The following is a 183,610-nucleotide window of genomic DNA, read 5'->3' as shown; positions in this document are numbered from 1 at the left end:
CTCCCGGCGCCCACGCTCCGCCGGGGACATCCCCGAGCTCCCCATACAACGGTTATGCCCCTATATGACACACCGTCAATCGGACCCGGAAACCTCAGTAGCCTGTGGGCGCGACGACAACGGCGTGTAGCTCAGCAGTAGAGCACCGGACTTCGGATCCGGAGGGCGCGGGGGCAGCACCCGCCATGCCGGCTATGAACGACAACGATAAGCAGCGCGCGGGGACTTCACCCGCGACCGTCGACCACGGACATCTCGATCGGCAATTGGCCCGAGCACTGCGGACCGCCGCGAGCCACGAGGACGCGGACACTCGCGAACGCGCCGAGCGCCGGGTCGAGCGTTGGCGTCGGGTATTGCGCGGAGTCACGAGCGGATCCCTACAGGTGGGTTCGCGTACACCGATGGCCGAGTTTCCCGCCTGGGTGACGCCCGAGGTGGTCCGCGGCGGCTTCGCCACCGGCGAGGCGAGCGCCGGCGGACCGCTGCTGCCACACGAGATCGACAGCGCGAGCCGGGTGGGCGTCCCCGCCGACCGGCGCGCCCTGTTCGAGTATCACCTCACCGACGCGGGCCTGGCCGAGCTGACCGAGGCGCTGGAGCACGGACGCTACGAGGTGGTCGTGCCCGAGGAGGCCGCGCTGCTGGTGGTGGCCTGGCTGGTGTGGGCGGGCGACCGTGCCGCCGCGCTGCGACTCCTGGACACGATGGACCCGTTCGCGGATCGGCTGCGCTTCGCGCCGCGGCCCACCTCGGCTCCGCCCCCGGATGCGTCCACGGCCTACCGGAGTACGGTCGGCCAGGCGCGCGACGAGGTCGCCAAGCGGCGGCCGAGGCGGGAGATCGAGACGATGCGCGAGGCGCTCACCGTCTGGAACCCGTTCGCGGACGAACTCCTCGCGCTGTGGCTGGACACCACCGACGTCGACTCGGGTCGGGTGTTGTCCCGCGTCCCGGACCGGGACTGGCAGCGGCGCGCGCACGACTTGCTGGCCCGGTACAAGGTGCTCGCCGCCGAACATCGGCTGTGCGGCAAGCACCGTAAGCCGAAGGAGAACCAGGCCATCCTGCGCGTCGCGCTCGCCGACACGGCGGCCGGTCGCCCGCTCGACGCGCGCCGACGCGGAATGTTGCAGCACACGGTCGACTCGATGGTGCGCCGGCGCGGCCTGCCGGGCTCGATCGGGCACGCCGAACTGCGCGAGCGCCAGGCCGCTGTCGCGACGCTGCCCGCGCACCACGAACTGGCCCGGGTGGTGGTGCGACGGCTGGCCGACCTCCCGCAGGACTCCGGTACGCCGCACACCGACGCGCTGGTGGCACCGGTCACCGAGGCGGAGCAGCATCGGAGCAAGGTGCCTTCGGGCAGCGAAATCCCGGCATCCATCCGACGGTTGGTCGAGCGTGCGCTGAGTGCGCCGATCGGCACGCTGATCGAGCGTGGCATCGTGCCCTCGGCCGAGGTACTGGCCCAACTGGTGCCGCAGTTGGTTGCCTCGACCACGGCTCAGGTGTATCCCGAGGCCATGTTGCGGACACTGATGGCCGCGAACCATCGAGCGTTTCGCAATCGGCGCTCGTTGTTGCTGCTGAATCTGGAGCATCAGGTCCGGATCGAGGAACTGCCCTGGGTGGAGGCGGTGTCGGGATATCACGAGGCGGGAACCGAGCCCCGGGAGAACGCCCGAACCGTGCTCGCCCACTTGGGCGAACTCGCCCTCGACGGCTTCCCGGCGACCATCCTGCCCAATCCGCTGATCAGCCAGTTGTCCGCGCTCTCCGGCAATGCCCGGTTGCGGGTGCCGTGGGTCGAGGAGTTGGCGGCGGACATCTTCATGGGCCGGTTCTCGCGGAAGTACCTGGCCGCCGCGGTGTTGGCCGGCCGACTGCTGGAGGGGTCCTTGTACGAGCGGTACTTCGACATCGACTACGCCGCGATCGGCGCCTCGGTCGGGGGCGAGGTGGATTGGCGCACGTACGACGAGGCGCCGGTCGCCCGGTTCGGCGAGCTGTGCCGGGCGCGTGGCGGCGCCGGGAGCGGTTGGTCGCCCGCGGCCAACGGCACGGTGATCGAGCAGTCGCAGATCCTGACCACACACAACCTGGCGGCACTGGCCGGCCCGGTCGAGGCGGCACCGAACTGGCCGGACCTGGCCCGGCGTTCGTTCACGATCGGGTGCTGGCTGACGGCTCGCGTGCAGGGCAACCCGAGACCGCTGAGCACGATCAAGGACGTGGCCTACGGGTGGCGGCAGACGGTGTTCCACCTGTCGATGTGCACCGAGACCGAGCGGGCCGAGACGTTGTCCTGGCTGGACACGGAGGCGATCCGACACCCGAGCCACGTGCGGAAGCGGCTGGCTCCGGTGCTGTACGGGCTGCACGCGGTCGCCGCCGGCGGCCGATTCAACGCCCGCGGCGAGTTGCAGAACGGGGCGGGCCGACGCCTGGTGGGGTGGGCCCCCGGCGGGCATTGGATGGCGGCGAGGCAGTAGCCGGTCCCCGCGGTGCGTCCGGTGGCCGCGGTGCGTCCGGTGGTCGCCGGCGTTGTCGAGCCGGGTCAGCGGACCCGGATTCCGTCGCGCCACACGCCTCGGATGCGCCGGTCCAGCGCGGTCGGGTCGAGGGTGGTGTCGGCGAGCAGGACCAGGTCGGCGCGTTTGCCGACGGCGATCTCGCCCCGGTCGTCGGCGAGGCCGAGCAGCCGCGCCGCGTCGTGGGTGGCCGCGCGGAAGGCGCCGGCGACGCCGAGTCCGACTCGGGACAGGTGCTCGATCTCGCGGAGCACCTCGGTATGTGGCCGCACCGGGTTGTCGCTGCCCATCGCGATCGGGACACCCGCCTCGATCGCCAGGCCGACAGCGTGCCGGTGGGCCTCGGCCGCGCCCTCGGGCGCCCCCGCGGGGTCGGTCTGCGTACACGACAGCGTCGGCACCAGCCAGGTCCCGTGCTCGGCCATCGCGTCCACCGCCGCATCGTCGAGCCAGGTGCCGTGTTCGACGCTGCGTGCGCCCGCGCGGGCCGCGAGTTCCGCCGCCCGTGCCCCGTGCGCGTGCGCCATGACGCCGCGTCCGCCGAGCCGGGCGGCCTCGTCGACGAGCGCGGCCATCTCGCCGGCGGTGAACTGTACGTCGTGCACGCCTCGCCCGAAGGTCATCGACCCCGACGGCGTCGCCTTGATCCGGTCCGCCCCGGCCCGCACCATGCGCCGCACCACGGCACGCGCGGCATCCGGGCCGTCGAAGACGGGGTCGGGCATGGCCGGGTCGGCGAAGAAGTCCACCGCGCCCACCCGGGGCGTCCAGTGGTCGCCGATCCCGCCGGTGGTACACACCTGCCGCACGCTGATCAACACCTGCGGTCCCTCGACCCACCCCCGCTCGACCGCCATCCGCACGCCCGCATCGGCACCCCAGGCATCGCGCACCGTGGTCACCCCGAGCCGCAACAGCGTTCGCAGTACCGGAACCGCCGACAACGGCCGCACCGAGCGCGGCAGTCCGAACGGATCCCGCAACGTCTGAGTCAAACACACGTGCGTATGACAGTCGATGAAGCCGGGGAGCACCAACCGCCCCGCGCAGTCGACTGCTTCGTCCCCGTCGAGGCCGGTCCCGACCGCGACGATCCGACTGCCCTCGACCGCGACATCGGCCGCGCCGACCTCGCCGGAGCGTACGTCCAACACCGATCCGCCCCGCAACACCACACGTCCCATGTGCCCATCCTCCCGCGCCCGGGACACCCAGCAGCCGCTCACGGCCGTCGCGAGGCAGGAGCGAGGTCGGGCAGGTCGCGACCGAGGTGACCGAAGACGGCGTCACACGCCCGGCCGGGGTCGAACTCCGGGCCCACCGGCGAAACGTGCGACTTCGGGTCGTCGAGCGAGCGGCGGATCCGGCGGCGGGGCGGACTTCCGAGGCGGCCGATCGATGTAAAGAAAACTAGACCTTGTGTCAGTGTTGCTTTACATTGCTCTTGTCCGCATGGCTTTGCATCCATGTCCACCGTGATCGAGTCGGGAGCCGCGGCGTGGCGTTCGAAGAGAAACGTGCCTGGATCATGGCGGTGGTCACGGTCTGCGCGTACGCGACCTACCTCGCCGTCGTGCTCGGGCGAGCGGGCGACAGTCCACTCGCCGAGGTGTCGTACGCGTCGACCCTGCTGTGGAGCATCGGCGCCGCCATCGCGGCGGCGATCGTGTTGCACATCGTGGTGTCGATCGTCTCCCCCGAGGGAGCGAACCATAAGGACCAACGCGACCGGGAGATCGGCCGGTTCGCCGAGTTCGTCGGTCAATCGTTCGTCGTCGTGGGCGGCGTGGCGGCGCTGGCCATGTCGCTCGCCGAGTTCGACCACTTCTGGGTCGCCAACACGATCTACCTGGCATTCGTGCTCTCCGCGATCCTCGGCTCCGGAACCCGGATCGTCGCCTACCGCCGGGGCTTCCAACCATGGTGAAGAAGCCACCGACCCGGGTCACCAACACCATCCGTGCCCTGCGCTTCGCGCACGGCGAGATGACCCAGGCCGAACTGGCCGAGCGCGTGGGCGTCACCCGTCAAACCGTGATCGCCATCGAACAGGGCCGCTACTCGCCGTCGCTGGAGATGGCTTTCCTGATCGCCCGGATCTTCGGCGTACCACTCGACGAGGTCTTCCAATACCCGGACACAGCAAGGGAGACACCGTGAAGGCATTCGTTCAGGACGCGTACGGACCACTCGGCGTGCTGCGGCTCACCGACATCGAGCAACCCGCGGTGGGCGACGACGACGTCCTGGTCCGGGTGCACGCGGCCGGCGTCGACCCGGGCGTGTGGCATCTCGTGACCGGCCGGCCGTACCTGCTTCGGCTCACCGGCTACGGCCTGCGCGCGCCCAAAGACCGCGTCCGGGGCATGGATGTCGCGGGCACCGTGCAGGCGGTGGGCCGCAATGTGACCCGATTCGGGCCGGGTGACCAGGTGTTCGGCACCTGTCGGGGCGCATTCGCCGAGTACGCGTGCACGCCGCAGAGCAGGCTTGCCATGAAGCCGGCGAACCTCGACTCGGTCCGGGCGGCGGCGGTACCGACCTCCGCGTTCACCGCGCTCCAGGCGCTTCGGGACAGCGGGCGGGTACGGCCGGGGCAGCGCGTCCTGATCATCGGCGCGGCGGGCGGCGTCGGCACATTCGCGGTGCAACTGGCCGCCGGGGTGTTCGAGGCGCACGTGAGCGGGGTGTGCAGCACGGGCAAAGTCGACTTGGTTCGCTCGCTGGGCGCGGACGAGGTGATCGACTACACGCGCGAGGACTTCGCGGACGGGACACGGCGGTGGGACCTCATCCTGGACACCGCGGGCAATCGTCCGGTCGGGCTGCTTCGGCGAGCGCTCACCCTGACGGGGACCCTCGTCATCGTCGGCAGCGAAACGAAGGGGCGCTGGTTCGGCGGCGTCGACCGCATGCTCCGGGCGCTGGCACTGGGCCCGTTCGTACGGCATCGGCTGCGCGGTGTGGTGTCCACCGAACGGGCCGAGGACCTGGACCTGTTGCGGGAGTATGTCGAGGACGGCAGGCTCACGCCGGTCATCGATCGCACGTATACGTTTGCCGAGATCCCCGAGGCGATCCGGTACATCCATGAGGGTCATGCCCGTGGGAAGGTTGTGGCGACCGTGGCTTGAGCGGTGCGTGGGGGATGCCGGGGGATGCCGGGGGGCGTGATACGACGGTTGCTGCTCTTCGATCCGGACGACCGGGCGGTGGATCCACCGGATCATCGGGTCACCGATGTGACGGGTGCGTTCGAGATCCTGGCATCGCATCGGTCGGCGGGCCGACTGCTCCGAGTGTCCTCGACCGGCCCGGCCCCTCGTACGCTCCGTTCGCTCAAAGGCCGGTGGGTTCCTCGGCGGACGTGGCGTCCCGGTCCTGCGGCTGTGGGCCGGGGCGGCCCGGCAGGAGGAGACAGAGCGGGACAGCGGCGGCGGTGAACGCGGTGGCCCACCAAAAGGCGTTGCCGAATCCCGAGGCCAGGGTGGCGGGTGTGTGGGCGCCGGTGGAGGTGCGCTGCAGGATCATGGCGAGGAGCGCGGTGCCCGCGGAGCCGCCGATCTGCTGGGCGACGCGGCTGATGCCGGAGCCCTGGGGGATCTCCTCGGGTTCGAGTCCGACGAAGGCTGCGCCCATGATCGTGATCATGGCCGCGCCCAGTCCGATGCCGCGCACGAACAGCACGGCCATCAGCGCGGTGTTGCTGGTGGAGGCGGTGACGAAGCCGAACGGCAGGGTGGCCGCGCAGGTGAGAACGAAGGCGGCGATGGCGACCGGGCGCGGACCGAAGCGGTCCATGTAGTGGCCGGCGAACGAGCGGGAGATGAGGGTGCCCACGCCCTGCGGGATGAGGAGCAGTGCGGCGCCGAGGGCATCCTGGCCGCGTACCTGCTGCCAGTACAACGGCAGCAGCAGCATGGTGCCGTAGAGGGCCGCGCCGGACAGGAAGACCAGCACCGATGACGAGGCGAGTGCGCGATGGCGGAACAGCCTCACGTCGATCAGGGCGTCCGGTCCGCGCCGCCGCGCCCAGCCGACGTAGCCGAGCAGGAGGGCGAGCCCGACGATGAGGGGCGGGCCCGCGGTGAGGCCGGCCGGCCCCTCGGATCCGCCGATCCGGGTCAGGCCGTAGATGACCGCGGCGACGCCGGGCGAGAGCAACAGCATGCCGACGACGTCGAGGCGAGGGCGGGGACCGGGCCGGTCCTGGGGCAGGTTGCGCACGGCAAGGTAGCCGCCGACGACGCAGAAGGGCACGTTGAACAGGAAGATCCAGCGCCAGTCGCCCAGGTGCAGGATGGTGCCGCCGATCACCGGGCCGACAACCGGGCCGAGGGCTGTGGGCACGGTGATCAGGGACATGACCTTGCCGATGTTGCGACCCTTGGCCGCCTGCATGATCAGTGTGGTCATCAGCACCATCATGATGCCGCCGCCGAAGCCCTGGACCATCCGGAAGGCGATCAGACTCGGGGCGTTCCACGCCGAGGCGCACAGCAGCGACCCGGCGAGGAACACGCCCAGCGCCGCGATCCACAGGCGCTTGCCGCCCAGGGCCGCCTGGAGCCAACCGACCGCCGGCATCACGGTGGCCAGGGCCAGCAGGTAGGCGGTGCTCACCCACTGGATGGTGGCCACCGGGGTGTGCATCCGACCGGCGAGGTCGTCGATGGCGACGCTCATGATCGTGGTGTCGAAGATGACCGCGAGCGCCCCGATGATCAGGGTGAAGGTCATGCGCCGCAGGACCGGGTCGACGCGGTCCGGGTCTGCGGCAACGGATGGCGACTGAGCAGCGCCGGCGTTCATGAACGCTCCTTAAGATAATCGGTCTATCTTACGGCCGCCAGAGTAGGGCGCTAGAGTAAGATAGGCAAATCTATCTAAGGGGCGAGTTGCGGATGACCGAGCGGCGTCGTGGGGCGGCACTGGAGAAGGCTCTCCTCGATGCGGCCTGGGAAGAACTCACCGTCCACGGCTACGCCAAATTCACCATCGACGCCGTCGTCAAGCGCGCGGGCACCAGCCCGCCCGTCCTGTACCGCCGCTGGTCCGACCGCGACGAACTCGTCCGGGCCGCCATCGCCCACACCCTGAAGGAGTCCCGCCTGGACATTCCCGACACGGGAAGCCTGCGCGAGGACGTCCTCACCCTCATGCGGGAGATCAACGCCACTCGTGTCCAGCTGGCCACGGTCATGATCGCGCATCTGGCCGCCTACTATCAGGCCACCGGAACTCGCCCCAGTGACCTGACCGATCCCCTCACGACCGGGCGCAAGGAAGCTGTCGATACGCTCTTCGACCGGGCCGTCGAGCGCGGCGAGGTCAACCCGGAACACCTCACCGAGCGCATCAAGTCCCTCCCTTTCGACCTGCTGCGCCACGAATTCCTCACGACCTTCGCCCCCGCGGCCGACCACGCCCTCGAAGAGATCGTCGACACGATCTTCCTCCCCCTGGTCCGCTGACACGAAAGCGCCGAACCTCGCGCCCCGACCACGCGCTGCGCGCGGTGCCGGCGAGGTGGCCGAGGCCGGCCACCTCACCGACGGGTTCACGAAAACCGGTCCTGCCCAGGTCTCATGTTTCGTGACTCTCCGTCAGCTCGATGAGGACACGTGGCGCGGTCAGCAGTGGTCTTCGACGAAGAGCATGCGGCGACCCGGCTCGGCTCGGAACTCGTGCGCCACGTAGCGGCCCATCGGCGCCTTTCCGCCCGGGCCTTGGTACTCGCCTTTGATCCGCCCCCAGAGCGCGGGGCGTTCGGCCTCCGGCACGACCCGGGGGCTGATTCCACCCATGTCTCCCCATATGACCGGCGTGGCATGGTCCTTGACGAGCCGCCGGACGACGCGCACGTCCAGGCGCATGCGGTGGAGCACCCAGCGGATCCCTTGCTCGTCGACGAGCGTGACCGGCCCGTCCAGACCGCCGGGGCTCGCGGAAAATCGCTGCATGTGCCGAGTCTTCCAGCAATTCATGGGGTAGGGGACCCAAGTTGTGCGCCCGACGTTGCCCGCCGAAACTCCGTTTGCGTCGGTGCGAGGGGAAGCCCGGCCGGGCGCATGGCGTGTATGGCGGCACAGCGCGCCCGACCGGGCGGTCGAGAGTGCGGTCAGATCCGGCAGCAGCAGGGTGGGCCCAGGTTGGTCTTCGGGTCGCGGTCGAGGTCGGCGAGGGTCAGGACGTGCAGGTCGGCCGGGCCGCGCAAACCCGCCAGGCATCGCATGAAGCGCGGCCCGCCGTACTCCGGGGCCGCGTCGGCGAGGAACACCCAGGAAGAGGGGCCGTGTTGGGTGATCAACCACCCGCACTGCCCGTGCGCCCACTGCGTGGCGAGCAGGACGGCGACCGAGAGCCCGTGCCCCCGTTCCGCGCGGCGTGGAAGTGGCATCCCGTCGACCTCACGCACCTCCACACACGCGAGCGGACCGGCCGGGGACAGGGTGGCCAGTACCTGCAACTCGTAGGTTCGGGCCACGGAGCGGCAATAGGCGTCGGACACGAGCGAGGACGCCGCGAGCACGAGGTCGTCCCGGTGCGCATCGACGATGCCGACCTCGTCGCACACTCGCCGAACGGATGTCCGGGCCTGCGCCGCCGCTTCCGGTTCGGCGGGCAGCGCACGGAATACCACGGCGGTGTTCAGGTGCGTACCGATCACCCGGGCCTCCGCATGGGAGCCGGGCCTTCGAGGGCGCGGGTCAGGCTCGCGTGCAGCAACTCGGCACGCACGCCGTCGAGTAGCAGGTTGATCCGACCCACCGGCGCTGCGGCGGCATCGCACAACAAAAGGGGGACCGTGATGATTTCGTTGATCCTGTCGCGGACGACGGGACGGTCGGGATCGATGGCGGTGAAGCGGATGTCGGTCATGAACCACCTGAAAAAGCGTCGGTATTGCCTGACGTCTCGCCTCAAAGGCAAGCCTGCTCCGAGCCGACAGCGCCATCGGTCATCCGCAGGGTGCATACGGACATGCACGCAGCGCATACATTTGATGGGCCGGGCTCGAGTTTCTGCTTACCCTGCCCGTGCCGAGGAGGTAGTCGATGACCGGAGAACCCTGGACGACCTCGGCCGTGCGCGGTGCTTCCGCATCCGGGGACTTCGGACGTGTCATCAGGCTCGTACGTGAACACCGGCGTGTCGGGCAGGCCCAACTCGGTGAAGCGTGCGGGCTGGCCCAATCGTCGATCTCCCGCATGGAGAAGCGAGGCGCGGGCACCTACGACATGCAGATTCTGGCGAAAGCCGCAGCCCGCTTGCAGATTCCTCCAGGGCTGGTCGGCCTCGCCGACAGCGCGATCCCCACGACCGCGCGAAGGGAAGACGAACACGTGTTGCGCCGTAATTTCCTGGCCGGAGCAGTCGCGACAGTTGCGCCCCTGAACAGCGGTCCCGGCTCCGTCACGAATACCGAGGAGCAGGCGGGCAGTCTGCGGTCGGTCACAGCCGGGTTCCGCCGTCTGGACGCGACCGTCCCGGCAAGGCAGTTGATCGACCCAGTGCGTGCCCACCTACGCCTCGTGCAGGAGTTGGCTCAAGGAACCGGCGACCGTGAGCAGCGAGGGCGCCTGGCGGCAGCGGGCAGTGAACTCGCCTCCTTTGCGGCCTGGTTGTCGTGGGACATGGCGGATCTCGGATCGGCCCGGGTTTGGTACGGAACAGCGATCGGCAGCGCACGCAGAGCCGGGGACCCTGTGCTGTCCGCCTATCAGGCCGGGAGTCTGGCCCAACTCGAAGTGTCTTCGGGGAACCCGGCCGAGGCCACGGCCCTCCTTCGCGGGGCCCGCCGATCGCTCGGCCAAGGGTTGTCCGCCATCGCGGATGCCTGGCTCTCATCGCTGGAGGCCCAGGCGTTGGCGGCGTCGGGAAACGAAGTCGAGGCAGGTCGTGCGCTTGTGGCCTCCGCTTCCGCAGCGGAAAGGATCCCCGGTGAGGATCCGGCCCCGTGGCCCTGGGTGTTCGCCTTCGACGAGGCAAAGGTTGCCGCCGCCCGCATCGCCTGCGGTGTGCACCTGGGACGCCCCGACTGGGTGTTCGACGCGCTCCGGGCAGCCGAGCCGGCAATCCGCTCCGGACATGCGAAGCAACGCGCGCTGCTCATGCTCGACATCGCGGACGCACACCTGGAGAGCGGACACGTGGACACGGCTTTTGCGTGCGCTGACCAGGCGGTCGAGACCGGCATCGAGTACCGTTCCGGCCGCGTCATCGATCGTGCCCGCAGATTGCGACGGCGCGTCTCGATGACAATGCCGCCCCGTGCTGTCCGCCGGTTCGACGATCGCCTGCACGGCGTCCACATGTGACACAGGGGAGACACATGCGTATCGGGATCACCGGCCATCGTGGATTGACCGGCGACCTGGCCGAACAGGTCCGAGGCCGTTTGCGTGAACTCGTGGAACTCCGGCAGTCGGCCGAACTCGTCGGGATTTCGTGCATCGCCGACGGCCCGGACGCGTGGTTCGCGCGAGCCGTCCTGGATGTCGGGGGACGGATCGAGGTCGTCGTCCCCGCCTCCGCCTACAGGGCCGGCCTACCGGAGTGGCATCACGACGAATACGACGCGTTGTTGGGCTCGGCCTCGCAGGTCTACGAAACGGGCTTCCGGGAGTCCGGCGAGAAGGCACACATGGCGGGAAGCGAGATTCTCGTCGGCTTGGCCGAGCACTTGGTCGCGGTGTGGGACGGACAACCGGCTCGCGGATACGGAGGCACAGCCGACGTCGTCGAGTACGCACGGCGTATGGGCGTCGCGGTTCAGATCGTGTGGCCGGAAGGCGCTACTCGCGACTGAGACGCGACGAAGGACAGACGCCGCCTCGTCGATCGCTCCGGACGTTCCAGGATCCTGGCTCGACGGCGCGAGCGGACGGTGGAGGAACGGGCGACGACGGAGGCCGCCGATCGCGCCGTCAAAGCGGCGCGATCGACGGCCGAGGTGCATCCCGGAGCGCTCCGGGAGTGCCCTCTGGGTGGCCTCGGAGCGCCGCGATGCGGGATGCAGGGCCGAGGGCCGCCGCGTCACATGTTGATCATGTGGCCCGCGAGGCCGTGGATGGCTTCCTTGACGGCTTCGCCGAGGGTGGGGTGGGCGTGGATGTTGCGGCCCACCTCGTGGACGGTGAGGTCCCACTGTTGGGCCAGCGTGAGTTCGGGCAGGAGTTCGGTGACCTCGGGGCCGATCAGGTGCGCGCCGAGGAGTTCGCCGTGGGTGCGGTCGCTGATCACCTTGACGAAGCCGACCGGGTCGCCGAGGCCGTGTGCCTTGCCGTTGGCGGTGAAGGGGAACTTGGCGACCTGGACGTCGAAGCCCTGCTCGCGGGCCTGGGCCTCGGTCCAGCCGAAGCTGGCGATCTGCGGCTGGCAGTAGGTGGCGCGCGGGATCATCACGAAGTCGAGTTCCATCGTCTCGGCGCCCGCGATCGTCTCGGCGGCGATCATCGCCATCGACTCGGCCGCGTGTGCGAGCATCAGCTTCGCGGTGACGTCGCCGATCGCGTAGATGTGCGGGATGTTGGTACGACCCCGGCCGTCCACGTCGATTGCGCCGCGCTCGGTGAGTCGCACGCCGATGGTCTCCAGGCCGTAGCCGGTCACGCGCGGGGCGAAGCCGATCGCCTGGAGGACCTTGTCGGCCTCCAGGACCTGCTGCTGTCCGTCGCGGGTGACGGTGACCCGCACCTTGGCGTTCGGGTCGCTGTCGTCGATCGACTCGACCCGGGTGCCGGTCAGGATTTCGATGCCCAACCGGCGGTAGCGCTTGGCGAGCTCGGTGGAGACATCGACGTCCTCCAGCGGGACGACCCGGTCGAGGAACTCGACGATGGTCACCTTCACGCCGTAGTTGTGCAGCACGTAGGCGAACTCGACACCGATCGCGCCGGCGCCCGCGATGATGATGCTTTCCGGCAGCCGGTCGGTGAGGATCTGCTCCTCGTAGGTGACCACACGCTCGCTCAGCGAGGTGCCCGGCAGCAGGCGCGTGGTCGCCCCTGCCGCGATGACGCAGTGGTCGAACGTGACGGTCTCGACGCCGCCGGCCGTGAGCGAGACGTCCAGCGTGTGCGCGTCGGCGAACGAGCCGTGGCCGTCGTACTCGGTGATGTTGTTCTTCTTCATCAGGTAGTGCACGCCGTTGACCCGGCCGTCGGCGACCTTGCGGCTGCGCTTGAACGCGGCGTCGTAGTCGAACGTCACCGAACCCTCGACGCGGATCCCGAAGGTCCTGGCCTCCTGCGTGAAGATGTGCGCGAGTTCCGCGTTGCGCAGCAGTGCCTTCGACGGGATGCAGCCGACGTTCAGGCAGACGCCGCCCCAGTACTTCTGCTCGACGACTGCGACCCGCAGCCCGAGCTGTGCGCTGCGAACCGCTGCGGTGTATCCGCCCGGACCGGCGCCCAGGACAACGACGTCAAAGTGTGTACTCATGATCCACACGATATGCGGCCGGCGCCGATGCCGGCGCGGCGGTCGGTACATGGAACGGGCATCCGACGGGTGTGCGACGGGGTCGGTGGCGGGGTGGGCACCGACCCCGTCCGCAGGCGACCACGCGCCCGCGGCTCGTCTCGCTAGCGCACTCCCTCCCCCACCGTCGGCCGCAGCCGCCGGCCCGTCACCCGCTCCGCCCGGATCCGGATGCAGACGTCCCGGTGGTCGGCCGGCCACGGGCCCTCGGCCGCGGACGGAGCGTCCGTCGGGTCCCGATCCCGCTCCGCCGTGCCGCGGATCAGTACGCTCCAGCCGATCCGGGCCGCGTCGAGGATCTCGTCCACCTCGAACAGGACCGGGCCCTCGACCCCGGCCAGGACCGAGTCGGCGGCCGTACAGAACATCACGTCGCGGCCGAGCATCACGTAGTTGACCGGCAACACGAACGGGTCGGGTCCGTTCGGCACGGCGACCCGGCCGACCAGTTGCAAGAGCAGGTGGGCCTGACACTCCTCGTCGTTCATCTCGACCAACTCCCGTCCCGGGCCCGGACCCTGGCCCGGGGGTCGAGGCGGGACCCGGTGCGTGAAGCCGGCCGGCGAAGCGGAGAGCAGGTCGTCGACGGTGGTTTCGAGCGCGTCGGCGAGCCTGGACAGCGCGGGCGCCGACGGTGGGGTGGATCCGCTCTCGACGGAGTCGACCCATGCTCGGGGCAATCCGGTACGACGGGCCATGTCCTCCACGGAGAGCCCGAGTTCGTGGCGCCGGCTGGTCACGCGGCCGGGCAACGCATCGATGGATGGATGGACGGTACCCGCAGTCTCCTCGGTCATCCCACCAGCCCACTCTCCGCGAGCCGGTTTCGGCGGGCATTGCGCCGATCGGCGGCGCGCCCCACCGCCGACGGCATCGGACGGCGCCTCGACCGCGCGCCGGCCGCACCACAGCCGCACCACGGCCGCGCCCCCACAACGCCACTTCGCTCGCCTCGCGACGCCCGGGCCGGTCGGTTCCCGGCCGCTACACACCCACCAAACGCCGTCTCGTCCCCGACGCGCCGACTACAGACATCACCCGTCCCGCCGCGCTACGGTGCCCGAACCCGTGACCGGGCGGCCCGAGGCCCGGTCGGGGCCGGGGGTCGGGCCGGGACCCGGAGGAGCTCGTGGCTCGGGAGCTCGTGGCTCGGGAGCTCGGGAGCTCGAAACCGCAGTCGCAGTCGAAATCGCAGTCGGGGAGGCACGCGTGGGCATGTTCGCGGACGGCCGGCCGGTGGTCGAGGTGCTGGCGGAGTTGACGGCCATGCACGCCGGCGACGAACCCGGTCGGGGGCGGCCCGGAGTAGCCAATACGTTCGACTCCGGCGCAGCCTCCGTCGAAGCGGTCGCCGTCCGAGCGTTCGAGATGTACCTGCACGTGAACGGCCTGTACCCGACGTCCTTCCCGAGCGTCGCGACGCTGGAGCACCAAGTGGTCTCGGCCGTCGGCGAGATGCTGCACGCACCCGCGGGCGCGGCGGGCAGCTGGACCAGCGGCGGTACCGAGAGCTGCCTGCTGGCGGCCAAGGCGGCCCGGGACGCGCGGCCCGAAGTGGCCCGCCCGCGAATCGTGTTCGCCCGTTCGGCGCACGCGGCGTGGGCCAAGGCGGCGAAGTACTTCGGCCTCGATCCGGTGATCGTGGACATCGACCCGGTCCACATGACCGTCGATGTCGCCGCGATCGAGCGCGCGATCACCGACGACACCGTCCTGGTGGTCGCCTCGGCGCCCTCCTACGGACACGGTGTCGTGGACGCGATCCCCGAGATCGCCGCGATCTGCGCGCGGCGCGGCGTGCGCTGCCACGTGGACGCGTGCATCGGCGGCTGGGTACTGCCGTTCGCCGAACAGCTCGGACACCCCGTGCCGTCCTGGGACTTCCGGGTGCCGGGAGTGGACTCGATCTCGGTGGATTTGCACAAGTACGGATACGCCCCCAAGGGATGCTCGATCGTGCTGTACCGCACCGCGGCGCTGCGCCGGACGCAGTACTTCGTCGCGTCCGACTGGACCGGGTATCCGGTCGTCAATTCGACGATGCAGAGCTCGAAGTCCGGCGGTCTGATCGCCGCCGCGTGGGCGGTGCTTCGTCATCTCGGCGCCGACGGCTACCGCGACCTGGTCACTCGTACGCTGGCCGCCACCGCCGATCTGGTCGACGGCATCGCGAAGATCGAGGGTCTGCGCGTGCTCGGCGCACCGGCGGCGAGTCTGGTCGCGGTGACCACGGACGGCGTGCACTTCTTCGCGTTCCTGGACGAGTTGGAGCGCCTGGGATGGGCCGTTCAACCCCAGCTGTCCCAGCCCGGCATTCCGCCGACGATCCACCTCACGATGACCGCGACGCACGGCCCGCACGTACCCGAACTGCTCACCGCGCTGCGGTCGGCGGTACGGGCGGCCGGCGCGCGCGATCCGCTGCCCACTCCCGAGCAACTGCTCGCGGTCGACGAGCTCACCGCCCTCGCCGACTCCGAGGCGGGCGTGACCGCCGATGCGCTGACCGAACTCATGCTCGACGCGGGTCTGTTGACCGACGGCCGGCTGGCGCCGGTGCACGCGCTCCTGGACCACCTCCCGTCGCACCTGCGGGAGGCGGCGCTCCTCGCCTTCTTCGAGGGCCTCAACCCACCGCTGTGATTCGATTCGCCACGCTTCGCCACCCGCGACGACTCGGGCACGTTCTACCGCCGCGACCTCGGCTCCTACTAGCGTTCCCGTGACACGACAGGAGCCGGCGTCGGGTCGGTGAGCGACCTCGGCGCAGGCCGGCGAACCGGTTCGGGCGAACTCCCCACACACTCCTCCGGACGGCTCGTGTCGACGTCCCGATCACCTCGGACATCCCGCGCCCGGGACGCGCATCCACGACTCGTCAAGGAGCCTCGCCATGCCCGTGAACGCCGCCCTACTCGACGAGATCGTCGATCAGACCGCCCGACTCGTCTCGCTCGACATCTCCCGGGTCGACCCCGACGACACGTTCACGGAACTCGGAGTGGACGCGACCCTCGCGGCCGAGTTCGCGGACGTCCTGTGCGAGAGGTACGGCATCGCCGTCGAACCGACGGTGATCCTGGAACGCGCCACCCCCGGCGGCCTGGCCGAGTTCGTCGCCCAGGTCCGCGCGGGCCGCAGCGGGTGAGCGGCTCGGCGAGGACGGGTCAGCGGTCGATCCTTCCACCTGCCGCTCGGCTCGCTCGGCTCAGTGCGCCGTCGACCTCGATCAGCCAATCCAGGTTGCCGTCCGGGTCGGGGCAGACCTGGAGGCGGGTCAGGATGCGGTGCCAGGTGCCGTCCTTCCCCCACACCGTGTACCGGTGGTAGACGGTTTGCCAGGGCCCGAACCAGTCCGGCAACTCCCGCCACGAGCAGCCGTTCTCGTGTTTCCAGGCGACCGCGTCGATCATCGCGCGGTGGTCGATCCACCGGCCGCCCCGCTGCGGCGTGCGATCCGGCAACAGCGATTCCACCATCATCCACTGACTGTTCGTCAACCCACCCCAACGGCCCACACACCTCAAACGACGCATCGTCCGATCCGACACGGCTCCCGGCACTCGACCGCACGGCGCGCGTCGCCCACCCGGATCCGCCGGAGCGCGGCGCGCAGCGCGCGCCCCGGCCGTCGTCATCCGATGCCCACCCGAACTCCGCCTCGAACGTGGCTGGTTCGCCCCGTCGGTCGGGTGCGTGTTCGAGCTTGGCATGGGACGGATGCGCCCGGCTCGTACACCCGTACGCCCTGTCCGATCCGCCGGGCCGAAGGGCAGCATGTGCGGTCGTCAGGCAACAACCCGGGACCGAAAGGGAACGTGGTCACATTGGAACCGACACCATCGCGGGTCACGATCTTCCGCACCCCGTCGCACCCGCCCGGATCGGCCCATCGGCCTCCGCGCAATCCTCCCCGGGAGCTCCGATGAAGTTCCGTCGCCGGGCGGCCGCCCGTCGGACGATCCCGGTGTCCGGGTCCGAACAGTTGTTGTTCGGTGGCGCGTTGCGCTACGACATGTCCTTCACCGAGCATGAACAGCCGCTGCTGCGCGTGTCGTTTTGGGCGATGGCCCGGCAACTACCGAGCATGGTCGCGGTGGTCACACGCGCCGCCTGGACGGTGGATCGGACCGCGGTGCTCGCGCTGCTCGTGGCCGAGATCGGCCAGGGGCTCGCGGCCGGGTTGGGGCTGCTTGCCACCAATCGCGCGCTGGTGGCGCTGTTCGCCGACGTGCCGACCACCGACCGGCTGCGCGACGCCGCGCCCGCCCTGCTGTTCATCATGCTCGTCACCGCCGTGTCGGCACTGCTCGCGGCGGTCTCGGTGGGTGCGACCAGCCGGCTGGAACCGCAGGTCGAACGGGTCTGTACGGCGCGCTACTACCGGCTCGCCGCCCGGGTGGAACTCCAGGCGTTCGAGGAGGCACCCTTCCATCGCAAGCTGGACGCGGGCCGGTTCGGCACCGACTCGGTGCGGCGGATGATCGGCGCCTCGGTCGCGGTGATCAACGCCTTGGTCGGACTGGTCGCCACCGGCAGCGTGTTGACCCTGTTGAATCCGATCCTGTTGCCTTTGTTGTTCCTGGTCGCGGCGCCCAAGGGCTGGGGCGCGGTACGGTCCGCGCGTCGCCAACACGAATCGGCGCACGCCTGGCTCGAACACCGACGTGCGATCGAGATCCTCGGGCGCAGCCTGATCGAGCCGGCGCCCGCGGCCGAGGTGCGGGCACACCGTGCCGGCCGGCTGGTGCTGGACGCGTTCGAGGACATGTCCTCGACGATGGAGACCGAGCACCGCCGACTCGCGCATGCCAAGGGCGTGACCCAGGCGACCGCGTCCGCGATGTCCGGGGTCGGTGCGCTGCTGGTGTACGCGGCGTTGTGGCTACTGCTCACCGAGGGCGGCATGCCGCTGGCCGCGGGCGGTACCGCGGTGATCGCGATCCGTACCTGTACCAGCGGCCTCACCGCACTGGTCATGCAGGTCAACCGGCTGTACGAGGAATCCCTGTATCTGCGCGATCTGGAGGATGCCTGCGCCGAGTCGCAGCGGCGTGCCATCCCGACCGGCGGTCTGCCGCTGCCGCATGTCGTGGACGAGGTGCGACTGGACCGCGTCTCGTACCGTTATCCCGGCAACGACGCGCCGGCGCTGGACCGGGTAAGCCTGCGTATCCCGGCGGGCAAGGTGGTCGCGTTGGTCGGTGAGAACGGCTCGGGCAAGACCACACTGTCCAAGCTGGTCGCCGGTCTGCTGCTGCCCAGCGAGGGCACCCTGAGCTGGGGCGGCGTGGACGTCCGCGAGGCCGATCGGGACCGGATCTTCGACCGGGTGGCGGTGCTCGGCCAGGACTTTCCGCGCTGGGCGATGACCGCGCGGGCGAACGTCTTCATCGGCCGCCCCGATCGGCCGCTCGACCAGGCCCGGGTGGAGGGGTCGGTCGCCCGAGCCGATGCGAGCGACCTGGTCGGCGGGTTGCCACACGGCTGGGACACCCTGATCGTCAAGGGCTACCAACGCGGTTCGCAGATCTCCGGCGGGCAGTGGCAGAAGATCGGCAATGCCCGGACCCGTTACCGCGGCGCGCCGTTCGTGATCGTCGACGAGCCGACCTCCGCGCTGGATCCGGAGGCGGAGATCGCCGCGTTCGCCGCGCTGCGGTCGATGACCGAGGACGGGACGACGGTACTGCTGATCACCCACCGGCTGGCCGCGACCGCCACCGCCGACCTCATCTACGTGCTGGAGGACGGGCGGCTGATCGAACAGGGCGACCACGACCGCCTGATGGCGCTCGACGCGGGTCGGTATCGGGCCATGTACACGGCCCAGGCGGCGCAGTACGGCATCCGGTCGGAACCGGCCGCACCGCCCATTCCGCACGCGCGCACGGCAAAGGCGGAGAGTTGACTCCGGCCGACTCGGCTTCGCTCGGCGCCCGCGCCGGCCAGCCTCGGCGCGAGCACTCGCGCCGAGACCGGACCGTCGGCCGTCGGCCCTCAGCCGTGCAGGGTGGTTGCCTCTTCCAGGGCGGGGATGCCGTCGCGGGCGCGGCCCACGCCGGCCAGGACGAGGGCGTAGTCGGTGAGGGCGCGGGCCAGCAGGGGGGTTGCCACGGTGGGGTCGGCGATCGCGAGCGAGCGGGCGTGTTCGAGGGCCTTGGCGTAGGCGGGCACGAGTAGGCGGGTCGCGGCCGTACGGGACATCGGCGCGAAGGTCGCGCGGACGTTGACTCGGCGTTCGAGCACGACGCGTTGTGCGGGTGTGGTGGTCGGTGCGTCGAGCGCGGCGCGGAGCGCGGGTTCGGCCTCGATGTGCCGGATCAGGCGGGTGGGCGACCAGTGGTCGAAGGTGGTGGCGTGGGCGATGTCGGCCGGTTCGTCCGCGGCGCCGAGCACCGCGAGGTGGTGGGCGAGCAGGTCGTGACGCAGACCTCGGCCGGGGCTGTGCGCGGCGCGCGTGCGATACGCCTCGACGGCACGCGTCAGCACCGTCCGACTTTCGGCGGGTCGGTTCGCGGCGGCGAGCAATTGCGCGCCGTACAGCAGGATCGGAACTTGGCGGTCCTCGTGGGTCGTCTCCAGGAGCGGTCGGTACGCGTCGGCCGCGTCGACGAACCGGCCGCGGGTGGCGAGCCTGCCCGCGTGTGCGGTGATGTACCAGTGGCGGTCGGCGGTCGGGACATGGCCTCGGGTGAGGCCGGCGGTCACCGTCACCGCCTCGGCGAACAGCGGTTCGGCCTCGTCGTCGCGGCCGTCCTCGACCAGTGCGACGGCGACTTCCAGGAGCGCCTCGGCCAGGAACCACCGGTCACCCGTGCGGGCACCGGCGCGGGCCAGGGTGAGGATCTCGCGCCGTACGGCGAGCGCCTCGGCTCGTCGGTCGTAGCGGTACAGCGCCCACTGGTAAGTGCTCAGCATGCCTCGCAACACGGCGTCCCGGTCCCGGTGTTCGGCCGGGTCCAGGCTTCGGCACAGGTGGATCGCCTCGGTCAGCCTGCCGAGCGTGAGGCCCATGTCGGCCCCGTTGTGCCCGAAGATATGCCCGGTCGTGTGCAGCGCCACGGCCAACCGTCGAGCGTAGTGCGCGGGTCCGTCGACCTCCCCCAGGACGCGATAGATCCCGACCAGTCGTTCCGCCGACACCCGGTCGACGTCGAACAGCACGACTCGCGCGCGAGCCACCACATCGGCGTTCGCCACATGTACTCCCGTCTTTGATTCCACCCCGCCGCGCCGAACTGCGCGACGCCACCACGAGCCCCGGAATCGGGCGCACGCATGCTCGGAACCACCGGACTCCCCCGGCGGCTCGAATCGGCATGGCATGGACGACATCCGACGCCGCATTCCGTCCCGGCGGCTCGTTGTCGCGGAACCGTACAGCGCACGATGCGCCTTCAGGGTGTGCGCGAATTGCCATAGGGTGAACGCGTATTGACCTCCGGCCAGGCAGGTGGGACAGCCTCGGCAGGACGCGCCGGCGAGGTCGGCCCATCGTTTCCCCTGGCGACCTCGAACGCGCCTGTGACCTGGTACTTGCATGGCGAGATGCATGGCGAGATGTACGGCGATGTGAAGCGGGAGTCGCAACGCGCCCTGTGGCGCGCGGGATTCCGCCGATGGGCCGGGTCGCAGGCAGTGCGGCCCCGGGCGATGTGCGCTCGCGAACAGGCGTGCGACGGCCCGTGGTTCCGGCGCCGCGGGTCCGGGCGGGTGCCCGATATACCACCAACAGGTCGGACCGGGACGGGAATCGTGGTATCCGGCGTGATCCGTTTCCAATCCTGGTGGGGTACGGGCCATCAGGTCGCGTGCGCCGACGCGACGGGAGGACATCCGGCCCTCCCGGGCCATCCGGCGACCTGCGGAGGCTGGTTTGATGAGCAAGACTTCCTGGTGTCTCGGCGCCGCCGCCACGTTGCTCGTCGCGACGAGTGCGGTGACCCGGTTCGTCGTGCTGCCCGCCGTGCACCAGGTGCCCGACGACGCCGACTTCACGATGCACTTCGCCGGCGGCATGACCCTGTTGGACCCACAGGCGTTGCAGGCGGGCAATCTGTCCGGGGCCATCGTGCGCGACCTGCCGGTCACCGTGGACCGGCACGTGCACGCGGTGCACACGTCCGGGTCGACCGTCGTCCTGAGCGACCGCACGGTGGTGTCCGGCCCGCAGAAGCAGGCGCTCACCACGATCGAGAAGCGGTGGTCGGTGGACCGCAAGTCCCTGCTCGACCGGCCGATCCCCAAAGGCGTCGCGGCCGAACCGCATCGGGGCCTGACTGCGGGTTTCCCGTTGGAGCCCAAGAAGAAGAACTATCCCTACTGGGATTCACCGACCCAAACCACCATCCCGGCCACATACGTGCGGACCGAGCGACGTGCGGGCCGGGAGACGTACGTCTTCACGATCCGTACCAGCGGCCCGCTCGCCGACCCGGAGTCGCTGCGCACGCTGCCGCCGGCCATGCCGAGGGCGGCGGTTCAGGGCCTGGCCGCCGTCGCGTTCCCGGATCGGCCCGTGGAACCGGCCGGGCAGGCCGACCCGGTCCCACTGGCCTACACCGCGACCACCGACCTCACCGGCTGGGTCGACACCGAGACCGGGGTCACCGTGGACCTGGAGTCCACCCAGGCCGTCACCGCGACCGCCGCGTCGGCCTCCGGCGCGCAGGCCGAGGTCTTCCCGGTGTTGTCGCTGAAGATGACCACGACACCGGCCTCCCGCGCGGAGTTGGCCGACACCGCCGCCGACGGCGCCCAGGCGCTGTGGCTGCTCGGCGTCGTGGCGCCGTTGGCCGCGCTCCTGCTCGGTCTTGCCCTGCTCGGCCTGGCCGCCTACCTCGAACGCCGCTCCCGTCGAGGCCGATCCGACACGACGCTGCCCGGCCCGCGGACCGAAACCGCCCCCGGCCCGACCCCCGACGCAGGTCCGCCCCCGGCGTCCACCGCCGCATCGAACCCCGAACCAGGCGCGGGCCCCGCCTCCGGATCGGGCTCGGGATCCGACTCCGGATCGGGCTCGAAATCCGGCTCCACATCCCATGCCGGCTCCGCCGCCGTTTCCGACACGGAGAGCAACGCCCCGACCACCAACTAGGCGCCGGCCCGCCGCGGCAACCGAATCCCACTCCCGCGAGGGTGGGCCGCGGCGGGTCGTCCGTCCGCCCGGGCAGGACCGGAGCGCGATCCCTTTCGGCCGCGGGCCACCGCGATTGCCGCCAACCGTCGAGGTATCGTGCCCCGATCACGCACCGCTCGGCGCGCCGGTCGGCATCTACCCTTGCGTCCATGAGTGATCAACAGCTTGAGGTCGTCGTCCGCCGTGCCCGGCCCGCCGACCTGGACGGACTAATCGCCTGTAGCTCCGCGCTGTTCGCGGAGGATGCCGGTACGAGGGACCCGAGCGTCGACGTGAGTTGGCCTCGCGAGTACGGACCCGCACACTTCGCGGCCGGGATGGACGACCCGAGCATGCTTCTTCTCGTCGCGGACTACGCGGGACGGGTCGTCGCGTTCCTTGCCGGGTCCGTGGCCGAGGGATCCGCGAAGAGACCGGCGCGGACCGCGACGCTCGTGAGTCTGTATGTGGACCCGGCCCACCGCCATGGTGGGCTCGGAGTCCGCCTGGTCAACGAGTTCTCGGCCTGGGCGAAGGAAGTGGGGGCCGAACTGGCCGAGGTGACCGCGTATTGCTCCAACGCCGATGCGATCCGCTTCTACGAACGCAACGGTTTCGCACGCCAGACGGTGACGCTGCGGCTCCTTCCGTGAAATCGAGCGGCGGCGCGGCGCGGGCTGTCCCGGCTGCCGCCGACATCGCCGCGCGCGGGCCCGGTCCCGCCGGCGTCGACTCGGGGCGGCCCCGGTAGCACACCTCGTGGTGGTTTCATCGGCGCGAACGCTCTGCCATGATCGCCGGCACCCGATCGAGGGGATGTGGTGGCGTGTCGGCGGAGCACACGAAACCGGCAGAACATGTGGAATGGGGAAATCCGGCCGGACGAGGCGAACCGGTCTCGGCGGCGGCGCCGTTCGGGACCGGTTCGATCTCACTGCGGATCTATCCGCACGACCGGCTCGACGCCGCGGGCGTGGTCGCGGAGGCGACCGGGCAGGCCGTGCTCGCCGCGGGGCACGGTTTCGACGGCGTGATGACCAGTGAGCACCACGGCGGCTTCGCCGGTTACCTGCCCAATCCGCTCCAGATGGCCGGCTGGATGCTCGACCGCATGCCGGCCGGCTGGGCCGCCGCGGCACCCGTGCTGTTGCCGTTGCGGCCGGTCGCGCTGCTCGCCGAGGAGGTGGCCTGGCTGGCCGCCCTGCATCCCGGACGAGTGGGCATCGGAGTCGCGGTCGGCGGGCTGGAGCTCGATTTCCGAGTCATGGGGCTCGACTTCGCGGCTCGCGCCGCCGCGTTCGCGCCGGCGCTGCCCCGGTTGGCGGCACTGTTGCGTGGCGCGGAGCTGGGCGAACTGAGCGGTGATCGGGCGCTGTTCGGGTGCGCCGCGCGGCCGGTACCGGTGGTGAGCGCGGCGATGAGTCCGGGCGCGGTGCGTCGGGCGGCGCACGCCGGTGTCGGGATCCTCTTCGACGGCGGCTCCGAGGCCGCTCGGCTCCGCGAACTGACGGATCGATATCTCGACGCCGGAGGTGCCGGGCCACGTGTGCTGATCCGTCGGGTGTGGCTCGGCGACCCTCCGCGCGAGGCGTTCGAGCGGCAGTCGAAGGTATATCGCGGCTACTCCCCGGCGACGGCCCTGCGCCATTGGCGCGGCACCGGATTCGTCTGCCACACCGACGCCGCGGCGTTGGCCGACGAACTCGCCTCGCTGCGCGCGAAGGTCGGCGCCACGTGCCTCAACCTGCGGATCCACGTACCCGGTGTGTCCGCCGAGGCGGCCCGCGAGCAGATCGCCGCGCTGGGCCACGAGGTGCTGCCGCGGTTGCGGGCCACCACCACCGACACCGACACCACCGCCACCGCCACCGCCACCGATCCGACACGTGATACCGAAACCGACGCGGACGCGGGAGCGGCACGCGGCGCCGGAGTCGATCCGGCAGGCGCCGCCGACGCACCTCCGATGCGCGAGGTGGCGCCCGGCAACGAATCGACCACACAGGGAGCACAACAGTGATAGCCGAACGCATCAGGTTGGCCGGCCGGACGGTGATCGTCTCCGGCGCGGGCGGCGGTGGGATCGGTACGACCTGCGCACGCGCGCTGCTCGAAGCCGGGGCCACCGTGCTGGGCGTGGATCGCGACGCCGAGCGATTGGCCGCGATCGAGGCGGAGTTGGCCGACCCGACGGGCCTGGGCGGGCCGCCCGGCACGCTGCTGACGGTGTGTGCGGACGTGTCGACCGCCGACGGCGTCGCGACCGTGGTGGAGCGGGCCGCCGCCGCGCCGGGCGAGTTGTACGGGCTGGTCAACGTCGTCGGCGGCAGCCTGTTGCCGCATTGGGCACCCGCGCTCGACTTCGATCGCGAACAGTGGGACCAGGCGCTGGACCTGAACCTGCATCATGTGATGTGGCTGTCCCAGGCCGTGGCCCGGCATCTGGTCGCCCACGAATCGCCCGGTTCGATCGTGACCATCAACTCCACCGGCGGCGTGGTCGCGGCGCCCTACCACGTGGGCTACGGGACGGCCAAGGCCGCGGTGCTCGGGCTGACCCGGACGCTGGCCCTGGAGTGGGGCCGATACGGGATCCGGGTCAACGGCGTCGCGGCCGGCTCGATCACCACGCCCCGCGCGACCGCCACCGCCCAGGATCCGGCGCTCGCGGGCCGCGGGGTGCCGCTGCGCCGGCGGGGGACGCCGGCCGACGTGGCGGCGGCCGTACTGTTCCTGATCTGCGACCTGTCCGCGTACACGACCGGCGCGGTGATCCCGGTCGAAGGCGGCGCGCTGCACCGACTCGGCCTGTTCGACGAGGACCACGTCCCGGTGCACGTGAGCAATCCGCAGATCCTGGCCCGGATCCATGGGGATTGAGCCCTCTCGCTCTCGCCCTCCCGCTCGTCGGGGATCGCCGGGCGACATCCGGACGGTGTCCGCGGGCATCGCGGAGCCCATGGCCGTCCCGGAGCATACGGACGTCCCGCGGGGCCGGCATTGGACCGATGGGGTGCCCGCGCCCCACGATGGCGACATGCAAGCCGACCACACCCTCAACGCAGCCGATCCCACCTTCGCCGACGTCGTGGCCGCCCGCGACTTCCTCGCCGAGCACCTTCCGCCGACCCCGATGTGGTCGTATCCCGCGCTCGACGCGGCCACCGGCGCGCACGTGTTCGTCAAGCACGAGAACGTGCAGCCGGTCGGCGCCTTCAAGGTCCGAGGCGGGCTGAACCTGCTGGCCGGACTGAGCTCGGCGGAGCGTGCCCGGGGTCTGGTCACCTACTCGACGGGCAACCACGCGCAGTCGATCGCGTACGCGTGTGCCGCCTTCGACGCGGCGTGCACGGTGGTGATGCCCGCCGAGGCGAACCCGGCGAAGGTGCGGGCGGTGCGCGCGCTCGGCGCCGAGGTCCTGCTGCACGGCGCGAACATGGCCGACGCACAGGCGCGGGCCGAGGCGTACGCGGCTGCCGAGGGCAGGCTCCTGGTCAGCCCCGGCGACACCGCCGCGCTGGTGGCCGGGGTCGGTACGGTGTACCTGGAGACGCTCAGCGCCGAACCCGATCTGGACGCCGTGGTGGTCCCGGTGGGCAGTGGCACCGGAGCCGCCGGCGCGGTGCTGGTGGCCGCCGAACTCGCCCCGGCCTGCCGGGTGATCGCCGTGCAGTCGGCCGCCGCGCCGGCCGCGCACGACTCGTGGCGGGCCGGGACCTGCGTCACCCGCGCCAACACCACCGTCGTGGACGGCCTGGCCACCGGCCGGGGATTCGAACTGCCGCAGCGGGTGCTGCGATCCGGGCTCGCCGACTTCCTCCTGGTCTCGGACGCCGACATCGCGCACGCGCAACGACTGCTCGCGACGCACGCGCACACGCTCGCCGAGGGCGCGGGTGCCGCCGCGTTGGCGGCCGTACTGGCCCACCCGACCGAGTTCGCGGGCCGGCGGATCGCCGTCGTGTGCTCGGGGGGCAACGCCTCCTCGGCCGAGATCGCGGCGCTGGGCCGGGACGGCGGCTGACCCGGTCCGGTGTGCGGGCGGCAGGCCGATGTCCCGAACGGTGCGAGCCCTCGTCGGGACACGTTGTTTGCCCATCCCGATCGGCCAGGCAAGGATCAGGAGCGATATCGGTCGACTCTGGAGGTTGTTGTGAAGGTCCTCGTGGTCGGTGCCACCGGCACTTTGGGTACGGCGGTCACCACGCTGTTGTCCGCACGGCACGACGTGGTCACCGCCTCCCGGAGCGGGAAGACGGATGTCGCGGTGGACATCACCGACCCCGAGTCGGTGGCGGCGATGTACGCGCAGGTCGGCCGGGTGGACGCGGTCGCGTGCGCGGCGGGCGGTGTGCCGTTCAAGGCGATCGGTGAGCTGACGCACGCCGAGGTCAAGCGCGCGGCGCTGGACAAGCTGCTCGGTCAGGTCGAACTCGTCCGGGGTGGGCTCGACTTCGTCGCGGACAACGGCTCGTTCACGCTGATCACCGGCATCCTGTCGGGCGAGGCCATCCCGACCGGGTCGATGGCCTCGATGGCCAACGGCGGCATCGACGCGTTCGTGCGCGGCGTCGCGATCGAGCTGCCGCGCGGGTTGCGGATCAACTCGGTCAGCCCGACGATGTTCACCGAGTCGTTGGAGGCGTACGACACGTTCTTCCCGGGCTTCCCACCGGTGGACGCCGCAGCGGCCGCGATGGCGTACCGCCGCTCGGTAGAGGGTGGCCAGACCGGACAGAACTTCCGCGTGGGCTGGTAGCCGACAACCCTGGTAGCCGACAACCCCCGGGGCACCCGGGACGCGGACCGGATCGCCGCCGCGATCCGGTCCGCGTCCGGGCGGCGGGCGCGGGTTCGTGGCGGGGCCGTTCAGGCCCGGGTGGAGCCCTGCTTGGGGCCCCACAGGTCCAGCGCGGCGTAGGCCGGCTGCCACTCGTCCCGGTATGCCTGGCGCAGCGGTTCGGGCAGGCGGCCGAGTACGGTCGCGACGACGTCCTCGCCGGCGCCGTCCAGGTACCACGGCACGTACAGGGGACTGTCGTTGCCGACCCGGATCCCGTGTTCGGCGCCGAAGCGCTGGAGCAGTTCCGGCGTGGCGTGCCGGTCGACGATCGCGAGTGCCTCGTCCTCCTCGTGCTTGAGGTGTCCGCCCAGGCCGGCGACCAGGCGCTCGACGATCATCGCCAGTCGTTCCGGACCGGATTCGCGGTCGGCCAGTGCGGCGTCGACGGCGTTCAGGCCCGGGTCGACGATGGCGTGCTCGGCCTCCATCGCCTCGATCACGGCCAGTTCGTCCGGCAGGTCCTGGACGGCCGACCGGATCGCGGGCCACAGCACGTCGTCCTCGGCGCCGTGGTGGACGTGCAGGTAGCGCTTGAACAGTTCCCAGCCCAGCGCCGCCTGGAGGACCTGACGCGGGTCGTCGGTCGCCTCGGCGGTGACCCTGGCGATCTGCCCCAGCTCCCGACGAAGCGCGTCATGGAACGCGTACATCATCGACATGTCGTTCTTGAAGGTCTTGCCGGTCATGGTGTGCTCCGATTTCGCGTTCTGCCGACCTCGGCCGCGGCGGGGTGCCCCCGGGCACGGCGGCACTGCCACCGCAGTGCCGCTGCCGGTCCGTTCGGCTCGTTGTTCGTCGGCTCGTCCTCGGCGGCTCGCTGCCGCCCGACACACTCATGACGGATCACAACCCACGAATGTGACCGATCCGCGCCCACGACTCTTCCCGCGCCGCCCGCCCTCGGGCGCCGACCCGCCGTGGAACCGCCGTTGTCCACCGCACACAGGCGCCGGCTGCCCCGGGCGGCGCGAACCGGCCGTTGTCCGCCCGATCGGACATCATGGGGACATGAACACGCATCGGCCACGAGGCACCTGCGGCGTGTGCGGTCGCCGCGTCGCGGTGACCGAGACGCACGCGGTCTGGCGCCACGACGATCCCGGCCACGCTCGCGCCGACGACGCACCGATCTCCTGCCGGGGGTCGTGGACACCGGCAGCGGAGGCGACCGGCCGTGCCACCGGCCCCACCCAACTGGACCTGCTCGGCTTCGACGCCATGCCGGGCGAGGATCGCGACGCGGTCGAGCACGAGGAGCCGGACGACGACCCGGACGAGGCGTCCACCGGCGCGGCCGACTCGCTGTTCGCCGGTTCGGCCCCGGCGCCGGCGCCGGCGGGTGGCTCACTCGGTCGCTGACCCGCTCCGGCCGGCGGCCACCGCGCGGGCGGTGGCCAGCAGTTCCACGATCGTGCCGGCGAACTCCGGGAACAGGCGCAGCGCCACGATCCACGCCTCGGCGTTGCCGCCCAGGTACTCGTCGACCAGCGCGTCCGCCTCGGCACGGGGTGCGCCCGAGGCCCACCACTCGGGTGAGGTCCGGTCGTCGGTGCCGGCGAGTATCGACAGCACCACCGGGGCGGGGCGGGCGTACCGCAGCAGGTCGGCGCCGGACAGTCGGCCGTGGGCCAGCGCCTCGTGCAGCCACGGCCGCTCGTTTCGGGCCTGCTCGGGCAATCCCCGGGCCAGCAGCGCGACCGACAACTCGTGTGGACAGTCCGGGAGTTCGGCGAGACGGGTGTGCAGCGGGTCGGGTAGCGCGGCGGCCCGGTGCGAGCGCAGCAGTTCCGCCCACGGGATGTCGCCGCCATCGGCCAGGATGGCATCGACCCGCTCGCGCTGTTCCTGGTCCTCGCCGTCGCGCAGGTACGCCACGACCCGTTCGGGGTCCTCCTCGGCGCTCAGCCGCGCGCCGAGCACGGCCAGGCCGTCACGCCGGGCGAAGGCGTCCTCGATCCGTTCGCGCGAGTCGGCGGGAAAGTCGGCCTCGGCCGGCAACCGCCGGGCCGGGGTACGGCCGTATCGTGTCCACACCCCGACCACCACCCGCAACCGACCGGCCTCGGTGCGCAACGGCAGCCGGTTGACCACGACCCGGGCCACCTCGGGATCGCCCGAGGTCATCCCGACCACCAGCCACGCGGCGCAGCGGCCCAGTTCGGCTTCCCACAACAGGGTCGTGAGCGGGCCGGGTACCGGACCTCGCGTGCCGTCGCGGCGAACGCCCGCCAGCAGCCGGGCACGTTCCGCGTCGGACAGCAGCGAGCCGGCGAACAGCCGGGCGTCCACATGCGGATCGTCCAGGTCGAGGAGGGCGTCCACCTCGGCGGCGGTCAGGTCGCCGCGGGCGGCCCGTTCGACCGGGTCCTCGGCGGCGGCCCGATCGGGTCGCGCTCCGGCGAAGGCCGGCAGCGAGAGTGGTGGCGCGGCGGTCGGCATCGGCCGGCCGACGCGTGTTCCGCGCGCGTCGCGCGCCTCGCACCCCTCGATCGCGGCGATCAGTTCGGCCTGGCCCGAGGCGCGCACCGCGTCGGTCAGAGCCGTCGGCACGATGGCCATCACCCGCAGCGCCGGGACGAGTTCGGTGCCGAGCCGCTGTACCAGGGCCGGCGCCAGGGCGGGGTCGGCCAGGGTGAAGACGGCCCGGACCACGGACGGGTCGATGCTGTTCACGGGATCCTCCGGTGCGGTGGGTGGACGGGCGCGCGTCGACCGGCACGCGGGTGGCCGACGCCGACGTACCGACTCGCGCGAGCGTCCGTCGGGCTCGCGCGGGCATCCGCCCACCCACGCGGGCATCCGCCGAGCCCACACGGGCATCCCTCGGGCGCGGGTGCACGACCGGTGCGGTCAGACCTGGTCCCGCAGCGCCGCGAGTGCGTCCCCGATCACGCCGGGGTTGCGCGTGTAGTAGCCGAGTTCGCCGGATGTGTACGGGAGTTGGGCGACGTACGCGTCGGCCGCCTGTTCGGGTGTGCACTGCTCCGGGCCGACCACCTCGCGGATGATCACGATGCTCTCGGCCAGGCCCAGTGCGCGGCCCTTGAGCCACGCCACCAGTGCGGGCATGCCCGCGCGGGCCGCCTCTCGGCGTGCCTCGGGGAGCAGTTGCGCCAACCAGCGCAGGCGCCACGCGTAGCCGTCGACGGCGGGTCCGGCGCTCTCCTCGGCGAAGACCGGTTCCAGCGCGGAGAGCAGGCGACCCATGAACTCCTCTGCGGCGCCGTGCACGTCCGGGTATTCCTTGACGAACTCGTCCCAGTCGGCGTCCTGGTCGACGAACGTGCCGGCCGAGATGCGTCGCCCGGCCCAGTGCGGCTCGCCGGCGACCAGCGTCCGGTGCAGGAGTTCGGCCCGCAGCGGCGTCGACTCGGCCAACAACACCGCGTCGTAGAGGTCCTTGCCCTGCGGGTAGGAGTCGGAGAGCAGCCACAGCAGTTTCCAGGCCAGCGACTGCTCGGCGGTCGCCGCCAGGATGCGGTGCGCCCCGGAGCCGTCCCCGCGCGGCACGTCCGTGTACTCGGCCGCCGAGGGAAGCGACTCGTTGAAGACGAAGTCGAGTTGCACGATGCCCGACGGCAACCCGTCCGCCCGCCACGGCAGCACCAGACGTCGCCCGGGCACCCGGTCATAGGTCCAGATCTCGTCGTCGACCGCGCCGGCCGCGTCGATCCGCACGCCTCCGGCCGCACGCGAGCGGGCGTCCGCGTCGCGGGCGATGTCGGCGAACATCCGGTCGGTGCGCGGTTCGACCAGTTCCCAGGTGGCCGGCACCACGACGAAGTCGAGGTCGCCGGGCTCGCGGGCGGCCGGCCCGTACCAGGCCCGGAGCAGCATGCTCCCGCGCAGCACCAGGTGTGCGGCCCAGGGCGACTCGGCCACCGTCGCCAACACGTGGTCGACGGCGCGCCGGCGGGCGGTGTGCCAGCGCTCGGCGACTCCGGGCGAGGCGAACTGCGGTTCACCGGCCCGCATCGCGCTGCCGTACTGCTTCAACGCGGGGTCGAAGACCGGCCGTTGGCGCACCCCGGGGTCACCCACGGACACCAGTGTCCGAGGCAACTCGCGTTGCTCGCGGGTCTGATCGTCCAACGGCTCGGACGGCAGGCCCTCGTCGTCCCACGGCCCCCATCCCATGGTCCGCCAGGTCTTGCGCTCGCCGCTGTCGGTCATCGGCCGCTTCCGTTCGTCGTAGCCGTCCTCGGGTCGCGGCATCGCGCCGCCGGATGTCGCCACGTCCCGCCGACTCAGGTCGCATCGGGCCGATCGGCTGCTGCCAGGTCCTTGGCGTACCAGATCTCGGCGTACTTGCCGTCGTTGTACGCCGGCACCTCGACGTAACCCGTCCTGGTGTACAGGGTGCGGGCCTCGATCAGGTCGAGGCGGGTGTCCAGCACGATCCGGGTCACACCCACGGCGCGGGCGGCGTCGTCGACGGCGGCCATCAGGAGTCGCCCGCCGCCGGTGCCGCGCAGGTCCGGTCGCACGAACACGCGGGTCAGTTCCGCCGTGTGCCCGTCCCGCAGCAGCAGCCCCGCGCACGCGGCCGGCTCGGTGCCGTACCTGCCGATCAGGAAGAGTCCTTGCGGCGGCGCGAGATGGTCGCTCGGCGCGTCGGCGAGGCCCTCCTCGATCTCGGTCGGGGTCGAGTCCCGGCCCTCGTGCAGCCGGTAGTAGCGGTCGCTGACCTCGACGAAGTACGCGCGCAGCAGCGCGAGCGCCTCGGGCGAGTCGACCGCGCGCGGGGCGATCGTCCAGGTCTGCGTGCTGCGTGCGGCGGTGGGCATGGCAAAAGTGTTCCGCACTCGTCAAACCGTTTGCCGGCCGGGTGAGGCGGGTGTCACGAGGGCGCGCGCCGGACCGGACGAGGCGGCGCGACCCGTCGAGGTCGCGCCGTCGCACCGTCACCAGCTCTCGGGCAGCGGTTTGCCCTCCGCGTAGCCGGCCGGGCTCTGGATGCCCAACACCGCGCGTTCGTGGAACTCGGCGAGCGTGCGGGCGCCCGTGTAGGTGCAGGCGCTGCGCACGCCGGCGCCGATCGAGTCGAGCAGGTCCTCGACGCCGGGCCGATTCGGGTCCAGGTACATCCGCGAGGACGAAATGCCCTCCTCGAACAGCGATTTGCGGGCCCGGTCGAAGGCGGATTCGGTGGCGGTGCGCAGCCGGACCGCGCGTGCCGACGCCATCCCGAAGCTCTCCTTGTACAGTCGGCCGTCGCTGTCGCGGTACGCGTCGCCGGGCGACTCGTAGGTGGCCGCGAACCACGAACCGACCATCACGTTCGAGGCGCCGGCCGCCAGGGCGAGCGCGACGTCGCGCGGGTGTCGGACACCGCCGTCGGCCCACACGTGCCGGCCCAGCCGGGTCGCCTCCGCCGCGCACTCGGCGACCGCGGAGAACTGCGGGCGCCCGACGCCGGTCATCATCCGGGTGGTGCACATCGCGCCCGGGCCGACGCCGACCTTGACGATGTCCGCGCCCGCCTCGATCAGATCGCGCACGCCCTGCACGGTGACCACGTTGCCGGCCACGACCGGTACGGGCGGGTCGAGCGCCCGGACCGCGCGCAGCGCCTTGACCATCTGCTCCTGGTGACCGTGGGCGGTGTCCAGGACCAACGTGTCCACGCCCGCCTCGATCAGGCTTTTCGCCTTGTGCGCGACGTCGTTGGTGATGCCGATCGCGGCGGCCACGCGCAGGCGCCCGGCCGCGTCCAGGGCGGGCGTGTACAGGGTCGAACGCAGCGCGCCGGTGCGGGTGAGCACGGCGACCAGGCGGCCGTCGGAGTCCACGATCGGCGCGAGCTTGTGCCGGCCCTCGTAGAGCCGGTCGAACGCCTCGCGCGGGTCGACTCCGGCCGGCAGGGTGAGCAGTTCGGTGGACATCACCCGCGCGAGTTGGGCGAAGCGGTCCACGCCCAGGCAGTCGGCCTCGGCCACGATGCCGACCGGGCACCCGCCCTCGGTCACCACCACCGCGCCGTGCGCCCGCTTGGGCAGCAGGTTCAGCGCCTCGCCGACGGTGTCCGTGGGGGCCATCGTGATCGGGGTGTCGTAGACGAGGTGGCGGCCCTTGACCCACGAGGTCACCTCGGCGACCACGTCGACCGGGATGTCCTGCGGGATCACCGCGAGGCCGCCGCGGCGGGCGATGGTCTCCGCCATCCGGCGCCCGGCCACGGCGGTCATGTTGGCCACCACCACCGGGATGGTGGTACCGGTGCCGTCGGAGGTGGTCAGGTCCACGTCGAGGCGCGAACCCACGCCGGAGCGCGACGGTACGAGGAAGACGTCACTGAAGGTGAGGTCGTGTGGCGGTACCTGATCGTGGAGGAATCTCATGTCGCGGTACGTACCCAGCCGGCCCGGTAATCGATCTTCCCGACCGGCGGGGCGAGTTGGGCCGGCGCGGCCGGGTCCGGGGCGGCGGACCCGACCGGGCACGAACGGTCACGGACGGTCAGCTCGCGAGCACCGTCAGGTCGAGCCGGTTCAGGCGTTGCGGGTCGGCCAGGATGTCGATGGTGACGATCCGGCGCCGCACGATCGTGAAGGCCAGCACCGACATCGGCTGCCCGGCGGCCACCGACACGATGCCGGCCGTACCGTTGACGAGTGCGGGCCGGGCCACCGCGGCGAACCGCGCGAAGGTGAGCGCCTGTCCGGCCACCTGCTCCGCGCCTCGGATCACACCGCTCGGGCGCAGCGCGCCGCCGTCGGCACGGGCCACCACGTCCGGGTCGAGCACCGCGACGAGCGCGTCGAAGTCGCCACCGCGGGCGGCGGTCAGGAACGCGTCGACCACCTCGCGCTGCACGGCGAGGTCGCCGTCCGGCGAGGGCGCGGCTCCCTGGACGCGTCGGCGCGCGCGGCTGGCGAGTTGCCGGGCCGCGGCGGGCGTACGGTCCACGATCGGCGCGATCTCGTCGAAGGGCACCGCGAACAGGTCGTGCAGAACGAAGGCCAGCCGCTCGGCGGGCGCGAGCGTCTCCAGCACCACCAGGAGCGCCAGACCGACCGAGTCGGCCAGGAGTACCGCGTGCTCGGGGTCGGCGTCGGGCATGCCGGCGATGATCGGGTCGGGGATGTGCACCTGCGCGTCCAGCGGCTCCTCGCCGCGGGAGCGGCGTGAGCGCAGCATGTCCAGGCAGACCCGACCGACCACCGTGGTCAACCAGCCGGCCAGATTGTCCACCTCGTCCGGGTCGGAGCGGCTGAGTTTGAGCCAGGTCTCCTGCAGGGCGTCGTCCGCCTCGGTCAGCGAGCCGAGCATCCGATAGGCGACGGCCGACAGGTGGCCGCGGTGCGCCTCGAAGCGTTCCGCCAGAAAGTCGTGCTCGTTCATCGGCCTCATCCCGTCGTCCGGTCGCGTCTCGGTCGTTGGCGCGACTCTCGGTTCCCTGACGTAAGCGGCGCGATCGATGTGACACCGCGGGGCGGCGTGGGGTGGTGGGCGTGGGCCGGCGGGACGGGGTGGGGCGGCGGCGCGAGTGCCGGGACGGCGGGCATGCCGGGGGTGCTTCCGCGCCGAGGTCGGGGGTGGGGGACCACGTCGAAGAAATCGGTGCCGGTGGGTGGTCACATTCGGCCGGCGAGATCCGTCAATGCGGTGACGAACGAGCGCCGGCCGCTGTGGCCGGGGGCGGAACCGGTGCGGAGGGTACGACCCGCCGGTTTCGCAGCCGCCCGGCACGACTCCGCGCCCGGTGGTGTTCAGCGGCCGTTCCGGCGACGCCGGGGCCGCTCTCGAACGCCGAAGACCCGACACCGAAGACCGAGCACCGAAGACCGAAGACCGAAGACGAACGAACTCGGGGCACCGACAGCGTGATCGGCCGGGCGCCCGGTCCCTCGCTCGCCCGATTCCGCATGGCTTAGGAGATTTGTGATGTCTGCCACCGACTCGGCCCCGAGCCGATCAGGACCCGGCGTCGGCACCGGGGCGATTCTGGCCTTCCTGTGCCTGGGCCAGTTCATGGTGTTCCTCGACGTGTCGATCGTGAACCTGGCACTGCCGTCGATCAAGGACGGCCTGGACATGTCCGAGGTCAGCCAGAACTACATCGTCACCGCGTACGGCACCGTGCTCGGCGGCTTCCTGCTGCTCGGCGGGCGCCTCGCCGACACCTTCGGCCGCCGCCGCCTGCTCCAAGCGGGCTTCGTGGTGTTCGCGCTGGCCTCGCTGGCCTCCGGTCTCGCCCAGAACGGCACCATGCTGATCACCGCGCGCGGCTTCCAGGGCCTCGGCTCCTCGATGATCGCGCCCGCCGCGCTGTCCATCCTCACCAACACCTTCGCCGAGGGCGCCGAACGCAACAAGGCACTGGGCATCTGGGGCTCACTGGCCGGCATCGCGTCGATCCTGGGCGTGATCCTGGGCGGCGTACTGGCCGACGGGCCCGGGTGGGAGTGGATCTTCTGGATCAACGTGCCGATCGGCCTGGGCGTGGCCGTACTCGCGCCGCGCGTGCTGCCGGAGAGCGTGGCCGAGGAGCGCGGTCGGCCGTTCGACCTGGCCGGCGCGATCACCTTGACCAGCGGCCTGCTGCTGCTGATCTTCACCCTGGGCGAGGCCACCACGGTCGGCTGGGCCACCGCCCGCACCATCGTGAGCCTGAGCTGTGTGTTCGTGCTGCTCACCACGTTCGTGGTGATCGAGGCGCGAGCGGCATCGCCGATCCTGCCGCTGCGGGTCTTCCGGTTGGCCACGATGCGTACCGCGAACCTCTCCGCGATCCTGGTGTTCGGCATGTTCGGCGCCATGTTCTTCTTCGCGAGCCTGTTCATGCAGCAGGTGTACGACTACACGCCGCTGCGGGCGGGCTTCGCGTACGTGCCGCTCGCGGTGTGTGTGGCCATCGGCGCGGGCGTCGCCTCGGGGCTGATCACCAAGGTGGCCGCCCGGCCGGTGCTCATCGCGGGCCTGGCGATCACCACGGTGGGACTGTTGCTGCTGTGGCGTGCACCGGTCGACGGCAGCTATCCGGTGGACGTGCTGCCCGCGTTCATCGCGCTCGGCCTCGGCTGCGGCATGTGCTTCGTGACCCTGCAGATCGCCGCGTTCGTCGGGATCGGCGAGGAGGAGGCGGGCATGGGCGCGGGCCTGATCAACACCAGCCAGGAGGCGGGCGGCGCGCTGGGCCTGGCGGTGGTCGCGACCATCGCGTACAGCGGCTTCGCCGACGACATGGCCGCGGCCGGAGACAACGGGCATCGCATCCGCGAGGCGCAACTGGCGGTCAATCACGACGCGTTCCTGTCCGCCGCGTGCCTGGGCGCGGTCGCGCTGCTGTTCGCGATACTGCTGATGCCGAAGGGCAAGGGCTCGATGAGCTCCGCCGAGGCGGTGGCGAACGCGGGGACGGGGCAGGGCGGTACGGGGCGGGTCGGTACGCCGGAGACCCGGCCCGACCTCGGGACGCCGGCGGGGGTCGACGCGCAGGCGTCGCAGACCTTGTAGGCGGCACAGACTTGCCGGCGTCGTAGATCTCGCGGACGTCGCAGGTCGGCGCCGCAGGTAGGGCCGGCGGTCGATCCTGCCAGGCGCCGCGCCGCCCCGGATCCGTTCCGGGGCGGCGTCGCGCGTCCCGGAGTCGCGCCCGACGTCCGACGCGGGGCTCGCGAACGGGTGCCTGACCGGCCGGCGCGCGTCACGGTACTAGCATCGCCCCATGACTATTCGTAGCGCGACGGCTCAGTGGCAGGGCACCATCCTCGAGGGCGCCGGCACCATCCGCACCGGCAAGGGCGGCCTGGAGGGTGCCTATTCGTTCAAGTCCCGGTTCGAGGAGGGCGAGGGCACCAACCCCGAGGAACTGATCGGCGCGGCGCTCGCGGGCTGCTTCTCGATGGCCCTGGCCAAGGGCCTGGGCGACGCGGGCTTCCCGGCGACCTCGGTGGACAGCACGGCCAAGGTGCACCTGGTCCAGGTCGAGGGTGCCCCGACGGTGACCCGAATCGACCTGGAGAGCACCGTCGTGGCCGCCGGGATCGACAAGTCGGAGTTCCTCGAGATCGCAGATGTCACCAAGCAGAACTGCCCGATCTCCAGGCTGCTTTCGCCGGGTACCGAGATCACCCTGACGGCTTCGCTGGCCTGAACCGGCCGACCCGGCCGCGGTACGGACGGCGTCGAGGGCATCGGCGATCGCGCGGTCTACACCATGACCGCACGCGTGCACGCCGACTCCCTCGACGCCGCCGTCCGAGCGGCGATCCACACTCGCTCCCGCAAGGGGTCGACCGGTTACGGTCCGGGCCGGCCCGCGGTGCGCGGATCGGTTCAGTCGTCTTGCGCGGGCAAGGGCTTCCGGGCCGACAGGTATGCGTGCTGTGTGGGTCGTACGCCCTCGCCGGGATCGGGCTCGCGGATCATCTGCGCGTGCATGGTCAAACCCGCATCGGTCACCAGGCCGGCGATCCGCTCCGGTCGGCGGCGGTGGAAGTCGAGGGATACCGCTCGGCCGAACGCCTCGGTCAGCCGCAGCGGTTCGTCGCCGACCTGGAAGGCCAGCAGGAGCCGGCCGCCGGGTGCCAGGACACGGTGGAACTCGGCGAACACGCCCGGCAGCTGCTCCACCGGAACGTGGATGATCGAGTACCACGCCACCAAGCCGGCGAGGGAGCCGTCCGGCAGGTCCAGGTCCGTCATCGAGCCGACCTCGAAGCGCAGGTCCGGGTGCTCGCGGCGGGCCACCGCGATCATCCCCGGCGACAGGTCGATCCCGAACACGTCCAGCCCGAGCTCGCGCAGGTGCGCGGTGATCCGACCGGTCCCGCACCCGACGTCGGCCACGGATCCGGTTCCGGCGTGGGCCGAGCCGACGAATTCGGCGAAGGCGGCGAGTTGGGCCCGGTCCAGTGGCTTGTTCGCGAGATCCGTCCGGGCGTATTCGGTGTACTCGGTGGCGACAGCGTCGTAGGACGTCCGGGTGGCCTGCAGGAAGTCGGGTTCAATCACGATCGGGCACCCTATCGCCGGCCACCGACAACGCACGGGCACGCGTGCGTCCGAGCGGCGGCGTGCTCCTGCCGATGGCGACCCCATCCGGCCACGGGAAGGTGGGCGCGGGGCGGCGGTCACATCGCGGGGCCGGCGTCCGTCAACGGGATGGAGTTCCGTCCACGGCCGACCGCTTCGGCACCGAGACGGAGGTTTCCCGGGCCCGGGGCCCGAGTTCGGGGCCCGGACGAAGGAAGCCGGGCCCCTCACCGGCTCCGCCCGTTCCCGACGACCACAACGCTCGACAAGCGAGGATCCCGTGCGCGGCAAGGTCTTCCGACACGACATGACGATGATGTTCGCGATCCACGACGCGCTGCGCCGCGATCTGGAACGACTTGCCCGGGTCGCCGCGCGTACGGATGACGACCCGTGGCACATCCTGCGGGTCGGCACCGGATGGGACCTGTTCCGCCGGTACCTGCGGGTGCACCTGGGAGCCGAGGACGACCTGCTGTGGCCGGTGCTGCGCAAGGCGCTGGCCGACCGGCCGGACGAGTTGGGCGTGATCGCGGTGATGGAGGCCGAACACGCCACGTTCGAACCGCTGTTGGATGCCATCGACGCGGCGCTCGCCGACCGCGATACGGGAAGTCTGCGGCTCGGTGACCTGCTCGACGGACTGGTCAGCGGGCTGCGCGGGCATCTCGGGCACGAGGAGGACGAGGCGCTGCCGTTGATCGACGCGGTGGTCTCCGCCGAGCAGATGCGCCGCTTCGGCGCCGAACACGGCCGACGGGTCGGCTCCGGTACGTGCCGCTACCTGCCGTGGCTGCTCGATCACGCGAGCGCCGAGAGTACCGCGATCATCCTCGGCCAACTGCCGGACTCTGTGCGTCCGACGTATCTGAACCTGTGGCAACCGGCGTACGACGCGCAGGATCCGTGGGGCACCCGAGGCAGCCGGCCCACCGTCCGCCGCACGCGTGGGACGTGACGAGGTCGGGATCGCCGGCCCGGGCCCCCGGTGTCGGCGGCCGTGGATAACCTGCCGCGATGGGTAAGACCGTGATGTACCTGGAGATGACCTCGCTCGACGACCTCCGGCCCTCCCGCCCCGGTCCGGCGCTCGCGCTGCGCCGTGTCGACCTCGCCACGCCCCTGGTGCACGACCTGCTGGCCCGAGTCGGCGCACCGTACGGCTGGCGCAGCGCATCCCGAACCGAGCACGAGTGGGCGGAACTTCACGCCACGCGCCCGTTGTTGCAAGCCTGGCTGATCACGCACGCCGGCCGGACCGCGGGCATCGGCAATCTGGAGCCCCAGCCCGGCGGAAACGTGGAGGTGGTCACGTTCGGCCTGCTTCCCGAATACGTCGGCACCGGCCTGGGCGGCTGCGCACTGACCCTGCTGCTCCGCCAGGCCTGGCACACCGCCCCCTACGCGAACACCGAGCCGGTCCGCCGAGTCTGGCTGCACACCTCCTCCGAGGACCACCCCAATGCCCTGGTCAACTATCGCGCCCGGGGCCTGCGGCCCTACGGGATGGAAGCCCGCGGATAGGACCTGTCCGGCGCATCCCGGCGGGTCGCGCCGGCTGCCGTTCGCCCTTCGGGCTCCTCGCTGCGCTCGTCTCGGCGCACCGGAGAAACCGCCGAACAGAACCACTACGCGGCCGCTTCGCCGGCACCACCGGCCACGGCACGGGACGGCGCGGCCCCATCCACCAGGATCCGCCGGACGGGCCCTGGCTCTCGCGTCAGCCGAGAAGAGGCGAGCCGACCCGGTCGCACCGGGTGATCAGCAGGCGAAAGGGTCGGTGGGGTCGGTGGCGTCGCTGGGGTGGGCGGCGTTGCCGGGGCCGGCGATGCGCGAGGCGGGAGCGGCTGTCGCGTTCGGCGCGCTACCCGCGACCGCCGTCGGCTCGACCGGCGGGGCGATCTCCGCGGCCTGCTCGCGCTGGGCGCGCAGCTTGGCCGAGACCGCGTCGGTCCGGGCCCGCAGGACGCGGATTCGCTCGGCCGCCGCCGCGTCGCCGGCGCCGCCTTCGGGTACGGCCGCGACCACCTCGACGCCGTGGGCGCGCGCGGTGGCCACCAGACTGTCCTCGACGGCGGCCTGCCGGGCCAACAGGGCGGTGGCGAACAGGCCGGCGCGCAGCGTCTTCTCCCGGCCGAGCAAGCCGCGGTAGGTGATTTCGCAGGCCACCTCCGCGCTGTCCAGGCGGCGGTCGTCGGCCTGTTCCAGCGACGCGAGGACCACCGTGAGCAGGCCCTCCACCACCTTGCCGACCGCCCACTTGCGGCCGGGCAACGGCGGCAGCACGTCGCGAATCCGGTCCACTTCGGTATCGAGTGCGGCCGTGGTCATCGAGGCGAACGCGTCGTGCAGGGTGAGCCGGACCACCTTCTCCCACGGGATGTCCTCCCCGTCGAAGCCGACCGTCTCCGGGCCGAAGCGCACCGCGCCCAGGCCGTCGAGCAGCCGCAGCGGTCGCGCGGTCATCGCAGGCATCTTCGGATGCCGACACACCAGCGCGCCCAACGAGAACTCCCAGGCCACGGTGGCGGGCGCGGCCGGCGCGGGCAGGGCGTCCAACGTCCCGTGCACCCAGTCCCCCGACGCGACCCGGGCCCGACCGGCGCCGATCCGACCTCCCACGGCCGCGCGCCCCGACGCCGCCGCGGCCCCCACCGCCCCACTGATGCCCCGCAGTTGATCCCGTATCGCCACGTCCCCAAACCCCCTCGCCGCACACCGCGTCGTGTCACTCGTCGTGCCACCCCGTCATGATCACTCTAGAGCCGGTGTCGACGCCCCATGCGGCGCAGGCGCCACCGATCGACCGAGACGGCCGGACCGAACGCCGGCACCACCGGACACCGGCACCACGGGCCGCCGCGCCCCCGCCCGCGCCCCGGCGCTCCCGGCGGGCCGTCGCCCGGAGCCCGCGCCGGCGTGGCGCAATGGGCACCGTGGCGCAACCGGAAGCCGTCATGGCGCAGCGTGTGCCCGTCGCCGCGAGTATCCGGACCGGCCCGACGCCCGTCGGCATTCAGCCGCTCGCCTGCCTCCTCCGCAACACCCGTACCTCCTGGCCCAGATGCGGATGGCGCATCTATGACGTCGAGACATCTCGCAACGGCGCCATCAATGTGCCACCATGGCGTCATGGATCTCACACCGTACGTCGACAATCTTCGGAACGAGCTCGCGGTCGCCGCGAATGCGGGCGGTGGCGAGGCGCGCGAGCTGGCCGAGCGCCTCACCGCCCCGCTGGAATCGGCCACCCGGCTCGTTCTGCTCAGTGCGCTGTCCGCCGCCATGGCCGAGGTCACCGGCGACCTCGCCCCCGGATCGGTCGAGCTTCGACTGCGCGGGCTCGACCCCGAGTTCGTGGTGACGGCGCCGCCGGCCCCGGAGGTCTACGCGAGACCCGACCGGCCGGAAGGCGCGCCGAGTGTGCCCACACCGACGTCGTTCGCGGCGCCGGCGGACGGCGACGAGGGCGGCATGGCACGGATCAACTTCCGGCTGCCCGCCCACCTCAAGTCCCGAGTCGAGGCCGCCGCAGCGCGCGAGAGCCTGTCGGTCAACGCCTGGCTGGTACGCGCCGCCACCGGCGCGCTGGCACCCGATCCCGCCCGCAACGGCGCATCCGACCCCACCAGCCGACATCGGGGCCGCCAGGGCTACACCGGCTGGGTCCGCTGACCGGCACAACGCACGGCGCCACACCACCGCCCCGCGCCACCGCATACGCGGACACGGACACGGACACAACACACGCGCCTCCGCCACGCACCTCCACCACGCAAGCATCGCCCCCGCAGACGTCGCGCAAGCACCGCTGTCCACGCATCGCACACGGCACCGACCCCCGACACCGCACCGGACTTCCGGCCGGCCCCGCCCACCCGGCCGGCGTGCCAACGGGAGCCCACAGCCGAGAGGAACGCACCACGATGCCCAGGTTCGACACCCCGAAGCCGATTTCCGCCACCCTCGAATTCGACATCGGTTCGGTCCGGATCAGCGCGAGCGACCGCACCGACACGGTGGTCGAGGTAGTGCCCGGCAACAGCGCGGACGAGATCGACGTGCGTGCCGCACAACAGACCACGGTCACCTGCTCCGGTGGCAGATTGCTGATCAACGGGCCCAAGAAGCGCTCGCTGTTCGGCAAGAACGGCTCCGTCGAGATCTCCGTCGAACTGCCCGCGGGCTCCGACGTGCGGGCCGCCACGCCCATGGCGGACTTCACCTGTTCGGGCCCGCTGGGCGACTGCCGGCTCAAGACCTCGGTCGGCACCATCCGCATGGACGAGGCCCGGGCCCTGTACGCCAGGACCGACCACGGCGACATCCGGGTGGCCCGCACCACCGGGGACGCCGAGATCATCGCGGCGGGCCGGATCGAGATCGGCACCGTCACCGGCGCGGCGACGATCAGGAACACCAACGGCGAAACCACCGTCGGCGAGGTCGGGGGCGACCTGCGGGCCAACTCCTCCAACGGCCGGATCACCGTCGGCGTCGCGCACGCCGACGTCGACGCCAAGTGCGCCCACGGCGCGATCCGGATCGACGAGGTGGCCCGCGGCCAGGTCCATCTCCACACCGGCGTCGGCGACCTGGAGGTCGGCATCCGCAAGGCCACCGCAGCCTGGCTGGACGTGCAGACCCGGATGGGCAGCGTACGCAACTCGCTCGGCGCGACCGAGAGTCCCGAGGAGTCCGAGGAGTCCGTCGAGGTCCGCGCCCGGACCTCCTTCGGCCACATTCTGATCCGGCGTGCCTGAGTTCGGCGCGCGGCCCGGCCGAGACCGCAGAGCCACGATCGAAGGGGTCCCCCTGCCATGACCACGACTTCCGCGGCCGGCAGCCGCTCGGCCGCGATCAGCGCCGTCGGCTTGGCCAAGTCGTACGGCGACAAGGTGGTGCTGGACGGCATCGACCTGCACATCCCCGAGGGCACCGTTTTCGCCCTCCTCGGTCCCAGCGGCGCGGGCAAGACCACCACCCTGCAGATCCTGTCCACGCTCGTCGGCGCCGACGCCGGCCGCGTACACGTGGCCGGCCACGACCTCGCCCGTGAGGCCGACGCGGTACGCCGGGCGATCGGTGTCACCGGCCAGTTCGCCGCCGTGGACAACCTGCTCACCACCCGGGAGAACCTGATCCTGATGGCGGACCTGCGTCATCTGGGCCGGGTGGAGGGCCGCCGCCGGGCCGACGAACTGCTGGCCCGATTCGACCTCACCGAGGCCGCCTCCAAAGCCGTCGTCACCCTCTCCGGCGACATGCGCCGCAGGCTCGACCTGGCGATGACCCTGATCGGCGACCCCCGAGTGATCTTCCTCGACGAGCCCACCACGGGCCTGGACCCGCGCAGCCGCCGAGTCATCTGGAACATCATCCGCGAACTGGTCGCCGAGCAGGGCGTGACCGTCCTGCTCACCACCCGATATCTGGAGGAGGCGGACCGACTCGCCGACCGGATCGCGGTCCTGGACTACGGCCGGCTCGTCGCCGAGGGTACCGCCGCCGAGCTCAAGCGCCGCGTTCCCGGCGCGCACATCCGGGTCAGGTTCAACAACCCCCACCACCTCGACGTGGCCGCCGACCTCTTCCGCGCCACCACCTGCGACGACGAGACACTCACCCTCGACATCCCCGGCGACGACAGCATCCCGACGCTGCGCACCCTCCTCGACACACTCGACGACGCGGCCATCCGCGCCGAGTCGCTCACCGTGCACACTCCCGACCTCGACGATGTCTTCCTCGCCCTCACCGGCAGAGCCCACGCCGACCGCGCTCCCGGCGCCGGCCGGCCGTGGCCGAACCGGCGGAACCCGCGATGAGCACGATGGGCTCGTCAGAAGTATCGGCTTCGCATCGACCAACCACGATGAAGCCGAGCGGTACTCGAAATGAGCCTCTGACCTGGTACTTGCATGGCGAGCTGCATGGCAGACTGCATGGTGTGCTGCATGGCAATGTGCATGGCATGTCGTTACGGGATCTGCAACGAATCATGTTCCGTCCCCACGCTCACACATCCCGACGCTCGACCGACCACGCGGCAACCGCCAGCGCGACCGCGAGCCAGACCACGCACACCACACACGCCGCCGCCGTCGAAGGACGGGACGGATCCACCGGCCCGGTGGTGCTGCTCAGTGCCTGGAAGGCCGGTTGCAGGGTGCCGCGCTCGACCGCGTCGCCGGCCGCCTCGGTGAGCATCGGGGCGACGAAGAACAGCCCGAACAGCGCGGCGATCGCCCCCGCCGAATGCCGCACGATGGTGCCCAGCGCGAGCCCGATCACCGCGAGCACGCTCACGAACGCGCCGGTGGCCGTCACCGCACGCAGCACGTGCGGGTCGCCCAGGCTCACATTCAGGTGCTTGTCGGCCAGGATCCCCTGACCCATGAAGAAGGTCGCGAACGCGATCACCTCGCCCGCCACGAAGGTCGCGGCGCCGGTGACCGCGACCTTGGCCGCGAACACCCGGCGCCGCCGAGGCACCGCGGTGTACGTGGTCGCGATCAGCCCCGATCCGTACTCCGAGCCGCCGACCAGTGCCCCGAGCGTGCCCAGCGCGAGCACGACCACGTAGTAGCCGCCGCTGAAGCCGAAACGGACCGGGTCGAACGCGGCCTGCCGCTCGGCCGACAACCCGTCCCAGTCGGCGACCAGATTGCCCAGGTCGAACGCGCCGAGCCCGAGTGCCGCGACCGCGGAGATCACGGCGGTGTAATACATGGAGCGAAGGGTCCGCAGCTTGATCCACTCGGCCGCGAGCACCCCGCGTGGCAGCGAGAACCACCTCACGCGCCCGCCCCCTTGCCGACGGCGCCCGCCCCACCCACCGGGTGCACCGCCCGGTGGACCGCCTCGTCCTCGGTGATCCGCAGGTACGCCTCCTCCAACGAGCCCTGTCGGGCCGCGAGTTCGTGGATCACCAGGCCGTGCGCGGCGGCCAGCTCGCCGATCCGGACGAACGCCAGGTCGGTAACCGCGAGGGCGCCGTCCGCCTCCGCGGTCACCGACGCCCCGTGCTCGGTCAACAGCCGGGCCAACCGCGCACCGTGCGGCGAGCGCACCAGCACGTCACCGCGCGAGCCGGTCCGGACGAACTCGGCCATGTCGGTGTCCACGATCACCCGGCCCCGACCGAGCACGATCACGTGGTCGGCGGTCAGCGCCATCTCGCTCATCAGATGGCTGGAGACGAACACCGTGCGTCCCTCGGCCGCCAGTTCGCGCATGAGCGTGCGGATCCAGCGCACCCCGTCCGGATCGAGCCCGTTGACCGGCTCGTCGAGCAGCAACACCCGCGGCTCGCCGAGCAGTGCGGCCGCGATCCCGAGCCGCTGCTTCATGCCCAGCGAGAAGCCGCCCACCCGCCGCCGGGCCACCTCGCACAAACCCGTCCGTTCCAGCACCTCCTCGACCCGGGTGCGCGGGATGTCGTTGCTCGCGGCGATGCTCGCCAAGTGGTGGTACGCGCCACGCCCACCCGACATCGCACCCGCGTCCAGGAGCGCGCCCACCCGGCGCAGCGGCCGGTCGAACGAGCGGTACGGCCGTCCCTCGATCCAGGCGTGGCCGGCGCTGGGCGCGGCCAGTCCCAGAATCATCCGCATGGTGGTCGACTTGCCCGCGCCGTTCGGGCCGAGGAAGCCGGTCACCCGCCCCGGTTCGACGGTGAACGTCAGATCGTCCACGACGACCCGCGCGCCGTATCTCTTGGTGAGTCCGTGCACTTCGATCATCTTTGCCCCTTCCGCCCTTCTCCCGGATTCGCTGCGGCGAACGCGACCACGTCGATGCCGCGTCGCCGGCGATACGTCCTCCACCGTGTCGGGTCGCCGGCGCGCCGTCGTCGGACCGTGGCCGGAGTGCGCGGTCCGGATCGGCGTTCGGGTACGACCGTGGTCGTAGGTCTCCCGGGCGATGAGCGAAACCGGCGTCCTGCCTACTCTCGGTGGCATGAATTCGGAGCCGTTGCGCCCGTTGACCAAGAGGTTGCGCACCCGGCACTGGGTCGCGTTGGACGTGTTCGCGGCCTTGGTGGGAATGTGGGTCGCCGCGCTGCGTGTGCTGGACGCCTCCCACGACTACGACCCGCATCGGCGCGGCTACCCTGATCCGACCTCGACCCAGCTGACCGTCGCACTGCTCGCGATCGGCGCGCTCGGCGTGGCGCTGATGCTGCGTCGCACGCGGCCGGCGCTCGCGATCGGCGTCCTGGTCGCGACGTGGGCGGTGGTGGTGTGCGTGGCCGGGGAGACGGCGATCGCCCTCGCGCTGGGCGGGCCGTTCGTGGTGCTGGTGTCGATGGCCGCGGTGTACAGCGCGGCGGTGACGTACTCGCCGCGGGGCGGTCTCGCGGTGCTCGCGGTCGGGATCTTCGGCGGCGGGCAGTGGTGGTTGGCGGGTTCGGCCGATGTGCGCCGCAACGCGTGGCTCGCGCTGCTGTTCACGGGCACCGCGTGGGCGGTGGGCTACGCGGTCGGGCGACACCGCGCATACGCCGCGGCACTGCGCGAGCACCACGCCGAGTTGGTCCGATCCGAATTCGCCGAGGAACGGCTTCGGCTGGCCCGCGAGGTGCACGACGTGATCGCGCACAGCCTGGGTGTGGTGAACGTCCAGGCCGGATACGGCGGCTTCGTCCTCGATCAGCGGCCCGAGCAGGCGCGGGAGGCGCTCGCGGCGATCCACCGGATCAGCGGCGAGACGATCCGCGAGATGCGCGGCCTGCTCGGGGTGTTGCGCGCGGACGGCCCGGCCGACCGGCTGCCCGCGCCTGGCCTGGCCGATCTGCCCGCCCTGCTGGAGCGCACCGCCGAGGCGGGCCTGCACGTGGACCTGAGCGTCTCGGGCGGCGTTCGCGAACTGCCCGCCGGGATCGAGTTGTCCGCGTACCGGATCGTCCAGGAGGCGCTGACCAATATCGGCCGGCACGCGCACACCGGGTCCGGTCGGGTCCGGGTCGACTATCGCGCGGACGCGTTGGCGATCGAGATCACCGATGAGGGGGTGGGCCTGGGTCCCGCGTTCGCGGGCGCCGAGTCGGCCGAGTCGTATGATCCGCCGTACGGGCACGGGTTGGCCGGGATGCGCGAACGAGTCGGGCTGTACGACGGGGAGTTCAGTGCGGGGCCGCTGCCCGGGCGGGGATTTCGGGTGGCCGCCGTGCTGCCGTTGAGTGAGCGGGTCGGATGAGCGTGCGGGTGCTGGTCGCGGACGACCAGACGCTGGTCCGTGCGGGCTTTCGCGGCATCATCGACATGGCGCCGGGCTTCACCGTGGTCGGCGAGGCGGCCACCGGTCTGGCCGCGGTGGAGTCGGCCCGTCGGGAGCGGCCCGACGTGGTGCTGATGGACATTCGCATGCCGGGCATGGACGGCCTGGAGGCGACCCGGCTGATCACCGGTGCGAGCGGTCCGCCGGGGGTGCCGGGGGTGCGGGTGTTGATCCTGACCATGTTCGATCTGGACGAGCACATCTACGCGGCGCTGCGCAACGGGGCCAGCGGCTTCCTGCTCAAGGACACCGCGCCCGAGGACCTGCTCGATGCGATCCGGGTGGTCGCGGCCGGCGAGGCACTGCTGGCGCCGAGCGTGACCCGGCGGCTGATCGCCGAGTTCGCCCGCCGCCCGGAGGTGCCCGGCGCGCGGGCCGCCGCAGCGCCCGTACCGGAACCGCCGCAGCCCGCCGCGTTGCGGGCGATCACCGCGCGCGAACGCGAGGTGTTGGTACTGATCGCGGCCGGTCGCACCAATGCCGAGATCGCCCGGACCCTGCACATCACCGAGGGCACCACCAAGACGCACGTGGGCCACCTGCTCGCCAAGCTCGGCGCGCGCGATCGCGTGCACCTGGTGATCATCGCGTACCGCGCGGGGCTGGGCCCCGGGTAGACAAGTGCGGGCAAGTTGCCTGCCCATCGATGGTGGACGGTGGGTCGGCCCGATCCCGACGGTGCGCCGGCCCCCAAGGTGAGCGCGCACGCCGCTCGGCATCGCCGCTCCACCGCACCTCCGCACCTCCGCACCTCCGCGTGACGAACTGGTGGCAACCGGGCAAGGTGAGCGGGCGCGCGGCGGCTCGGAGCGGGCACGGGCGGTGGGGGCACGGGCGGTGGGACGGTAGGGTCCCGGCGTGTGAGTGATCTATACGAGTTGACCGTTGACGTGGCGTTGCGCGCCGGGCGGCTCTCGGGTCCGGAAGTGGCCGAGTTGCGGTGGCATGTGGGGCTCGCGGACGGGGCGGTTCCGGAGGCGGGCGGTCGACGCATCGTGGCCGCCTTCCCGGTGGTCGTGGTGGACGACCTCGGGGTGCCGACGGTGCTGGACGATCCGCATCCCGTGTTGGGCGGCCCGGACGGGATCGCGCTGCGGATCGGTGGCGAGTCGGCCACCGGTTTGGCACCGATCGCCGGCGGCGGTTGGGCGCTGACCGTGCGTCGGGAGCTGCATCCCGACCAATTCGACGAGGTCGGCGAGCTGTTGGTCTGGTTGGCCGCGCGGGTCGAGGACGCACACACGGGTCCGGACGGCTCGGTCGTACTCGGCCGATTGCGCTTCATCGAGGACACCGAGGCCCGCCCGCTGGCCTTTCGGGACGGTCGGGTGCAGTGGCCCGACCGGGAGGCGGGGTAGGCCGCTCACCAGGTCTGCGAGACGGCCGTCGTCCGTCGGGTTCGCGGCCCGGTCAGGCCCAGCGGGCCGGGGCGGTCCCGCGGTGCCAGGCGGTGACCGCGCCGGCGTCGGTCGGTTCCACGTCGGCCGGCAGGTCCGCCGGGTCGAGCCAGGCCAGCCGGGCGCACTGGTCGGGTTCGGCGTTGACCGGGTCCCCCGACCAGGCGGTGGTGTGGAAGTACCAGCCGATCACCGGCGCGCCGGTGTCGCCGAGCACCTGGGCCACATACGCCGTGCGCAGGTCCGCCGTGGCGACATCGGTGGCGATCTCCTCCTTGGTCTCCCGGGCGCACGCCTCGATGAGAAGTTCGCCCGGGTCGGCCAGGCCGCCCGGCAGGGCGAGCAGGCCGTCGGCGAAGCCGGTGTCCTTGCGTTCCATGAACAGCACCGCGCCGTCCGCGCGTTCGAGGATGATGGCGGCATAGGCGATGGCGTTGTGGCGATGGTCGCTCAAGTGTCGCTCTCCCCATGGTCGATCCGGGTGCTTCGGGCGTCGCTCCCGGCTGCGCGGCGATGTCGGCGCCCGGCACGCGTCGAACCTCGAAACCGGCCCGCGCGCCGGGACCCACACCTCCGCCCGGACCAACGACGGGCCATGGAGGGACGTCACGCCCGAACCGTCGGAAGCACGTTCGCCACGGCCCCGGCACCGACGCGCAACCACCATCGCCACCGGATCCTCACGCACACCGTGGCGAGCACGCGCCGCCCGAGCTTGTCCGCCTCGCGGATCGCGCCTGTCTCGTGGCACAGCCGCACCCCGTTGTTCGGCATCTACGAAGCGGTACCGGTGAGGATCGTCCCGTCGTCCGGCCGCAACGAGGCGGCGGCTTGCACGAGTTCTCGACCGACGCCGACGCCGGCCACTCTCCCCTCGCCCATCCGCCGCCAACGGCCCGATGCCGGCGCCGCGTCCTCGTCCGGGCTTGCCTCGTCGTGTGTGTCATCGTCCGCGGATGCCGCGCCTGCGGCGCCCTCGTCCGCGGTTTCCTCGCCTGCCGATTCCTCGCCTGCCGATTCCTCGTTCGCCGTGTCTCGTCGGTCACGCGATCACACGGTCACGATGCGTTCGACCGCGGCGCTGACGAGTTGTTCGCGCTCGGCTTCCGAGAACACCCCGGGAAGGGTGAGTTGTTCGACGATGAGCCAGTTGAAGGCCAGGTACAGCAGGCGGACGGCGGTCGCGTCGCCGGGCAACCCGGACTCGTCGAGGTAGGCGACGTTGGCCTCCACGTCGGCGCGGACGCGCTCGGTCAGCACCGCCCGCAACTCCGGTCGCCGGGTGGCTTCCAGACGCAGTTCGAGCAGTGCGAGATAGCCGGTCCGGAAGGCGCTGACCCGGCCGACCACCTCGCGCATCAGCGCCGTGTACGTCTCCTTGTCCGGCGTGCCCGCCCGCTGCCGCGCGATCATCGCGTCGTCGGGCCGAAGCCGTTCGTAGACCCGGGCGCCCGCCTGGGTGAGCAGGTCGTCGCGGCTCGCGAAGTAGTTGGAGGCGGTACCGGGCGGCACCGCGGCCTCGACGTCCACCGCCCGAAAGGTCAGCCCGCGAGCGCCCTCCTTGGCCAGCACCTCGATGGCGGCATCCACGAGCGCCGCCCTGCGCTCGGCGTTCCTGCGAACCATTGACACCACTCCGGCTGTAGTACGACATCAGACCACTACAGTGTGGCCGCTTTGGCGTTGCCCTGCCCGACAGCACGACGCGGATACGTGGAGAGGGTTTTCGACCCCGCTCGGTTCACCGTCCCGTCCCGGATCGCGCGTCGTTCCCGACGACGTCACTCACGTGGTTCACGGCACGACGCCAGGACACCGGCCCGCCTCGGCGGGTTCGGGCATGGTGACGATACGGTCCTGCCATGCTCGAATCACCCGAAGACGACGCGTCCACAACCTCGGCGGGCGCCGCGTCCGCGCCGCCGGAGCACGGACCGGGGCCGGTGACCGCCGACGATCTGGATCGGGCCGTGCAACTCGCGGTGGCAGCGCTGCGGGGCGTGCCGGCCACGGCGTGGGAGGCGAAGGCCGGCCCGCTGGAATGGGACCGCTGGGAGACGGTCGAGCACCTGAGCGACGACCTCTTCGCATACGCCGCCCAATTGGGCCCCAGGGTCCCGCCGATGTCGGGCGAGGTGCCGTTCGTCTGGGCGAGTCGGCGGCCGGGCGGCCCGGCCAACGCGATCCACGCGAACCACGCGGCGGGCCCGGACGGGCTGTTGCAGGTGTTGGAGGCGAGCGGCGCGCTGCTGGTCGCCATGGTGCGGATGAGGCCGTCGAGCGTACGCGCCCACCACGGCTTCGGCGCCGCCGATCCCGAGGGCTTCGCCGCGATGGGCATCGTGGAGACGCTCGTCCACACCCACGACCTGGCCGAGGGCCTGGGGGTGACCTGGACCCCGCCCGCCGACCTGTGCGCACGAGTACTCGCCCGGCTCTTCCCGGACGTCCCGCAGGACACCGACCCCTGGCCCACGATGTTGTGGGCCACCGGTCGCGCGGACCTGCCGGGCCACGAGCGACGCACGACCTGGCGCTGGTATGGGGAACCTCGCGCATAGCGTGCTCGGGGCGGCGGGCGAGTCGGGTCCCGGCCGGGTCGGGTGCGGCCGGGCGGGGTGGGACCTGGCCGGGTGGACTCGGCTGAGGCTGAGGCTGAGGCTGAGCCGGACCGGACCGGGCCGGGGTGAGGTCTGGTCGGGAGGGATGAGACCGGGCCGGCATCGCCTCGGGGCGGTCGTTGCCGTCCCCCGTTCGGGGGACAGGCGCACACCCGCGGGCGGACGCCGGCGGGCGGCTCCGCCGCGGAGGCTGGAATTCCTCGAGCTGAAAGGGGAGTTCCGGTGCGACGGTGGGATCGGGTGGGTCGGGGCGCGGCATACGGAGCGGCACTCTCGTTGACGCCCTATCCGGTGATCAAGGTGTCGTGGGTGATCGGTTCCCTGCTCGGCGTGCTGCCGGTCGGCTCGGGGTTCGGGTTGACCGAGTGGGTGGTGCTCAACACCGCGACGGTGGGCATGGCCGCGATCGGGATCGCCGTGGCACTTGCGCTGGTCCGCCCGTGGGGGATGCGGATTCCGGGCGCTCCGTTGGCATTCTGCGCGTGGGTCGGGACCGGATTTCTGGTGCCCGTTTTGCCGTATACGGTATCGAGTTCGTTGGCGGCGTCCTCGGGCGACGACCCGGAATCGGCCGCTGGCACGGGTGGAGGTGCGGGGGCGGACGACGCGTCCATGCCGGGTTGGGAGGCGGCCCTGATCCAGATCGGCTTCGTAGGGATGGGGTCGGGGTTGGCCCTCGCACTGCCCGCATATCTGTGTCGACGTTGGCCGGACGTATTCGCGGGGCGGGTCGGCGACGCGGTCCGCGATCGGATCACGCCCTTCGGATCGGGACTTCGGCGCATCCCCTGGTCGGCGGTCGGCGGCGCCGGGCTCGGAGCGGTGTGGCTGTACTGGGCGATCGGCGGCACGCTGGGCGTCGCACACCCGCAGGCACGCGACGCCGATTGGCGGATCCTGACCGGCATCTGGGGCGGCTGGGCACTCGTGGCGGCCGTCGCCACCGCGATGATCGGTTGTGGCCGACCCGGCCGGTTGTTGCGGCGAGTTCCGGTCGCTCTGGGTTGGATCGGGTCCGGTTCGTTGTTCGCCTGGAGCGGGTGGAAACTGCCGCTCACGCTGTACGTGGCGCAGGCAAGCCCGGCGGGCACCACGTTGCCGGAGAACCTCACCTGCGCGGCGATTCTGCACGTGATCGCGGTGGCGGTGGGAATCGCGATGGTGCGCGTCCTGGTCCGGGGTCGGGGCCCCGGACCGGGATCGGAATCCGAGCGATCGAGATCGAGATCGGGGCCGGAGCCTGGTCCGGGGCCGGAATCGGAACCCCGGCCGGGGTCGAGAGCACCTCTGCGCCGGTTGGCGCGATGGCGGCGACGGCGGCCGATGGCCGAGGTCGGTGGTGTCACCCGCTGAAGCGGACGTGGTCGGGCTCGGTCGGCGGAAGGAGGGTGGCACCGGGCCGGGCCGGGGTCACCGGGCCGTCTCGGGTGTGAGGATGAACTCGCGGATGACCTGAGCGAGTTCGGCAGGCTGATCGAGTGGAATGAGGGTGTAGCTGTCCCCGATCTCGACCAGCCGCCCCCATGGGAGGAGTTCGGCCAGGCGGCGACCGTGGTCGGGCGGCATGACCCGGTCCTCGCTCGCCCAGACCACCAGGCCCGGACGGTCGAAGCCGGGCAACATTTCGGCTGTGGCGAGCAGGATGTCGGTGTCCGCTGCCGCCGCGCGCAACATCCGTACGGTGTCGCGACGGATCTCGGCCCGGGTCAGGATCGGAGCGAGCCAGCGGGCGGTTGCGGCGTCGCCGCGTTTGGTCAGCCACCCGAACGCGATCCGGAGGCGACGGACCGGCCGAAGCCGCATCTGCTGCATGAACAGCCCGAACAGCCGGGGCGAGAGCTTCCCGGTGAGCAGGAGCGTCTTGCCGGTCAGGCCCGGCGGAAAGTTGTCGAACGCGTCGCACGAGGCCAGTACGACCCGGCCGACCCGTGCGGCCTCGGTGTCGCACATCAGCAATTGCACGAGCGCGCCGCCGGTGTCGTTGCCGACGAGTGTGACGTCGTCCAGGTCGAGGCGGTCGAGGAACTCCGCGACCAGCCGGGCGATTCCGGGCAACGACAGGTCGGCCTCGGCGCGCATCGCGCGCCGATGTGCGCCGAACGGCAACGTCGGTGCCACGCAGCGGTGTTCGGCGGACAGGACGGCGATCGACTCATCCCACAACGAGGCGTCCATCAGCAGCCCGTGCAACAGCACGACCGTGGGGCCGGTGCCTCCGGTGTCCCGGTACTCGATCGTCCCGGCGGACAACTCGATCTCGCGCATGGTCATCGTCCTCAACCCCGCGGGTCGGTGGAGGCCGAGGCGGAGCCGGCGGCAGCAGCGGCGGGGGCGGCGAGAGCCGGGGTGGTAGGGACGCCAGCGGCCGGGTGCTCCGAGTTGGGCGCAGGTTCGTTCGGCACAGGTTCGTTCGCCGCGCGTTCCGCCGGCACGCCCTGCACCGGCGCACACGCCTTCGGCGTAGCCTCCAGCAAGTGCCGCCTCAGAAAAGACAGTTCGACCTCGACCACCTGCTCGTGTGCGGTCGTGAAGGGTGCGTAGTGCCCGCCGGGCACCCGAAGCAGTTCGGCACGCGGTGCCCGATTCGCCACGGCCACGGCCGGTTCGGCGAGCGCGGTCCGATCCTGATCACACACCACGACCAGGAGCGGGCAGTGTACCCGCGAGGCATCCCGGCCGGGCCGGTACCAGCCGAGGGCAAGCGTCGATCGGGCGGCGACGCTCTGCTGCCACTCCGGATGGATGTTCTCCGGATTCAGGACGCGGTCCGTCTCCTGGGCATCCGGCGTGGCGAGCAGCGCGACCGTGCCGCGCTCTCCGGCGAGCGGTACGAGCAGCGGCGGGCGTCCGACCGCGCCGCCGAGCGCGTCCAGGACTCCGCGACCGGTGAGGCGCAGCAGCGCGAGGGGCGTCTGGTAGCGCGCGGCGTTGCGCAGGACGGCCGGGCCGTCCACGTTCGGCGTCTGCGCGACCACCGCCGCAAGGCGCGCCGTGCGCGCCGCGACACGCAGGACATGGCCGCCGGAAACGGAGAACGCCCAACCGGCGAGCCGGGCCGGGTCGACACCGGGCAACGTCCGGGCGAACTCGATCGCGGCCTGCCAGTCGGCGAGTTGCCCACCGATCGGAGCCACCTGGCGCGGTTGCCCGTCGCTTTCGCCGAGTCCGCGGTAGTCGAAGGCCAGTACGGCGAACCCGGCTTCGTGGAACCGCTTCGCGAACAAATCGGTGCCCGGTTCCTTGGTCACCGCGAAGCCGCCGGCCATGATCACGCAGCCGCCGTTGCCTCCCGGGTAGTGCCAGGCGGCACACCGTGTCCCACCGCTGACGAAGTGCACTTTCTCGCGTTCCCTGGACATTGGCACACCGACCTCCGAGTGGACGACGCTTCATCCCACACAAAAAGTGAACCACGCGGTTCGCAAACTGTCCACGGCACCCCGCCGGACGGGTGGCTCACGGACGCGCGCTCAGCCGGTTGCGACAAGGTCCAACCGCATGGCGCAAGGTCCCACTCATCGCCGCGAGTCGGCCGCCTGCGCCACCATCCGGCCGGGGGCGGGCCTGTGGAGACGGCAGGAAGACTTCGCCTCTATGGTGGACCGATGGCATCGACCAAGCAGTTCCAAGTCACCTTCGACTGCGCGGAACCCGAGCGCGTCGCTCGTTTCTGGTGCGAGGTGTTGGGGTACGTCCTACCGCCGCCACCCAAGGGGTTTGCCACCTGGGGCGATTTCGATCGCGCGCTGCCGCCCGAGCGCCAGGGTTCGGCGTTCGCGTGCATGGATCCCTCGGGTGTGGGCCCGCGACTGTTCTTCCAGCGGGTTCCCGAAGGCAAGGTGGTCAAGAACCGGGTGCATCTCGACGTGCGGGTCGGCACCGGGCTCGTGGGGGAAGAGCGCTTGGCCGCGCTCGAGGCCGAATGCGCACGACTGGTCGCGCTCGGCGCGATACGCGTGCAACTGCTGACTGCCGACGCCGACAACGAGTCGTGCCTCGTCATGCGGGACGTCGAGGGCAACGAGTTCTGTCTCGACTGAGTGGCCGCCGGACTGTGCGGTTCGCCATGTGCGCACGCCGCACTGCCAGTCGAACCGAAAGGTGATATCTGATGCTGAACTACGGCCTTGACATGTCCGGTTCGGAGCGCGATGTCGCTCTGCCCGACCTGGTGGCCGAAGGAGACGAACTCGACGCCCTGGTCTCGGCGCAGGCCGACTGGACCAGGCCCACACCGGCAGCGGGCTGGACGATCGCCCACCAGATCGCTCATCTTGCTTCGGCCGATGCGAACGTTCTCATCGCCACACGAACCCCGAATGCGTTCGACGCCGTACTGAAGCAGGTGGAGGCCGCGGGCAGCCGATATGCCGATCTCGACGCCGCAGCGGGAGCCGCCAAACCGCGATCGGTTCTGCTGGAACAATGGCGCGCCGGTCGAACCGAGGTGGCGGCGGCGCTGCGTGACGCACCGCAGGATCGTGGGTTTCCCTGGTACGGCTCTCAGGTGACCGCTGCGCTCATGGCACCGCTTCGACTGATGGAAGTGTGGGCCCACGGGCAGGACATCTTCGATGCACTGGGTGTCCCACGCCGCCCGACGAGCCGGCTCCGGCATGTGGCCTTCCTGGGAGTGATAGGACGAGAGCTGTCGTTCCATGCCGCCCGACTACCCGCTCCGGCAGAGCCGTTCCGTGTCGAATTGACCGGTCCCGACGGCCGAACCTGGACATGGGGCCCGGAGGATGCGATGCAACGGGTACAGGGCAGTGCCCTCGACTTCTGCCTCCGCGTCACCCAACGCCGGTCCCCAGCCGAAACCGACCTCACGGCGGTCGGCGAGGACGCGCAGAAGTGGCTGGACAACGCACGCGTTTTCCTCTGACCCCCGGACCGTGCCCGCCGGCGGGCCGAACCGGCACGGGCAGCCCGACGAAACCCGGCCCCGACCGCCGGCACGGTGTGTACAGGCACTACGCGTCGGCGGCCTCCTCGCGCTCCAGGGCTCGGGTCAGGGCGTCGAACCCGGCGGCCACCCCCTCCATGTCGCCGCTGGTCCGTGCGTCCACCAGGAAGCCCCGCAGCACCGCGAGGATCATCTCGGCGACTTCGAGCCTGCGTCGGTCCGACCAGTGCTCGGGGCAGATGGCCAGCAGCGTGGGCAGGTACTGCTGGGACGCGCCGCGACCGAGTTCCGCGTAGCGGTCGGGGTCGTACATCGCCAGGCCGATGGCCTGGTCCAGGACCCGGGCCTCCTCGCCGACCAGGACGGGCCAGACCGCGCGCACCCATTCGCCCAGTGACAACCGGGTCGACCCGCCGCCGGCAGCGGCCGACGACTTGCCTATCCGCCGGTCGCGCAGTTGCAGGATCGCCTGCTTGAGCAGGTCGTCGGCGCCGTCGAAGTGGTAGAGGAGCACCTTGTGCGTGGTCCCCGCCGCCCGCGCGGCCCGACGCAACGAGAAGTCGACGAGGCCGTTGACCGCAAGGTCCTCGGTGACCCGATCGAGCAGCTCACGCCGTCGCGCCTCACCACGCGGCGACCCCGCCGAGCGCCGGTACCCGGCCTGCGCCGAGCCCCCGTCACCGGAGGCGCTCACTTCACCAACACCCATGAACGAACGTCCTTACCTGATCGGGATGCCGAGGATGCCGAAGACGACGAGGATGCCGGACGAATACGATTCGACCGAGCCGGGCACCCCGAGCGCGTCGACCCCGCCGCACCTGCGCGACCGCGTCGAGCGCATCGACCGTGTGGCATGCATCGACTCCCGTACCCACGTCGCATACACGGTCCGACCCTAGCTTCCGCCCCGACCGCCGGTCGGCACCGGCAGCACGCCCGAGCGCTCCCGCCCCCACCACTCATCCCGTCGGCCGTTCATCGCCATCAGGACCGGCCGAGCCACCGGCACCCAGATCGCCACACGGCCCATCTCCGGGAGTCGCCAGAGGAGTTGCCTCCGTGTAGGCCAGGAGCGCGCGCAACGCCGCGGCGTCGGACTGGATGCCGTCCTCCTCCTGGTGGTCGTGTTCGAGGTGGGCGAACGCCGGTGCGCGTTCCGGTGTCGGCTCGTCGCGGTGACGTGGGATCAGGTGTGCGTGCAGATGCGGGATGTCGTTCTCCAGCAGCGACACGTTGAGTGTGGGTACCGGCCGATAATGCGCCTCGATCGCGCGTCCGGCCGAGGTCACCTCGGCCATGAAGCCCGCGAGTTGGCGGGCGGACAGCGCGGTCAATCGAGCAACGTGTCCACCCGTCCAGACAACCACGACGTAGCCGCGCACCCGACCGGCGCGCCACAGATACGCGTTGCCGTACACACCGCGCTTGAGCAACACCCCCCAGCCGATGTCGGGCGCGGTGAAATCCTTGTCGCACATCGAGCAGGCCACGCCGGCTGCGGGTTCCGCGTACCGCTGCGGCCAGGTGGACGCGATCGGTGGGCGGGATCCGGGCACCTGGGAACCACACACGACGGCCTCCGACTCGAACGGGGACAAGAGCCTGCTTGCGGCTGCAAACGTTCGGTTGAAGAAACGATCGCCGCCGGATGCACGTCACGCCCCGATCCGGCCTGTGACCCGCCCGCAGCACGTCTGGGACACAGTCGCGACGGACCCCGCCCGGCGTACTCGCGCCGGCGTGGCGGCACTTCCGGCGGCACCCGGCGCGCACCCGAACGCGGACCACCAGGGGATGGGGCGGGCGCCCGGCCGGCCGGGATTAGGCTCACCAACCCGAGGAGTGCACCCACCACCACCCACCCCGACCGAAAGCGAGCCGTCATGACCACCGAACGCCCCGAGCCGCCCCTGATCGCCGACGAGCGCGAGATGATCCGCGGCTACCTCGACTACCACCGGGCGACGCTCGCCATGAAGTGTGACGACCTCTCCGACGAAGACCTGCGTCGGCAGTCGATGCCGCCCTCGACGCTCTGCCTGCTCGGCCTGGTCCGACACATGGCCGAGGTGGAGCGGAACTGGTTCCGGCGGGTGATCAACGGTGAGGACATCCCGCTCGTATGGTCGGACCAAGGCGACTTCCAGGTGGCCTACGACGCGAGCACGTCCACCCGAGCCGAGGCGTTCGCCGCCTGGGAGGCCGAGATCGAGCACTCGCGCCGGATCGAGGCCGCCGCCGAATCCCTCGACGTGACCGGCCACAACGCCAAATGGGACGAGGACGTGTCGCTGCGCCTGGTCATGTTGCACCTGATCCACGAGTACGCCCGGCACAACGGCCACGCCGACTTCCTCCGCGAGGGCATCGACGGGACGGTCGGCGCCTGACCCACCCGCCGGCCGCGACATCGACCGTCGCGGCCGGCCCGCTCGTCATGTCCGCGCCGACCACGGCGGCGGCGGATCCGAGCCGACGGGCCCGGATTCCGACCGCCGCCGAGTCGTACCCGGCCGCCGCAATCGGGGGGACCATCCACGCCGAGCAGGGGACCATCCACGCCATCTCCCGGATCTGTATTGCGCTTGACCGTCCGGATATGCTCCGCCCGTGATCGACTACACGGTTTCCTCGCACATGGCACGCGTTGTGCGAGATGCCGCGCTCCGGGCCGGGGTGGCCCACACCGAACTCGCGCATCTGCCGGGACTGGAACCGGAGACACTGGCGGATCCGCTGCTGCGTGTACCCACCGCCAGCCTGATCCGCATCTGGGAACTGATCGCGCGCAGCGGCCCGGCCGGTGCGGGCGTCCGGGCCGCCGAAACGGCCGCGCGGGGGCGGCTGCACGTGTGGGACTACCTGTTCACCACGGCCGGTACGTTCGCCGAAGGCTGCCGCGACGCCGCCCGCTACCTGCCGATCATGACGGACCCGGGCGTCGAGATGACGGTGCTCGAGGAGGACCGGCGACTGACCATCAACTACGGCATCGCGCTCTACTCGCCGGCAGCGGTGACCGCGATCGACGAGTTCGCGATGGCGCTCATGCTCAGGCGGGCCCGAGACGCACGCGGACCGGCGGTGGTCCCCGTCCACGTCGCCCTCGCGCACGAGGCCCCGAAGAGCCATCGGCACCTGATCGAGGCGTTCGGCACCCGATCCATCGACTTCGGCACCCGGACGAACTCGATGACCTTCCTCGACCTGGACACCGAGCCGCCGCGTCCGCCCGGCCCGGACGACGAACTCGGCGTGATCCTGCGCCGATACGCGGACAACATGTTGGAGAACTCCCGCCCCGCATCGGGCTGGCACGGCAGATTCCGCTCGGTGGTCGCCCACGCCCTGGGCGAGGAGCTCAGCCTCGAACTGGTCGCCCAACGCATGGCGATGAGCCCGCGCACCCTCCAACGGCGGCTCAACGACCTGGAGACCACCTGGCGCGACGAAATCGAATCCGTTCGCCACGAACGCGCCGGCACCCTCCTGCGCGAAACCGACCTGCCGGTCCAATCCATAGCCGGCCGCCTCGGCTACACCGACGCCCGCGCCCTACGCCGCGCCTTCCACCGCTGGACCGGCCAAACCCCCGACGCCTACCGCCGCGCCACAACCCTTCCTTCCTAGACCCGCCACGAGAGTCAACGTCGCCGCGGGGCGATCACCGAAGCCACCCGAAGCCCCTACAGGCGACCGAACCGCGAGAATCGCCCCAAGCGCCGTCGCCACCCACCGCGGCACCCGGCCAACGGCCGCCATGTCACCCGCGGCTCGTAGGGTCGACCGCCATGGCGTCACTCGGCACCGACCACCCCGTGGCAGCTCGCCCCGCACCGCTCCCCCGCACCTACCTGGTCTGGCTCGCCGCCACCCAGGCCTCGCTCCTGGGCGACGCCGCCCTGTACTTCGCCCTCGGCTGGGCCGCCACCGCCCACGGCGGCAGCACCGCGGCCCTGGTGCTCACCGCCGTGATGCTGCCGCGCGCCTTGTTCCTGCTGCTCGGCGGCGCGGTAGGCGACCGGTTCGGCGCGCGCCGCGTACTGATCTTCGGCGACGCCGCGATGCTCGTGACCACGCTCGGACTGGCCGTCGCCACCTACCGATTCGGCACACCCGTCTGGCTGCTCGTCACGATCGCCGCGCTGATCGGCGTGGTCGACGCATTCCATCTACCGGCCACCGGCTCGATGCCGCGCCGATTGGTCGGCTCGGCGCAACTCCCCCGGGCCTTGGCCCTGCGCCAGGCCGGTGGTCAGGTCGCCGCGCTGCTCGGTGCGCCGTTGGGGGCGGTGCTGATCGCCTCCGCCGGAGCGCCCGGCGCGGCCCTGCTCGATGCCGGAACGTTCGCGATCGTCCTGGTCGTACTGGTCTGCGTCCGGCCCGCCTTCGAGGTCGAACGAGCCCCTCGGGACGAGCGCCTGGTGACCGGTGCCGTCGCCGGCGTCAAGCTCGCGTTCGCCGATCCGATCCTGCGGCCCGCGCTGCTGCTGACCGCCGTCGCGGCCGGGTTCCTGCTGCCGGTGGTGTCGCTGTTGAACCCGCTGCTGACACGTCGGAACGGGTGGGACGCGGGGGCCGCCGGGCTGGTGGCCGGCGGCCAGAGCCTCGGGATGATCGCGGTGGCGTTGCTCATCACCCGCCGAGGCCAGGTACGCCGCACCGGCGTGGGCGCGGCCCTGGGCCTGTGCGTCGCCGCCGTCGGGATCGCCGGAATGGCCCTCGCCCCGACCGTCGCCGTCGCGGTGATCGCGGGCGTCGTCCTCGGCGGCGGTTCCGGGGTGTTCGCCTGCCACATCGGCCCGTTGGTCCTGACCGGCGTACCGGACACCCACCTGTCCCGGATGCAGACACTGCTCACCCTCGTCCAGAGCGTGGCGCTGCTTCCGGCCAACAACGTCCTGGGCGCACTCGCCGACGGCACCGGCCCGACGACCGCGACCGCACTGTGCGCCGCCGCGATCGGCGCCGCGGGCGTCGCGGGCCTGCTCAACAGCCCGATGCGCCGGGTACTACGGCCGGAGTAGGGGACACGCGGCCGGGGTTGGAACGAAGCGCGGCGGAAATATGGGGACGCACGAACGGAACGATTGCGGCCCATCGCACCCGGGCACTCCTCCGCGCAGCGGGCGAACGCCGGCGGATCACGCCTCGGCCGCCGCGTCTGCGGCCATGTCGGAATGGGCCTCCGGGTCGGATTCCGCTTCCGGGACCGTTTGCACGTCCGTTTCCGTCTCCGTCTCCGCCCAGTTGATCGCGTAGTGCTTGAGGCCGGCGTCCTCCTTGGTCAGCCGCATGCCGACCGCCGTCATCACGTGTTGGGAGGCGACGTTGTCGTGCGCGGTGTCGCCCTGTACGCGGATGGCGCCCGCCTCCCGGGCGAAGCGCAGGAGTTCGCGCAGGGCCTCGGTCGCGTAGCCGTGGCCCCGCGCCGCCGGGATCAGCCCGTAACCGATGGTGACCGTGCCGCTCGCGTCGGGCGCTCCGTGAAAGCCGAGCCCACCGATGGCCCGACCGTCGGCGCGACGGCGAATCTCATAATTGCCGAACGGGCCCGGATCGCCGCTGCTCGCGCACGTCTCCAGGAACCGCCGACCTCCGACCACGTCGCCCGGCGTGGGGTAACCGGGCGCCCAGTGCGCGTCGTCGGCCGGCGTACCGATCACCACCCGCTCCGTCTCCGCGACGGTCAGTGGATGCAGTACGAGCCGTGTGGTTTCAAGGTCTCCCATGAGAGCCTGGAGTATCACGACCGACGGCCGAACCGCCTACGAATTTCGGGCCCCGGGTTCGCCCACCGCGCGCTCGGTCGACCACACCCGGGACCCAGTACCCCGGTACTCGGTCACCGACCACTCGGCCACCCGAGCAGCTCGCGCACCCATCACCCGGCCACCCGCGCATCCGCACGACCCGCGGCCCCGCGACGACCCGAGCCGGGCCGTCACTCCTTCCGCGCCGCCGGCACCCGCAGACTGTCAGATCCGCATTCGTTGCGTTCGAGGGAGAGGCCGACTTCGCGGCAACGGTCGGCGAGCCAGGTCGGGGCGATCCGGAGCTTGGAGTAGCTGTCGACGTGCTGGGTCCAGGCGGTGCCGTCGTGGATGTGCAGGAGGTCGTATACGAGGACCGTGTCGGCGTCCGGATACTCCAGGAAGCACGTGAGCACACGGTCGGCCGTGCTCCGGACCGGGATGAATCGATCTATTCCATGCAGGGTTTCGGTCAGGTCCCGGTAGGTGACGACGAGCCGACCACCGGGCACGAGGGCCTTCGCGATGTCGCCGAGCAGCGCGATCACGTCGGCCTTCGACGGCAGGTGGGTGAGCGTGTCGCCCATGCACACGACGGCCGCGACCTCGCCCGGCGCGGTGAGCCCGGGCAGTACGGTGCGGATGTCCTGGTGGACGGGCTCGATCGCCGGCAAGCCGGCCGCGTGTTCGGCGAGTTCGGCAAGCAGGACGCGACTGGTGTCGACCGCGAGGACTCGGGTGAAGCCCAGGCCCGCCAGCGCCAGACTCTGGTTGCCGGGCCCACACCCCAGATCCACCGAGATCCCGGACGTCGCCGTCGGAGCGACACCCAACTCGGTGAGCAACTCGGCCTGCCCGGCGACGATCGGCATCAGTTCGCCGCCCAACATCCAGGTGTAGTTCTCGGCGAGTAGCCGCTCGTAGTGGTCGGTAGCGGCGCTGGTCATACCGGGACTCCCGTTCGAACGTTCCAGGGCGAACTTCCTGACCTACGCGGTCGCGACGAGCGACGCGCGGGTCGGCACGGTCCGCTCTCCCATCGCGGGTAGCACAACTGTGGCGACGGACGCCCAGGTCGAAACGGCGACCCGCACGGGCACGGGGGCCGGGGTCGGAATCGGCATCACCTTCGGGGCCGGGGCCGCGCTCGGGGTCGACGTCGGCGCCCCGGCAGCGGCAGCCGTACCGACCACGACCGTCGGCTCCACCGTCCGCATGTCGACACCCGTGGTCGCGCTCGCCGGCACGACCGTCGCCACGAGCGCCTTCGGTGTCACCACGAACCGCAGGAACAGGAACCGGGCGATGCCCGCGGCGCCGGAGGCCGTCAGGTATACCGCCTGCTCCTTGAGCACCCCCGGCGCGGGCTGCATCGCGTGCAGCGCCAGCATCGCGCCGGTGGTGAACAGGTAGGAGACCCCCGCCGAGAGCGCCGACTGGACATGGACCCGACCGCGGGCCCGACCCGCGCGGAAGGTGAACCGGCTGTGCAACTCGGTGGCCAGCAGCGTGAAGACCACGGTCACCACGGCGTTGGCGACAACAATGGACAGGTGCCCGGACAGGGCCACGAGCACGGCGCCGGACGCGAGTCCGGTGCCACCACCGAAGAAGACGAAACGCATGAACGCGGCTACCGTCCCCGACTTCGTTGCGGCGCTCATGGGTCCCCCGGTCCTCTTCTTCGGCTGTTCCTCGTCTTCTGCTCCTTAAATCTAGGGGCGATCAAGCAGCACGGAATCAGTCGTGTGTAGGTACTACGGTTACTGCTTGGGGAGGAGCCGCCCCTAGGGGTACTACTCCCGGCGACGCACTGATGGGGTGACGAAAGTACGCCCTCGCGCCTATCCCGATGGCTACATACCTCTGCGGGATCATCACCCACGAGGGGGCGCCGTGCGTCCGCTCGGAACACCCCCGACCCGCTCGACGGTTCGCTTCAACCCGGCGAAAGCCAGGTCCGGGGGCGTCTCCCAGTACGTCGCCCACGATCTCCCGGGCAGTCGGCGACGTTGGCGGGCGGCGAGTACGGGCAGCGCCGCGCGGAGACCGACCTTGCCCCTGGGGCGGGGATCGGCGGCCCTGTCGACGAGTTGTACATCAGGGTTCGGGTCAGGGATGCCGTCGTCGGTGGTCGATCCGAGCGCGGCGAACTCCTACAACCGCTACCCGGCGGCCAAACGCATCGAGGTCCACCCCTTCAACGGCCATGAGGGCGGCGGCGCATTCCAGGACGGCGTACGCCTGACCCACCCGCACGCCGCCTTCAACACCTGACCACGAGTCGGGCGCGGCGTCGAAACCTTGGCCACGCCGCGCCCCGTCACCACCGAATCACCGGAAGCCCATCGACGCCCCGACCGCTCGGCGCACCGGCGCACGGGATTCCTCAAAGCGCCAAATGCATGATGTGCATTCCGACATAACCATGCTTCGGATGCCTGAAGCCCTCCGGCAACGTGCCGATCACCTCGAACCCGAGGTCGCGATACAGCCGCACCGCATATACGTTCGTCTCGATCACCGCGTTGAACTGCATCGCCCGATACCCCTGCGCACGAGCCCACTCGATCGAGTACTCACACAGCGCCCGCCCGACTCCCCGCCCCGAGCGCGCCGGATCGACCATGTAACTCGCACTCGCGATATGCGAGCCGTTCCCCATGTGATTGCGGTTCATCTTCGCCGTGCCGAGAACCGTTCCGGCCTCGTCCACCGCAACCACGGTTCGAGACGGCGCGGCCGGAAACCACCACCCGCGAGCTTCGTCCGCACCCAAATCGAGCGGATACGTAAACGTCTCGCCGGCGGCGACGATCTCGTGAAAGAACGGCCAGATACCCGCCCAGTCACCCTCGGTGGCTTCCCTGATCAACATCGCCCCAGCATGCCGGGCCGCCAACCACCCTGCCAACCCGATTGCGCCCCCACCTACGGATCCACGGTGAAGATCACCGCCCGTCCCGCGTCGGCAGCACACCGATAGAAGTCTCTCAGGTCAGGCAAGAACGCCTGCGTATAGGCAATGTCGTCCTCGCCGGCCGTCCCGTCGTACTCCACGAACTCCAGAACCTCGAACCGCCCCCGTACCCACTCCGCATCCAACCGCGCCAACGCCGCGGCAACCGCCCGTACTTCATCAGGGGTCGCATAGGAAACGACATACTCGTCCCCTTCATGCAACAGATATCCACCGAGAATCGCGTGCGACAACGGATACTCGCCACCGTCATAGGTCAACGTGCCATCCGTCAAACACCGATGCAACGCATCCCAAGCCTTGTCCAACTCCACCAACCACCCCCGCTCCCACCGCTCCTCGACTTCCTCGACAACCGCCATCACCCCGGTGTCGTCCACCGCCCCCAACAGCCGCGCCCCATCCCCCTCCTCCACCGCAAACAAAACACCCCGGCCGCCCACAGCCCCTCCATCCCCAACCACCGATATCTCTCCCCGATGACACCACCCCCATCCGACAACCCGATCCACTCGTCTCCCGAAGCCCTCTCGCCCGCGCCGTCGGGCCATCGCGCCGGTGCCGAACCGGGGGGCCGGCCCAACGAGGGCGGGCAGCCTATGCTGCGGGCATGATGCGAGAGGGACGCACGTCTCCGCGTGGGCCGTCGACTCCGGACAACCCGGGGCGGCCGCCCGGGCCGAGGTCGCCGGACAAGAACCCGCCGGCGCCGCCCGAGCATCCGCCGCCCCCGGCACCGTGACGATCGCCCGCGTGGCGTGGGATCGGCTTCCCGTCGAGGCACTCGACGCGGTCAGCGGGAGACTCGGCGCGGAGCCGACGGCGGTGGATACGGTCGGCGGCGCGAACTGCGGTGCCTCGGCGCTGCTTACCCTCCCCGACGGGCGCACCGTGTTCGTCAAGGCCCAGCGTGAACGCGACGCCACACCCGCCGGCGGTGTCCCCGGCGGGGAGTTCGGCTGGTGGGGGCCGGCCTGGGGACCGGTCGACGAACTCGGCCAGGAGGAACGGGTGAACGCCTTCCTGCCCACGAGCGCTCCACGCGTACTGTGGCACCTGGAGGTCGCGGGGTGGCACCTCCTGGCGTTCGAGGGGATCGAAGGTCGGCACGCCGACTACACACCCGGATCGCCCGACCTGCCCCTGGTGGTGTGCGCGCTGGCCGAGTTGAGCAGTTGTCCGGCGCCGGGGCTGCGATTGCCGAGTGCGTGGGATCGCTGGGGCTACTGGTGCGATCCGGCGCAGGAACCGCTGCTCTCCGGTACGTGCCTGCTGCACACCGACCCGGCCGCCTGCAACGTCCTGGTCGACGGCGTCCGAGCCCGCCTGGTCGACTGGGCTTGGCCCGCTCTCGGGCCGGCCTGGGTCGATCCGGCCTTATGGGGCCTACGCCTCATCTCCGCCGGCGGCCACACCCCCGAACAGGCGCGTTCCTGGGTGTCCCGAACTCCCGGATGGCGTACGGCAACCGTGGAGGGCGTACGCACGTTCACCCGGGCCGAGGCCAGGCGCTGGGAGGAGTACGCGGCAGACGGCGTCTGGGGAGCGGCCGAGATCGCCCACGCCGCCCGCTCATGGGCGGACTCGTGGACATAGCGTCGCCTCGGCGCGGCGCGACCCTCGACACGGCCACCTCGGCGCCACGATGCGCCCCGCGAATTTCGTATCAGCAGGTGGCGAAGCGGGTGAGGGCGGAGTGGATTTGGGACCGCATGGTGGGGCTGCCGAGGTGGCCGGCGTCGGAGATCACCGTGAGGGTGGCTTTGGGCCAGGCTTTGGACAGATGCCAGGCCGTGTCGAGTGGGCTGCCGAGGTCCAGGCGGCCGTGGATGAGGGCGCCCGGGATGTCGGCGAGGCGGTCGGCGTTGTCGAGAAGGATGCCTTCGGGGAGCCAGGCGCCGTGGGCGAAGTAGTGGGTGACGATGCGGACCAGGGCGGAGCGGGCTGCCGAGGGGCGGCCGGAGTAGGCGTCGGGGCTGCCGTTCGGTTCGGTGGCGACCACCGCGTCCTCCCAGGCGCACCAGGCGTTGATGGCTCGCTCGCGGGTTGCCGGGTCCGGGTGTTCCACCAGGCGGGCGTAGGCCGCGACGAGATCGTCGCGGTCGGACGGTGGGACGCCGTCGCGGAAGCGCTCCCATTCGGCGGGCAGGAAGCGGCCGACGCCGCGGTACAGCCAGTCGATTTCGGAGCGGCGGGTCGTGGTGACGGCGGGGATGACGATCTCCGCCACCCGTTCGGGGTGGCGCTGTGCGTACGCCAGGATCAGCGTCGAGCCCCAGGAACCGCCGTACAGCAACCACCTGTCCAGTCCGAGGTGTTCGCGTAGTCGCTCCATGTCCGCGAGCAGGTGTTCGGTGGTGTTGAACCGCATGTCCGTAGTGGGGTCGCTCGCGTGCGGGGTGCTGCGACCGCATCCCCGCTGGTCGAAGAGCACGACTCGATAGCACTGCGGATCGAACAGTCGCCGCACTCCCGTCGAACAGCCGGACCCCGGTCCGCCGTGTACGACCAGGGCGGGCTTGCCCTCCGGATTGCCGCAGGTCTCCCAGTACACGTGGTTGCCGTCGCCGACGTCGAGCATCCCGTGGTCGTACGGCTCGATGGCGGGATATGGAAGCTGTGGGAACTTCGGGGGATTCGAGGACTCCGAGGAAGTTGGCGACGGGGAAGGGGATCGGGAGGTCATGGGTGGGTCCTTCGGTCCTTCGGGGAGGGGGACTTCGGCGGGCCGACGGCCATCCGGATGGCCTTCGTGCGTGGAACGCCCGCACCAGGTCGCCGAACTCGCCCCGAGACTCTCGTCAGCCTGTCACAGTCGGTCCCGGTCGCGGCGACCCACCTTCGTTCCCGGCTCCCGGTTGCCCCTCCACGTACGAGGCGATCCTGAACCCGGTGGGCAGCGCTCCACCGTCGATGGTCCCGGCGAGTTGCCGAGCGTCGGCCTCGTCGTACGTACCGGAGATCACCGCCTCGCCCGGAATCCCGGACTGCACGCTCGGCGCGACCAGCACCCTGCCATCGCACACGATCGCGATGCGATTGGTCGGCAGCCGACCGCCGGCGGCCTCGATCGTGAGCCGCGTGAAGGCGTCCTGCCCCTTGTTCGTCCACTTGACGGCCACGGTCCAGCCCAGGCCGGCCGCTTCCGGCGCCCTGGCCTCGGCCCCGGCGACGTCGGCCCCGGTGATCACGGCGGGCGCCAGTACGTACTTCTCCTTCGACTTGTCGTCGCACGCCCTGACTTCCGAACCCGCCGGGTCCGCCCCAGACGCCGACGAGTCCCCGCACTCGGATCCGCCCATGGGGGTGGTGTCGGTTCCGGGCGTCCCCGGCCCCGCGGTCCCGGGCGGGAACGGCGTCACACTGCTCACCGCACGCACCGTCAGCCGTCCGGTCCCGACGATCGCCGCGAGTCGTTGCTTCGTATCGGCGCCGAACTTGGTCAACGAGACGCGCACCACCAAGGTGCCGTCCCGCACTGTCACATTCTTCACCGGCAGGCCACCCGAACTCGCCCGCTTGCGAACGATCGTCGCCGCTGCCGTCAACTGCGATGCCGCCAAGGAGGTTTCCGGCTGCAACGTGGCCTCGGCGAAGTCCCGTCCGAGCGTCCCGTCGACGGAATCCGACCGGTCGCCGTCCTTGAAGTCGACCGGATCGTCCGACGAACAGGCCGCCGCGACCAGCAACATGGCGGTGGCGACAGTGGTGGCGACGAAGGACCTGGCGAGTCGATTACGCGATGGCTCAGTCACTTGCCCCACCCTGCCGGCTCGTCGACCGACTGCGCAGCCGCCTGGCGCCTTCGCGTTCCGCGACCGGAGCCGGCCTCGAATCCCATCGAACGGGCGGATGTCGCGCCATGACCCTTCGTATCGGACCTCCCGTGCTCACCACCGCCGAACTGCCGCGCGCCGTCGCGTTCGGACCACCGCGCTCGGCCTGCGCACCCGCGACGCGGTCGGCCCCGACACCGACTTCGTGGTCCTGATCGACCCGAGCTTCCACCCCGGCACCACCGCGAACGGCGACACCGACCCCGCCGCGACCGACAGCGCGGAACGACTCAGCCTCCGAGTGGGCGAGGTCCGCGAGCGTACCGAACCGGTCCGGGTGCGCCTGGACCCGTACGCCGACGACCAGGCCGGCGAGGTACACCGTCTGCTCGATCTCGGCGCCGAGAACCTGCCGTGGGACTACCCGGACGACCCCGACTTCGTGGTATCGGCCGACCCGGACGGGCATCCCTTCCGTGTGGTGGCCAAGGGATGATCCGGCTCGAAAAGGGCAGTGGCACGGGATGTGGTCGCGGCCGGCCCGCGCCGACGGCCGCGTGAGCCGAGTCGACGCGCAAGGAGACAGCCGTGCTGGACAACCGCAACCTTCGTGAGCTGATCCGCCGGTGGCGGGCCACCCCGCAGAGCACCGTCGCCCTGTTCGACGAGGCCGACGACGCGATCCGGGTGACCCTCGCGACCAAGGAGCGCGTGCTGTATCCGGCGGTGCGGGACGCCGACGGCCACCGCAGCGGCTACGTCGACGACGCCATCGCGCAGAGCCGCCGGATCGAGGGCTTCCTCGACTCGGCCGAGCAGCTCGGCCCGGAAGGCCCCGGATTCCACGACGAGGCACAGGACGCCGCGTCCGCGATGGACGGCCTCCTGGTGCACGAGCAACGCGATCTGCTGCCGGCGCTCGAACGCCTCTCCCAGGACGAGCGGGACCGCCTCGACCGCGAGTACGGCAGCACCTGGGTGGATGTATCCGCCGAAATCGCCGCAACCCGCGCCACCCGCCGACACCGACCCGGCGGCGCGGCGGACGCCACCCACTGAGCGGCCGGCGCCCCGCGAGGCGGTACGCGATCCACGGACGGAATGCGGACCCACGGGGGCGGTACACGACTCACGGACAGGATCCGACCCAACGGCGAGGCGCGCCCACGGACCCGGCCCGGACAACCTCCACACCCGCACCCGGAACGCGGCGATATTCGAGGGCACGTTCGCGACCGGCCCACTACCCTCGGCCGCGTGAACCATCGCGAGCGCAAACGACTGTCACGGCTGCTGGTGGGCGCAGCCGGTCTGGGCCGGCCGGCCGAGACGGCCGCCGCACTCCGGGCCGGCGCCGATCCGAACGGGGCCGACCGATACGGAACCACCCCGCTGTACGCGGCCTCCGTACACGGAGCGACGGACGTGGTCCTGCTCCTCCTGGGCGCCGGCGCAGCGCCCGACACCGAAAGCGGGACCGGCTCCGAGGGCACCCCGCTGTGCGCGGCGGCCTGCTGGGGCCACACCGACACCGTCCGCGCGCTGCTCGCACACGGTGCCGATGCCGATCTCCGCGAGGACCACGGTACCGGCCACGCCCCGATCGACTGGGCGGCCAGAGGCCCCTACCCGGAGACCGTGGCCGCCCTCCTGGCCGCCGGCGCAGATCCGCCACGAACAACCGGCTGAGCAATCCCTTGCCGGGACCGAGCGGCCGAAGGCGCCGGGCCTGCTGCCGTCGAACGAATGCTCGCCGCAACGGCGATCCTGCCCGAACCCCGCGTCGAAGACCGCCCGGCGGCCGGCCGCCGTTGTCCGGCAATGTTCGGGAGGGCATCCCGGTGTCGGCCCGTCGGGCAACACCCGCGCGACGGCCCGACCGGCGCCACAAGACCGCTGCCGCGCCCGAACGAAGCCTCATCCGGGCGCCGTTCGAGCCGACGATCGGTTCGAGCCAACCGACGAAAGGCCCGGGGCCACCCACGAGGACCGACGCATCGCCCTCACCTGTCCCCGAACGGCCCGAGAGCGCGCGGCAGCCGATCGCGAACCCTCGTCCGCTTCACAACACGATCGGACGATGAGCCAACGCCGCGTCGACGATCTCCTCGGCGGAGCCGAGCGGATCATCGTCGGATCCGAGGGGTCCGGCCACCTGCGCCGGCCACCCGAAGATCAGGTCGCTCACCGCCGGGTGCGGCACGTTCGCCGTCAACACCAGTAGATACCAGTCGAGTTCGGCATCGCCGGCCAGGATCCGCCGGACGATCTCCACCAGTTCCGCCCGGGTGACGTCGGCAACCCTGGGCCAGGCCGGTCGAGCCGCCTCCAAGGCGAACTCCGCGAGCGTGCGCGATGCGTGGTACTCGACGAAGTCCCCGATCCGGTAGTCGTGCCCCGTCGCCACCCGAAAGGCAGCCATCGCAGCCACCGCGGCGCCCGATCCGCCATCACCCCGGATCAGCTCACCGATCCGCTCGATCTCGGCGGCCACCTCGGCCTGCCGCCCCGGATCGACGACCGGCGGTATCAACTCCGCCCGCAAGTTGCTCCCCCTCCTCACCCGACACATCACGCAACCCGCCCACCACCAACCACCGAACCCGGCCCGGCCCGGCCACCACATCCGGCCGACCCTCGGCCGCGCGGCACCCCTGCCCTCGGCACCACGACGGATCCGCACCCGCCTTCGCCCGCACCGCGCCCGCCCGAACCCCGCCCAATCCACTCGGCCGAGATGTCAGCCGAGTTGCTTCTCCACCTCGCCGACCACCAGTTCGCACAGTTCGTGCGTACGCAGCGCGTCGTCCAGGTCGGGGAATATGCCCGTGCGGACCGCGTCCAGGAAGGTCAGCACGACCTGCTCGATGCCGCGTTGGCGTGCGATCGGGGTCCAGTCGCCGCGTCGGCGTGTGGTCGGGCGGCCGTGGTGGTGGTCGACCACGTCGGCCAGGTTGTACACCTCGCGCGTGGCGTCCCGGCCGGAAACCTCCAGGATCTCCTCGTTCGACCCACTGCGCAGGTTGAGCATGCCGATCGCGCTGAAGCCCGCGCCGGACAGGTGCAGCACGAAGTGCTGAGCGAATCCGTCCACGACCCGGGCCCGCACATCGACGTGCTCGATCTCGCCCGGCGCCAGGAAGCGCAGCGTGTCGATCACATGGATCAGGTCGTCGAAGGTGACCGTACGCAGTTCGCGTGCGGTGTCGACGCGGTTGCGCCGGATCACGATCAGGTCGCGCGGCAATGCGCGACTCTCCACGTAGGCGGGCACGTGACGCCGGTTGAAGCCGACCATCAGGCCGACGCCGCGCGCCCGGGACAGGTCGATCAGGCGCGCGCTCTCGTCCAGGCTGTACGCCAGCGGCTTGTCCACGTACGTGGGCACGCCCGCCTCGATCAGCCGGGTCACGATCTCGGGGTGCACCGAGGTCGCCGCGTGCACGAAGGCGGCGTCCAGCCCCTCGGCGAGCAACCCCTCCAGGTCGGCGTGCCGGTGCTCGACCGGCACCCGGTAGGTCTCGGCGACCCGGCTCAGCGTCGCGGGTGTGCGGGTGTGCAGGTGCAGGTCCAAGTCCGGCAGGGTCGAGACGACGGGCAGGTATGCCTTTTCGGCGATGTCGCCCAGACCGATGACGCCAACCTTCATCAGGCCACTCCTCCCGCCGGCGCCGCCGGGCCACGCGTCCGGTTCACGGCCCCGCCAGCATATGCACACGCGTTCGGGCAAGGATCGTGCGGCGCCGACCCGAATCGTTGCGCTCGCGAGGGTCGCCCGGGCCGGGTTCGCACCGCCGGCCTCGTTTCACTCCCGTACCTTCGCCGGCCCCGCGCCCTCGACGGCAGGCACACGCCCTCCCGGCACGCCCGCCGAGCCCGCGCCCTCGGCGGCCGACGCGCCCTCGCCAACCGGCGCGCGCCCGACCCCCGACGGCCCCTCGACGGCCGACACGGCCGCCCCGCCCTCAACCGCCCCATGCCCCGCCGGCCCCTGCCCCGCTCCGGGATGCTCGGCCGTGCTCCGCGCCGATTCGGCGGGCAGGCGGCCACGTTGTACGTACCCGTGGGCGCCGGTGCGTCGATTGCCGGCCTCCAGCCACCGGCGTGCGTCGTCCCGGCCGGCGTCCACGTCCGGGATGCGCGGGTCGTGCACGGTGAACACGTCGCCGTGGTGGGCGATCTCGACCACGGCGGACTGCTCGGTGGGATTCTGCCGAACCACGACGTCGTCCGCGGCCACGTAGTGGTCGTCGCCGGTCAACACGACCGTGATGCCGGTGTTGGGTTCCTCGGTGGCGAGCGCGGCGGGTGCGGATGCGACGAGGGCGGCGGCCGAGACGAGTCCGGCGGCCAGTACGCGACTGGGATTCATCACGTTCGGCCCAACGATCGAGGCGGCCGGAGGCGACGGGCAGGCGTCGGCGGCCACCCGAATCGGCGCGGGAGAGTCGTGCCCGAACCACCCGGATGGAATACCCCCGAACGGCGGTGCGAACGCCGCCGAATGCCCGCCGGCGGGGCGGACTGACTTGGAGTCAGCTTCCGTCGACACCACATGAGTTGCCCGCCCGTCCGGACGGCGGATCGATGCCGGGCGCGAGCGCGCGGCACCGGGCGCGGTTGCGCTCCCTGGCCGGCTCGACTCTCCTGGGAACGAGCCCTTGTCCCGACCACAGCGAACACAACCCGACGGACGGTCCCCACCCGGTCCGCCGGGTCACCCGTCTCCCGATCCGCCGGGGCCATTCGCATCCCGGCCCGCCACGGACACCGCATCCCGGTCCGCTACGAAAGCCCCGCCGACCAACCCCCGTCCCGATCCGGCCCGGACGCGCGCCCCCTTCACGCGAGCCCGGGTTTCCGTCATGAGCGGGGCGGATCCGCGAGATCGCACGGCGCGTCCATACCGTCGCTCTCCGGATTCACCCCCTGACCCGTGGCCGGGGTTCGTAAACCTCCCGGCCATGGCAGCAGAGACCACCGAGAGCCAAGGGAGAGTCTCCGTGAGCGTGCCACGCACCGCGATCATCATGCCCGGCGTTGGCTCCTATGTGCCGGGCTCACTGCGCCGGCTCCAGGATCGGCCCGCCGTTCGGGACACCCTGGCCGAGGTCGACGACGCGGTCGGCGACCGGGCCACGCTCTCGCCCTCGCGTCTGCTCATCGATCCCAAGGCACCGGATGCCCACGAGTTGATGGACCGGCACGAGTTGTCCCTGCATCTGGCCATCTACACCGGTGCGCTGGCCGCGTTCCGACTGCTCGAAGGCGACTTCGGGATTCGACCCGACGTGCTGCTCGGGCACAGCCTGGGCGAGACGGCGGCGCTGGCCGCGGCCGGGGTGTACACGGCGGGAGACGGCGCCCGGTTGTACCTGGCCCGGGCGGCGGCGTGCACGATCCATACCAGTGATCCGGGCGGTCTGCTCACCCTGCGCCTGGCGTCGGGGCACACGCTCGAACTGTTGTGCTCGGCGCAGTTGCCCGGGCTCGATCTGGCCTGTGACAACTCCATCGAGCACACCGTGGTCTCCGGCCCCGACGAATCGCTGGCCACGTTCGCGGCGTTGGCGAAGCGCAGATCGGTGGTGTCCAAGGCGTTGACGGTGCGCACGCTGTTCCACAACCGGCTGCGCGAGTCGGCCGCCACCGAGTGGCGCCGGCTCGGGGCGGACGTCGACTTCCGGGCTCCGCGCTATCCGGTCCTGTCGCCGCTGTTGGGCCGGGATTACGCCGACGAGCGCGAGCTCCGCGACGGTGTGGTGGGCCAGTTGCGGCACCCGGTGCGCTACCGCAATGCGGTGACCACGTTGCGCGAGCGCGGGATCGAGGTGTTCGTGGAGACCGGCGCCCGCAACGTGCTCGGTCCGTTCGCGCGCTCCGCCGATGCCCGGGCGCGCACCGTGGTACCGGTCACGGCCGGTGCCGACCTGGCCCGGGTCGCCTGCGCGCTGCGGGCGGCCGGCCTGCTGCACCAGGATCTGGCCGCTCTCGCGGCGCCGTCGGACGCGCCCGGCGCCTGAGCGCCCCGGGCCCGCCCGGCGAGCGAGCACGTCGTGCGGCATCGCCGAGGCGCTTCGGGGGCTGGACGTACCCCAGGACGTGCCGCGAGCGGTGCTCGCCGGCGGGATTGTGCACGAGACGGTGGTGCCGCCGATGGCGGACGACATCGGCGGCGATGGCGGCCCGTCAGGTGGGCGAGGCGGAGGTTGACGACACCCGCTAACCCTCGGGTGGCCCCATTCCACCCCCACGCCCGACGTGATCCACCGTTCGGCGGCCAGCGGTGGCGGGGGGTGGGGCGGCTTCCTACGTTCCTTGTAGCGGAGCTCCCCCTGTGACCCGGTTCGACGGGTTCGGTTCCGCATGTCCATTGTCTGCACGTCCATTGGAGGACGAAATGCGCTGTGCCCGTCTCGCAGTCGTCGGCACCATCGTCGGTCTCACCGTGTGCGGTTCGGCAGGCGCGGCGTTCGCCGCCACGCCGATGCAGGCCGATTCCGGTCGTCCCGGCGACACGGTGCTCCTGTCGGATGACAAGCACTGCACCGCGAATACGGCAACCGCTTCCTCGAACGCGTTCACGACCGTGGTCACTCTCAACCGCAGCGGCGACGAGGTCAAGGGGCAGGCCACCATCAAGGACGTGCCCACCGGCGATTACGAGGTCAAGGTGGTCTGCGGCGACGGCCAGGAGCTGATCGGCAGCCTGCACGTGATGGGCGGCGCGCCGACCATGGCGTCCACGGCCGGGTTCGGCGGGATCCAGTACGGCGACCCGGCTCTGCGCGTGGTGGGCGGTCTGGTGCTCGCGGGCGCGGCCGGTACCGGCTTCGTCGCGCTGCGCCGCCGCACCTCGAACCTCGCCTGACCGATGTCCCGTTCCGCACCCGAGGCACCCGTGAGTGCCGCGGATCGGCAGCACCGAACCGGTGGCCGCCGCCTGCTCTGGGCGGCGGCCAGCGGCGTGCTGGCGATCGGCGGCACCAGTCTTCTGTATGCCGGATACGACGCCTCCGCACCGCCGCCGCGCCCGCCTGCCGCAGCCGCGGTGCCGATCGCGCCGCCGGCGACGCCCGCCGATCCCGCGGCGCAGGCCGCCGATCCCGCAGCGCCACCCGCACCCGCGCCGCCCTCCGAGGGGCCGCCCCCGCCGCCGGACGCGCCGCCGATGCGTGCCTCGATCCCGACCCGGATCCGGATTCCGGAGCTGGGCATCTCGGCCCCGCTGGCCCGGGTCGGCCTGGACCAGGCGGGCGGCATCGACGTGCCCTCGCAGGGGGATCGCAACCTGGCCGGCTGGTACCAGGGCGGCGTGACGCCCGGCCAGAAGGGCACGGCCTCGATCGCCGGCCATGTGGACACCGCCGCCGGTCCCGCGGTCTTCTATCCGCTGGGCGCGCTGCCGCGCGGCTCCCGGATCGAGATCGATCGCGAGGACGGCAGCGTCGCGGCCTTCGTGGTGGACGGGGTCGAGGTGTTCGCCCGGAACGAGTTCCCCACCGCGCGCGTGTTCGGCGACGCGCCCCGGCCGGAGTTGCGCCTGCTCACCTGCGGCGGCACCTACAGCAGGAAGAGCCACTACTCCGGCAACGTCGTGGTTTTCGCCCACCTCGTCCCGTAGGCCCGCCATATCCGCGCGGGCGGGCCATTTCCCGGGCATCGACGCGTGTGTCACACGTGTATCGGCGCCCGGACGGATCGGAAGCGACATATCGAGCCTATCCGCCGGATTCGGCGAATCGAGCCGATTCGCGGTCGTACGCCGTCGGGAATTGACCGCGCCGGCCTTTCCTTGATCATCTCCGATGGTTGGTGATTTGGGTCTTGCGAATAAAAAGCGGGACTGGCAATAATCCGATTACCAATCCAAACGGCCCACCCGGCCGGGAGAGGAGACGTCATGATGCGTCTCGCCGATCGCCTGTTGAACCGTCTGACCCAAAAGGCCACGGTCGAGGCAGGCTGTAGCAACACCTACTTCTGCGGTGGCGGTGTGCTCTTCCTGTACCAGTGTTGCAAGGACGAAGGCTGCACCACCACGCGCGTGGGCAACTGCTGACCTCGGCCCGGGAGCCGTCGATGGGCGGGGTTCGTCCGCCTCCGCCCATCGCGGTCGTTGGTGATATTCCGCGATGCAATATCGCGCAGCGGGATTGACCGCCGCGGGATTTATTATCGCGCCGTCGTTATCGGGGCGGACCACCCACAAGGTGGTCGCCGCGAAGGATCGCATCGACAACTGCGTTCGGCGTAGTACGACACGTATCTTCGTCACCACGAATCCGGCGAATTTGCGTGTAGTGGCGACCTCGAAATGTGTTGGGCGATCCTGCCGGACTCGACGGCGGGCGGCGAACTTTCGCCGCCCGCCGTTTCCGCGCGCCAAAAAGGGGGGATAGCCGTGGGCTACATATATGTGGGCTGTGCCTGTCTGATCGGCCTCGTATTCGCGGCCTCCGCGGTCACCAAGCTCCGCGATTTCGACGGCTTCGTCGACTCGATACCGGGCCTGGTGCCCATGCGGGCCGGATCCACCCGCCCGATCGGGTACGCGGTGGTCGCCGGGGAAATCTCGGTCCCCGTGCTCGTCCCGGTCCCGCCGACCCGCGGCCCGGGCTTCGCAATCGCCGGTGTCCTGCTCGCCGCGTTCACCGCGGCCATCGGTGCGGCGCTGCGCCGGGGTCGGCGCTCCTCCTGCCGCTGCTTCGGCGCCTCCGACGCGCCGTTGGGCCCGCGCCATCTGGTGCGCAACGGCGTCCTGCTCGCCGCCTCGATCGCCGGGCTGTCGGCGACCGGCGTCGGCTCCTCCGCCGACCTGCTGCCCCCGCTCGCCGGCTGTGCCGTCGCGATGGTGGTCGGGCTGGTCGGCGCGCTCCTGATCATTTCCCTGGACGACATCGTCGACCTGTTCGCGAGGAATGCCTGATGCCCATACTTGTCGTCGCGGTCGTGCTCATCGGCCTGGTGACCGCGTTGAACCTGGTGCTCCTGCTCGGCGTACTGCGCAGGCTGCGCGGACAACAACCGCAGACCGCGCACTCCTCGGGGCCGCCGATGGAGCTGCGGCCCGGCATGCGTCCCGGCGTGTTCACGGCCACCACGATCACCGGCGAGCAGGTGGGCGACCTCGACGTCGGCGGGCTGGTCGGGTTCTTCTCCGCCGGTTGCGAGCCCTGCCACGTGCAGGCACCGCGCTTCGCCGAGCGGGCCCGCGCGCTGGGCCGAGAGCGCGCGCTGGCGGTGATCGCCGGCGACGACGCCGAGTTGCTCGCGCTGTTGACGCCGGTGGCCCGGGTGATCGTGGAGGAGCACGACGGGGTGGTCCAGGCGGCCTTCCGCAATACCTGGACGCCGGCGATGTACCTGCTCGGCGCGGACCGGCGGGTGGTGGCGGCCGGCCTGAGGACGACGGATCTGCCCGACACCGATCTGCCCACCACCCATCGGCCCAGCGAAGCGCACGCGTGAGCCCACGGATTTCGGCCCGTGACCTGTTCGCCGCCGCCCGCGAGGCGGTGTCGCTCACCTTCCACGCGGCCCCCGCCCAGGCGGTCGGGTCGCTGGCGGTGACCCTGGGTTCGGCGGGCGTGCCGATCACCATCGCGTGGCTGACCAAGCTGGTCATCGACCGACTCACCAGCGGGCACGGCGCGATCGGCGGCCTGGCGATCGCGCTCGCGGTCACCGGACTGGTCGCCACCATGCTGCCGGGCATCGGCCGCTACCTGCGCGCCCAGATCGGCCGGGCCACCGGCGTCGTGGGCACCGACCGCCTGTTCGCCGCGGCCGAACGCCAGGTGGGACTGCGCCGGTTCGAGGACCCGGCGTTCTTGGACCGGTTGCGCCTGGGCCAGAGCAGCACGTCGAGTTTCGGCGTCCTGGTGGACGGCGCGGGCGGCACCCTCCAGGGCGCCTTGACGCTGTTCGGCTTCGTCGCCTCGCTGCTGATCCTCAGCCCGATGATGACCGCACTGGTCCTGCTCGCCGCCGTGCCCGTGTTGGTCGCCGAACTGCGGTTGTCCCGACTGCGCGCCGCCATGCAGTGGGACTTCGAGCAGGTGCACCGTCGGGAGTTCTTCTACAGCCGGTTGTTGACCGATGTCGAGGCGGCCACCGAGATCCGTCTCTTCGGCGTCGGCCCCTTCCTGCGCACCCGGATGATGCGCGAGCGCCGCCGCGCCAACGAGGCCGAACGCCGAATGGACCTGCGCGAGTTCGCCACCCAGGCGGTACTGGGCGCGCTCGGCGCCGCGGTCGCCGGCGGCGGCCTGTGGTGGGCCATCGCCGCTGCCCGGCGCGGCACGCTCAGCGTCGGCGACGTAACCATGTTCGTCGCCGCGGTCGGCGGCATCCAGGCGGCCCTGGACCGACTCGTCTCCTCGATCGCCTCCGCACACGGACAACTCCTCGGCCTGACCCACTACGTCGCGGTCGCCCGTGCCGAACCCGATCTGGCCTCGGCGACCGAGACCCCGGCCGCGCCGAGGCCCGGCGTGGGCATCGAGTTCCACGACGTGTGGTTTCGCTACAGCGACGACCACCCCTGGGTGCTGGGCGGGGTCGACCTGCGGATTCCGCGCGGTCGGGCGCTGGCTCTGGTGGGGCTCAACGGCGCGGGCAAGAGCACGCTGGTCAAACTGCTGTGCCGGATGTACGACCCGACCCGCGGGCGGATCACCTGGGACGGCGTGGACCTGCGCGACATCCCGCCGGCCGAGCTTCGCGGGCGGATCAGCGCGGTGTTCCAGGACCACATGAACTACGACATGACCGCCGCGGAGAACATCGCCCTCGGCGACGCGGACAGTCTCACGGACCGGGCCCGGATCGAGGCCGCCGCCGAACGCGCGGGCATCCACGACAGGCTCGCCGCACTGCCGCGCGGCTACGACACGCTGCTCACCCGGATGTTCTTCAGCGAGGCCGACAAGGAGGACCCGGACACCGGCGTGGTGCTCTCCGGCGGCCAGTGGCAACGCCTGGCCCTGGCCCGGGCGTTCGTCCGCGGCGGGCGCGAGCTGATGATCCTGGACGAGCCCGGTTCGGGCCTGGACCCGCAGGCCGAGCACGAGGTGCACACCCGGATGCGCGAACACCGCGAGGGACGCACCAGCCTGCTCATCTCGCACCGGCTCGGCGCGGTGCGCGACGCGGACCTGATCGTGGTCCTGGACGGCGGCCGGATCGTCGAACAGGGCCCGCACGAGGTGTTGCTCGACCGCGAGGGCCACTACGCGAGCCTGTTCCGGCTCCAGGCGGCCGGCTACCAGGAGGCGAAGTGAACACTCGACGGGTCGGGCCGGCCGTGCTCGCGAGCGCCGGCATCGGCGTCGCGGCGCTGCTGTGGGTGCAACGGCGCTACCTGGTGGCCGCGGTCGAGGGCCCGAGCATGGAGCCCACGCTCTTCCCGGGCGATCGTTTGCTGGTGCGCCGCACCGGGCGGGTGCGCGCCGGTCAGGTGGTGGTCGTACGCGTCCCCCATCCGCCGGTGGTGGCCGGACTGCCGCCGGGTCTGCGGGAGTCGGATCCGGCGACACTCGCCGCGATCCCGGAGCGCATCGACCTGGCGCCGGCGCCGCAGGGCCGGTTGATGGTCAAACGCGCGGTGGCGGTGGCGGGCGATCCGGTGCCGGTGGAGCAATTCCCGGTGCTGCGCGACGCCGCCGGGGAAGCGGTGCCCGCGGGCGCCCTGGTCGTGCTGGGGGACAACGCCGCGTCGAGTTGGGACTCGCGCGCGTACGGCTTCGTGCACCGCGACCAAGTGGTCGGGGTGGCGGTGCGGCGGATCGCACCTTCCGGTGGGCCACGAACTTCCCGCGCGGGGCTGGTGTGGGCGGCGCCGACATACGAGGATTGCAGCGGATCGGAAACGGGTGTGCCGGACGGTGAACGACGAGGGACCTGATTCCCTCGGCTTCGCAAAAAATCAAGCACCGTTTCCCTCGACGTTTCGGTGAGGGATCGCGACAGGATCTTGGGCGTCCCAAAGCGAAAGGTTGTGTCCCACATGCCCACCTCCCACCGCCTGCGTGTGATCGCGCCGGCCGTGGCCGGAGTCGTCGCCGCCACCGCACTGCTGTCCGGCTGTCTCGGCAACGACAAGGACGACAAGGGCAGCAAGACTCCCGTCGTCCCTTCGACCGCATCACCCACGGGGAAGGCCACCACGAGCCCGTCCGGCAAGCCGGGCGGCACCACGAAGCCCACCGGCACCGCCTCCGGCACGTCCACGGCCGACGTCATCGACGCCTTCACGTACAAGACCGGCCAATGCATCAACCAGGACGGCGCCAAGACCACGGACGTCGCCTGCACCAAGCCGCACAGTGGCCAGGTCGGCAAGGCGTTCGACCTGCCGGCGACGGTCACGCCGGCAACGCCGGGTTACGAGGACAAGGTCAGCGAGCTGTGTGAGCAGTACATCGGCCCCATCGTGGACCGGCAGCCCGCCTCGCCCAAGATCACCTTCTCGTTCTCGTACCCGCTCGACATGGAGTCCTGGAACCACGGCAACCACCAGGCCGCGTGCATCATCGAGCGCGAGGACAAGCGACCGCTGACCACGGTCATCAAGTAGCGACCCGGCGGGCGACCACCACTCCCCCGCCGGCACCGTGCGACGCACCCGATGCCATGCCCGCGCACCGAACCCCGGCCGGGTCCGGCGCAGCGCCGGAGGCGGGCACGCGGGCGCACGGTGAAGTCGCGTGACAACGGCCCCGTACCTCTCTACGGGGCCGTTCGCGCGTCCGGCCACGGACTCGCGAGCTCGGGACCGAGCCGCCGGTCTGTCGCGAGCCGGCCCCGGGGGGGCCGGGGCCGGTCGCGCGTCGGGACGTGGGCGGGCCGTCGGGGATTCGGAGCGGATCGGCCCGCGCCGTCGGGCGCCGGGCGGGCGGTGGCTGGGCTCAACAGGCGCCCTTGTAGAGGTACTTGCTCACCTCGGGTTGGTCCACGTTCTCCTTGGTGACGGCGACCAGGTCGGTGGAGATGGTCTTGGGGACCGGCTTCTTGTCGAGTGCGGCGACCGCCTGTTCGACGCCCTGGGAGCCGATGTCGAACGGCTTCTGGGCGATCAGGCCCTGGATGGAGCCCTTGCGCAGGGCCTCGACCTGTTTCGGGGTGGCGTCGAAGGCGACCAGTTTGACCTGGCCGGCCTTGCCGGCCTGTTCGATGCCGGTGGCCGCGCCCTCGCCGCTGAACACGTTGGCCGCGAAGACGCCGACCAGGTCGCGGTGCGAGGCGATCGTCGAGGTGACGATGGAGGCGGCCTTGGCCGGGTCGTCGTCGTTGTACTGCACGCCGAGGTAGGTGATGCCGGGGTGCTTCTTGATCTCGGTCTCGAAGCCCTTCAGGCGGGCGTCCGTGGTGGAGATGCCGGGCTTGACGCTGATCGCCGCCACCGTGCCCCGGTCCTGGACCAGGTTGGCCAGGGTCTGTGCGGCGAGCATGCCGCCGCGCTCGTTGTCGGAGGAGATCGCGGTCTCCCGGATCGAGCCGTCGTCGAGTTTGGTGTCCACCTCGATCACCTTCGCGCCGCGGGACTTGAGCTGCTGCTCGGGTTGACGCAGGGCCTGGGTGTCGGTGGGCGCGATCAGTACGGCGTCCGGGCTCTTGGCGGCGACGGCGTTGACCACGGGCGTCTGGAGCGAGGCGTCCCACTTGTCCGCGCCGGTCACGTCGAGCTTGACGCCGAGTTCCTTGGCCTTCTGCTGTGCGCCGCAGGCCATCGAGATGTAGAACTCGTCGCCCTTGACGCCCTGGACGAAGGTGATCTTGCGCCCGCCCCCGGAGCCGCCGTCGCTGCCGCACCCGCTGAGGGCGGCGGCCGCGGTCAGGGCGATGGTCACGGCGACGTACGTCGGTGTCTTCATCGGGCAGTGCCTCCTGGCGGTGGTGGGGCGAAGCGATCGGCCGCGGGGCGGCCGGCGGCCGGGACGGATGGCGGGTCGGACCGCGACGGGCGGTCGGGCCCGGGCTGCCGGGGGACGGCCCCGGGTGGTCAACGGCGTTGCATGCCGCGGCGGCGCAACTGGTCGGCGTACACGGCGGCGATCAGCACGGCGCCGACCGCCACGCTCTGCCAGAACGGCTGCACGCCGAGGATGACGAAGCCGTTCTGCAGGATGGCGGGAATGAAGACGCCGATCAGCGTCCCGACGACGGTGCCGATGCCGCCGAACAGGCTGGTGCCGCCGAGGACGACGGCCGCGATGGCGCCGAGCGAGTCGTTGGCGTGGCCGCCGATGGTGGTGGTGGTGAAGCGGGCGAGGGACAACACGCCGGCGAGTCCGGCCAGGGTGCCCGACAGGGCGTACACCTTGATCATGTGCCGGTCGACGGCGATGCCGGCCCGGCGGGCGGCTTCGGCATTGGAGCCGACCGCGTAGGTCCGCCGGCCGAATCGGGTGGTGGCCAGCGCGAGTGCGCCCAGCGCGGTGACCACCAGGGCGATCACCACCAGCCAGGGGATGCCCAGGAATCGCCCGTTGCCGATCGTGTCGGTGAACCGGGTGGGTACGCCCCGGACGTCCTGGCCCTCCGTCAACACCTGGGCCAGACCCAGTGCCATGCCCAGGCTGCCGAGTGTGACGATCAGCGCGGGCACCCTCGCCTTGGCGATCAGGAAACCGTTGAACGCGCCCCACGCGGCACCGGCGGCGAGGCCGGCGAGTACGCCGAGCAGGATCGCGCCCCAGCCGGCATCCGGCCCGGCGACCGCGGTCATCGTCTTGGCCGCGGCGACTCCGGCGAACACCAGGACCGAGCCGACCGACAGGTCGATGCCGGCCATGATGATCACGAAGGTCATGCCGACGCCGACGATCAGCAACACCGCCGCGTCGGTGGCCACGTTGCGCAGGTTGAACGTGGTGGGGAACTCCTCGGGTCGCATGATGGAGAAGGCGGTCACCAACACCATCAGGACCAGGAAGGTCCACCACGAGTTGCTGCGGGCGAGCCGGCGCCAGAGCACGCGGCGAAGGAACGATCCGGCGTCCGGGGAGGCGTGGTCGCCGTCTCGCGTGACCTCCGGGCGGGCTGCGGTCTCCCGACCCGCGAGTTGCCCGTCGACTTTCCGGTCCGGGTCCGGGCGCCCCGGTGGGATGGCCGTCTTGTCCGGGTTCATGCCGGCGCTCCTTGCGTGTCGAGTCCGTCCAGGGCGCCGGTCATCGCACCGACGAGTTCCTCCACCGTGGTCTCCGCGGCGGTCAGGCTCGCCACGCGCCGACCCAGGCGCAGCACCTCGACGCGGTCCGCGACCGACAGCACCTCGGGCATGTTGTGGCTGATCAGCACGACCGCGATGCCGTTGTCCCGGACCCGGCGGATCACGTCCATCACCCGGCCGCGCTGGAGCACGCCGAGCGCGGCGGTCGGCTCGTCCATGAAGATCACCTTGTCCGCCCAGGCGACCGCTCGGGCGATGGCCACGCTCTGCCGCTGGCCGCCGGAAAGCGTCCCGATCGGGGCGTCGATGTCCTGCAACTCCACACCGAGCCGGGCGAACGCCTCGATCGCGCGCTCGCGCATGGTGGCCTTGTCCAGTACGCCCAGCCGGCCGGCCAGGCCGCGGCGCAGCAGTTCGCGGCCCAGGAAGAGGTTGGCCGCGCCGTCCAGGTCGGGCGCCAGGGCCAGGTCCTGGTAGACCGTCTCGATGCCCAGCTCCTGGGCGTCGGTCGGTCGTTCCATGCTCACCGGGCGGCCCTCGAAGAGGATCTCGCCGGCGTCCGGTCGTTCGGTGCCGGCGAGGGTCTTGGTGAGCGTGCTCTTACCCGCGCCGTTGTCACCGATCAGCGCGACGACCTCGGCCGGGAAGACGGTGAAGTCGGCGCCGCGCAGGGCTTGGACCTGGCCGTACCGCTTGACCAGGCCCCGGCCTTCGATCAGGGGTTGCACGTGCCCAACTCCTTCGGGTTGTCGGGTCGTTCCCCGTGAGCCGTCTCGGCCGGGTCCGGGGCGCCACGAGTTCGCACGTGTGTCAGGACGGCGACGAGAGAGGTCGATGTCACCGACTGTCTGACAACGGTGTCAGTACAGTGCTGGCCCGGTGGGCGAGTGTCAAGAGTTTCGCGCATCTCGGATTCCACTCGGAACTCGCGCTGGTCTGTTGGGGATTAGGACGATTACCGCTGACGGACTCGGGGCGGCGAGCTGTCGATGTGGTTGCCGAGGACCGGGATGTCGACAGCTCGTCGCGAGACCAGTACGGTCTGGATGACAACGATGTCAGAGGGAGTGTGCGGCACATGGTGGCTGAACCCCTGGGGGACTCCCCCGAACACGCGGCGTGGCTCGACGCGGAATGCGACCGACTGCTCAGGTTCGCCCGGGGCGCGCGATTGGCCGAGGGCGGGTTCGGGTGGCTGGACGACACCGGTCGGCCGGTCGCGGACGGGGTGCTGCACACGTGGGTGACGGCACGGATGACGCATGTGTTCGCGTTGGCGCAATTGCGGGGGGCCGGCGGCGCGGGCAACGGCGGCGCGGACTCGGGCATTCTTGGCGATGTCGACACGGACGAGGCGGCGGCGCTCGTGGCGCACGGCCTCGCCGCGTTGACGGATCTGCTGCGGGACCGCGAACACGGCGGCTGGCATCCCGTGGTGGACCGGTCCGGGCGGCCCGTACTCGACGCCGAACGCCTCGACGGCAAGCGCATGTACGACCACGCGTTCGTCGTGCTGGCCGCCGCGAGCGCGAGCGCCGCCGGCCATCGCGGCGCCCCCGCTCTGCTCGCCGAGGCCCTGGACGTCGTCGAGCGCAGATTCTGGGAGGCCGACCGGGGCGCGTGCGCCGAATCCTGGGACCGGGCCTGGACCACCGGCGAGGCGTATCGGGGCGCGAACAGCAACATGCACGCCGTCGAGGCGTTCCTGGCCGCCGCCGATGCCACCGGTGAGCACCGATGGCGCACCCGCGCCCTACACATCGCCGACCGGGTCGTGCACGAGCACGCCCGGGGCAACCACTGGCGTCTGATCGAGCACTTCGACCCGGACTGGAAGCCGCGCCGCGAGTACAACCGCGACCGTCCCGCCGACCCGTTCCGCCCGTACGGCGCCACCGTCGGCCACTGGTTCGAGTGGTCCCGGCTGCTGCTCGCCCTGGCTGCGTCGTTGCCGGATCCGCCCGAGTGGCTGCGGACCGACGCGGTGGCGCTGTTCGCCGCGGCGGTTCGCGAAGGCGGTCACGCGGACGGCCGGCCGGGCTTCGTGTACACGCTCGACTGGACCGGACGGCCGGTGGTCCGCACCCGGATGCACTGGGTCCTGGCCGAGGCGATCGCGGCTGCGGCGGCACTGCGGCGGGCCACCGGGGTCGCCGACTACGATGACTGGTACCGAGCGTGGTGGGAGCATGCCGACGCCGTGTTCCTGGACCGGAAGCATGGCAGCTGGCATCACGAACTCGACCCCGACGCGCGGCCCTCGGCCACCGTCTGGCAGGGGAAACCCGACGCGTACCACGCGGTACAGGCCACCCTGCTGCCCCGGCTGGGGTCCGCACCGACCCTCGCCGAGGCATTGCGTCGGGCCGCCCGCTGAACCGACGACCACCGCCCGAACCGACTTCCCGCTCCCGCTTCGGGAACAACGCACCCTGGGTGCCGGGTGCCAGCCCGGCCGCTCGAAAGGTAGGACCCCGATGGCCGGCCCGACGACCCCGGAGCGACCGCGTGGGCGCGGTCGCACCACGATGAAGGACGTGGCCGCCCTTGCCGGCGTCGGCATCAAGACCGTCTCGCGGGTGATCAACGGTGAGCCGAACGTCAGCGCCGTGAAGCAGCAGGCGGTGTGGGCGGCCGTCGCGCAGACCGGGTTCCGCCGCAACGACAGCGCGGCGCAGCTGCGCTCGGGGCACACCTCCAGCATCGGCCTGGTTTTGGAGGACGCCGCGGATCCCTTCTCCTCGGCGCTGACCCGATCCATCCAGGACATCGCCCATCAGCACGGCACGGTGCTGTTCAGCGCGTCGTCCGCGGAGGATCCGGACAAGGAGCGCGATCTCGTCCTGGCGCTGTGCGCCCGCCGGGTGGACGGGTTGATCGTGGTCCCGGCCAGCGGCAGCCACCGCTACCTGCTGCCGGAGATCGAGGCCGGGATGGTGTGCGTGTTCGTCGACCGCCCACCGGGCGACATCGAGGCGGACACCGTACTGGTGGACAACGTCGGCGGCGCCCGGAACGGTGTCGACCACCTGATCCGGCACGGCCATCGGCGGATCGCGTTCATCGGCGACCGGTTGGAGATCTTCACCGCGCGCGAACGACTGCGCGGCTACCGCGAGGCGTTGACCGAGGCGGGCATCGAACCGGATGCACGGCTGGTGTACAACGGGCCGCCGTACGGGGAGGAACTGCGCGCGTGGCTACGGGCGATGCTCGGCGGGGCGGATCCGGCCACGGCGGTCTTCTGCGGCAACAGCCGGTTCACGGTGGAGACGGTGCGCGAGATTCGTCGTTCGCCGGTACAACCCGCGCTGGTCGGCTTCGACGACTTCGAACTCGCGGACATGCTCAGCCCGGCCGTGACCGTGGTCGCCCAGGACCCGTTCGGCATCGGGCAGGCCGCCGCGCACCTGTTGTTCCGTCGCCTCACGGGCGACGCGACCCCGGTGCAGCACATCCACATGCGCACCCGGCTGATCCCGCGCGGCTCCGGCGAGGTCGGTCCGTGACCGGCGGTCCGCGCGCCCGCGCCCGGCCGGTCCGGGCCCGCTCGTGCGTCATGCATCCGAACGACGGTTCAGCCAGGAAGGCAACCGCATGATCACCGTGATCGGCGAGGCGTTGATCGATCTCGTATCCGTCCGGGGCGGCGATCCGGTCGCCCATCCCGGGGGCAGCCCGGCCAATGTCGCGGTGGGGCTGGGTCGGCTCGGCGCGCCGGTGCACCTGATCACCCGTTACGGGTCGGACCCGCACGGCGAGTTGCTCGCGGCGCACCTGGCGGCGAGTGCGGTCGAGGTGGCGCGGCAGAGCCGGTCGGCGGGTCGGACGAGCGTGGCACGAGCCGACCTGGACACGTCGGGCGCGGCGAGCTACATCTTCGACATCGTGTGGAACCTGCCCGAGTCGGTCGGTGTCCCGGCCGGGTCCCGGTGTGTACACACCGGCTCGATCGCGGCGACGCTCGCCCCGGGCGCGGACCAGGTGCGGCGCGTCCTGGCGGCGGAACACGCGAAGGCGCGGGCGGTGGTCTCCTACGATCCGAACTGCCGGCCGTCCCTGATGGGCGATCCGGGGCCGGCCCGGGAGCGGATCGAGTCCCTGGTGGCCCTGTCGGATGTGGTCAAGGTCAGCGACCAGGACCTCGAATGGCTCTACCCGGCCCGGGACTTCGCCGACGTCGCGGATGCGTGGCTGGCACTGGGTCCGAGCCTGGTGGTGGTCACCCGAGGTGCCGACGGCTCGTACGGCGTGTGCGCCGCGGGTCGGGCCACGGCGCCGGCCCGGGAGGTGCGGGTGGTGGACACGGTCGGTGCGGGCGACGCGTTCACGGCCGGCCTCCTGGACGCGCTTCGCCGCCGGGCCCTGCTGAGCCCCGCCGGCATCCGGCGCCTCGACCCGGCGACGCTCGGCGCGTTGCTCGTGGACGCGTCGGTGGTCGCGGCCCTCACCTGCTCCCGGGCGGGCGCGAATCCACCCACGGCGGCGGAACTCGGCGCGTATCGCCGCGAGCACGAGGTCGGTTCCGAGGCGGATCGAGGCTAGGGCGCGTCTTCGATCCCCCGCCGAGCACCATGCGCCCCAGGTCGGGTCACGGGAGCCGTGGCGGGGCGGGTGACGGGTGGCCGACCTCGGCGGTCGTGGGCCGGCGGTGGGTTCAGTCGGTCCGGGACGGGCGGTGCCAGAGGTTTTCCAGGTGGGTGTGCAGGACGTCCCGGGCCTGGTCCGGGGTGAGGTGACCGATCAGGACGTGGGTGGTGAGGCCGTCCGCGAGGGCCAGGAGGGCTCGGGCCTCGCGCTGCGGGTCCAGCGGTGCGGCGCGGTCGGTGGTGGGGCGGTCGGCGGCGGCGGCCGTGACGAGGTGGGTGAACGCCTCCTGAAGGGCTGTGTAGTTCACCCGCAGCGGCTCGGCGAGCGCGTCGCTGACGGCCGCCTGGGCGACGAAGGCGAGCCAGACCCTGGCCTCGGCCCGGTGCTCCCGGTCGAGGAGCGCGATCTCGGTGACCGCGTGGCCCAGTTCGGTGCCGGCCGACTGGGCCGGGCCGGCGATCAGCCGGGCCCGGACCCGTTCGCCGATGCGTTCGCCGATCTGCCCGAGCGCGAATACCAACATCTCCTCCTTGGTGGCGAAGCATCGCTGGACGGCACCCATCGACACCTGCGCCCGGGCGGCGACGTCGCGAAGGGTCACCCCCTCCAGGCCGCGTTCGTCGGCGAGCCGACAGACGGCCTCCGCGATCTGCCGGCGTCGGCTCACGTGGTCCACCTGCTTGGGCATGTCCGGTCGCCTTTCCCTGTCCGGTTCGCTCGTTCGCGGTCCGGTCGGCTCGTCCACGGCTGCGCGCCGGCCGTTGGGGGTTGCGCGTCGCTCGTTTGTGCGATGCGGATTATCCGATGCGCTTGTATCGGTTCCCAGGCTACAGTTCCGATGCAAGTGCATCGGAACGTGGACGGAAAGGAGTGCGCATCGTGCGGGAAGCCCTGTGGAGGATGTCCGCCGCCGCACAGGCGGCGGCGGTACGCGGCGGACAGGTCTCGGCCGTCGAACTGGTGGACAGCCACCTGGAGCGGATCGCCGAAGTGAACCCGCGGGTCAATGCGGTCACTCGGGTCATGGCCGAGAGCGCCCGCGAGGCCGCCGCGCACACGGACCGCCTGCGGGCCGTCGGTGAAGCGCTCGGCCCGCTCGCGGGTGTGCCGTTCACGGTCAAGGAATCCACCGCCGTCGAGGGTGTGCCGACCACATTCGGCGTGCCGCGCTTCCGCGACCTGGTGGCGCCCGCGGACGCCCCGCCGGTGGCCCGGCTGCGCGCGGCCGGCGCCATCCCGATCGGGCACTCCAACATTCCCACGCTGATCCTGGCCGGAATGCACACCCGCAGCGAGCTGTTCGGCGACACGGCCAACCCCTGGAACCGCGATCGCACGCCGGGCGGCAGCAGCGGCGGCGACGCGGTGGCGGTGGCCACGGGGATGGCCGCACTCGGGCTCGGCAACGACTCGGGTGGGTCGCTGCGGGTGCCGGCCCAGTTCTGCGGAGTGGCCGCGCTCAAGCCGTCCACCGGCCGATTCGCCGCGGACCATCGCGTATTCGGCCCGGACGACCCCGGTCCGGCGTCCCAGATGCTGGTCACCGACGGTCCACTGGCGCGGACGGTGGGCGACCTGCGGCTGGCGTACGAGGCGCTGGTCGGAACGGACCCGCGCGATCCTCGGGCAATGCCGGTGCCCGCCTACGGCGAGCCGCTCCCCGGTCCGGTCAAGGTCGCGGTGGTGAGCGACCCGGGCGGACACGGGGTCCATGCCACCGTGCGCGCGGCCGTCGAGACCGCCGCCGCCGCGCTGCGCGACGCCGGGTACGACGTGCGCGAAGTGCCGGACGTGCCCAGGCTGGACGAGGCGCTGGCGGCGTACGGTCGGATCACCGTGACCGAGTTCGCGCCCACATGGCCGATGGTGCGCACGCTGCTCGGCGAGGGTGGCGACCGCTACATCGCGATGGCCATGGAGCAGACCCCGCCCGCGACCGCGGACGAGTTGGTGAAGCTGAGCGGCACGTGGCTGAACATCCGCCGCTCGTGGGCCGAATTCCTGCACGAGTACCCGCTGTTGCTCGGCCCCTCGTTCACCGAGCCGCCGGTCGAACCGGGACTGGAATCGCGCGATCGCGCCGGGCGGGATCGGGTCGCCTCGGGGATGCGGCTGTGCACGGTGACCAGCTTCGTGGGTGTGCCCGGCGTGGCCGTGCCGACCGGGGTGGTCGACGGGCTCCCGGCCGGAGTGCAGATCGTCGGTCGCGCGTTCCGGGAGGACCTGTGCCTGCTCGCCGCCCAGGCGATCGAGGACCGACTCGGAGTCCTCGCCCCGATCGACCCGCGTGGGCCCGCCGGGACCCGATGAGGCCGCGGCTCGCCCCCGCGAGGATCGGCGGAAGGTCGTTTTCGGTCACGGGTGGATGACGGCGTGGCGAGACCGTGCCAGGGCAGCTGCGGGAGCTCTACGGTAAACCCATGACTGTGTCGTCGGATGCCGACCGGCAGCTCGCACTGATCGTCGAAGTCCAGGATCTGGCCCGGGAGTTGGGTATACAGGTCTGGTTGCGTGGCGGATGGGCAATGGATTTCTTCCTGGGCCGGATAACCCGGGAACATGTGGATGTCGACTGGTTCGCGTGGGCTCAGGACGCCCCGGCGCTCACCGCGGCGTTCTCCGCGCGAGGATTCGTTCGCCTGGCTCGGGCTCCCGCCGAGCAACAACTCGATTACACGACGGGCGAAGTCGAGTTGGGCTTCGCCTTCCTGGCCCGCGATCCCGACGGTCACGTGATCGTGGCCGGCGGGCCGTGGGCGGGTTCTCACTGGCCGAAGGGGATGTTGGAGGCGCCTCCGGGCAAGCTGGCCGGGCTGTCCTGCCCGATCATCTCGCCCGAGGCGCAGATCGAGATCAAGTTGATGACACCGACGTGGATGCCGCATCGCCCACGTCGGGCCAAGGACGTCGAGGACGTCGAGCGACTGCGGGAGGGGATGGCCCGGTAGACCACACGGCTGGGTCGTCGTGGTTCCGGTGGGGGTGCGACGACCGCGTGAGTGGGGGCGGTGGGGCGACCGACGTGGGGTCGGCGTCCGGAGGCGACCGGCGCGCGTCGGCGCCTCGGGGATGTGATCGGCACGGACGATCCGTCCGGGCATCCGCCCTCACTCCACCACGCCGACACCGGCCGGCCGGATTTCGCGGGTGGACGTCCCCCGTGGCGGGCGAACCGGCGGACTACCCGACTCGGTCGAGGTGGGCCAGGAGTCGTGCCGCCTGTCGCTCCAGCGTTCCGGGTGGGTTGCGGTCGTGGCCAGGGCTGTCCGGCAGCAGCATCAGCAGCCAGATGAAGGCCAGTAGGGTCCGGAAGTTCCGTAGCCGTTCGATCTCCGGATCGGTCGGTTCGAAGCAGGACAGGAAGAACGTCGTGTCGTCCTCGGTGCCGCCGGGCCACATCGAGATGTGCTCGACGATCTCCGCGAGCTCGAACGCCCGGTCGCTGCGCCCGGAGATCTCGAAGTCCACGAGGCGAACCCGCGTGCCGTCCCACAGGTAGTTGGCCAGGTTTCCGTCCGACAGGCCGAACACCGGGCGGATACCCGGCCCCGGTTCCGGCGCCGGGTCCCGATCGGCCAGCCACCTGCGTCCGGCCTCGAATGCCTGCGCCACCGTCGGGTCCGGGCCGAGTTCGCGACCGCCCGTACTCCACGACCGCGCCTTGCCCTCGACCACGGGCGGGTACCAGGTGCAGGCCGGCAGCGCCAGGACCACCTCCGGCGGGATCGCGTCGTGCATCGTGCCGACTGCCTCCGCCAGGGCTCTCAGTCGCTTCCGGTCGAGTTCGCGTCCGCGAAGCGGCACACCCTCCAGTCGGGACATGACGATGACGGGCGGCTCGCCTTCGAGGTCCGCCCGGATCGGTTCGGGCGCCAGGCCCGGTGCGTATCGGGTCAGCAGGTGCAGCGCCTGCCATTCGCGCAGCGGCTGCGCCCGCTCGCGCGAGCGGAAACTCTTGACGACCACGTCGTCACGAAACTCGATGTCGTGCGTACTCCAGGTATCGGTCACCGCGGCACGCTACTTCCCCGCGGTGGATGGGCCGGCGGCGACCGGGAGGGGTGGGCCGAAGCGGACGGGGACGCCGGGTGAGTAGAGCACGCTGTCCGGTGCGCCGGTGACCCGGGGCAGGCCGGCGGCTGCGACCAGGTCGTCGTCCAGATGCAGCAACTCGGCGCGGCGGAGCGGCCATCGCGGGTGCGCGTTGGGCAGGTAGAGGGTGCGGCCCGCGACTCGGGTGTGCAGGCCCCAGCGTGCGGTGACGAAGTGTTCGAGCGGGCTTGGGTCGGTCACCGGTGCGCCGACGCGCACCTCGACCGTGCCGCCCCTCGGCGGGCCCTCCGGGCGATGTCGCCGCGTCGTGTAGCGCACCCGGTCGCCGGTCCGGTCGATGCGCATCCGGGCCCATCGGTACGGCAGTCGCAGCGTGGCCCGCGCGGTCAGCACGGGCAGCAGGCGGGCCGCCTCCAGCGAGCGGAACACCACGCCGCGCCGGCCGGCCCCGTCCACGGAGTACAGCCGCACGTTGGTCTCCGGGAAGGTGCCCAGCCAGGGCACACCGGGCAGGCGCAGGAATCCGACGCCCACCATCCGGAACGGCACCAGGCCGACGTAGGTCACGCCGTCCAGGACGTCCGGCCGGGTCCCCGCCGGGAGCAGCGGGGCGACCGCGGCGGGCGGCACGGCCCAGTGCACGAAGGTGAGTTCGCTCCAGCGCTGGGTCAGCAGCACGTGCGGGATGCCGCGCGGCGACAACGGAGTGACGGGTTCGGTCCTCATCCGATCAGGGTGGCCCATCGCGCGCGACCGCGCGCACCGTGTCGGGATCGACGGGCGCGTGGGGTCGATCCGGCGTCTGTGCCGCGAGCAGGGCGTCGCCGGCGGGTGAGCGGTAGTACAGGACGGAACGGCCGGAGCGGCGGCGCAGCACGAGGTGGGCGTCCAGGAGGACCTTGAGGTGGCGGCCGACCGAGCCGAGGCCCTGGCCGGTGAGGGCGACCAGTTGGGTGGTGCTCTTGGGGGTGTCCAGGCGGAACAGGACGCCGGCTCGGGCCGGGCCCAGGAGGCGGGCCAGCGGGTCGGGGACGGTCGGGCGGTGGGCGTCGGCCAGGGTGCCCGAGCACGGGTAGATCACCGCGTAGTGGCGCTCCTCCTCCCAGGCCACCCAGCCGCGCTCCGGGGTGACCGGCACGAACGACAGGCGGGCGCCGCCGAGTTCGCGCGGCGGGTTGTCGTGCGCGTTGATCCGCAGCCGGCTCGCGCCCAGCCAGCGCATGCCCGGGCGCAGGTCGTCCAGGGCCGCCGCCCAGCCGCCTCGGCCCAGTTGGCCGGTGCGGGCGACGATGTCGGCCTCGATGATCCGCCGCCGGCGCGGCCAGTCCGGTCGGACCACCCGGGTCCACACCCAGTCCAGGATGTCCGCGGCGCGCGGGCCGAGATCGGGCCGGTGCAGCGCGGTGGGCAGCGGACCGCCCATCGACACCTCCAGATCGGCCCGGGCGACCGGGTCCGACGTGGCGCGGATCGCGGCCACTTCCGCGGCGAAGGCCGGTTCGCCGGTCAGCGGTGGCGGGGGCGTGAGGAAGTCCGCGTTCCAGCCGCCGCCGAAGCCGATCCGCAGCAGTAGCGCGGTGATCGGGTCCTCGGCCAGCCGGGCCCGATAGGCGGGCAGGTGCGCCTCCAGCCAGGTCCGTTCGCCCGGATGCGCGGCCGTACCCCGTTGCAGCGTCTTCAGCGTCGCGGTGACCTCGGCCAGCGGCGAGACCGTGAATCGGCTGCCGGCGAGGGTATCCGCGTCGATCTGCCACCACCCCATGCTTTCGCCTCCCGGCGAAACAGTAACGCCCGGGCCCCGTAGGGCTCGAAGCTCTGCGCATGCGCACCTACCGAGAGCTCTTCCGAGCACCGGAGTACACCCCGCTGTTCGCCACGTCCTCCGCGCACCTGGCCGCGACCAACGTCAGCGGACTCGCGTTGGGCACGCTCGTGTACGACCGGACCGGCTCGCCGCTGTTGGCCGCGCTGGGCATGTTCGGCGGCTCGCTCGCGCAGGTGCTCGGGGCGACCGCGCTGATGTCGGCGGCGGACCGGCTGCCGCCGCGGGCCGCGATGACGGTGATCGGGCTGATCTTCGCCGCGGGCACCGCCGCGCTGGCGATTCCCGGGCTGCCGCTGTGGGCGGTGTTCGCGATCGTGCTGGGCGAGGGCGCGGTGGCCGCGGTGGGTGGTGGTGTGCGCTACGGGCTGCTCAACGAGATCCTGCCCCGGGATGGCTTCCTGCTCGGGCGGTCCGTGCTCAACATGAGCAACGGGGTGCTGCAGATCGTCGGTTTCTCGCTCGGCGCCGTGCTGGTCACCGTGCTGTCCGCGCGCGGCACGCTCCTGGTGGCCGCCGGGTTGTACCTGCTCGCGGCGATCGTGGCCCGGTCGGGCCTCGCCCGGCGGGCTCCGCGGGCGTCCGGCCGGCCGTCGGTCGCCGAGACATGGCGCAACAACACGGTGTTGTGGTCGGTCAAGCCGCGCCGCTACACCTATCTCGCGCTGTGGGTGCCCAACGGTCTGATCGTCGGCTGCGAGTCGTTGTTCATCCCGCTCGTGCCCGACCACGCGGGCCTGCTGTTCGCGTTCGCGGCGCTGGGCATGCTCGCCGGGGACGTGGTGGGCGGGCGCTTCGTGCCCGGGCCGTGGCGGCGGCGGCTCGGGGCGCCGATGCTGCTGCTCCTGGCCACGCCGTATCTGCTGTTCGCGGTGCATCCGCCGCTGCCGCTCGCGCTGGCCGTGGTCGCGGTCGCCTCGATCGGATACTCGGCGACGCTGTTGTTCCAGGAGCGGCTCATGGCGATGACGCCGGACGAGCTGAGCGGGCAGGCGTTGGGGCTGCACTCGTCCGGGATGGTCGCGATGCAGGGCGTCGGCGCGTCGATCGCCGGCGGGATCGCCCAGGTCACCTCGCCGACGACGGCGATCACGGTACTGGCCGGGGCGTCGATCACGGTCACCCTGACGCTCGCGGCGGGGCTGCGGGCGCACCCGGGGCCGGTGCTGCGGGAGGCGTGAGGGGGAGGGCCGAGTTTGAGCCGGCCCGGGATGTCCCCGGACCCGTGCGGTCGGACGATGTCGGTCCCGTTCGAGAGCATGTACGCATGACCGACACTCCGGCGCCGGCCGCCGATATCGCCGACTTCGATGCGTACGCCCAGGCCATCGAGGCCGTGACCGCCGCCGCGCGGGCCTACTACGGCGGCGCCGACTCGACCGTCGACGACGACACGTACGACCGGCTGCTGCGCGGGATCGGCGCGTACGAGCGCGCGCACCCCGATCGGGTGCTCGCCGAGTCGCCGGTCGGCAAGGTCGCGGCGGGTGCGCTGCCGGGCGGGGATGTGCCGCACACCGTGCCGATGCTCAGCCTGGACAACGTGTTCGACGCCGAGGGGCTGGCCGCGTGGTCCGCGTCGCTGGAGCGGCGGATCAAGCGGCCGGTCGCGGCGCTGACGGTGGAGCCGAAGATGGACGGCCTGGCGGTGGCGGTGCGCTATCGCGAGGGTCGGCTCGACCGGCTGGTCACCCGCGGCGACGGCATCGCCGGTGAGGACGTATCGCACGCGATCGGCACCATCGTCGGCCTGCCGGACCGGTTGAACGAGCCGGTGTCGATCGAGGTGCGTGGCGAAGTCCTGCTCACGGCCGAGCAGTTCGAGAGCGCCAACGAGATCCGCCGGGAGCACGGCGCGACCGTGTTCGCCAACCCGCGCGGTGGTGCGGCCGGCACGCTGCGGGCCAAGGATCGGCCGTATGTGATCCCGATGACCTTCTTCGGCTACGTGGCGCTGCCGCTGCCGGACGACGAGAGCACCTTCGCCGAGGAGTTGCGCACCGCCGACCATTCGGCGGTGCTGGCCCGGGTCGAGGCGCTCGGCGTGCTCACCACCGGGCGGACCTCGGCGCGGCTGCGGGTGTGCACGAGCATCGAGGACGTGCAGGCCGCGGTCGACGAGATCGCCGCGTCGCGGGCCGAATTGCCGTTCGGCATCGACGGCGTGGTGATCAAGGCCGACGCGGCTGCCGACCAGGCCGACGCGGGCAGCGGAACCCGCGCACCGCGCTGGGCGATCGCGTACAAGCTGGCCGCCGTGCACAAGATCACCCGGCTCACCGGCGTGGACTGGGCGGTGGGCCGGACCGGGGTGATCGCACCGCGCGCGATCCTGGACCCGGTGGAGATCGACGGCAGCGTCGTCGGATTCGCGACGCTGCACAACCCGGCCGACATCGAGCGCCGTGGGCTGATGATCGGCGATCAGGTGAGCGTGTACAAGGCGGGCGACATCATCCCGCGTGTGGAGGCCCCGCTGGTGCACATGCGCACCGGCGACGAGACGCCGATCGAATTCCCGACCGTGTGCCCGAAGTGCGGCGGCGAGTTGGACACGACGCAGCAGCGCCTGCGCTGCGCGCAGGGCCGCGCATGCGGCCTGCAAGCCGGGATCCTGTACGCGGTGGGCCGCGACCAACTCGACATCGAGGGCATCGGCGGCCGGATCGTCACACAACTCGTGGCCTGCGGCGCGGTCGCCGATGTGGCCGACCTGTTCACCCTGACCCGCGAGCAGTTCCTGGCCCTGGACCGGGTGGACAAGATCGCCGACAAGCTGCTGGCCGGCATCGAGGAGGCCCGGGTGAAGCCGCTCAGCCGGGTATTGTGCGCGCTCGGCGTGCGGCAGACCGGTCGCTCGATGTCGCGGCGGATCGCCCGACACTTCGGCACGATGGACGCGATCCGCGCGGCGGACGTGGAGGCGATGGCACAGATCGAGGGGATCGGCCCCGGCAAGGCTGCGGTGATCGTCGCCGAACTCGCCGAACTCGCCGATGTGATCGACAAGTTGGTCGCCGCCGGGGTGAACATGATCGAGCCGGGCGGGCGACCGGGAGCGGGTGCGGACGACGCGACTGCCGATGCCGGGCAGCCGAGCGACCGAGCGTCGGTCCGGGTCGGTCCGCTGACCGGGAAGTCGGTGGTGGTCACCGGTTCGATGTCCGGGCCGCTCGCCGCGCTGTCCCGCAACGAGATGAACGAACTGATCGAGCGCGCCGGTGGCACCTCGTCCTCCGCGGTGTCCGCCAAAACCGCCCTGGTCGTCGCCGGCGACAAGGCGGGAGCCAAGCGCGCGAAGGCGGAGAAGCTCGGTGTGGAAATCATCACCCCGGAGGAATTCGCCGATTTGGTAGGTGAGTTGCTGTCGGCCTGAGCGACGCGGCAGGACGGGCGACCGGCGCGGTGTCAACCGGTCGCCCCTGGTTGCGACCAAAGGTTTTTCGGACGATCCATAGCAGATCGACAATCGCCACGAGGTGGAAACAGGCGATGTCGGTGTGTGGCGCGTCGCACGCCGGCATCGTCGCGTTCGGGAGCCGGTGGTGGCCGGGAAGGTCCGCGACATGCGGAAACCCCTTGGCCGCACCACCCTTCGACGACGAATGGAGTCTCCATGGTCGAGGCACACCCCCCGCGCATACCACTGCCGTTCGCCCTCGACCGCAATCCGCACGCGCCCGACGCCAAATGCCGGCTGCTGGACTGGGCCCGACGGCACCGGCTGCTCGACCGCCCGGGCGCCGAGAAGCGGCTGGTCGGGGCCCGACTCGGCGACCTCGCCGCCTACACCCATCCCGATGCCGCGCCGGATCTGCTGTACCTGTACGGGGAGTTCATCGCCTGGCAGTTCCTCGCCCAGGACCGCTACGCCGATTCCGCGGAACACACCGCGCACCCCGGAAACCATGCGATCGACCAGATCGAGTCGGTATACCGCACCGGTCGAGCTGAGCCGGCCGCCGGCGCGATGGCGCACGCGCTCGCGGACATCCTGGAACGGGTCTATCCGGCCATGAGTGCCGAGTGGCGGGAGCACTTCGTCGTCGAGTGCGTAGCGACGCTGCGTCGGATGGTCCGCCGAACGCCGGGCGCCTCTCCCACCGCGGCGCACGAGCATTCGTGTGACGTGGACGCGTACATCCGGCATCGACGGCTGGTCGGTGGGCAGTTCGCGTGTCTGTTGCTCGACGAGTTCATCGCGGGCGGCGAGCTCCCCGGGGCGATCCGGGACGGCGCCGCGTACGACGACATCCGCAACGCCCAAGCGGACGTCGTGACTTGGACCAGCGACTACTACGCGTCCCGGGACAACGCCGGCACCGACTCGCCGGCCGACCTGGTCGGCGTGCTGGCGTACACCGAGCATGTCGGGCGCGAGCACGCGGAGGCGGCGGTGGCGGTGCGGATCCAGGATCGGGTGGCCGACTTCATGACGGCGCGGCGCGCCCTTCAGGGTCGCGCCGGCGATGCGGCCTCGGTCGATCCGGAGACCGAACCGCTGCTGCGGCGCTGCGTTTCGGCGATGCACAATCGCATGGCCGGGACGGAGGCGTGGGCGTGGGAGAACGTCCGCGGCGACGGCCGCGGACGGGGTGCCGGCCGGGTGCCGACGGCCGGGGGCGGGCCGCACGTTCCGGAACACGTCGCGGACCTGCTCGACGTGCGCGGGCATCCGCGGGGATGGGACGGGGACGCCGCGGGGCACCTGTGGCCGTAGGGCATGTCTTCGATCCCCCGTCGGGCACCACGACGCCAGGCGTCGACCGAGCCGTCTCGACCACCGGATGGGTTGCGCGCCCCGGGTGGGGCGGCTGCCGTCGGCGCTTTCGGGATCAGGGTGCCTCGGGCGCGAAGAGGTCCAGGCGATGGGCCAGGGCCGCGGCCTCGGTACGGGACGTGACAGCGAGTTTGGCCAGGATGTTGGAGACGTGCGTGCCGGCGGTCTTGACGGAGATGAAGAGGTGTTCGGCGATCGGGCGGTTTCCCAGCCCCTGAGCGACCAGAGCCAGTACCTCGAACTCGCGTGCGGTCAACCCCAGTCGACTGCGGGCATCGGCCGGTGCGGGCGCGACGGGGCTGGGGGTGGGGGTCAGGTTCAGCCGGCCGCGTCGGGCCAGTTGCTCGAAGTGCGCGTGCAGCGGGTGGGCACCGAGCCGACCGGCCAGGGTGCTGCCCTCGCGGGCGTACTCGGTGGCCAGGTCCCGGTCGCCTGCCGCCAGGGCAGCCGCGGCACCGCCCAGGAGCGCGTCGGCCAGCGCGTACGGCTGCTCGATCGCGCGCCAGGCCGCGACCGCGTCGGCCCAGGAACCCGTGCCGGATTCGGCCTCGAAGGTGCATCGGTGCGCGTGCTGGACCCGGCCCGGCGTCGGGAGTTCGCGGCTGAGCGCGAGCAGTTCGGCCAGTTGCGCCTCGATCGCGGCGCGCCCGGCCGGATCGCGGACGGCCTGCGCGTGGCGGATCCGCTGGACCCGCCACGCCACCACGAGCACCGGCCACGCGTAGCGGCGACTGCGGGTGAGGTCGTGCTCGGTCAGGATGTGGTCCAGGACGCGGTGTGCCTCGGCCAGGTCGCCGCGCGCGTATCCGAGGCGGCAGGCCAGTACGTCGGGTTCCAGGCACGTCTCCTGCGTATGCGGCGGCCCCAACGCGGTCCGGGCGTCGCGCAACGCGGCCGCCGCGACGTCGTGCGCGCCGCCGGCCGCCGCCGCTTCCGCGCGCACGATGCACAGCCACGCCCAGTACACCGGCGGCGGATCCAGCGCGATGGCGTCGGTCAGGATCTCCACCGCCTCGGTCCAGCGGCCGAGCGCGACCAGCGGTTCGGCCAGGTTCGCGGCGAGCAGCGTGCCGCGCGAGCGGGCCAGGCCCAGGCTGCGCGCGGTGGCCACACCCCGGCGGGCCACCTCGGCGGCGGCCCGATGCTCCCCCGCGGCCTGGAGCGCGTCGGCCCGACCGGCGATCGCGGCGAGCAGGTCGTCGTCGCATCCCTCGGCACGGGCGATCCGCGCGGCCTGCTCGTACAGCTCGACCGCCGGTGCGAGATCGCCCGTTCGTGCGGTCAACATCGCCGACGTGGTCAGTGCGCGGGCGCGGATCGAGCCGTCGGCGACTGCCTCGCCGAGCCGCAGCGCCTCCCGGGCGTGCTCGCGCGCGACCCGATCCCGGCCACGGGAGGCGAGGGTGTCGGCGAGGGAGGCGAGCAGCCGGCCGCGGGTGGACATGGCCCGGTCGGCGGGCGCCAGGCGTACCGCGCGTTCCAGATCGGGCAGCGCGTCCCGGCCGGTGCGCTCGCGGGCGGCGGCTCGGCTCGCCAGGACGCGCGCGGTGCGCTCCGGGTCCCGTCCGGGGTCCAGGTCGCGCAGGGCGGCGGTGAGGAGTTCCTCGGCGCGACCGGCCGCGCCGCCGTGTACGGCCGCGTCGGCGGCGAGTTCGAGCACCCCGATCCGGTCCGTGCCGAGTTCGCCGGCGGGATCGGGCACCGCGTCCCACAGGTCGAGGACACGTTGCGACATGGCCAGCCGCTCGGCATAGGCGTAGGCCGTGCCGGCGGCGGCCGCCGCGTGCCACGCGGCCGTGAACGCGCGGGCCCGGTCGCCGGCCGCGTACCAGTGCGCGGCGAGTTCGGCGGCGGCGCGGCCTTCGAAGGCCAATGCCGGGTCGGCGGCGAGTACGTGTGCGCACCGCGCGTGCAGCCGAATGCGCTCGCCGGGCAACAGGTCGCCGTACACCGCGTCGCGAATCAGCGTGTGCCGGAAGGCGTATCCGTCGCCGACGGCGACCAACAGGCGCGCGTCGATCACCGGGCGCAGCGCGTCCTCGAGCGCGACCTCGTCGAGTTCGGCGACCGAGCGCAGGAAGGCGTGGCCGAGCGTGGTACCGGCGACTGCGGCGGCGCGCAGCACCCGGCGGCCCGGATCCGGGATCGAGCGCACCTCGGCCAGCAGCAACTCCGTCAGCGGGGCCGGGGTTTCCGCGTCGGTGCCGGCGAGTGCCTCGACGAACAACGGGTTTCCCTCGCTGCGTCGGAAGACCCGTTCCAGGTGACGGGGGTCCGGTGTGTGGCCGATCAGGTCGGCGAGTTGGCGGGCCACGTCGGGGCGGGCGAGCGGGGCCAGGTCGAGTGCCTCGGTGTTGGCGAGGCGGGCGAGCAGGGCGGGGATGGCGGCGAACGGGGCATCGGCGTGTGGGGCGAGCGGGCGGTGGGTGGCCAGGACGAGCACACCGGGCTGGTCGAGATTGCGGGCCAGGAACGCGAGCAGTTCGCACGTGGACCGGTCGGCCCAGTGCAGATCCTCCAGAATCAGCAGCAACGGCCGTTCCTCTGCGGCGCGTTCGAGCAGAATCAGCACCTCTTCGAAGAGCCGGGCCCGGCCGAGGTCGGGGTCGCCCTCGGGGAACGGCTCGCCCAACTCGGGCAGCAGCCGGGCCAGTCCGCGACGGCCGCCGGACGGGAGCAGCGCGGCGGTGGCCGATGTGCCCAGGTCGCGGGACAGCCGGCGGAGCACGGTCACGAACGGGCCGAACGGCAGGTTGTCCGGCCCCATGTCGAGACACCCGCCCCGCAGTACACGTGCCCGGGGCCCGAGGCCGGCGGCGAACTCCGCCACCAGTCGCGACTTCCCCAGCCCCGCATCCCCGCGCACGAGGAGCACCCCGGGGCCTTCCGCACCGACGCGCCCCCAGGCCCGCTCCAGTACGCCCGACTCCCGCTCCCGCCCCACCAACGGCGCCCCGCACCCCGCGTCCCTGTCCACACGGCCAAGCATCGCACCGCACCCGACACCCCCACATCCGCGTCCCGCCGGGCGGAATGGCGCAGTGGCCCGTCGGGGGCGTGGGGGTGAGCGTGGGGCGGCGTAGGGATGGTGGACGGGGTGGGTCGGGGAGTTTGCCGGATGTGGGGTGGGGGTGGGTTGCGCGACGGTGAGGGCGTGCGAACCGGCCTGTTCTGGGAGGGGTTTCCGTGGGTGCTGCGATGCGGTTGTCGGTGGACGGTGGGGAGGCGCGGCCGATTCTCGGGCGGTCGATGGTGGCGACCATCGTTTCCGCGTGTGGCGCCATGGCGAGTTTCTATCTGCTGTTGTCGGTGGTCCCGTTGTACGTGGCGGAGGGCGCCGGAGGGTCGGCGGGAGCGGCCGGCCTGGTCACCGGTGCGTTGATGGCATCCACCGTGGCGGCCGAGCTCGCGGTGCCGGCGCTGCTGGCCCGGTTCGGGTATCGCGCGGTGTTCGTGCTCGGGCTGTTGCTGCTCGGGTTGCCGACGATGGCGCTGGCGGTGTCCGCGTCGCTGCCCCTGGTGGTCGGCGTCTGTCTGTTGCGTGGTGGCGGGCTCGGCATTCTGATGGTGGTGGGCACCGCGTTGGCCGCCGAGTTGGTGCCGCCGGAGCGGCGCGGCGAGGGTCTCGGGCTGTATGGCGCGGCGGTCGGCGTACCGGCGATCCTGGGCCTACCGCTGGGGCTCTGGCTGAGTGAACACCTGGGCTACACCTGGGTGTTCGTGATTGCGACGGTGCTCTCGCTGGGTGCGGTGGGGAGCACGATCGGGCTGCCGACGAATCGGCCGGCGGTCTCGACGGCCCGGGGCGGGGTGCTGGGCGGCCTGCGTAGCGGTGGGCTGGCCCGGCCCGCGATCTCCTTCGCGGCGTGCACGTTCGCAGCGGGCGTGATCGTGACGTTCCTGCCACTGGCGGTCTCGTCGCGGGAGTTGCCGCTGATCACCGCGGCGCTGTTGGTGCAATCCGGCGCCACTCCGATGGCGCGCTGGTGGGCCGGGTGGTTCGGCGATCGGCACGGGCACGCCCGGTTGTTCGCGCCGTCGATCGCGGCCACCGCACTGGGTACCGCGCTGTTGGCCCGTCCCGGTGCGCCGGTCGCCGTCCTGGTCGGAGCGGCGGTGTTCGGGGCCGGTTTCGGCGCGGCCCAGAACGTGACCCAGTCGCTGATGTTCGAGCGGGTCCCGGCAAGCGATTTCGGCCGGGTCAGCGCGCTGTGGAACCTCGCGTTCGACGCGGGCATGGGGATCGGCGCGGTCGGCTTCGGTGTGCTGATCGGCGCCGCAGGCTATCCGGTGGGCTTCCTGGGCACCGCCGTCCTCGTTCTGTGTGGCCTGATCCTGGTCGCGGTGGACCGGCGCGGTCCGTCCGACGCCCCGCGACCCTCGCCCGCGGCGCACTCCCCGGCGGGCGGCGCGGGACAGGGGCCGAGTCGTGAGGCCCCGGCGCGTGACGTGCCCGATGTCGGGTAGTGTTGCCGCCGCGTCCAACCCTGGGCAAACCGGTTACGAGTTCGAGGAGGTGGCACCGATTACCGCTGTATCAGGTCGGGTGCTCTCCTTCCACGACCGTGCGGTCCACTTGGCTTAGGTGGTTTCCGCGAGAGCACCCTTCGGCATCCGAAAGGCTCTCATGTCGGTTCCCGTTTCACCCTTCCCCACGTCCGTGATCGTCACCAGGCTTCGTGCCGCCGGCTGTGTATTCGCCGAGGACGAGGCCGCGTTGCTCGTCGCGGGCGCGGCCGGCCCGGCCGAACTCGCCGTCATGGTCGATCGCCGCGTCGCCGGTCTGCCCCTGGAACACGTGCTCGGCTGGGCCGAGTTCCGAGGTCTGCGGATCGCCGTCGACCCCGGCGTGTTCGTACCGCGCAGACGCACGGAATTCCTGGTCGAGCAAGCCGTCGCGGCGGCCCGTCCCGGGGCCGTCGTGCTCGACCTGTGCTGCGGCTCGGGCGCGCTGGGCGCGGCCCTGGTCGCGGAGGTGGACCGGGTCGAGTTGTACGCCGCCGACATCGACCCGGCGGCGGTGCGGTGCGCGCGGCGCAACATAGCCGCCGACCGGGTCTTCGAGGGCGACCTCTTCGCGCCGCTGCCGGCGTCGTTGCGCGGGCGGATCGACGTACTCGTCGCCAACACGCCCTACGTGCCGACCGAGGAGATCCAGCTCCTTCCGTCGGAGGCCCGGATCCACGAACCCCGGGTGGCCCTCGACGGCGGCTCCGACGGGCTGGACATCCAGCGCCGGGTCACCGCGGCGGCGCCGCACTGGCTCGCCCCCGGCGGGCGACTGCTGGTCGAGACGAGCGAGCGTCAGGCACCGCAAGCCGTCGAGGTCTTTCGCGACGCGGGCCTGGTTCCGCGGGTCGTCGAGTCCGAGGAGTTGTACGCCACCGTCGTGACAGGCACCCGACCCACCGACCGGGCGCCCGCGGACTAGCACGAGCGAACGGGAGCCGGGCTCGCCGGCCACCGCGACCCGGCTCCCGGCCCCCACCCACCAATCCCAGCGTCACGCTCGCCTACCCGGCGTCACCGTCGCACTCCGTGTCGTCGAGCGGGCAGTCCATCCCGGTGTCGATCTCCTCGACGTCCCCGTCCACCCCCTCCCCCGCGGCCGCCGCCCGCGCGCCGGCGCAGACCACGCCCAGGCCGTCCTGGATCGCGCGCCCGATCTCGGCCATCGCCGCCACCTGAGCCGGCGTCAGGACGTGGAACAGGTGCCGACGCACCGTCGCCGCGTGGGTCGGCTCCGCGGCGGCCAGCGCGGCCAGGCCCGCATCGGTCAGGCGCGCGATCCAGCCCCGACGGTCCCCCTCGACCGGGCAGCGGGAGACCCAGCCCGACTTCTCCAGCGCGGTCACCGCGTGCGAGACCCGGCTCGTCGAGGACAACGACGCCGCGGCCAACTCGCTCATCCGCATGCGTCGGTCCGGCGCCTCGGCGAGCAGGCCCAGGATCTCGAAGTACGTCATCGGCATGCCCGTCTCGCGGCGCATCCGCCGGTCCAGGTGGGCTGCGAGTTCCCTGGTCCCGGTGAAGTACGACCGCCAGATCTCTTGCTCGGAGGCGGTCAACGAATCGTCGTCGTTCATGAGGACAGCATAGGACTTGTTGAATCCTCAACTTCTGGGTGCTATGTTTCTGAGCGTTCAACAACTGCCGTCGCGGTCCGCGACGGCAGACCGACCGAACACCGGCGCAACGCGGCGCAACGCACCCAAGGAGCTCCCATGACCACCACCGTCGAGACCATTCCCGGCTACGTCGCGGGCACCTGGACCATCGACCAGGTCCACTCGGACGTCTCGTTCTCCGTACGTCACCTGGGCGTGGCCAAGGTCCGCGGCCGCTTCGACGACTTCGGCGGCTCGATCGTCACCGCCGAGAACCCGCTCGAGTCGTCGGTCACCGCCACCATCGAGACCGCCTCGGTCAACAGCAACAACAAGATGCGCGACGACCACATCCGCAACGAGGACTTCCTCGACACGGACAACTTCCCGCAGCTGACCTTCGTGTCCACCGGCATCCGCGCCGAGTCCTCCGTGGTGTACCGGATCGACGGCGACCTCACGCTGCGCGGCGTGACCAAGCCGGTCACCCTCGAACTCGAACTCAACGGTTTCGGCACCGGCTTCGACGGCAGCCCGGTCGCGGGTTTCACCGCCACCACCGAGATCAGCCGCGGCGACTTCGGCGTCACCGGCGGCCCGGCCGGCGCGGCGGTCGGCGACAAGATCACCATCGTCCTGGAGATCGAGGCCAAGCAGGAGGCGTGACGCCCGCCTGCCGACCGGCTCGCGCCCCGAACCACCCTCGGCACAGGCACACGCCGCGCGTCCCGCGCACCGAGGCAGGCTCCGGCTCCGGTCCGCCGACACCCCGACCCCCGTCGGACGTCGGCGGACCGTTCCGGTACCCGCCGCCCACACGGCGGCTCGCGACGACTCACTCCCCGTGCTCGCCGGCCACCGGATTGCCCGCCCAGCGCGTGCCCGCCGGGATCGTCTCGCCGCGCATCACCAACGACGCGGGGCCGATCGAGGCGTGCGCCGCCACCAGCGTGCCGGGCAGTACCACCGCGTGCGGGCCGAGTGAGGCGCCCGCGCCGAGTTCGACCGTGTCCAAGCGCATGATCCGGTCGTGGAACAAATGGGTCTGGAGCACGCAGCCGCGATCCACGCCCGCACCGTCGCCGAGCCGGACCAGGTCCGACTCGGGCAGCCAGTACGTGTCGCACCACACGCCGCGGCCGATTCGCGCACCGAGACTGCGCAACCACCAGTTGAGCATCGGCGTGCCCAGGAAGGAGCGGGCCATCCAGGGCACCGCGAGCGATTCCACGAACACGTCGTACAGCTCGTTGCGCCACACGAACGAGGACCACAGCGGGTACTCGGCCACCCGGAATCGGCCCACCAGGAGCCACTTTGCGGCCGTGGCGATCGACGCGGCGACCACCGCCGCGGCCAGCAGCACCGGCGCGCCGACCAGCGCGGCCAGGCCCAACCCGCCCGCATCGAAGGCGCGTTGCTGGGCCAGTACCACCGCCTCCGCCAGCACCAGCGCGCACACCAACGGCAGCAGCCGGCACAGCTCCACCGCGATCCGCGCCGCCACCAGCCGGCGGCTCGGCGCGAACGTGCGCCCTGGATCCGCCGGCACCGCCACCCGAGGCAGCGACATCGCGGGCCGGCCCAGCCAGGACGAGCCGGGCTCGCTGTGCGCGGGCGCGTCCGAGAGCACGCCGATCAGGCCGTGTTCGGGCACCTCGCGGCCGCCCGCGACGATGCCGGAGTTGCCCACGAACGCACGCCGGCCGATCCGTACGGTGTCCAGCCGCAGCCACCCGCCGCGCAGTTCATAGGGCGCCACGAGGGTGTCGTCGGCCAGGAACGCGCCGTCCTCGATCCGGGTCAACGAGGGCAGCGCGAGCACCGTGGAGATCTCCGCGCCCCGACCCACCCGCGCACCCAGCAACCGCAGCCACACCGGTGTGGCCAGGCTCGCGTAGAGCGGGAACAGGCTCGCCCGCGAACCGTCCAACAGTCGGGTGACCAGCCAGGCCCGCCAGGCCACCGGGCCGAACTGTGGGTGCAGCCCGGGCCGAATGCCGCGCCCGAGCAGCCGCACCGTCGCGGTGAGCACGAACAACCAGCACAGCAAGCCCACGAGCGCGAACACCGGCGCCGCCGGAAGCAGCCGCATGGTCGCCTCGGTCAGCGTCGGACAGTCCCGAACGAGTCGGTAGGCGCCGATCAGGACGGGCACGGCGGCCGTGAAGGCGAGCACCGACGGCACCGCGAGCCCGAGCGAGTAGGCGAGCCGCCACCACCGGGACGGTGCGACGACCCGCGGCGGGGGCCGCTCGGCCGGGCCCGCCGCCCGGGCCGGCGAACCGGCCCAGCTCTCCCCGGCCGGGACGACACCGGCCAGGCAGGCGCCCGAGGCCAGTTCGGCGCCACGTCCGAGCACCGCGCCGGGTTGCAGCGTGCTGCGGTGGCCGACGCGGGCGCCCGCGCCGACCCGGACCCCGCCGATGCGCAGCCGGTCGCCGTCCAGCCACCACCCGGACACGTCCGCCTCGCGCTCGACGCCGCAGCCGTCGCCGAAGGTGCCCAGTCCGGTCACCGGCGGCAGTGCGTGCAACGCCACGTCGCGACCGACCCGGCAGCCCAGCGCGCGGGCATAGACCGCCGCCCACGGGGTGCCCAGCAGCGCCCGCACCCCGAACGCCGCGACGATCCGTTCCGCGGTCCACAACCGCAGATGCACCGAACCGCCGCGCGGATACTCGCCCGGTCGCACGTCCCGGGTCAGCGCGCGGGCCGCACCCGCGCCGATCGCGAGCCGGGCCGGCGCCGCGCACAGCACGAACCAGCCCAGCAGCACCAGCCACCACGACGTGTAGGGCGCCCAGGTCTCCGCCCCGATCATCGCGATCACGTTGTCGGCGGCGGCCAGCGCGACCAGGGCGCGCAGTCCCAGAATGCCGTACAGGCCGATCTGGACCAGGAATTGGTAACCGCCGACCCGGCGCGGGACCGGCCGGATCCGGCGGGTCCCGGGCTCGGGGTGCGCCGACGCGTCCAGGTGCGCTGCCATGCCGGCCAAGGTGGGATGGCGGTACAGGTCGGCCACGGACAGGCCCGGATGCCGTTCGCGCAGGGTGGACGCCAGCCGGGCGGCGGCCAGGCTGGTGCCGCCCAGTGCGAAGAAGTCGGCGTCCGCGTCCGGTCGCACGCCCAGCAGCCCGGCCCAGTCCTCGGCGAGGCGACCCACGGTGCCGTCGAGCCGTTCGCCGGTGCCCGCAGGCGCGGCCGGCGGCCAGGGCAGCGCGTCGCGGTCCACCTTGCCGGAGGTACGGGTGGGCAGCGCGTCGATCTCGGCCAGCACCGGCACCAGCGACCAGGGCAACCGCTCGGCCAACTGCAACCGGGCCTGGACCGGGTCGAATCCGGGCCCGCCCGAGGTGCGGTCGGGGACCACGTAGCCCACCAGGACCGCACCGCCGCCGGGGGTTTGGCGCACCGTCGCCGCCGCGCCGAGCACCCCGGGCAGCGCGCCGAGCGCCGCGTCGATCTCGCCGAGTTCGATCCGCCGGCCGCCCACCTTGACCTGGTCGTCGGCCCGGCCCAGGAAGACCAGGCCCTCGGGGTCGGCGCGGACCAGATCGCCGGTCCGGTAGGCGCGCTCGGTCTCCAGCGCCGCGCACGGGCGAAACCGGTCTGCGTCCCGGGCCGGGTCCAGGTAGCGCGCGGCGCCGACGCCGGCGATCAGCAACTCGCCCTCGGCGCCCCACGGAACGGGCCGGCCGGTCTCGTCCGCCACGGCCAACCGCCAACCCGCGAGCGGCAGACCGATGCGCACCGGTCGATGCGGGCGCAGCCGGGTCGCGCAGGCGACCACGGTGGTCTCGGTCGGGCCGTACGTGTTCCACATCTCCCGTTCGGGCGCGGCGGCGAACCGGGCGACCAGTTCGGCCGGGCACACCTCGCCGCCGACGATCAGCAACCTGACCGCCGCCAGTGCCTCGTCCGGCCACAGCGCGGCCAGGGTCGGCACGGTGGAGACGGCGGTGATGCCGCGCTCGACGAGCCACGGCCCGAGTTCGGGCCCGGCCCGGACCAGGGCCCGCGGCGCGGGTACCAGACACGCGCCGCTGCGCCAGGCCAGCCACATCTCCTCGCAGGACGCGTCGAACGCGACCGAGAGCCCGGCCAGGACCCGGTCACCCGGGCCCAACGGGCGCTGTGGCAGGAAGAGTCGAGCCTCGGCGTCGACGAAGGCGGCGGCGCTGCGGTGGGTGACGGCGACGCCCTTGGGCGCACCGGTGGAGCCGGACGTGAAGATGATCCAGGCGATGTCGTCGGGCGTCGGTGGGCGGGGTTCGGTGCCGGATCCGGCGGGCCGGGTCGCGGTCGGCGTGGGGTCCGGCTCGCCGGTCAGGACCGCGTGCACGCCCGCCTCGCGAAACAGGGTCGCGGCCCGCTCGTCGGGGTCTTCGGCGTCCACGGGGACGTAACCGGCGCCGCTGCGCAGGGCGGCGAGAATCGACAGGTACAACTCGGCGGTGCCGGACGGAATCCGAATTCCGACGCGATCGCCGGGGCCGATTCCGTGGGCGGCCAGTCGCCGGGCGCGATGTTCGACCTCGGCGCGCAATCGCCGATAGTCGAACACCTCGCTGCCGGTGTCCAGGGCCGGTGCGTGCGGGTGGTTTTCCACCGTGGCGTCGAGGATGTCGAGGAGAGTGCGCGAAGCGGGCGCGGCGGCACCGTGATACACCGCCGGGCCTGCGGACGGCTCTCCGAGGTGGGGAGGGGGATCATACAGGTGCATGAGCGGTTCTCGGTTCGTTCGACACGACGTGCTTCGGACGTACCGTCGCACGGTGCCCGGAGACGTCGAGTTCCAGTCGTCTTGTCGACATTCGGTAGTCCGAACAGGCGGGGCCTCGGGCTGCCGGAAGCGCTCTTTCCCGGGCCTGCTCCCGAATTGCGATGGTCGGACATGGATCGCCCGGGACGAACCCCTCGGCACGGACCGGACGATCCTTTCCGCGCACGTTCGGCCCATTCGGAGGCGTGTGCGCAGCCGTCGAACCGGGGCGCGCGGACCCGCCGTCAGCTCCGGCCGCCGCCCCGCCGTCCGACCCGCGATCCGACGTCCGGTGCGATCCGGGCGCAGCCCACCGCGGCGGCCAGGCACACGATCGAAAGGGCGCCGAGCAGCAGCGGAATGGAGCCGGCCGCAGCGGAGACCTCGAACACCGCGCCGAGCAGCGGCGGGAAGGCGATGCCGCCGATCATCGAGGCGGCGATCACCCACGCGGCGGCGCTCGCCGACCCCGGGACGCGTTCGGCCAACCAGGCCAGCCCGGTCGGGAAGATCGGCGCGATGGCGAGTCCGACGCCCAGGTAGGCGTACGGGGCCAGGATCGGCACCGCCGCCAGGAACAGGAAGCCGGTCATCGCCGCGCAACTGCCCAGCACCACCACCCGTGGGCTCAGCCGCAGGCTGATCGGCGCGACCAGGAAGCGGCCGACGGTCATCGCGAGCCAGAATCCGGCGGTCGCACCGGCCGCGGTCGAGGTGGAGTAGCCGAGCGCCTCCAGGTGGGTGGGTTCCCAGCCGCCGACGCCGGTCTCGATGCCCACGTGCAGGATGTACAAGGTGACGAAGGCCGCCATCAGCACCGCCGCGGCACGCGGCGCGCCTTCGCCGGCGCGTGCGGGAACGGCGGTGTCGGTCGCGGTGTCGCGCACCGCGAGCAGCGGCGGGACGATCAGTACGCAGGCCACCGCGCAGCCGACGAAGACCACCGGATAGTGGTTCGCGCCGAGCGCGCCGAGCAGGGCCGGTCCGGCGATGGCGCCGAGGCCGAAGTGTGCGTTGAGGATGTTGAGCATGGCCGGGCCGCGGCGGCCGAAGCCGGCCGCGACCATCACGTTGAGGCCGTAGTCGATGCCGCCGAAGCCGAGCCCCAGCACGAACACCGCGCCCAATGCGAGCGGCCAGGACCCGGCGAGGCCGAAGGCGGCGGCACCCGCGGCCATCGCCAGGCAGGAGATCGCCAGGAGCAGGCGATCGGGCCGGCGACGGCGGAGCGCGGCGCCGGCGAGTACGCCGAGCAGCGCGCCGGCGAAGTGTGCGCTCAGCGCGAGTCCGGCGCCGGTGGGACCGAGGTCGAACTCGTCGCGCAGCGCCGGGATGGCCGGTCCGTACAGTGCCTGGAGCGCGCCGATCAGCACGAAGGCCACACATGCGGCGATCGCCGCGCCGGGTGGGAACGCCGGGAGGTCGGCGGGTGGGCCGGCGGGCCGCGGCGCCGGCCGCCGGGGCCGGTCGGCGTGCGGGTGCACGGTCGCGGGTGTGTTCGGGTGGAGCCGCCGTCCGGGTGCGCCGCCGGGGGTGTCGGCCGGGGCGTCGGCCTCGGTGCTCACCGGACCGATCCGGTGGCCCGGGCCCGGTCCAGGTCGGCGCGCAGCGTGGGGGTGTCGGTGAACAGGAGCGACTCGATGCCCAGGGCCCTGGCCGCGTCCAGGTTCTCCGGGCGGTCGTCGACGAACAGGAGTTCGCCCGGCTGTGCGTCCAGTTGCGCACACAGGTGGTGGTAGATGCGCGGGTCGGGCTTGGCCAGGCCCAGGTCGGCGCTGAACACCCGATGGCGGAACACCCGCGCCCACGGCTGCTCGTCGAGATGGCGGGCCATTTCGGCCGGGGCGTTGGACAGCAGCGCCAGTGCGACGCCCCGGTCGGCCAGTTCGGCCAGTTCGGCCAACAGGTCGAGGGTGTCCTGGTTCAGGTGCATCCACGCGGCGAGGTCGCCGGCCACCAGCAGGTCGAGCCGGTCCGGGTCCGGCACCGGTCGGTCCAGCCGTACGCACAGGCCACTCCAGAACTCGGCGGCGCTCAGCGTGCCCGCGTCGTAGGCCGCGCGATCGGGCCAGTAGGCGGGCCAGAACTCGGCCGGGGTGACCCCGACGGTGCGGGCCAGGGCCTCGCTCGCGTGGTCGGGCGGCGGCATGCAGATGACGCCGCCGAAGTCGAAGACGATCCATTCGGTGCGCATGGGGCTCCTTGGTCGAGTCGCTTGGACCGCTTGGGTCACTCGGGCTGGTCGGTCGATTGACTTTCGAACATACAACACGTTTGATTGAACACATGGAAGGTTCGGAACGCCAGCTTTTGCTCATCGAGAGAATGCGCACGGCGGAACGCGTCACCGTGGCCGAGTTGGCCGAGGAGACCGGTTGCTCGGAGATGACCATCCGTCGCGACCTCGACCAGCTCGCCGAGCAGGGCGTGCTGCGCCGGGTCCGCGGTGGCGCGGTCAGCCTGGTGTTGCGCGGGGAGGTGTTGCCGTTCGGCGTGCGCGAGCACGAGGCGCCGGAGAGCAAGCGCCGGATCGCCGCCGTGTTCGACACGCTGGTCACCGACGGCGAATCGCTGATCCTGGACGGCGGCACCACGAGCCTGGCCATCGCCCGGGCGCTGGCCCGTCGCCGGGTCACCGTGGTCCCGCTCGATCTGCATGCGGCGTACGTCCTGGGCAACGCGCCGGACGTACGCCTGTTGGTTCCCGGCGGCCAAACCACGCCCGGCGCCCTGACGCTGGGCGGCCATCTCACCGAGACCTCGCTGCGCACGTTGCGCGTGGACACCACCGTGCTGGGTGTCTGCGGCTTGTCCGTCGACCACGGCCTGACCGCCAACGACCTGACCGAGGTGCCGATCAAGCAGGCGGCCATCGCCTCGGCGCAGCGCGTCGTCGCGGTCTGCACCGGAACCAAGTTCGGCCGCACCGGCCTGGGTCACGTCTGCCCGGCCACCGACCTCGACATGGTCATCACCGACGAGAGCGCGCCGATCGAGGCGGTGTCGGGCCTGCGCGACCTGGGCGTGGACGTGCGGGTGGTGTGAGGCGGCCCGGATCCGGGAGCACTCGGCACATCGGTTGACTTCAAGTCGACGCGAGGTTCCATACTCCTCTCGGAGGACGCTCGATCCCTGGCGACAACCGCCGGCAACGGGCGAGTTCAGATGAGTACCGGAGGACGACGGCCGGCGCATCGCGTCGGCCCGGACGACTCCGATCCCGACCCGAGGAGCCCGATGGCATCCACCGAGGACATCGTCCGACTCGTTCGCGACACGCTCGGCGCAGAGCAGATCGTCGGTGCCTACCTGCACGGTTCCGCCGTGCTCGGTGGACTGCGGCCACACAGTGACGTGGACGTGCTGGTCGTCGTGCGGCGTGCCACCACGGCCGCGCGGCGACGGGCGCTGGTCGAGGGGTTGATGGCGATCTCCGGCGAGCGGGCCCACGGCGGGCCCGCTCGGCCGGTGGAGTTGACCGTGGTCGTGCAGTCCGAGGTACGACCGTGGCGCTATCCGCCGTACTGCGAGTTCCAGTACGGCGAATGGCTGCGCGAGGACTACGAGCGCGGTGCGACACCGGCGCCGGCGCCGAGCCCGGATCTCGCGCCGCTGCTCACGATGGTGCTGCTCGGGCGCGCGGCGCTGGTGGGGCCGCCACCGGACGAGGTGCTCGACCCGGTTCCGCACGACGACCTGATCCGCGCGATCGTGGCCGGTGTACCGGAGTTGCTCGCCGAGGTGGCCACCGACACCCGCAACGTCCTGCTCACCCTGGCACGAATCTGGACGACTCTCGGGACCGGGGCGATCCATACCAAGGACGCCGCCGCCGATTGGGCGCTCGCGCGGCTGCCGGCCGAGCACCGACCCGTGCTCGCCCGTGCGCGGGCCGACTATCTCGGCGCCGAGGAGGGGACCTGGCACGAGATGTTGCCGCAGGTGCGGACGCACACCGCGTACGTGGTGGCGGCGATCGAGCGGTTGACCCGGGCGAGGGCCGCGCGTGGGCAGTGATCTCGGCAATCCCGCTCGGCCGGGTGAGCGGCACGGGCCGGCCACGAAAGGCGGAACGCACCGGCGACCAACTCCGGGTCTGTATACGGTCGTTGCCTCTGTGTAACGGATCTTGACGTGCTTCGACCGGAGTTGCACCATGAGCGCTCGTGCTTGATCGACGAACGGGGGAACACATGTCGAAGTTGACACGGCGCATGGCGGGTCTGGCACTCGCGGCGTCGGCATCGGTGGGACTGGTGACGGCGGGAGCCGGCTCCGCGCAGGCGGCGAGCGGAAGTTACATCGCGACCTACCGATACCTGGACGAGTGCCGGAGCACCGGCGCGATGTACGTGCACTACGCCGGCGCGAGTACGTACCACTGCACCGGCAACGGCGCGGTCGGCTTCTCGCTGTACGTCGAGTACTGGGCCTGATCCGACACCGGGTACCGTCCCTGCTCTCGCCGAGGGGCGGTACCCGGCGTTGACACGATCAACGGTGAGGACAGTCGCAGTCCGTGGAGTCATGTCCCGGGCGAGTACGCCGACTTCGACATCGACAACGCCGATGTCGACGAGACGTTCGCGGCCTGGCGCGAGGAGTGCGAGCGGGCGCGGGCGGTGGTGGCCGGCGCCGAGTCGCTCGCGGTCACCGGCACGGCAGGTGGTGACATGTATTCGCTGCGCTGGGTGCTCACCCACATGATCGAGGAGTACGCCCAACACAACGGCCATGCCGACTTCCTCCGCGAGCGCCTCGACGGCGGCACCGGGGAGTAGCGGGGCGCGCGTCGGCGGGTTCAGCCGGTCGGCGGTGCCTCGTTCGCGGCGGCGCCGGGGGACTTGCTGCCGGCTTCGGTCGGAGGCTTGGTCGTGGTGGGGGGCGGTGCTTGGGTCGTGGCATCGGCTTCGGACTCGGTGGGGGCGTCGGCCGTCAGGTGTCGGGCGAAGAAGGTCTCGATGCGTTGCCACGCGTCCGCGGCGGCCGCCGGTTCGGGGCCGATGCCCAGGATGGTGCGCAGCACGGGGCGCAGCGCCGGCGGCGCGTTGTCGGTCTCGTTGAGGAACGAGTGGCCCGCGTCCGGGTAGAGCTTGACGTCGTGTTCGACGCCGGCGCGACTCAAGGCCGCCTCCAGCTTGGCCGCACCGCCGCGAAAGACCTTGTCCTTGCCGCCGTAGGAGGCGACGATCGCACACGCGCCGCGCAGCGCGGCGTCCGGATCGCGGGGCAGCTGGGCGTAGTTGGCGGCGGCCACGTCGTAGGTGCCCTGCCCGGCGAGCAGCAGCGCGAAGCCGCCGCCCATGCAGAAGCCGATCACCCCGACCCTGCCGGTGCAGTCCTCGGCGGCCAACAGCCACTGCCGGGCCGCCTCGATGTCGGCGTAGGGTCGACCGCGGCCGGTCGAGACCGAGCGCATGACGGAGACCATGCACCGGCTGGGGCCGCGACCGTGGTAGAGGTCCGGCATCAGCGCCAGGTAGCCGGCCTCGGCCATCCGGTCCGCGTGGCGTCGGTTGACCGCGTCCGGGCCCGCCCCTTCGAACAGGACGACCACACCCGGCCACGGGCCCTTGCCCTTCGGGCGGGCGAGATGGCCGGTGAGTCCTCGGCCGGTCTCGTCACGAAGCAACATCGCGGACAGATCAACGGTTTCGACCATGGCAACGACCGTAGGCGATGCCCACGTCGTCGGGCAGCACATTGCCTGCCGCGGTGTGGTCAGCCCACCGTCGCCGCGGACGCCTTCCCGGGCACCGCTTTCGCCGTCCCCGTGCCCGCCGCGCCCCCGCGCGGCGGCCGGATGCCGAGCACCGCACACGCCGCCGCCACGGCCGGGCCGACCAACGGGTGCAGATCCTCGTATCCCTCCAGCGCCGCCAGCGGGACGGTCAGCGCCGCCAACGCCGCGATCGCGCGCACGTCGCCGGCCGAGTCGTGCGCGCTCCCGCGTGCCAGCGCCTGCTGGGTGCGCTGTCGGCACACCATCGCCCGCTCGCCCAGCACCGGCACGGACTTGAAGGTGCGGTCGAACATGAGGATGATCAGCCGGCGTCGATCCCCCGCGTACAACTCGCCCATCGCGAGCAACAACTCGCGGGTGGCGGCGGGCGAGAAGGACTGGCCCTCGGCCCGGTCCAGGATCTCCTCCAGCTCGGCGACGGCCGGCTCGACCAGGTCGGCGAGGATTTCTTCCTTGGTCCGGAAGTAGTAATACAGGGCGGCCTTGGTCACGCCCATCGCGTCGGCGATGTCCTGGAGTGTGGTGGCGCCGTACGTCTTGTCGGCGAACAGGGTCAACGCGGTCTCGCGGACCCGGCGCCGGGTGTCGCCTCGTTGGCCGGTCACGTGCGACTCCTTCCCGGTTGCGAGCGCTGCGTGTGCCGTCCGACACCTATATCTACTGTACGGCCAGTAGAAACTACGCCCCACGTAGTACGCGTGTCCACACCTTCCGAAGGACATACGAGGGGCTTGTGGCCCGGCATAATTTCTACTGTCCGGCTAGTAGAACCGCTCGGCCGTTCGGGCATGTGACCTGCTCACACCTGCCACACCTTTGCTTGCGCCTGCCCATACCCGCCCGCTCCGTACTCGTTTTGCATGCCGCCCGGTGTCGGTGACACGTGTCGCCCCGGGTCGATCCCGCACGCCCTGCCCCCCACGTCCCGACTCGCACGAGCCTGGAGACTCCTTCATGGCCACATTCCTGTACCGACTCGGTCGGGCCGCCTTTCGGCGGCGACGCCTGGTCGTCCTGCTCTGGGTTGCGATCCTCGCCCTGGTCGGATTCGGCGCCTCGCAGGCGTCCGCTCCGGCCGCCAAACCCTTCTCGGTTCCCGGCATCGAGGCGCAGAAGGCCGTCGACCTGCTGGAGGCCCGCACGCCCGAGGCCGCCGCCGGCGGTGCCGGCGCGCGGATCGTCTTCCGCGCGCCCGCCGGCCAGCAGATCGACTCCGCCAAGAACAAGGCAGCCGTCCTGCAGGTGGTCGGCGCGCTCAAGGGCACCGACCAGGTGGCCAGTGCCGCCGACCCGTTCGAGGCGGGCACGGTCAGTAAGGACCACACCACCGCGTATGCGGCCGTGGCCTACCAGGAACCGGCCGACACGCTGCACGACAAGACCCGCGACACGCTCTCGCACGCGGCGCAGCAGGGCCGCGACGCGGGTCTGACCGTCGAGGTCGGCGGCGACGCGCTCCAGACCGACTCCGGCCCGGGCAACGGCGAGATCGTCGGCGTCCTGATCGCGGCCGTGGTCCTGGCGATCACCTTCGGCGCGATGATCGCCGCAGGGCTGCCGCTGCTCACCGCGCTGCTCGGCGTCGCCATCGGCGTCGGCGGCATCACCGCCCTCGCGGGCGTGTTCGACCTCTCCCCCACCACCTCGACGCTGGCGATGATGCTCGGCCTGGCGGTCGGCATCGACTACGCGCTGTTCGTGGTCTCGCGCTATCGCAGCGAGTTGACCCAGGGCCGCGAACCCGAGGACGCGGCCGGCCGGGCGGTGGGCACCGCGGGCTCCGCGGTGGTCTTCGCCGGCCTCACCGTGGTGGTCGCGCTCGCCGGCCTGGCCGTGGTCAACATCCCGATGCTGACCGAGATGGGCCTGGCCGCGGCCGGCACCGTCGCGGTCGCGGTACTGGTCGCGCTGACCTTCGTACCGGCCATCCTGGGCTTCGCGGGCAAGCGCATATTCGGCCGCAAGGACCGCAAGCGCTTCGCCCGGCGCGAGGCCGAGATCGCCGCCGGCGGCACCGATCACCGGCGGGACGCGGACAAGCCCAACATGGGCACCCGCTGGGCGCGGTTCGTACTGCGTCGCCCGATCAAGGTCCTGGTGGTCGCGGTACTGGGCCTGGGCGCGCTCGCGCTGCCCGCCACGAGCATGGAGCTCGGCCTGCCGGACGACAGCGTGAAGTCGACCGACACCACCCAGCGTCGCGGCTACGACCTGCTGACCGAGAGCTTCGGTCCCGGCTTCAACGGGCCGCTGCTGGTCGTGGTGGACGCCGCCAAGAACAACAACGGCAGGGCCGCGGCGGCCGAGGTCACCAACGCGCTGGGCAAGGTCAAGGGCATCGCCTCGATCGCTCCCGCCACCTTCAACAAGGCGGAGAACACCGCGATCATCGAGATCACACCCGCTTCCAAGCCGAGCAGCAACGCCACCAAGGACCTGGTGCACGCGATCCGTGCCACGGCGGACGAGACCAAGGCCCGTACCGGTGCCGACACGCTCGTCGGCGGCGGTCCGGCGCTGAACATCGACTTCTCCCAGCGCCTGAACGACGCGCTGCTGCCCTACCTGGCCCTCGTGGTCGGCCTCGCGATCCTGCTGCTGATGGCGGTGTTCCGGTCGATCCTGGTGCCGCTCAAGGCGGCCGGCGGCTTCCTGCTCTCGGTGGTCGCCTCGCTCGGCGCGGTGGTCGCGGTGTTCCAGTGGGGCTGGTTCGGCAGCCTGATCGGGGTCGACCAGACCGGGCCGATCATGAGCATGATGCCGATCTTCCTGGTCGGCATCGTGTTCGGACTCGCGATGGACTACGAGGTCTTCCTGGTCACCGGGATGCGCGAGGCGTACGTGCACGGCGAGAGCCCGAGGCAGTCCGTGGTCAGCGGGTTCAAGCACGGTGCGCGGGTGGTCACGGCCGCCGCGCTGATCATGATCGGGGTGTTCGCCGGCTTCATCGGGGCGCCCGACTCGATGGTCAAGATGATCGGCTTCGGCCTCGCCTCCGCCGTCCTGTTCGACGCGTTCGTGGTCCGGATGACGATCGTGCCGGCCGTACTGGCCCTGCTCGGCAAGTCCGCGTGGTGGCTGCCGGCGTGGCTGAGCAAGCTCATCCCGAACGTGGACGTCGAGGGTGAGGGGCTGCGCAAGTACCTGGGCGACGACGCCGCGGCCGCGAAGGCGAAGGCGAACCCGTTCGACCCGGCGGACAGCGACCCGGATCGGGACGCGGTCCGCGTCTGATCGGACCGGCATGGAAACGGGGTGTGCCCGAGCGCAGGCTCGGGCACACCCCGTTTCGTCGTGCCGGGGAGGCCGCGGCGCGGTTTCGGGGGCGGCGGTCGGCGCGTGGTCAGGCGTCTCCGCCTACCCGATAGCCCGGTACGGACGGCCAGCGCACCGTCAGCACCACCGACTCCTCCTCGGCCGACCACGAGTGGTCCACCCCGTGGCCCCACACCACGTAGTCGCCCTGCTTTGCCAACAGCACGCTGCGGCCCGGGAGTTCGACCCGAAATCGGCCGCTGATCAGGATCAGCAGCGCGGTCCGCGCCTCCCCGGTCACCCACTCGGCGCGCTTGTCGCCGGGCGGATGCACGCCCCACTTGATCTCCACCGCGTCGCTGTGCCGGGGGTCGCCGGCGTCCTTGAAATGGCCGAGCAGCCACCCCCGGTCCAGCGCCGCGTCCGGGCCCGCATTGCCCACATACACGCTGTCGTTCATGGCCGGCGACGCTAGCAGAGCGGGATCACGCGCCCGAAGGTCAGGCGGCCGCGGTCACCTGTCGCGGATCCGGTGCCTCCTCCGCGCGGACCTGACGGAGGTGGTCGGCCACGGTCATGATCGCGAGGAGCACCGTGGCCACGGCGAGTACGGCCCAGCCCGTGCCCGCCACGGAAGCGATCAGCGGCAGCGCCACCACCGCGGTGACGATCCGCCCCTGGACCGGGCCGGTGTCCAGCACGTAGCGGTGCCAGCCGTGGCCCAGCAGGAAGGTTGCCACGCCGGCGCCCAGCCACCAGCGGTTCGTGTCGGTGCCCAGGTGGTGGATGGCGTCCGAGATGCCCGCCGCGACCAGCACGATGCCGGCGATCATCACCGCGTGTGCCAGGCCGAACGCCACGTAGCCGAGCATCTGCCGGCGCTCGACGGAAGCGTCCGACATGGCCCGCACGGTGCGTTCGTCGTCACCGCCGAAGTACGTCCACCAGATGCCGGTGGCGACCGCGATGCCGAGCAGGATGCCCCCCGCGAGCTTCCAGTCGACCGGCCGACCACCCGCGCCGATGCCCACGGCCACGACCGATTCGCCGAGCACGATCAGGATGATCAGGCCGTGTCGCTCGACGAAGTGGTGCGGCTCGACCACGAAGCCGCGGATGCGTCCGATCACCATCGACAGGTACAGCACCGCCACGGCCGCCGCCCAGCACACCCACGTGCCGGCGTCCGGCAGGTGCGGGGCGACCAGGATCAGCACGCCGCCGACCGCGTTGAACGGCGCGAGTCGAAGGATCCCGGCGCGGGCCGAGGGTTCGGAGGCGGTCAGGAACAGCGCGACGTGCATTGCGACGGCGACCAGGAACGCGAGGCCGAACGCCCAGCCGTCCGGGTCGAACGCGTAGGGCAGGTCCAGGCCCATCACGAAGAACGAGGTCATCGTGAGCGCGAGCAGCAGCCGGACCACCGTCGCGTCCGGGCGGACCGCGTTGGTCAGCCAACTGAACGCGCCGAACATCCACCACATCGCCGCCAACGGCAGCATGCCCTGGAACAGCCCGCTCCAGCCCGGGTGGGACTCCACCTGATGGGTGGCCTGGGTGAGCACGAAGACGAAGACGAGGTCGAAGAACAGCTCGATCGGGGTGACGCCGGTGGGCCGCTCGGCCTCGGCGGGTGTTTCGGTCGGGTCGTGCGGGAGCTCGATCGCAATGTCGAGGGAGTTCTCGTGGGCCCGGTCGTGGGCCGGGTCGTGGGCCGGGTCGTGGGGGTCCGTCGGTGGGGGTGACGCCGGTATCGAGGCGTCGAGTCGATCGGGGTCGCGGGGAGCCGAGGAGGATCTCATGCGTTCGCTTTCGTGGGTCCGGGTGCGCCCATCGGGGGGCCGAGGCGCGGCGCCGGAGGTCGGTCCGACCGAGGTCCGGACCGATCCGGTGCGAGTCGCGCACGTGCGCGGGCCCATCATCACCGCGGCACCTGCTTCGGGACAGCACGTTTTGCGCGCGTTCGCGATCGGCGTAGCCCGCACGCACGTCGCGGCGAGCCGGAAGTCCGGCCCGCCGCAGGCGCCCTGATCAGTCGTCAGGAAAAGCTCCCGGGCGGCCCGGGAGTCATCCGTTCACGAGTGGAGACGAAGAGGCCGAGCGGATGAACTCGAAGCCGCCCGGTGCTCACGAGCACAGGATGAGCAGTGACGTGATCACGGTGCACGAGGCCGAGGAGTTGTCGTCGGCCGGGTTGGGATCGGCGGGCGCGCTCGCGGTGCGGCTCGCGGTGACCTCGTAGGCGAGGCCCAGGCCGAGCAGGCCCACCGGGGCGGTGAAGTGGCGGGTGGTCGCCGCGCCCTTGGCCAGCGGACCCACCGTGCAGGTCACCGTGCGGTTGACCACCGCGCAGTCCGGTGACGTCGCGGTCATCGGTACCGGCAGCGGCGCCGTGACGGTCGCCGAGCCGAGCGTGTCGGGACCGCGGTTGGTGACGGTGATCGTGTAGTCGATGTGCGCGTTGAACAATGACGGCACGCCGGTGGCCCGGAGCGCCACCGCCACGTCGGCCGTGCTCGCGATATAGGTGTATCGATCGGCGGGATTGCTCGCACTGGTCCCGCCGGCGGTGCTCACCCGGACGTCCACCCGGCCGGCCCCCGGCCCCGGCGGCGCGGTCACCGTGCACGAGGTCGCGGTGCACGAGACCGAGGTCGCGGGCCGGCCCGGGCCGAAGGTGACGCCGGTCGCGCCCGCGAGATCGGTGCCGGTGATGCTGACCACCGTGCCGCCCGCCTCCGGACCGGAGTCGGGGCCGATCGAGGTGACCGTCGGCGCTGCCGCGTAGGTGTACCGGTCCGCCGCCGAGGTCGCACTCGTGCCGCCGGGGCCGGTCACGGTGACGTGGACGGTGCCGGGTGCGCCGGGCGGCGCGGTGGCGAGGATGGTCGTGTCGTCGACGACGGTGAAGGATGTGGCCGAGGTCGTGCCGAACGCGACGGCGGTGCTGCCGGTGAAGTGCGTACCGGTGACGGTCACCGAGGAACCGCCGGCCGTGGGGCCGGAGTTCGGGCTCACCGAGGTGACGGTGCGCGGCTGCGGGACGCCGACCACCACGATGCCGTACGGGGTGCTCCCCACCGGAACGGTGGCCACCACCGTGTCGGACGCGGTGTCGATCACCGACACGTCTCCGGACACGGCGTTGGTGGTGTACACGAAGCCGCCCGCGACGTGCAGCGTGAGGTTGGCCGGGTAACTGCCCACGGAAACGGTGTCGGTGACCGTGTTCGTGGTCAGGTCGACCACCTTGACGGCGGCCGGGAAGGCGGAGACGTAGGCCCTGGTGCCGGCCGCGTTCACCGCCACATTGCTGCCGTCGGTGATCGGGACGGTCGCGGTGAGCGCACCGCCGGCGGTCAGGTCCAGGACCCACAGGCCGCTCTGGTCGTCCACGGCGTACAGGTGTTTCCCGTCGGGGCTGAGCGCCGCCCCGTCGGGCGAGCCGGAGAGCGCGATGCTCGCACCGACGGTGGCGGTGGCCGTGTCGATCACCGAGATGTCGTGGCCGGCGTTGTTGACGGCGTACACGTGCGCGCCGTCCGGGGCGACCAGGACCGCGATCGGACTGGTACCGACGGCGATCGTGGCCGTGACGGTGTTGGTCGCGGTGTCCACGACCAGTACGGAATTGCCCTGGGCGACATAGAGGCGGCTGTCGGTCGGGTCGACGGCCATCGCGAAGGGCGCACCGGCGGTGGCGATCGTGCCGGTGACCGTGTCTGTGGCGGTGTCGATCACCGAGACGGCGGCCGAGTCGAAGCCGGCCACGTACACCCGGGTGCCGGCATGGTTGGCGGCGAGCCCGTATGGACCCCGGCCCACCGGAATGGTGGCGGTCGTGGTGTTGTTCGCGGTGTCGATCACGGACACCGTGTTCGACCCGGAGTTGGCGACATAGGCGAAGACGCCGGGGCGGGCCGCGGCGGCGGGTGTGGCCCGGGTGACCAGACCGGCGAACAGGCCGGCGGCGATCAGCGTGACGGTCACCATCAGCGCGATCGGGCGGCGGGGCAGCGCGGCGCGCAACTGCCGGTGGGCGCCGGGTCGTTGCCGAGTGCCGTGCGGGTGGTGCGATTCCGGGGGCTCGGCGGAGTGACTGCGGCGCCCGCGGTTCGGCCCGCGATCGGGCGGCACGTGATGGAGCGACATCGGGATCCCCTCCCTGAAGATGGACCACACTCGGCCGTCCCCATCGAGGCACGTCGATCCCCGCCCCGCACGGCACCCGGGCCCCCACCCGAATCACGACGGCCGCGAATCACGGATCGCGATTCGTCGGTGCATCGCCGGAAACGTACCGGGGAAGCGGGCGACGATGTGACCGGAATGACCAAAGGGCGGCGGTGGGACGGGAGTTGGTGTAGGGGAAGAGAGAGAAGTCCGTCCCGCACCCGGTCCCGGCGCGACCGGGACCCCGCTCCGAGCCGACTCGGCCCCGAACCCCGGCCGGGCATCCGTCGGGGCGGATGTCCGGCCTCGGTGAACGTCAGCCGTCCGGAGCCGGCCGGCACGCCCAGGTCCGGCGACCACTCGAAACGTGACCGGGCCGGTCCCCGGGTGTGGGTGCGGGGACCGGCGCGCGTGCGGAAGTCGGGTGGTGCGCGGTCGGGTCAGGACCCGGTCGGCTCGGGTCTCGGCAGGTATATGGCACGGCCGAGGGCGCGGGCCTCGACCGCGGCCGGGACGCGCGGGGCGACGGTGCTCGGCAGCAGCTCGGCGGCTCGGTCGAGGGTGACGAACGCGTATTCGTCGAGTTCGTCCTCCTGGATGCGAATCGCGGCGATCTGCTCGGGGGTGAGGGTGCCGCCGTCGAACATCCAGCCGGTCAGCGGTCGCGGCCTCGGGTCGTGCTCGGGCACCCAGTCGATCACCAGCAACTCGCCTACCGCGAGGTCGAGTCCGAGTTCCTCGCGCAGTTCGCGCGCGCACGCGACGTGCGGTGGCTCGTTGCGATCGACGAAGCCGCCGGGCAGGTTCCAGTAGTCCCGGTAGTTGGGCTTGACCAGGAGCACCCGGTCCTCGACGTCGGTGATCAGTGCGGAGGCGGCGGCGTAGAGGGTGGGCAGTTGCGCGTACCACTGCTCGGGCGGCAGGAACTCGTTGGTCATCTGCTCGACCCTAGCGACATCCGGCTCGCCCGGCCGGGAGGCGGGTGGGGGTCGGCCCGGAGTCGGGCCGGGTTTCGGCGTGGGGTGTCTCACTCGGTGGTTCCGCTCGGCCGGCGACGAAGCGGTCGCGGGGCTCGCCGTGCAGCCGGCCCGGGCAAACCGCAGCATGTGGGCGGCCACCCCGCGCACACGCCACCCGGAGCAGAGCGTGGGCGCATCCACCGGTCGGCCCGAAGGTCGGCCAACACGGCCGCCAGTTCACGGCGTTCGGCGGCGACCGCGGATGGGAGCGACGGCTGGGACGGGTCTTGCGGGCGGTGCGGGTGCTGTGAGTGCTGCTGCGAGGGGTGCTGGTGTTGCCGTCTTCGAAGCCGCCGCGCCGCAGATGCCGGCGCAATTGGCCGCGCAGCCCGGGCGCGGCGGCGCAGACGCCGGACCGGGCCGGTGCGTAGGCCCACGGCCGGCGGAACCGCGTTGCCACACGGCGTACTTCACGGTAGCGAGGGCTCCGGTCCGGCAGCGGCGGGTGTGGGTGCGCGGCGGACCGGAGCCGTGTCGTGCGGGGTTGCCGCGGGCGGGGTCAGCCGGCGGTCAGGCCGCTGTCGTTGTGCAGGATGGCGCCGTGCACGTTGCGGGCCTCCTCGGAGGCGACGTACGAGAACATCGCGGCGATGTCCTCCGGCTGAGCCATCGGACGCGGCGTCATCGCCCGGCCGACCAGGTCCCAGTCCACATCCGCCGGCATCTGGTAGTTCGCGACCAAATTGGTGTCGATGCCGCCCGGCGCGATCGCGTTCACGCGCAGCGGCTGCTTGGCGAACTCCCAGGCCAGCGACCGGGTCAGTTGGACCACGGCACCCTTGCTCATGGTGTAGACGACGCCGTACGCCAGGCCCATCACACCGGCGTTGGACGCGATGTTGACCACGTTCCCGGAACGCTCGAGCAGGTGCGGGATGGCGGCCTGGCACATGAAGAAGTAGCCGTCGATGTTGACGCCCATCATCCGCCGATAGTCCGCCTCGGTGACCTCCAGGACGTGCTCGGCCCGCGCGATGCCGGCCACGTTGCCCAGCACGTCCAGGCCGCCGAACTCGGCCACCGCCGCAGCGACCGCCGCGAAGCACTCGTCGCGGACGGACACGTCGGCGATCCGGGTCGCGACCTTGCCCGCGAGTCCGGCGGCCAGCTCCGCGGTTTCGGCCAGCGCCGCCGCCGCGATGTCCAACGCGAACACGTTCGCACCCTCCGCGGCCAGGCGCAGCGTGGTCGCGCGGCCGACCCCGGAACCCGCTCCGGTGACCACCGCGGTCTTGCCGTCGAACCGGCCGGACACGTGGGCTATCGACATACGTTCACTCCATCGCACGAGAGCGGTGTGGGCCCCGGACAGGCGCCCATGACCAGAGGTGACGGATCGTGCCATAGGCACGATGGGGAAGCCAGGGTCACGCACCGCTGCGCTCGGGGTCACACACGGCGTCCCGGCCGGGCGGACCTGGTGGGGTCGGGGATGTGCGCGGAGCCGGAAGCGGGGTCGGACGGACCGGCCGTCGGCCCGGTCGGGGTCGGCGAACACGCGTCGCCTCACGCAACATATCGGGTTGCCCAGCCCGTCTAACCGACATGGCAAATCGTCGTCGACCTCATGGGGGCACATCAGGATGAGACCCGAAAAGGAGCGTCTGTTCGACGAGTTCGTCACGGCTCGCTATCACGCGCTGCGCCGTACCGCGTACCTGCTGTGCGGAGACTGGCACCAGGCGGAGGATTTGGTCCAGACGGCGCTGACGAAGGTGTACGCGACCTGGCACAGGATGCGGGACACCGATGCGGTCGACAGCTACACCCGCCGCGTCCTGGTGCGCGGCTTCATCGACACCAAGCGCCTGCATTCGGGCCGCGAGGTGCTCTCCGAGGCGTTTCCCGACGCGGCGGCGACGGACGTGGACAGCGCACGGCGCCTGGCGTTGCTCTCGGCACTGGGGCAGGTGTCCCCGGTCTATCGGGCGGTACTCGTTCTCCGCTACTGGGAGGACCAGAGCGTCGAGGAAACCTCGGCGTTGCTCGGCCGGAGCTCCTCGGCCGTGCGATCGGCCGCGAGCCGCGGCTTGGAGCAACTCCGCGCGATCCTGGGTGATTCCGTCCACGACATCGCCCGGCCGTGACCACCTCCGATGTCGATGTTCTCGACGCACATCCCTCGCTCGATCAGGAAACGGAGACACGAACGATGCTCATCCACAACGATCCGGCCACCCTCATGAGAGACATGCTCCCACCGCCGGAGACGGAGCCGCCCGTGCCCGAAGCCCTGCTGCCCGCGGTACGCACGGGCGGCGACCGGCTTCGGCGACGCCGAAGGTCGCTGATCGGTGTCGCGGCCGTGGCCACCGCCACCCTGCTCGCAGGGGGCGCGGCAGGCGCTCTGGCACTCGCCTCCGACGACGGCGGCACCGTCGTCACCGGACCGGCCGCGCAACCCACGTCCTCCGCGCCGCCGACCGGTCCCCCGTCCACGAGCCCCGGACCCCAAGTCCCCTGGCGCGCGGACGATGCCGTCCGACTCGCGCACGACCGACTCCTGGCCGCACTCCGCGCGCAGTTGCCCGTCGGGGTCGCCACCATCGAGGAGTATCCGCACGATGTCTCCCTGTCGTACCTGGCGACGAGGACCGACGGTCAAAAGCTCACTGTCAGCTCGGGCGTCGGATCTCGCCACGCCCCGGGGTCCGCACCCGAATCACCATGCGAGAGCGATCCCGGGATCAACAAGGAGACCGGAGGACCACTGCCCGCCTGGACCGACTGCGTGCGCGGAATCCTCCCCGACGGCTCCAAGACCGTGACCGGTTCACGAACCGTCGACGGCGACACGATCGTGGAACTCCTCATCACAACGCCGAACGGCACCGCGCGCTCACTCAGATCGGGGACACGCAACGACAGAACCGGCGTCCTGCTGGGCGGCCCCCCGCTCACCGGAGGCCAACTCTTCACCCTCGCCTCGCAGCCGGACATCCTCTCGACGATTACCGGGTCCCCCTCCGACGGGGGCTGAACCCACCCCGACAGGCGAAGGCCGGCGCGACGGCCACCACACGGACCCGCCTCCCGCGACACGGTCGTCCCCCGCCGCTCCCCGCTCGGCCAACGCGTCCGTCCGGCCGCCTTCTTCGAGTCGGGGGGGTGCACGTGGCCGTGGGCTCCGATCGAGAGTGCGGGACGGCTTCCGACCGTGTCGGCGGGAGTCCTGGCGGATGGCGTCGGCCGACGGCCTTGGCGTCGGCGGGTGGTCGTGGCGGCGGGTGGTCGTGGCGGTGGGTCAGAGGCCGGCGTCGGCCAGGTCCGGGTCGTCGGCGTGTTCGCGGCGGGCGGCGAGTTCTTCCCGGGCTTGGCTGAGAAGGCGTTCGCCGGAGCGCTCGCCGACGCCGAAGCGGTGGGCGACTTCCTCGCCGGTCAGGTCGGTTTCGGCGGCGAGGAGGGAGACGACGGCGAGGATGCGGTGGTCGCGACGGGCGGCGCTGGTGATGGCCGAGCCGTCCAGCCTGCGGCCCTGGCGCGGGATGTCGTAGTCGATGGGCGCGACAGGGGGCGTTTCGACGGGTTCGATGCTCGGCGGCTCCGCCGGGGGTTCGGGCATCGGCGAGGGAGCGGAAGTGTCGTTGCCTGCCGCCGACTCGGCCGGAGTCGGCGGGGGAGGCGGGGCGACGTTCGGCGCCTCGCGGCGGGGGGCGGGCGCGGGCGTGACGGGAGGTATCGGGTCGGCGGTGGGCCGGCCGGCACCGCCGGAGGTGGTGGTGGGGACGGACGCCTGGTCGTGGGTCGCCACCGGGTCCGGGTTGCCGGCGCGGCGGGCGCGTGGTTGGTGGTGCTGGTGCGGATTCGTGGGGCGAGGCGCCGTCGGTCGCGGGGTGGTCTCGGCCGTGGCCGCCGCGTCGCGACTCGGGGCGGGGGTGTCGAGCGGCGTGACGGCCGGGTCCGGGTCCGGGTCCGGGTACGAACCCGTCGTGGTCGACGACGGGACGGCTCCGTCCGCGGACGAGGGTGGCGCGTCGGTCGTCGGACGAGGTTCCGCCGTGCCGCCCGGCGATGCTTGGGGCGCAGCGCGGTGTGGGTCACCCTGCCAACGCACGTCGGCGGCCGGGTGGTGATGCAGGTCTCCGCCACCCCACGAGTGGGCGTCCTCCTGCTCGTACGCACCGACGACGTTCCGGGGCTCCGCTTCGGGATCGCGGTTCTCGTCGATACCGTCCGGCAGACCGATGGCCGCCGGGTGGGAGTACGACGGGTCTTCGGCACCCTGCGCAGCGGTGGGGGCGCCGTGGGCACGGTGGGCGTCATGGGACATGGCGATGGGATCCGACGCCGTGATACCCGCCACTCGGTCCGGGTCCGGGTCGTCCGGCCACGCGCCTGCCGCCCGGCGATGCGCGCCCTCTCGGCCGGAGGACTCGGACCGCACGTCACGAGGCGGGTTCGTGGCACCCGCCACAGCCACGTCCGCCACATGCCGGCGCGCACCCGGTGCACGCGAGCCGTCATGGCGCGTACGCGCGCCACCCGGCGGCAGGAGACCGCCCTCGGGTACAGCGGCCACGGAGCTTCGGGCCCGCTCCCCCGCATCCGGCGCTCCGGCCGGCGCGGCTGCGGCTCCCGGGTCGCCGTATCGCGCCGACGCGTCCGGGGCGGGCGGGCGGGGGTGGTGGGTCCTCGGTGGGGCGGGCTCGATGTTTCGGGGACGGTGGTTGGTATCGCGTGCCGCCGGGGACGCGGCCTGCGGGCGGCTCGGGTTGTCGGGTGCCGCAAGCCTGGTCGCGGGTTCGGGCATTGGTGTCGCGGCTCGCGTGCCGGTCGCGGCTCGGGTCGGGTGCTCGGTCTGCGGCCGGTGCGGGGCCGCGTGCTCGGCGTTCGGGTCGGCGTTGCGTGCGGCCGGCCCGGGCGACCAGGCCCTCGTGTCCCGGTCCACCTCCTCCGCACCGGCACGCGAAGTCGGCGTCCGGACGCCGTTGTTCGGCGAGGCCGGCGCCGGGTGTCGGTGGAGGTGCTCGTGGCCCTGTGCGGCATGGCCCGGCTCCGGAACGGTCGGGGCGGGCACGGTGGACGACGGGTCGAGAGGGGCCGAGACGGCGACACCGGCCACGCGGCGGGCCGGGGTCGGGCGTGGGGTGCCGCCCCGGGTGGTCGTCGCGCCCAGGCGCGGGCGGCCGTCTCGCCGTCGGGCGGGCTCGGTGACGTCCGGGGTGGGCCAGGTCATGTTGGCGAGTCGGCCGACGTCGACCAGGACGCGCAGTTGCGGGAGTACGGCCGCCTCCACCTCGGCGTCGGCCAGCCGCACACGCGCGGCCGTCCGCTGTGCGAATGCCTCGGCGCGACGGTACCGACGATCGATGGCGCGCTTGGGACGCGCGGGCGAACGGCCGGCCCCGTCGACTCGTGCGGCGCGCGCCTCGGTGGCCTGGCGCAGCCGGTACAGCGCGCGGGCCGCGCGACGTTGGCGGACACGTTCGGTCGCTTCGGCCGCGCCCATGTGTTCGTCGCCGGCGAGTTCGGCCAGGACCAGGATCCGCTCGATCGGATGCAGCCAGCGGATCCACCCGACCCGACGGTCGGCGCGTTCGGTCCGCGCGTGCCGCTCCTCGGCCAGGCCCAGCTCCCACAGCACGGCGGCGATCGGCGCCCAGATCCCGAGCGCGAAAGCCTCGCCGAGGTTGGCCCCCTCGCTGGCCGACATGGACGCGGACAGCAGCGCCAGTACCCACACCAGGGCCCCCGACAGACCCGCCGCGGCCCCCCGGGCTGCCCGTCGGCGAGCCCGTAGCGCGCAGACCACCGCGGCGAAGTCCAGCGCGACGAACGGCAGATACGCCCACGGCCCGTGCAGGCCCATGACGTCCCGACCGAACTTGCCGAGCTGCGCCGCCGACAGACCCGCCGCCGCGGCCGAGACCGCCGCCGTCAGCAGGTCCTCGACCCGCCGCCCGCGCCGGTCCCTGGTCGAGGCCCGATCACTCTCCAGCGCCTTGCGGGCCTCCTCGGGCAGGGCCGCGACCCGGGCCCGCTCGGCGACCGCGCGGCGGCGGGCGCGTTCGACGAGGACGGCCGAGGCAAGCACGACGAGGGCTCCGGCCAGATAGGGCCAGTGTCGGGACCAGTCCCAGCCTGCGAGGTCCAGCATGTGTAGGACAACTCCTTCGTCCCGCGCGGGAGGCACGGGTCCGAGTCGGGAAGTACGCGTGTCGATGGGTGTTTCGGGCCGCGGAAGAGGGGTCGAGCGCCGGCGGGAATCCTCCGACGGTCGGAGGGGACCATCCTTCGAACGGGACCGTCGGATCGGTGGGGACGGTCCTTCGGTGGGCGAACCTACCTTCGAGGGCCGGGAGTCTGCTTTCGGCCCCGGCTGACCCGCCTCATCCGACCGCAGCCGCAGTCGGCGATCGGTCGGTGATCGGATCGTCAACTTTCGATGCGACCACCGATACGACCGGTGAGACTCAAGCAACCGGTGAGGCGACGGGCGATGGGCAATGGGTGATCGGACCACCCGGAGCAATCCGATCAGGCGCCGCGGACATCCCCTTCACCGCAGCGGTAGCGGTCGCCACGCACCCGCACCGGCAGGTACGTGCGTACGTGCCGGTGCTCCCCGGTCGGCCGGCACCTTCGGGAGAGCGCCCGATAGCGACCGCGCGAAACCGACCCGTGACGTGGGCAGCGCGGACCACGTACACCCGCGTGACCACGGGGGCTCGAAGTCACGCAGACATGGGGACGCGGAGGCGCCGCCGGATCACACCGAGACCGGAAACCTCACGCACCAGGACGCGCCCCGCGCACCGGGAGGCCCGCACCCACGGCCGCCCGCAACGGCACCCCCGCCGAGTCCGATCGCACTCACCAGGGCCACGCGCCATCGCGCCGACCACGCCGACGGCACCGACCGCGCCACAGCGCCTATCGCACCGCGGCCGCTACGCCGAGACGGCGTCCCGGCCGGCGTCCGAGCGGGCGCCCGGGACGGCACTGGAACCCGCCCCGCGATCGGACCCGGCATCCGCCCCGGAACCCTCCGCCGCGTCCACGTCCGCCTCGGCAAGCTCTCGTCGCGCCCGTGCCACCTGACGTTCGAGTTCGTCCAGGTAGGCCACCGCCGCCGCCCGATCCTGCCGGGCCAGTGTGGTCAGCCAGCGGCGCGGAATGGTGTCCGCGGCCTTGGCCGTGTAGTCGACCACCCGATCGCCCTCGACCTCCGGCTCGATGCCGAGCGAGTCGAGGTAGTTCCGCACCTGCTCGACCGCCGCCGCCGGCGAGAACGCCTCGCCTACCGCCGCCACCGCACCGCGCAGCACCGCCGCCGTCAGCGGTACGGACTCCGCCTCGGCGACCGTGCGGTACACGGTCACGGCCGCCTCGTTCCCGTACCGGCCCGCGAGCGGCACGAGTTCGCGGACCTGGGCCTCGTTCACGGCCTTGAGTCCAATTGGACTCAACGCCTCCGCGATCGGCCATGCCTGGATCAACCGGTCCGCGTACCGGCGCTGCATGTCCCAGCGGTCGAGGCAGTAGTCCTCGAAGGTCTCGTAGCGCGTGCGGTACAGCCGGGCGTCGCGAACGATCTGCAATGCCTTGCCGGCCGCCCAGAACGCGACCCGCAACGTCTCGATCGCCGCCTCGCACGCGGCCAGTTGTCGCTGCTCGTCGTCGATCAGCACCGGGCTGTCGGACAGCGGCCGAAACGGCGTCGGCAGTTCCTTGGCCATGTCGGCGGCGGTGCGCAACCGACGCGGCTCGGCGGCCGTCCTGGGGGCACGTTGACGGCCCATCAGATCGCCTGCTCGATCGCGAGAGCGAGCTTGTAGAAGTCCTCGCGGGCACGCAACGCCGTACCGCTCTCCTTGTATTGGGTGACCACGAGCCCGCCCTCCGCCGCATGAGCGTGAATCTTGTACTTGCGAATCGGCTCCCGTGCCCGGGGGTAGTCGCGTTCGTCTATCCACGCCTCGACCCGGGCCCGGTCGGTCTCCCCGTCGCGCGGATCCCACAGGTTCACCACCGCGATGTACGGAATACCGCGCGGCTTGAGCACCCGCTCGATGGTGTACTCGCTGGGCGACCAGCTCATGAACTCCGGCGTGATCGGAACCACCGCCAGATCCGCCACTTCGAGCATGTCGCGCAGTGCGTCCGCCGCCGCGCCGTGCCCGAGCGGGTCGGTGGCGAGTTCGGCCTCGGGGTCGGTGTCCATGAAGCCCGGGCTGTCCACGACGATACGCGCGACCCCCGGATCCGCCTTGAGCTCGGCGAGCATGCCGGGCTTGCCCTTGGTGGACATGTAGTCGAACGGCAGGAGTTCCTCGGGAACCCGGTCCGCCCAGTCCTCCATCGACCCCTGCGGGTCGATTCCGCACGCGACCACGGGTGCGTCGGCGTCCGGATCGATCGGCCCGGTGGGGGTGAAGTTCTGCCCCTGCACGGCGGCCAGGTTCACCGCGATGGTGCTCTTGCCGACACCACCCTTGCGGTTGATGACGACCACGACTTTGGCTTTGGGCGGTGACGCCGAACTGCGGGCAGGGCTCATCTGGGACCTCCGTTGGCTTCCCCATCACGGGTACTCGGACGCCGCCCAGCATGCCAGAGCCCCACGAGGCAACCCCGCTTCGGGACGCCCGACACTCCGCGATGTCCACCACATCGGTGATACCGGGCAATCCCGGATGTCCGCGCACGATCCGACAATCCTTGACGGGCCGGCGCATCGCACGGTGGGCGCCGTCGATCATCGGGTCGGATACCGCGTCGTCCGGGGCGGGCCGGGCCCATCAGCCGGTCCACGCGCAGGGTGCGGATGCGTTTGCGGACCAGGGCGTCCGACCCTCCGGTCTTGCTTTATAGGCAAGATGATGTGCTCGAACGGCAAAGCTCGGTTAGCGTCGTTCGCACTCGGCCCCAACGGCTGGGGCACCCACGGACAAGGGACTGCGACATGACTGCGACGACCGGCGCATATGCGACCGACCGGCCGCCGGGTGAAACTTTCGACGCCGTGGTGATCGGCGGCGGCGCCGCCGGACTGAGCGGCGCGCTGATCCTGGCGCGTTCCCGCCGCTCGGTGGTCGTGATCGACAGCGGCACCCCACGCAACGCGCCCGCCGAGGGCGTGCACGGCCTGCTCGGCCTGGACGGAATCCCCCCGAGCGAGTTGGCGGCGCGAGGCCGTGCAGAGGTCCGCCGCCACGGCGGCACGGTGATGGCCGGCGAGGTCATCGAGGCCGCTGCGGTTGATCCGTCCGCCGACGGGGATCCGCGCTTCACCGTCACCCTGGCCGACGGCGGCATCCTGCACGCGCGCCGCCTCCTGGTCGCCACCGGGCTGCGGGACGGTCTGCCGGACGTTCCCGGGCTCGCCGAGCACTGGGGTCACGGCGTGGTGCACTGCCCCTACTGCCACGGCTGGGAGGTGCGCGACGAGCCCATCGGCGTCCTGGGGGTGGGCCCGGCGTCGGCCTCGATCCACCACGCGCTGCTGTTCCGCCAGTTGACCGACGACCTCGTCTACTTCACTCGCGGTACCCCACTCGATGAGGACACCCGGGCGCGCTTCGCCGCCCGCGACATCCGTGTCGTCGACACCCCCGTCGACCGGGTCGTGGCCGCCGAGGGCGGCGGTATCGCGGGCGTGCGCCTGTCCGACGGCCGGCTCATCCCCCGGCGCGTTCTCGCCGTCGCGACCACCATGCGGGCGCGTACCGAGGGCCTGGAGGCTCTGGCGCTGCCGATGCGGGACCTGCCCGGCGGGATGGGACGTCACTACGCCACCGGCATGGCCGGCGCCGGCGAGGTGCCCGGGGTGTGGGTAGCCGGTAACGCCACTGATCCGACCGCCCAGGTCGGCGCCTCGGCAGCGGCCGGCGCCCTGGCCGGCGCCCACATGAATGCCGACCTGGCCGCCGCCGACACCGAGGCGGCCCTCGCCGCCGCGCAGCGCGACAGCGCCCAGGTCTGAGAGCCCGGCCCGCACCCGCACCGGCGCCGCGACCCGCCGCACACCGACCGCGCGGGCGGCGGGCGGGGCCGCCCCCGGCAACCTCCGGTGCTTCGGCTTCGCCGCGGCGCCGATACCGCATGCCCTGTGGTCCGCACTCCTGTGCCCTGCACGCCCCGTGCCCCGCACGCCCATTGAGAGGAACCCATGAGTACGAACCAGCCCACCCACCGGGTAAGCGACGACCCGAGCCGCGCCCCGAGCGAAGGGGTGCCGGACGAACGTCAGCGTCGGATGATCCTGATCACCGTCTGTATCGCGTTGATGGCCGTCATCGCCTCGGTGTCCGGACTCAACGTCGCCCAGCCCGACCTGGCCATCGCCTTCGGCGCCTCGCAAGGCACGATCCTGTGGATCATCAACATCTACACGCTCGGCCTGGCCGCACTCCTGCTGCCGCTCGGCGCGATCGGCGACCGCTTCGGCCGCAAGCCGATGCTGTTGGCGGGCCTGATCGTCTTCGGCGTCGCCGGCGTGGCGGCAGGTCTGGCCCCGTCGGCCGAAGTCATGCTTGCCGCACGCCTGTTCAGTGGCGTGGGTGCGGCGATGATCATGCCCATCACCCTCGCTGTCATCACCTCGACCTTTCCCGAGGAGGAACGGGGGCGGGCGATCGGTGTGTGGACCGGGGTGGCCGGAGGTGGCGGCGTCCTGGGGATGTTCCTCTCGGCCGCCCTGGTCGACGTGGCCAACTGGCGGTGGCTGTTCGTCCTGCCCGTCGCACTCGTCGTCGCCGCCTTCGCCATGGCGCTGCGGTCCGTCCCCGATTCCCGCGAGGCATCCGCGCACGCCTTCGACACCGTCGGCGCGCCGGCCTCGGTCGTAGCGGTTGTCGGGCTGATCTTCGCCCTCCAGGAAGGGCCCGAGCGAGGCTGGACCGCCCCCGTGGTCCTGCTCGGCCTCGTCGTAGGTGTCCTCGCCGGCATCGGCTTCGTGGCCTGGGAACTGCGCCTTCGCGATGCCGCACTCCTGGACGTACGCCTGTTCGGCAAGCGGGCCCTGGCCGGTGGCTCGATCACACTCCTGGTGGTCTTCGGAGTTCAAGCGGGTATCTTCGTGGTCCTTTTCCCGTTCCTCCAGGCCGTCCTCGGCTTCTCGGGCCTGCTGTCCACCGTGGCGCTGATGCCCATGGCCGTGCTGATGATGGCGGCGTCCGGGCTGGCCCCACGGCTCGCCGCGCGTATCGGCGCTCGCGCGACCATGGCCGCGGGCATCCTCCTGGCCGGTGCCGGCCTCGCGCTCATGGCCGCCATCGTCTCGGTCGACGGCGGCTACCTGTCCGTCCTCCCCGGCATGCTCGCCATGGGCAGCGGCATGGGCCTGTCGATGACGCCCGCCACCGAGGCGATCACCGGCGCCCTCCCGCACGAGCACCAGGGCGTCGCGTCCGCGCTCAACGACGTCACCCGCGAATTCGGCACCGCCCTCGGCGTCGCCCTGCTCGGAGCGCTCCTGTCCTCCGGCTATCGCAAGGCCATCGACTCCCGACTCGCCGGCGTGCCCCAGGGCCCCGCCGACACCGCGCGCGAAGGCGTTGCCAACGCCCTCGACGTGGCGAACCAGACGGGACCACACACGCAGACGGTGATCCGCGCGGCCCAGGAATCCTTCGTCGAAGGCTGGCAGCAGGCCATGTGGGCGGGAGTCGCCGTCATGGCCGCCCTCTTCTTCTACGTCCTCGCCCGAGGACCACAGTCCCCCACTCGCCCGTCGGCGAACGAACCGGAACCGGCCGAGGCGAAAGCTCCGTAACGCCGGACCATCGGGCGAAGCCTCGGGCCTCGGCGCGCACGTCGCCCACGCACGGTCGGCCAACTCGCCTCGCACGCCGCACGGTACGTGGCGCGCGACCGCGGCCGACCGTCCGCCGGGGCTCAGCCGCGAAGGATGACGGCGGCATCGGCAAAGAAGCGGTCGCCTGCCGCGGCAGCGGACGGGGCCACCTGGTCCATGGTCAGGAAGCCGTGGATCATCCCGGGCTCGCGACGGTGCCGGACACGGACTCCGGCGGCGGCGAGGCGGGTGGCGTACTCGTCGCCCTCGTCGCGAAGTGGGTCGTGCTCGGCGGTAACCACCACGGCCGGCGGCAGGCCCGACAGGTCGGCGGCGAGCAGCGGGCTGACCGTCGGATCGGCGCGACGGGCCACATCCGGAACGAAGTTGGCCACGCCCCACGCGACGGCGTCGGTGGTCAGGCCCCAACCGGTGGACTTGTCACGCGTACTCGGTCGGGACAACGTCAGGTCCGTGTTGGGAAACGCAAGAATCTGCGCCGCGGGCAACGGGCCGCCCTCGGCGCGCATCCGCAGACAGGTCAGAGCCGCCAGGTGGCCGCCCGAACTGTCCCCCGCGACCGCGGGCCTTCCCGCCGCACCCGACAGTTCGCGTGCGTGCTCGGCGGCCCAGCGAAAGGCCGTGGCGGCATCGTCGGGCCCGGCCGGCCAGGGGTGTTCGGGGGCCAGGCGGTAGTCGACGGCCAGTACGGCGATCCGCGCGGCGAGGGCGAGTCGGCGGCACAACCGGTCGTGCGACTCCAGACCGCCGATGGTCCACATCCCGCCGTGCAGAAAGACCACCAGCGGGAGCGGATCGAGGGTGGGTCGGTACAGGCGGGCCGCAATCGGTGGCATGGTCACCGCGGGGCCATCCACGACAACGTCCCGAACCTCGGCAAGATCGGGGCCGGACGGCCGCTCCGCAAGACGCCGTCGCTGCCGCCGCCGCATCTCGACGGCACCCAACTCCCGCGCACCGGGCCCACCCATGCGCCGCTCGGCCTCCAGGTAGGCGGCAAGCTCCCGGTCCGCGAGAGCTCCCACTTGCTCATCACCCATGTCACCAGCTTGCCGGCCACCCCGCCACGACCTATTGCGGATATAATAGATCCGTGATTTCCAGATAGACTCGGGACATGACGTCGCCGCAAGAGTCATCGCCGCGGCCCGCGACGGGGCGCATCATCTTCCTGAACGGCACCTCCAGTTCCGGCAAGTCCAGCGTCGCCGCCGAACTGCTGCGCATCCTCGAACCATCGCACTACCACCTCGCGGTGGACGCCTTCCACGCCATGCGGTCGAAACGGCACATCCCGCCGGACCTCGTGGATGCCGAGATCGACCGTACGGTCAAGGGCTTTCATCGTGCGGTCGCCGGCATGGCCGCCGCCGGCAATCCTGTCGTGGTGGACCACGTCCTCGGCAAGCGTTGGCGCCTGCTCGATTGCCTGGAGGTGTTGCCCGCCGAGGATGTGGTTCTGATCGGATTACGTTGCCCACGCGTCGAGTTGCTGCGTCGTGAACAGGCGCGCGGGGATCGGCCGCCGGGCCTGGCGGCACTTCAGTTCGACCGGGTGCACGCGCACGGCGTGTACGACCTCGAATGCGACACGCACGCCTACAGCCCCGCCGAATGCGCCCGTCGGATCCGCGACTTCCTGCCACACCGCCCGAGCCCCACCGCCTTCGAACGCCTGCGCCGAATACTGCTCGACGGGTGAAACGCGTGGCACCGAAGCACGGACGATCCGGATGACCCGGATGACCCGGACGACCCGGACGACCCGATGCCGAGCGGGCACGGGACGGGTACCTCCCAGCGGGTCGGGTCCGCGCGACACGGGCCCGATTCCCGCCGGCCCGGTAACGTCTCGTCGCGTGATCCACGGCCGACAGGGAACGCGGACGACGTCGTGGTGGCGTGGCGCGGTGATCTACCAGGTGTACCCGCGCAGCTTCGCCGACGGCGACGGCGATGGAACCGGGGACCTGGCCGGCGTGCGGGAGCGGCTACCGTACCTGGCCGAATTGGGCGTGGACGCCCTGTGGTTCAGCCCCTGGTATCCCTCACCGATGGCCGACGGCGGCTACGACGTGGCCGACTACCGGGGCGTGGCACCGGAGTTCGGCACGCTGGCCGGTGCGGAGAAGTTGATCACCGATGCGCTGGAACTGGGCATCCGCACGATCGTGACATCGTGCCCAACCACGTCTCCAGCGAGCACCCGTGGTTCCGCGCGGCGATCGCCGACCCGGCGGCGCCCGAACGCGAGTTGTTCTGGTTTCGGCCCGGGCGCGGCGTGCACGGCGAACTGCCGCCCAACAACTGGGTATCCGAATTCCACGGCCCGGCCTGGACCCGGTCCACCGACCCCGACGGCACGCCCGGCGACTGGTACCTCAACCTGTTCGACTCGCGGCAACCGGACCTCGACTGGGGCCACCCGCGCGTGCGCGAGGAGCACGAGGACGTACTGCGGTTCTGGTTCGACCGCGGCGCGTCGGGAGTGCGGATCGACTCGGCGGCGCTGTTGGAGAAGGACCCGGCGCTGCCCGACCTGGATCCGGAATCGACCGCCCCGCACCCGTACGTCGATCTCGACGGGCTGCACGCCATCTACCGCTCGTGGCGCACGATCGCCGATTCCTACCCGGATCCGCGGGCGCTGATCGGCGAGATCTGGCTGCCGGACACCGAGCGCTTCGCCCGCTACCTGCGCCCGGACGAGTTGCACACCGCGTTCAACTTCGACTTCCTGTCCTGCCCGTGGGAGCCCGCGCGGCTGCGCGCGTCGATCGAGGGCACGCCGGCCGCGCACGCGCCGGTGTCCGCGCCCGCGACCTGGGTGCTCGCCAATCACGACGTGACCCGGACGGTGACCCGGTACGGCCGCGCGGACACCTCGTTCGGCTTCGCCGCCAAGGCGCGCGGCGTGCCCACCGACCCGGTACTCGGGATGCGTCGGGCGCGGGCCGCGGCGCTGCTCACGTTGGCGCTGCCGGGCGCGGTGTACGTCTACCAGGGCGAGGAGTTGGGGCTGCCGGAGGTGGAGGACATCCCGCCGGCGGCGTTGCAGGATCCGATGGCCCTTCGCTCGGGCGGCACTTCGCCGGGGCGGGACGGTTGCCGCGTACCGCTGCCCTGGTCGGGGGACGCGCCGCCGTACGGCTTCAGCCCGGCACGCGCGTCGGCGCCGCCGTGGCTGCCGCAGCCGACCGACTGGGCCGACCGGACCGCGGCGGCGCAGAGCGGTGACCCGACGTCGATGTTGTCGCTGTACCGGGCCGCGATCCGGCTGCGCCGCGCGGAGTCGGCGCTCGGCGACGGCGACCTGACGTGGTTGCCGGGGACGCCGCCGGACGTGCTCGCGTTCGGGCGCGGCGACCGGTTCGCGTGTGTGGTCAACCTGGGTCGGGAGTCCGCGGAACTACCCGCTCACCGCGAACTCCTGCTGTCGAGCGGGCCGGTGGCTGTCGATGGCGGCCTTCCGTCGGATACGGCGGCCTGGTTGCGATTGTGACCGAGGAGCCGACCGCCGGCCCACCGGTCGCAGGTCCGTCGGTGGGACCGCGGTCGGTGGTCGAGGCATTGCCCTGGGGGGGTCGCCGATCGCTCGTTCACGTTCACCCCTGCGCGTGCCGGTCGATCGGCAGGCCGAAGGAGGGGAACAGGTCGGCTCGGTGGAACGCCGGCACGGCGCGGACGGTGAGGGCCCGGGCGAATCCCGTGGTGGGGGCCGCGTAGCCCCCGCCGGCGGCGGCGAACACGGTCGCCAGGACGGCGACTCCGACGACACCCCCGAGTCGGCGCATCATGGAGTGGATACCGGAGGCGATGCCGACTGCTTCGCGGGGCAGCGCTCCGACACTCGCACTCTGCGTCGCCGGCATCGCCGTGGAAACGCCACAGCCGATCCGCTATCGGACCAAGCCCGAGGCGGCCGAGGAGAATCAGCGCCTGATCGAGAACGTCTTCGCGGAGCCGGAGAGCACGGCACCGCCCGGCCTGCGGTACAGCAGCTTCCGACTGACCGACGGTGTCACCTTCGTCCACGTCGTCGACGGCGACGGCCTCGCCGAATCGGCCGCCTTCCGCGAGTTTCAGCGCAACCTCGGGCGAGACAGGGCGCGATCGTGGTGGCGGCATGATCCGCCGCCGCGTCATCCGGCGAAGCCGCCACGCTGACGACCGGCACCTACGAGGCGTGGTCGCCAGGGCAGACGTTGCCCGATGTGGACCGGGTGGTCGTCGGTTCCCTGGCGGCCGTGACGACGGCCGCCAGGTCCGCGCCCGCTCGGAGCAGCGCCACGGTCCGAATGGCGATTCGGTCGAGGCGCTGTTGCAGGATGCGTTGGGTCTCTCCCAGACCGTCGAGTCGGCCCAGGGAACCCATGATCTCGCGCACTGCGGGAATGCCGTACCCGCTGCTGCGGAGGGCCGCAACGATTCGGGCCGCTCCGGCGGCGGAAGGACCGTAGCGGCGGGCTTGCAGGGACGTCACCCGCTCGGGGGTGACAAGCCCTTCCTGCTCCCAGAACCGCAGGGTGGAGGGACGTACATCGAGCGCCCCGGCGAGCTCTGTGATCGTCAGCGCGTCACTGTCCTGCTCGAACTCGGGTGGGTGCGCTTCGGCCTGGATCGCGCGCAACGCTTGTTGGGCGTGAAGGGCCTCCTCTCGTTCCCGCGCGAGCCGAACATGGACGGTGCCGATCGCCGAGGCTGCCTCCGTGATCGTCACGGTTCGCAGTTCCGCGAGCATCTGCCGGGCTGTGACGGGCCCGACAGCACCCGCGAGTCCTCGATAGGCGCGAAGGGCGTGCACGTGCACTGGTGTGTAGGAACGGTAACCGTTGCTCGATCGCACGGCCGGGGGAATGACTCCCAGCCGTTCCAGGTCGCGAACCTGTTGCACCGAGTACCCCGACTTCATGGCGACATCGGTGGTTCGGAGCGGTACCCGTTGCGAACCGCTCACCAGCTCGCCCATCGCCAACCCCACATAAGCACTTGAAGGTGATGCTTGAACCATGAGTATGGAGCAGATCATCGCGACCGTGCGAGGCTTCACCGGCGCGCTCGTGGTCGTCCCGGAGCCGGGCGGCGAGTTCCCCGAGCCTGCGTGGGGGGATGCGTTCTTCTACTACGCCCCCGACGGTCGGATGCCTCGAAACGTCCAGCCCTACGGAACGATCGTCGTCAAGAATCACCCCGGCGACGCCGCTTCCGACCTTGACCCTCCCGGCCGCCTGCGCGTGAACATCCACACCGACCCTGTGACGTTCCGAGAGCTCACGGGGGAGGAGCCGCGCAGCCTCGTCCGACCTCGCGACCATGCAGCCGCCGACTGTGTGATGCCGCACCCGGTATACGGGGCGCTCGGCTGGATCTCGGTCGTCAATCCCGGTGAGAGGACGACGGACACGGTCCTGCGGCTTCTGCGCAGCGCCCACGACGCCGCTCGTGCCAGGTTCGCGCGGCGACACGAAGCGGGGAGGTCTCCGGAGACTCGCTGACGGCCGTCCGGCCCGCCGGCTGCCGGTCGTCGGAGTGGACGCGCACACCGGCGAGCATCGTGCCTTCGCGAAGGACCCCGGGGTCGCCCTGGTCGCCGCGGTCGCGCGGTGCCGGGGGTGCGGCCGCCGGTCACCATCGGCGACACGCGATACATCGGCGGCGGCGTCCGCTCGTCCATGGTTGGGCGCAGTGAACGAAGACGATCATGCGCATCGAGCCGTCGATCTGCGAGCCGCGCCCCGCCGGCCGCAGGTCGACGGCTACCTCTACCGCCCTACCGCGAGGTCGGCGCCCGGGTCGCCGTCAGGTGCCGGGGAGATGCGTTTACTCGGACGCCGGCTGATTCGGCGATGTGCGGCGTACCGTGGCGGAAGAGACACACCACACCCCCGGGGGTCGCCGTGAACGTGCCATCCGACCTGTCCATGGGCGAGCGCATTCGTTGGCTGCGTGAGCGTCGCGGTATGAGTCGACCGGTTCTCGCCGGCCTCTGCGGACGCGGGCCCGATTGGCTCAAGAAGATCGAGAACGGCGAGCGCCCGCTGCGCGACTACCGCCTGCTGCTCCGGGTCGCGGCGAACCTTGGCCTGACCGATCTCGGCGTCCTCACCGGGACGGGCGACGTCATGCAGCCCATTTCGCCGGCATTGCACCACGAGTCGATCCCGCAGATCTGGACCGCCGTCAAGCGCCGGCATCACACACCCGGCGCGAGCGTGAGTCCGGACGTGCCGTCGCTCCGAGCCCGGTTGGACGCGGCGTGGACGTTGTGGCACAGCGCCCGCTTCAACCGTACGCAAATCGGCGCACTTCTCCCTGATCTGATCACCGACGGCGAGCTCGCGGTTCGTGTTCTCGACGGACCCGCCCGTCGCGAGGCTTACGCGGTGCTGGCCACCATCTACCACCTCGCCCAGCAACACATCGCGTACATCGCACCCGCGGAACTCGTGTGGGTGGTGGCCGATCGCGGCATGTCCGCCGCGCAGTACGCGGACACGCCGGAAGCTCTCGCGGGTGCGGCTTGGTGTTACGGCAATGCCCTGCGCGAGGCGGCCGATCCGGGTGAGGCATTGACGGTGGTGACCGAGGCTGCCGAGGACATGCGTCCACACCTGGAGGGCCTCTCGGATGATGCCCGAGGTCTCTACGGTGCCTTGCGTCTGCATGCGGCGGTCACCCACGCCAGGCAGGGTAACGAGGGGGAAGCCTGGGCGAGTTGGCGCCGGGCCGATGCGGTGGCCAAGAGCCTGCCTGCGGGCTGGGTCCACCGCTGGACGGTATTCGGTCGGGCAAATGTGGACTTCCACGCCGTGAGCGTGTCGGCCGATCTGCGCGCCGCAGGTACCGCGCTGGACTACGCGGATCGCGCTGATCCGTCCGCGATGCCCAGTATGGAACGGCAGTCACGACTGTGGACCGAGGCGGCCCGCAGCCACCTCCAACGCGACGATCACACGGCGGCGTTGCATCTGATGCGGCGCTCCGTCGAGGTTGGTCCCGAGGCGGTGCGCTACACCCCCGCCTCGCGCGCAGTGATCGCGGAACTCTGGCGAACCACTCGCGGTCCGCTGCACCGCGAGGTGGTGACTCTCGCCGAGGACGTCGGCGTCCTGGCCGGCTGACCGGAGCGGCTGAACCGGAACACTCGACAGGGACGGCTTGTCCCCCTTCGCAATAGGGGACGAACTGTCCCTGTCGTTGCGTGATCGCCCCGCTACGTTCGGGTGACTTCCGCTCGGCGAGAGGGACGCAATGACTCGGCGCCTGTGCACACATGCCGCGCTCACGCTCGACAGTGCACCCATCCTGAACCAGGCCACCGGTGAGCTTCGGCTTCCGATCACGCTCTACGACGTGGACCGGGAGGTGGGGCGGGTCGACCTGGTGGTCTCCGGAATCGAATCCGCTTCCCCACGCTGCCTGAGGCCAGACACCGCAACCGTGGGCCCCTCGGGCTTCGAGGACCGGCCCATCGCGGTCCGCCTGGAGGGCCAGGGCAGCGTAACCACGGTCCACTGGACACGCGAGCAGTTCCGCAACATGGTCCAGGCGGGTCAGGCCGAACTGGCACGCACTCTGCCGGGGCCGATCATCCAGCGCTGCGGCACTCAGGGAAACCGCTGACCCGCTGCTCGCCCGACCAAGGGCACCGAATCCCGCCCCGAGCATCACGTGTTCGCCGCCGCAACCCCATCTCTGGAGTCTCCGTGACCGACACCCAAGCGGCCCTCGCGACCGTTACCCTGCCCGCCTGGACCGTGCGCCTCGCGCCCAGCAGTCGACCGCGACAGCCCTGGCGGGTGGACTTCTTCTCCCTCGGCAACCACCCCGTCGGCGAGGAACCCGACCGGGCCACCGCCCACCTCACCGACGCCGAAGCCACCGCCCTCGCCGCGACCCTGATGCGCCCGGGCCACCCCGACGAGCCCACACCCGCACCCGCACGCGCCCGGCTCGTCCGTGACGGATTCGGGCTGCGCCTACGAGTGTTCGTCGCACCCGCCGACGACGAACCCGGCGTCGTCGCCCACGTCCGGGAACACCACCGACTCGTCCTGCTCCACCACCTCGCCCGACACCGACCCGACCTCATCCCCACCATCGCCCCACCCGACCCGCGCCTGTGCCTGGGCCCGGTCCCGGTCACCGGCCTGACCATCGACCAGGCGGGCGAACTCCACNCCCGCCTCGGCCGATGGCTCGACAGCGAAGGACTCCGCGCCGCCGTCACCGACCGCGACGTCATCCACCACATGACACCCACCACATGACACCCACCGAAACGGGCTGACCACCCACCACGCCCCCGCATCAACCGAACGCGGCTCGGTTGGTGGTCAGGAAGTCGGTGAAGGCGCGGGGTTTGTGACCGGTCAGGTTCTCGACCTCGGGGGTTGTGGCCGTCAGGGAGCCGGTGCCGACATCGGACCACAAGTGGGCCACGTCGGTGGCGAATCGTCGAGGGAGGCCCTGTTCGGTGAGGCGTTCGGTCATGTCGTCGGGGCTCAGGGTGACCACGTGGACGGGTTTGTCGAGGGTCTCGGACAGATGTCCGGCGATCTCGGCCATCGTGAGGGCTTCCGGGCCGGTGAGGATGAACGTCGCTCCAGCGCCTCGCGGTTCGGTCAGCAGCACGGCCGCGCAGGCGGCGATGTCCCGGCAGTCGACGTACGACACGGGCGCGTCGTGCGCCGGAGCGATCAGGCTGCCGTCGGCGCTGAACGTGCCCGCTCCGGTGAGGAAGTTCTGCATGTAGCCGCTGGGCTGAAGCAGGGCCCATTCGATGCCGGACGCCTTCAGGTGCTGCTCGATGTCCCAGTGCGCGCCCTGGGCGAGCCGGCCACCCTGCTGTGCGCGCCAAACCGAAACCTTGACGATTCGCCGCACACCGGCCCGCCCGGCCGCGTCGATGAGGGTCCGCTGCTGGGCGACCATGGGCTGCGGCCCGCCGTCGGCGGTCGGTGTCGCGCCGGGGCCGTTGAGCAGGACGCGGTCGACACCGATCAGCGCCGCGGCGATCGAGTCGGGATCGTCGAAGTCCCCGACGACGTACGGGCAGCCCAATGCCCGACCCTTGGCCGCATCCCGGACGAGCGCCTTGAACGGCGCTCGGAGTTCGTCGAGTCGGCGGACCAGATGCCTGCCGATGGATCCGGTGGCGCCGGTGACCAGGATCATGTGCTGCTCCTTGGACTAAAGTGAGGGTGCCTCGGAATAATAAGTCGAGGCACCCTCGAATAGGCAAGGGCAGGTGGACATGAGCGGCACTCGTACCCGCCGACCGCGCGCCGACGCGCAGCGCAACTACGAGCGCATCCTCGCGGCGGCCGACGACGCGTTCCGCGAACAGGGCACCGGCGCCTCGCTGGAGGGGATCGCCCGCCGGGCCGGCGTCGCGATCGGGACCCTGTACGGCCACTTCCCGAACCGACGGGCACTGTCCGCGGCCCTGCTGCGTGAACGCCACGCGGCGCTGTTCGAGTTCGCCGCCGAACCACCGAACGGGGCAACGGCACCGGACGCCCTCGCCCGCTGGATGGGCGCCGTCGCGGTACACGCGGCGGCCTACCGCGGGCTCGCCGCGCTGCTGATGGAGGGACTGGACGACGAGGCGTCGGAATTGCACGAGGCGTGCGAGCGGATGGCCGCGATCACCGAGACGCTGCTGGCCTCGGCGCGCGAGGCGGGCGGGGTCCGCGACGACGTCACGGCGGCGGACGTACACGCGCTGATGAACGCCGCCGCCTGGATGCGCGAGCAGGTCCCGCAGGAGCAGGCCGAGCACCTGCTCCTGCTGCTGGTCAACGGCCTGCGTCCGGACCGCGCGGACACCGCACCCGGCAGCATGGCCGCGAACTGACGGTGCCCGGGATCAGATGTCGAGGAAGCGGACGTCCCTGGCGTTGCGCTGGATGAAGTGGCGGCGGGCTTCGACGTCCTCGCCCATCAGGACGGAGAAGAGGTCGTCGGCGACGGCCGCGTCATCGAGGGTGACCTGGCCCAGGACCCGGTGGTCGGGGTCCATGGTGGTGACGCGCAGTTCCTCGGCGTTCATCTCGCCCAGGCCCTTGAAGCGCTGGATGGAGTCGTCCTTGATCCGGCGGCCGTCCTGCCGGCCCCGTTCCAGCAGCATGTTGCGTTCGCGGTCGGAGTAGGCGTATTCGACGTGCTCCCGGCTCCACTTGATCTTGTACAGCGGGGGGCGGGAGAGGTAGACGTGGCCCTCGTCGATCAGTGGGCGCATGAAGCGGAACAGGAAGGTCAGCAGCAGGGTGTTGATGTGCTGACCGTCGACGTCGGCGTCCGCCATCAGGATGATCTTGTGGTAGCGGAGTCCGGCGATGTCGAAGTCCTCGTGCACGCCCGTGCCGAACGCGGAGATGATCGCCTGGATCTCCTGGTTGTGCAAGATTTTGTCGATCCGGGCCTTCTCCACGTTGAGGATCTTGCCGCGGATCGGGAGGATCGCCTGGTACTGCGGGTTGCGGCCGGATTTGGCCGAACCGCCGGCGGAGTCTCCCTCCACGATGAAAATCTCCGACATCGCCGGGTCGTTCGACTGGCAGTCGGACAACTTGCCCGGCAGCGACGACGTTTCCAGCAGGCCCTTGCGGCGGGTCAGGTCGCGCGCCTTGCGGGCCGCGACCCGGGCCGTGGCCGCCTGGATGGCCTTGCGCACGATGTCCGCGACCTCGTTCGGGTTACGGTCGAACCAGTCGGTCAGATGCTCGTGGACGACCTTCTGCACGAAGGTGCGCGCCTCGGTGTTGCCGAGTTTGGTCTTGGTCTGGCCCTCGAACTGCGGCTCGCCGAGCTTGACCGAGATGATCGCGGTCAGGCCCTCGCGGATGTCCTCGCCGGACAGGTTCGCGTCCTTTTCCCGCAGCAGCCTCCTCTCCCGCGCGTAGCGGTTGACCACGGTGGTCAGGGCCGTGCGGAAGCCCTCCTCGTGGGTGCCGCCCTCATGGGTATGGATGGCGTTGGCGTAGGAGTACACGCTGTCGGTGTAATGGCCATTCCACTGCAGCGCGACCTCGACCGACAGCAGCCGTTCCGGGTCCTCGGCGGCGATGGTGATGATCGAGCGATGGACCGGCTCGCCCTTGCGGGCATTGAGGTAGGCCACGAAGTCGGTGATGCCGCCGTCGTAGCGGTAGGAGACCGTCTTCGCCGCCGGGTCCGAGTCGGCTTCGTCGGCCGCGGCCGTCGCGCGCGCGGAGGGCCGTTCGTCGGTCAGGGTCAGCGTGAGCCCGCGGTTGAGGAAGGCCATCTCCCGGAAACGCCTGGCCAGCGTCTCGAAGGAGTATTCGGTGGTCTCGAAGATGTCGCCGTCCGCCCAGAACGACAGCGAGGTGCCCGTCCGGGAGGTGGCCTCGTGGCGGGCCGGCGGGGCGGAGGGAGCACCGCCCCGGTAGTCCTGCGTCCACCGGTGGCCGTCGGTCCAGATCTCCGCCGACAGCCGGGTCGACAGCGCGTTGACCACCGACAGACCCACACCGTGCAGACCGCCGGAGACCGCGTACCCGCCGCCCCCGAACTTCCCGCCCGAGTGCAGCACGGTCAGCACCACCTCGACGGCCGGCCGCTTCTCCACCGGGTGCATCCCCACCGGGATGCCGCGGCCGTTGTCGACCACCCGCACCCCGCCGTCGGCCAGGATCGTCACGTCGATCCGGTCGGCCACCCCCGCGAGTGCCTCGTCCACGGAGTTGTCCACGAGCTCCTGCACCAGGTGATGGAGCCCCCGCTCTCCCGTGGAGCCGATGAACATACCCGGCCGCTTGCGTACGGCGTCCAGGCCGTCCAGAACAGCGATCGCGTTGGCGTCATACGACGACGCCCCCACATGGCCGGTCCGCTGGGAACCGGGGGTATCGGTGGCGGTGCGAGTGTCGTAAGTGGTCACAGATGCTCTCTTTCGGGCATGGCAGACCGCGCTCCCGCACCACGGTGCGGGAGCGGCCGGACAGCTGGCGGAGACGGGGCACGGCAGCCCGAACAGGGCCCCGGAGGCTCACCGACCTCGGGGCCGTTGACTGCTGGGACGTCGTCCAAGGTACCGGAGACGCCCCTCACCGGAGGGGCGAGAACACCTCCATACGCCACCCTGAGACCCTTATTCCACCTGAGCCAATCCCCCCTGCCTCAATCCCTTGAAAATGCGACAGAGAGCCGCCCAGTGGCTTTCTTGGCGCCTTGCCGCGTAGAGTCTCCAGCACTATTTCCGGCGTGACCCTGCGCGGTCACCCGTCGCGCTGCGTCAGGCCGCCGGCCTGGCTTTTCGCCGAACCCTGCCCGGTGGAGAGTGGTACGAAATGGCGGGCGACCGATCGACGTCACAAGCGTCGGCGCCCGCGCCCGCGCGCGGCCGTGGACGCGTCTGCGGTGCGAATGGGCCGGTCGAGTCGGTGTCGTACGACACGCGACCGCACTCGGCGCCGCGTCCGGGCCGCCATGCGCCGATCGGTCAGCCGGCGGCCAGGCCCACGCCCGCCAGGGCGAACCGCACCGTGTGCCCCGCGTCGTCCGGGGTGACGGCCGTGCCGGTGCGCAGGTGGTCGTGCAGTGTGGCCAGGGTCAGGCGGTAGACCGCGAGTGCGTCGGCGGCCGGATCCGGGGTCGGCGCCGCGGCCATGGCCTCGCGGAGCGGGCGGACCATCGCCTCGACCGAGTCGCGTTGTTCGGCGGGAAACAGGTCGGCCAACCGGTCCTGGTGCGCGACGAACGGTCGTGTGCGGGCGGCGGCGACCGGATCGCCGGCCTGGGCGAGGACACCCTCGATCCAGGCCGCGACCTTGCCCGGGGCGTCGGGTGCGGCCGACATCCGGTGGTCCAGGTACGCGGCCATCCGCCGCCGGCCGTCGTCGAGCAGCGCGACGAGCAACTCGTCCTTGGACCTGAAGTGCCGGTAGAACGCCTGATTCGACAGTCCGGACTCGCGCATGATGTCGCGCATCGTCGGATCCAGGCTGCCGGTGCGCTCGACCACCCGGTAGGTGGCGTCGACCAGCCGCCGCACCTCCTCCTCGTACGCCGCCCACCGCGCCTCCAGCGGCCGGCGCACCGCATTGCCCATCAGACCGGCGGAGTTCGCCGCCGCTTCGATCCCGTCCATCGGCGATCCCCACCTTCGATTGCGCGACGCTCTTGTTTGTCGGAACGCCGCATCCTACTATCCGGAACAACGTTCTGACACATGCCTTCGTTGTTCCGAACCTCTCCGAACCGTTGCGACTCATCCGCGCTCACCCACCCGCCCCGCCCGCGCACACATCCACACGAGACACGTCCGCAAGGTCCTCCCAGGCATCCGCGAAGGGGTCCCCATGCAGCGCGAGGTTCTATTGACCGGGATCGGCGGCCAGGGCATCCAGCTCGCCACCGCCCTGTTGGCCGCCGCCGCGGTGGCCGAGGGCCGGCATGCGATGTACTTCGGGTCGTACGGCGGCATGATGCGCGGCGGCAACTCGGACACCACGCTGGTCCTGGGCGACGATCCCATCGACAGCCCGCCGACGATCGGCTCGGCCTGGTCCGCCTTGGTCCTGCACCCCGCACACGCGGGCGGCGTCTATCCGCGTCTGCACGACGACGGCCTGCTCGTGCTCAACACGAGCCTGTGCGATCCGGTCGGAACACCCGCGATCGGCCGGCTCGTGCCCATCCCCGCCTCGGAGTTGGCCGCGAGCAGCGGCAACGCCTCGGCGGTGACGATGATCGCGCTCGGCGCGTACGCCGCGGCCACCGCGATCGTCGACCTGGACACGCTGCTGGCCACGGCCGCCGAGGTGCTGCCGCCGTACCGGAGGCAGCACGCCGAGAGCATCCGCGCCGCGCTGCGGATGGGACACGCGCACGCCGGACCGGCGCTGCGGGCCTGGCCGGTGTGCGCATGAGTGCCCGCGATTCGACCCCGCCATCCGGCGACCCGACGGCCGGACCGGGACCGGCTTCCGCCCTTCCGGCAGCCGCCCACCAACCGACCGCCCACCCCGACGCCCCGGTGCTCAGCAAAGGCACCCTCGTCATCGACGTCGATGCCTGCAAGGGCTGTGACCTGTGCATCGACGCGTGCCCCGTGGACGTGTTGCGGATGACCGTCGACGACGTCAACGACCGCGGCTACCGCTATCCGCAACTGCTGCCCGGTTGCATCGCCTGCAAGGCGTGTTCGGCGATCTGTCCGGACTTCGTCTTCCAGGTCTACCGGTACGACGAACCCCGCGACGAAACCGGAGGCACCCGCGGATGAAGACGACCGGCCCTCGGCCGCCCGTACTGCCCGGTTCGGCCGCCATCGGCGAGGCGATGATCGCGGCCGGTTGCCGGTTCTTCGCCGGATACCCGATGACGCCGTTCACCGAGGTGCTCGAACACATGGCCGCCCGATTGCCCGAGGTCGGCGGCGTCTGCGTCAACGCGGAGAGCGAGCTGGAGGCGGTCGGGATGGCGTGGGGCGCCGCCGCCACCGGTACGCCGGCCGCGACCGGGTCCACCGGGCAGGGGTTGTCGCTGATGCAGGAGTCGCTGGCCGAGATCGTGTACGCGCGGCTGCCGCTCGTGGTGCTGAACATGGCCCGCGCGCAGGGCGACTACTTCCAGGCCACGCGTGGCGGCGGGCACGGTGACTACCGGCACCTCGTACTCGCGCCCTGCGATGTGCGCGAGGCGGTCGAGTTGACCCAATACGCCTTCCACCTGGCCGAGTTCTGGCGCAGCCCGGTATTGGTGATGGGCGACTACTACCTGGCCCACACCCACGTCTCGGTCGACGTCCGGCCGCGCGACTTCGGCCCGCTGCCCGCGCGGGACTGGGCCCTGGACGGCTCGACGGGCGGTACCGGCGCGGCCAAGCTCGTCTCGCCGCTGTCCGACCGCAAGCAGCGGCACGCCGGCGATCGCACGGACGCCAGCTACGACCTGGCCGAGTTCTACACCCGGCACGGCGGCGCGATGGAGCGCATGGTCGCCGAGACCGAACCCCGCGCGGAGACCGGATTCCTGGCCGATGCCGAGGTCGTGGTGGTCGCGTACGGGACGCCGGCCCTGTACGTCCGCCAGGCCGTCCGTGACCTGCGGGAGCAGGGTCTGCGCGTGGGCTACGTGCGCCCGATCACGCTGGTGCCGTTTCCGAGCGAGATCGTGCGCGCCGCGGCGTCGGGCGCGCGGGTGGTGGCCGTGTACGAGAACAGCGGAGGACAGATGGTGGACGACGTACGCCTGGCCGTGCTCGGCGCGGCGCCGGTGCGGTTCATCGGCCGGCTCAGCCTGGACTCGTCCGGCTTCGGCATCGCGCCGGACCTCGAAGTCGGCGCGATGCGGCGCCGGATCGAGGCCGCGTTCGGGCCGGCCGGCGACGCATCGGCGTGGACTCCGCAGGCCCACGGCCGCTCGGCCGGCGGTGCCCGACGAGCGGCGGATCCGCGATGAGCGCCGGGATCCCACCGGCGTCCGCGCCCGGTCCGCAGCCCGCCGGACGTCGCGAGTTGCCCATCCTGACCACCACGGCCGCCGCGCCCACGTGCGGCGCCCGGCTGGTCCACGACTTCACCCCCGACCTGATCGACGTCGGCGCGCACCACCTGTGTCCGGGCTGCGGCGAGCCGATCGCGATGCGCTCGATGGTCGAGCAGGTCCAGGAACTCGACCAGGTCGCCAAGGCGATCGCGGTGTTCGGGATCGGGTGCTACACGGCCTACTCCAACAACCTCGACATCGAGGTGCTGCAAGCCCTGCACGGCCGGGCCCCGTCGTTGGCGACCGGCGTCAAGCGCTGCCGGCCGGACACCCTCGTGTTCACCGTGCAGGGCGACGGCGACATGGTCAACGAAGGGCTCCAGGAGGTGCTGCACACGGCGGCGCGCGGAGAAAGCGTCACGTGCTTCATGCTCAACAACGGCGTCTTCGGCGAGACCGGCGGGCACATGACCGCCACGACCGTGCTCGGTCAGCGTACGAAGAACACCCTCGGCGGGCGCGATGCGGCCGAACACGGCTACCCGATCCGGCTCGCCGACCTGATCGCCCAACTCGACGGCGCGGCCTACGTCGCGCGCGGCGCGGTCGACGACATCGTCAACATCACCCGCACCGCCCGGATGATCAAGAACGCGTTCCGCACCCAACTGCGCGGCGAAGGCTTCTCGTTCGTGGAGATCCTGACCATGTGCCCGACCGGCTGGTTCGTGGACACCGCTGCCGCGCCGGAATACCTCGCGACCACACACGCCGCCACGCACACCCTCGGCGTACTGAAGGACCGGAGGACATCCGCGTGATCGACGCGTCCGCGCCCGAGCACAAGCCCGCCCCCGACGGCTGCGAGCTCTCGCCCGTCGTCGTCGGCATCATGTACCCGTCCGCCTGGGACATCCGTCCCGCACATGCGCTCGCGGCCGACCTGGACGCGGTGCGCGCGCTCGATCCCAGGCTGGAGATCGTGGACTGCCGCTACGTCGAGTCCGAGGAACTGCGCACCGCACGCGGCCGGCCCGGCGCCGCGGCACGTCCGGAACTGCGCGACCTGGCGCCCGCGCCGACCGCCGAGCAGCGCGAGCTGCTGGTCCGGGCCGAGATCGTGCTGGCGGCCGACCTCCCGTTCGACGTGGCGAACCTGGCGCCCAGGCTGCGCTGGGTACAGAGCTGTGCGGCGGGCAACGGGCAACTGCTCTCGGCCGGGCTGCCCACCGAGCGTATCCGGCTGACCACGGCGGCGGGTGTGAACGGGGCGCCGATCGCCGAGTTCGTCTTCGCCCGGCTGCTCGCCTTCTTCAAGCGTCATCGCGACTTGGACGCGCTCCAGGGGGCGCGGCGCTGGAAGCCCGCCTTCGGCGGGCTGATCCGCGGCAAGACCCTCGGGCTGATCGGCGTCGGCGGGATCGGTTCGCAACTGGCCTCCCGGGCACACGCGTTCGGGATGACCGTGCATGCGACCCGACGTCGCGCGCAGGTGCCCGCCGAGCACGTGGACCGGCTCTTCCACCCGGACGACCTGCACGAGATGTTGGCCGGTTGCGACGCGGTGGTGTCGGCGGCGCCGGAGACGGCGGACACGGTCGGCACGATGAACGCCGCCGCGTTCGCCGCGATGCGCGAGGGCGCGTTCTACTGCAACGTCGGCCGCGGCTCGTTCGTCGTCGAGCCGGACCTGATCGCGGCGCTGCGCGGCGGCCGGTTGGGCGGCGCGGCACTGGACGTGGTCGCGGCCGAACCGCTGCCCGCCGACGATCCGCTGTGGGACGCGCCGAACCTGTACCTGTCCGCGCACTGCTCCAGCGCGGCGCTCGAACACTTCACCGAGGTGTTCCGGCTCTTCCGCGACAACCTGACCCGCTATCTCGCGGGCGAGGAACTGCACAACCGGGTCGACCCGGACGCGGGCTGCTGACGGCCGGCACACCCGAGCCACGAACCGGCGACGCGACGACGGGCGCGGGCAACCGGTCCACGTACGCGCCCACTCGATCTGTCATTCATTCACACTCACTCACGAACTCACACAGGCACGCACTCACCGAAGGACGGATCAGATGAGCGACGAAATCACGGCCGCCGCGGCCGAGTCGGCCGCCGAGCGCACCCTGGGCGGGATCGGTACCCGAGTGTTGTTCGAGGACGACAAGGTCCGGATCTGGGAGTTGGAGCTTGCCCCGGGCGCGCGCAGCGACGCGCATCGGCACGAGCTGGACTACTACCTGATCCAGATCGCGGGCGACCGGATCGCGGTCGAGCCGGAGCCGGACAGCCGGGGCGAGTACCGCGAGTACTTCGCCGCGGACGTGGTGCCCGGCGTGGTGGTCCCGATGCGGCGCGGCGGCGTGGAGACGGCGGTCAATGTCGGTGAGCAGCGGTATCACGAGATCATCGTCGAGCTGAAGGACCGCTGAGCCGGCGACCGGCCGGGCGCGGTGCCGGCGGAGAGCGCCGAGCCGACCGGCCGAGTGAAGGGCCGAACGCTCACGGAACCGGCTTGGCACGCAGGCTCGGACCGCCGACGAAGGGTGAATCGATGGGACACGACGGTCTGGTCATCGGTGCCGTGTTCACGGGTGCGGCCCGGGCCGTACCGGACCGGCCGGCGGCGGTCCTGGGAGAGGACGCGCTCACCTTCGGCGAACTGGACGCGGCGGCGAACCGGACCGTACGCGCGCTGCGCGCGATCGGCATCCGGCACGGCGACCGGGTCGTGTGTTGGAATCGGACCACGCTCGACGTGTTGGCCGTGTTCGTGGCGCTGGCCCGGATCGGCGCGGTCTACGTCCCACTCGGCCCGACCCTGTCGGCCGCCGAGGCGACCGCGACGGCCCGCGTGGCCCGGCCCGCGCTGCTGATCGCCGACGACACCGTGCCGGGCGGGGCGGTGGGGGCAGCGATCGGCGTACCGGTGATGGAGCTCGGCGGCGCGGCGGATCCGGATGTCGCGCCGACTCCACGGGACGTACCGATGCCGCAGGGCGCGCCGACGCCGCGGGCCGCTCGGGCCGCCCGGCAGCCGGCGGCCGCGTCGACGCCGGGCGTCGCCGAGGGCCCGGACGAAGCCGACCCGCACGTACTGTTCTTCACCTCCGGCAGCACCGGTCGGCCCAAGGGCGTGATCCTGTCCCACCGCACCAACGTGCTGCGTACCCACCCCGGTTCGCAGCTCGAACCGCGCGGCGCGATGGTGTGCCCGTACCCGCTGTTCCACATGGGCGCCTGGACGATCGCGCTGCAACAGTGGCAGGCGCGCGACACGGTGGTCCTGGTCGCCAGGGCCGACGGCGCGGAGATCGTCTCGGCCGTGCGCCGGCACCGCGCGGCTCGGCTCAACTGCGTGCCGGCGGTGTGGCAACGGGTCCTGGACACGCTCGCGGCGGAGAAGAGGCGGCCGGGACTCGGCGGCGGCACCCTGGAGACGTTGCGATTCGCCGACACGGGGACGTCCCGAACCCCGCCCCAGTTGCTCGCGGCCATCGCCGAGGCCGCTCCGAACGCGGTGCTCCGGGTCTTCTACGGCTCGACCGAGGCGGGCAACGTGGCCGCGCTCGACGGAGTGGATGTGGCCCGCAAGCCGGGCAGTTGCGGTCTGCCCAGCCCGTACCAGGACGTCGAACTCGGCCCGAACGGTGAAGTGTGCGTGCGCGGACCGCTGCTGTTCGACGGCTACTTCGACGACGAGCCGGCCACGCGCGCGGTGTTGCGGAACGGCCGCTATCACACGGGCGACCTCGCGACGATGGACGCCGACGGCTACCTGAGCATCGTCGGCCGGGTCGGCGAGCTGATCCGTACCGGGGGTGAAGCGGTCACGCCGAGTGAGGTCGAGGCGGTGCTGGCGCGGGCCGAGGGGGTCCGCGAGACGGCCGTGGTCGGCCTGCCGGACCCGACCTGGGGCGAGCTGATCTGCGCGGTGGTGGTGCCGACCGATCCCGCGAACCCGCCCGACCTCGCCGCATTGCGCGCCGCCTGCGCGGGTCGCCTCGCCGCGCACAAGCACCCGCGCCGGGTGGTGCTCGCCACCGAACTGCCCCGCACGCCCGCGACCGGACAGGTGCTGCGCCGGCGGCTGGTCGAGCGGATCACGACGGTGGACGGGGCCGGGTCGGGCCCGGTCGAGGAGATCGCGGTACAAGAGGCGGCGCAACCGGCCGACCCGACCGCGACCACGGAGCCGCCCGCGCCCGGCCCGGTCACGCGGACCACCATCGATCCCCCGGGATCGCGCTGAGCGTCGCGCTGTGCTCGCGAGGAACGGTCGACCGACGGGAAACTCCGCCGCACATCGGGTGGTTCGGGGGCGCGCTGATAAACGGAAGCGAGACGCAGGGGTCCCGCGGCAGGTGCCGCCGCGACCGCGCTCGACTCCTTTCCGGCACACCCTCCGCTGCTCGCCGGCACCTGGCTCCCGCCGCACTTCGAACACCACGCCGCCGTCCACGGCCACTACTGCCGCCCTGCGGCGGGACCGGCGATACACCGGGCAAGTGAGCGACGCGACACGCTGATACCGCTCGCCGCCGACGCGGTGGGCAACGCGCCGACACTGGCCCCGGAACTGCGCGCGGTGTGGTGCGGCGATCGGCTCGGCTGCTGCCGCCGAAGACGGTCGAGCAGGCGCGCCGGATCGTGACGCTGGGAGAGGTGGTCCTCGACCGGTTGCCTGCGCCGACGCAACCGATCGGCCGGCCGACCATCGAACCGGCGGCCGCGATCGGCGGCGAGATGGCACTCGAAGCGTGGCGTCCGGGGGAGAGCTGAGAGGCGCGCCGATCCGCGTACGGTTGAAGCGGGCGCTGTGCCACAACGTCCACGCCGCGTCCACCCGGGCTCGGAGCGACGGAACGTCCGGACTCACGCTCGCGCCGGGTGTGTGATCGCGGCGCTTGACGGCGGCCCGGATCCGCTGAAGTCGTCGGTTTCGGGGGTGGGGCGGATTCGAATCGGTGGGCGGTTCGGTGGATGTGGGCGGAGGGTGGGTTGTGATCGAGGTGGAGTTGAAGGCTCGGGTGGGTGATGTCGTGCGCCTGCTCGATGCGTTGGAGCGGCTCGGTGGCGGTGGGCGGGACGAGGTGTATGTGGACACCTATTACGACGACGCGGATCGGGCGTTGGCGCGTGGGGATCGGGAGTTGCGGATCAGGACGGTGCGGCGTGGGGCGGATGCGCCGGTGTCCGTGCTGACGTACAAGGGCGCGCGGGTCGAGGTGGTGTCGGGGTCGAAGCCCGAGCACGAGACGCGCGTCGAGGATGCCGCGGGTGCGGATGCGGTGTTGCGGGGACTCGGGTACGTACCGGTGATCCGGTTCGAGAAGCGGTGTCGGAACTACGCGTTCGAGCGGGGTGGTCGGCGTCTGCTCGCGTCGCTTGTGGAAGTACCGGAACTCGGCGAGACATTCGTCGAGGTGGAGACTCCGGAGGCGGACGACGCTCAGGTGGCCGCGGCGCTGGAGGTGGTGCGGACGGTGCTTGCCGACCTCGGGGTGTCGCGTGCGGCGCTGACGAACGAGACGTACACGGATGCGGTGGCGGCGCGCAGGGCCCGGGCCGGAGCGGAGCCGGAGCGCGGGACGGGGAGCGGGGCCGGGGCCGGGCCTGGGATCGAGACCGGGCCGGAAGACGAGCCCGGGGCCGAGGGCGGCTCGCGGGTCGACGGGTGAGCGGGTGACGGGTGGGGCCCGCGTGCGCAAGTCGGCGGCTCGGGGCGGGGGTCGGGCCGGGCGCGGGGGCGGGTCGGCGGGTGGCCGGACAGGTGAGGGCGCACACTGGGCGGGGCGGTACGACGGGCGCCGGGGTCGACGGGATCGGCTCTGTTTCCGGGGGCGTTCGTGGCTTGTTCGGTTAGTCCTTTCGGGTGTTGGGGTCGAATGAGGCTTCGGGGCCGGGCCCGGTGCGGTAGACAGGTGGGCATGCCTCTGAAGACGCGTGCCGCCAGGGTCGGCTCGATGGATGTGAACCGCATGGCCCCGGTGGAGTTGCGGGTGTTCGCGCTGTTCGCCGCGGCGGCTGCGGCGGGGGAGCGCATCACCATCCGCGAGGTCGCCGGACTCGCCGGACCCAACGGGCGCACCATCGGCTCGCGCAGCGCGATGAGCATCGCCGGCGACCTGGTCGACAGCGGCCTGTTGGCCCTGTCCCCACCGCTCACCGCGGTCGGCCTGGACGGGCCCATCGAGGTGTCCGTGGCCGGCCGGGGCACGGCGGAGCCCGCACCCGGGCCCACACCCCCGTCCCCGGTGCTGCCTCGCCCCTCGTCGCCGCTGCTGCCCGAGTTGCGTGAGCCGACCGCGCCCGCGGCCGCGCCGCCGACCCGGAGCGCGCGCACGGCGCCGGAGCCGCGGTTGTCGAAGGAGGCCCGTCGCCCGCGCGAGCCCAAGGGGCCCAGGGACGGCGAGCAGACCGGCCTCAAGCGCTTCGGCGTGCTCACCGTGCCGCCCGGCCTGCCGGAACCGCTGCTGGCCGAACTCACCGCGATCGTCGAGGGGTTCCGCGCGCACCAAGCCGGCGGCGCCGCCGACCTGACCGTCGTCGCGGAGTTGACCAAGCGCAAGGCCGCCGCGCTCACCCTGTGGGCCGACGCACCGTATCCGCTCGGCACGGGCCTGGTCCGGGCCGAGGCCGACCGGGCCCGCCGGGCGTACGAGACCACCCTCCAGCAGTTGGCCCAGCAGCGCGGCATCCCGTGGGAAAGCGCCCGTCCCGGCGCGGAACCGGGCGGGCACTGGGCGGTGAGCGGCCTCGGCGAGCCGGTGCGCGGCGCGCTGACCTACATCGGGCGGACCGCACCCGGCACCGCGCCCGTCTCCCGACTGCTCGCGCTGGTCTGCCTGTTGCGCGGGGTCGGCTCGGGTGTGGCCAACCTGACCGGGCCGGATCTGCGCGGCGTGTGCGGCAAGGAAGCCGAGCTCGCGGTCGGTGAACTGACCGCGTCCGGGTGGCTCACCGTAGACGTCGAGGACTTGTTGGCGACCGAGGAGGACCCGGTCGGGTGCGGCGTCCCGGGCGCCGAGGGCTTCTCGTTGGGCAAGTTGCCCAGGACCCGCTCCTCGGGTTGGGTCGCCCGACTGATCTCGCACAAGAAGTTGCGCAAGCAGCCCGCACACGTACGGCTGGCCGCCCTCGGCATCACCGCCCACTCGGACGCGAACGGCGCCGCCCGCGTGGAGGTCGCGTTCCTCACCGGCCTCACCGCGACCACCGCCGAACAGGTCACGGCCGACGCCGAGACCCTGGTCGCGGAGGGCTGGCTGACCGAGGCTCGGGTCGAGCACGGCGAGTTGCGCGGGCGGATCGCACCGGAGCACCTGATCTACGTGGAAGCACTGCGCACGAACACACCGGTGCAGACCCTCCAGGCGGCGGCCAAGGCCGCGGCAGCCGCAGCGGAGGCCGGCACCGTTCCGGACACGGCGCGGGCCTGATGCTGTGACCGGGCAGGCGAAACTCCGTGCGGACGCCACCGGGGGCGGATGACGTCGTGTTCACGGTGAAGGGGGATTCGTGATCCCGACAGAACGTGCGGTTCCGCCCCGCGTGACGGCTGCGGAGCGTGTCGCTGTCGAGGCGGGATTCGAGCAGAGTTGCGTCCCGGAGGTGGGCAGGCTGCTCGGCGTGGCCGCTGCCGCGAAGCCTCACGGAGTCATCGCGGAGAGCGGCACCGGCTCGGGAGTGGGCACCGCCTGGCTGCACAGTGGCCTCGGCGCCGGTGCCCGCCTGATCACGGTGGAGCGTGACGAGGAGTTGGCCCGTCGAGCGGCCGGTGTCTTCGCGGACGACGACCGTGTCAATGTTCTCACCGGGGACTGGCGGCTGCTCGAGCAGCACGCCCCCTTCGACGTCTTCTTCTGCGACGGCGGAGGCAAGCGTGACGACCCCGAGGGGGTCGTCGAGTTGCTTGCTCCCGGGGGCCTTCTCATCCTGGACGACTTCACCCCCTCGCCTCGTTGGCCGCCTCGTTTCGGCGGCGAAGTGGATGAACTCCGCCTGTTCTACCTCACCCATCCGGCCCTGAACGCCACCGAAGTACTCACAACACCTCTCGGTTCCACGGTTGTCGCTGCCCGCCGTCACTAGCCAGGCGGGCTGCAGGAGTTCTTGATCACGCCGCGAGGACCGGTCCGCCGTCCCGGTGGATGCCCCTCTCGCTGCGGACACGAGCGCGTTCTCGGCATTGTCCGGCGAGTACGTCCGGCCGGCGAACATCGGTATCGCGTCAGTGCGGGTAGGCGGCGTGCCGGCCGTCGACCGTCGCCCACAACCTCGCACGCCGACAGCCGCACACACCGACACCCCCGTACGCCGACAGCCCCGTACGCCGGCGGAAGTTTGCCTGTCCGTCACCCGCGATCCGCTCCCCGGTCGACGGCGGACCGATGAACTGCGTTCGTCCGAACAGTTCCGCACGTCCGAACCATCCCCCGTACGTGCGAACGGCTCGGCACTCCCGAATCACCGCATCCGTGCGAACCCCTCGCACGGGCATTGCTCCCCGCATCCGAAAGGGCTCTTCGTGTCGGCCTCCCCCCAGCCTCCCTCCGGCGTATCCCGCCGCCGCCTGTTCCAGCTCGGCGCGGGCGGCGCGGGACTTGCCGTCGCCGGCTCGCTCCTGCCGCCGTCCGTCCAGCAGGCACTCGCCTCCCCGCCCCGGCGCGGCGGGTTGAAGGCGATCAAGCACGTGGTCGTGCTCGTCCAGGAGAACCGGTCGTTCGACCACTACTACGGCACGCTGCGCGGCGTCCGAGGCTTCGGCGACCGCAACGCGATCCGACTGCGGGACGGGCACGTCGTGTTCGAGCAGCCGGGCGGCCCCGCCGGTCGCGTGCTGCCGTTCTCGGTGCGCAAGGCGGCCCAGGAGGCGTCCAAGGACCTCCAGTACATCGGCGACCTCGACCACAGCTGGAACGGCGGGCACAAGGCCTGGAACGACGGCTGGAACGACGGCTGGATCGGCGCCAAGACGCCCGCCACGATGGCCTACTACGACCGCACCGACCTGCCGTTCCACTACGAGCTGGCGGACACGTTCACGATCTGCGACGCGTACCACTGCGCGCTGCCGTCGTCGACCTCGCCCAACCGCAACTACCTGGTCAGCGGCTACACCGGCTACGAGCCCGGCAGCAGCACCCGGCGCGCGATCGACAACGCCGCCTACTCCGAGGACACCCACGCGGGCTACTCGTGGACCACCTACGCCGAGCAGCTCCAGCGCGCGGGCCGGTCCTGGAAGGTCTACCAGGAGTGGGACAACTACCAGGACAACAACCTGGAGTTCTACGTCACCTTCAAGCAGGTCGCGCGGAAGGCACTGGCGGCGGCCGGCGACTTCAAGAGCATGGACTCGTTCTACGGCAAGCTCGACGGGCTGCCGGCCGCCGAGCAGGACGCGCTGCTGGCCAAGCTGGAGCAGGGCGTCGCCGCGCTGCCGGCCGCCGACCGGGAGCTGTACGAGCGTGGTCTGCGGCGCGGCCGGCCGCACTCGCTGGCGGACTCGCTGCGTGCCGACATCGCGGCGGGCACCCTGCCCGAGGTGTCCTACCTGGTGCCCTCGGCGGCCGACTCCGAGCACCCGGGCGCGTCCTCGCCGGCCGCCAGCGCGACGATCACCTACCAGGTGCTGGACGCGATCGCGTCCAACCGGGATATCTGGGACTCGACCGTCGTGCTGCTCACGTTCGACGAGAACGACGGCTTCTTCGACCACGTGCCGGCGCCGTGCCCGCCGGAGGAGGTCAATGACGAGTACTACAACGGGCTGCCGATCGGATTCGGCGCCCGCGTGCCGATGATGGTCGTGTCGCCGTGGACCGTGGGCGGGTACGTCTCCTCGGAGGTCTTCGACCACACCTCGGTGACCCGGTTCCTGGAGACCTGGACGGGAGTTCGCGCGCCCGACATCAGCGCGTGGCGGCGGACCGTGTCCGGTGACCTGACCGGGGTCTTCGACTTCGATCGCACCCGCCGTCCGCAGGTGCCGCCGCGCCCGGCCCCGGCCCCGGCGTTCACCTCGCGCTGGCGGCCCACGCCACCGGCCGACCAGAAGCTGCCCGAGCCGGAGCGCGGTCGCCGCCCGGCCCGCCCGCTGCCGTACCAGCCGGACGCCTCCGCGCGGCTGGACGCCGCCAAGCGCACGCTGACGCTCGACCTCGCCAACGGCGGGCAGTCCAGCGTGCACCTCCAGCTGTTCCCGTACTCGGGCGAGCTGCCCAAGCCCAAGCACTACGACGTGAGCGGGCGGCGCTCGGACACGATCGCGCTCAAGGGCGACCGCTACGACCTGACGCTGATCGGCCCGAACGGTTTCCGCCGCGAGTTCGCCGGGACCACGGCGACGGCCGGCACCGAGGTCACCTCGCGGATCCGCGGCACGGGTCGGATGCTGGACCTGGAACTGACCAACCACGGCGAGCAGTCGGTGACCTTCAAGCTCACCCCGAACGCCTACGGCCTCGGCTGCTCCGACCGCGAGCGCACGATCACCCTCAAGCCGGGCCGGGACCGTACGGTGCACTGGTCGACGAGTTCGGCCGACGGCTGGTACGACGTCACGGTGACGATCGAGGGCAGCGACGGCTTCAGCCGACGCCTGGCCGGCCACATCGAGAACGGTCGGGAGAGCGTCAGCGGCTGACCGGCAGGTCGCGGCGACTCCGGCGCGTGACGGCGGATCTTCGCTGTCCGTGGCCGGGGCCGCCGAGCCGACCGACGACGCGGTGCGCTCGGCGGGCGGGTCGGCCGGGTCGGCGGGTGTGTCGAGTGCGGCGGCGCTCGCGCCGGTCCATCACGCCGACGCCCGGGCCGACGTCCCCACCCGCACCCATCGCGCACGTCCCGGCGACTTCCCCGCGCCGGGACGTGCGTTCGCCGCGTGGGGGCTTCGGCCTCGACGGGCGATGGGTGGCCGAGGGCGGCGGCGAACGGCGGGCGACGGGCGGCGACTCAGGCAGCGTTTCGCGCTGTGCCGTCCGGCGGGTGCGTGGTGGCCTCGTCGCCGGTGGCCGGCGCGTTCGGCACCTTCGGGCCGGCTGCCGGCGGGCGCGGCGCACTCGGAGCCGGCCGCGCGCTCGCAAGGCGCCCGGTACTCGGCCGGGTTGACCGCACCTCGCAACGGCCGTCCACGCACCGGCGCGCCATCCGGCCCGCCGAGACGGCCTGGATCAGCCCCATCAGCCAACAGGTCGGGCAGCCGCGCAGCGCGATCAGGCCCACCGGCGCGAGCAACAGGGCCACCGGGCCGACCACCGGGACGAGCGCGAACGCGCCGGCGATCGCCCCGAACCCCACCACGCCTCTCACCAGGTGCCGCGCCACCGAGACGCGGGCGCTGCCTCGGTCGGCGCCCACTCCCGTCGAAACGGGCTCCTTCCCCGGGTCGGCAAGCGCCCCCGCCGCAGGGCTTTCCTCGGGCGCTCGACCGCCGCCGACATCTCCGGCCGCCGACATCGGGGCATCGTGTACACGGTCGACGGTCGCCCCCATCGGCACCTCCTTCACCCGATCGACGGTCGCCCCCATCAAGCCCCCCCTCACACGGTCAACGATCGTCCCCATCGAGGCCCCCTTCGTACCCGTCGAGCGGTTGTCGAAGGCCCTCCCGGACCGCCACCCGAGCCCGGTGCAGGCGCGATTTCATGGCGGCCGTACTCAGACCCAGTGCCTCGGCGACCGGCCGACCCGGCAGACCCTGCACGTCGCGCATGATCAACACCCGACGCAGGTCCTCGGGCAACGTGGCGATCACCGCTGCCACCCGCTCGGCCTCCAGGCGCCGGAGCACGTCGTCCTCCAGGCACTCCGTGGCCGCCGCCTCCCGGTCCGGTTCGGCCGGGCGCAGCACCGTCCGCGCGCGCCGCAGGCACTCGTTGCGCACGATGCGGAACATCCACGACCCCAGCGCCGCGGTGGCCCGCAACATCCCGATCCTGCGGTAGAGGATGATCAATGCCTCCTGCGCCGCGTCCTCCGCGTCGTGCGGCGTCGCGCACAGCGAATGCGCGAAGCGCAGCACGTGCGGATACGACCCGGAGACCAGCGCGGAGATCGAGTCGACATCCCCGCGCTGGGCGGCGAGGACCAACTGCTCGCCCGGCCAATTCTTCTCAACCACGCGAACTCCCCCGCTTCCGGATCAGCACGACGCACACGCACACCAGCATGGCGACACCGATACCGACACCGACGACGACAACCCCCATGGGTACCTCCTCCGATTCCTCGGCCGACCGGGCGGTCGACGCACACATAGGAGCCCGCCGGGCCGCAAAAGGATTCACCGCGACCACGATCTCGTCCCATGACCGGGTCGTGGTCGTGGGGGCCGGGCCGCGGCGGCCTGGATCCGCTCCGGGGACGTGCGCTCCGAGGACGCCGGTTGCGCTGGTCACGCCCCGAACGGCAGCACCGTGCGGCCGCGGACCAGTTCCCCGTACGGCTCGGGCGTGCCCGCCGGAAGTGTGGCCAGCCACAGGACGTCGGCGGCGACGCGCTCGATCTCCGCGGCCGACTCGGCGGGGTCCATCGGTTCGGTCGGATCCGCGGGGCACACGCTCGCGGCGTTGATCACGATGTCGCGCCGGACCGCGTCCTCGGCCAGGTCCCGGGCCAGGATCTTCATCGCCGCGATCCGGCCGATCATCGACGGAACGCCGATCCACGCCGGCCAGCCCTCGGCCGCCGCCCGGCCCTCCTCGACGGCGCACACGTAGTCGTCCATCACCTCGGCCAGCTCGGCCAGACTCGCCCGATCCACGTCGAAGCGCGCTCGCAGCCGGTACGGGAGGTGCCGCAGCCCGCCGAAGTCGCCTGCCAGGAGTACGAACCGGGCCCCGTCCGCGAGCAGCGGCACGAACGCCTCGATCAGCCGGTGGGCGCCGTGGTTGTCGGTCCGGACGTAGGACCTGACCTGGTCCTGATTGCGTACCCCGAAGGCGATCCGGGCGGCTGCGCCGGCGATCACCACGTCCATGCCGCCGTGTCGGTCGGCGAGCGTGTCGGCCAGCGCGCCGACGCCGGCCGCGTCGCCCGGTTCGAGTACCGCGAGTCGCGGCGCGAACCCCTCGCCGCGCAGCCGGGCGACGGCGGCCCGCCCGCGTTCCGGGTCCCGGGATGTCAGGTAGACCACGCCGTCGTCGCCGAGGCGGCGGCACAATCCGCGCACCAGCGGGAGACCCAGCGCGCCGGTCACGCCGGTGACGAGGGCGGTCTTGGCCATGGTGATCCCCGATTCGTGAGGGTGGAGGCGTGCGGCGGTCGGCTCGGCCCGGCACATCGGTCCGGCACATGGATGGGTCGCGCCGATCAGTCGCGTAGACGGATCGCCTTGGTGGATCGCCTTGGTGAGTCGTCTCGGTCGGTCACCGTCATCGGACGCCTCGGTCCGGTGTTCGGGCGTTCCGTTTCGGCGTGTCTCTACGATCGTGCCGGGACGGCGTCCGAGCAACGACGATGATCGCAACCCTTGTTAACCCAGGGGTTACCGATGCCGAAGCGGGAATCGATACCGGCTCCGATCGGCTGACACATCGGCGGGGCGTCGACCCGCGGGCAACGGGTCAACGGGGCACGGCGCAACACGACACGGCACGGTACGGCGACGAACGGCGGGGGCGTATGGAGCTGCGGGACATCGAGATCTTCCTGGTGCTGGCGGAGGAGTTGCACTTCGGCCGCACCGCCGAGCGGTTGTTGGTCTCCTCGGCCCGGGTCAGCCAGGCGATCAAGCAACAGGAACGCCGGATCGGCGCACCCCTGTTCGAGCGCACCAGCCGACGCGTGGCACTGACCCCGATCGGCCGGCAGCTGCGCGACGACCTCGCGGCGGGCTATCAGCGCATCCAGGACGGGATCGAGCGGGCCGCGGCGGCGGCGCGCGGCCTCTCCGGAACGCTGCGCCTGGGCACGATGGATGCGACGCTGGCCGAGATCCCCGACGTCCTGGACACCTTCCGGACCCGGCACCCCGACTGCGAGCTGCGGATCCGTGAGGCGCACATCGGCGACCCGTTCGGGCTGCTGCGCAGCGGGGATGTCGATCTGCAACTGGTGTGGTTGCCGGTGGAGGAGCCCGATCTGACGGTGGGTCCGATCGTGCTGACCGAACCGCTGGTGCTCGCGGTGTCGGCCCGGCACGAATTCGCCGGCCGTACCTCGGTCTCGCTCGAAGACCTGGCGATCGGGCCGGTGTTCCGGATCGACGACTCGGTCCCGGCGTACTGGGCCGAGGCGATCAATCCGACCCAGACGCCCAGCGGCAAGCCGATCCCACGCGGCCCCTCCAGCGCCACGGCCCACGAGACGCTCACGGCGATCGCGGCCGGCCTGGGCATCTCGCCGGTGCCGCTGCACGCGGTCAAGTACTTCCCGCGAGGCGACATCGCGTACGTCCCCATCCACGACTCGCCCACCCTGGCGTGGGGCCTGGTCTGGCGCACAGCCGCCTACTCCCCACTCGCCCAGGCATTCACCCGCGCCGCCACCGACACCTTGGCAGCGCCGAGCGCACCCGGAAGGAACGTCTCGCACGCGAGCGACGACATCGAGTGAGACGGCACAGGCACAGGCCGAGTACAGGCACGGGCACAGGTACAAGTCAGGGCATCACCGAGATCGGCGAGTGCGGTGCCGACGATCCGTGCGTGGCGGTGGTTGTCACATCGGCGGACCGGGCGGTGTCTTCATGCCGAACAGGCCGACAGGCCCCGGACAAGGAGAACACCGTGACATCGCGTATCCCGAAGGCGGAGCTTCCCACCGAGATGAGGGACAACCTGATCAAGCAGCTCGGGATGGTGCCCGAACCCGTCGAGGTGATCTTCAACAACCCCGACGTCGCCATATCCAACATGGAGTTCTCGGCCAAGGTGGGCGCGTGGAATGCGGCCGATGCGAGCCTCAAGACGTTCGCGCACATGGCCGTTGCCGCGCAGGTCGGCTGCAGTTGGTGCCTCGACATCAACTACTTCGCGGCGATGAACGAGAACCTGGACCTGGCCAAGGCCGGCCAGGTGCCGCGCTGGCGTGAGTCCGAGGTGTTCACGCCGCTGGAGCGGGAGGTGATGGAGTACGCCGAGGCCATGACGAACACACCGACAACCGTCACCGACGAGCTGTCGGCGAGTCTGCTCGACCGGCTCGGCCCGGCGGCGCTCGTCGAACTCACCGTGTTCATCGGCTTCGCCAACCTGTCGACCAGGACCAACACGGCGCACGGGATCACGTCGCAGGGCTATTCCGATGCCTGCGAGATTCCGTTGGCCGCGCTTCCCGGGAAGTCCCCGGCGGCGTCCACGGCATGACCAAGGATCCGTTCGTTGCCCACCGCAGCCTGCTGTTCACGGTCGCCTACGAGATGCTCGGGTCGGCGGCCGACGCGGAGGACGTGGTACAGGAGTCCTGGCTGCGGTGGGCCGACGTCGACCACTCACAGGTGCGTGACCCGCGGGCGTACCTCGTCCGGACCGTCACGCGGCAGGCGCTCAACCGCCTTCGAACGTTGTCGCGCAGCCGCGAGGACTACGTGGGCGAGTGGCTGCCGGAACCGCTGCTGACCAGCCCCGACGTCGCCGAGGACGTCGAACTCGCCGAGAGCGTCTCGATCGCGATGTTGACCGTGCTCGAAACGCTCGGGCCGGCGGAGCGGGCGGTGTTCGTACTCCGCGAGGTCTTCGAGCTGCCGTACGGCGAGATCGCCGAGGCCATCGGGAAGTCCGCGACCGCGGTGCGGCAGATCGGCCGGCGGGCACGCGAGCACGTGGCGGCTCGGCGGCCGCGGGTGCAAGTGAGCCGGACGGAGCAGCAGGCCGTGGTGGAGCGGTTCCTGGCCTCGCTGCGAACCGGCCGGTTGCAGGAGCTGCTCGAGATCATGGCGCCGGACGTGGTCCTGATCGCCGATGGCGGCGGGCTCGCGGCCGCCGCCCTGGCTCCCGTCCATGGGGCCGAAACGGTGGCAACGGTGCTCGCGCGCGCGGGCCGGGTGGTGGCCGCGTTCGAGACGGTGACCGTTTGGCTCAACGGCGCGCCTGCGGGCCGATTCGAGATCGACGGCGAGCCGACCGCGGTGAGCCTGGTGGTGGAGGACCGGCGGATCACCCGGATCTACCTGATGAGAAACCCGCAGAAGCTGACCCGGCTCGACGAACCGGCCGAACTCACCAGGTAGGCCCGCTGTCGCGCCGGCATCGTGAGTGTTCCGGGTGGCGAAGACTGCCCGGAACCCTCACGTGGCGCATCCGCGTGCGCGCGGGGAGCCGGTTGGGCAGCAGGGCCGAGCACGTGCCGAACTCGACCTCGCCCAGCCGGAACCGGGCCGCCCGCAGGATGATCCCCGCTCGGCGGGGCCGACCGCGGACTATGCGCCGCGGCCGGGCATCACCCATTCCCTCGGGTCGCCGTCGGGCCGGCGGACGGTTCCGGCGGCAAAGTCCTGGAACCCGGCGAGGCGGTTGCGGACGGAGTCGGCCACGTAGTCCTCGATGGACGCGGCGAGCCCGAGCCCGATCAACGCCCGCACACGTTCCACCGCTTCGGGAGACAGACTGACCCGGACCTCTGCCCCGCCGGCGCGAGTTGCTTCGATACTCATCCGACGGACGGTATCGCCGCCCACCGACACCGCCCCGTCCGAGCCGCCGAGGACGGCGCCCACTCGCACCGCCCCATAGACCCTTCGATGACCCGTCGTTTCTTTCCTAAAAGGGGTATTCGGCGTAATCCTTACCCGCGAACCGGGTGACGGAGTGCTCGCGCATCCGTGGGCCGTAGGTCGGGTGGTCGACCATGGCGGTGTAGGTGGGGAAGTCGTACTCGACGAGGCCCGCCGTATGGGCCACGTAGACGTCGAATCCCGGGTACATCAACCCGACGAACGGCATGTCGTCGACGTCGAGAGCGAGAACCGGATACTCGCCCTCGGAGTCCGGCTCGCCGACCGCGAGGATCCGCCTCGAATCGGATCCCCCGGGAAGGAGAAAACACTCGGGGAAGCGCTCGGCGAGCGGCTCGAAGATCTCGGCCCAGGGCTCGCCCAGCTCGTCTCTCACCAACCGGTCCAGCCGCCGTGGCGCGAAGCCGCCACCAGGCGCGAACCACCCGTGGCGTTCGAGCAGACCGGAGTCGAACGCCAGCCACGCCCGCAGGCTCGGCGACAGCGGGCGCCCGGACGGGAACACCACCTTGTCGAGCGCGTCCGCGACCATCGGCTCCGGGGTGCCGTCCGTCACCCACGGCACGTGCCGGTACGACAACGCGGACGCCGCCGGATCCCGGCGTACCGCGTCGATGACCTGCTCCGTCAGTGCCACTCCATGTGCGGGATTCCCCGCCCCTCCCATCGGCATGCCCGGACGCTAACAGCCCCCACCGACCCCACCGCGCGTCGCCCGACCCCACGCGTCCGGGCAATCGCCACCATCACCGCCATCGGCGAACGGCCGTGACCCGAATCAACTTTGTTCTCCGTGCCAACCGGCGCAGGACATGACCTCGAATCCCCGGCTGGGGAAGACGGCATCCATGAAGAAGTCGTGCATCGCCGCATCACCGTCGGCGCAACCGTCACGCAGCACGGTCACCTGATAGCCACGATCCGCCGCGTCGTAGCACGTCGCAGCCACCATCGCGCTGGTCGCCACTCCGGCGATCGCGAGCGTCTCGACGCCTCGCGCGCGGAGCACGAGGTCAAGGTCTGTGCCCGCGAACGCACTGGCGCGGCGTTTCACCACGACGACGTCCTCCTCGGCGACCGGCAGGGCGATCCCGGTTCCGGCCGATCCTTCATGGAAGGTGTCCCCGGCTTCGTAGAACCTCCTGAAGAGTGCGTTGTCCGGCGGCAGGTCGGTCCCGTTGGCCCGGAAGGCGAAGTGCACGAACACGACGAGGGCACCGGCCGCGCGGGCACGCGGCAGCAGTTCGGTGAGCGGCGGCACGACGCGCCTGGCGAACGGGTAACTACTCGTGATGCCCTGCTGGATGTCGCCGATGATCAGTGCAGTGGTCACGACGGGCTCCCGTTCGGTCTTTCCATCCAGCGCCCTGTGGTCGGCAAGACAGCTGGGCGGCCTGGTGATGGCAATGGCCAACCGTGCGTGGGTGAAGCTACCAGTGGCGGTCGCAACGGTTCCGGTGAGGTAGGGGCCGGCGCGTCCCCGCCGCCCGCGCGAGCGCCTTCGAGAACGACGTCGCCCTGTGTGCCCAATCAGCGTGCGGGGCTTCGATGTCGGGTCAGGTCGTGGTCGAGTGCGTCGATGCGGGTACGAACGTCGGCGAGGTTCCTGGGAGTCGACATGGCCGCCTCATCACGGTACGGCCGGTGCGGCACCCGGGTGTGGCGGTCAGGATGGCTGAACCTCGTCGAAGAGGGCGATGGCTTCGGTGGGGTCCGGGCTCACGAGGCGTTCCAGACCGGCCGTCGTGATCTTCACCCACCTGTCGGCCCGTGCCCACATCCGTTCCTCGAAGGCGCGGACGACCTCGTCCGGTTCGCCGGGGGCGGAAGCGGCGGCGACGGACTCGGCGAGCTCGGCGCCTTCCAGCATCGCGAGGTTCGCGCCCGCCCCCAAGGGCGGCATCAGATGGGCGGCGTCGCCCAATAGCGTCACCCCGGGGACGTGGGCCCAGGTGTGGGACACGGGCAGGACGTAGAGGGGACGGTGGACGAAAGCGGTGCCGTGGCGGAGGAGGTCGAGGACGGGAGCGGCCCAGCCGTCGAACATGGCCAACAGGCTTGACCGCACGGCCTCGACGTCGGCCCAGTCCAGGCCGGCCCGCCGGTTCGGGCCCATCTGTCGATCCGGGTTCGTGTGCCGGTCCGGGTTCGTGTGCCAATCCAGCGGCACGCGGAACTGGGCGTAGACCTTGACGTGGCCGCCGCCGTTGCGCTGGGCGACGAGTGCGCGGTTGACGCCGTACACGGCCATGGAACCGTCGCCGATCAGCCGGGCGAGGTCGGGGTGGCGGGTGTCGACGTCGTCCAGGGAGGTCTCGACGAAGGTGACGCCGGTGTAGTGCGGCGTCGCGGACGAGACCGCCGGGCGGACCCGGGACCAGGCGCCGTCCGCACCGACCACGAGGTCGAACGTCTCCTGTCGCCCGTCCGCGAAATGGACCAGCACGCCGTCTCGGGTCCCCGGCACCACCTCCGTCACGCCCCGCCCCCACTGAACGTCCATAGGCCCGAGCAACAGGTCACGAAGTTGGCCGCGGTCGATCTCGGGATTGGCCCGGTCGCCCGGACGAGGTTGCCAGTCGCGGAGGACGGTCCCGTCCGCGTCCAGGATGCGCATTGCCTGCCCCTCGGGACGGGACAGCGACTGGAACTCCGCCAGCAACCCCGCCTTTTCCAGCGCCGACTGGCCCAGCCCCTCGTGCAGGTCCAGCGTGCCGCCCGGGGGACGGGCGTCGCGGGCGGGATCGCGTTCGAGGACGGTGACAGGGTGACCATGACGGTGCAGGACGCGGGCGAAGGTAAGGCCGGCGGGACCGGCGCCGATCACGGCGATACGGTGTCTCATGTCGATGCACTGTATTTTGCCAATACGGTGTATCGCAACAGTACGATGCAACCATGACTGTGTGGGACCGGCCGGAGCCGCCGACTCGCCCCGTGCCGCTCGACCGGGAGCGAATCGTTGCCGCCGCCATCGCGCTGGCCGACGAGGGCGGGCTGGAGGCGGTGTCGTTGCGCAAGGTCGCCGCCCGACTGGACGCCGGCCCGATGCGGCTGTACGGATACATCTCCACCAAGAAGGAACTGCTCGACCTCATGGTGGACGAGGTCTACGCCGAGATCCTCCCGGAGGAGCAGCCCGCCGACTGGCGGGAGGCGCTGCGCGGCCTCGCCCACCGCACCAGGCAGGCCACCCTCCGTCACGAATGGCTGGCCGACCTGCTCGGCGGCCGCCCCACCCTGGGCCCGAACGCCCTCGCCGTGACCGAGACCACGCTGGCCGCCCTCGACGGCCTCGCCGACCTCGACACCGTCATGCGCGCCGTGGAGACCGTCGGCGCCTACTTCACCGGCGCGATCAGGCGCGAGATCGCGAACCTGCGAGCCGAGCGCGCCACGGGCCTGTCCAAGCGCGACTGGCAGCGCGCCTCCGGCCCGCATCTGACCAGGATGCTGGCCACGGGCCGCTTCCCGGCGCTCGCCAAGGCGGTGTACGACGGCACGGAGGTGGACGCCGAGACGTCCTTCGCGACCGGCCTGGACTGGGTCCTCGACGCCGTGGCCGGCAAACTCGCCCAACCGCCGGCATAAGGCGACCACCAGACACGTTGCTCGACGAAGCCCACCCACCTCACCGGATCATCGGCGGCCCGACCCGCCGCGCAGGAGCGCATGCCCGGGTCGCCCGACAACTAGGGTGATCGACGTGCCGCCATTGCCGATCATGTGGAGCGATCCCGGCTCCTTCGCGCTCGGCGTCTTCCGCGACCGCCACCCCGAGTTGGTACGCCGGTTGGCCGAAGCCTTCCCCCTCGCCCCGCAACAGCTCGACGCCTTGGAGGCACTCGTCGCGGAGACGCTGCACGATGTCGTACGCCCCCTGCCGCCGGAGGCTCACGACGCGATGCGGTGGGCGGAGTGGGCCGAAACCGGCGAGTACTACGAACGCCCCTGGGCGCAGGCCCCGTTCCTGTGGGCCGAGAGCTACTTCTACCGCCGACTGCTGGGCGCCTTCGGCTACTTCGGCGACGGACCGGACGCGGACCCCTGGCGCGGTATCGACCCGTTCGGCCCGACGAAGCGCGTCGAACTCGAAAGCCCCGCCGTCGACGACGCACTGGCCGGCCTCACGGCGACCGCCCGGCTCGACGCGAACGAACTGCCGTACGCACTCGTCATGGCGTCACTGTGGGGCAACCGCGCCGACCTGGGCTTCCGCATCACCGTGGAGACCGGCACCGCCGCGGCGCCGGCGCACCGTGACGGACCGCAGGGCCCGCTGGTCGCCGACGACACCGACCTGCTGCTGCGCCACCTCGCGGCCGACCCGGGCGGTCGCGTGTGCGTGGTCGCCGACAACGCGGGCGGCGAACTGATCCCCGACCTCGTGCTGATCGACCACCTGCTCGACACCGGACTCGCGGCCGACGTCGTGCTGCACGTCAAGCCCCACCCGTACTACGTATCCGACGCGACACCCGCCGACGTCCTCGCCTGCCTGCGCCGACTCAAGGCCGCCCCCGGACACGCGGGGCGCGTCGGCAGACGCCTGTGGCAGGCAACGGCAGCACGGCGACTCGACGTCCGCGCCCACGTGTTCGCGTGCGCGCCCCTGCCCTACGCCGCGATGCCCGAGGACCTGTACGCCGACTTCGCCTCCGCGACGGTGACCATCCTCAAGGGAGACCTGAACCACCGCCGCCTGGTCGGCGACCTGCACTGGCCGCCGACCACGCCCTTCTCCGACACGGTCGGCTATTTCCCCGGCCCGGTGGCGTCGCTGCGCACCCTCAAGTCCGATGTGATCGTCGGCCTGGATCCGGACACCGTGCGCCGCCTCGACGCCACGGAGCCCGCGTGGCGCACATCGGGCACACACGCCCTCGTGCAGTTCCACGTACCCGACCCTCCGGAACACGTCGACTGAGCGGGCGTGTTCGTGCGGCGTGCCGGTCGTTGTCGCCAAGGCTGCGCCCCGTACCCGGATGCCGCGCCGAGGACGCCCGTCGCGGAGGAGCGATCCAGGTAGGCGCCCGCCCCGTTGTACGACCACTCGCCATGCGCGGGCACGAGCGAGCGCAGGGGGCCGTCGCCGCCCGGGACGGCCCTTGTCTCCTCTCGGTCCGTCTGCCATACATGGCTGCACACCGCATCTGACGTCGCGTCATATTCCGTGTGGGAGAGAGGGCTGCCGTGACTCGTCTGGTATTGACCGGGGTCAATCTGCTCGACGGGACCAATGCCGCCGTCGGCGATCGCACCATGGTGTTGGAAGGTGAGCGCATCCTCGCCGTCGGGGCCGAGCGGCCCGAGCCTCGGGAGGGGGACGTGGTCGTCGACCTGGCCGGCCGCACGGTGATGCCCGGCATGTTCACATGTCACTTCCACTCGACCTATCACGAGCTCGGCTCGAAGCCGAACACGCCGTACGGCAACGAGTACCCGCCCTCCTACCAGGCCCTGATCGCCGCGAGGAACCTGCGCACCGCGCTCGAACTCGGCTACACCGGCGTGGTCGGCGCAGGCGGCTCCAACGATGTCGAGGGTGGTGTCAAGCGCGCGATCGAGGACGGGTTGATCCCGGGCCCGAGGTTCTGGGCATCCTCGCGCGAGTTGTCCACGACCGGGCATTCCAACGACGGAGTGCCATGGCACTGGGGCATGGGCGCGTCCGGCGCGGTGCGGTTGTGCGACGGGGCGGAGAGCTTCCGGCTCGGCGTACGCGAGGAGATCAAGCGCGGCGCGGACGTGATCAAGCTGTTCGTCACCGGCGGCCACGGCACCACCGCGCCCAAGGACCGGATCGAGATGAGCCGCGCCGAACTGGCCGCCGCGATCGAGGCGGCCCATCAGCGCGGCGTGCTGATCCGCGCGCACCTGGTCAACAAGCCGGCCATCATGATGGCGCTCGAACTGGGCATCGACATCGTCGACCACTGCGACGAGATGGACGACGAGGTGATCGCCGCACTCGTCGAGACCGGCGCGTTCGTGGTGCCCTCGTTGCACTTTCCGAAGCACTTCCTCGGCTTCATGGGGTCCGGGCTCGGCTTCGCCGCCGACGCGATCAAAGCCGATCTGAATCACATGTACGCGATGATCCCCAAGGCGCAGGCCGCGGGCGTGCGGTTCGTGCTCGGTGACGACTACGGCGCGATCGGCTTCCCGCACGGGATGTACGGCGCGGAGTTGCGCCTGTACACCGAGCACGCGGGCGTGACCGCGCTCGACGTCCTGCGCTGGGCCACCCGCAACGGCGCCGAACTGGCCCGGCGCGGCGACGACCTGGGTCGCATCGAGCCGGGCCGGCTCGCCGACCTGTTGATCCTGGACGGCGACCCGACGATCGACATCGGCGTACTGGCCGACCGGCCGCCGGCGGCGGTGCTCAAGGGCGGCGAGGTGGTCGCGGGGGCGCTGCCGGGGTGATGAGACCCGCGCACCCGACCGCGGCTTCGCATACCCGATCGAGCCCTCGCCACCGCGCTTCGCCGGAGCGAGCCGACCTCGGTGGCACCGGCTCGCCTACACTCCGGTTGTGTCCGACCTCCCCTCTCCTCCTCCGCCCGGCGACGACGCACTCGACGCGGTCGGCGTGCTCGCCGACCCGGTACGCCGGGCCCTGTACCGCTACGTCGCCGCGGCCGAGGGCCCAGTCGGGCGGGCGGCTGCGGCCGACGCGGTCGGGATCCAGCGCACGCTCGCGGCGTTCCATCTGGACAAGCTGGTCGAGGCGCGGCTGCTGAGCACGGAGTTCGCGCGGCCCGCGGGGCGGAGCGGCGGCCCGGGCGCCGGTCGGCCGGCGAAGCTGTACCGGCGCAGCGCGGTCGAGACCAGCGTGACGCTGCCGCCGCGGGCCTACGACACGGCCGGGCAGATCCTGGCGGACGCGGTCGAGCGGGCGGGCGCGGCTCGGGCGGTGGACGCGGCCGCGTACGACACCGGTCGGGTCGCCGGACGCACGCTCGGCGGTCCGGCGGGGGAAGGTGCGGACGAGCATAATCGGGTGGTCGCGGCGCTGACGGCACGCGGGTACGAGCCGGTGCCGGTGCGCGGACACGACGCCGTTCCGGGGCCCGGCCGGACCGCGGTTCCCGAGGCGGGCCACGAACCCGGCCACGCGGCGGGCACCGAGGGCGTCGTCCCGGGGACGGCGGCCGACGAGTCGCGCGACGCCTCCCGGATCCTGCTCCGGAACTGCCCCTTCCACCGACTGGCCGAGGACTTTCCGCCGCTGGTGTGCGGGATGAATCTGGCCCTGCTCGAAGGGCTCCTCGACGGTCTGGGTGCGACCGGGTACCGGGCCAGGCTCGATTCCGTACCGGGCCGCTGCTGCGTGGTCGTCGAGCGGGCGACGGAGACGGACCGGGAGGGATCGGCCGACTGATCCGCATCCGGCGATCCACGGCTCCAGAGCCTCCCGGGTGCCGCCGAATCTCTAAAAACAATTCTCGTTGACATATAGCTCGGGACCTGGTGAGGTAATCCCATGCCCTCGACACACCACATCGCCCAGTTCAACGTCGCACGCATGCTCGCTCCCCTGGACACCCCGACCATGGCCGGCTTCGTGGCCGGACTCGATCCGATGAACGACCTCGCGGACCACGCACCCGGCTTCGTCTGGCGACTGAAGGGCGAGGACGAGGGCGCCACGGACGCGACCGACATCCGCCCGTACGACGCCGACACGATCGTGACCATGTCGGTGTGGGAAACCCCGGATCAACTCTGGGAGTTCGTCTACCGCAGCGGCCACCTGGAATACCTGCGTCGCCGCCAGGACTGGTTCGAGCACATCGCCGAGATCTCCCAGGTCCTGTGGTGGGTCCCGGCCGGCACCATCCCGACCTCCGCCGACGGCCGGATCCGCCTGGACCACCTGCGCGAACACGGCCCGACCCCCTACGCCTTCACGTTCCGCAACCGCTTCCCGCAACCGGAGCCGGCCGAGATCGCCTGACAAGGCGGTTGGCAGGCGCCGACGGGCACGGCATCGCGCCCGGGCCGACCGGGCCCACATCCGGAGCCGAAGACCCCGGCCGGCACCATGACGCGCATGAACATCATCCCCGGGCGCGGCGTCGCGCTCGTCGAGGTCGGTGAGTCACGGGCCGAGGTCGAGGCCCGGATCGGCGAGCCGGTACACGGGCCCGGCCGATCCAAGGCCGTCTACCGCACCGATCCGACCCTGGTCATCTGCTACCTGCCGGACGACACGGTCGAGTTGGTCGAACTCGGCCACGGGGCGGGCACCCGTACCGAGGTTCACCTCGACGGCGTGCAATTGACCTGGCGCTTCCTGGACGAGGTGGTCGCGGAGCTGACCGCCCTCGGCCACACCGGCACCGAAACCGACATCGGCCACGCCTTCCACGCCGGATTCGCCATCTGGTCCATGGGCTCCCGCCAGGCCACCGACCTGGACCCCGAAGCGGACGAGGACGACGAACGAGCCGTCGTCGAAGGCGTATCCGTCGCCCCCTACGCCTACTTCACCGACCGCTGACCACCGACTTCCGCACAACCGACACGGCACCGACACCACAACGCAACCCTTGCAACTCGACGGCGCCGCACCAGCCGATCCCGCCGACCACCCGGCCCCGGCCACCCGGGCCACACCCAACCGCCGCCACGGCCCATCCGGCAACCCCGACCAATCAAGCCTGCTGCGCGGGGTCGGGTGATGTGCGGTGCGAGACATGCGCCTCCGTCGATCCACCGCCAGGTCTCTGTTCCTGGCGTACTCCACGAAACCCACACGGACCGACGGCCCGGTCGCAGCCCGCGCCCGTGCGCCTGCTCGACGCTCGCCACGTCCGCCACGTCCGGCAACCTACCGGGCCGCCGGCGCGCATGGGCGCCGACGGCCACTTGTCGAGAGGGGTGGTGCGTCGTGCGCGCACCGGCCTGCCGGCCGAACGCGCCTCCGGCCTACGGGAGCGTGATCACCACCTTGCCGAACGGGGCTCCGCTACGCAGGTGTTCGTATGCCTTGACGGCCTCGTCGAAGGCGAAGACGCGGTCGATCACCGGGCGGATCCCATGCTCGGCCAACACGGTGTTGAGGTGCTCGAAGGTGGTGCGGTTGCCCACCGCGAGTCGTTGCATACCGAAGAAGCGCCCGTTGAACAGGTTCGGGTCGAAGCTCCCTCCGTCCGAGGGGAAAGCGCCGACCAGGGAGATCTGCCCGTTGAAGCCGATCGACGCGATCGACTTGGCGACGGTGGGCGCGCCGACCGCCTCCAGGATCACGTCGACACCCCGACCGTCGGTGAGTTCGGCCACCGCCGACTCCCAATCGGGCGTGATCCGGCGATCGACCACCTCCGCCGCGCCCAGTTCCGCGAGCCGCGCGGCCTTGTCCGCGCCCGAGGCGATCGCGATCACCCGCGCACCCGATGCCGCCGCCAACTGCACGCCGAACAGCGCCACCGCACCCGCGCCGACCACGAGCACGGTGTCCCCCGCGACCATCGGCCGAGGCCCCGTGGTCAACCCCGCCCAGGCCAGTACCGCCGCGCACGGCAGCGTGGCGGCCTCCTCGTAGGACAGGTGGTCGGGGATCCGCACCACCGACTCCTCGTCGACGACCTGATATTCGGTCAGCATTCCGCCGAGGTTGGCCCCGTACTGCTCGCTCACCACGGGAAGCGTCATCGGCCCGTCGACCCACCTCCGGAAGTAGGTCACCGCGACCCGGTCGCCGACTTCGGCCCGCCGTACCCCCTCGCCGACCGCGACCACCTCGCCGGCGCCGTCGCTCAGCGGCACCACGCCCGGCGCCCCCGGGATGACGTACGTGCCGTCGAGGATCATCAGGTCCCGCCGGTTGAGCGAGGCCGCCCGCACCCGGATCAGCACCTCGTTCGGGCCCGGCCGAGGCACCTCCTCCTCCCGCAGGACCAGTCCGGCCAGGCCGTCCTGCGGCCGGTCCAGGTGGTAGCCGGCTGCGGTCATGCCCTGCTGCTGCGTGTGCGCCATGAACTCGTCCTCTTCGTGGGTGCGTTCTCGTCGGGCAGGCTTCCGCCCCCGTACCGACCTGACTTCCGACGACCCGATGCACCGTCGTAGTCGACCTCGCATCGATTGCCGCCGAACAAGACCCTACGAAGATCACGCGGCTCCGGAATCGGTATCGCATGGGTAATTGCCGGACCGGTCGCACACCCGGCCGCGGTCGCGGCGAGCCGACCGCCCGAAGGGCCCCACCTCAGGGCATCAGGGCCGCGTCCACCGCCTTGGTGTCCCAATAGAACGGGCGAATCTCGGTGATCAGGCCATCCCGAACGGTGATCATCTGCATCACCCAGGTGTCCAGGACCCGCCCGGTGGCACGTGCGGTCAGCAGACCCCGGTTGAGGATCGCCACCGACTCGCCGTCGACCGCGAAGCGCTGTTCGAGGAACTCCATCTCTCGCCATGCCTCGCTCATCGCGGCCATGAAGTCCTCGATCCCGCTCGGACCGTACCGGGGACCGCCGTAGGGCAGGCCCGGCGACTGGTACATGACCACGTCCGGCGCGAGACACGCGGCAAGTTCGGCAAAGCTCGCCTTGCCTCGGCCACCGGCTCCGACATAGGCGGCCTCGGCCGCGAAGAACGTCTCCAGCACGGCCGGCGCACTGCGCGGGGGGTGGGGCGAACCCGAAGCCGAAGGCACCGGGGAAGTCGTCGGCCCACGCTCGGACTCGGTTGATCCGTTCGGGGCTGTCCTCTCGACACTCATGAACTCATCGTGGCAACCGGGACCACCCACCTGCCGGCGGCAATCGGTCGTCGCGCTTCGCCTCCCGCCTCCGCCGCCGCCAATCCGGCCAACCCGTGCGCCCACTCGCATGCCTGACGAAACTCCTGCGGCGCCCTGTGGTGTGCCCGGCGTCACACGGAACGTTTCCCGGCCCGGCGTCCTCTTCCCGGCGACCGGCTGACAGCTCGTCAGCCCCGAGAGGGGACCACGCCGTGCGCATCGCCACCGGAACCACCGGAACCACCGGACCCGCCGAACTCGGCGGAACCGCCGGACCCACCATCGACACACCCACCGTCACCGGGAGACGCGCCGGTACGGCGGTCGCCGCACTGCTCACCGCCGACGCCCTCCTCCACGCGCTCTGGGCAACCGGCTCGACCTGGCCCGCCGGCAGCACCGAGGCACTCTCGCAGGGACTGCTCAACGCCGACGTCCCGTTCACCCCGCGTACCCTGCTGCCGCTCTGCGCCCTGCTCGGCACGGGCGCCGTCGGCGTGTTCGCGCACAGTCGGGGTCGAGGCGGTCGGGTCGGCGCGCTGATCACCGCGGCGGTCGCCGCCGGACTCGCGGTCCGGAGCACGGCGGGCGTGGTCTGGGCGGTGGGCATCGGGACCGACCCGGGCAGTACGTTCCATCGCCTCAACCTCGCCGTCTACACGCCGGTTTGCCTGGCATTCGGCTACGCGGCCGCGAGAGTCGCCCTGACCGGATTCCGCCGGGCGTCGAGCCGACCGCCCCGGACCCGGGCAGCCGGGAGATGATCACCACCGTGCCGGATCGCCGAACCGAAGACCGAACCGAAGAGCGCAGCCAGGACCGAAGCCGGGATCGATTCGAACACCCAAGCGGTGCCCCAGCCGAGGACCGAATCGACCGGGGAACCGAGCACCACGTCGGAGACCGAGCCGACGACCGGGCCGAGAACCCTCCCGACGGCCGCATCGAGCACCGAGTCGAAGACCGCGTCGACCGCACCGAAGACCGGACCGAAGACCGCCGTACGCGCGGCATCGCCCTCGCCCGCGCCGCCCGCCGCGGCGACACCCTCGCGATGAGCGACCTGCTCGATCACCTGATCCCCTACGTCGCCACCATCTGCGGTCCGATCGCGCTCGACGCCCGTCAGGACGCGGTCCAGGAAACGCTGGTCGTGGTCTTCCGCGCGCTGCGCAACCTCGAGGAACCGGAGGCGCTGTACGGCTGGGTCCGCGCGATCGCGGTGCGCGAGGCGATCCGGATCGCCCGCCGAGCGGGACGCGACACCCCGATCGAATCGACCGAACTGCCCGCGCCCGGCGACCCGCAGCTGGCCGCCGACATCGACGACGTACTGGCCAGGCTGTCGCCCGAACACCGTGCCGTACTGGTGCTGCGCGACGTCGAGGGCCTGGACGAACAAACCGCCGCCGATCTGCTCGGCGTCCCCGAAGGCACCGTCAAGTCCCGGCTGCATCGCGCCCGGGCGGGATTCCGAAGGATGTGGACGGCATGACCGAGCCACGCGACCCCGGCAACATCGGATCGGACGATGCCGAACCCACCCGGGTCGAGCCGATGGGCATCGATTCCACGAGTGTCGAACACGTACGTGTGCATCCCGCCCGCTGGGTTCCCGTGCACGTCGACGCGGTTGCCCGCCTGCGTGCGCTGACCGCCGGCATCCCGGGCGCTCGTGTCGTCGAGGGTGTGGTGCCCGCGCCGTTCGCCGATGTCTGGGCGGTGATGGGCGACCTGGAGCAGGGCTTCGGCCGGTTCCAGCCGGACATGCGGCACGTCCGGGTGTCCCGGCGCGACGGTGATCGCGTCGAGGCATACGCGCGCAGCCGTTACGGCATGCGGGCCCGCTTCGACGGCGTCCTGCGGCCGGGCTGGTGCTGGCTGCAGAGCCGGTTCGTGATCATCGGCATGGCCGCGGTCGCCGAACACGACACGACCCGGGTCGCCCTCACCGGCGGCGTCCGGGTACCGGGTCGGGCCGCCATCGTGCCGATCGGCACCGGGCGCGAACTGCGCCTGGCCATGGCCCGGTTGCACACGGCGGTGGGCGGCTGAGCGCACTCCCCTCGACTCGCCGCGTGCTCCGTTCCCGAGGCCGGCGGGCGGGTCGTCAGCCGCGCAGCGTGGCGGCGGCCTTGTAGGTGCGCAGGACCGGTGCGGTCTCGATGCGGGTGATGGCGTCCAGGGCGACGCGGCGAATCAGGTAGTGGTGCAGGGCCTCCGCGTCGCGGCACAGGGCGTGGGCGACCAGGTTGGTCGGACCGGTGGTGGCGGCGACGACGGCGAGTTCCTCGTGGCCGGCGAGCACCGTGGCCACCTCGTCGAGGCGGCTGGGGGCGACCTGCATCCACAGCAGCGCGGACACGGTGGCGCCGAGGAAGGCGGGTTCGATGTCGACGTCGAAGAACAGCGCACCACGCGAGCGCAATCGAGTCAGCCGACGGGTGACCGTGGAGGGCGTGGAGCCGGTCGCGGCCGCCAGTTCCGTGTAGCCCGCCCGGGCGTCCTCGCGCAGCGCGGCCAGCAAGCGCAGGTCGGCGTCGGTGAGTGTGTACGGGTCGTCGCCCTCGATGTCGGCGGCCGGGACGTCGTGGGCGCGCAGCCGGGCCTCCTGTTCGGGGGTCAGCGCGCCCAGCCGGCCGCGCCACGCGGTGGGCCCGCCCAGGTAGGTGTGCAGCAGGTAGTGCGCGGAGACCGCGGTGATTCCGGCGGTGCGCGGAATGTCGCGCAGCAGGAGGGAGTGGGCGTCCGGGCCGCTGGGCGCGGTGTGGATGATCGCGACGATCTCGGTACCGCCGGAGGTCAGCCGGACCCACGAGGCGTCGGGGCGGCGGGCCAACGCGACCGCGATGTCGTGGGCGGTGCGAGTGGCGGCGGTCAGGCGGACGAACCACTGGTGCGCGGGGGTGCTGCGCGGAGTCGGCAGGGCGACCACGCGCAGGCCGCCTTCGGCGTACAGGCGGCGGTAGCGGCGGACCACGGTCTGGGTCGAGGAACCGAGGACCTCGGCGACGAGGGTGAACGGGGCGCGCGCGTCCACGTGGAGAGCGTGGATCAGGCCACGGTCCAGATCGTCCAGTTCGAGCATATCCATCAAAATAGCCGAGCTTGACGGAAGCAATCATCGGTTCGACCGCCAAAAGTGGAACCGAAAGTGAAAGCCGGACCAGGGTGGTGCCCAACCGGGACACCGGGACACCGGGACACCGGGACACCGGGACACCGGGACACCAGGACACCAGGACACCAGGACACCGGGAAGCGCCGGGACGGCAGACCGGTGAACCCGCAGGCCCCGAATCCGCGCACCACACCACTCACGGGGGTCCCCATGACCGAGCGCTCCACCCAGCACTCCAACGAGCCCGCCTCGCACTCCACCAAGCAACCCACCGAGCCCACCCGCACCGCCGGTGTCGCCGCCCGCTCCGTCCAACCGACCCCCGTCGCGTATCCCCGGCGGTGGACCGCCCTGATCGCGCTGCTCACCGCCGAGGCCATGAACCTCCTCGACGCCACGATCGTCCAGGTCGCCGGTCCCGTCATCCACGCCGACCTCGGCGGTCCCGCCGCCGCGATCCCCTGGTACAGCGCCGCGTACACCCTCGCCTTCGCCCTCGGCCTGCTCACCGCCGCCCGTCTCGGCGACATCGCCGGCCGCCGCCGGATCTTTCGGATCGGCGTCACCGCGTTCGCCCTCACATCACTGGCCTGCGCGCTCGCCCCCACCGCCGGCGTCCTCATCGGCGTACGCGCGGCCCAAGGTGCCGCCGCCGCCCTGATCATCCCGCAGACGTTCGGACTGATCCGCGCCATGTTCGACGGCGACGAGCTACCCAAGGCGCTGGGCACCATCGGCCCGGTCATGGGCCTGTCAGCGGTCCTCGGCCCGGTCCTGGGCGGCGTGCTCACCCATGCCGACCTGTTCGGCACCTCCTGGCGCGCGGTGTTCCTGGTCAACCTGCCCCTCGCCGCGGCCGTCCTGGCCATCGCACCGCGGCTGCGCGAGGACCGCGCCCCCGTACGCCCCCGCCTGGACCCGACCGGCACCGCCCTGGCCATGGTCGGCACCGCTCTTCTGGTGTGCCCGCTCACCGCCGGCACCGGTGCGCCGAAAACCGGGGCATGGGCCGCCGCCGCGCTCGGCACGCTCGTCCTGATCGTGTTCACCGCCCACCAGCGCCGCGCGGCCGCCGCCGGCCGTACCCCGCTGATCGAGCCGTCCCTGCTGCGCGGTCGTGCCTTCCCCGCCGCACTGGCCACCTCCACCCTTTTCTTCGCCGTCATGAACGGCGTCATGATCACCGTCGTGCTGCACCTGGAACTGGGCTTGGACAACGGCCCGCTCGCCGCCGGCCTCACCCTGCTGCCGTGGTCCGCCGGCCTGGCCGTCGCCTCCTGGGCCGCCGGCAGCCACCTCGTCCCCCGCTACGGCACCCGTGTCCTGCACGCCGGCATTGCCACTCTCGCCGCCGGCCTCGCCGCCGCAGCCCTGGCGTACCGAGTCGCGCCCGCCGGCGACTACCCGCTCGGCCTGCCGTTCGCTCTCGTCCTGGCCGGCCTCGGTGTCGGCCTGTTCACCGCGCCGTTCTTCACCGCCGCGCTGCGCCACGTCTCGCCGCAGGAGACCGGCTCGGCGGCAGGGCTCCTCAACGCCGTCCAGCAACTCGGCGGCACACTCGGCGTCGCCATCGTCGGCGGCGTCTACCTGACCGGCAGCGGCTCCGGGCAGGCCCCGGGCCTGAGCGCGCAGCACGCACTGGCGACGGCCGCAGCGCTGCTCGCCGCAACCGCGCCGG

At 71.6% G+C, this 183,610-nt stretch carries 172 protein-coding genes, 1 tRNA gene and 2 pseudogenes (1 of these 175 running past the window's edge); 101 read left to right on the top strand and 74 right to left on the bottom strand.

Features of this window, described 5'->3' with window-relative positions; all coding sequences use genetic code 11:
- Nucleotides 1-120 precede the first annotated feature (120 nt).
- Together A3IC_RS0133615 and A3IC_RS0133610 are read left to right on the top strand one after the other, a co-directional pair.
- A tRNA-Arg gene (locus A3IC_RS0133615) sits at nucleotides 121-192 on the top strand.
- A gap of 2 nt (nucleotides 193-194) precedes the next feature.
- Nucleotides 195-2,495, top strand: coding sequence for a hypothetical protein (locus tag A3IC_RS0133610; protein ID WP_026219054.1), 2,301 nt, complete (start codon nucleotides 195-197; stop codon nucleotides 2,493-2,495).
- Between the two features lie 65 nt (nucleotides 2,496-2,560).
- Here the strand turns inward: A3IC_RS0133610 and A3IC_RS0133605 are convergent, their stop codons facing one another.
- The gene (locus tag A3IC_RS0133605) at nucleotides 2,561-3,718 is read right to left on the bottom strand and encodes an amidohydrolase family protein (RefSeq protein WP_020554474.1); all 1,158 of its coding nucleotides are present in this window, start codon (nucleotides 3,716-3,718) and stop codon (nucleotides 2,561-2,563) included.
- 314 nt (nucleotides 3,719-4,032) lie between these two features.
- Between A3IC_RS0133605 and A3IC_RS0133600 the strand changes: the two genes are divergently transcribed.
- Genes A3IC_RS0133600 through A3IC_RS0133590 form a run of 3 tightly spaced genes read left to right on the top strand, consistent with a single transcriptional unit; the run spans nucleotide 4,033 to nucleotide 5,668 of the window.
- Nucleotides 4,033-4,461 carry a hypothetical protein gene (locus A3IC_RS0133600; protein WP_020554473.1) on the top strand — a complete coding sequence of 143 codons (429 nt, stop codon included), beginning with the start codon at nucleotides 4,033-4,035 and terminating at the stop codon, nucleotides 4,459-4,461.
- Nucleotides 4,455-4,694, top strand: coding sequence for a helix-turn-helix transcriptional regulator (locus A3IC_RS0133595; protein WP_020554472.1), 240 nt, complete (start codon nucleotides 4,455-4,457; stop codon nucleotides 4,692-4,694). Before A3IC_RS0133600 ends, A3IC_RS0133595 begins: the two co-directional genes overlap by 7 nt.
- Nucleotides 4,691-5,668 (top strand): NAD(P)-dependent alcohol dehydrogenase, encoded by a 978-nt coding sequence (locus tag A3IC_RS0133590; RefSeq protein ID WP_020554471.1) that lies wholly within the window; start codon nucleotides 4,691-4,693, stop codon nucleotides 5,666-5,668. The genes A3IC_RS0133595 and A3IC_RS0133590 overlap by 4 nt, the downstream gene beginning before the upstream one ends.
- 205 nt (nucleotides 5,669-5,873) lie before the next feature.
- Here the strand turns inward: A3IC_RS0133590 and A3IC_RS0133585 are convergent, their stop codons facing one another.
- Nucleotides 5,874-7,346: an MDR family MFS transporter gene (locus A3IC_RS0133585; RefSeq protein ID WP_026219053.1), complete on the bottom strand. Its 1,473-nt coding sequence runs from the start codon at nucleotides 7,344-7,346 to the stop codon at nucleotides 5,874-5,876.
- A 92-nt stretch (nucleotides 7,347-7,438) separates the two neighbouring features.
- Here A3IC_RS0133585 and A3IC_RS0133580 point away from each other — a divergent pair, with 92 nt between their 5' ends.
- Entirely contained in the window at nucleotides 7,439-8,008 is a 570-nt protein-coding gene (locus tag A3IC_RS0133580) for a TetR/AcrR family transcriptional regulator (protein WP_020554469.1), read from the top strand.
- A 159-nt stretch (nucleotides 8,009-8,167) separates the two neighbouring features.
- On the opposite strand, the gene A3IC_RS0133575 is transcribed toward A3IC_RS0133580, so the two are convergent.
- The 3 genes from A3IC_RS0133575 to A3IC_RS0133565 all read right to left on the bottom strand — a co-directional run bounded on the left by A3IC_RS0133575 (nucleotide 8,168) and on the right by A3IC_RS0133565 (nucleotide 9,416).
- Complete coding sequence (locus A3IC_RS0133575) at nucleotides 8,168-8,497, bottom strand: hypothetical protein (RefSeq protein WP_020554468.1); 330 nt, start codon at nucleotides 8,495-8,497, stop codon at nucleotides 8,168-8,170.
- Nucleotides 8,498-8,655: 158 nt separating this feature from the next.
- On the bottom strand, nucleotides 8,656-9,204 hold the full coding sequence (locus tag A3IC_RS0133570) for a hypothetical protein (protein WP_020554467.1): 549 nt from the start codon (nucleotides 9,202-9,204) through the stop codon (nucleotides 8,656-8,658).
- On the bottom strand, nucleotides 9,201-9,416 hold the full coding sequence (locus A3IC_RS0133565) for a hypothetical protein (protein ID WP_020554466.1): 216 nt from the start codon (nucleotides 9,414-9,416) through the stop codon (nucleotides 9,201-9,203). The genes A3IC_RS0133570 and A3IC_RS0133565 overlap by 4 nt, the downstream gene beginning before the upstream one ends.
- A 176-nt stretch (nucleotides 9,417-9,592) precedes the next feature.
- Here A3IC_RS0133565 and A3IC_RS58005 point away from each other — a divergent pair, with 176 nt between their 5' ends.
- Nucleotides 9,593-10,855, top strand: a complete 1,263-nt coding sequence (locus A3IC_RS58005) for a helix-turn-helix domain-containing protein (RefSeq protein WP_026219052.1) — start codon at nucleotides 9,593-9,595, stop codon at nucleotides 10,853-10,855.
- Nucleotides 10,856-10,869: 14 nt separating this feature from the next.
- Complete coding sequence (locus A3IC_RS0133555) at nucleotides 10,870-11,346, top strand: hypothetical protein (protein WP_020554464.1); 477 nt, start codon at nucleotides 10,870-10,872, stop codon at nucleotides 11,344-11,346.
- 227 nt (nucleotides 11,347-11,573) lie between these two features.
- Here A3IC_RS0133555 and lpdA read toward each other — a convergent pair whose 3' ends face one another.
- Complete coding sequence (gene lpdA, locus A3IC_RS0133550; RefSeq protein WP_026219051.1) at nucleotides 11,574-12,980, bottom strand: dihydrolipoyl dehydrogenase; 1,407 nt, start codon at nucleotides 12,978-12,980, stop codon at nucleotides 11,574-11,576.
- 143 nt (nucleotides 12,981-13,123) lie between these two features.
- Nucleotides 13,124-13,816 (bottom strand): helix-turn-helix domain-containing protein, encoded by a 693-nt coding sequence (locus tag A3IC_RS0133545; protein ID WP_020554462.1) that lies wholly within the window; start codon nucleotides 13,814-13,816, stop codon nucleotides 13,124-13,126.
- A 418-nt stretch (nucleotides 13,817-14,234) separates the two neighbouring features.
- Between A3IC_RS0133545 and A3IC_RS0133540 the strand changes: the two genes are divergently transcribed.
- Both A3IC_RS0133540 and A3IC_RS0133535 read left to right on the top strand, forming a co-directional pair.
- Nucleotides 14,235-15,662: a pyridoxal phosphate-dependent decarboxylase family protein gene (locus tag A3IC_RS0133540; protein ID WP_026219049.1), complete on the top strand. Its 1,428-nt coding sequence runs from the start codon at nucleotides 14,235-14,237 to the stop codon at nucleotides 15,660-15,662.
- Nucleotides 15,663-15,912: 250 nt separating this feature from the next.
- A complete protein-coding gene (locus A3IC_RS0133535; RefSeq protein WP_020554460.1) occupies nucleotides 15,913-16,167 on the top strand; it encodes an acyl carrier protein in 255 nt (84 codons plus the stop codon).
- Nucleotides 16,168-16,186: 19 nt separating this feature from the next.
- Here A3IC_RS0133535 and A3IC_RS69065 read toward each other — a convergent pair whose 3' ends face one another.
- Nucleotides 16,187-16,555 (bottom strand): transposase, encoded by a 369-nt coding sequence (locus A3IC_RS69065; RefSeq protein WP_281174556.1) that lies wholly within the window; start codon nucleotides 16,553-16,555, stop codon nucleotides 16,187-16,189.
- Between the two features lie 389 nt (nucleotides 16,556-16,944).
- Here A3IC_RS69065 and A3IC_RS0133525 point away from each other — a divergent pair, with 389 nt between their 5' ends.
- Entirely contained in the window at nucleotides 16,945-18,930 is a 1,986-nt protein-coding gene (locus tag A3IC_RS0133525; protein WP_020554458.1) for an ABC transporter ATP-binding protein, read from the top strand.
- Between the two features lie 89 nt (nucleotides 18,931-19,019).
- On the opposite strand, the gene A3IC_RS0133520 is transcribed toward A3IC_RS0133525, so the two are convergent.
- Nucleotides 19,020-20,222, bottom strand: coding sequence for a hypothetical protein (locus A3IC_RS0133520; protein ID WP_020554457.1), 1,203 nt, complete (start codon nucleotides 20,220-20,222; stop codon nucleotides 19,020-19,022).
- Between the two features lie 679 nt (nucleotides 20,223-20,901).
- Here A3IC_RS0133520 and A3IC_RS58000 point away from each other — a divergent pair.
- The 6 genes from A3IC_RS58000 to A3IC_RS0133490 all read left to right on the top strand — a co-directional run bounded on the left by A3IC_RS58000 (nucleotide 20,902) and on the right by A3IC_RS0133490 (nucleotide 26,899).
- Nucleotides 20,902-22,119 (top strand): porin PorA family protein, encoded by a 1,218-nt coding sequence (locus A3IC_RS58000; RefSeq protein ID WP_020554456.1) that lies wholly within the window; start codon nucleotides 20,902-20,904, stop codon nucleotides 22,117-22,119.
- Between the two features lie 191 nt (nucleotides 22,120-22,310).
- Entirely contained in the window at nucleotides 22,311-22,793 is a 483-nt protein-coding gene (locus A3IC_RS0133510; RefSeq protein WP_020554455.1) for a GNAT family N-acetyltransferase, read from the top strand.
- A gap of 206 nt (nucleotides 22,794-22,999) precedes the next feature.
- Nucleotides 23,000-24,160 (top strand): LLM class flavin-dependent oxidoreductase, encoded by a 1,161-nt coding sequence (locus A3IC_RS0133505; RefSeq protein ID WP_211232323.1) that lies wholly within the window; start codon nucleotides 23,000-23,002, stop codon nucleotides 24,158-24,160.
- Nucleotides 24,157-25,020, top strand: coding sequence for an SDR family NAD(P)-dependent oxidoreductase (locus tag A3IC_RS57995; RefSeq protein ID WP_020554453.1), 864 nt, complete (start codon nucleotides 24,157-24,159; stop codon nucleotides 25,018-25,020). The genes A3IC_RS0133505 and A3IC_RS57995 overlap by 4 nt, the downstream gene beginning before the upstream one ends.
- Nucleotides 25,021-25,177: 157 nt before the next feature.
- Nucleotides 25,178-26,164, top strand: coding sequence for a threonine ammonia-lyase (locus tag A3IC_RS0133495; RefSeq protein ID WP_020554452.1), 987 nt, complete (start codon nucleotides 25,178-25,180; stop codon nucleotides 26,162-26,164).
- 129 nt (nucleotides 26,165-26,293) lie between these two features.
- The gene (locus A3IC_RS0133490) at nucleotides 26,294-26,899 is read left to right on the top strand and encodes a short chain dehydrogenase (RefSeq protein ID WP_020554451.1); all 606 of its coding nucleotides are present in this window, start codon (nucleotides 26,294-26,296) and stop codon (nucleotides 26,897-26,899) included.
- 110 nt (nucleotides 26,900-27,009) lie between these two features.
- Here the strand turns inward: A3IC_RS0133490 and A3IC_RS0133485 are convergent, their stop codons facing one another.
- Complete coding sequence (locus tag A3IC_RS0133485; protein ID WP_020554450.1) at nucleotides 27,010-27,669, bottom strand: hemerythrin domain-containing protein; 660 nt, start codon at nucleotides 27,667-27,669, stop codon at nucleotides 27,010-27,012.
- A gap of 322 nt (nucleotides 27,670-27,991) precedes the next feature.
- Between A3IC_RS0133485 and A3IC_RS0133480 the strand changes: the two genes are divergently transcribed.
- The gene (locus tag A3IC_RS0133480) at nucleotides 27,992-28,342 is read left to right on the top strand and encodes a hypothetical protein (RefSeq protein WP_020554449.1); all 351 of its coding nucleotides are present in this window, start codon (nucleotides 27,992-27,994) and stop codon (nucleotides 28,340-28,342) included.
- Here A3IC_RS0133480 and A3IC_RS0133475 read toward each other — a convergent pair.
- The 5 genes from A3IC_RS0133475 to A3IC_RS0133455 form a co-directional block, all read right to left on the bottom strand.
- Nucleotides 28,328-29,656, bottom strand: a complete 1,329-nt coding sequence (locus A3IC_RS0133475; protein ID WP_020554448.1) for a hypothetical protein — start codon at nucleotides 29,654-29,656, stop codon at nucleotides 28,328-28,330. The two genes, A3IC_RS0133480 and A3IC_RS0133475, sit on opposite strands and share 15 nt — an antisense overlap.
- Nucleotides 29,657-29,833: 177 nt before the next feature.
- Entirely contained in the window at nucleotides 29,834-31,156 is a 1,323-nt protein-coding gene (locus tag A3IC_RS0133470) for a nucleotidyl transferase AbiEii/AbiGii toxin family protein (RefSeq protein ID WP_026219047.1), read from the bottom strand.
- Between the two features lie 74 nt (nucleotides 31,157-31,230).
- Complete coding sequence (locus tag A3IC_RS0133465) at nucleotides 31,231-31,770, bottom strand: GNAT family N-acetyltransferase (RefSeq protein ID WP_020554446.1); 540 nt, start codon at nucleotides 31,768-31,770, stop codon at nucleotides 31,231-31,233.
- A 117-nt stretch (nucleotides 31,771-31,887) separates the two neighbouring features.
- Nucleotides 31,888-33,324 carry a GuaB1 family IMP dehydrogenase-related protein gene (locus A3IC_RS0133460; RefSeq protein ID WP_020554445.1) on the bottom strand — a complete coding sequence of 479 codons (1,437 nt, stop codon included), beginning with the start codon at nucleotides 33,322-33,324 and terminating at the stop codon, nucleotides 31,888-31,890.
- Between the two features lie 118 nt (nucleotides 33,325-33,442).
- On the bottom strand, nucleotides 33,443-34,327 hold the full coding sequence (locus tag A3IC_RS0133455; protein ID WP_020554444.1) for a sigma-70 family RNA polymerase sigma factor: 885 nt from the start codon (nucleotides 34,325-34,327) through the stop codon (nucleotides 33,443-33,445).
- Between the two features lie 543 nt (nucleotides 34,328-34,870).
- Here A3IC_RS0133455 and A3IC_RS0133450 point away from each other — a divergent pair.
- Nucleotides 34,871-36,442 (top strand): MFS transporter, encoded by a 1,572-nt coding sequence (locus A3IC_RS0133450; protein WP_020554443.1) that lies wholly within the window; start codon nucleotides 34,871-34,873, stop codon nucleotides 36,440-36,442.
- Between the two features lie 211 nt (nucleotides 36,443-36,653).
- Nucleotides 36,654-37,082, top strand: coding sequence for an OsmC family peroxiredoxin (locus A3IC_RS0133445; protein ID WP_020554442.1), 429 nt, complete (start codon nucleotides 36,654-36,656; stop codon nucleotides 37,080-37,082).
- A gap of 182 nt (nucleotides 37,083-37,264) precedes the next feature.
- On the opposite strand, the gene A3IC_RS0133440 is transcribed toward A3IC_RS0133445, so the two are convergent.
- Nucleotides 37,265-37,942 carry a class I SAM-dependent methyltransferase gene (locus A3IC_RS0133440; RefSeq protein WP_020554441.1) on the bottom strand — a complete coding sequence of 226 codons (678 nt, stop codon included), beginning with the start codon at nucleotides 37,940-37,942 and terminating at the stop codon, nucleotides 37,265-37,267.
- A 301-nt stretch (nucleotides 37,943-38,243) separates the two neighbouring features.
- On the opposite strand from A3IC_RS0133440, the gene A3IC_RS0133435 reads away from it, so the two are divergent.
- Both A3IC_RS0133435 and A3IC_RS0133430 read left to right on the top strand, forming a co-directional pair.
- Nucleotides 38,244-38,921, top strand: coding sequence for a hemerythrin domain-containing protein (locus tag A3IC_RS0133435; RefSeq protein WP_020554440.1), 678 nt, complete (start codon nucleotides 38,244-38,246; stop codon nucleotides 38,919-38,921).
- 59 nt (nucleotides 38,922-38,980) lie between these two features.
- Nucleotides 38,981-39,487: a GNAT family N-acetyltransferase gene (locus tag A3IC_RS0133430; protein WP_020554439.1), complete on the top strand. Its 507-nt coding sequence runs from the start codon at nucleotides 38,981-38,983 to the stop codon at nucleotides 39,485-39,487.
- 237 nt (nucleotides 39,488-39,724) lie between these two features.
- On the opposite strand, the gene A3IC_RS0133425 is transcribed toward A3IC_RS0133430, so the two are convergent.
- Nucleotides 39,725-40,657: a hypothetical protein gene (locus A3IC_RS0133425; RefSeq protein ID WP_020554438.1), complete on the bottom strand. Its 933-nt coding sequence runs from the start codon at nucleotides 40,655-40,657 to the stop codon at nucleotides 39,725-39,727.
- A gap of 438 nt (nucleotides 40,658-41,095) precedes the next feature.
- Here A3IC_RS0133425 and A3IC_RS0133420 point away from each other — a divergent pair, with 438 nt between their 5' ends.
- The 3 genes from A3IC_RS0133420 to A3IC_RS0133410 all read left to right on the top strand — a co-directional run bounded on the left by A3IC_RS0133420 (nucleotide 41,096) and on the right by A3IC_RS0133410 (nucleotide 43,791).
- On the top strand, nucleotides 41,096-41,638 hold the full coding sequence (locus A3IC_RS0133420) for a hypothetical protein (protein ID WP_020554437.1): 543 nt from the start codon (nucleotides 41,096-41,098) through the stop codon (nucleotides 41,636-41,638).
- A gap of 251 nt (nucleotides 41,639-41,889) precedes the next feature.
- Entirely contained in the window at nucleotides 41,890-42,726 is an 837-nt protein-coding gene (locus tag A3IC_RS0133415) for a DUF4097 family beta strand repeat-containing protein (protein WP_020554436.1), read from the top strand.
- A 57-nt stretch (nucleotides 42,727-42,783) separates the two neighbouring features.
- A complete protein-coding gene (locus A3IC_RS0133410; protein ID WP_020554435.1) occupies nucleotides 42,784-43,791 on the top strand; it encodes an ATP-binding cassette domain-containing protein in 1,008 nt (335 codons plus the stop codon).
- A 190-nt stretch (nucleotides 43,792-43,981) separates the two neighbouring features.
- Here A3IC_RS0133410 and A3IC_RS57990 read toward each other — a convergent pair whose 3' ends face one another.
- Nucleotides 43,982-44,764, bottom strand: a complete 783-nt coding sequence (locus tag A3IC_RS57990; protein WP_020554434.1) for an ABC transporter permease subunit — start codon at nucleotides 44,762-44,764, stop codon at nucleotides 43,982-43,984.
- Nucleotides 44,761-45,708 (bottom strand): ABC transporter ATP-binding protein, encoded by a 948-nt coding sequence (locus A3IC_RS0133400; protein WP_026219046.1) that lies wholly within the window; start codon nucleotides 45,706-45,708, stop codon nucleotides 44,761-44,763. Before A3IC_RS0133400 ends, A3IC_RS57990 begins: the two co-directional genes overlap by 4 nt.
- Nucleotides 45,709-45,925: 217 nt before the next feature.
- On the opposite strand from A3IC_RS0133400, the gene A3IC_RS0133395 reads away from it, so the two are divergent.
- From A3IC_RS0133395 to A3IC_RS0133385, 3 genes are all read left to right on the top strand, one after another.
- A complete protein-coding gene (locus A3IC_RS0133395; RefSeq protein ID WP_020554432.1) occupies nucleotides 45,926-47,164 on the top strand; it encodes a sensor histidine kinase in 1,239 nt (412 codons plus the stop codon).
- Nucleotides 47,161-47,862 carry a response regulator gene (locus tag A3IC_RS0133390; protein WP_020554431.1) on the top strand — a complete coding sequence of 234 codons (702 nt, stop codon included), beginning with the start codon at nucleotides 47,161-47,163 and terminating at the stop codon, nucleotides 47,860-47,862. The genes A3IC_RS0133395 and A3IC_RS0133390 overlap by 4 nt, the downstream gene beginning before the upstream one ends.
- 243 nt (nucleotides 47,863-48,105) lie before the next feature.
- Nucleotides 48,106-48,603, top strand: a complete 498-nt coding sequence (locus tag A3IC_RS0133385; protein WP_026219045.1) for a hypothetical protein — start codon at nucleotides 48,106-48,108, stop codon at nucleotides 48,601-48,603.
- A gap of 52 nt (nucleotides 48,604-48,655) precedes the next feature.
- Here the strand turns inward: A3IC_RS0133385 and A3IC_RS57985 are convergent, their stop codons facing one another.
- Complete coding sequence (locus A3IC_RS57985; protein ID WP_020554429.1) at nucleotides 48,656-49,096, bottom strand: NUDIX domain-containing protein; 441 nt, start codon at nucleotides 49,094-49,096, stop codon at nucleotides 48,656-48,658.
- Nucleotides 49,097-49,692: 596 nt separating this feature from the next.
- The gene (locus A3IC_RS0133365; RefSeq protein ID WP_020554426.1) at nucleotides 49,693-50,268 is read right to left on the bottom strand and encodes a TetR/AcrR family transcriptional regulator; all 576 of its coding nucleotides are present in this window, start codon (nucleotides 50,266-50,268) and stop codon (nucleotides 49,693-49,695) included.
- Between the two features lie 236 nt (nucleotides 50,269-50,504).
- Between A3IC_RS0133365 and A3IC_RS0133360 the strand changes: the two genes are divergently transcribed.
- Nucleotides 50,505-51,203, top strand: a complete 699-nt coding sequence (locus tag A3IC_RS0133360) for a hypothetical protein (RefSeq protein ID WP_020554425.1) — start codon at nucleotides 50,505-50,507, stop codon at nucleotides 51,201-51,203.
- Nucleotides 51,204-51,485: 282 nt separating this feature from the next.
- Complete coding sequence (locus tag A3IC_RS0133355; protein ID WP_020554424.1) at nucleotides 51,486-52,616, top strand: hypothetical protein; 1,131 nt, start codon at nucleotides 51,486-51,488, stop codon at nucleotides 52,614-52,616.
- 57 nt (nucleotides 52,617-52,673) lie between these two features.
- On the opposite strand, the gene A3IC_RS0133350 is transcribed toward A3IC_RS0133355, so the two are convergent.
- Entirely contained in the window at nucleotides 52,674-53,534 is an 861-nt protein-coding gene (locus A3IC_RS0133350) for an alpha/beta fold hydrolase (RefSeq protein WP_020554423.1), read from the bottom strand.
- Between the two features lie 5 nt (nucleotides 53,535-53,539).
- Nucleotides 53,540-54,622 carry an alpha/beta hydrolase gene (locus A3IC_RS57980; protein ID WP_020554422.1) on the bottom strand — a complete coding sequence of 361 codons (1,083 nt, stop codon included), beginning with the start codon at nucleotides 54,620-54,622 and terminating at the stop codon, nucleotides 53,540-53,542.
- A gap of 246 nt (nucleotides 54,623-54,868) precedes the next feature.
- On the opposite strand from A3IC_RS57980, the gene A3IC_RS0133340 reads away from it, so the two are divergent.
- Together A3IC_RS0133340 and A3IC_RS0133335 are read left to right on the top strand one after the other, a co-directional pair.
- The gene (locus tag A3IC_RS0133340) at nucleotides 54,869-55,303 is read left to right on the top strand and encodes a VOC family protein (protein ID WP_020554421.1); all 435 of its coding nucleotides are present in this window, start codon (nucleotides 54,869-54,871) and stop codon (nucleotides 55,301-55,303) included.
- Nucleotides 55,304-55,374: 71 nt separating this feature from the next.
- Nucleotides 55,375-56,148 (top strand): TIGR03084 family metal-binding protein, encoded by a 774-nt coding sequence (locus tag A3IC_RS0133335; protein ID WP_020554420.1) that lies wholly within the window; start codon nucleotides 55,375-55,377, stop codon nucleotides 56,146-56,148.
- Between the two features lie 88 nt (nucleotides 56,149-56,236).
- On the opposite strand, the gene A3IC_RS0133330 is transcribed toward A3IC_RS0133335, so the two are convergent.
- Nucleotides 56,237-56,878, bottom strand: a complete 642-nt coding sequence (locus A3IC_RS0133330; RefSeq protein ID WP_052173922.1) for a TetR/AcrR family transcriptional regulator — start codon at nucleotides 56,876-56,878, stop codon at nucleotides 56,237-56,239.
- A 253-nt stretch (nucleotides 56,879-57,131) separates the two neighbouring features.
- Nucleotides 57,132-57,728 (bottom strand): HIT family protein, encoded by a 597-nt coding sequence (locus A3IC_RS62985; RefSeq protein WP_158696197.1) that lies wholly within the window; start codon nucleotides 57,726-57,728, stop codon nucleotides 57,132-57,134.
- A gap of 327 nt (nucleotides 57,729-58,055) precedes the next feature.
- Between A3IC_RS62985 and A3IC_RS0133315 the strand changes: the two genes are divergently transcribed.
- The 3 genes from A3IC_RS0133315 (at nucleotide 58,056) to A3IC_RS0133300 (ending at nucleotide 61,199) form a co-directional block, all read left to right on the top strand.
- Nucleotides 58,056-58,562 (top strand): DinB family protein, encoded by a 507-nt coding sequence (locus A3IC_RS0133315; protein ID WP_020554416.1) that lies wholly within the window; start codon nucleotides 58,056-58,058, stop codon nucleotides 58,560-58,562.
- A 220-nt stretch (nucleotides 58,563-58,782) separates the two neighbouring features.
- On the top strand, nucleotides 58,783-59,802 hold the full coding sequence (locus A3IC_RS57970; protein ID WP_052173921.1) for an AraC family transcriptional regulator: 1,020 nt from the start codon (nucleotides 58,783-58,785) through the stop codon (nucleotides 59,800-59,802).
- A gap of 161 nt (nucleotides 59,803-59,963) precedes the next feature.
- Nucleotides 59,964-61,199, top strand: a complete 1,236-nt coding sequence (locus A3IC_RS0133300) for an MFS transporter (protein WP_020554413.1) — start codon at nucleotides 59,964-59,966, stop codon at nucleotides 61,197-61,199.
- Between the two features lie 117 nt (nucleotides 61,200-61,316).
- Here A3IC_RS0133300 and A3IC_RS0133295 read toward each other — a convergent pair whose 3' ends face one another.
- The 3 genes from A3IC_RS0133295 to A3IC_RS70270 all read right to left on the bottom strand — a co-directional run bounded on the left by A3IC_RS0133295 (nucleotide 61,317) and on the right by A3IC_RS70270 (nucleotide 63,589).
- The gene (locus A3IC_RS0133295; RefSeq protein WP_020554412.1) at nucleotides 61,317-61,904 is read right to left on the bottom strand and encodes a GNAT family N-acetyltransferase; all 588 of its coding nucleotides are present in this window, start codon (nucleotides 61,902-61,904) and stop codon (nucleotides 61,317-61,319) included.
- A gap of 212 nt (nucleotides 61,905-62,116) precedes the next feature.
- The gene (locus A3IC_RS0133290; RefSeq protein ID WP_020554411.1) at nucleotides 62,117-62,872 is read right to left on the bottom strand and encodes a class I SAM-dependent methyltransferase; all 756 of its coding nucleotides are present in this window, start codon (nucleotides 62,870-62,872) and stop codon (nucleotides 62,117-62,119) included.
- A 42-nt stretch (nucleotides 62,873-62,914) separates the two neighbouring features.
- Entirely contained in the window at nucleotides 62,915-63,589 is a 675-nt protein-coding gene (locus tag A3IC_RS70270; protein WP_191864178.1) for a GtrA domain-containing protein, read from the bottom strand.
- A 466-nt stretch (nucleotides 63,590-64,055) separates the two neighbouring features.
- On the opposite strand from A3IC_RS70270, the gene A3IC_RS69060 reads away from it, so the two are divergent.
- A complete protein-coding gene (locus tag A3IC_RS69060; protein ID WP_158696196.1) occupies nucleotides 64,056-64,202 on the top strand; it encodes a hypothetical protein in 147 nt (48 codons plus the stop codon).
- A gap of 112 nt (nucleotides 64,203-64,314) precedes the next feature.
- Here the strand turns inward: A3IC_RS69060 and A3IC_RS0133275 are convergent, their stop codons facing one another.
- Together A3IC_RS0133275 and A3IC_RS0133270 are read right to left on the bottom strand one after the other, a co-directional pair.
- Nucleotides 64,315-64,803, bottom strand: a complete 489-nt coding sequence (locus A3IC_RS0133275; protein ID WP_020554408.1) for a GNAT family N-acetyltransferase — start codon at nucleotides 64,801-64,803, stop codon at nucleotides 64,315-64,317.
- A gap of 53 nt (nucleotides 64,804-64,856) precedes the next feature.
- Nucleotides 64,857-65,348 (bottom strand): DUF1877 family protein, encoded by a 492-nt coding sequence (locus A3IC_RS0133270; RefSeq protein WP_020554407.1) that lies wholly within the window; start codon nucleotides 65,346-65,348, stop codon nucleotides 64,857-64,859.
- A gap of 310 nt (nucleotides 65,349-65,658) precedes the next feature.
- Here A3IC_RS0133270 and A3IC_RS0133265 point away from each other — a divergent pair, with 310 nt between their 5' ends.
- A complete protein-coding gene (locus tag A3IC_RS0133265) occupies nucleotides 65,659-66,501 on the top strand; it encodes a hypothetical protein (RefSeq protein WP_052173920.1) in 843 nt (280 codons plus the stop codon).
- A 70-nt stretch (nucleotides 66,502-66,571) separates the two neighbouring features.
- On the opposite strand, the gene pip is transcribed toward A3IC_RS0133265, so the two are convergent.
- The gene (gene pip, locus A3IC_RS0133260; protein WP_079026828.1) at nucleotides 66,572-67,591 is read right to left on the bottom strand and encodes a prolyl aminopeptidase; all 1,020 of its coding nucleotides are present in this window, start codon (nucleotides 67,589-67,591) and stop codon (nucleotides 66,572-66,574) included.
- Nucleotides 67,592-67,706: 115 nt separating this feature from the next.
- Complete coding sequence (locus A3IC_RS62980) at nucleotides 67,707-68,660, bottom strand: SecDF P1 head subdomain-containing protein (RefSeq protein ID WP_158696195.1); 954 nt, start codon at nucleotides 68,658-68,660, stop codon at nucleotides 67,707-67,709.
- Between the two features lie 97 nt (nucleotides 68,661-68,757).
- Here A3IC_RS62980 and A3IC_RS62975 point away from each other — a divergent pair, with 97 nt between their 5' ends.
- The 3 genes from A3IC_RS62975 (at nucleotide 68,758) to A3IC_RS0133240 (ending at nucleotide 70,370) form a co-directional block, all read left to right on the top strand.
- Nucleotides 68,758-69,177 carry a VOC family protein gene (locus A3IC_RS62975; protein WP_052173919.1) on the top strand — a complete coding sequence of 140 codons (420 nt, stop codon included), beginning with the start codon at nucleotides 68,758-68,760 and terminating at the stop codon, nucleotides 69,175-69,177.
- Nucleotides 69,178-69,269: 92 nt separating this feature from the next.
- On the top strand, nucleotides 69,270-69,740 hold the full coding sequence (locus A3IC_RS0133245; protein WP_020554403.1) for a hypothetical protein: 471 nt from the start codon (nucleotides 69,270-69,272) through the stop codon (nucleotides 69,738-69,740).
- Between the two features lie 198 nt (nucleotides 69,741-69,938).
- Nucleotides 69,939-70,370, top strand: a complete 432-nt coding sequence (locus A3IC_RS0133240) for an ankyrin repeat domain-containing protein (protein ID WP_020554402.1) — start codon at nucleotides 69,939-69,941, stop codon at nucleotides 70,368-70,370.
- Between the two features lie 373 nt (nucleotides 70,371-70,743).
- Here the strand turns inward: A3IC_RS0133240 and A3IC_RS57950 are convergent, their stop codons facing one another.
- From A3IC_RS57950 to A3IC_RS0133225, 3 genes are all read right to left on the bottom strand, one after another.
- A complete protein-coding gene (locus A3IC_RS57950; RefSeq protein WP_020554401.1) occupies nucleotides 70,744-71,226 on the bottom strand; it encodes a hypothetical protein in 483 nt (160 codons plus the stop codon).
- A gap of 195 nt (nucleotides 71,227-71,421) precedes the next feature.
- Nucleotides 71,422-72,330 (bottom strand): Gfo/Idh/MocA family protein, encoded by a 909-nt coding sequence (locus tag A3IC_RS0133230; protein ID WP_020554400.1) that lies wholly within the window; start codon nucleotides 72,328-72,330, stop codon nucleotides 71,422-71,424.
- Nucleotides 72,331-72,486: 156 nt separating this feature from the next.
- Nucleotides 72,487-73,053 (bottom strand): type III secretion system chaperone family protein, encoded by a 567-nt coding sequence (locus tag A3IC_RS0133225; protein ID WP_020554399.1) that lies wholly within the window; start codon nucleotides 73,051-73,053, stop codon nucleotides 72,487-72,489.
- Between the two features lie 631 nt (nucleotides 73,054-73,684).
- Between A3IC_RS0133225 and A3IC_RS57945 the strand changes: the two genes are divergently transcribed.
- The 9 genes from A3IC_RS57945 (at nucleotide 73,685) to A3IC_RS0133180 (ending at nucleotide 81,261) form a co-directional block, all read left to right on the top strand.
- The gene (locus A3IC_RS57945) at nucleotides 73,685-74,704 is read left to right on the top strand and encodes an ACP S-malonyltransferase (RefSeq protein ID WP_020554398.1); all 1,020 of its coding nucleotides are present in this window, start codon (nucleotides 73,685-73,687) and stop codon (nucleotides 74,702-74,704) included.
- Between the two features lie 377 nt (nucleotides 74,705-75,081).
- Nucleotides 75,082-75,552 (top strand): hypothetical protein, encoded by a 471-nt coding sequence (locus tag A3IC_RS0133215; protein WP_026219040.1) that lies wholly within the window; start codon nucleotides 75,082-75,084, stop codon nucleotides 75,550-75,552.
- 30 nt (nucleotides 75,553-75,582) lie between these two features.
- On the top strand, nucleotides 75,583-76,305 hold the full coding sequence (locus A3IC_RS0133210) for a class F sortase (protein WP_063744910.1): 723 nt from the start codon (nucleotides 75,583-75,585) through the stop codon (nucleotides 76,303-76,305).
- Nucleotides 76,306-76,608: 303 nt separating this feature from the next.
- Nucleotides 76,609-76,743 (top strand): hypothetical protein, encoded by a 135-nt coding sequence (locus A3IC_RS72695; protein ID WP_281174555.1) that lies wholly within the window; start codon nucleotides 76,609-76,611, stop codon nucleotides 76,741-76,743.
- A 342-nt stretch (nucleotides 76,744-77,085) separates the two neighbouring features.
- A complete protein-coding gene (locus A3IC_RS0133200) occupies nucleotides 77,086-77,610 on the top strand; it encodes a MauE/DoxX family redox-associated membrane protein (RefSeq protein WP_020554394.1) in 525 nt (174 codons plus the stop codon).
- Nucleotides 77,610-78,152, top strand: coding sequence for a peroxiredoxin family protein (locus A3IC_RS71560; protein WP_020554393.1), 543 nt, complete (start codon nucleotides 77,610-77,612; stop codon nucleotides 78,150-78,152). Before A3IC_RS0133200 ends, A3IC_RS71560 begins: the two co-directional genes overlap by 1 nt.
- Nucleotides 78,149-79,966, top strand: coding sequence for an ABC transporter ATP-binding protein (locus A3IC_RS0133190; protein WP_020554392.1), 1,818 nt, complete (start codon nucleotides 78,149-78,151; stop codon nucleotides 79,964-79,966). The genes A3IC_RS71560 and A3IC_RS0133190 overlap by 4 nt, the downstream gene beginning before the upstream one ends.
- A complete protein-coding gene (locus tag A3IC_RS57940) occupies nucleotides 79,963-80,589 on the top strand; it encodes a S26 family signal peptidase (RefSeq protein WP_020554391.1) in 627 nt (208 codons plus the stop codon). Before A3IC_RS0133190 ends, A3IC_RS57940 begins: the two co-directional genes overlap by 4 nt.
- 102 nt (nucleotides 80,590-80,691) lie before the next feature.
- A complete protein-coding gene (locus A3IC_RS0133180; protein WP_026219038.1) occupies nucleotides 80,692-81,261 on the top strand; it encodes a septum formation family protein in 570 nt (189 codons plus the stop codon).
- 331 nt (nucleotides 81,262-81,592) lie between these two features.
- Here A3IC_RS0133180 and A3IC_RS0133175 read toward each other — a convergent pair whose 3' ends face one another.
- The 3 genes from A3IC_RS0133175 to A3IC_RS0133165 all read right to left on the bottom strand — a co-directional run bounded on the left by A3IC_RS0133175 (nucleotide 81,593) and on the right by A3IC_RS0133165 (nucleotide 84,584).
- Nucleotides 81,593-82,558, bottom strand: a complete 966-nt coding sequence (locus A3IC_RS0133175; RefSeq protein ID WP_020554389.1) for an ABC transporter substrate-binding protein — start codon at nucleotides 82,556-82,558, stop codon at nucleotides 81,593-81,595.
- Between the two features lie 128 nt (nucleotides 82,559-82,686).
- Entirely contained in the window at nucleotides 82,687-83,814 is a 1,128-nt protein-coding gene (locus tag A3IC_RS0133170; protein WP_020554388.1) for an ABC transporter permease, read from the bottom strand.
- A complete protein-coding gene (locus tag A3IC_RS0133165; protein WP_020554387.1) occupies nucleotides 83,811-84,584 on the bottom strand; it encodes an ATP-binding cassette domain-containing protein in 774 nt (257 codons plus the stop codon). The genes A3IC_RS0133170 and A3IC_RS0133165 overlap by 4 nt, the downstream gene beginning before the upstream one ends.
- A gap of 350 nt (nucleotides 84,585-84,934) precedes the next feature.
- Here A3IC_RS0133165 and A3IC_RS0133160 point away from each other — a divergent pair, with 350 nt between their 5' ends.
- The 3 genes from A3IC_RS0133160 (at nucleotide 84,935) to A3IC_RS0133150 (ending at nucleotide 88,401) form a co-directional block, all read left to right on the top strand.
- Nucleotides 84,935-86,233: an AGE family epimerase/isomerase gene (locus tag A3IC_RS0133160; RefSeq protein ID WP_020554386.1), complete on the top strand. Its 1,299-nt coding sequence runs from the start codon at nucleotides 84,935-84,937 to the stop codon at nucleotides 86,231-86,233.
- Between the two features lie 100 nt (nucleotides 86,234-86,333).
- Nucleotides 86,334-87,365, top strand: coding sequence for a LacI family DNA-binding transcriptional regulator (locus tag A3IC_RS0133155; RefSeq protein ID WP_020554385.1), 1,032 nt, complete (start codon nucleotides 86,334-86,336; stop codon nucleotides 87,363-87,365).
- Nucleotides 87,366-87,453: 88 nt separating this feature from the next.
- The gene (locus A3IC_RS0133150; RefSeq protein ID WP_020554384.1) at nucleotides 87,454-88,401 is read left to right on the top strand and encodes a carbohydrate kinase family protein; all 948 of its coding nucleotides are present in this window, start codon (nucleotides 87,454-87,456) and stop codon (nucleotides 88,399-88,401) included.
- 112 nt (nucleotides 88,402-88,513) lie between these two features.
- On the opposite strand, the gene A3IC_RS0133145 is transcribed toward A3IC_RS0133150, so the two are convergent.
- Complete coding sequence (locus A3IC_RS0133145; protein WP_020554383.1) at nucleotides 88,514-89,134, bottom strand: TetR/AcrR family transcriptional regulator; 621 nt, start codon at nucleotides 89,132-89,134, stop codon at nucleotides 88,514-88,516.
- A 191-nt stretch (nucleotides 89,135-89,325) separates the two neighbouring features.
- On the opposite strand from A3IC_RS0133145, the gene A3IC_RS0133140 reads away from it, so the two are divergent.
- Nucleotides 89,326-90,756: an amidase gene (locus tag A3IC_RS0133140; protein ID WP_026219036.1), complete on the top strand. Its 1,431-nt coding sequence runs from the start codon at nucleotides 89,326-89,328 to the stop codon at nucleotides 90,754-90,756.
- A gap of 110 nt (nucleotides 90,757-90,866) precedes the next feature.
- The gene (locus A3IC_RS0133135) at nucleotides 90,867-91,394 is read left to right on the top strand and encodes a nucleotidyltransferase domain-containing protein (protein WP_040877507.1); all 528 of its coding nucleotides are present in this window, start codon (nucleotides 90,867-90,869) and stop codon (nucleotides 91,392-91,394) included.
- Nucleotides 91,395-91,626: 232 nt separating this feature from the next.
- Here A3IC_RS0133135 and A3IC_RS65580 read toward each other — a convergent pair whose 3' ends face one another.
- Genes A3IC_RS65580 through A3IC_RS0133120 form a run of 3 tightly spaced genes read right to left on the bottom strand, consistent with a single transcriptional unit; the run spans nucleotide 91,627 to nucleotide 94,261 of the window.
- The gene (locus A3IC_RS65580) at nucleotides 91,627-92,457 is read right to left on the bottom strand and encodes an aminoglycoside phosphotransferase family protein (RefSeq protein WP_020554380.1); all 831 of its coding nucleotides are present in this window, start codon (nucleotides 92,455-92,457) and stop codon (nucleotides 91,627-91,629) included.
- 9 nt (nucleotides 92,458-92,466) lie between these two features.
- On the bottom strand, nucleotides 92,467-93,225 hold the full coding sequence (locus A3IC_RS0133125; RefSeq protein WP_040877573.1) for a YqjF family protein: 759 nt from the start codon (nucleotides 93,223-93,225) through the stop codon (nucleotides 92,467-92,469).
- Between the two features lie 4 nt (nucleotides 93,226-93,229).
- Nucleotides 93,230-94,261, bottom strand: a complete 1,032-nt coding sequence (locus tag A3IC_RS0133120; RefSeq protein ID WP_020554378.1) for an ArsR/SmtB family transcription factor — start codon at nucleotides 94,259-94,261, stop codon at nucleotides 93,230-93,232.
- A 59-nt stretch (nucleotides 94,262-94,320) separates the two neighbouring features.
- Here A3IC_RS0133120 and A3IC_RS57930 point away from each other — a divergent pair, with 59 nt between their 5' ends.
- The 3 genes from A3IC_RS57930 to A3IC_RS0133105 all read left to right on the top strand — a co-directional run bounded on the left by A3IC_RS57930 (nucleotide 94,321) and on the right by A3IC_RS0133105 (nucleotide 99,041).
- Nucleotides 94,321-95,502 carry an MFS transporter gene (locus A3IC_RS57930; protein ID WP_020554377.1) on the top strand — a complete coding sequence of 394 codons (1,182 nt, stop codon included), beginning with the start codon at nucleotides 94,321-94,323 and terminating at the stop codon, nucleotides 95,500-95,502.
- Nucleotides 95,503-95,588: 86 nt separating this feature from the next.
- Nucleotides 95,589-97,697, top strand: a complete 2,109-nt coding sequence (gene ligA, locus A3IC_RS0133110; RefSeq protein ID WP_020554376.1) for an NAD-dependent DNA ligase LigA — start codon at nucleotides 95,589-95,591, stop codon at nucleotides 97,695-97,697.
- Nucleotides 97,698-97,937: 240 nt separating this feature from the next.
- Nucleotides 97,938-99,041, top strand: a complete 1,104-nt coding sequence (locus tag A3IC_RS0133105) for a terpene synthase family protein (protein ID WP_020554375.1) — start codon at nucleotides 97,938-97,940, stop codon at nucleotides 99,039-99,041.
- Between the two features lie 115 nt (nucleotides 99,042-99,156).
- Here A3IC_RS0133105 and A3IC_RS72690 read toward each other — a convergent pair whose 3' ends face one another.
- On the bottom strand, nucleotides 99,157-102,078 hold the full coding sequence (locus A3IC_RS72690; protein WP_026219035.1) for a helix-turn-helix transcriptional regulator: 2,922 nt from the start codon (nucleotides 102,076-102,078) through the stop codon (nucleotides 99,157-99,159).
- A 209-nt stretch (nucleotides 102,079-102,287) separates the two neighbouring features.
- Here A3IC_RS72690 and A3IC_RS0133095 point away from each other — a divergent pair, with 209 nt between their 5' ends.
- Both A3IC_RS0133095 and A3IC_RS0133090 read left to right on the top strand, forming a co-directional pair.
- Nucleotides 102,288-103,568 carry an MFS transporter gene (locus A3IC_RS0133095; protein ID WP_245599745.1) on the top strand — a complete coding sequence of 427 codons (1,281 nt, stop codon included), beginning with the start codon at nucleotides 102,288-102,290 and terminating at the stop codon, nucleotides 103,566-103,568.
- A gap of 160 nt (nucleotides 103,569-103,728) precedes the next feature.
- Complete coding sequence (locus tag A3IC_RS0133090) at nucleotides 103,729-104,532, top strand: putative protein N(5)-glutamine methyltransferase (RefSeq protein ID WP_026219034.1); 804 nt, start codon at nucleotides 103,729-103,731, stop codon at nucleotides 104,530-104,532.
- 82 nt (nucleotides 104,533-104,614) lie between these two features.
- On the opposite strand, the gene A3IC_RS0133085 is transcribed toward A3IC_RS0133090, so the two are convergent.
- Nucleotides 104,615-105,187: a MarR family winged helix-turn-helix transcriptional regulator gene (locus A3IC_RS0133085; RefSeq protein WP_020554371.1), complete on the bottom strand. Its 573-nt coding sequence runs from the start codon at nucleotides 105,185-105,187 to the stop codon at nucleotides 104,615-104,617.
- Between the two features lie 138 nt (nucleotides 105,188-105,325).
- On the opposite strand from A3IC_RS0133085, the gene A3IC_RS0133080 reads away from it, so the two are divergent.
- On the top strand, nucleotides 105,326-105,874 hold the full coding sequence (locus A3IC_RS0133080; RefSeq protein WP_020554370.1) for a YceI family protein: 549 nt from the start codon (nucleotides 105,326-105,328) through the stop codon (nucleotides 105,872-105,874).
- Nucleotides 105,875-106,043: 169 nt separating this feature from the next.
- Here A3IC_RS0133080 and A3IC_RS0133075 read toward each other — a convergent pair whose 3' ends face one another.
- The 3 genes from A3IC_RS0133075 to A3IC_RS57920 all read right to left on the bottom strand — a co-directional run bounded on the left by A3IC_RS0133075 (nucleotide 106,044) and on the right by A3IC_RS57920 (nucleotide 112,170).
- On the bottom strand, nucleotides 106,044-109,937 hold the full coding sequence (locus A3IC_RS0133075) for a Pls/PosA family non-ribosomal peptide synthetase (protein ID WP_086018503.1): 3,894 nt from the start codon (nucleotides 109,935-109,937) through the stop codon (nucleotides 106,044-106,046).
- Between the two features lie 284 nt (nucleotides 109,938-110,221).
- Complete coding sequence (locus A3IC_RS57925; RefSeq protein ID WP_020554368.1) at nucleotides 110,222-111,541, bottom strand: MFS transporter; 1,320 nt, start codon at nucleotides 111,539-111,541, stop codon at nucleotides 110,222-110,224.
- Nucleotides 111,538-112,170, bottom strand: coding sequence for an HAD family hydrolase (locus A3IC_RS57920; protein ID WP_020554367.1), 633 nt, complete (start codon nucleotides 112,168-112,170; stop codon nucleotides 111,538-111,540). The genes A3IC_RS57925 and A3IC_RS57920 overlap by 4 nt, the downstream gene beginning before the upstream one ends.
- Before the next feature lie 92 nt (nucleotides 112,171-112,262).
- Between A3IC_RS57920 and A3IC_RS0133060 the strand changes: the two genes are divergently transcribed.
- The 4 genes from A3IC_RS0133060 (at nucleotide 112,263) to A3IC_RS65575 (ending at nucleotide 114,757) form a co-directional block, all read left to right on the top strand.
- Nucleotides 112,263-113,021, top strand: a complete 759-nt coding sequence (locus tag A3IC_RS0133060) for a DeoR/GlpR family DNA-binding transcription regulator (RefSeq protein ID WP_020554366.1) — start codon at nucleotides 112,263-112,265, stop codon at nucleotides 113,019-113,021.
- Nucleotides 113,022-113,213: 192 nt separating this feature from the next.
- Nucleotides 113,214-113,993: an aminoglycoside nucleotidyltransferase ANT9 gene (locus tag A3IC_RS0133055; protein WP_020554365.1), complete on the top strand. Its 780-nt coding sequence runs from the start codon at nucleotides 113,214-113,216 to the stop codon at nucleotides 113,991-113,993.
- 176 nt (nucleotides 113,994-114,169) lie between these two features.
- Nucleotides 114,170-114,412, top strand: a complete 243-nt coding sequence (locus A3IC_RS0133050; RefSeq protein WP_020554364.1) for a hypothetical protein — start codon at nucleotides 114,170-114,172, stop codon at nucleotides 114,410-114,412.
- A gap of 57 nt (nucleotides 114,413-114,469) precedes the next feature.
- Nucleotides 114,470-114,757, top strand: coding sequence for a mycothiol transferase (locus A3IC_RS65575; RefSeq protein ID WP_079026825.1), 288 nt, complete (start codon nucleotides 114,470-114,472; stop codon nucleotides 114,755-114,757).
- A 20-nt stretch (nucleotides 114,758-114,777) separates the two neighbouring features.
- On the opposite strand, the gene A3IC_RS57910 is transcribed toward A3IC_RS65575, so the two are convergent.
- Together A3IC_RS57910 and A3IC_RS62965 are read right to left on the bottom strand one after the other, a co-directional pair.
- Nucleotides 114,778-115,638, bottom strand: coding sequence for a dienelactone hydrolase family protein (locus A3IC_RS57910; protein ID WP_020554362.1), 861 nt, complete (start codon nucleotides 115,636-115,638; stop codon nucleotides 114,778-114,780).
- 59 nt (nucleotides 115,639-115,697) lie between these two features.
- Nucleotides 115,698-116,324, bottom strand: a complete 627-nt coding sequence (locus A3IC_RS62965) for a TetR/AcrR family transcriptional regulator (RefSeq protein WP_020554361.1) — start codon at nucleotides 116,322-116,324, stop codon at nucleotides 115,698-115,700.
- Between the two features lie 349 nt (nucleotides 116,325-116,673).
- On the opposite strand from A3IC_RS62965, the gene A3IC_RS0133030 reads away from it, so the two are divergent.
- Nucleotides 116,674-118,953 (top strand): MMPL family transporter, encoded by a 2,280-nt coding sequence (locus tag A3IC_RS0133030; protein WP_020554360.1) that lies wholly within the window; start codon nucleotides 116,674-116,676, stop codon nucleotides 118,951-118,953.
- 109 nt (nucleotides 118,954-119,062) lie between these two features.
- On the opposite strand, the gene A3IC_RS0133025 is transcribed toward A3IC_RS0133030, so the two are convergent.
- The 6 genes and pseudogenes from A3IC_RS0133025 to A3IC_RS0133000 all read right to left on the bottom strand — a co-directional run bounded on the left by A3IC_RS0133025 (nucleotide 119,063) and on the right by A3IC_RS0133000 (nucleotide 125,436).
- Nucleotides 119,063-119,434, bottom strand: a complete 372-nt coding sequence (locus A3IC_RS0133025; protein WP_020554359.1) for a cupin domain-containing protein — start codon at nucleotides 119,432-119,434, stop codon at nucleotides 119,063-119,065.
- A gap of 40 nt (nucleotides 119,435-119,474) precedes the next feature.
- On the bottom strand, nucleotides 119,475-120,776 hold the full coding sequence (locus A3IC_RS57900) for a low temperature requirement protein A (RefSeq protein WP_020554358.1): 1,302 nt from the start codon (nucleotides 120,774-120,776) through the stop codon (nucleotides 119,475-119,477).
- Between the two features lie 325 nt (nucleotides 120,777-121,101).
- Nucleotides 121,102-123,126, bottom strand: coding sequence for an IPT/TIG domain-containing protein (locus tag A3IC_RS62960; protein WP_158696194.1), 2,025 nt, complete (start codon nucleotides 123,124-123,126; stop codon nucleotides 121,102-121,104).
- Nucleotides 123,127-123,587: 461 nt separating this feature from the next.
- The gene (locus A3IC_RS0133005) at nucleotides 123,588-124,085 is read right to left on the bottom strand and encodes an NUDIX domain-containing protein (RefSeq protein ID WP_020554355.1); all 498 of its coding nucleotides are present in this window, start codon (nucleotides 124,083-124,085) and stop codon (nucleotides 123,588-123,590) included.
- A gap of 54 nt (nucleotides 124,086-124,139) precedes the next feature.
- Nucleotides 124,140-124,265, bottom strand: a pseudogene (locus A3IC_RS73735) (hypothetical protein); the annotation flags it as partial.
- Nucleotides 124,266-124,665: 400 nt separating this feature from the next.
- A complete protein-coding gene (locus A3IC_RS0133000) occupies nucleotides 124,666-125,436 on the bottom strand; it encodes an SDR family NAD(P)-dependent oxidoreductase (RefSeq protein ID WP_205354726.1) in 771 nt (256 codons plus the stop codon).
- Between the two features lie 313 nt (nucleotides 125,437-125,749).
- Between A3IC_RS0133000 and A3IC_RS0132995 the strand changes: the two genes are divergently transcribed.
- Nucleotides 125,750-126,253 carry a SigE family RNA polymerase sigma factor gene (locus A3IC_RS0132995; protein ID WP_020554353.1) on the top strand — a complete coding sequence of 168 codons (504 nt, stop codon included), beginning with the start codon at nucleotides 125,750-125,752 and terminating at the stop codon, nucleotides 126,251-126,253.
- Nucleotides 126,254-126,318: 65 nt separating this feature from the next.
- Complete coding sequence (locus A3IC_RS57890) at nucleotides 126,319-127,146, top strand: hypothetical protein (protein ID WP_158696193.1); 828 nt, start codon at nucleotides 126,319-126,321, stop codon at nucleotides 127,144-127,146.
- Nucleotides 127,147-127,410: 264 nt separating this feature from the next.
- Here A3IC_RS57890 and A3IC_RS0132985 read toward each other — a convergent pair whose 3' ends face one another.
- The 3 genes from A3IC_RS0132985 to A3IC_RS0132975 form a co-directional block, all read right to left on the bottom strand.
- Nucleotides 127,411-130,263, bottom strand: a complete 2,853-nt coding sequence (locus tag A3IC_RS0132985; RefSeq protein WP_026219032.1) for a hypothetical protein — start codon at nucleotides 130,261-130,263, stop codon at nucleotides 127,411-127,413.
- 793 nt (nucleotides 130,264-131,056) lie between these two features.
- Complete coding sequence (locus tag A3IC_RS62955; protein ID WP_020554351.1) at nucleotides 131,057-131,908, bottom strand: hypothetical protein; 852 nt, start codon at nucleotides 131,906-131,908, stop codon at nucleotides 131,057-131,059.
- Nucleotides 131,908-132,666 carry a ParA family protein gene (locus tag A3IC_RS0132975; protein WP_052173918.1) on the bottom strand — a complete coding sequence of 253 codons (759 nt, stop codon included), beginning with the start codon at nucleotides 132,664-132,666 and terminating at the stop codon, nucleotides 131,908-131,910. Before A3IC_RS0132975 ends, A3IC_RS62955 begins: the two co-directional genes overlap by 1 nt.
- Nucleotides 132,667-133,071: 405 nt before the next feature.
- On the opposite strand from A3IC_RS0132975, the gene A3IC_RS0132970 reads away from it, so the two are divergent.
- Both A3IC_RS0132970 and A3IC_RS0132965 read left to right on the top strand, forming a co-directional pair.
- Nucleotides 133,072-134,091, top strand: a complete 1,020-nt coding sequence (locus A3IC_RS0132970; RefSeq protein WP_026219031.1) for an NAD(P)/FAD-dependent oxidoreductase — start codon at nucleotides 133,072-133,074, stop codon at nucleotides 134,089-134,091.
- 186 nt (nucleotides 134,092-134,277) lie between these two features.
- Nucleotides 134,278-135,882 (top strand): MFS transporter, encoded by a 1,605-nt coding sequence (locus A3IC_RS0132965; RefSeq protein ID WP_026219030.1) that lies wholly within the window; start codon nucleotides 134,278-134,280, stop codon nucleotides 135,880-135,882.
- Nucleotides 135,883-136,004: 122 nt separating this feature from the next.
- On the opposite strand, the gene A3IC_RS0132960 is transcribed toward A3IC_RS0132965, so the two are convergent.
- Complete coding sequence (locus A3IC_RS0132960; protein WP_026219029.1) at nucleotides 136,005-136,964, bottom strand: alpha/beta hydrolase; 960 nt, start codon at nucleotides 136,962-136,964, stop codon at nucleotides 136,005-136,007.
- Nucleotides 136,965-137,041: 77 nt separating this feature from the next.
- Here A3IC_RS0132960 and A3IC_RS0132955 point away from each other — a divergent pair, with 77 nt between their 5' ends.
- Together A3IC_RS0132955 and A3IC_RS57875 are read left to right on the top strand one after the other, a co-directional pair.
- A complete protein-coding gene (locus A3IC_RS0132955; RefSeq protein WP_020554346.1) occupies nucleotides 137,042-137,626 on the top strand; it encodes a chloramphenicol phosphotransferase CPT family protein in 585 nt (194 codons plus the stop codon).
- Between the two features lie 31 nt (nucleotides 137,627-137,657).
- Nucleotides 137,658-139,426, top strand: a pseudogene (locus A3IC_RS57875) (glycoside hydrolase family 13 protein).
- A gap of 103 nt (nucleotides 139,427-139,529) precedes the next feature.
- Here A3IC_RS57875 and A3IC_RS70265 read toward each other — a convergent pair.
- On the bottom strand, nucleotides 139,530-139,718 hold the full coding sequence (locus A3IC_RS70265) for a hypothetical protein (protein ID WP_040877504.1): 189 nt from the start codon (nucleotides 139,716-139,718) through the stop codon (nucleotides 139,530-139,532).
- A gap of 22 nt (nucleotides 139,719-139,740) precedes the next feature.
- On the opposite strand from A3IC_RS70265, the gene A3IC_RS70260 reads away from it, so the two are divergent.
- Complete coding sequence (locus A3IC_RS70260) at nucleotides 139,741-140,091, top strand: hypothetical protein (protein WP_205354725.1); 351 nt, start codon at nucleotides 139,741-139,743, stop codon at nucleotides 140,089-140,091.
- A gap of 10 nt (nucleotides 140,092-140,101) precedes the next feature.
- On the opposite strand, the gene A3IC_RS57865 is transcribed toward A3IC_RS70260, so the two are convergent.
- Nucleotides 140,102-140,893: a MerR family transcriptional regulator gene (locus tag A3IC_RS57865; protein WP_020554342.1), complete on the bottom strand. Its 792-nt coding sequence runs from the start codon at nucleotides 140,891-140,893 to the stop codon at nucleotides 140,102-140,104.
- 46 nt (nucleotides 140,894-140,939) lie between these two features.
- On the opposite strand from A3IC_RS57865, the gene A3IC_RS0132930 reads away from it, so the two are divergent.
- The 3 genes from A3IC_RS0132930 (at nucleotide 140,940) to A3IC_RS0132920 (ending at nucleotide 143,547) form a co-directional block, all read left to right on the top strand.
- The gene (locus A3IC_RS0132930; protein WP_040877560.1) at nucleotides 140,940-141,419 is read left to right on the top strand and encodes a DUF6194 family protein; all 480 of its coding nucleotides are present in this window, start codon (nucleotides 140,940-140,942) and stop codon (nucleotides 141,417-141,419) included.
- 351 nt (nucleotides 141,420-141,770) lie between these two features.
- Complete coding sequence (locus A3IC_RS0132925; protein WP_205354723.1) at nucleotides 141,771-143,045, top strand: helix-turn-helix domain-containing protein; 1,275 nt, start codon at nucleotides 141,771-141,773, stop codon at nucleotides 143,043-143,045.
- A gap of 130 nt (nucleotides 143,046-143,175) precedes the next feature.
- A complete protein-coding gene (locus tag A3IC_RS0132920; RefSeq protein WP_020554339.1) occupies nucleotides 143,176-143,547 on the top strand; it encodes a hypothetical protein in 372 nt (123 codons plus the stop codon).
- 687 nt (nucleotides 143,548-144,234) lie between these two features.
- On the opposite strand, the gene A3IC_RS0132910 is transcribed toward A3IC_RS0132920, so the two are convergent.
- Entirely contained in the window at nucleotides 144,235-145,101 is an 867-nt protein-coding gene (locus A3IC_RS0132910) for an SDR family oxidoreductase (protein ID WP_020554337.1), read from the bottom strand.
- A 79-nt stretch (nucleotides 145,102-145,180) separates the two neighbouring features.
- On the opposite strand from A3IC_RS0132910, the gene A3IC_RS0132905 reads away from it, so the two are divergent.
- The gene (locus A3IC_RS0132905) at nucleotides 145,181-145,783 is read left to right on the top strand and encodes a TetR/AcrR family transcriptional regulator (RefSeq protein WP_020554336.1); all 603 of its coding nucleotides are present in this window, start codon (nucleotides 145,181-145,183) and stop codon (nucleotides 145,781-145,783) included.
- 12 nt (nucleotides 145,784-145,795) lie between these two features.
- Here A3IC_RS0132905 and gyrB read toward each other — a convergent pair whose 3' ends face one another.
- The gene (gene gyrB, locus A3IC_RS0132900; protein WP_026219027.1) at nucleotides 145,796-147,829 is read right to left on the bottom strand and encodes a DNA topoisomerase (ATP-hydrolyzing) subunit B; all 2,034 of its coding nucleotides are present in this window, start codon (nucleotides 147,827-147,829) and stop codon (nucleotides 145,796-145,798) included.
- A gap of 561 nt (nucleotides 147,830-148,390) precedes the next feature.
- A complete protein-coding gene (locus A3IC_RS62950; RefSeq protein ID WP_020554334.1) occupies nucleotides 148,391-149,038 on the bottom strand; it encodes a TetR/AcrR family transcriptional regulator in 648 nt (215 codons plus the stop codon).
- Nucleotides 149,039-149,249: 211 nt separating this feature from the next.
- Between A3IC_RS62950 and A3IC_RS57855 the strand changes: the two genes are divergently transcribed.
- From A3IC_RS57855 to A3IC_RS0132830, 12 genes are all read left to right on the top strand, one after another.
- On the top strand, nucleotides 149,250-149,819 hold the full coding sequence (locus A3IC_RS57855) for a 2-oxoacid:ferredoxin oxidoreductase subunit gamma family protein (RefSeq protein WP_020554333.1): 570 nt from the start codon (nucleotides 149,250-149,252) through the stop codon (nucleotides 149,817-149,819).
- Entirely contained in the window at nucleotides 149,816-150,175 is a 360-nt protein-coding gene (locus A3IC_RS0132885) for a 4Fe-4S dicluster domain-containing protein (RefSeq protein ID WP_086018502.1), read from the top strand. Before A3IC_RS57855 ends, A3IC_RS0132885 begins: the two co-directional genes overlap by 4 nt.
- Nucleotides 150,172-151,353 carry a hypothetical protein gene (locus A3IC_RS57850; protein WP_020554331.1) on the top strand — a complete coding sequence of 394 codons (1,182 nt, stop codon included), beginning with the start codon at nucleotides 150,172-150,174 and terminating at the stop codon, nucleotides 151,351-151,353. Before A3IC_RS0132885 ends, A3IC_RS57850 begins: the two co-directional genes overlap by 4 nt.
- Entirely contained in the window at nucleotides 151,350-152,201 is an 852-nt protein-coding gene (locus A3IC_RS0132875) for a thiamine pyrophosphate-dependent enzyme (RefSeq protein WP_106669084.1), read from the top strand. The genes A3IC_RS57850 and A3IC_RS0132875 overlap by 4 nt, the downstream gene beginning before the upstream one ends.
- Nucleotides 152,198-153,310: a D-2-hydroxyacid dehydrogenase gene (locus tag A3IC_RS0132870; RefSeq protein ID WP_020554329.1), complete on the top strand. Its 1,113-nt coding sequence runs from the start codon at nucleotides 152,198-152,200 to the stop codon at nucleotides 153,308-153,310. Before A3IC_RS0132875 ends, A3IC_RS0132870 begins: the two co-directional genes overlap by 4 nt.
- A gap of 142 nt (nucleotides 153,311-153,452) precedes the next feature.
- Complete coding sequence (locus tag A3IC_RS57845; protein ID WP_020554328.1) at nucleotides 153,453-153,809, top strand: cupin domain-containing protein; 357 nt, start codon at nucleotides 153,453-153,455, stop codon at nucleotides 153,807-153,809.
- 122 nt (nucleotides 153,810-153,931) lie between these two features.
- Nucleotides 153,932-155,629, top strand: a complete 1,698-nt coding sequence (locus A3IC_RS0132860; RefSeq protein ID WP_020554327.1) for a class I adenylate-forming enzyme family protein — start codon at nucleotides 153,932-153,934, stop codon at nucleotides 155,627-155,629.
- 338 nt (nucleotides 155,630-155,967) lie between these two features.
- Entirely contained in the window at nucleotides 155,968-156,159 is a 192-nt protein-coding gene (locus A3IC_RS0132855; protein ID WP_020554326.1) for a hypothetical protein, read from the top strand.
- 221 nt (nucleotides 156,160-156,380) lie between these two features.
- On the top strand, nucleotides 156,381-157,058 hold the full coding sequence (cyaB, locus tag A3IC_RS57840; RefSeq protein ID WP_063744907.1) for a class IV adenylate cyclase: 678 nt from the start codon (nucleotides 156,381-156,383) through the stop codon (nucleotides 157,056-157,058).
- A 249-nt stretch (nucleotides 157,059-157,307) separates the two neighbouring features.
- Nucleotides 157,308-158,819: a hypothetical protein gene (locus tag A3IC_RS0132845; RefSeq protein ID WP_158696192.1), complete on the top strand. Its 1,512-nt coding sequence runs from the start codon at nucleotides 157,308-157,310 to the stop codon at nucleotides 158,817-158,819.
- A gap of 112 nt (nucleotides 158,820-158,931) precedes the next feature.
- Nucleotides 158,932-159,471 (top strand): O-methyltransferase, encoded by a 540-nt coding sequence (locus tag A3IC_RS0132840; RefSeq protein ID WP_425387368.1) that lies wholly within the window; start codon nucleotides 158,932-158,934, stop codon nucleotides 159,469-159,471.
- Nucleotides 159,472-159,907: 436 nt separating this feature from the next.
- Nucleotides 159,908-162,028 (top strand): phosphocholine-specific phospholipase C, encoded by a 2,121-nt coding sequence (locus tag A3IC_RS0132830; protein ID WP_020554322.1) that lies wholly within the window; start codon nucleotides 159,908-159,910, stop codon nucleotides 162,026-162,028.
- Between the two features lie 308 nt (nucleotides 162,029-162,336).
- On the opposite strand, the gene A3IC_RS73140 is transcribed toward A3IC_RS0132830, so the two are convergent.
- The 3 genes from A3IC_RS73140 to A3IC_RS0132815 all read right to left on the bottom strand — a co-directional run bounded on the left by A3IC_RS73140 (nucleotide 162,337) and on the right by A3IC_RS0132815 (nucleotide 164,608).
- Complete coding sequence (locus A3IC_RS73140) at nucleotides 162,337-162,876, bottom strand: hypothetical protein (protein ID WP_205354722.1); 540 nt, start codon at nucleotides 162,874-162,876, stop codon at nucleotides 162,337-162,339.
- 55 nt (nucleotides 162,877-162,931) lie between these two features.
- Nucleotides 162,932-163,504: an RNA polymerase sigma factor gene (locus tag A3IC_RS57830; RefSeq protein ID WP_020554320.1), complete on the bottom strand. Its 573-nt coding sequence runs from the start codon at nucleotides 163,502-163,504 to the stop codon at nucleotides 162,932-162,934.
- 273 nt (nucleotides 163,505-163,777) lie between these two features.
- A complete protein-coding gene (locus A3IC_RS0132815) occupies nucleotides 163,778-164,608 on the bottom strand; it encodes an SDR family NAD(P)-dependent oxidoreductase (RefSeq protein ID WP_026219023.1) in 831 nt (276 codons plus the stop codon).
- Between the two features lie 398 nt (nucleotides 164,609-165,006).
- On the opposite strand from A3IC_RS0132815, the gene A3IC_RS0132810 reads away from it, so the two are divergent.
- The 3 genes from A3IC_RS0132810 to A3IC_RS0132800 all read left to right on the top strand — a co-directional run bounded on the left by A3IC_RS0132810 (nucleotide 165,007) and on the right by A3IC_RS0132800 (nucleotide 167,554).
- Nucleotides 165,007-165,939: a LysR family transcriptional regulator gene (locus tag A3IC_RS0132810; RefSeq protein WP_020554318.1), complete on the top strand. Its 933-nt coding sequence runs from the start codon at nucleotides 165,007-165,009 to the stop codon at nucleotides 165,937-165,939.
- Nucleotides 165,940-166,112: 173 nt separating this feature from the next.
- The gene (locus A3IC_RS0132805; RefSeq protein WP_020554317.1) at nucleotides 166,113-166,691 is read left to right on the top strand and encodes a carboxymuconolactone decarboxylase family protein; all 579 of its coding nucleotides are present in this window, start codon (nucleotides 166,113-166,115) and stop codon (nucleotides 166,689-166,691) included.
- Nucleotides 166,688-167,554 (top strand): RNA polymerase sigma-70 factor, encoded by an 867-nt coding sequence (locus A3IC_RS0132800; protein WP_020554316.1) that lies wholly within the window; start codon nucleotides 166,688-166,690, stop codon nucleotides 167,552-167,554. Before A3IC_RS0132805 ends, A3IC_RS0132800 begins: the two co-directional genes overlap by 4 nt.
- A 189-nt stretch (nucleotides 167,555-167,743) precedes the next feature.
- Here the strand turns inward: A3IC_RS0132800 and A3IC_RS0132795 are convergent, their stop codons facing one another.
- From A3IC_RS0132795 to A3IC_RS0132780, 4 genes are all read right to left on the bottom strand, one after another.
- Nucleotides 167,744-167,977: a hypothetical protein gene (locus A3IC_RS0132795; RefSeq protein WP_158696191.1), complete on the bottom strand. Its 234-nt coding sequence runs from the start codon at nucleotides 167,975-167,977 to the stop codon at nucleotides 167,744-167,746.
- Nucleotides 167,978-168,083: 106 nt separating this feature from the next.
- On the bottom strand, nucleotides 168,084-168,731 hold the full coding sequence (locus A3IC_RS0132790) for a hypothetical protein (RefSeq protein ID WP_245599743.1): 648 nt from the start codon (nucleotides 168,729-168,731) through the stop codon (nucleotides 168,084-168,086).
- 105 nt (nucleotides 168,732-168,836) lie between these two features.
- Nucleotides 168,837-169,472 carry a cysteine hydrolase family protein gene (locus A3IC_RS0132785; RefSeq protein ID WP_245599742.1) on the bottom strand — a complete coding sequence of 212 codons (636 nt, stop codon included), beginning with the start codon at nucleotides 169,470-169,472 and terminating at the stop codon, nucleotides 168,837-168,839.
- A 252-nt stretch (nucleotides 169,473-169,724) separates the two neighbouring features.
- Complete coding sequence (locus A3IC_RS0132780; RefSeq protein ID WP_040877502.1) at nucleotides 169,725-170,903, bottom strand: FAD-dependent oxidoreductase; 1,179 nt, start codon at nucleotides 170,901-170,903, stop codon at nucleotides 169,725-169,727.
- Between the two features lie 53 nt (nucleotides 170,904-170,956).
- On the opposite strand from A3IC_RS0132780, the gene A3IC_RS0132775 reads away from it, so the two are divergent.
- The 6 genes from A3IC_RS0132775 (at nucleotide 170,957) to A3IC_RS0132750 (ending at nucleotide 176,567) form a co-directional block, all read left to right on the top strand.
- Nucleotides 170,957-171,649 (top strand): TetR/AcrR family transcriptional regulator, encoded by a 693-nt coding sequence (locus tag A3IC_RS0132775; protein ID WP_026219022.1) that lies wholly within the window; start codon nucleotides 170,957-170,959, stop codon nucleotides 171,647-171,649.
- A 115-nt stretch (nucleotides 171,650-171,764) separates the two neighbouring features.
- Nucleotides 171,765-172,985 carry a damage-control phosphatase ARMT1 family protein gene (locus A3IC_RS0132770; RefSeq protein ID WP_245599741.1) on the top strand — a complete coding sequence of 407 codons (1,221 nt, stop codon included), beginning with the start codon at nucleotides 171,765-171,767 and terminating at the stop codon, nucleotides 172,983-172,985.
- A gap of 266 nt (nucleotides 172,986-173,251) precedes the next feature.
- Nucleotides 173,252-174,487: a metal-dependent hydrolase family protein gene (locus A3IC_RS57825; protein WP_158696190.1), complete on the top strand. Its 1,236-nt coding sequence runs from the start codon at nucleotides 173,252-173,254 to the stop codon at nucleotides 174,485-174,487.
- A 109-nt stretch (nucleotides 174,488-174,596) separates the two neighbouring features.
- A complete protein-coding gene (locus A3IC_RS0132760; RefSeq protein ID WP_020554308.1) occupies nucleotides 174,597-175,445 on the top strand; it encodes a helix-turn-helix transcriptional regulator in 849 nt (282 codons plus the stop codon).
- Between the two features lie 102 nt (nucleotides 175,446-175,547).
- Nucleotides 175,548-176,021 carry a DUF3291 domain-containing protein gene (locus A3IC_RS0132755; protein WP_020554307.1) on the top strand — a complete coding sequence of 158 codons (474 nt, stop codon included), beginning with the start codon at nucleotides 175,548-175,550 and terminating at the stop codon, nucleotides 176,019-176,021.
- Nucleotides 176,022-176,117: 96 nt separating this feature from the next.
- On the top strand, nucleotides 176,118-176,567 hold the full coding sequence (locus A3IC_RS0132750) for a hypothetical protein (RefSeq protein WP_026219020.1): 450 nt from the start codon (nucleotides 176,118-176,120) through the stop codon (nucleotides 176,565-176,567).
- Between the two features lie 428 nt (nucleotides 176,568-176,995).
- On the opposite strand, the gene A3IC_RS72685 is transcribed toward A3IC_RS0132750, so the two are convergent.
- Together A3IC_RS72685 and A3IC_RS0132740 are read right to left on the bottom strand one after the other, a co-directional pair.
- A complete protein-coding gene (locus A3IC_RS72685; protein ID WP_020554305.1) occupies nucleotides 176,996-178,045 on the bottom strand; it encodes a zinc-dependent alcohol dehydrogenase family protein in 1,050 nt (349 codons plus the stop codon).
- 229 nt (nucleotides 178,046-178,274) lie between these two features.
- A complete protein-coding gene (locus A3IC_RS0132740; RefSeq protein ID WP_020554304.1) occupies nucleotides 178,275-178,676 on the bottom strand; it encodes a nuclear transport factor 2 family protein in 402 nt (133 codons plus the stop codon).
- A 347-nt stretch (nucleotides 178,677-179,023) separates the two neighbouring features.
- Here A3IC_RS0132740 and A3IC_RS0132735 point away from each other — a divergent pair, with 347 nt between their 5' ends.
- The 3 genes from A3IC_RS0132735 to A3IC_RS0132725 all read left to right on the top strand — a co-directional run bounded on the left by A3IC_RS0132735 (nucleotide 179,024) and on the right by A3IC_RS0132725 (nucleotide 180,866).
- Complete coding sequence (locus A3IC_RS0132735) at nucleotides 179,024-179,575, top strand: DUF3995 domain-containing protein (RefSeq protein WP_020554303.1); 552 nt, start codon at nucleotides 179,024-179,026, stop codon at nucleotides 179,573-179,575.
- A 290-nt stretch (nucleotides 179,576-179,865) separates the two neighbouring features.
- On the top strand, nucleotides 179,866-180,306 hold the full coding sequence (locus tag A3IC_RS0132730) for an RNA polymerase sigma factor (RefSeq protein ID WP_079026819.1): 441 nt from the start codon (nucleotides 179,866-179,868) through the stop codon (nucleotides 180,304-180,306).
- Nucleotides 180,303-180,866, top strand: coding sequence for a hypothetical protein (locus A3IC_RS0132725; protein WP_205354721.1), 564 nt, complete (start codon nucleotides 180,303-180,305; stop codon nucleotides 180,864-180,866). The genes A3IC_RS0132730 and A3IC_RS0132725 overlap by 4 nt, the downstream gene beginning before the upstream one ends.
- Before the next feature lie 55 nt (nucleotides 180,867-180,921).
- On the opposite strand, the gene A3IC_RS0132720 is transcribed toward A3IC_RS0132725, so the two are convergent.
- Nucleotides 180,922-181,899 carry an Lrp/AsnC family transcriptional regulator gene (locus tag A3IC_RS0132720; RefSeq protein ID WP_026219018.1) on the bottom strand — a complete coding sequence of 326 codons (978 nt, stop codon included), beginning with the start codon at nucleotides 181,897-181,899 and terminating at the stop codon, nucleotides 180,922-180,924.
- Between the two features lie 243 nt (nucleotides 181,900-182,142).
- Here A3IC_RS0132720 and A3IC_RS0132715 point away from each other — a divergent pair, with 243 nt between their 5' ends.
- Nucleotides 182,143-183,610 carry the 5' portion of an MFS transporter gene (locus A3IC_RS0132715; RefSeq protein WP_020554299.1) on the top strand. The gene runs 71 nt beyond the window's last position, so 1,468 of the gene's 1,539 nt are visible here — the first part of the coding sequence; its start codon is at nucleotides 182,143-182,145; its stop codon lies beyond the right edge, outside the window.

It is taken from the genome of Embleya scabrispora DSM 41855 (assembly GCF_000372745.1).
In the GTDB taxonomy this organism is placed as follows: domain Bacteria; phylum Actinomycetota; class Actinomycetes; order Streptomycetales; family Streptomycetaceae; genus Embleya; species Embleya scabrispora.
The sequence above is the reverse complement of the archived record's forward strand: the minus strand, read 5'-3'. Positions and strand labels throughout refer to the sequence as shown.

Bases quoted from the DNA above. Each gene is read 5' to 3' on its own strand.
- A3IC_RS0133610 (WP_026219054.1), top strand. From the start codon at position 195: ATGAACGACAACGATAAGCAGCGCGCGGGGACTTCACCCGCGACCGTC.
- A3IC_RS0133605 (WP_020554474.1), bottom strand. From the start codon at position 3,718: ATGGGACGTGTGGTGTTGCGGGGCGGATCGGTGTTGGACGTACGCTCC.
- A3IC_RS0133595 (WP_020554472.1), top strand. From the start codon at position 4,455: ATGGTGAAGAAGCCACCGACCCGGGTCACCAACACCATCCGTGCCCTG.
- A3IC_RS0133585 (WP_026219053.1), bottom strand. From the start codon at position 7,346: ATGAACGCCGGCGCTGCTCAGTCGCCATCCGTTGCCGCAGACCCGGAC.
- A3IC_RS0133580 (WP_020554469.1), top strand. From the start codon at position 7,439: ATGACCGAGCGGCGTCGTGGGGCGGCACTGGAGAAGGCTCTCCTCGAT.
- A3IC_RS0133575 (WP_020554468.1), bottom strand. From the start codon at position 8,497: ATGCAGCGATTTTCCGCGAGCCCCGGCGGTCTGGACGGGCCGGTCACG.
- A3IC_RS0133565 (WP_020554466.1), bottom strand. From the start codon at position 9,416: ATGACCGACATCCGCTTCACCGCCATCGATCCCGACCGTCCCGTCGTC.
- A3IC_RS58005 (WP_026219052.1), top strand. From the start codon at position 9,593: ATGACCGGAGAACCCTGGACGACCTCGGCCGTGCGCGGTGCTTCCGCA.
- A3IC_RS0133555 (WP_020554464.1), top strand. From the start codon at position 10,870: ATGCGTATCGGGATCACCGGCCATCGTGGATTGACCGGCGACCTGGCC.
- lpdA (WP_026219051.1), bottom strand. From the start codon at position 12,980: ATGAGTACACACTTTGACGTCGTTGTCCTGGGCGCCGGTCCGGGCGGA.
- A3IC_RS0133545 (WP_020554462.1), bottom strand. From the start codon at position 13,816: ATGACCGAGGAGACTGCGGGTACCGTCCATCCATCCATCGATGCGTTG.
- A3IC_RS0133540 (WP_026219049.1), top strand. From the start codon at position 14,235: ATGTTCGCGGACGGCCGGCCGGTGGTCGAGGTGCTGGCGGAGTTGACG.
- A3IC_RS0133535 (WP_020554460.1), top strand. From the start codon at position 15,913: ATGCCCGTGAACGCCGCCCTACTCGACGAGATCGTCGATCAGACCGCC.
- A3IC_RS69065 (WP_281174556.1), bottom strand. From the start codon at position 16,555: ATGCGTCGTTTGAGGTGTGTGGGCCGTTGGGGTGGGTTGACGAACAGT.
- A3IC_RS0133525 (WP_020554458.1), top strand. From the start codon at position 16,945: ATGAAGTTCCGTCGCCGGGCGGCCGCCCGTCGGACGATCCCGGTGTCC.
- A3IC_RS58000 (WP_020554456.1), top strand. From the start codon at position 20,902: ATGAGCAAGACTTCCTGGTGTCTCGGCGCCGCCGCCACGTTGCTCGTC.
- A3IC_RS0133510 (WP_020554455.1), top strand. From the start codon at position 22,311: ATGAGTGATCAACAGCTTGAGGTCGTCGTCCGCCGTGCCCGGCCCGCC.
- A3IC_RS0133495 (WP_020554452.1), top strand. From the start codon at position 25,178: ATGCAAGCCGACCACACCCTCAACGCAGCCGATCCCACCTTCGCCGAC.
- A3IC_RS0133485 (WP_020554450.1), bottom strand. From the start codon at position 27,669: ATGACCGGCAAGACCTTCAAGAACGACATGTCGATGATGTACGCGTTC.
- A3IC_RS0133480 (WP_020554449.1), top strand. From the start codon at position 27,992: ATGAACACGCATCGGCCACGAGGCACCTGCGGCGTGTGCGGTCGCCGC.
- A3IC_RS0133470 (WP_026219047.1), bottom strand. From the start codon at position 31,156: ATGACCGACAGCGGCGAGCGCAAGACCTGGCGGACCATGGGATGGGGG.
- A3IC_RS0133465 (WP_020554446.1), bottom strand. From the start codon at position 31,770: ATGCCCACCGCCGCACGCAGCACGCAGACCTGGACGATCGCCCCGCGC.
- A3IC_RS0133460 (WP_020554445.1), bottom strand. From the start codon at position 33,324: ATGAGATTCCTCCACGATCAGGTACCGCCACACGACCTCACCTTCAGT.
- A3IC_RS0133455 (WP_020554444.1), bottom strand. From the start codon at position 34,327: ATGAACGAGCACGACTTTCTGGCGGAACGCTTCGAGGCGCACCGCGGC.
- A3IC_RS0133450 (WP_020554443.1), top strand. From the start codon at position 34,871: ATGTCTGCCACCGACTCGGCCCCGAGCCGATCAGGACCCGGCGTCGGC.
- A3IC_RS0133445 (WP_020554442.1), top strand. From the start codon at position 36,654: ATGACTATTCGTAGCGCGACGGCTCAGTGGCAGGGCACCATCCTCGAG.
- A3IC_RS0133430 (WP_020554439.1), top strand. From the start codon at position 38,981: ATGGGTAAGACCGTGATGTACCTGGAGATGACCTCGCTCGACGACCTC.
- A3IC_RS0133420 (WP_020554437.1), top strand. From the start codon at position 41,096: ATGGATCTCACACCGTACGTCGACAATCTTCGGAACGAGCTCGCGGTC.
- A3IC_RS0133415 (WP_020554436.1), top strand. From the start codon at position 41,890: ATGCCCAGGTTCGACACCCCGAAGCCGATTTCCGCCACCCTCGAATTC.
- A3IC_RS0133410 (WP_020554435.1), top strand. From the start codon at position 42,784: ATGACCACGACTTCCGCGGCCGGCAGCCGCTCGGCCGCGATCAGCGCC.
- A3IC_RS0133400 (WP_026219046.1), bottom strand. From the start codon at position 45,708: ATGATCGAAGTGCACGGACTCACCAAGAGATACGGCGCGCGGGTCGTC.
- A3IC_RS0133395 (WP_020554432.1), top strand. From the start codon at position 45,926: ATGAATTCGGAGCCGTTGCGCCCGTTGACCAAGAGGTTGCGCACCCGG.
- A3IC_RS0133390 (WP_020554431.1), top strand. From the start codon at position 47,161: ATGAGCGTGCGGGTGCTGGTCGCGGACGACCAGACGCTGGTCCGTGCG.
- A3IC_RS0133365 (WP_020554426.1), bottom strand. From the start codon at position 50,268: ATGGTTCGCAGGAACGCCGAGCGCAGGGCGGCGCTCGTGGATGCCGCC.
- A3IC_RS0133360 (WP_020554425.1), top strand. From the start codon at position 50,505: ATGCTCGAATCACCCGAAGACGACGCGTCCACAACCTCGGCGGGCGCC.
- A3IC_RS0133350 (WP_020554423.1), bottom strand. From the start codon at position 53,534: ATGACCATGCGCGAGATCGAGTTGTCCGCCGGGACGATCGAGTACCGG.
- A3IC_RS57980 (WP_020554422.1), bottom strand. From the start codon at position 54,622: ATGTCCAGGGAACGCGAGAAAGTGCACTTCGTCAGCGGTGGGACACGG.
- A3IC_RS0133340 (WP_020554421.1), top strand. From the start codon at position 54,869: ATGGCATCGACCAAGCAGTTCCAAGTCACCTTCGACTGCGCGGAACCC.
- A3IC_RS0133335 (WP_020554420.1), top strand. From the start codon at position 55,375: ATGCTGAACTACGGCCTTGACATGTCCGGTTCGGAGCGCGATGTCGCT.
- A3IC_RS0133330 (WP_052173922.1), bottom strand. From the start codon at position 56,878: ATGGGTGTTGGTGAAGTGAGCGCCTCCGGTGACGGGGGCTCGGCGCAG.
- A3IC_RS0133315 (WP_020554416.1), top strand. From the start codon at position 58,056: ATGACCACCGAACGCCCCGAGCCGCCCCTGATCGCCGACGAGCGCGAG.
- A3IC_RS0133300 (WP_020554413.1), top strand. From the start codon at position 59,964: ATGGCGTCACTCGGCACCGACCACCCCGTGGCAGCTCGCCCCGCACCG.
- A3IC_RS0133295 (WP_020554412.1), bottom strand. From the start codon at position 61,904: ATGGGAGACCTTGAAACCACACGGCTCGTACTGCATCCACTGACCGTC.
- A3IC_RS0133290 (WP_020554411.1), bottom strand. From the start codon at position 62,872: ATGACCAGCGCCGCTACCGACCACTACGAGCGGCTACTCGCCGAGAAC.
- A3IC_RS70270 (WP_191864178.1), bottom strand. From the start codon at position 63,589: ATGAGCGCCGCAACGAAGTCGGGGACGGTAGCCGCGTTCATGCGTTTC.
- A3IC_RS0133275 (WP_020554408.1), bottom strand. From the start codon at position 64,803: ATGTTGATCAGGGAAGCCACCGAGGGTGACTGGGCGGGTATCTGGCCG.
- pip (WP_079026828.1), bottom strand. From the start codon at position 67,591: ATGACCTCCCGATCCCCTTCCCCGTCGCCAACTTCCTCGGAGTCCTCG.
- A3IC_RS62975 (WP_052173919.1), top strand. From the start codon at position 68,758: ATGTCGCGCCATGACCCTTCGTATCGGACCTCCCGTGCTCACCACCGC.
- A3IC_RS0133230 (WP_020554400.1), bottom strand. From the start codon at position 72,330: ATGAAGGTTGGCGTCATCGGTCTGGGCGACATCGCCGAAAAGGCATAC.
- A3IC_RS0133225 (WP_020554399.1), bottom strand. From the start codon at position 73,053: ATGAATCCCAGTCGCGTACTGGCCGCCGGACTCGTCTCGGCCGCCGCC.
- A3IC_RS0133215 (WP_026219040.1), top strand. From the start codon at position 75,082: ATGCGCTGTGCCCGTCTCGCAGTCGTCGGCACCATCGTCGGTCTCACC.
- A3IC_RS71560 (WP_020554393.1), top strand. From the start codon at position 77,610: ATGCCCATACTTGTCGTCGCGGTCGTGCTCATCGGCCTGGTGACCGCG.
- A3IC_RS0133180 (WP_026219038.1), top strand. From the start codon at position 80,692: ATGCCCACCTCCCACCGCCTGCGTGTGATCGCGCCGGCCGTGGCCGGA.
- A3IC_RS0133175 (WP_020554389.1), bottom strand. From the start codon at position 82,558: ATGAAGACACCGACGTACGTCGCCGTGACCATCGCCCTGACCGCGGCC.
- A3IC_RS0133170 (WP_020554388.1), bottom strand. From the start codon at position 83,814: ATGAACCCGGACAAGACGGCCATCCCACCGGGGCGCCCGGACCCGGAC.
- A3IC_RS0133160 (WP_020554386.1), top strand. From the start codon at position 84,935: ATGGTGGCTGAACCCCTGGGGGACTCCCCCGAACACGCGGCGTGGCTC.
- A3IC_RS0133155 (WP_020554385.1), top strand. From the start codon at position 86,334: ATGGCCGGCCCGACGACCCCGGAGCGACCGCGTGGGCGCGGTCGCACC.
- A3IC_RS0133150 (WP_020554384.1), top strand. From the start codon at position 87,454: ATGATCACCGTGATCGGCGAGGCGTTGATCGATCTCGTATCCGTCCGG.
- A3IC_RS0133145 (WP_020554383.1), bottom strand. From the start codon at position 89,134: ATGCCCAAGCAGGTGGACCACGTGAGCCGACGCCGGCAGATCGCGGAG.
- A3IC_RS0133135 (WP_040877507.1), top strand. From the start codon at position 90,867: ATGACTGTGTCGTCGGATGCCGACCGGCAGCTCGCACTGATCGTCGAA.
- A3IC_RS0133125 (WP_040877573.1), bottom strand. From the start codon at position 93,225: ATGAGGACCGAACCCGTCACTCCGTTGTCGCCGCGCGGCATCCCGCAC.
- A3IC_RS0133120 (WP_020554378.1), bottom strand. From the start codon at position 94,261: ATGGGGTGGTGGCAGATCGACGCGGATACCCTCGCCGGCAGCCGATTC.
- A3IC_RS57930 (WP_020554377.1), top strand. From the start codon at position 94,321: ATGCGCACCTACCGAGAGCTCTTCCGAGCACCGGAGTACACCCCGCTG.
- ligA (WP_020554376.1), top strand. From the start codon at position 95,589: ATGACCGACACTCCGGCGCCGGCCGCCGATATCGCCGACTTCGATGCG.
- A3IC_RS0133105 (WP_020554375.1), top strand. From the start codon at position 97,938: ATGGTCGAGGCACACCCCCCGCGCATACCACTGCCGTTCGCCCTCGAC.
- A3IC_RS0133090 (WP_026219034.1), top strand. From the start codon at position 103,729: ATGTCGGTTCCCGTTTCACCCTTCCCCACGTCCGTGATCGTCACCAGG.
- A3IC_RS0133085 (WP_020554371.1), bottom strand. From the start codon at position 105,187: ATGAACGACGACGATTCGTTGACCGCCTCCGAGCAAGAGATCTGGCGG.
- A3IC_RS0133080 (WP_020554370.1), top strand. From the start codon at position 105,326: ATGACCACCACCGTCGAGACCATTCCCGGCTACGTCGCGGGCACCTGG.
- A3IC_RS0133075 (WP_086018503.1), bottom strand. From the start codon at position 109,937: ATGCACCTGTATGATCCCCCTCCCCACCTCGGAGAGCCGTCCGCAGGC.
- A3IC_RS57920 (WP_020554367.1), bottom strand. From the start codon at position 112,170: ATGCGCACCGAATGGATCGTCTTCGACTTCGGCGGCGTCATCTGCATG.
- A3IC_RS0133060 (WP_020554366.1), top strand. From the start codon at position 112,263: ATGGAAGGTTCGGAACGCCAGCTTTTGCTCATCGAGAGAATGCGCACG.
- A3IC_RS0133055 (WP_020554365.1), top strand. From the start codon at position 113,214: ATGGCATCCACCGAGGACATCGTCCGACTCGTTCGCGACACGCTCGGC.
- A3IC_RS0133050 (WP_020554364.1), top strand. From the start codon at position 114,170: ATGTCGAAGTTGACACGGCGCATGGCGGGTCTGGCACTCGCGGCGTCG.
- A3IC_RS57910 (WP_020554362.1), bottom strand. From the start codon at position 115,638: ATGGTCGAAACCGTTGATCTGTCCGCGATGTTGCTTCGTGACGAGACC.
- A3IC_RS0133030 (WP_020554360.1), top strand. From the start codon at position 116,674: ATGGCCACATTCCTGTACCGACTCGGTCGGGCCGCCTTTCGGCGGCGA.
- A3IC_RS0133025 (WP_020554359.1), bottom strand. From the start codon at position 119,434: ATGAACGACAGCGTGTATGTGGGCAATGCGGGCCCGGACGCGGCGCTG.
- A3IC_RS57900 (WP_020554358.1), bottom strand. From the start codon at position 120,776: ATGAGATCCTCCTCGGCTCCCCGCGACCCCGATCGACTCGACGCCTCG.
- A3IC_RS62960 (WP_158696194.1), bottom strand. From the start codon at position 123,126: ATGTCGCTCCATCACGTGCCGCCCGATCGCGGGCCGAACCGCGGGCGC.
- A3IC_RS0133005 (WP_020554355.1), bottom strand. From the start codon at position 124,085: ATGACCAACGAGTTCCTGCCGCCCGAGCAGTGGTACGCGCAACTGCCC.
- A3IC_RS0133000 (WP_205354726.1), bottom strand. From the start codon at position 125,436: ATGTCGATAGCCCACGTGTCCGGCCGGTTCGACGGCAAGACCGCGGTG.
- A3IC_RS0132995 (WP_020554353.1), top strand. From the start codon at position 125,750: ATGAGACCCGAAAAGGAGCGTCTGTTCGACGAGTTCGTCACGGCTCGC.
- A3IC_RS57890 (WP_158696193.1), top strand. From the start codon at position 126,319: ATGCTCATCCACAACGATCCGGCCACCCTCATGAGAGACATGCTCCCA.
- A3IC_RS0132985 (WP_026219032.1), bottom strand. From the start codon at position 130,263: ATGCTGGACCTCGCAGGCTGGGACTGGTCCCGACACTGGCCCTATCTG.
- A3IC_RS62955 (WP_020554351.1), bottom strand. From the start codon at position 131,908: ATGGGCCGTCAACGTGCCCCCAGGACGGCCGCCGAGCCGCGTCGGTTG.
- A3IC_RS0132975 (WP_052173918.1), bottom strand. From the start codon at position 132,666: ATGAGCCCTGCCCGCAGTTCGGCGTCACCGCCCAAAGCCAAAGTCGTG.
- A3IC_RS0132970 (WP_026219031.1), top strand. From the start codon at position 133,072: ATGACTGCGACGACCGGCGCATATGCGACCGACCGGCCGCCGGGTGAA.
- A3IC_RS0132965 (WP_026219030.1), top strand. From the start codon at position 134,278: ATGAGTACGAACCAGCCCACCCACCGGGTAAGCGACGACCCGAGCCGC.
- A3IC_RS0132960 (WP_026219029.1), bottom strand. From the start codon at position 136,964: ATGGGTGATGAGCAAGTGGGAGCTCTCGCGGACCGGGAGCTTGCCGCC.
- A3IC_RS0132955 (WP_020554346.1), top strand. From the start codon at position 137,042: ATGACGTCGCCGCAAGAGTCATCGCCGCGGCCCGCGACGGGGCGCATC.
- A3IC_RS70265 (WP_040877504.1), bottom strand. From the start codon at position 139,718: ATGCGCCGACTCGGGGGTGTCGTCGGAGTCGCCGTCCTGGCGACCGTG.
- A3IC_RS70260 (WP_205354725.1), top strand. From the start codon at position 139,741: ATGCCGACTGCTTCGCGGGGCAGCGCTCCGACACTCGCACTCTGCGTC.
- A3IC_RS57865 (WP_020554342.1), bottom strand. From the start codon at position 140,893: ATGGGCGAGCTGGTGAGCGGTTCGCAACGGGTACCGCTCCGAACCACC.
- A3IC_RS0132930 (WP_040877560.1), top strand. From the start codon at position 140,940: ATGGAGCAGATCATCGCGACCGTGCGAGGCTTCACCGGCGCGCTCGTG.
- A3IC_RS0132925 (WP_205354723.1), top strand. From the start codon at position 141,771: ATGTGCGGCGTACCGTGGCGGAAGAGACACACCACACCCCCGGGGGTC.
- A3IC_RS0132920 (WP_020554339.1), top strand. From the start codon at position 143,176: ATGACTCGGCGCCTGTGCACACATGCCGCGCTCACGCTCGACAGTGCA.
- A3IC_RS0132910 (WP_020554337.1), bottom strand. From the start codon at position 145,101: ATGATCCTGGTCACCGGCGCCACCGGATCCATCGGCAGGCATCTGGTC.
- A3IC_RS0132905 (WP_020554336.1), top strand. From the start codon at position 145,181: ATGAGCGGCACTCGTACCCGCCGACCGCGCGCCGACGCGCAGCGCAAC.
- A3IC_RS62950 (WP_020554334.1), bottom strand. From the start codon at position 149,038: ATGGACGGGATCGAAGCGGCGGCGAACTCCGCCGGTCTGATGGGCAAT.
- A3IC_RS57855 (WP_020554333.1), top strand. From the start codon at position 149,250: ATGCAGCGCGAGGTTCTATTGACCGGGATCGGCGGCCAGGGCATCCAG.
- A3IC_RS0132885 (WP_086018502.1), top strand. From the start codon at position 149,816: ATGAGTGCCCGCGATTCGACCCCGCCATCCGGCGACCCGACGGCCGGA.
- A3IC_RS57850 (WP_020554331.1), top strand. From the start codon at position 150,172: ATGAAGACGACCGGCCCTCGGCCGCCCGTACTGCCCGGTTCGGCCGCC.
- A3IC_RS0132875 (WP_106669084.1), top strand. From the start codon at position 151,350: ATGAGCGCCGGGATCCCACCGGCGTCCGCGCCCGGTCCGCAGCCCGCC.
- A3IC_RS57845 (WP_020554328.1), top strand. From the start codon at position 153,453: ATGAGCGACGAAATCACGGCCGCCGCGGCCGAGTCGGCCGCCGAGCGC.
- A3IC_RS0132860 (WP_020554327.1), top strand. From the start codon at position 153,932: ATGGGACACGACGGTCTGGTCATCGGTGCCGTGTTCACGGGTGCGGCC.
- A3IC_RS0132845 (WP_158696192.1), top strand. From the start codon at position 157,308: ATGCCTCTGAAGACGCGTGCCGCCAGGGTCGGCTCGATGGATGTGAAC.
- A3IC_RS73140 (WP_205354722.1), bottom strand. From the start codon at position 162,876: ATGGGGGCGACCGTCGACCGTGTACACGATGCCCCGATGTCGGCGGCC.
- A3IC_RS0132815 (WP_026219023.1), bottom strand. From the start codon at position 164,608: ATGGCCAAGACCGCCCTCGTCACCGGCGTGACCGGCGCGCTGGGTCTC.
- A3IC_RS0132810 (WP_020554318.1), top strand. From the start codon at position 165,007: ATGGAGCTGCGGGACATCGAGATCTTCCTGGTGCTGGCGGAGGAGTTG.
- A3IC_RS0132800 (WP_020554316.1), top strand. From the start codon at position 166,688: ATGACCAAGGATCCGTTCGTTGCCCACCGCAGCCTGCTGTTCACGGTC.
- A3IC_RS0132795 (WP_158696191.1), bottom strand. From the start codon at position 167,977: ATGAGTATCGAAGCAACTCGCGCCGGCGGGGCAGAGGTCCGGGTCAGT.
- A3IC_RS0132790 (WP_245599743.1), bottom strand. From the start codon at position 168,731: ATGCCGATGGGAGGGGCGGGGAATCCCGCACATGGAGTGGCACTGACG.
- A3IC_RS0132780 (WP_040877502.1), bottom strand. From the start codon at position 170,903: ATGAGACACCGTATCGCCGTGATCGGCGCCGGTCCCGCCGGCCTTACC.
- A3IC_RS0132775 (WP_026219022.1), top strand. From the start codon at position 170,957: ATGACTGTGTGGGACCGGCCGGAGCCGCCGACTCGCCCCGTGCCGCTC.
- A3IC_RS0132755 (WP_020554307.1), top strand. From the start codon at position 175,548: ATGCCCTCGACACACCACATCGCCCAGTTCAACGTCGCACGCATGCTC.
- A3IC_RS0132750 (WP_026219020.1), top strand. From the start codon at position 176,118: ATGAACATCATCCCCGGGCGCGGCGTCGCGCTCGTCGAGGTCGGTGAG.
- A3IC_RS72685 (WP_020554305.1), bottom strand. From the start codon at position 178,045: ATGGCGCACACGCAGCAGCAGGGCATGACCGCAGCCGGCTACCACCTG.
- A3IC_RS0132730 (WP_079026819.1), top strand. From the start codon at position 179,866: ATGAGCGACCTGCTCGATCACCTGATCCCCTACGTCGCCACCATCTGC.
- A3IC_RS0132725 (WP_205354721.1), top strand. From the start codon at position 180,303: ATGACCGAGCCACGCGACCCCGGCAACATCGGATCGGACGATGCCGAA.
- A3IC_RS0132720 (WP_026219018.1), bottom strand. From the start codon at position 181,899: ATGCTCGAACTGGACGATCTGGACCGTGGCCTGATCCACGCTCTCCAC.